General features: G+C 34.4%; 136 protein-coding genes, 1 tRNA gene, 1 pseudogene, 1 riboswitch and 1 other annotated feature. Of the genes and pseudogenes, 82 read left to right on the top strand and 56 right to left on the bottom strand.

Annotated elements, in window-relative coordinates:
• From J3U13_RS05490 to J3U13_RS05505, 4 genes are all read left to right on the top strand, one after another.
• The coding region (locus J3U13_RS05490) for a DUF2345 domain-containing protein (protein WP_267340674.1) at positions 1-671 on the top strand (671 nt) is incomplete at its 5' end.
• Between the two features lie 7 nt (positions 672-678).
• Positions 679-1,662 (top strand): hypothetical protein, encoded by a 984-nt coding sequence (locus J3U13_RS05495; protein WP_267340675.1) that lies wholly within the window; start codon positions 679-681, stop codon positions 1,660-1,662.
• A complete protein-coding gene (locus J3U13_RS05500) occupies positions 1,662-2,819 on the top strand; it encodes a hypothetical protein (RefSeq protein ID WP_267340676.1) in 1,158 nt (385 codons plus the stop codon). Before J3U13_RS05495 ends, J3U13_RS05500 begins: the two co-directional genes overlap by 1 nt.
• A 594-nt stretch (positions 2,820-3,413) precedes the next feature.
• A complete protein-coding gene (locus tag J3U13_RS05505) occupies positions 3,414-3,620 on the top strand; it encodes a hypothetical protein (RefSeq protein ID WP_267340677.1) in 207 nt (68 codons plus the stop codon).
• A 425-nt stretch (positions 3,621-4,045) separates the two neighbouring features.
• Here J3U13_RS05505 and J3U13_RS05510 read toward each other — a convergent pair whose 3' ends face one another.
• A complete protein-coding gene (locus J3U13_RS05510) occupies positions 4,046-4,174 on the bottom strand; it encodes a hypothetical protein (RefSeq protein WP_267340678.1) in 129 nt (42 codons plus the stop codon).
• 294 nt (positions 4,175-4,468) lie between these two features.
• A riboswitch (TPP riboswitch) is annotated at positions 4,469-4,574 on the top strand.
• A 40-nt stretch (positions 4,575-4,614) separates the two neighbouring features.
• Between J3U13_RS05510 and thiB the strand changes: the two genes are divergently transcribed.
• The 5 genes from thiB to dinB all read left to right on the top strand — a co-directional run bounded on the left by thiB (position 4,615) and on the right by dinB (position 10,909).
• Positions 4,615-5,622 (top strand): thiamine ABC transporter substrate binding subunit, encoded by a 1,008-nt coding sequence (thiB, locus tag J3U13_RS05515; protein WP_267340679.1) that lies wholly within the window; start codon positions 4,615-4,617, stop codon positions 5,620-5,622.
• Positions 5,622-7,226, top strand: a complete 1,605-nt coding sequence (gene thiP, locus J3U13_RS05520; protein ID WP_267340680.1) for a thiamine/thiamine pyrophosphate ABC transporter permease — start codon at positions 5,622-5,624, stop codon at positions 7,224-7,226. The genes thiB and thiP overlap by 1 nt, the downstream gene beginning before the upstream one ends.
• Positions 7,213-7,923, top strand: a complete 711-nt coding sequence (gene thiQ, locus J3U13_RS05525; RefSeq protein ID WP_267340682.1) for a thiamine ABC transporter ATP-binding protein ThiQ — start codon at positions 7,213-7,215, stop codon at positions 7,921-7,923. Before thiP ends, thiQ begins: the two co-directional genes overlap by 14 nt.
• Before the next feature lie 132 nt (positions 7,924-8,055).
• Complete coding sequence (cptA, locus tag J3U13_RS05530) at positions 8,056-9,768, top strand: phosphoethanolamine transferase CptA (protein ID WP_416380581.1); 1,713 nt, start codon at positions 8,056-8,058, stop codon at positions 9,766-9,768.
• A gap of 85 nt (positions 9,769-9,853) precedes the next feature.
• Complete coding sequence (gene dinB, locus J3U13_RS05535; protein WP_267340684.1) at positions 9,854-10,909, top strand: DNA polymerase IV; 1,056 nt, start codon at positions 9,854-9,856, stop codon at positions 10,907-10,909.
• Between the two features lie 75 nt (positions 10,910-10,984).
• Here dinB and J3U13_RS05540 read toward each other — a convergent pair whose 3' ends face one another.
• Positions 10,985-12,421, bottom strand: coding sequence for a 6-phospho-beta-glucosidase (locus J3U13_RS05540; protein ID WP_267340685.1), 1,437 nt, complete (start codon positions 12,419-12,421; stop codon positions 10,985-10,987).
• 14 nt (positions 12,422-12,435) lie between these two features.
• On the bottom strand, positions 12,436-14,328 hold the full coding sequence (locus J3U13_RS05545) for a glucose PTS transporter subunit IIA (RefSeq protein ID WP_267340686.1): 1,893 nt from the start codon (positions 14,326-14,328) through the stop codon (positions 12,436-12,438).
• 175 nt (positions 14,329-14,503) lie between these two features.
• On the opposite strand from J3U13_RS05545, the gene J3U13_RS05550 reads away from it, so the two are divergent.
• Complete coding sequence (locus tag J3U13_RS05550; RefSeq protein ID WP_267340687.1) at positions 14,504-15,208, top strand: GntR family transcriptional regulator; 705 nt, start codon at positions 14,504-14,506, stop codon at positions 15,206-15,208.
• Between the two features lie 175 nt (positions 15,209-15,383).
• On the opposite strand, the gene J3U13_RS05555 is transcribed toward J3U13_RS05550, so the two are convergent.
• From J3U13_RS05555 to rph, 3 genes are all read right to left on the bottom strand, one after another.
• Positions 15,384-16,496, bottom strand: coding sequence for an SIMPL domain-containing protein (locus J3U13_RS05555; protein ID WP_267340688.1), 1,113 nt, complete (start codon positions 16,494-16,496; stop codon positions 15,384-15,386).
• Between the two features lie 156 nt (positions 16,497-16,652).
• On the bottom strand, positions 16,653-17,297 hold the full coding sequence (pyrE, locus tag J3U13_RS05560) for an orotate phosphoribosyltransferase (protein WP_267340690.1): 645 nt from the start codon (positions 17,295-17,297) through the stop codon (positions 16,653-16,655).
• 13 nt (positions 17,298-17,310) lie between these two features.
• On the bottom strand, positions 17,311-18,027 hold the full coding sequence (rph, locus tag J3U13_RS05565; protein WP_267340691.1) for a ribonuclease PH: 717 nt from the start codon (positions 18,025-18,027) through the stop codon (positions 17,311-17,313).
• 156 nt (positions 18,028-18,183) lie between these two features.
• Between rph and J3U13_RS05570 the strand changes: the two genes are divergently transcribed.
• Positions 18,184-19,050, top strand: coding sequence for a YicC/YloC family endoribonuclease (locus J3U13_RS05570; RefSeq protein WP_267340692.1), 867 nt, complete (start codon positions 18,184-18,186; stop codon positions 19,048-19,050).
• 411 nt (positions 19,051-19,461) lie between these two features.
• Here the strand turns inward: J3U13_RS05570 and J3U13_RS05575 are convergent, their stop codons facing one another.
• Positions 19,462-20,841, bottom strand: a complete 1,380-nt coding sequence (locus J3U13_RS05575; RefSeq protein WP_267340693.1) for an MATE family efflux transporter — start codon at positions 20,839-20,841, stop codon at positions 19,462-19,464.
• Between the two features lie 361 nt (positions 20,842-21,202).
• Here J3U13_RS05575 and yejK point away from each other — a divergent pair, with 361 nt between their 5' ends.
• Together yejK and nfo are read left to right on the top strand one after the other, a co-directional pair.
• Positions 21,203-22,207: a nucleoid-associated protein YejK gene (gene yejK, locus J3U13_RS05580; RefSeq protein ID WP_267340694.1), complete on the top strand. Its 1,005-nt coding sequence runs from the start codon at positions 21,203-21,205 to the stop codon at positions 22,205-22,207.
• 33 nt (positions 22,208-22,240) lie between these two features.
• Positions 22,241-23,083 carry a deoxyribonuclease IV gene (gene nfo / locus J3U13_RS05585; protein ID WP_267340696.1) on the top strand — a complete coding sequence of 281 codons (843 nt, stop codon included), beginning with the start codon at positions 22,241-22,243 and terminating at the stop codon, positions 23,081-23,083.
• 214 nt (positions 23,084-23,297) lie between these two features.
• Here the strand turns inward: nfo and yccS are convergent, their stop codons facing one another.
• Positions 23,298-25,439: a YccS family putative transporter gene (yccS, locus tag J3U13_RS05590; protein WP_267340697.1), complete on the bottom strand. Its 2,142-nt coding sequence runs from the start codon at positions 25,437-25,439 to the stop codon at positions 23,298-23,300.
• A gap of 513 nt (positions 25,440-25,952) precedes the next feature.
• On the opposite strand from yccS, the gene J3U13_RS05595 reads away from it, so the two are divergent.
• Positions 25,953-26,291: a Grx4 family monothiol glutaredoxin gene (locus J3U13_RS05595; protein ID WP_267340852.1), complete on the top strand. Its 339-nt coding sequence runs from the start codon at positions 25,953-25,955 to the stop codon at positions 26,289-26,291.
• A 52-nt stretch (positions 26,292-26,343) separates the two neighbouring features.
• On the opposite strand, the gene rnt is transcribed toward J3U13_RS05595, so the two are convergent.
• A complete protein-coding gene (gene rnt, locus J3U13_RS05600) occupies positions 26,344-27,036 on the bottom strand; it encodes a ribonuclease T (RefSeq protein ID WP_267340698.1) in 693 nt (230 codons plus the stop codon).
• A gap of 119 nt (positions 27,037-27,155) precedes the next feature.
• The gene (locus J3U13_RS05605) at positions 27,156-27,926 is read right to left on the bottom strand and encodes a tetratricopeptide repeat protein (protein WP_267340700.1); all 771 of its coding nucleotides are present in this window, start codon (positions 27,924-27,926) and stop codon (positions 27,156-27,158) included.
• A gap of 229 nt (positions 27,927-28,155) precedes the next feature.
• On the opposite strand from J3U13_RS05605, the gene J3U13_RS05610 reads away from it, so the two are divergent.
• The 7 genes from J3U13_RS05610 (at position 28,156) to cysZ (ending at position 35,084) form a co-directional block, all read left to right on the top strand.
• Positions 28,156-28,914 carry a Nif3-like dinuclear metal center hexameric protein gene (locus J3U13_RS05610; RefSeq protein WP_267340701.1) on the top strand — a complete coding sequence of 253 codons (759 nt, stop codon included), beginning with the start codon at positions 28,156-28,158 and terminating at the stop codon, positions 28,912-28,914.
• A gap of 97 nt (positions 28,915-29,011) precedes the next feature.
• Positions 29,012-29,890 (top strand): 4-hydroxy-tetrahydrodipicolinate synthase, encoded by an 879-nt coding sequence (gene dapA / locus J3U13_RS05615; RefSeq protein ID WP_267340703.1) that lies wholly within the window; start codon positions 29,012-29,014, stop codon positions 29,888-29,890.
• A 39-nt stretch (positions 29,891-29,929) separates the two neighbouring features.
• Positions 29,930-30,622: an outer membrane protein assembly factor BamC gene (gene bamC / locus J3U13_RS05620; protein ID WP_267340704.1), complete on the top strand. Its 693-nt coding sequence runs from the start codon at positions 29,930-29,932 to the stop codon at positions 30,620-30,622.
• 305 nt (positions 30,623-30,927) lie between these two features.
• Complete coding sequence (gene purC, locus J3U13_RS05625; RefSeq protein ID WP_267340706.1) at positions 30,928-31,638, top strand: phosphoribosylaminoimidazolesuccinocarboxamide synthase; 711 nt, start codon at positions 30,928-30,930, stop codon at positions 31,636-31,638.
• The gene (locus J3U13_RS05630) at positions 31,638-32,093 is read left to right on the top strand and encodes a DUF441 domain-containing protein (protein WP_267340707.1); all 456 of its coding nucleotides are present in this window, start codon (positions 31,638-31,640) and stop codon (positions 32,091-32,093) included. Before purC ends, J3U13_RS05630 begins: the two co-directional genes overlap by 1 nt.
• A 3-nt stretch (positions 32,094-32,096) precedes the next feature.
• Complete coding sequence (locus tag J3U13_RS05635; RefSeq protein ID WP_267340708.1) at positions 32,097-34,115, top strand: GNAT family N-acetyltransferase; 2,019 nt, start codon at positions 32,097-32,099, stop codon at positions 34,113-34,115.
• Positions 34,116-34,253: 138 nt separating this feature from the next.
• Positions 34,254-35,084: a sulfate transporter CysZ gene (gene cysZ / locus J3U13_RS05640; RefSeq protein WP_267340709.1), complete on the top strand. Its 831-nt coding sequence runs from the start codon at positions 34,254-34,256 to the stop codon at positions 35,082-35,084.
• 3 nt (positions 35,085-35,087) lie between these two features.
• On the opposite strand, the gene J3U13_RS05645 is transcribed toward cysZ, so the two are convergent.
• The 3 genes from J3U13_RS05645 to J3U13_RS05655 are packed head-to-tail and all read right to left on the bottom strand — an operon-like array spanning position 35,088 to position 36,818.
• Complete coding sequence (locus tag J3U13_RS05645) at positions 35,088-35,273, bottom strand: hypothetical protein (protein WP_267340710.1); 186 nt, start codon at positions 35,271-35,273, stop codon at positions 35,088-35,090.
• Positions 35,274-35,308: 35 nt separating this feature from the next.
• A complete protein-coding gene (gene dapE / locus J3U13_RS05650; protein WP_416380641.1) occupies positions 35,309-36,448 on the bottom strand; it encodes a succinyl-diaminopimelate desuccinylase in 1,140 nt (379 codons plus the stop codon).
• 13 nt (positions 36,449-36,461) lie between these two features.
• Positions 36,462-36,818, bottom strand: a complete 357-nt coding sequence (locus J3U13_RS05655) for an ArsC family reductase (protein ID WP_267340714.1) — start codon at positions 36,816-36,818, stop codon at positions 36,462-36,464.
• Between the two features lie 363 nt (positions 36,819-37,181).
• On the opposite strand from J3U13_RS05655, the gene J3U13_RS05660 reads away from it, so the two are divergent.
• The 6 genes from J3U13_RS05660 to tkt all read left to right on the top strand — a co-directional run bounded on the left by J3U13_RS05660 (position 37,182) and on the right by tkt (position 44,118).
• A complete protein-coding gene (locus tag J3U13_RS05660; protein WP_267340715.1) occupies positions 37,182-37,424 on the top strand; it encodes a FeoA family protein in 243 nt (80 codons plus the stop codon).
• On the top strand, positions 37,421-39,748 hold the full coding sequence (gene feoB, locus J3U13_RS05665; RefSeq protein ID WP_267340716.1) for a Fe(2+) transporter permease subunit FeoB: 2,328 nt from the start codon (positions 37,421-37,423) through the stop codon (positions 39,746-39,748). Before J3U13_RS05660 ends, feoB begins: the two co-directional genes overlap by 4 nt.
• Before the next feature lie 90 nt (positions 39,749-39,838).
• Entirely contained in the window at positions 39,839-40,084 is a 246-nt protein-coding gene (locus tag J3U13_RS05670) for a FeoC-like transcriptional regulator (protein WP_267340718.1), read from the top strand.
• Positions 40,085-40,345: 261 nt separating this feature from the next.
• Entirely contained in the window at positions 40,346-40,804 is a 459-nt protein-coding gene (gene rpiB / locus J3U13_RS05675; RefSeq protein ID WP_267340719.1) for a ribose 5-phosphate isomerase B, read from the top strand.
• A 199-nt stretch (positions 40,805-41,003) separates the two neighbouring features.
• Positions 41,004-41,954: a transaldolase gene (gene tal / locus J3U13_RS05680; protein ID WP_267340720.1), complete on the top strand. Its 951-nt coding sequence runs from the start codon at positions 41,004-41,006 to the stop codon at positions 41,952-41,954.
• 157 nt (positions 41,955-42,111) lie between these two features.
• Positions 42,112-44,118: a transketolase gene (gene tkt, locus J3U13_RS05685; RefSeq protein ID WP_267340721.1), complete on the top strand. Its 2,007-nt coding sequence runs from the start codon at positions 42,112-42,114 to the stop codon at positions 44,116-44,118.
• A gap of 92 nt (positions 44,119-44,210) precedes the next feature.
• Here tkt and J3U13_RS05690 read toward each other — a convergent pair whose 3' ends face one another.
• The 5 genes from J3U13_RS05690 to J3U13_RS05710 all read right to left on the bottom strand — a co-directional run bounded on the left by J3U13_RS05690 (position 44,211) and on the right by J3U13_RS05710 (position 49,692).
• Positions 44,211-45,599 (bottom strand): MATE family efflux transporter, encoded by a 1,389-nt coding sequence (locus J3U13_RS05690; RefSeq protein WP_267340722.1) that lies wholly within the window; start codon positions 45,597-45,599, stop codon positions 44,211-44,213.
• A 7-nt stretch (positions 45,600-45,606) separates the two neighbouring features.
• The gene (rimO, locus tag J3U13_RS05695; RefSeq protein ID WP_267340724.1) at positions 45,607-46,929 is read right to left on the bottom strand and encodes a 30S ribosomal protein S12 methylthiotransferase RimO; all 1,323 of its coding nucleotides are present in this window, start codon (positions 46,927-46,929) and stop codon (positions 45,607-45,609) included.
• A gap of 194 nt (positions 46,930-47,123) precedes the next feature.
• Entirely contained in the window at positions 47,124-47,711 is a 588-nt protein-coding gene (locus tag J3U13_RS05700) for a hypothetical protein (RefSeq protein ID WP_267340726.1), read from the bottom strand.
• The gene (locus J3U13_RS05705; protein WP_267340728.1) at positions 47,712-48,293 is read right to left on the bottom strand and encodes a hypothetical protein; all 582 of its coding nucleotides are present in this window, start codon (positions 48,291-48,293) and stop codon (positions 47,712-47,714) included. It lies immediately after the preceding gene.
• A gap of 478 nt (positions 48,294-48,771) precedes the next feature.
• Entirely contained in the window at positions 48,772-49,692 is a 921-nt protein-coding gene (locus J3U13_RS05710) for a siderophore ABC transporter substrate-binding protein (RefSeq protein ID WP_267340729.1), read from the bottom strand.
• A 168-nt stretch (positions 49,693-49,860) separates the two neighbouring features.
• Here J3U13_RS05710 and J3U13_RS05715 point away from each other — a divergent pair, with 168 nt between their 5' ends.
• From J3U13_RS05715 to J3U13_RS05795, 17 genes and pseudogenes are all read left to right on the top strand, one after another.
• Positions 49,861-51,834 carry a TonB-dependent receptor domain-containing protein gene (locus tag J3U13_RS05715; protein ID WP_267340730.1) on the top strand — a complete coding sequence of 658 codons (1,974 nt, stop codon included), beginning with the start codon at positions 49,861-49,863 and terminating at the stop codon, positions 51,832-51,834.
• Positions 51,835-53,497: 1,663 nt separating this feature from the next.
• A complete protein-coding gene (locus J3U13_RS05720) occupies positions 53,498-54,196 on the top strand; it encodes a phage minor head protein (RefSeq protein WP_267340731.1) in 699 nt (232 codons plus the stop codon).
• On the top strand, positions 54,189-55,349 hold the full coding sequence (locus J3U13_RS05725; protein WP_267340732.1) for a hypothetical protein: 1,161 nt from the start codon (positions 54,189-54,191) through the stop codon (positions 55,347-55,349). Before J3U13_RS05720 ends, J3U13_RS05725 begins: the two co-directional genes overlap by 8 nt.
• Positions 55,350-55,360: 11 nt before the next feature.
• Positions 55,361-55,777, top strand: coding sequence for a hypothetical protein (locus J3U13_RS05730; protein ID WP_267340733.1), 417 nt, complete (start codon positions 55,361-55,363; stop codon positions 55,775-55,777).
• A gap of 13 nt (positions 55,778-55,790) precedes the next feature.
• A complete protein-coding gene (locus J3U13_RS05735; RefSeq protein WP_267340734.1) occupies positions 55,791-56,861 on the top strand; it encodes a major capsid protein in 1,071 nt (356 codons plus the stop codon).
• A gap of 9 nt (positions 56,862-56,870) precedes the next feature.
• Positions 56,871-57,197 carry a hypothetical protein gene (locus J3U13_RS05740; protein ID WP_267340736.1) on the top strand — a complete coding sequence of 109 codons (327 nt, stop codon included), beginning with the start codon at positions 56,871-56,873 and terminating at the stop codon, positions 57,195-57,197.
• A 4-nt stretch (positions 57,198-57,201) separates the two neighbouring features.
• Positions 57,202-57,579, top strand: a complete 378-nt coding sequence (locus J3U13_RS05745) for a DUF7370 family protein (protein WP_267340737.1) — start codon at positions 57,202-57,204, stop codon at positions 57,577-57,579.
• Positions 57,572-57,916: a hypothetical protein gene (locus tag J3U13_RS05750; protein WP_267340739.1), complete on the top strand. Its 345-nt coding sequence runs from the start codon at positions 57,572-57,574 to the stop codon at positions 57,914-57,916. The genes J3U13_RS05745 and J3U13_RS05750 overlap by 8 nt, the downstream gene beginning before the upstream one ends.
• A gap of 1 nt (position 57,917) precedes the next feature.
• Positions 57,918-58,286 (top strand): HK97 gp10 family phage protein, encoded by a 369-nt coding sequence (locus J3U13_RS05755; RefSeq protein WP_267340740.1) that lies wholly within the window; start codon positions 57,918-57,920, stop codon positions 58,284-58,286.
• 2 nt (positions 58,287-58,288) lie between these two features.
• Positions 58,289-58,654 carry a hypothetical protein gene (locus tag J3U13_RS05760; protein WP_267340741.1) on the top strand — a complete coding sequence of 122 codons (366 nt, stop codon included), beginning with the start codon at positions 58,289-58,291 and terminating at the stop codon, positions 58,652-58,654.
• A 131-nt stretch (positions 58,655-58,785) separates the two neighbouring features.
• Positions 58,786-59,334, top strand: a complete 549-nt coding sequence (locus J3U13_RS05765) for a hypothetical protein (protein WP_267340742.1) — start codon at positions 58,786-58,788, stop codon at positions 59,332-59,334.
• A 59-nt stretch (positions 59,335-59,393) separates the two neighbouring features.
• Positions 59,394-59,723, top strand: coding sequence for a phage tail protein (locus J3U13_RS05770; protein ID WP_267340744.1), 330 nt, complete (start codon positions 59,394-59,396; stop codon positions 59,721-59,723).
• Positions 59,720-60,424 (top strand): phage minor tail protein L, encoded by a 705-nt coding sequence (locus tag J3U13_RS05775; RefSeq protein ID WP_267340745.1) that lies wholly within the window; start codon positions 59,720-59,722, stop codon positions 60,422-60,424. The genes J3U13_RS05770 and J3U13_RS05775 overlap by 4 nt, the downstream gene beginning before the upstream one ends.
• Positions 60,425-60,469: 45 nt before the next feature.
• Positions 60,470-61,189, top strand: coding sequence for a C40 family peptidase (locus J3U13_RS05780; protein WP_267340746.1), 720 nt, complete (start codon positions 60,470-60,472; stop codon positions 61,187-61,189).
• 68 nt (positions 61,190-61,257) lie between these two features.
• Positions 61,258-61,752, top strand: a complete 495-nt coding sequence (locus J3U13_RS05785) for a tail assembly protein (RefSeq protein WP_267340748.1) — start codon at positions 61,258-61,260, stop codon at positions 61,750-61,752.
• Between the two features lie 991 nt (positions 61,753-62,743).
• A pseudogene (locus tag J3U13_RS05790) lies at positions 62,744-64,975 on the top strand (phage tail tip protein); the annotation flags it as partial.
• A gap of 45 nt (positions 64,976-65,020) precedes the next feature.
• A complete protein-coding gene (locus tag J3U13_RS05795) occupies positions 65,021-66,361 on the top strand; it encodes a prophage tail fiber N-terminal domain-containing protein (RefSeq protein ID WP_267340751.1) in 1,341 nt (446 codons plus the stop codon).
• 4 nt (positions 66,362-66,365) lie between these two features.
• Here the strand turns inward: J3U13_RS05795 and J3U13_RS05800 are convergent, their stop codons facing one another.
• On the bottom strand, positions 66,366-67,154 hold the full coding sequence (locus J3U13_RS05800; protein WP_267340752.1) for a CatB-related O-acetyltransferase: 789 nt from the start codon (positions 67,152-67,154) through the stop codon (positions 66,366-66,368).
• Between the two features lie 460 nt (positions 67,155-67,614).
• Positions 67,615-67,691 (bottom strand) — tRNA-Val (locus J3U13_RS05805).
• A 290-nt stretch (positions 67,692-67,981) separates the two neighbouring features.
• Between J3U13_RS05805 and recQ the strand changes: the two genes are divergently transcribed.
• From recQ to J3U13_RS05820, 3 genes are all read left to right on the top strand, one after another.
• Positions 67,982-69,820 carry a DNA helicase RecQ gene (gene recQ / locus J3U13_RS05810; RefSeq protein WP_267340753.1) on the top strand — a complete coding sequence of 613 codons (1,839 nt, stop codon included), beginning with the start codon at positions 67,982-67,984 and terminating at the stop codon, positions 69,818-69,820.
• 107 nt (positions 69,821-69,927) lie between these two features.
• Positions 69,928-71,160: a hypothetical protein gene (locus tag J3U13_RS05815; protein ID WP_416380642.1), complete on the top strand. Its 1,233-nt coding sequence runs from the start codon at positions 69,928-69,930 to the stop codon at positions 71,158-71,160.
• A 183-nt stretch (positions 71,161-71,343) separates the two neighbouring features.
• Positions 71,344-72,522, top strand: a complete 1,179-nt coding sequence (locus tag J3U13_RS05820) for a M20 family metallopeptidase (protein WP_267340756.1) — start codon at positions 71,344-71,346, stop codon at positions 72,520-72,522.
• Positions 72,523-72,836: 314 nt separating this feature from the next.
• On the opposite strand, the gene J3U13_RS05825 is transcribed toward J3U13_RS05820, so the two are convergent.
• Positions 72,837-73,775 (bottom strand): acyltransferase, encoded by a 939-nt coding sequence (locus J3U13_RS05825; protein ID WP_267340757.1) that lies wholly within the window; start codon positions 73,773-73,775, stop codon positions 72,837-72,839.
• Positions 73,776-74,181: 406 nt separating this feature from the next.
• Between J3U13_RS05825 and dnaX the strand changes: the two genes are divergently transcribed.
• On the top strand, positions 74,182-76,248 hold the full coding sequence (dnaX, locus tag J3U13_RS05830; RefSeq protein WP_267340758.1) for a DNA polymerase III subunit gamma/tau: 2,067 nt from the start codon (positions 74,182-74,184) through the stop codon (positions 76,246-76,248).
• 34 nt (positions 76,249-76,282) lie between these two features.
• Positions 76,283-76,621, top strand: a complete 339-nt coding sequence (locus J3U13_RS05835; RefSeq protein WP_086271892.1) for a YbaB/EbfC family nucleoid-associated protein — start codon at positions 76,283-76,285, stop codon at positions 76,619-76,621.
• Between the two features lie 109 nt (positions 76,622-76,730).
• Here the strand turns inward: J3U13_RS05835 and J3U13_RS05840 are convergent, their stop codons facing one another.
• Positions 76,731-77,537: a cold-shock protein gene (locus tag J3U13_RS05840; protein WP_267340761.1), complete on the bottom strand. Its 807-nt coding sequence runs from the start codon at positions 77,535-77,537 to the stop codon at positions 76,731-76,733.
• A gap of 358 nt (positions 77,538-77,895) precedes the next feature.
• Between J3U13_RS05840 and ruvA the strand changes: the two genes are divergently transcribed.
• Entirely contained in the window at positions 77,896-78,504 is a 609-nt protein-coding gene (gene ruvA / locus J3U13_RS05845; RefSeq protein WP_267340762.1) for a Holliday junction branch migration protein RuvA, read from the top strand.
• Positions 78,505-78,517: 13 nt separating this feature from the next.
• Positions 78,518-79,522 (top strand): Holliday junction branch migration DNA helicase RuvB, encoded by a 1,005-nt coding sequence (gene ruvB, locus J3U13_RS05850; RefSeq protein WP_267340764.1) that lies wholly within the window; start codon positions 78,518-78,520, stop codon positions 79,520-79,522.
• Between the two features lie 76 nt (positions 79,523-79,598).
• Here the strand turns inward: ruvB and cysK are convergent, their stop codons facing one another.
• The 3 genes from cysK to yfbV all read right to left on the bottom strand — a co-directional run bounded on the left by cysK (position 79,599) and on the right by yfbV (position 82,222).
• A complete protein-coding gene (gene cysK / locus J3U13_RS05855; protein ID WP_267340765.1) occupies positions 79,599-80,564 on the bottom strand; it encodes a cysteine synthase A in 966 nt (321 codons plus the stop codon).
• A 685-nt stretch (positions 80,565-81,249) separates the two neighbouring features.
• Positions 81,250-81,756, bottom strand: coding sequence for a primosomal replication protein PriC (gene priC / locus J3U13_RS05860; protein WP_267340766.1), 507 nt, complete (start codon positions 81,754-81,756; stop codon positions 81,250-81,252).
• A 13-nt stretch (positions 81,757-81,769) separates the two neighbouring features.
• Positions 81,770-82,222, bottom strand: coding sequence for a terminus macrodomain insulation protein YfbV (yfbV, locus tag J3U13_RS05865; protein WP_267340767.1), 453 nt, complete (start codon positions 82,220-82,222; stop codon positions 81,770-81,772).
• 196 nt (positions 82,223-82,418) lie between these two features.
• Between yfbV and J3U13_RS05870 the strand changes: the two genes are divergently transcribed.
• The 6 genes from J3U13_RS05870 (at position 82,419) to J3U13_RS05895 (ending at position 106,195) form a co-directional block, all read left to right on the top strand.
• A complete protein-coding gene (locus tag J3U13_RS05870; protein WP_267340768.1) occupies positions 82,419-83,624 on the top strand; it encodes an acetate kinase in 1,206 nt (401 codons plus the stop codon).
• Positions 83,625-83,692: 68 nt separating this feature from the next.
• Positions 83,693-85,843, top strand: coding sequence for a phosphate acetyltransferase (gene pta / locus J3U13_RS05875; protein ID WP_267340769.1), 2,151 nt, complete (start codon positions 83,693-83,695; stop codon positions 85,841-85,843).
• A gap of 777 nt (positions 85,844-86,620) precedes the next feature.
• Positions 86,621-88,204 carry a glutamine-hydrolyzing GMP synthase gene (gene guaA / locus J3U13_RS05880; RefSeq protein WP_267340771.1) on the top strand — a complete coding sequence of 528 codons (1,584 nt, stop codon included), beginning with the start codon at positions 86,621-86,623 and terminating at the stop codon, positions 88,202-88,204.
• A 1,171-nt stretch (positions 88,205-89,375) separates the two neighbouring features.
• Positions 89,376-89,900 carry a low molecular weight protein arginine phosphatase gene (locus J3U13_RS05885; RefSeq protein WP_267340773.1) on the top strand — a complete coding sequence of 175 codons (525 nt, stop codon included), beginning with the start codon at positions 89,376-89,378 and terminating at the stop codon, positions 89,898-89,900.
• A 678-nt stretch (positions 89,901-90,578) separates the two neighbouring features.
• Complete coding sequence (locus J3U13_RS05890; RefSeq protein ID WP_267340775.1) at positions 90,579-105,461, top strand: non-ribosomal peptide synthetase; 14,883 nt, start codon at positions 90,579-90,581, stop codon at positions 105,459-105,461.
• A 65-nt stretch (positions 105,462-105,526) separates the two neighbouring features.
• Positions 105,527-106,195 (top strand): 4'-phosphopantetheinyl transferase family protein, encoded by a 669-nt coding sequence (locus J3U13_RS05895; RefSeq protein ID WP_267340776.1) that lies wholly within the window; start codon positions 105,527-105,529, stop codon positions 106,193-106,195.
• An 883-nt stretch (positions 106,196-107,078) separates the two neighbouring features.
• On the opposite strand, the gene J3U13_RS05900 is transcribed toward J3U13_RS05895, so the two are convergent.
• On the bottom strand, positions 107,079-108,491 hold the full coding sequence (locus J3U13_RS05900; protein ID WP_267340777.1) for an EmmdR/YeeO family multidrug/toxin efflux MATE transporter: 1,413 nt from the start codon (positions 108,489-108,491) through the stop codon (positions 107,079-107,081).
• A 400-nt stretch (positions 108,492-108,891) separates the two neighbouring features.
• Here J3U13_RS05900 and J3U13_RS05905 point away from each other — a divergent pair, with 400 nt between their 5' ends.
• The 3 genes from J3U13_RS05905 to J3U13_RS05915 all read left to right on the top strand — a co-directional run bounded on the left by J3U13_RS05905 (position 108,892) and on the right by J3U13_RS05915 (position 115,087).
• Positions 108,892-109,611, top strand: a complete 720-nt coding sequence (locus J3U13_RS05905) for an epoxyqueuosine reductase QueH (protein ID WP_267340778.1) — start codon at positions 108,892-108,894, stop codon at positions 109,609-109,611.
• Positions 109,612-109,822: 211 nt separating this feature from the next.
• Positions 109,823-114,097 carry an acyl-CoA dehydratase activase-related protein gene (locus J3U13_RS05910; protein WP_267340780.1) on the top strand — a complete coding sequence of 1,425 codons (4,275 nt, stop codon included), beginning with the start codon at positions 109,823-109,825 and terminating at the stop codon, positions 114,095-114,097.
• 726 nt (positions 114,098-114,823) lie between these two features.
• Positions 114,824-115,087 (top strand): HPr family phosphocarrier protein, encoded by a 264-nt coding sequence (locus J3U13_RS05915; protein WP_267340782.1) that lies wholly within the window; start codon positions 114,824-114,826, stop codon positions 115,085-115,087.
• Positions 115,088-115,210: 123 nt separating this feature from the next.
• Here the strand turns inward: J3U13_RS05915 and J3U13_RS05920 are convergent, their stop codons facing one another.
• Complete coding sequence (locus tag J3U13_RS05920; RefSeq protein ID WP_267340784.1) at positions 115,211-116,593, bottom strand: APC family permease; 1,383 nt, start codon at positions 116,591-116,593, stop codon at positions 115,211-115,213.
• A 373-nt stretch (positions 116,594-116,966) separates the two neighbouring features.
• Between J3U13_RS05920 and J3U13_RS05925 the strand changes: the two genes are divergently transcribed.
• Positions 116,967-117,380 (top strand): PTS sugar transporter subunit IIA, encoded by a 414-nt coding sequence (locus J3U13_RS05925; protein ID WP_267340785.1) that lies wholly within the window; start codon positions 116,967-116,969, stop codon positions 117,378-117,380.
• 13 nt (positions 117,381-117,393) lie between these two features.
• A complete protein-coding gene (locus J3U13_RS05930; protein ID WP_267340786.1) occupies positions 117,394-118,782 on the top strand; it encodes a PTS fructose transporter subunit IIC in 1,389 nt (462 codons plus the stop codon).
• Positions 118,783-118,832: 50 nt separating this feature from the next.
• On the opposite strand, the gene J3U13_RS05935 is transcribed toward J3U13_RS05930, so the two are convergent.
• Positions 118,833-120,524, bottom strand: a complete 1,692-nt coding sequence (locus J3U13_RS05935) for an amidohydrolase (RefSeq protein ID WP_267340787.1) — start codon at positions 120,522-120,524, stop codon at positions 118,833-118,835.
• Positions 120,525-120,673: 149 nt separating this feature from the next.
• Between J3U13_RS05935 and matP the strand changes: the two genes are divergently transcribed.
• From matP to cysB, 3 genes are all read left to right on the top strand, one after another.
• Positions 120,674-121,138, top strand: a complete 465-nt coding sequence (gene matP / locus J3U13_RS05940; RefSeq protein ID WP_416380223.1) for a macrodomain Ter protein MatP — start codon at positions 120,674-120,676, stop codon at positions 121,136-121,138.
• A gap of 29 nt (positions 121,139-121,167) precedes the next feature.
• Positions 121,168-123,768 (top strand): type I DNA topoisomerase, encoded by a 2,601-nt coding sequence (gene topA, locus J3U13_RS05945; protein ID WP_267340790.1) that lies wholly within the window; start codon positions 121,168-121,170, stop codon positions 123,766-123,768.
• 164 nt (positions 123,769-123,932) lie between these two features.
• Positions 123,933-124,907: an HTH-type transcriptional regulator CysB gene (cysB, locus tag J3U13_RS05950; protein ID WP_267340791.1), complete on the top strand. Its 975-nt coding sequence runs from the start codon at positions 123,933-123,935 to the stop codon at positions 124,905-124,907.
• A 64-nt stretch (positions 124,908-124,971) separates the two neighbouring features.
• On the opposite strand, the gene hisIE is transcribed toward cysB, so the two are convergent.
• The 9 genes from hisIE to J3U13_RS05995 form a co-directional block, all read right to left on the bottom strand.
• A complete protein-coding gene (gene hisIE / locus J3U13_RS05955) occupies positions 124,972-125,610 on the bottom strand; it encodes a bifunctional phosphoribosyl-AMP cyclohydrolase/phosphoribosyl-ATP diphosphatase HisIE (protein WP_267340792.1) in 639 nt (212 codons plus the stop codon).
• Positions 125,604-126,380: an imidazole glycerol phosphate synthase subunit HisF gene (gene hisF / locus J3U13_RS05960; RefSeq protein ID WP_267340793.1), complete on the bottom strand. Its 777-nt coding sequence runs from the start codon at positions 126,378-126,380 to the stop codon at positions 125,604-125,606. The genes hisIE and hisF overlap by 7 nt, the downstream gene beginning before the upstream one ends.
• Positions 126,362-127,114, bottom strand: coding sequence for a 1-(5-phosphoribosyl)-5-[(5-phosphoribosylamino)methylideneamino]imidazole-4-carboxamide isomerase (gene hisA, locus J3U13_RS05965; protein WP_267340795.1), 753 nt, complete (start codon positions 127,112-127,114; stop codon positions 126,362-126,364). Before hisA ends, hisF begins: the two co-directional genes overlap by 19 nt.
• Positions 127,115-127,116: 2 nt before the next feature.
• Positions 127,117-127,704, bottom strand: coding sequence for an imidazole glycerol phosphate synthase subunit HisH (hisH, locus tag J3U13_RS05970; protein WP_267340797.1), 588 nt, complete (start codon positions 127,702-127,704; stop codon positions 127,117-127,119).
• Complete coding sequence (gene hisB, locus J3U13_RS05975; protein ID WP_267340799.1) at positions 127,705-128,772, bottom strand: bifunctional histidinol-phosphatase/imidazoleglycerol-phosphate dehydratase HisB; 1,068 nt, start codon at positions 128,770-128,772, stop codon at positions 127,705-127,707.
• A gap of 8 nt (positions 128,773-128,780) precedes the next feature.
• On the bottom strand, positions 128,781-129,839 hold the full coding sequence (hisC, locus tag J3U13_RS05980; RefSeq protein WP_267340801.1) for a histidinol-phosphate transaminase: 1,059 nt from the start codon (positions 129,837-129,839) through the stop codon (positions 128,781-128,783).
• 5 nt (positions 129,840-129,844) lie between these two features.
• Positions 129,845-131,143, bottom strand: a complete 1,299-nt coding sequence (hisD, locus tag J3U13_RS05985) for a histidinol dehydrogenase (RefSeq protein WP_267340803.1) — start codon at positions 131,141-131,143, stop codon at positions 129,845-129,847.
• A gap of 3 nt (positions 131,144-131,146) precedes the next feature.
• A complete protein-coding gene (gene hisG / locus J3U13_RS05990; protein WP_267340805.1) occupies positions 131,147-132,046 on the bottom strand; it encodes an ATP phosphoribosyltransferase in 900 nt (299 codons plus the stop codon).
• Between the two features lie 40 nt (positions 132,047-132,086).
• Positions 132,087-132,212: a sequence feature (His leader region), on the bottom strand.
• Between the two features lie 338 nt (positions 132,213-132,550).
• Positions 132,551-132,835, bottom strand: coding sequence for an Lrp/AsnC family transcriptional regulator (locus tag J3U13_RS05995; RefSeq protein ID WP_267340806.1), 285 nt, complete (start codon positions 132,833-132,835; stop codon positions 132,551-132,553).
• A 404-nt stretch (positions 132,836-133,239) separates the two neighbouring features.
• Here J3U13_RS05995 and J3U13_RS06000 point away from each other — a divergent pair, with 404 nt between their 5' ends.
• Positions 133,240-133,473: an isochorismatase family protein gene (locus J3U13_RS06000; protein WP_267340853.1), complete on the top strand. Its 234-nt coding sequence runs from the start codon at positions 133,240-133,242 to the stop codon at positions 133,471-133,473.
• Positions 133,474-133,646: 173 nt separating this feature from the next.
• A complete protein-coding gene (locus J3U13_RS06005) occupies positions 133,647-134,588 on the top strand; it encodes a zinc-dependent alcohol dehydrogenase family protein (protein WP_267340807.1) in 942 nt (313 codons plus the stop codon).
• A gap of 154 nt (positions 134,589-134,742) precedes the next feature.
• Here J3U13_RS06005 and J3U13_RS06010 read toward each other — a convergent pair whose 3' ends face one another.
• Positions 134,743-135,153 carry a DoxX family protein gene (locus J3U13_RS06010; protein ID WP_267340808.1) on the bottom strand — a complete coding sequence of 137 codons (411 nt, stop codon included), beginning with the start codon at positions 135,151-135,153 and terminating at the stop codon, positions 134,743-134,745.
• Between the two features lie 444 nt (positions 135,154-135,597).
• The gene (locus tag J3U13_RS06015) at positions 135,598-135,885 is read right to left on the bottom strand and encodes a hypothetical protein (protein WP_267340809.1); all 288 of its coding nucleotides are present in this window, start codon (positions 135,883-135,885) and stop codon (positions 135,598-135,600) included.
• A gap of 150 nt (positions 135,886-136,035) precedes the next feature.
• Between J3U13_RS06015 and J3U13_RS06020 the strand changes: the two genes are divergently transcribed.
• Positions 136,036-136,662 carry a TetR/AcrR family transcriptional regulator gene (locus J3U13_RS06020; protein WP_267340811.1) on the top strand — a complete coding sequence of 209 codons (627 nt, stop codon included), beginning with the start codon at positions 136,036-136,038 and terminating at the stop codon, positions 136,660-136,662.
• Positions 136,663-137,253: 591 nt separating this feature from the next.
• Here the strand turns inward: J3U13_RS06020 and J3U13_RS06025 are convergent.
• The 4 genes from J3U13_RS06025 to crcB form a co-directional block, all read right to left on the bottom strand.
• On the bottom strand, positions 137,254-137,712 hold the full coding sequence (locus tag J3U13_RS06025) for a MarR family winged helix-turn-helix transcriptional regulator (RefSeq protein ID WP_267340812.1): 459 nt from the start codon (positions 137,710-137,712) through the stop codon (positions 137,254-137,256).
• 3 nt (positions 137,713-137,715) lie between these two features.
• Positions 137,716-138,147 carry a hypothetical protein gene (locus J3U13_RS06030; RefSeq protein WP_267340813.1) on the bottom strand — a complete coding sequence of 144 codons (432 nt, stop codon included), beginning with the start codon at positions 138,145-138,147 and terminating at the stop codon, positions 137,716-137,718.
• Between the two features lie 192 nt (positions 138,148-138,339).
• On the bottom strand, positions 138,340-138,738 hold the full coding sequence (locus J3U13_RS06035; RefSeq protein ID WP_267340814.1) for a cell division inhibitor SulA: 399 nt from the start codon (positions 138,736-138,738) through the stop codon (positions 138,340-138,342).
• A 105-nt stretch (positions 138,739-138,843) separates the two neighbouring features.
• Positions 138,844-139,221 carry a fluoride efflux transporter CrcB gene (gene crcB, locus J3U13_RS06040; protein ID WP_267340815.1) on the bottom strand — a complete coding sequence of 126 codons (378 nt, stop codon included), beginning with the start codon at positions 139,219-139,221 and terminating at the stop codon, positions 138,844-138,846.
• Positions 139,222-139,489: 268 nt separating this feature from the next.
• Between crcB and J3U13_RS06045 the strand changes: the two genes are divergently transcribed.
• Both J3U13_RS06045 and J3U13_RS06050 read left to right on the top strand, forming a co-directional pair.
• Positions 139,490-140,098: a riboflavin synthase subunit alpha gene (locus tag J3U13_RS06045; RefSeq protein WP_267340816.1), complete on the top strand. Its 609-nt coding sequence runs from the start codon at positions 139,490-139,492 to the stop codon at positions 140,096-140,098.
• A 1,171-nt stretch (positions 140,099-141,269) separates the two neighbouring features.
• Positions 141,270-141,824 (top strand): YbhB/YbcL family Raf kinase inhibitor-like protein, encoded by a 555-nt coding sequence (locus J3U13_RS06050; RefSeq protein ID WP_267340817.1) that lies wholly within the window; start codon positions 141,270-141,272, stop codon positions 141,822-141,824.
• Positions 141,825-141,917: 93 nt separating this feature from the next.
• Here J3U13_RS06050 and mmuM read toward each other — a convergent pair whose 3' ends face one another.
• The 4 genes from mmuM to mfd form a co-directional block, all read right to left on the bottom strand.
• Entirely contained in the window at positions 141,918-142,859 is a 942-nt protein-coding gene (gene mmuM / locus J3U13_RS06055) for a homocysteine S-methyltransferase (protein ID WP_267340819.1), read from the bottom strand.
• The gene (gene mmuP, locus J3U13_RS06060; RefSeq protein WP_267340820.1) at positions 142,859-144,250 is read right to left on the bottom strand and encodes an S-methylmethionine permease; all 1,392 of its coding nucleotides are present in this window, start codon (positions 144,248-144,250) and stop codon (positions 142,859-142,861) included. Before mmuP ends, mmuM begins: the two co-directional genes overlap by 1 nt.
• Before the next feature lie 84 nt (positions 144,251-144,334).
• Complete coding sequence (locus J3U13_RS06065; RefSeq protein ID WP_267340821.1) at positions 144,335-145,879, bottom strand: DUF945 family protein; 1,545 nt, start codon at positions 145,877-145,879, stop codon at positions 144,335-144,337.
• 27 nt (positions 145,880-145,906) lie between these two features.
• Positions 145,907-149,368, bottom strand: coding sequence for a transcription-repair coupling factor (gene mfd, locus J3U13_RS06070; protein WP_267340822.1), 3,462 nt, complete (start codon positions 149,366-149,368; stop codon positions 145,907-145,909).
• 159 nt (positions 149,369-149,527) lie between these two features.
• On the opposite strand from mfd, the gene lolC reads away from it, so the two are divergent.
• From lolC to lolE, 3 genes are read left to right on the top strand one after another with little or no spacing between them, the layout of a single operon-like run.
• Positions 149,528-150,730 (top strand): lipoprotein-releasing ABC transporter permease subunit LolC, encoded by a 1,203-nt coding sequence (lolC, locus tag J3U13_RS06075; protein ID WP_416380222.1) that lies wholly within the window; start codon positions 149,528-149,530, stop codon positions 150,728-150,730.
• Positions 150,723-151,427: a lipoprotein-releasing ABC transporter ATP-binding protein LolD gene (lolD, locus tag J3U13_RS06080; protein WP_267340824.1), complete on the top strand. Its 705-nt coding sequence runs from the start codon at positions 150,723-150,725 to the stop codon at positions 151,425-151,427. Before lolC ends, lolD begins: the two co-directional genes overlap by 8 nt.
• A 6-nt stretch (positions 151,428-151,433) precedes the next feature.
• Positions 151,434-152,678, top strand: a complete 1,245-nt coding sequence (lolE, locus tag J3U13_RS06085; protein WP_416380586.1) for a lipoprotein-releasing ABC transporter permease subunit LolE — start codon at positions 151,434-151,436, stop codon at positions 152,676-152,678.
• A 51-nt stretch (positions 152,679-152,729) separates the two neighbouring features.
• On the opposite strand, the gene J3U13_RS06090 is transcribed toward lolE, so the two are convergent.
• The 3 genes from J3U13_RS06090 to J3U13_RS06100 all read right to left on the bottom strand — a co-directional run bounded on the left by J3U13_RS06090 (position 152,730) and on the right by J3U13_RS06100 (position 155,160).
• A complete protein-coding gene (locus tag J3U13_RS06090; protein ID WP_267340827.1) occupies positions 152,730-153,458 on the bottom strand; it encodes a rhomboid family intramembrane serine protease in 729 nt (242 codons plus the stop codon).
• 51 nt (positions 153,459-153,509) lie between these two features.
• Positions 153,510-154,019: a GNAT family N-acetyltransferase gene (locus J3U13_RS06095; RefSeq protein ID WP_267340828.1), complete on the bottom strand. Its 510-nt coding sequence runs from the start codon at positions 154,017-154,019 to the stop codon at positions 153,510-153,512.
• A 217-nt stretch (positions 154,020-154,236) separates the two neighbouring features.
• Positions 154,237-155,160 (bottom strand): LysR family transcriptional regulator, encoded by a 924-nt coding sequence (locus J3U13_RS06100; protein WP_267340830.1) that lies wholly within the window; start codon positions 155,158-155,160, stop codon positions 154,237-154,239.
• Between the two features lie 394 nt (positions 155,161-155,554).
• On the opposite strand from J3U13_RS06100, the gene J3U13_RS06105 reads away from it, so the two are divergent.
• From J3U13_RS06105 to J3U13_RS06115, 3 genes are all read left to right on the top strand, one after another.
• Positions 155,555-156,283 (top strand): hypothetical protein, encoded by a 729-nt coding sequence (locus J3U13_RS06105; RefSeq protein ID WP_267340831.1) that lies wholly within the window; start codon positions 155,555-155,557, stop codon positions 156,281-156,283.
• Between the two features lie 222 nt (positions 156,284-156,505).
• Complete coding sequence (locus tag J3U13_RS06110) at positions 156,506-156,715, top strand: hypothetical protein (protein WP_267340832.1); 210 nt, start codon at positions 156,506-156,508, stop codon at positions 156,713-156,715.
• 299 nt (positions 156,716-157,014) lie between these two features.
• Complete coding sequence (locus tag J3U13_RS06115) at positions 157,015-157,497, top strand: hypothetical protein (RefSeq protein ID WP_267340833.1); 483 nt, start codon at positions 157,015-157,017, stop codon at positions 157,495-157,497.
• Between the two features lie 791 nt (positions 157,498-158,288).
• Here J3U13_RS06115 and J3U13_RS06120 read toward each other — a convergent pair.
• Entirely contained in the window at positions 158,289-158,870 is a 582-nt protein-coding gene (locus tag J3U13_RS06120) for an IMPACT family protein (protein WP_267340834.1), read from the bottom strand.
• Between the two features lie 60 nt (positions 158,871-158,930).
• Between J3U13_RS06120 and nfi the strand changes: the two genes are divergently transcribed.
• The gene (nfi, locus tag J3U13_RS06125) at positions 158,931-159,596 is read left to right on the top strand and encodes a deoxyribonuclease V (RefSeq protein ID WP_416380221.1); all 666 of its coding nucleotides are present in this window, start codon (positions 158,931-158,933) and stop codon (positions 159,594-159,596) included.
• Positions 159,586-160,335 (top strand): tRNA1(Val) (adenine(37)-N6)-methyltransferase, encoded by a 750-nt coding sequence (locus J3U13_RS06130; protein WP_267340836.1) that lies wholly within the window; start codon positions 159,586-159,588, stop codon positions 160,333-160,335. The genes nfi and J3U13_RS06130 overlap by 11 nt, the downstream gene beginning before the upstream one ends.
• A 14-nt stretch (positions 160,336-160,349) precedes the next feature.
• Here J3U13_RS06130 and J3U13_RS06135 read toward each other — a convergent pair whose 3' ends face one another.
• The 3 genes from J3U13_RS06135 to apt all read right to left on the bottom strand — a co-directional run bounded on the left by J3U13_RS06135 (position 160,350) and on the right by apt (position 163,372).
• On the bottom strand, positions 160,350-161,759 hold the full coding sequence (locus J3U13_RS06135) for a basic amino acid/polyamine antiporter (RefSeq protein ID WP_267340837.1): 1,410 nt from the start codon (positions 161,757-161,759) through the stop codon (positions 160,350-160,352).
• A 44-nt stretch (positions 161,760-161,803) separates the two neighbouring features.
• Positions 161,804-162,574, bottom strand: a complete 771-nt coding sequence (gene ddaH, locus J3U13_RS06140) for a dimethylargininase (RefSeq protein WP_267340838.1) — start codon at positions 162,572-162,574, stop codon at positions 161,804-161,806.
• Positions 162,575-162,820: 246 nt separating this feature from the next.
• Entirely contained in the window at positions 162,821-163,372 is a 552-nt protein-coding gene (gene apt / locus J3U13_RS06145; RefSeq protein WP_267340840.1) for an adenine phosphoribosyltransferase, read from the bottom strand.
• Between the two features lie 780 nt (positions 163,373-164,152).
• Between apt and J3U13_RS06150 the strand changes: the two genes are divergently transcribed.
• Complete coding sequence (locus J3U13_RS06150; protein WP_267340842.1) at positions 164,153-164,920, top strand: transporter substrate-binding domain-containing protein; 768 nt, start codon at positions 164,153-164,155, stop codon at positions 164,918-164,920.
• A gap of 150 nt (positions 164,921-165,070) precedes the next feature.
• Positions 165,071-165,718 carry a DUF421 domain-containing protein gene (locus tag J3U13_RS06155; protein ID WP_267340844.1) on the top strand — a complete coding sequence of 216 codons (648 nt, stop codon included), beginning with the start codon at positions 165,071-165,073 and terminating at the stop codon, positions 165,716-165,718.
• A 74-nt stretch (positions 165,719-165,792) separates the two neighbouring features.
• On the opposite strand, the gene ispE is transcribed toward J3U13_RS06155, so the two are convergent.
• The gene (gene ispE, locus J3U13_RS06160; protein WP_267345793.1) at positions 165,793-166,635 is read right to left on the bottom strand and encodes a 4-(cytidine 5'-diphospho)-2-C-methyl-D-erythritol kinase; all 843 of its coding nucleotides are present in this window, start codon (positions 166,633-166,635) and stop codon (positions 165,793-165,795) included.
• 9 nt (positions 166,636-166,644) lie between these two features.
• Positions 166,645-167,262 (bottom strand): lipoprotein insertase outer membrane protein LolB, encoded by a 618-nt coding sequence (gene lolB / locus J3U13_RS06165; RefSeq protein WP_267340847.1) that lies wholly within the window; start codon positions 167,260-167,262, stop codon positions 166,645-166,647.
• A 173-nt stretch (positions 167,263-167,435) separates the two neighbouring features.
• Between lolB and hemA the strand changes: the two genes are divergently transcribed.
• Both hemA and J3U13_RS06175 read left to right on the top strand, forming a co-directional pair.
• Positions 167,436-168,710, top strand: coding sequence for a glutamyl-tRNA reductase (hemA, locus tag J3U13_RS06170; RefSeq protein ID WP_267340849.1), 1,275 nt, complete (start codon positions 167,436-167,438; stop codon positions 168,708-168,710).
• Between the two features lie 397 nt (positions 168,711-169,107).
• Positions 169,108-169,350 carry a zinc ribbon domain-containing protein gene (locus J3U13_RS06175; RefSeq protein WP_267340851.1) on the top strand — a complete coding sequence of 81 codons (243 nt, stop codon included), beginning with the start codon at positions 169,108-169,110 and terminating at the stop codon, positions 169,348-169,350.
• Positions 169,351-169,909: the final 559 nt, after the last annotated feature.

The following is a 169,909-nucleotide window of genomic DNA, read 5'->3' on the forward strand; positions in this document are numbered from 1 at the left end:
AAGCAGCGTTAACGACGCTCACTGAAAGTGGCATCTTAGCTTATGCACAGGCAGGCATTGCGTTAACCAGTCCGGAAAATATCCAACTGTCCTCGAGTAACAGTATTTCCTTAACCAGTGAACACCAAACCGACATCCATGCCCTGAAAAACATCACAGTCACATCCGGTGAAGCCATAGGCTTATTTGCCCACAAATCGGGGATGAAGGTCTTTGCCAACCAAGGGGATATTGACATACAAGCCCAAAATGCCAACTTGAATATGGCGGCTCAACAAGATATCAAAATCGACAGTGTGGACGGTGAACTCACCCTCACAGCAAGCGAAGAGCTGACGTTAATGTGTGGTGGCTCTTTTATCAAAATCAGCCGTGAGGGCATTGAGCTGGGCACAGCGGATAATGTGTATATAAAAAGCAATGCTCTGCAAAAAATGGGACCGGCAACGATAAATAGTGACTCGTTAACGTTGCCTGATATGATAGGTGATTATGCGGTGAAATTTATTTGCAATGATGAAACCGGAAAAATCTATGCCAACGAGCCTTATATTGCCACACTACCTGATGGAAAAAAAGTGCAGGGTAAAACGGATGAAAATGGACATACAAAAGCCTTTCATACTGTCAATGAAAACGAAACAATAACCATAGAAATGATAAGCAGGTAAGTTAATTATGCCCAATAACAATGGAAATCAAAAAAATCGCCCTGTATTTACGGCCCAAACAAAAAAAATTGAACGTGGAAACATAGTCTTTCATAACATCAAACTAAAAAATGTGCAAATTCCTTTATTTGTGTTATTTGCTTATGGTGGTACGGGAGCATCAGACTTTAAAAGAGCAGCAGAACATAAACGATCGAGAATATTGAAAAAATATCCAAATGCAGAAGTAAGAATTATTAAAGGTTTTGAACATCCACCACAATTTAAAGCAGAATGGACAAAGTTGTATAATGAACTTACCAACGCTAAAACGGCAGCAAAATACGCATTGTGGCAAGTTCATTATTTCGGTCATGGTAGCCATGAATCTTTAATTTTTAGAAATAATAAAAAAATTTGTTTTGACAAAGAAGATAACATAAAGCGTTTACCTTGGCACCCAAATGAGGGCATTTTTGTTTTACACTCTTGTCGGGGTAGTGCGTATGAAGATACGCTAGATATAACAAAAATAAAGAATCAAATTTGTTTAGCGAAAACCATATCAGAATTACAAGAAACTCGTTGTTTAGGACAAGTGACTTATGCAAATTTTGCGGGCAATGTTGACGAGTTTAGTAATCTTGCAGTTAGTATCATGGGTTATGGACAGATTACAGCATCCAATTCCACATTAGATAATGCTTCTTATAAATATCGACCAAAAAGAGAGATCAATAAAATGATCATGCCATTTACTTCTTGTGCCCTATGGGGATATGCTTTATCCACTGGAGAAACATACAAAAAAACATTGATAAATATGAATGTTTATAAGGAAGAAATGATTAAAAGAGGTGTACTAAATCCCATTTATCCCATATATGAAGAAATAAAAAAACTTGCACCCAAAAATCAAATTTTACCTTGCCGGGTTTTTAACAAAGGCAAATTAGAAGGTCGCATTGTCAAAGTGGATGTCTTTAATCAGAATGATTTGGAATATCTTTAATGAATTATCCTACAAGAACAATTCAATCTTTACTAAAAAAGTTAATCATATGTGTAATTGGTTTTTGTGTTGTGATTAGTCTGATTTATTTAAATACTGATCATTCAAAAAAACGAAACCACAAGCTTAATCAACTGGAAAATCTACCTATGGACTTTACCATTTACCCTTCAACCATTCCTGAAAATCATTTATTACGTATTGACGAAGCTAAAAAGCTGTATGAATCAGCCTTTGACGATCAAGTATTTCATGCGGTAGTTAGTCCGGACAACTTAGTCAAATTTTTAAAACATGCCTGGCAATGGGATAAAAATGCCATGCCGTATTATTATTCTCTCCTTACTTGGCAGAAACATTTTAATGAAGATTACAAAGAAGAAGGGATGATCTCATTTACAGAATTTATGGATAAGTATCGGGATCAGTTAGTGGATAGTGCAGGTAAACCGTTAGTAGAACCAGAGGTGTTTAAAAGTACTAAAATGAGAAGTTATTTGTGGGATAAGTTTGCCGATTTAAAATATCCCTATTTTGCGTATGAAAAGGGCTTGGGAATGGGTTTTTGTTGGTATGATGAACAAGGAATGGCGCGCTCTTGTCCAGATGAGCAATTAGAAAAAAGTATTGAGTATTTAAATTTTGCAATTGAAGGTGGCTATCACTGTTACGAAGATTTAACAGCCCGAATATTATTTCAACAAGGAGACCATTACAAGGATAAAGAATACGAGAAACTGAATAAATTAATCGAATACCGAAAAATATTAAAATTAGACGATTTAAAACAGGCCATAGATTATGCGCAGCTAATGGCGGAACATAGCTCAATTATAGGAATATTACGCGTGACTGAAGCGTATTTATATGGTTTAGGACGGGATCAAGATCCGATGAAAGCCTATGCCTGGTCGCTGTTAAGTGATTATGCAAAACAAAAAATCATCAAGATAGGCAATAATTTAGCATGGTATGCTTATCAACTACCGCCTGTTTGGGAATATAATAAGCAAATTCAACATCGATTAGAACAGCAACTTAGCCCAACCGAAAAACAAGCGGCACTAGACTACTTGGAAGAGCTGAAAACCAAAATAGTAACTTGGGATTATAATGAATGGAGAGATGAAATAGATGATTTTCATCCTCAACCTTAGACGAAATCCTGTATTAATTGCAAATAGGGTTTGCTTATGTGATATAAATGGATCATCAAAAGTCATAGAAGTGTTAGACGAATGGTGGATTGAACCGCAAATGATCCAAACCAATTTATGTATGCGAACCTCTCTATTTAGCAACAATGCATTCATTGCCGATAAAAAAATTTTTTAAGAGTCACGGATCAAAAAAAAATCAATGGTTAATCGATATATGAGTCTTTAGTCCTAGAAAATTAATCTTGGATAAGTAGGAAAATATGTGGAATAGAAAACAACAGCAGTCGTTCTAATATAATACTGTTCCAACCACAGACAATAAGCTACATACTATGTTAAATAAAAAAGAAAGAATTATTGTGCCAAATATTTTATTCCGGGAATGATGGGCAGTAATTTAAAAGTTAAACATAAAGATAGCAGAGATATAAATTCAGAAAAAGTTTGGCGTTTAGAAAATAGCATGTCAGCTGTTGGGTTGTTGAAGGTTAACAACATCAATGAAAAAAACTGCAACAGATCATATTGGTGCTAAAAATCGTCTTGATCTTTCTGAGTTAAAGGAGATACGAACTCTTATCTCGAGTGCGTATGGCTGATTTATCAAAAAAACAACAAGTGACGCAAAGCTTAGAAAATTCCTCAATCCGTTGCTTAGGCACTTATCTAATTAATTTACCAGTTCAATTTGAAGCAAGTCACGGAGGATGTTGTTATTATCAGAGTGATAATAACAACATTGCTACTCAACGACAATATTTGCTCTCTTTTAAACAAATGATAACCCTGCGTGAGTAAGAGTTGAGAGAAACTAAGCCTGATCATTTGATTGATGGAAGTTATTTGAAAGCAATTATATCCTTTATCCCTTAAAAGATCCTGATAGAGCACCAAGGTGTCATTTTTGAACGTATGGAGGATACGAGTACATCCGATATTTCAATCTTTTAGAAGGGTACCGATGGCAGAGGGTATGTATTTATGTTAGGAATTCATATGACAGATCCAACTTTTAAATCCCCCCTATAGGGTATCAGAATGTATTACAAAATTCCTTTTAATGAAACACAGGCACATACTGAAGAGCAATTGATGTTCATTTGGCGTCAAATCAACAGCTGTATTCGAAAGCGCGATAGCACTTTTGAATCTGATTAGGTGTGTTTTTTGAAGAGAGCTCCATAATTTATTGAAAGATATCGGATAAAACGATATTGTTTGGTTTAATAATGATATGCAATCTGATTGCCCATTTCAAATGGTAAGGCTTTCAAAAATGGATCTTTTGCATCTAATACCAAAAAGTTACTTCTGGTAATTAATGAATGCAAGGCATATTCATCAATTACCATAGGATCCTTTCCAGAAAAAATTTTCAAATGAATAGAAGAATAAATGATAAATATACAATAATAATATAAAAACAGAAAAACGAGACGGTATAGACTCCTAAATATTTTTTATAAATATCGCTATTTTTCATTTAGCATATCCATTTTTTATACTTAGATGAGGATCTTAGGTTGATAATTATTGATATAATTTAAATTTATTCGAAATCAATGGATTTTCTTACTTAAAAATGATTACAAAAAAACAAACGACTTTCTTTATTTACAATCATTCAACTAACTACTAAACTAACATCGTTCTCAACGGGGTGTCCTAAGGACTGAGAGTATTATTTGCTAATGCAACTCGTCGAACCTGAACTGGGTCATGCCAGCGGAGGGATTTGAGTTATTGTTTCTGCTCAAACCTTTTGTCTTTTATTCGCTTTTTTGGAGGCAAAATGTTTTGTAATAAATTTTTACAGTCATTTTTATTTTCTGTGTTTTTCGTGGCAACTTCAGCCAATGCTAATCTTTATGATAAACCTACTTTGACCATTTATAGTTACAACTCTTTCATTTCTAAGTGGGGACCTGGCGAAGTTATTAAACAGGGTTTTGAAGCTCAATGTGATTGCCAACTTAATATTGTTACACTGGGGGATGGTGTGTCAATTTTAAATCGCCTTCGCCTAGAGGGTAATAAAACGAGCGCCGATGTTATTTTAGGGTTAGACAACAATCTTTTAGGGCAAGCCAAACAGGCTGATATAGTTACTCCCCACCAAATAACTAAACCTAATAATCTTAATACTGATTGGTGGGATGAGGATTTTATTCCGTATGATTTCGGTTATTTTGCTTTTATTTATAATAAAGAAAAAATAAAAAGTCCTCCTCACTCATTGCATGAATTAGTTGAAAATAAAGCGAATTGGAAGATTATTTATCAAGATCCAAGAACCAGTACGCCTGGATTAGGTTTACTTTTTTGGGTGAAAAGCATTTACGGTAATGATGCGGTATTTGCCTGGCAAAAGATTGCTAAAAATACCGTAACGGTTACCAAAGGTTGGAGTGAGGCATACGGTATGTTTTTAAAAGGTGAAGCTGATTTTGTGCTTAGTTACAGTACTTCTCCTGTTGCACATATCATTAACGATCAAGATTTTCGTTATAATTCTGCTGTTTTTGATGAGGGGCATTATCGTCAAGTTGAAATAGCGGGCATGACTAAATACAGTCAGCAACCGCAATTAGCACGTCGCTTTTTACAATATTTATTAACGCCTGAGGTGCAACAGCAATTTGCTGAAAAAAATGTTATGTATCCTATTATAAGCACTTCTTTACCACCTGCATTTGACCAGATTAATAAAATCAATAAAGCTCTTGAATTTGATGCACAGAAAGTGGCTGATAATCAAAAAGCTTGGGTACGTGAATGGCAATCAGCCATTAGTCAGTAATGAAAAGTAAACGATTAATCTGTTTATATAGTGCAATGTTGAATTTTAGAACGTTACTGCCAGGTATTAGCGCTGCCAGCTTAATAATATTGGTTTTAGGTACAGCTCTATTTGCACTTTGCTATACAGCTATGAAATACGATAATCTAACAGTCTATTTTGATAACTATTTGTTGCATATTATTTGGATTACTTTCATACAAGCTATATTATCGACATCATTGTCGATATTTGCGGCCGTTGTTATGGCTAAATCGTTAACAATGATTAATTTTTGGGGAAAAAGCTTTTTAATACGGATTATGCCCGTTGCCTTTATTCTACCAACATTAGTTGTAGTAACAGGTCTATTATCCGTTTATGGTCAACATGGTTTATTCGCTTCTTGCTTTGCTTATTTAGGATTATCTTTTTCAACTTCAATTTATGGATTATCGGGCATTTTATTAGCACATGTTTTTTTGAATTTTCCTTATGCAAGTGGTCTATTTTATCAAACATTAAGTAGTGTTCCTGTTGAGCAAAAGCAACTGGCTGCACAGCTGAATTTTTCTCATTTTACTTATTTTAAATTAGTCGAATGGCCATTATTGCGCCGGCAGCTTTTACCTATGTCCGGACTGGTTTTTTTGCTTTGTTTTACCAGTTTTGCCATTGTATTGGCATTAGGAGGAGGACCTAAATATACTACGATTGAAGTGGCGATCTATCAATCGATTCGGGACTTTGATTTGATACAAGCCATCATATTGGCGTTGATTCAACTTATTTGCTGTATTAGTTTTGTTTGGCTTATGAGAAAAATAAATCATTATCGCGATTTGAGTGTGCAGTATATCCGTCCTCATTATTGTTTGCCAATTACTGTGACGATGGGCATCGTTAGTGCTGTTATTGTTGTTTTTGGCGGAATGTATATTTTGTTGCCAATGATTATGTTATTAATTGAAGGTATAAGTTATTTCCAATGGTCGCTGTTAAGTTCAGATTTTCAACAATCGGTTATGTATTCGTTAATAATTGCCTTTGGTTCAGCCATGATTGCTGTATTACTTGCCTTATTATTGCTTTGGACCAATAGCCGCCTACTGATTAATAAACAGCAACAATGGAGCAATCGTTTAATGTTAGTTGGGTCATTAATTTTAGCCATTCCAAGCATGGTGCTTGCATCTGGATTGTTTATTGTGTCATTTCAATGGGCAGATAATGCAGTGTTCGTTTGTGGATTAATGATGCTTTGTAATGGTTTAATGGCATTACCCTTTGTCTTAAAAAATCTTGAGACACCCATGTATGATGTCACATCACGTTATTGGCAATTAAGTCAGACATTAAACATTGTAGGCATTAATCATTTTTATTTAATCGAATATAAATCATTAAAAAAACTCATTACTTTGACTGTGGCTTTTTCGGCATTATTGTCGATGGGTGATTTTGGGATTATTGCATTATTTGGCGGACAGGCAGTCTCCACATTGCCTTTTTATTTATATCAACAAATAGCGCATTATCATTATCAAGAAAGCGCAGTGACGGCTGCATTTTTGTTAATCTTATCTTTTAGTTTATTATTTGTGATGGATTATGATCGAACTTAATCAAATTAATTATCAATATGATGATTTTAAGATGCATTTTAATGTGCAAATTGATGCCCAAGAAAAAGTGGTCATTGTTGGTCCCAGTGGTGCAGGTAAAAGTACCTTTTTAAGTTTGATTGCAGGATTTATTTTTCCAAGTTCAGGGAAAATCATCCTTAACCATCAAAACATGACTCATACTTTACCCGGTAAGCGCCCAGTTTCAATGATGTTTCAAAATAATAACTTATTTGATCATTTAACCGTCGAGCAAAATATTGCTTTAGGTATCAAACCGTCATTAAAGATAACAAATTTTGAGAAGCAAAATGTCGCTGATATGCTGGCTAAAGTTGGTTTAGCCGGTTTTAATGCGCGCTACCCCAATCAACTTTCAGGAGGACAGCGCCAACGGGTTGCTTTGGCACGCTGTTTAATTCAACATCGTCCTATTTTATTGTTGGATGAACCATTCTCGGCATTAGACCAAGCATTGCGGTTTGAAATGCTAGAGTTGGTTAATCATATTTGTGAAGAATTGGCATTAACGTTACTCATGGTATCCCATTATCTGGATGATTCTTTGAACAACTTTTCACGCTGTATAGTCGTTGATAGTGGGAAGATCATTTTTAATAATTCTCCTTGGCAACTTAACAAATTCGAAAATGCGGAAATTGCTAAATTATTAGGTTTGTCATTAAATAAAAAATAGACGGTTTTTTCAAAGATTTACTTAACGAGATGATCTATTAATTTTTTCTAAATATCAGCCTGGTATTACTTAAGGTTTTTTTAATCTAGTATGTGTATTTTATGCGCATCTATAACTATTGATGTCGAATAAATTTTCATGACAAATATACAAGAAAACCAAAAGTTTAATTGGTCAGCACTTATCGTTGTTGTTTTATTTTTTACCTATTTTTCCAGTAGTTTACAACTTTATATTTTTGCTTCTGGGCATGCTAATGTTATTGGCTTACGTGATTCAATCATCTATAGTTTAATTTGGTTGATTCCAGTATTACTATTTCCAAATCAGACTCGAAAAATTGCCACTGTCTATGGTTTGATTGTAGGATTTTTATCATTGATTTCAATAAGTTATTTTATAATTTATCGTCAGGAATTTTCTCAAAGTGTGTTTTTTGTCATGGCCGAATCAAATCTAACTGAGTCGAATGAATTTATTCAGCAGTATTTTAGTTTCAAACTTATCGCTATCGTGATTATATATTGTTTAATTGGAATCTATCTTTGGAGCATAGTAAGACCTGTTTATGTCAAAAATCCAACCAAATGGATTGTGTCATTATTAATTGTTATTTATGCCATTATGCCACTCGTTATTAGTGTCACAATAAAAAAAACATCTTTGCAAAAAGCGGCAACACATTTGTTAACTCGAATGGAAACCACTGTACCTTGGCAACTAATTAATAGTTATATTGCTTATCGATCTCAACTTTCGAATATGGAAGATATAATGCATCATTTGAGTACTTTACCTCCTGTTAAGGATTTACATGATGCTAATGGAAATACGCCAAGAACACTGGTTTTAGTCATCGGTGAATCAACCACACGCAATCGCATGAATATTTATGGATATCCCCGTAACACGACGCCACAAATTGAGCAATTTAAAAAAGATAATCCAGAATTTTTAGTGTTTAATGATGTTGTGTCTTCAAGGCCATATACCATAGAGGTTTTACAACAAGCCTTAACTTTTGCGGATGAACAACATCCTGACCTTTACCTAAGCCAACCCTCATTAATTGACTTAATGAAACAAGCAGGGTATAAAACCTATTGGATAACCAATCAACAAACTATCACTAAACGCAATACGATGTTGACGATGTTTTCTAAACAAACAGATGAACAGTTTTATATGAATAACGATCGAAATCAAAGTTCAAGACAATATGATGAGTCGGTCTTTGAACCATTTAAGAAAGTGCTTGCTGAACCTGAAGAAAAGAAATTTATTATTATTCATCTTCTTGGCACACATATGAAATATGAATTCCGCTATCCAAAAGATGGGGTATATGATCGATTTAAAGATAAAGCGAGTATTCCATTTAAGATTCATGATGAGAATGTGGATGTATACAATTCTTATGATAATGCTATAAGTTATAATGATTTTGTGACAACTACTTTATTTAATCTATTCAAAAATAGTCATGATAATGGCTTTATGTTGTATTTCTCTGATCATGGTGAAGATGTTTACCAAACTCCGCCACATGATATTTTAGGCCGTAACGAAAAGGCACCAACACGTACCATGTATACGATACCATTTATGTTATGGCAATCACCTAGTTGGATCGCTTCTCATCCTAACAACTATCATGCTTATGTGAATCGTAAATTTAGTACTCAGAATTTGATCCATACATGGTCTGATTTAGCTGGACTGAGCTATAATTTATATCTACCAGAAAAAAGTTTAGTAAATCCTAATTATTATGAGGGAAAACGCTGGATTGGTGATCCTTATGATAAAAATGGATTAATTGATTTTGATAAATTGACAAAGTAAGTCTATAGAGTGTTTACACCAGCATTTAAGGTATGCTATTGTATATTTATACAGTTATATTTTAAATGCAGTGAAACAGTAATCTATGCGAAAAATTATTCATGTTGATATGGATTGTTTTTATGCCGCAGTTGAAATGAGAGATAATCCCCGTTATCGTAATTTGCCGATAGCTGTAGGGGGGGATCCACGTAAACGCGGCGTTGTTGCTACTGCAAATTATTTAGCTCGTCAATATGGGATACATAGTGCAATGTCTATGTCACAAGCACTGAAATTATGTCCTAATCTTAAAGTTATCCCAAGTCGACATGCTGTTTATAAAGAAATCTCCAAGCAAATCCATCAAATATTTCAACGTTATACTAAATCGATTGAAACTTTGTCATTAGATGAAGCGTATTTAGATGTGACCGATTGTAAACTTTGTCATGGCTCAGCTACTTTAATTGCTCAAGATATCCGCCAGACGATATACAAAGAGCTAGAATTGACTGCTTCGGCTGGTGTTGCCCCACTAAAATTTTTAGCTAAAATCGCTTCAGATATGAACAAACCTAATGGACAATATGTAATTACGCCAGATAATGTTGCTAACTTTATTGCTCAATTACCCCTTAAAAAAATTCCTGGCGTGGGTAAAGTGACTGAAAAAAAATTAACGGAATTAGGGTTAGTCACCTGTAATGATGTGATTAATTATGATGTGAGTAAATTGCTTAATCAATTTGGTAAATTTGGGCGAGTGTTATATGAAAGATGTCAAGGTATCGATGAGCGGGAGGTCTGTAATGATAGGCAACGTAAATCCGTTGGGGTTGAGCGTACGTTAGTTAACGACATTCATACTTGGGATGAATGTTTATTACTGTTTGAACCGTTATTTGAAGAAATCAAAAATCGGCTAAGTAAAGTTCGTTCTGATTTGTCGATAGCTCGCCAAGGTGTCAAGTTTAAATTTGATGATTTTCAACTTACTACGCAAGAACATGTTTGGTCTAAACTTGATAAACAAGATTTAATCGAACAAGCCTATAAAGTTTGGCATGAACGTCGAAATGATCGTGGAGTACGTTTAATTGGTTTCCATGTTACTTTAATTGATCCGCAGCTTGATAAGCAATTGCTCTTTAATTTTTAATGATTTTGACAGATAAAAAAAGAGGATGTATGTAAGAACACAACATCCCCAAAAATTACAACTTGCTTATTAGTATTATTTTAAATTAGCGCCATTACTGCTAATGACTTGTTTATACCAATCAAATGAATCTTTTTTATAGCGTTTCATAGTACCGTTTCCTTCATTATCACGGTCTACATAAATCACACCATAACGTTTTTTCATTTCGCCAGTTGTAAATGATACGACATCAATAATACCCCATGCGGTATAACCCATGACATCAACTCCATCATAATCTATGGCTTTTAGCATTGCTTTAATGTGGGCGCCAAGATATTCGATGCGTGGTTTATCATGAATTTTATTGCTGTTTTCTAATTCGTCGATAGCACCAAAACCATTTTCAACAATAAATAGTGGTAATTGATAGCGATCGTATAAACGATTAAGAGTATAACGTAGACCTTCAGGATCAATTGGCCAACCCCAATCGCTGCTTTTAATGTAAGGATTTTCAACCGCGTTAGGTAAAGCGCCATTGACAATATTGTCACGATGATCATTTTTAGCATCAGCTTTAACCACAGTTGACATGTAATAACTAAAGCCGATGTAATCAACGGTACCTTGTTTTAAAATCGTTAAATCTTCATCGGTGATATCAAGTTTATAACCTTCTCGTTCAAACTCTTTTAAGGCATAAGATGGATAATAACCACGAACATGCACATCAGGGAAGAAGAAGCGTTGGTGCATCGCAATTTCAGATGCCATCATATCTTGTGGATTACAAGAATATGGATAAATTGGTACATGAGAAATCATACAGCCAATTTCAAAATTAGGATTAATTTTTTTACCGGCGATAACTGCTTTGGCGCTTGCTAACAATTCATAATGAGCAACTTGATAAAGTACTTCTTGCGGATTTTCATCGGGTTGAACCTTCACACCTGAATTAGTCCAGAAAAATATCGGATTACTGGTATCCATTTGGTTGTTAATTTCGTTAAACGTCATCCAATATTTCACTTTGTTTTTATAACGTTCAAAACAAGCTGTTGCAAAACGTTCAAAAAATTCAACTGTTTTACGATTTCTAAAGCCACCGTATTGACGAGCAATATGTAAAGGCATTTCAAAATGAGATAAAGTTATAACAGGTTCAATACCATTAGCAATTAACTCATCAAATACATTATCATAAAAACGTAAACCTTCTTCGTTTGGCTCTAATTCATCACCCTTTGGAAAGATACGAGTCCAAGCAATAGAAGTACGCAAGCATTTCAAACCTAATTCAGAAAACAGTTTAATATCTTCTTTATAATGATGATAAAAATCGATGGCAGTATGATTTGGATAAAATTTATCTGCTTCAATTTCTTGTGTGATTTGTCTTGGAACGTTATGTGCTCCCGCAGTCATGACATCAACCACGCTTGGTCCTTTGCCACCTTCATTCCAACCACCTTCGAATTGATGAGCGGCTAATGCTCCGCCCCATAAAAATGGATTTTTAGTCATTTTTTGGTTCCTTATTATTGCTTTATTTCAAAAAGGTTATCATCTAGATTTACTTCCGCTTTTTCAGTTAATGTGATTACTTGGTATTGATCAGTATTAACAATAATAATTGGAGTAATTAATGGGTAACCGGCTTGTTTAATTGCTTGAGGATCAAAGCTGATCAATCGATCACCTTTTTTCACTTTTTGATTCAATTTCACATGGTATTCAAACTCATTATTGGTTAAATTGACCGTGTCAATACCTACGTGAATTAATAATTCAACACCATTATCTAAAACCAAACCAATAGCATGTTTTGATGCTTCAAACACAGCCGTTACTTCACCATCATAAGGTGCATAAACATGATTATCGGTTGGTTCAATAGCAATACCTTCGCCCATAAGTTTTTGCGAAAAAACAGGGTCAGGTACTTCACTGAGTGGTAATGCTTTACCAATCATAGGGCTGCTCACATTTATTTCACCAATTATAATTTTAGGTGTTTCGTTCTCAATTTTGGATGTTTTATTTTCTCTTGTTGCATTACCTAGTTGAGTTTCATTTGTGCCAAAAATTTGAATAAGAATAACTGGTCCAAATAATGCGATTACCGAACCAATTAAAACACCAATGAAAGAACCTGAATGGTCTGAATTAATGGCATTGACAATAGTCAAAGGCCCTGGCAAGGCAGCATACGTATAGTAATAAGGTGTAAATAATCCTGCCGCAATGCCTCCAAGTGCACCACAAATACAGCCATAAACAAATGGTCTTTTAAAACGTAAGTTCACGCCATAGATAGCGGGTTCAGTAATACCAAATATCCCTGTCACAAAAGCTGATAATGATACGCCTTTCATTTCTTTGCTTCGAGTTTTTATATAGAAACCTAACGCAGCGCCAACTTGACCAATAACCGCGATGGTTTGATAAGCTTGGAAAGAATCTTGCCCATATTGATTGATATTCTCAATAATAACTGGTGTAATACCCCAATGTACGCCAAATATAACAAATACCTGCCAAACAGCACCAATCAAACCACCTGCTACTGATGGTGCAAGGTCAACAATCCAATTATATCCATTAGCAATGTAATGTGCAGCACCAGCAGTAATTGGTCCAATAGCAACTAAAGTAAGTGGTACCATAATTACTAAGCAGATCAATGGCATTAATAATGGTTTTATGATGCTATGTAAACGAGGCTCTAAAAAATGCTCCAAATATGATAGCAACCAAACTAGAAAAAGAGGTGGTAATACTGTTGATGCATAGGTAGTTTCAGATAATGCTAATCCAAATAGATTAATTTCTTGTCCTGTTTTTATCATCGCAGCAAGTTCTGCCCACGTTGGTGAAAGTAATGCTGCACAACAAGCCACTGCAATATAAATGTTGCATCGAAAATGTTGTGAGGCAGTAATAGCAATAAAAATAGGTAAAAAAGCAAACGGTGCCCAAGAAATAAAGTTAAAAACTTGGTAAGTACCTGTAGCTCCAAATTCAGGATAGGCTAACTTAATTAAAATCAAGATCCCTTGTAAAATCCCCGATGCTGCTAATACATAAACAAATGGCGCAAAAACGGCTGACATAGTTGCAATGACTCGATTTAGAATGCCACTTTGTGAATTTTTGGCAATTTTATTATCGGTATTAATAAGTTGTATAAAAGCATTATAAACTTTTTCAACATTCGTACCGATAACAATCTGTATTTGACCGCCTTTTTCAACGACAGTAATTACTCCTGGTAATTTTGCAATGGCTTGCTTGGCATGGTCGGGTGTTTTTTGCGTAACAATACGCAAACGGGTAGTACAACGAGCAACAGAGACGATATTATCTTCCCCGCCTAGCTCATTTAAAATATCAACTGCCAATTTATTATAATCTCTAATTTTAGATGACATTCATAAAACTCCTTTCATCAAGTAGGAGAAACTATCTTATCCCTAAATAAAAAATTGTTAATGACCAATTTTATTGTTTGTGATCTAGATCGCGTTTTAAAACGATTTTCATTTATTAACTTATTTGAAGGTATACAATAAGATGCATATATTACAATAACAATAAAGAACACGAATGCTAAAATACCGAGATGTGGCGAAGAAAATTCAGCAAGCAATTTATCAACAAAATTTGCCTAAAGATACCCAACTGCCTAATATCGAAGGTTTAATTAATCAATATCAAGTTAGTCGTACGACCATTATCAAAGCACTAAACTGCTTAGAAAGGCATGGCGTTATATATCAAATTCAAGGCAGCGGTATTTTTGTTAGGCAACCGCAGAAACGTGGTTATCTTAATTTTTTGGAAAGTCATGGTTTTAGTGTTGATTTAAATGATTCACCGAATTCCTCGCAAGTATTTAATGTAGATATTGTTCAACCAAGTTCTAAAGTGAAACAAAACCTCCAATGTGATGATGGTGAAGAAGTTTATTTTATAAAACGTTTACGTAAGTTTGATGACAAAGTTTATGCGCTTGAACAATCATACTATCGAAAAAAAATGATTGGTTATTTAAATAAAGAGATTGCCGAACACTCCATATTCAGTTACATAAAAGATATCTTCAAAATCAATATCGGTTTTTCTGACAAATATTTCAAAGCGATTAAATTAGACAAGCAGACCGCAGTTTATTTAGGATTAAACGCAGGGGATCCCGCCCTATGTGTTGAAGAAATTTTTTATACCAGTGCTGGTGAACCATTTGACTTTTCAACCATCATATATCATTACGACAATGCTAAGTTTTACGTACAAAGTAACTCTAAATGATACCTTGTTAAATTACAAAGTCGAATTGGGGGAGCAAATTAGTCATTAGGTAACTTTTAAAACTTGATGATTAATAAATTTGCTGATCTGAGTTCTCCTTAATTAATCATATGGTTAAGTATATTTGTTAACTAAGGAGGGACGTTCTCTATTACCAAATCATTTTTTTAATGAGTTATTGTTCAATCTTTTTTAGTATTTCAAATTTGCCAGTTAAAGTGAGTTGTATTTCAAAATCGGAGGGGGCGTAGATATTTATTTTATTGGCTGCGTCCTCATCAGGTACAGATGCCATGGCCATGCCCAATGTTCCATAAAGTCTTGCTTGTCTTTTTGGTGATTGCTGTTGGTAATCAGCTTTTTTCATTTCGAGATACTTTGGATCACCCACCAAATATTGTTTAGTGAGCAAGCGTTCAACTTTATTACTTAACTGATTTAATAACGTTTTTTCATGATCATTCATTGATTGCTCAATAAAATCAGGTGAAACACTATAAAAAATATCATCGTTAACTTTCATTTTTAGTTCTTGTACTTTAGCAATGATTTTATTAATGACATCAAGGTTGTTAATTTTGATTAATACTGTATTAGATACGTAATAATGCTTTTCATTTATTTTTTCAGGTGAAATTCGTTCTATGTCTGACGCAGTAATAGTGAAATTATCGAGTTGCCGTTTTTTTAATTCATTAGTTATGGTTGTATATTTCTGATATACCTTATTTTTTGCCATGCTTGCACTATTAGCAGATTCTAAAATAGTAAAAGTAAATTTTTTATCCATTTCGGAATCTTTAAATTTCCGAACGTCATTAATATTATATTTATCAAGTAATTTATTTAACTCTAAAAATTTCTCGTTATCTTCAATGTTTATAACAAGATTGAGTTTGGCACTATATTGTGCATTTTCCTCATTGACTTGTTTATAATCATTTTGTTCATAGTTTTTGTAATCAATGGTTTCTAAATTATTATCTTTGATATTAAGTGTAACTAAATATTCTTTTAGTTCTTTCATATATTTAGCATTGAGTTTTGATGCTTCGCTCGGCGTTGAGCCATTAGTATTTAAAGTCACCGAGAACTCAACAGTATTGGGTTTTAATTTTATTGATTCAGTGATGCTTGCTTCAATTTCTCCAACGGGAATTAAATTTTTACCATAGATCAATTGTTCAACTTGAGATTCATTATTATTGATATTCCTAAGATTTGCTGAATAGCAGTTAAAAGTTATACCAATATTGAGTAAGATAATAAGCATTAATGTTTTTTTCATTTTATATCCCATTATTTAATTAATTTCGAATTGGTGGTTTTAAGTGATTTAAGAAACTCGTTACGGGCGAAAAATTATAAATAGTTCAATTTAAGATAAGTAAGAAAAACACATCAAATTGTAAAATGATGTAAAAAAAGCGCCGTAAGACGCCTTTTATATTCCATAATGATTTCGATAGTCCTCAACCTGTTTAACTTGATTTTGACGTGAGGGATCTTGGTAAAGATAGTGAATCAAATCATCTAATGTGATGATTGAAATAACATCGCAATGATAAGTTTGCTTTATTTCTTGGATGGCAGATAACTCACCACGACCTTTTTCTTGACGGTCAAGGCAAATTAATACACCAGCAAGTTTAGATTGATTATCTTCTAAAATTCGCATTGATTCACGAATTGCAGTACCGGCAGTAATTACATCATCAACTAACATAACGCGTTGTTGATAAATAGTGCTACCAACCAGATTACCACCCTCACCGTGGTCTTTAGCTTCTTTGCGATTAAAACAATAAGGAACATCAACATTATGGTGTTCAGATAAGGCCACCACAGTTGATGAAACAATCGGAATCCCTTTATAGGCAGGACCGAAGATGACATCATAGTTTAAATTTGCATCCATCAACGCAGCAGCATAAAAGCGACCTAATAAAGCCAAATCTTTACCTGTATTAAATAATCCTGCGTTAAAAAAGTAAGGGCTTTTTCGTCCTGATTTTAAGGTGAATTCACCAAACTTTAGTGCTTGCCTATCTAAAGCAAATTCAATAAACTCACTTTTATATGATTTCATCGATCCTCTCCAATTAATCTTTTAAGGCTTGTCTTTGTGCATCAATAATTGTGGCAATGCCATTTTTTGCTAGTTCTAGCAATTCTAATAATTCATCATGACTAAATGGTTCACCTTCAGCAGTACCTTGTACTTCGATGATGCGTCCATCATCCGTCATAATGACATTCATATCTGTATCAGCATTAGAATCTTCAATGTATTCTAAATCACATACTGCTTGACCATCGACAATACCAACAGATACAGCTGCAACCAACGATTTAATAGGATTCTGTTTTAATTTACCCTCCGCAATCATTTTATTGATTGCATCGTTAAGGGCAACACATGCACCAGTAATTGATGCTGTTCGTGTTCCACCATCGGCTTGTATGACATCGCAGTCTAGGGTAATGGTGTATTCGCCAAGTAATTTAAGATCAATCATCGCTCTTAATGAACGAGCAATGAGTCGTTGAATTTCCATTGTACGACCTGTTTGTTTACCTTTTGCCGCTTCACGCTGAGTTCTTGAGTTGGTTGCCCGTGGCAACATACCATACTCTGCGGTAACCCAACCTTGATTTTGGCCTTTTAAAAAGCGTGGTACACTTTCCTCAACAGTTGCGTTACACAGTACTTTAGTTTCACCAAACTCAACTAATACAGAACCTTCTGCATGCTTAGTATAATGGCGGATTATTTTGATTGGGCGGACTTGTTCCGCAGCTCGACCAGACGGGCGCATGCAATTCTCCAGCTGTTATATTAAAAAAATTGTTTGAATTTATCATTTAGGAGGACATCAATTAGAAAGGATTGATGTTTAGCCTAAGCTAAGAGCGCATTATACAGAATTTATGATACAATGCCCAGCAAGTTTTTATAAATTTAGGAAGCAATTATGATTTCAAGTATGACCGCCTACGCCAGAAAAGAGATGAATCAATCATGGGGGACTGCCTCTTGGGAGTTGCGTTCGGTTAATCAACGCTACTTAGAAACCTATATTCGTATGCCTGAGCAGTTCCGATCACTTGAGCCAATTATTCGAGAACGACTTAGAAGTCGATTAACGCGTGGTAAAATAGAATGTAATTTACGTTTCGAACTTGATCCTGCTTCGCAACATCAAGAATTATCTTTAAATCAAGATTTAGCTAAACAGGTTCTCAATGCTGTTCATTGGATTCAAACTGAATATAAATCAGGTGATGTCAATCCTATTGATGTATTACGTTGGCCAGGAGTACTATCAGCTAAAGAACAAAATCTCGATACCATATCACAAGAAATTGTAGCATTATTGGATACAGCTATTGATGAATTAATTGCAGTACGTGAACGAGAAGGGGAAGTCTTACGCGATCTTATTATTCAACGTTTAGAAAGCATTACTGTAGAAGTTGAAAAAATTCGACAATGGATGCCCCAAATACTTGAATGGCAAAAAGAGCGCTTGCACAATAAATTGGCTGAAGCGAATCTTGAGCTCGATAAATCAAGATTAGAGCAAGAAATTGTATTGATGGCTCAACGTATTGACGTAGCTGAAGAACTTGACCGCCTAATGACACATGTTAAAGAAACATATGCTATCTTAAAGAAAAACGAAGCTATTGGGCGTCGACTTGATTTTATGATGCAAGAATTTAACCGCGAATCAAATACCATTGCATCAAAATCAATTAATGCTGATGTGACCGCTAGTGCTATTGAACTTAAAGTTTTAATTGAGCAAATTCGAGAACAAGTACAAAATATTGAATAAATCTTTAAGTATATTATCCGTTATTTTGGTGTCAATATTATGGGGCATCATAGGCACAGTAGCTGCTTTTGCCCCAGTTTTATTTCCTTTATTTATCAGCTATTTTCTATAGATATTGGTGTAAATCTGCTGTAAATCTTGATATTGCTTTCAAAAGCCACCGACTAAGGTCAGGCGTAAGTTGAGTTAAATTTCGATGCCTTATATGAAAATAGTCTTTTAAACTTAAAAAGGAATACATAAAAAATTTGATAAAAAAGATGTGAAGGTGGTCTAGAGCAGCAAATTTGTCTATTTGTTTATTATAGTTCTATTATTTGTGATCACTTAATTTAATAAAAATTAAGAAAACGGTTTTCAATTCAAAGGGGACGCTATCCCCTTTTTAAGATTAAAACGTCACTATTTGACTTATTTTGGATAATGTCGGCTTTTTATCGATCTAAAATACCAATAAAGTGCAGTATAAGCGATACCGGTTGATAAAAGATCAGCGGTTGGTGACGAGGCCCAAACACCATCTAAATCAAAAAATTGTGGTAAAATATATAGTGTTGGCAATAAAATCAAAATTTGCCTTGAAAGACTGAGTAAAATAGAAACTCTAGCCATACCAATACATTGGAAAAAGCTTGTAGTGACCATTTGAAAACCAACAAATACAAATGAAAATGTTGTGTAACGAAGTGCAATCGCGGATATAGCAATTAAATCAGTTTCAGAACTGAATGCTCTAACCAGCACATCAGGCATAAAGTAACCTAAAATAAACCCTGTACTAGTAATCACGGTAGCGATTTTTACCGCGTAAATAAAAGTTTCTTTTACACGTTTATAATTTTTTGAACCATAATTATAGCCAATGATTGGTTGCATGCCTTGATTAACGCCAATGACAATCATAATAATCAGCGTTATTAATCGATTTGCATTGGAATAACCCGCAATCGCATCATCACTTGAAACATGAGAAATCGGTGCATAGTAAGTTAATTGCCAGTTAATGAATATTACAACCACGGACGCGGCAACTTGCATTGCAAATGGCGACATACCAATAGATAAAATAGATTTAATATAGGTAAAATCAAGCTTAAAATTACGACGGTATAGTTTAATATTACTATTTTTACTAATAAAATGCTGCATCACAAATAAAAAGCTAATGAACATAGATAGTGTGGTTGCAAAAGCTGCTCCCCGCATGCCCCAATCTAAAACAATAATAAAAATTGGTGCAAGAATAATATTGGCAATTACACTAATAAACATAGTTACCATAGCTTTGAAAGGGTAACCACTTGCTCGCATCATATTGTTGTAATTGAAAGTCAATGTGATAAAAATACTACCTGGTAAAAACACTTCTAAAAATTCACGAGCATAAATATGGTTGCTTGGGCTTGAACCAATAAAATGTAAAACAGGATCGATAAAATAAAGCAATAACGCTAAAGTAATACCACTTAGTACCGCAGTTAACATAAACGAAGTGCCAGCAACTCTTTCGGCTTTATCGATTTCACCACGACCTAAAAATATCGAAATACGACTAGCCGAACCAATACCTACCAGCATACCAATGCCCGCAGCGAGATTCATAACTGGTAAAATAATGCCCGCGCCACTCAAAGCTTCACGTCCAATCCAATGGCCAATAAAAACCCCATCAATAATGTTATAAAGAGTATTAACGGTTGTTCCAATAATCGAAGGTAGAGCATATTGCCAAAATAATAAGCTAATTTTTTTATTTTTAAAATCATTATAAATATCTTGAGGATTTGCCATATTATTTATTCCAGCTATAACAGGTTGTAAAAAAAGTTTTAGGTTAACGATACGATTCAGTAAAAATATTATTGTTACTTATATTATTTATCATCATGCTAATGGCAATTACGCAGTTGTCTTATCAACAAAAGAGTTTGGTCGGTTATTTTAACCGTTAAAACTCCAGTTTTTGTTATTGATATTTATTGAATACCATTAGATATTGTAAAGAAGTTTCAGGTTAACTATACGTTTTAGTATAAAATCTAACTATTTATCAATTGTTATCTAATCAGACTAATAAATTGTGGATAGCACTTTTTTAGTGCTTTGATAAAATAGGGTAGTCTTACTTTTGCCACCCAAACAGGAATTCTAAATGAGTGTACAAATAGAAAAAGTTATTTTACATAAATTAATCAGAAAAAATGACACTGAAATTGAACTGCAACTTCGTGATTCAATGCTAAGCAATCAACAAGCTGTTGTCAATTTAATTGAGGATATTAACCGCATATACAATAATAAAAGCAAAGCTTACGGGCTGTTTAATAGTGAAAGCCTGTTTGAACAATCGCTTAAAGAGTTGCGTTTAGGTAATCAAGATTTTTTGCATTTTAGTCAAGAGTCAACCAAACAACTGCGTAATGAACTTGCTAAGTACCCATTTGCTGAAGGGGGTACAGTTGTCTTTTGTCACTATCGATATTTAGCCGTTGAATATTTAATTATTGCAGTATTAAATAGCTGCTCTAGTATGTTAGTTAATGAACAGCTTGATATAACTGAAACGCAATATCTGGATATTGATCATGCTGATATTATTGCACGAATCGATATCACTGAATGGGAAACCGCACCAAATTCAAAACGCTATTTAACCTTTTTAAAAGGCCGAGTTGGGCGTAAAGTATCTGACTTTTTTATGGACTATTTAGGTGCCAGTGAAGGATTAGATGCTAAAGCGCAAAATAAAACTTTAGTGAAAGCGGTTGATGATTATTGTCAAGAGATGCAGTTTGACAAGCAAGACAAAACCAGCGCCCGAGAAAATGTCTATAATTATTGCCAAGCTCAATTACAAGCAGGAGAAGAGATCGAACTCAGAAATCTAGCTAATGAATTGCCGTCAAATGGTGAAAATAATTTTACTGAATTTGTAAAAAATAGCGATTACGATTTAGAAGAGACCTTTCCTGTTGATCGCAGTGCACTGCGTCAACTCAAAAAATTCTCAGGTAGTGGTGGTGGATTAAGCTTGAGTTTTGATTCTGACCTATTAGGCGAACGAATTAAATGGGATCCACAGACTGATACAATTGTGATCAAAGGTGTTCCACCTAATTTACGCGACCAATTACAACGTAATAGCGGTTCAAACTGATTATCACATCCAATTATTAGGAACATAAACAAGATGAAATACATTGGTGCACACGTTAGCGCAGCAGGAGGAGTTGATAATGCTCCTATCAATGCTTATCAAATTGGCGCAACTGCCTTCGCTTTATTTACTAAAAATCAAAGGCAATGGCATGCTAGGCCACTTGAATCAGCCATTATAGATAGTTTTAAAAAACGCTGTGAACGGTATGGTTTTACCAGCAAACAAATTTTACCCCATGATAGTTATCTCATTAATTTAGGTAGTCCTGACAGTGAGCAACTCGATAAATCACGAACCGCTTTTTTAGACGAAATGCAACGTTGCGAACAATTAGGACTAACCTTGCTAAACTTTCATCCAGGTAGTCACCTACAAAAAATATCGGTTGATGAATGTCTAGCGCGTATTGCTGAATCTATAAATATCACTCTAGATAAAACGAAAAATGTTGTTGCAGTGATTGAGAATACGGCTGGACAAGGATCTAATTTAGGTTATAAATTTGAACATTTAGCTCAAATTATTGACAAAATTGAAGATAAAAATCGCGTGGGCGTTTGCATTGATACCTGCCATGCTTTTGCTGCTGGTTATGATTTACGGACTGAAAAAGCATGCAAAGAAACGTTTGATGAATTTGAAAAGATTGTAGGATTCAGATATTTACGAGCCATGCATTTGAATGATGCCAAAAGTGAGTTTGCAAGCCATGTTGATCGCCATGATAGTTTAGGTAAAGGTAACATTGGCGAAACAGCATTTAAGTTCATCATGCAAGATTCACGAATTGATGAAATTCCACTCATTCTTGAGACCATCAATCCAGATATTTGGGCGCAGGAAATTGCTTGGTTAAAAGAGCAAACAAAGTAGTAAGAAAAACAGTTAATTATCTCGCTTTGTTTATCGCTGTTATTAAGTTGTGGCGTTGAGGTTAACAAACGCCACAAAGCACTTAATCATGCTCCAAACAAAACGCCAAACCCTGAAAGCGGTGATATTGGTCGCGCTTGAGAAAACGGGCAAGGAAATATCTTAAATATCAATTTTTTTGTTAAGTTTTTATCAACACTATATTTTTTAGAATTTACATTGATTTATCCAATTCACTGACAAGCGTCACGATTTCGGGCAGAATATCTAATATTAAGGCTAGTTGTTGCACTACCAGTAGATCGTTATTGCTTTGATCGTCATTGATGGAGAGTGATTCAATATAATCAGTCACCGTTTCTTTAATTACTTGATATTTATTATCTAATTTTTTATCACTGAGAAGATTAATGATATAAACAGTCAAATCATCAAATAGATTAAGAGTATTTGAGGAGATACTTTTATCTCGATGTGCTCCTAATGTTGATAAATAGCTGATAAATGTATGATTCAAGGTGAGCAAACGGAAGCCTTTGTCAATGATCACTTGGTTCATGTGGGGTTCTTTAGTCATTAAACTAATTAATGATGATAAATCGGCACTGCTATCGTGTGCGGCACGGCGTGCCACGCGATATTGTGGATCATTGGTTTTACCTGATAAATATTGATGTCCAATGGAAGCTAAATAGTGACTGTCGTCATGACAAACACGATCAACTAATTTAGGTAAGTTTCTAAATTTCCAGTCTGGCCAAATGAAACTCACCGCAAACCATGCAATAAAACAACCAATTAATGTTGCTATAATTCTTGAAATAGCCACTGAAATGCTACTTTCACCAAGCAAACTGAAACTAAAAAATACTAATAACGTAATAAAAGCGGTGGCATAAGCATATTGGGAATTTTTGAATAAGAAAAATAACCAGCCAGTTATAATAATCAGTACCAACTGATCAGGTACGCTAGGAAAAAGAAAAGTTAAAGGAATACCGACAACAATCCCTAAAATAGTCCCAATAACACGCAATTTTAATCGATGTTTTGTGGTTGAATAGTTAGGTTGACATACAAATAAACTGGTTAAGATGATCCAATATCCATGTGATAAACCTGAACAGAGGATTGCCATATATCCTACAAAAAACACTAAACTCATTCGCACAGCATGTCGAAATAGTGGGGATTTAACTGTCAAATTATGTTTAATTTTAGCAAACAGGTCGTGAAAGCTAGTTAGCTCTTCATCGATCAACTGGTTATCTTCCTGTTCTCTTGAAAGGTGCTGTTCAGTATCAATATTCGTCAGCAGCAGATCGATAGAGAGTAAATTCTGATGTAAATTTTTTAAGGCTTTAATCAAAAGCATGTCAGCTTTATTGCTTAATTGATATTGTTCGATGGCTTCCTCAAGATACATAAAATAGTGAGCAAACAATGGGTCATGTTGATAGGCTTGGTTTAACTTAATTGATACTGCTAACTGCGTGCATGCCTTCGCTTGTAAATTTAAAATTCGCGCAAAACGAAATAGAATATCGCTATGTTTAAACTGCTCACTCAACGCCTGATATTGTCCATGTGCTGAACTTGCGCGCTCGTGAATATCTTGCGCTACAAAATAGTAGCTTAATAGTTTACGAATATAAGATTGTCCACGATAACTTTTTAAGCGATTAAAGAGCGATCGTTTTGTATTGTTAAAGGCACTAATTAACTGATTATTACTTTCAGTTAATTGCAAAGTTTGCTTTTTAAATCCGTCAGTTTCATCAGGATCGAACATTGAGGCTTTAGCATCTAAATACTGTGCTAATTTCATAAAGCAGAGAGAAAGTGACTGTTGCGTAGTGCGAATAGGTTGTATGATTGATTCAATGAGCGATACCACATTGTACCAAAGCGCACCAAGCAACAAAAAACATGGCAAAGTGAGTTTATCGTCAAATAAATTATGCCCAAGCATAGTATAAGCAGCAATTAATAACGAGCCAAATGCAATCACACCATAACGCTGTCCGAGTGATCCCAGCATAATAAAAATAAAGGTAGAAGATACTAGCCCAATCATAAACAGAGTAGGGTAATCAAATAATAACTCAACTGAAAACGAGCCCAGTGTAAAACAGAACAATGTTAATATTAAATTGATGCAACGACTAAATAGACGAGTATCAATCTCGGTTAGCCCAGCAGCGACCACACCTAGAGTAAGCGGAATAACCAGTGATGTATGGCCAAAATACCAAGGCACCAACGTTGAGCCAGTTAAACTTATAAGCATACGGATGCTAAATAGAAGGTTACTGCTGTAAAAGACTTTACGCAAGGTCAATATTAAAGGATGCACAAATGTTGGTTTTCGTTGAGTTAATAGGATGGGCTAGGATACTATATTGTTGCGAGTTATTAAAGAGGGCTGAATTTTTTGGTTAGAAATTATAATAAGTAACAATCAAAACAACTTATCATTTATTATTGTACCTTCTGTGTTTCAAATGTTTTCTCCAATGATTAAATAATTTATTTATTCAAAATTTAGATTAATTTTCTTAGGATTATTCCCAAATCATAATGGAAAATTAAATATTGAATTGATTAAAAAAATTCGAATGGTATAGACTTCTGAATTATTTTTATCAAAACTGTTTTTTTATTAATCATTCTTGAAATTTTTTAAACTTTGATTGCAAAAAATAGCCGTATAATCATTGGCGATAACTGATAATTATTTATATTTATTAGGAATTTTGTTATAAATCAAAAAAAATGCATCTTAACGGTATCAAGCGCGGATAATCTAAGTTAAAATATTAGGCAAGCAATTAATTACCAAGGAATAACTTGTATGACAACTGAAGAAATGACGACACTTGATAAAATTAAAAAACAGATTGCTCAAAATCCCATTCTTTTATATATGAAAGGTTCGCCAAAATTGCCAAGTTGTGGTTTTTCGGCTCAAGCAGTCCAGGTTTTATCTCAATGTGGTGTGCCTTTTGCTTATGTGGACATTTTACAAAATCCTGATATTCGTGCCGAATTGCCGAAATTTGCTAACTGGCCTACCTTTCCACAATTATGGGTTGAAGGTGAATTAGTAGGAGGATGCGATATTATGATTGAAATGTTCCAAACTGGCGAACTGCAAACTCTAATTAAAGAAACAGCGGAAAAACATCCATATAATGATAATCACTGAGCAGGTTTTATGTTCAAAGTTCATTTAAGAGCGCATAATTGCGCTCTTTTTATTACTCTGTTTGTTGATCTGACTCTATATTCGATTGTTGACCATCTGACTCATTCTCCATTTGTGTTGGTAAATCAGCAAGTGGCCATCCTCCTAACCGTTTATAACGATTGACAATTTCACAAAATAAAATCGCTGTTTTTTGGGTATCATAGAGCGCTGAATGGGCTAGTTTATGGTCAAATGGAATTTTTGCCACTTCACAAGCTTTAGCCAGAACCGTTTGTCCAAAAATTAAACCACAAAGGGATGCAGTATCAAAAGTTGCAAATGGATGAAATGGATTACGTTTAATACCAGCACGCTCTGCAGCAGTCATTAAAAAACTATGATCAAAGTGAGCATTGTGGGCAATAATTACGGCTCGGTTACAATCATTTGCTTTAATACCCGATCTTACCACTTTGAAAATGGCTTCAATTGCAATTTTTTCATCCACTGCTCCACGTAAAGGATTATTAGGATCAATCCCATTAAATGCCAGTGCTGTTGGCTCTAAAATTGCATCTGCAAATGGATTGACATTGAATTGTAAAGTTTGATCAGGCTCAAGCCAGCCATCTTGGTTCATTTTTAACGTAATGGCGGCAATTTCTAAAATTGCATTTAGCTTTGGATCGAAGCCTGATGTTTCGATATCAATCACAACAGGATAAAAACCCCGAAAACGTTCACATAATTTTGCGTTTGGCACAATAGTTATCTTATTTGTTTAAAAATGGAAATTATTATGCCAGTTTTTAATGTATTCGCCTAGTTTTACCTTTATTGTACCTCTTTACAAAGTCAAACAAATGGTTGGCATTATATAAATCAATTCACTTCTTTGCCTAATTGACTTAATTTTTGTTTTGATTGTTGAATCTCTTCAATCCATTTGGCATTTAAACGTTTGGAATGTTTGGATAGTTGATTAAAACGTTGCTCTATGATGTGTAACACTTGGATTGCATGATCAATTTGGTTCCAACCAATTAAGGTTTTTAAATAAAATGAAATTGCTTCTAAATTAGGGAAATAAGTAATTAACGCTTCAAATTCTTCTTTAGCGTGTTCCCTTTCATTAAGGGAAACTAAAATTTTAGTGTAGAGTAAATGGCCTTCATCAGATTGATGATCAGGATTTTTTTCACGTAAAAAATTTAACGTCTCTTTCGCTTTAGTATACTGATGATCTCTAAAAAGCGCATAAGCATATTGTAGTAAAATATCTGGAGAAGTTGCGTAAATGTCAGTTAATGCTTGTTGATAGTAGATCAAAGCTTCATCAGCTCGATTATTGAGAACCAAAGCTTTACCTAAAGCGATTCGTGTACTGGTTGTTTGTGATAATTCATATTGTTTTTGTGCTTCGCGCAGTTCACGCTCAGGATCCAGTGTTTTACGTAGTTTTGATTTAATTTTGAAACCAACAGGCGTTGCCCGCAACTTAGGTAACAAAATGACAGCAAAATAAATTAAACTGCCTAAAATAGGGACTATGAATAATATATAAATCCAATATCTATCTTGTTGAGTACGAATTGCATGAAGTGCAAAAAATAATGCAATGGCACTACTTAATCCAATTCCTAAAATCGGCACAATAATATCCTTTTAGTGAACATATATATAAAACAGCATAATTAAACACGATATTAAGTCTAAATAAACTTTTACAATTTATCAATATTAACAATAAACAAATGGTTAGTATTTTTGTAAATAACCCTAGATCCGATAGTCTACTGACACAGAATAAAATATGTAGGTGAGATAATTGGTAAAAGTGATTATAATTATCAACCACAACCCTTTAAATAAAATATACAAAATGCATCGAGCTGAACTTGAACAAATAATAAATATTGAATTGCAAATAAATCGATACCGAGACTATGCACCTAATGGATTGCAGGTACAAGGTCGAAGTGAAGTCAAAAAAATTGTTACAGGCGTTACAGCTTGTCAGTTATTGTTAGATAAAGCAGTGGAATTACAAGCTGATGCAGTGCTAGTGCATCATGGTTTTTTTTGGAAAAGTGAACCACAAACCATTACCGGTATAAAATATCGACGTATAAAAACGCTTTTATCGCATGATATTAATTTGTACAGTTATCATTTGCCATTAGATGGGCATCTTGAATTGGGTAATAATATTGCACTGGCGAATTTGCTAGATATTAAGGTTGATAAACACGATGATATTACCGATTTAATGTTTACAGGTTCATTAAACAATCCGCTTACAGCCTTACAGTTTAAGCAACAGCTTGAAAAAGCATTACATAATAGCAAGTCGCAAGTGTTGTTTTGTGGTGATAACGCGCCAAAAATCATTAATCGTATTGGCTGGTGCAGTGGAGGTGGACAAGATTTTATTGAACACGCTGTTCAACTTGGCTGCGATGCTTTTTTTACTGGTGAAGTTTCCGAACGTACTATTCATATCGCTCGAGAATATGGTATTAATTTTTATGCAGCAGGCCATCATGCCACCGAACGTTATGGAATAAAAAAGTTAGGAGAGTGGTTGGCAAGTTACTACGGGTTGCAAAGTATTTTTGTTGATATTGATAATCCGGCATAACAAAAGTTGAATTTAACTTAGAAATAACGCATACTTATTCGCAGTTTTTATAATCTTTAAAGCTGTTTTATAAACAGATAATATGAGAGGTCATTTTATGTTTACAGGAAGTCTGGTCGCCCTTATTACACCGATGGATATAAAAGGAAATGTAGACCACGTAAGCTTAAAAAAATTGGTCGAATATCATATTGCTAATGGCACATCAGGTATTGTTTCAGTTGGAACAACTGGTGAATCAGCAACGCTTGATCATAGTGAGCATATTGATGTCATTAAGCGAACCATTGATTATGCTGATGGCCGCATTAATATCATTGCAGGGACAGGTGCAAATGCAACTAAAGAAGCGATTGAATTAACTAATAAAGTTGAAAATATCGGTGTAATTGGTTGTTTAACTGTGGCTCCTTATTATAATAAACCCACTCAAGAAGGTATGTATCAACATTTTAAATCCATCGCTGAAAATACTGCATTACCTCAAATTTTATATAATGTACCTGGTCGTACTTGTAGTGACATAAAACCAGAGACTGTTGGACGTTTATCAAAAATTAAAAATATTGTTGCTTTAAAAGATGCTACAGGTGATCTCTCTCGTGTTTATAAAACGCGAAGATTAGTCGGAGATGAGTTCAAACTTTTAAGTGGTGATGATGCAACTTTCTTAGATTTTATGATTTTAGGAGGAGATGGTGTCATTTCGGTTACTGCTAATGTTGCAGCAAAACAGGTTGCTACGGTTTGTAAATTAGCGGCAAACAATCAAATTCAAGAAGCACGTGTGGTAAATGACAGTCTATTAGCATTACACAACAATTTGTTTATTGAGCCAAATCCAACACCCGCAAAATGGGCGTGTACTCGATTAGGTTTAATAGCCAATGGTACAATCCGTTTACCAATGATATCGCTGTCCGAATCATCTATTCCAGCGTTAGAGCGAGCATTGAAAGATGCTAATTTACTGTAATTTACTTTCTTACAACTACTAATTTAAAAGCAGATATCTATGTTTAATAAAACCATATTGCATAATTATGTCTTAATAAAAACCGTTATTTTGACGGCTATTGTCTCTCTACTCCTTGTAGGGTGTGGTAGCGATCAGAATTATAAGCGTGAAATTGATGGTAATGAAGATTATTTAAACTCACCTGCTTTAAAGCCTTTAATTATTCCAAAAGGTATGACAATTCCGGCAGAAATAGCTGATTTTTTTATTTATAAACTTGATTCCAAAGGTAACTTGGGTAAACAAGTTGATATTCGACCGCCTGTTGTACCAATTCCAACTGTTTCTGATGCTTTTGTTATTTATAATAATGGTGTTGTTACATTTAATTCACCGCTCAACGCTGATGTATGGAATAAAATTCCTAATACTTTAAACAATAAAAATATTCCAATTAGTAGTAGTGATAATTTTACAATTAAAACAGGTAAAGCTTTTATTATTCGAGCAGATGAAACTCAAACAGCAGAAGCATCCTTTATTTTCAAGCGTCAAATAGTAGGTGATACCGAAACTATTACAGTTAGCTTGGATTCGTTAACTCGTGGTACAGAAGATATTTCTTCACAACCGATTGAAGTTCAGCGTTATGTTGTCGGTTTATTTAATTCGTTAATGGATGATGTTGCTCCGCAGTCTTTTAGAGAATTACCAGTAAAAGATTCGAACGAAAATGAAGCTAAAAAATAAGCTGATAAAGATGCTCAATCTCTCAAAAGACACAAAGAAGATCTTAAATATCAGCTTAACCGCAAAAATGATAACGATTTTTATATTGTGGAGATGATGATTAATAATCTATTAATTAATAATAATTTTTAATTAATAGTGGGCATGAAATTTGTCGGTGCTTTGAGTTGAACTCAGCTATAAACTGATATCCAGTTGCTATCTATGCTTAAAAGATTCATAGTAAAAATAGCAGCAGTGAGTTTGAATTTAAGGAGCATTAGCTCCTTAATTATTTGTTGGCAAATTGAAATAAGGTTATAAGCATGAAAAAGTTGGATGAGCTTTATCGCGGTAAAGCAAAAACTGTTTACGCAACAGACAACCCTGAGCTATTAATATTGGAATTTCGTAATGATACTTCTGCTTTTGATGGTTTACGCATTGAGCAGCTCGATCGTAAAGGAATGGTCAATAATAAATTTAATTATTTTATTATGACTAAACTACGTGACGCAGGGGTGCCAACTCAAGTTGCTGCCTTGTTATCAGACAATGAAGTCTTAGTAAAAAAACTTGATATGATACCTGTTGAATGTGTCGTTCGTAATCGTGCGGCAGGTTCTTTAGTTAAACGCTTGGGTGTCGAAGAAGGTAAAGTACTTAATCCTCCAACGTTTGAATTATTTCTCAAAAACGATGCTCTGCATGATCCAATGGTCAACGAATCTCACTGTAGGGCTTTTGGCTGGGCAACAGATGAGCAATTAGCTACGATGAAAGATCTTAGTTTTAAAGTTAATTCGGTTTTGATAGAACTGTTTGATAAAGCAGGTTTAATTTTAGTTGATTACAAACTTGAATTTGGACTCTTCAAAAATGAAATTACGTTAGGTGACGAATTTTCACCTGACGGTTGCCGTCTATGGGAAAAAGAGACATTGAAAAAAATGGATAAAGATCGTTTCCGACAAGGTTTAGGTGGCGTTATTGAAGCATATGAAGAAGTGGCAGCACGAATAGGTGTTTCGTTATAATGTTTGCACAGTTTGATATTTCTTTTTTTCTTCTTTTAGGTCTCGCAGCACTGTGTTATTTAACACACAATAACACGGTGACTTTTGCCATACTATTACTGCTAATGTTTAAACTCACACCGTTAGCAGTTTATTTTCCATTTTTGAATAAATATGGTTTAACTATTGGTGTTGTCATTTTAACTGCTGCTATGATGGTACCGTTAGCCGATGGATCATTAAAAGTTGCTGATATTGTGAAATCATTCACGACTTGGCAATCAATCGTTGCTATCGCTGTGGGAATTCTAGTTTCATGGTTAGGTACTCGCGGCATATCGTTAATTGGTGCACACCCTACCATTGTTAATGGATTAATTATTGGCACTCTTATTGGTGTGGCGTTCTTTAAAGGCATTCCTGTAGGACCACTCATCGCTGCTGGCATATTGTCATTGTTGATTGGAAAAAATTAAGCAATGTCATGCCTCAAAAGCACAAGAACATTGTGGGTGTTACAGGGTGAAGCGACACAATTATTTCAGCAACTGAATCATACTGTAACCACAAATATTGGCGATTGGATAACCATTACTGATCAGCCAAATGCCCCTGACTTTTTGCCAAATATCCTGTTACCTCATAAAACCAAAAAGCTATTAGGACAACAGTATCTGCATGCTATATTTGATGCAACATTAGGATTTAATCTGGATGCGTTTGCCATGTTAACTGGTACACTGGTTAAAGGAAGTTTACTGATTTTATTATTACCGGATCAACTTGAAACTTGGCAAGATCAAGATAGTTTACGCTGGAATGAAGCAGAAATGCCCATTATTGTGCCAAATTTTGTAAATCACTTGTTAAATACACTTGCTGAATTTGATATAACTATTGAGAAAACTGGCTTATCAGTATATGAACATTCGCCATTACCAAAATTGTTAGATGATGACAATCAACCTGATGATTTAAGTCAGCAGCAAACGACGTTACAAAAAATTTTAAACAGTAAGCAAGATATTAATGTACTTATCGGTAAACGAGGTCGTGGTAAATCGGCTTTGGCAGGATTATTTAGTCAGCATAATAGCTGTATTGTGACAGCACCGAATAAAGCGGCACTGAATAGCTTTTTTGCTTTTGCTAACCCACACACCCCTTTTTTTGCACCAGATGAATTACTAGCTTGGCAACAAAACAATTTTGCGGATCATTTAATTATTGATGAAGCCGCCATGATACCGCTTCCAATGCTTGAACAATTACTGAAATTAGCCAAGACTAAAAATAGTCAAGTATTACTTATTACCACTACAGAAGGATATGAAGGTACAGGGCAAGGATTTTTATTAAAATTGTTGAAAAAAAAATCGTGCCAATTTCATTCTCTTGACACCCCCATTCGATGGCAAACGGGTGATAAGCTAGAGCTATTTTGCGATCGTTTATTGTTAAATGGGATATCAGAAGAAAAAGAAAACCCAAGAACGAGTAATTCATACATAAGATACAGTAAACTTGATCGGCATAATCTTAAAACGTTGATATCCATCTTTTATCTTTTAAAAAGCGCCCACTATCAAACCACACTAGTTGATTTACGACGCCTCTTTGATGCACAAAATTTATCGGTTTGGCAAGCAACAGTCAATCATATCTTATCCAAAACGCATCCAATAACAACTAAAGAGATCGCTGCGGCAATTACGCTAAAAGAAGGAAATTTGCCTGATTCACTTATTGAGCAAGTATGGCTAGGTATGCGCCGCCCTAAAGGCAATTTGGTAGCACAATCACTGGTCGCCCATGCAGGTGAAAAACTGGCAGCTCAATTATGTTCGGTACGGATCAATCGTATTGCGGTAACTGAGCTTTATCGACGACAACATATTGCTAAGAAACTTGTACAAGCCATTAGCGATGAAGCGAATCACCAACATATCGATTATTTATCGGTGAGCTTTGCATACAGTCAGCCTAATTATCAATTTTGGATGGCATGTGGTTTTAATTTAGTGCATGTTAGTAGCCATAAAGAAACCCGAAGTGGTAGCTATTCAGTTATGGCAATTAAACCCTTAACTCATTCAGGACAGCGATTGGTTGATCAATTACGCCAAAAACTTGCCCGCAATGCTTACTGGCTTAAAGATATCATTAAAGTACCTTTTGAAGATATGATTGCCTTTGACAAGGTTCAACAATTATCCACACAAGATTGTTGTGAATTATCCGGTTTTTGTGATTATTATCGTCCTTTTGAAGCGAGCTATCCTGCACTTTGTCGATTAAATCTTTATACACTAAAACATCAGCAATGTTTAACATTGCCGATATTATCTGCATTAATTAATAGCAAGAATAATCAAATTGAAATTATTAATCGTTATCACTTGACGGGAAAAAATGCATTAATGCAAGCCATTAAACAAGAAGTTAAAACTTGGTTGGTGAATAATCAACTTAATGCAAAACTAAAAAAATGCCAGTAAAGATAATTAAACGTTATTGAGGTTAGTAAAAGGTATATTTAAAATATTGCACAGTTTATCTAACATATCTATTACTGTATTACATATTTATACCTAGCTAAGGTATTGGCTGACAAGTTAATTAAAAAGGAACCCAATGTGACGTCTAATCAAATCGATCATAATGCCCTACATCAACATTCCCACACACAATCACATCTAAAAAATCATCAAGCTCGAAGTGGTTTAGAATATTTCATTAAAGGTTGGTCATTAGCTTTCAGTCCTGGGATTAAGCGATTTGTTTTTCTACCTCTACTTGCTAATACTGTATTAATGTCGGCACTTTTTTATTGGTTCTTTACTGTTCTTGATGGTATGGTTGATTGGGGACTATCTTATGTGCCAAGCTGGTTACATTGGTTAGGATACCTCATTGTGGTTATTCTAATTTTAACGCTTGTAATTTTGTTTTGTTATTTTTTCAGTACGGTTACTAACTTTATCGCTGCACCATTTAATGGAATATTAGCTGAACAAGTTGAAGCTCAATTAACTGGTATGCCTGCGCCAGAAACATCGTGGATCAGTTTGCTTAAAGATCTACCGCGAATTTTAAATCGTGAGCTACAAAAATTAGGTCATTATTTATTATGGGCTGTTCTGATTCTACTGACTTATTTTATCCCCGTCATTGGACAAACGGTTACACCAGTGGTGTGGTTTTTATTTACCGCTTGGCAAATTAATATTCAGTATGCGGACTATCCATTTGATAACCACAAAATAAAATTTCACCGTATGCGGAGACTATTAATGCAAAACAAGGCTGACAATCTGGTATTTGGTATTTTAGTTAGCTTTTTTACTATGGTTCCAGTCCTAAATCTAATTGTGATGCCAATTGCCGTATGCGGTGCAACAGCAATGTGGGTAGACCGTTATCGTCATCAAGCTGTATTCGAAAGTACCCAACAAGATTTTCGTTAATATTTATTTGTTCGAATGTTTTGATGACGGCCAATCATCGTCGTCGTCACTATAGGGTATAGGTTTAATTCCTTTCTTTTTTTCTAAATAATTTTTATAATTTAGCCGATTTAGTGCTTTAATGGTATTAATAAAAATTCCAATTAAGATGATTAAAATAATCCACCAATAATCTTTAAGCCATGCCATGTTATCCCCTTATTGATAATGTAAATTGGGCTCAATTATGTCAGTAATAAAATCTCTAAAATACGTCTATAGATTGTGCTTAAGTTGATGATGTCTTGGCAATTGGTATTTTCGTTGACCTTATGGATAGTTTTATTGAGTACGCCGAGCTCAATGACTTGGCAACCCATTTTAGCAATAAAACGACCGTCTGATGTGCCACCACTGGTAGAAAGGGTAGTAGTTATTCCTGTAATCTCTTTAATGGCATTTGCGGCAGCATTAGTTAGCTCACCTTGCGGGGTTAAAAAAGGATGACCTGAAAGACGCCAATTTAGGGTATATTTTAGATCATATTTTTTTAAAATTTGTTCAACACGTTCTTTAATTTGTTTGTCGGTTAGTTCGCTGCTATAGCGAAAGTTAAATTGGATGCTAAGATCGCCAGGTATGACATTTTCTGCACCCGTTCCCCCATTAATATTAGCAATTTGCATAGTGGTTTTTGGAAAATATTGATTACCTTCATCCCAACTTGTGTTTACCAGTTCATTTAATGCGGGAGCAAAGCGATGCACAGGGTTATCTGCAAGATGTGGATAAGCAACATGTCCTTGCACGCCGTGCACAACTAAATGAGCTGTTAGTGAACCACGGCGTCCATTTTTGATTTGATCGCCAAGTAGGGTGTCGCTTGAAGGCTCACCAACAATACAATAATCAATACGCTCATGACGATTCATTAAGAAATCCACTACTTTAGCTGTACCGTCGATTGCATCTGCTTCTTCATCAGACGTTAATAAAAAAGCCACACAGCCACCATGTTGGGGAGTGTTTTTAATAAATTCCTCTGCCGCACATACCATGGCCGCCACACCACTCTTCATGTCAGCTGCTCCACGACCATACAGCACACCTTGTTCATCGATGGTCGGTGTAAAAGGCGGATAAAGCCATTTATTCTCATCACCTGCGGGCACTACATCCGTATGACCTGCAAACATCAGGGTTTTACTATTACGATCACCATGAAAAGCCCACAAATTTTTGGTTTGCCCGATATTAATTCTTTCAATGGTAAATCCAAGTTTTTTTAAACGTTCGATAATTATCTTTTGACAGTTTTTATCATCAGGACTTATTGATTTTTCAGCAATAAGCTCTGAAGTTAGCGCAATAACAGGTTCAGTTATCATAGTCTCTATCTTATTTTGGTTGCGAAATGAATTGTAAATAACTATCGTCAGAAAATCCCAACAATGCACGTTTACCATTGATCAGCAAAGGACGCTTTAAAATTGATGGATTGTCTAACATAATTTTTTTTGCGGCTTGTTCATTATCGATTTGGGTACGAACCTGTTCATCTAATTTACGCCATGTAGTGCCACGTGTATTCAGTAAACTTTGCCAATCAACTAATTGCAAAAAAGTGTCGAGCAGTTCTGCCGACAAACCATCGGTTTTATAGTTATGAAACTGATATTGGACATGGTGATCATCAAGCCAACTAAACGCTTTTTTCATTGTGTTGCAGTTTTTAATACCATAGATGATATACATAATTGGAGGTTCCATTATTTGATATATACAAAAGATTATATCAGTTATAAGTTATTATCAGCAATTAAGATGATTAATGAAAATATCTATTCTGATTTTGTTTTATTATACTCGACAATATTAACCGGTGATGATCTTATGGGTCTTTTAAAAAAGTTAAAAATTCTTTTTTCTGAGGTTGGACTGCACATTTATTCAAAAACAATTGAAAATTTTTTACTTGCCCCCATTATTTGACCAATCTTTCCATTTTTTTCATGAAAATTTGTTTTTTTCTAAAGCAATGTGTATTAATATTGCGAATTGTTCGCATTTTAATTTGCATGATTAAATCAAATAATCTAACTTTACGTAGGAAGTATGATGTCAACTTTAACCCTTAACCACTTGCCAATAGGGCGCGAGGCGGTTATTTCTAGATTTTTACCTAAATCGTTACCTTATCGTCGTAAATTATTGGCTATGGGCATTACACCTGGTTGTAAAGTCGAAGTAGTACGTACTGCGCCACTGGGTGATCCCATTGAGATTAATATGCGTGGTTTTTTATTATGTTTACGTCGCCAAGAAGCTTCTTTTATAGAAGTGTTAGAGGTCAGAGCATGAAGATCGCGCTAATTGGTAATCCAAATTGTGGTAAAACAACATTATTTAATTTATTGACTGGAGCTAAACAACGAGTGGGTAATTGGCCAGGAGTTACTGTTGAGCGTAAAACAGGTCTTTTCTCCTATAATCATAAACAGTACGATATTGTCGATTTGCCAGGAACCTATTCAATTGAATCCGATCCTTTATGTGTATCGCAAGATGAATTGATTGCAAGGCAGTTTGTCTTGAGTGAGGATGATAGTGTGATTGTAAATATCATTGATGCAACAAATTTGCAACGTAGTTTATATCTGACTTGTCAATTAGTTGATCTGCAATTGCCTATGATTGTCGTGCTCAATATGATGGATGCCGTTAAAGCAATGGGAGAACAGATTAATGTAGAAAAGTTGAGCGAATTGTTTGGTTGTCCGGTGGTGGCTGTATCATCAAGTAAAAAAATAGGATTGCAGGCACTGTATCAGCAAATAGAAATGATGGCATCATCTTCCAAAATAGCTAATTCTTCAATAAATTTGTTAGGAGATGAGCAACAAGCTATTATTGATAGATATGTTAATGAATTACCAAAAGACAGTGTAGTGCGCCGATTTAATCCTTGGCAATTGCAAGATGCGTTATTGGATGATTCACATTACACTTTGACCCAACTTGAGAGTGAAAAGCTAAAAGCCTGTCGTCTGTTGCTTTCAGCATGGTGCGATAACGAAATTGATGTGGCGTTAGCTTCAGCTCGTTATGATATGATTGATACAATTTGTAAAACCGTCATTGACAAACCTCGTGAGTTAAATGTTCGCTTTTCAGATATGCTTGATAAAATATCCTTAGGACGTATTACAGGGATTCCATTGTTTTTGTTAACAATGTATGTCATGTTTATGTTGTCGATTAATTTTGGTTCGGTTTTTGTTGATTTTTTTGATGAATTATGTAGCACACTGTTTGTGGATGGTACAGCACATTTATTGCAAATCCTGAACGCACCCGGTTGGCTTATTGCCATTATATCTAATGGTATAGGGCGTGGTATCCAAACTGTTTCAACCTTTATTCCTGTCATTGGTGCTATGTTTTTCTGTATGTCTTTTTTGGAAGACTCTGGTTACTTGGCAAGGGCAGCAATGGTTGTCGATCGTGGTATGCGTTGTATTGGTTTACCTGGCAAAGCATTTGTGCCCATGTTAGTCGGTTTTGGTTGTAGTGTACCAGCCATTATGGGAACTCGTACATTAGAAAGCACGCGTGACCGCATCATGTCAATTTGTATGATTCCATTTATGTCTTGCGGAGCAAGATTGCCAGTGTATGCATTATTTGCAGTCATCTTTTCACCTAAACATGCTTCATTTATCGTTTTTAGTTTATATATGTTGGGTGTAGCGGTGGCAATTATCACAGGGTTTGTGCTTAAGTACACTTTGTTAAAGGGCTCGATTACGCCATTTATTATGGAAATGCCAGTGTATCGAATTCCTACTTTAAGCAGTTTGATCAGTTTAACTTGGCAACGTCTGAAAAATTTCATTTTTAAGGCTGGAAAGGCCATTGTGATAATGGTGACTATATTGAGTGTGCTTAATTCCTGGGGTCGTGATGGAACATTTGGACATGAAGATTCACAAGATTCTATGCTATCAATTGTTAGCCAGAAGATCACACCAGCATTTGCTCCAATGGGGATTAATCAACAAAATTGGCCTGCTACTGTAGGGATCTTTACCGGTATTTTTGCAAAAGAATCGGTTATTGCTACTTTAAATTCGCTTTATTCTATGGATGAAACGGATACAACACAAGAGGCTGAATCATTTAATCTGTCGCAAGGGATTTTAGATGCGATCAAAACTATTCCTAAAAATCTCGTTAATTTGTCTGATGCTGTTTTAGATCCTTTGGGTCTATCTACAGTAAATGATGATATTGATTCGTTGCAATCCGATTTGGCAGTGGATTCGACAGCAGTATCACAAATAAAAAATTCCTTTATGACGCCATCAGCCGCCATAGCTTATTTAATTTTTATTTTACTTTATACTCCTTGTGCTGCGGCTTTAGGAGCAGTATATCGTGAGGCTGGTTTAAGATGGATGATATTTGTTGGAGTTTGGACTTTTATAATTGGTTGGTTATCCGCAACAATTTACTATCAAACGACTTTGCTAGGTCATTCACAATCGGCAGTTTGGTGGCTTTTGGGGTGTGGGGCATTTATTCTAATTATTGTTATCACTATGCGTATATTAGGTCGATATTCCATTTTTAATCAATCAACAGTAAGCTCATCTAACCCTAAAAAATCATCTTGCTGTTATTAAATATTAGTCTATTAAAAAGGCATATTTCTTAATCATTCATCAATAAATTTAGGAGAAGATGCAGAGCATAACTCTGCATCTGTAATTATTATGCTAATTACTTCAATTCGAGATTATGTGCAATTAAAAGGTCGTATAGAGCTACAAGACATTGCACGACATTTTCGTATTCCTGGCAGCGCCACAGCTCAAATACTGGATTTTTGGATTAAAAAAGGAAGTATTAAAAAGATCAGCATGGCAGATAATCAAACCCTATGCACACCTAATCATTGCAAAACGTGTGCGGGTTGTAATATCAGTCAGCAAATAGTTTATATCTGGTTAAATCAATAATTCATATCGTTTTAAAATTATTCTGTTCAAATGTATTCATATTTAACTTTTGATTAAATTATCTAAAAGAATTTATTAGAGGTACGGTGTTTATGGAGTCCTATTTGTAATTGATCGCATAAATTATTGCTATATTTTCTTATAAAATATTTTATTTTCGCGACTTTCATCACATAATTGAATTAATTTTTGCTTCAAAATATCAAATGATATTAATATGAACTTATGTTCATTTTTTAAATTAAATTGAGGTAAAATAATATGAAACCAATAGCCATTGGCGCTGATGATGCCGCATTTGAATTTAGAAATAGCTTAGTTGATTATTTGACAGAACAAGGGATTGAAATTATTGATTATAGCAGTGACAAACAGATAAAAAACTCTTTGTATCCTGATGTTGCCAACGCAGTGGCTTGTTCAATAAAATCAGGTATACACGAACGAGGGATCTTGATCTGTGGTACCGGTATAGGTGTGGCAATAACAGCTAACAAGGTACCTGGTATACGTGCCGCACAATGCCATGATGTGTTTTCAGCTGAGCGTGCCAGAAAGAGTAATAACGCACAAATTATGACAATGGGGGCTAGAGTGATTGGTGTGGAGCTAGCTAAAAAACTTGTACAAACATGGTTAAATTCTGAATTCGAGGGTGGAAGGTCGATGGCTAAAGTTGATCGTATCAACCATTATGATCAGCTGTACAGTAAAAAATAATGATTTATCAGAATATTTTTGGTTAATTGGATTAAATTTGTGAACAAAGAGAACTTTTTAACATTTAATTTCACTTTTTTATTTGATTGTTTTTTTAATCTATTATGTGTACAAAATTGTAATATGGCACTGTCGTTTTATTTTTGAATAAATGCTATTATATTTTTATTAAACTAAATGCTGTAGAGGATATAGAAGTATGAGTCAATTAGATGAATTTAAAAAATTAACTGTAGTTGTTGCCGATACGGGAGATATCGATTCAATAAAACAATTTTCACCTGAAGATGCCACAACTAATCCATCCCTGATATTGAAAGCAGCTCAACTGCCTCAATATCGTTATCTGATTGATTCTGCTATAAAATCCTCTAAAAAATTGGGCATGAGTAAAGAACAACAATTAGTTAATGCCTGTGATCAAGTTGCTGTTAATATTGGTGCTGAAATTTTAAAATCCGTTCCTGGACGTATTTCGACTGAAGTAGATGCACGTTTATCATTTGATACACAAGGTTGTATTGATAAAGCACGTCGTATTATTGAACTTTACCAATCAAAAGGTATTGATAAATCACGTATCTTAATTAAAATCGCCTCTACGTGGGAAGGAATTAAAGCTGCAGAAGTATTAGAAAAAGAAGGTATTAACTGTAATTTGACATTACTTTTCTCGTTTGCCCAAGCAAGAGCATGCGCTGAAGTCAATGCCTTTTTAATTTCCCCATTTGTTGGGCGTATCTATGATTGGTATCAAGCAAAAAAACCCATCGATCCTTATGTTCCAGACGAAGATCCAGGTGTCGTTTCGGTTCGTAATATCTTTAACTATTATAAACAGCATGGTTATAAAACGATTGTGATGGGTGCTAGCTTCCGTAAAGTCGATCAAATATTAGCCCTTGCAGGTTGTGACCGTTTAACCATTTCACCTAATTTGCTTGCTGAAATGCAACAATCAACCGCCTCTGTTACACAAAAACTTAATCCAAATCAAACTATAGTCTCTCGACCGGCACCTATGACTGAGGCCGAATTTAGATGGCAACACAATAGCGATGCCATGGCAGTTGAAAAACTTGCTGAAGGTATCCGTGCTTTTGCTGTTGACCAAGGCAAATTAGAAAATATGATCAGTGCATTACTTTAATCATATTGAATACAAAAGGGGGAGTAAGCTCCCCCCATTTTTACACTATTTTATTCGTTTTTTAATAACGAATTTGGCAGGTAACAGCACTTATAGCTGATATAGTAACTTGCTTGATTAGGAATTTTTAATTAAAAATTTTTTTGGAGATTACAACATGAATGCAACGACTTTATCTCACCGCGAACTAGCGAATGCGATAAGAGCATTAAGTATGGATGGTGTGCAAAAAGCTAAATCTGGTCACCCAGGTGCACCTATGGGTATGGCCGATATGGCAGAAGTGCTTTGGCGTGGATTTTTGAAACATAATCCTACTAATCCTAATTGGGCCGATCGCGATCGTTTTGTTTTATCAAATGGTCATGCATCTATGTTGATATATAGCTTACTGCATTTAACAGGCTATAATGTAACAATCGAGGACCTTAGAAACTTTCGTCAATTGCATTCAAAAACAGCAGGTCACCCCGAATATGGCTATGTACCTGGTGTTGAAACAACGACAGGTCCATTAGGACAAGGTATTGCTAATGCTGTAGGTATGGCTATTGCTGAAAAAACATTAGCCGCACAATTTAATAAATCTGGTCATACCATTGTTGACCATCATACTTATGTATTTATGGGTGATGGTTGCATGATGGAAGGCATTTCACACGAAGTATGTTCATTAGCGGGGACCCTTAAACTAGGAAAACTCATTGCGTTTTATGATGAAAATGGCATTTCTATCGATGGTGAAATTGATGGTTGGTTTACTGATGATACCGCAAAACGTTTTGAAGCTTATGGTTGGCATGTAATTCGCGCAATTGATGGTCATGATGCTCATGCTTTGAAAGAAGCCATTGAACAAGCGCAAGCAGTAACGGATAAACCGTCTTTGTTAATGTGCAAAACTGTTATTGGTTTTGGATCGCCAAATAAAGCGGGTAGTCACGAAAGTCATGGCGCACCTTTAGGTGATGCTGAAATCGAAGCAACGCGTAAAGAACTTGGTTGGAACTATCCTGCCTTTGAAATTCCGAAAGATTATTACGATGCTTGGGATGCAAAAGCAAAAGGTAAACAAATTGAAGATGGGTGGAATACACGTTTTGACGCTTATGCTAAAGCTTTTCCTGACTTAGCTAAAGAATTTAAACGTCGTATGAATGGCGATCTACCTGTGAATTGGCAACAAGTTACAAAAGATTTTATTAATAAACTACAAGAAAATCCTGCAACTATTGCGACTCGTAAAGCATCACAAAATGCTATTGAAGCATTTGCTCCTTCCTTACCTGAATTTTTAGGGGGATCGGCTGATTTAGCACCAAGTAACTTAACTATGTGGTCAGGCTCAAAAGAAATTTTAGCCAATCCAAATGGTAATTATATCCATTATGGAGTGCGTGAATTTGGTATGTCAGCGATTATGAATGGTATTACGCTGCATGGCGGATTTATTCCTTATGGTGCTACTTTCCTAATGTTTATGGAATACGCACGTAATGCTGTCCGTATGGCAGCGTTAATGAAGATTCGTTCATTATTCGTTTACACTCACGATTCTATTGGTCTAGGTGAAGACGGACCAACGCATCAACCAGTTGAACAAATGGCAAGTTTACGTGTTACACCAAATGTCAGCACTTGGCGTCCATGTGACCAAGTTGAATCAGCTATTGCTTGGCAGTATGCGATAGAGCGCAAAGATGGTCCAACAGCACTAATTTTCTCAAGACAAAATCTTAAACAACAAGATCGTAGTACTGAGCAACTAGCTAATGTTTACCGTGGTGGTTATATTCTTAATGATTGTACTGGCACACCAGAATTAATTATCATTGCCACTGGTTCAGAAGTCGAACTTGCTGTGGAAGCTTATCTCCAATTAACTCAAATTGGAAAAAAAGTACGTGTTGTTTCAATGCCATCAACGGATGCTTTTGATAAGCAAGATAGTGCTTACAAAGAGTCTGTTTTACCATCATCAGTTACTGCTCGTCTAGCTATTGAAGCAGGTATTAGCGATTATTGGTATAAATATGTTGGTCTTAATGGTGAAGTTATAGGTATGACAACATTCGGTGAATCAGGTCCAGCCGATCAACTATTTAAAGAATTTGGATTCACTATTGAAAACGTGCTTGAAAAAGCCAATAGTTTATTAAAATAATCAATTTATAAATTCAATAACAAACGCCATTAGCTAAGATTGTTAATGGCGTTTTTATTATGTGAAAATTAATTTTATTTTTTCGATCCAATTTATCTGGATGCTTGTTCTAGAATAATATTTGTGGGTTGCTTTTGAATGTAAATCATTCTGGCAATAAGTAAGAAAGCAGCAACTGCTAGTCCCAATATAATCCCTATCCAAAAACCGGCAGCACCAATTGGCTGCACGATTAAATCGGTTAATCCTAAAATGTATCCAACAGGGAGTCCAACGCCCCAATAAGAGATAAGGGTGATGAAAAAAATACTTTTCGTATCTTTATAACCACGTAATACGTTACTTGCTACAACTTGTAGATAGTCAGAAGCTTGATAAATAGCAAGTAAAATTATAAGTTGCAAGCAAATAGTAATAACATCCACTTCTTCAGTGAATATGTGAATAATTGGTGTTCTAAAAACAACCAAAACTAATGCTACTACGACTGCAATTATTAGCGATATGGCTAAACTAATATATGCAGTTTGCTTAGCTAATGATGGTTTTATATTACCTAGCAAATAACCAACACGGATACTTGATGCCACACCTAAAGATAACGGTATTGCAAACGTTAAACTACTAATTGTAAAGATAATCTGGTGTGCAGCAACCGTAATTTGACCTAGTGGGGCAATAAGCAAAGCTACTACAGCAAATAAGCTCATTTCGAAAAAATAGGCTAGAGCAAGCGGCATACCCAGCATAACAATATTTTTAATTACTTTAAAATCAACCAGTTTCGTCAATTCTGTTTTGCGAATATCACGTTGACTTGAAGTAGTTAATGTATATAAGCGAATTAAGCCAAACATGAGCCAAAAAATTATAGCAGCTGTAATTCCACAACCAACCCCGCCAAACGCAGGTAATCCTAACTTGCCATATATTAGAACATAATTAATAGGAATATTAGCAAGTAATGCTATAAATATGATCACCATCGCTGGTTTAGTATTGGATAACCCTTCACACTGATTGCGGTACACTAAAAATAATAAAAATGCTGGTACTCCCCACATAATTGCTCGTAAAAATTTAACGGCTACGTCCATCATTTCGGGATCAATAGGATGATCAACTGAACTTCGTAGACCAATTATTTGGTCTGAATGATATAAAATCAACATTATTAACACAGATAAAAATAGGGCGATCACAACACCTTGGCGTGTGTGATTTGCAACTTGGTTTCGTTTAGCTGCACCATTTAAATTTGCAATGATTGGGGTTAAAACAGTTAACAGACCTTGCCCAAACAAGACTGTTGGTAACCATATTGATACTGCTATGGCTACACCTGACAAGGCTGTTTTACTATAATGTCCTGCCATAATGGTATCAACGAATGTGATGGCTGTTTGTGATACTTGTGCAATAAGTACTGGTACAGCTAATTTACCAAGATTTTTTATTTCATGTTTATAATGTTGTTTCATGATGTTATTACCGTTTAACCGTTCCCCACAAATCATATTCATCAGAGTGCTCAATGATGACTTGAACAATATCACCTACTTTGACATCTTTTTCCTCATTTAAATAAACAACACCATCAATTTCAGGTGCATCCGCCATACTTCGACCTATTGCGCCTTCTTCATCGACTTCATCAATAATCACTGCTAAGGTTTTACCTATTTTAGCCTGTAATTTTTGCGTAGATATTTTTTGCTGTAACTGCATAAATCGATCAAATCGTTGTTGCTTGATTTCGTCTGGAATTTGATTAGCTAATTCATTTGCTACTGCACCTTCAACGGGGCTGTAAGGAAAACAACCAACTCGATCTAATTGCGCTTTTTCTAAAAAGTCGAGCAACAATTCAAAATCTTGTTCAGTCTCACCAGGATAACCAACAATAAAGGTTGAACGAAGAGTAATTTCTGGACAAATTTCACGCCAGTGATGAATTCGTTCAAGTGTTCTTTCAATTGTTCCAGGTCGTTTCATTGATTTTAAAATCGTTGGACTGGCATGCTGTAAAGGGACATCTAAATAAGGTAAGATTTTTCCTTCTGCCATTAAAGGAATCAAATCATCTACACTTGGATATGGATACATATAATGTAATCTTACCCATATACCAAGGCTTGATAATTGTTCACAGAGTGTTTGAATATTGGTTTTTAAAGGCGTACCATTCCAAAAGCTGGTACGATTTTTGATATCAATTCCATAAGCCGAGGTATCTTGTGCGATAACTAAAAGTTCTTTTACTCCGCTATCAACTAATCGTTTTGCTTCATCAAGTACATTTCCGATAGGGCGACTGACCATCTCTCCTCGTAAAGAAGGGATAATGCAAAATGTACAGCTATGGTTACAACCTTCTGAAATTTTTAAATAAGCATAATGTTTAGGTGTTAATTTAACGCCTTGCTCAGGAACTAAGCTGGTGAATGGGTTATATTCGGGTTTTGGGGCATATTTATTGACATGGTCAAGCACTGTTTCGTAGCTATGGGGACCAGAAATTTCAAGTACTTTTGGGTGTACGCTTCGGATCTGATCTTCTTTAGCTCCAAGGCAACCGGTAACAATCACTTTACCGTTTTCATCCAGCGCCTCACCAATAGCTTCAAGCGATTCTTGAACTGCGCTGTCAATAAATCCGCAGGTGTTAACAATCACCAGATCAGCATTTTCATAAGTAGGAACCACTTGATAACCTTGGGTACGTAATTCTGTTAATATTCGCTCTGAGTCAACCAAATTTTTAGGACAACCGAGGCTCACAAATCCAATTGTTGGTGATGATATATTCATAGTATTTGTAATAATTTTAAAATTTATAGAGGTTTTAGAGAATTTAAAAGTCTGTCAATTTAGATTTTGACAATAGGTAATCATTTTAACATATTTAAACTGATGCTAATAAAAATTTTTAGATTGTTATGATTTATATGATAAAAGATGATTAAAGACATGAGTCTAACATGTCATTAATCATATAAAGTAAATTATAATTTATCTTCAATAGGGACTGAAGGATCGCTCTCCTTGATTTTCGTTTTGGATTGATACTCTACAGTGGGTAATGTTGATAAACCATATTTAACGGTATAATATTGTAATTGTAAAGCAGTATAAGCTTGTTCTTTTTGAACTACATTTAATAAATGAGTAATCTTAATAAGACCATCTTCATATTGATCAGCCTCATCTTGATGAAATTTAATCTCTTTTTTTAACTCATTCATATCATTGAAAATATCTTGGGCTAATTCTGCGTTGGGTTGAGTTATGATTGTCTCGACTTTAATCGGTGAATCTGATTCAATGGCTGATATTCTTTGTGTAATCAAAGCTTGATTTATTTTTAACGTTTCAACTTTAACTTCAATTAGTGTTTTAATTAAACCACCGGAATAGTTTTCAAGCTCTTTTTGTGAATTATCGATTTCGTCTGAAATTTTGGATAATTCTTCATTCAATTCAATAAGTTTTTGTTTTTCATTTTCACTTAACTCTTTTTTACAACTGAATAAAAATAAAGAAAAAATTGCAATTATAACAATACCTATTTTAGTTTTATTAAACATGTTCATTTAAAGTCCTTTTTCTATTTTCATTTGATTTTGCTTTGTTTCTATTTCTCTATATTTAGAGTGGAGATCCGATTCATAAATAATTTGTAATTCACCTTGTCCGCGACTAGATCCTTCGATTTCTAATCCAATTTGGAATTGGGCAAAATAGGAAGAATAACTACCACAACCTGTATATTTTAAACACTGATAAAACTCATCAATTTCTTTATATAATTTTAATCCTATTTTTTCAATAGATTCCGGTTTGCCATATTTTTTTGTTAAAACTTTTTTATATTTAAAATATTCTTCTTTACCCTTAGTGCCATAAGGATCGTCTTTTATTTTTTCTCTTAATACTACTTTCATAAGACCTAAATCTTTATGGACAAGTACCATATAAGAATCAAAATTTGGTAGAGTCATTGGTGGTTCAGTTAATTCATAAAATATTATATCATCTGAGACATATACTTTTTTTGCTTTATACTTTGAGACAACATCAGCGTCTGATTCACCCCATGTTAAACCTATCGGTGCATCAATCTTTGCATAAGCTATAAAAGAAAAGAATATTGAAATTAGAAACAGTTTTTTCATTAAATTTTATCCCATAAACATCCTATCTGTTTTAATTGTATACATTAAATTAAAATTATCAATAAGTTAATAAACTAAAATATAAAATTATTCTATTAAAATCCTATTTTAAGATTATAAAATAAACTATTGGATGATTAATGTGTTTATATGAGTAAAAAAAATTAGTTGGAAATAGAAAATTAATTTATGATAAAAATAGGTTACTATAATGGATTGATTATTAGGTTGGTCAAACGAACTAAAGTTATATCAAACCGTCATTTTTGTACCAAACATTTTATTATTAATGAATATTTTTTGATATTGTTTTTAATTAACAAAATAAAAAGCAGTTATGATAATATTGCGTATGATACCAAAATTTTAGAATGAATGTGAAGAACAATCACAGAATTAATCAAGATAGTCACATAATAAAAAAGCCCTTAATAACTGCATAAGGGCAATATGAAGTTAAACAACTAACTTAACAATTTTAATTTAGACCGTTAATTACTTCATCAATTTGGCGATTTAAACTTTCCGCACCGCCACCAGATAAATACCAAAGATCTGGTGTAAGATAAACCACTTCAGTTTTGCTTGTAGCTAATACTTTTGCATCAAAGAAATCATCTTTCATCGCTGTCTGACCAATTGCTTTGCTACGGTCAACGACATAAATAATATCGGGTTTAATAGTACTAACGTAATTATTATCAATAAAAATTGGTTTTGGTTTATCACCAGCATTCATTGATTGAATAAAAAATGGAACAGCGCGTTTTACTTTTAAAACATCATGAATTAATGCTGCACTTGAACTTGCATTAATCAAAATCATTTTACCATCGTTATGGATTGCAACAATTGCTTTTTTGGGATTTGATTGAGCAACAGATTGAGCGTTGGTTATTTTTATATTAAGAGCTTGAATTAGATTACTGGCGTTTTGTTTGGTGTCGGTAATCTCAGCTAATACATTAATGTGATTTTTGGTTGATTCAAGGTAGTTTTTTGCATCTACACTTAAATTAATTACAGGGGCAATTTTTGATAATTCTTTAGTTCGACTAGCTTGACGACCATCTATAATAATCAGTTGTGGTTTAGCTTGTTTAATTGCATCTATACTTGGTTCTTTCATATTACCTGTGTCAGCAATGTTTGCATTTTTATACTGCTCAAGATAAGAAGGTAAAACAGAGAGAGGGGCTCCTACAACAATTGAACCTTGACCTAAAGCATCTAAAGTGTCTAGCGCACCATAGTTCATTACGACAACTTTACTGGGCGACTTAGGTACTACAACAGTTTGATTATTATCTGTAGTTACCGTCATTGAAGATTGGCAACCCGTTAATCCTAAGACAAGTGCAGCTAATGTGCTCAATAATAATTTTTTCTTGGTATTCATGTTGGTTCCTTTGATTATGATGCAAATGATAACTATTATTATTTAAAGCGTATAATTTGTCTAGCAATAAATAATTTTTTGAAAAGATATTGATAACTATTCTCATATGGTATATTGTACATTTGGATTGAGGTTGAAAATATCAATATAAATAATAGGGTTATATAAATGAATACTAAATTCAAATTGGCAATACATGTCATTAACACCGGTCTTTTATTGTCATTGTCAGACATAGCTATGGCAGTAAGCAATAAAGACACTGATACCATGGTGGTGACAGCATCAGGATTTTCACAACAAATCAAAGAAGCACCAGCAACAATCTCAGTAATCACGCCAGAAGAAATTAGCAAAAAACCTTATCGTGATGTGACTGATGCACTTAAAGATATTCCTGGTGTTACAATTACTGGTGGCGGTGATTCGACCGATATTAGTATTCGAGGTATGGATGCCAAGTACACTTTATTATTAATTGATGGTAAGAAAGTTAGCACTCGTGAAACAAGACCCAATAGTGATAATTCAGGTTTTGAACAAGGTTGGTTACCTCCTTTAACCGCTATAGAGCGTATTGAAGTTGTAAGGGGACCAATGTCATCATTATATGGTTCGGATGCTATGGGTGGAGTAATTAACATTATTACAAAGAAAGTCTCAAAAGAATGGCATAATGGTTTACGAATTGAATCAATAATTCCTTACCGTGCAGATGAAAAAAATACCTATACTGGAAGTTTTTCCACCATGGGACCTATTATAGATGATATTTTGGGTATACAATTATATGGTCAATATAGCAAACGTCATGAAGATGAATTTTTAAATGGTCATTCAGAACAAAAACTACGAAGTATAAATGGGAAATTATCGCTTAATGCTTCTGACTCACAAAAATTTGATTTAGATTTTGGTCGTACCCTACAAAATAGTAATGCATCAGCAGGAAAAACAAGACCTATTAGTCGTGGTAATTTCGATCGAGATAATCGTCGAAACTCTTTTGCTTTAACTCATAATGGTCTATTTGGTGATGTATCTACGACATCTTTTATTGCTCATGAAGGGAATAATAACCCAGAAAGAAAAATGAAAATTCGTAATACTGATGTTGACTCACGTATGACAATCCCATTTTCAATCAATATGTTAACCATTGGCGGTACATATACTTATCAAGAGCTTCATGATAATGGCAATCAGTTAAAGAAAACTTTAACAAAAATCGATCGTTGGAATTATGCCTTGTTTGCTGAGGATGAGTTACGTATTTTAGACAATTGGAATTTAACATTGGGCCTTCGCTATAATAAAGATGAAAACTATGGTCATAACTGGAATCCAAGGGTTTATAGTGTCTGGAATATTGATGATAACTTTACTATAAAAGGTGGCTATTCAACAGGATTTGCACCACCTCAACTGCGTCAAGTTGTCTCAGACTGGGGACAAGTTACCGGAGGTTCAGGAACAGGTAATAAAGGGATGATAATGGGTAATCCAGATCTGAAACCTGAAAAAACGAATGAATTCGAAATGGGTATTGGTTATACCAATGAATACGGTATTGATGCCTCTGCAACAGCCTTCTATACCAAATATAAAGATAAAATCCAATCCTATTATATTTGCCGTGGTACAGCTGGTTCAAAAAATTGTCAAATTCCTGGATATAAAGAAAAATTCGATTTTGTACAAGGACGAGAAAATGTCGATAAGGCCGATCTTAAAGGTCTTGAATTTTCATTTAAAACACCATTGTTTACTAATTTCTTATTAAGTTCCAATTACTCTTGGATCAAAACTGAACAAAAAACCGGTAAAAATAAGGGTAAACCTTTGAACCGTACACCTAAACAAAAATTTAATACTCAGATTGATTGGAACATAACACAACATTGGGATTTATGGACTAAGGTTGCATATTATGGAGCAGAAAATACAACGGATCGAAGTGGCAAGAAAATTGAATATCCAGGTTATACTTTCTGGGATGTAGGTGCATCTTTTCAAATAAATAAGAATACTAAGGTTTATGGTGGTATTTATAACTTATTTGACAAAGATGTTTCTAACGATGACTTTGGTAAATCTCTAGAAGGTCGACGTTACTTCGTGGGTACCGAGATTAATTTCTAAGTGAATTGAATTCATAATTATTTACTATAATACAAAGATGACTATTCAAAAAGTCATCTTTATTACTTGTGCTAAATTCCATTCTATTTATTCTTTTAATAAAGAATAGAATTTATGTTCAATAATTTATAATATGGTATAGCAAAGTTTTAAAGGGTAATTTAAAACTAATTCTAACATATTAATTTAAATCAGTATTATAAATTTTATAATTTGTTTTTGAACGGTAAAAACTTAAGTTATTTATTAAAATCGTCATAGCTATAATGTTTAACTCAGCTATTTTTAATTACTTAAATAGCTAATAAGTGCTATAAATATCTTGATTCTAAAAATTAATTAGAAAAATGGTGGAAATTTTATAGTTAATATTTAAATATAAAACAAAATGTTATAACTTGAATGTTCCCTGTGTAAGCAGGGATAAACCGTGTTCGGGGAAATCTGTTATTCAAATTTTATTAGTGCTTTTTTATACACAGGGATAAACCGTTTTTGGCTGAGTATTCTGTTGACGATAACAAGTGTTCCCTGTACTAAAATGGATAAATCGATGAGGGGTCCTCTGCATATGCCATTCTTCCTCTTAATGTTTCCAGTTTACATGAATAAGTTAAAAAAAGTACTGATGTCAGTGAGATTAACTAAATCAAGCAGATAGAAACAATGGTTGAATAAATGTAGAAGGGTGTAATAAGACCTCTTTTATGAAAGCTCTAATTAAAAAATTGATTAGTAGATAACAGGGTATACAATAATATTATTTTCATTGATGTAAATATGAGTTCATAATTACAATAGTATTAAATGGTTAAGTGCTGAATTTATGGTAAAAACACAAAAGAGTTCGAAATCCATTTTTAAATAAAACTAGTAATTTTATTAATTAGCGCAGTTTTATTCGTTTACAAATAAATTTTTTGTGTTAACTCGTGATGAGAATAACTTGAAAATATTGATTAAAACTTCGTTAAAAATGGATTTTATTACTATAAATTAAATCCTAAGGTCAATTTTTTCCATTCTTGTAATCCTCCCAATACTTACAGGTCTATTCTCTATTTAATCAAAAAATTAAATAAGATAGCCAAAACTAGTCTACTCTCGATTTTATTTTACGTCAGTTTCAACCTAGCAAGGTAACAGTGGAATAATAGCTCACACAGATAGCTGTATCTATGATAAATATAGAGGTATAGCTCAAATCCATAACCGCTTAAGATATAAAGTATCACTTCCATTAAATTGGAATTCAGAGGAATCGATAGCAGGATCGTAGTTGTTAAATGTATAACAATTATCGGATATTTTTTAAAGTCAATTAGAAGTATAGATTTATAATAATATTCATATATGATAAAGGATGCTATTCATATGGATTAGGTGATTAAGTTTTGAAAAATAGGATTTAACAATAATTGATTTGAATAAAGGCAAATTATTATTTATTTCACCTCAGTTTTTCCCCTTTATTAAAATTGTGATGAAGATTAATTCTTTTGAAGCCTTTTCGCATAAGGCTTTAGGATGGTACGCCCGGGTGGACTCGAACCACTGACCCTCACCGAATCAAGGTTACATCTTCCGTTAAGGTGTGATTTATCAAGCCAATTCAAACTATATCTATGACATTTCGCCAAACGACTTAGAAGCGTTATTGGCAATGGTTCAGGACATATTAGACGAATACTTGCTTGAGGGTGGGCGCGATGAATTTTGGATGTTATCGACAATTGAGAACGAATACCAGCGGGGCACTCACTCCGCCTATACTAATTTAGCGCAGCAATCCGCTTATTATGCAGAGCAAACAGCCTTTGTAACTTTATTGTCAAGACCTGCATACCTAAATCAAATTAAACAAGCCTTTTTATTAACTTTCAGCGACTGGAAGGGATTAACCGAAGCTGCAAAAGCAGATTTATGCCATGTTTTAGCTAGCGCTATAGCAAGAGGTATCAATCCAAGAGAAACCGCTCAAATTATCAGTAAACGACTTGATGTTTCAATGTCTAAAGCTAAAGCTTTAGCTCAAACCGAACAATTAAGAGGGTATCGTCAATCCATTTGGAATGAAACTGAATGGACTACTGAAAGATTAGGTTTGAGGGTCGGCTTGTTGCATATGTCTGCAAAACTTATAACCAGCCGATTAACTCATGTTTATTGGGACGGAAGAATAAGAACGGTTGAAGAGGTGAGGAATTGGTATGAGGAGGGCGGCAACGCCTTTAATTGCCATTGCTCGCAAATACCGATATTGCTCAATGAAAAAGGTGAGCCTTTTAATAAATTTGTAATAGAGAAACTTAGTAAGGAGCGTGAAGAATGGCTCAAAGAGAGGGCAAAAACTGATGAATAAAGTTACGGTTAATGTGCTTTCGGTTATTAATAAATCATCAAAAATCACGAAAGAATCAATCAACAATAAAGAGCATTTTATCATTCGCGATGTCGTCCCAGTTGTTGATGATGTTGTGATGAATAATGGTTTATATCCGAAAGATGAAATAGACAAAAGTTATATGTCAATAAACGGCAACTTGATGCCAATTGGACACCCTAAAGTCAATGGTCAATTTGTGTCGGCAAGCAATGCTAAAGCTATTAACGAATATTACGGTGGTGCATGGGCTGAAAATGTCCACAAAGATAATGACAAAGTGTTACTTGATTGTTATGTGGATATTGAATTTGCAAAAAATCACGAGAAAGGCAAGCAACTTCTAAATAGGTTAGAAAGCATGATGAATGGTGAGGATGCTAATCCTATTCATGTATCTACTGGATTAATTCTAAACAAGGTATATCAGTCTGGAAAATCAAAGGGCAAAGCTTATGATTGGGTGGCTACTAATATGCATTTTGACCATGTGGCTATCCTTCTGAACGAACAAGGCGCGGCTACTCCAAGCGAGGGAGTGGGCATGTTCGTGAACTCAGATGGTGAATATCAGATTGAGAATGCCAATCTAGATGATTTAGAAGCAACACCCTCCAACTTATTATTAACAATTCAGAATACATTATCTGAAGCGCTAAAAAAATTCAAATTTAACAAAAAAGAGGAAATAGGCCCAATGAAAGAGAAGATCTTACAGGTGTTAAGCGCCAAAGGGATTAAAACCGACGGCTTAGATGATGAGCAGTTATTAACTGCACTTAACGAGCAAGTCGCTAAAGAGGCTATCGATAAAAAGAAAACTGATGAAGATGAAGAAAAAAAGAAAAAGAAGGATGAAGAACAAAATAGCGAACAGACGCCGAAATGGGCTAAGACGCTAATTGATAAAGTTAATATCCTAGAGCAGATAGTAAGTGTAAATGCAGCAGCTGAAGAAAAAACCATGCGTGAAGCCGTAAAAGCTGCGTTTGGTATACCAGAAACAGCCGTCAATGAGATTAAAGGCGATGCTCTGAGTGCGTTATATGCGAAATGTCAGAAATCGGTACCAGTTAATAGCGCCTACAGTGCATCTAACAGCAATCAATCAATCTGCGAAATGCCAGAATAAGGAGAATTTTAATGACTAAAAGAGTTATTCATGCGGGTGGTGTATTCACTAACCCAACGTTAAACCGCGAAGGTAAAGCTGCTGTTAGTTTTATGCCTGGTACGATATGTATCTTTGAGAACGGTAAAGTTAAACCAGCTTTAGATGATACAGAAGAAGGCATTAAGTATGTTGCTAACTATGATTATCTACGTGGTAAAGACGTAAAAAGCGCAATTAAATTAGGAGATTGGGTTGTTTGTATGCATCCAACTCAAGGCACGTTTTACAATGTTACCGCTAATGCTGGTGTTTATAAAAAAAATGACCCATTACAAATTATCGAAGGACAAGTAACGATGGGCGGCGATGCGTCATCTCAATTTTTTGCAGAAGAAACAATCACTATCACAACAGCTGGTGATTTACTGCGTGTTGTAGTGAAGTAAGGATAATTAATCAATGTTTTATTTTTCTAAAAAAGAAGCTGAAAAACGGGGTTTTGTAGATGCTCAAAATGCTCAATTTGCAGCATTAGCCGAAGCAAGGCGGGCGGGGATGCAATCGGTTGCCGACTTTATCAATCAAAGCCGAGGTAATAATAACGCTAATGATTACCTGAATGTAACTAATGCAATTGATGATATTAGACGCCTATATAAAGCTCAAGACGCTGTTGTGTTAAAGGAGTTTGAGCCAAACACTGAATTTACCGTGTTGAATGATTTAATGGGCTTCTCTCGTTCTGTTCGTATTGATGAATCTGTCTATGAATATGCTAAAACAGGAGGTGGCGGTAGTGCGCATACTTCTATGTCAGGTCAAGTCGGTGCGTTATTAAATGCAACTATCTATGCTTTCGATGGAACTATTGTTCCAATTCATGATACAGGTTTCAAATTCCCATGGCGTGACCCTATTTTTGGTAAAGGCTCAGCATTGCAATCCTTAGCGGATGCGCAAGAAAACTCAGTAAAAATTGTTCGTCGTAAATATGTTGATTATATCTTTGACGGTTTTAAAGATGAAGATGGTAATTTTATCGTGTTTGATAAAAAAACTTGGAAAGGTTTTAAATACGATGAACGAGTTCAACAAGTTACCTTAGCTTTTGATTTCGCCAATAGCAAAGACCCAGCCAAAATTCGTGCTGAAGCCATCAAACTTCGCGATGCTTTAAAGGTTTCTAATAAGCAATACGCTAAACAAACTTGGTACGTTTCTGCGGAGATCATGTCGAATTGGGAGCAATACTTTGACAGCAACCAAATTCGCACCGTTTTAGAAGAAATTAAAAAACTTTCAGGCATCGAAGATATCAAAGAAGATAGCAAGTTAACAGGTAATCAAATTCTTATTATTCCTTTAGGAGCTGGCATTATTGCTCCAATTGTTGGGCAAGCGTTTGGTACTGTTGCCGATCCTCGACTTTATTATAACTCTGACTATGTTTGGCGCACATGGAGTGCTGCTGGAATAATGGTTAAAACCGATATTAACGGCAATCATTCTGTTATTTTCGCATCAAGTTAAGGAGTAATAATGAAAGTTAAAGTACTAACAGCCAATATTATGGTTGACTATAAGAAAGTTGAAAAGGGGCGGGTTATTGACCTGTCAAAAGACATCGCAGAACGATTTATTAAAGCAGAACTAGTTGAATCTATTGTTGAGACCACAAAGGAAAAAGTTGAACCACTTATTGTGATTGTCGATGGAAAAGAGTTCAATTTAGCTAATAAAACAGGAAAAAACCTCGCCGAATTTGCAACGCAGTATAAATTAGAGGGTCAACGCAAAGAAGAGACAGTGCAAGAGTTTGCTGAGCGTCTTAAGGCTGAATACGAAGCCAGTCTAACAAAGGAGTAAATAAATGTCTCAACTTATAGATAAATCAGAAGCAAAATCCTTTATCTCTGAGTTGGGCTTTTCTATTCCTGATTCAGTATTAGAACTATTAATTGAACAAGTTGGCAAACATGATGCTTGCTTATCTCAATACGGTAATGTCACGGCAAAGCTATTGTCGTTATATGCTGTTGCTAGATTGGCTTCATTGTCTGGTGCAAGGAAAATATCATCGCAGGGTTCGCCAAGTGGCGCTAGTCGTTCATTTACATACGATAACAATGGCACGGACTATTTACTAACTCAGATTCGGGCATGGGATAAAAATAATTGCCTGTCGGATTTACCGTTAGATAGTGGACGCGTGGGCTTCTTTGCAGTTGTTGGAGGTTGTAATGAGTAGCGCAGCTAATTGGGCATATACAGCTATAGCTACGATTTGGCGCGCTTCTGGCGTAAATGAGTATGGCGCTAAGGTCTTTCATCCTCCAGAGCTAATTTATTGCGATTATGGTCTTGAGTCTGCAACTAGGTTAGGCGATATCGGAACAGGGTTTGTTATTAAAAACACATTCTGGACTGAATACGCTTTAGCCAATGAGGGTGATTTTATCTTGATTGGTAAATTCACGGAACTTGATCCAATCAGAGCTGGCGCAGATGAAATTAAGCACATTGCTCGATATGCAGACACATTCGAGCGACTAGCGGATGATTATACATTGATAACAGGAGTTTGATATGGGCATTAAGGTTAGTGGTGTTAGAGATTGTATAAATCGATTAAATACCATAGTTGGTGATGTTCAAGCTAGAAAATCAGTAAGAGCCATACAGTCTGCCTTATTGATCGGTGGTACCCGTGCTGCATTATATACGCCGATTGATACCTCAACACTACTCAATAGCCAATATCGTGAAATGTTCATAAATGGTAATCGCTTAACGGGTCGCGTTGGTTATTCGGCTAATTATGCAGCATATGTTCATGATCCGAATCGATCAATGAAATTTAAGCGATCAACTGCTAAAAAAGAATTCTTGTATAAAGGGTTTGAGGATGAAAAGGCAACTATCGACCAAGCTGTCCGCAGGGAGATGAAATTGTGAAAATGTACAAGCGAGTAGCTGAATATCTCAAAAATGCCGGATTATTAGGTGGCTTTGAGGTTCAGTATCTAAAATGGCGTGATACGAAAAATAAAAGCAGCAAGTTCATTGTATTTCGACCCAATGGCGGTTCAATACTTAAAACCGATTTAGGTAATGAGTATTACACGTTAATAGATTTAATCGGCGCAGTAAATGACATTGAAACAATAGATAATGACACATCGATAATAGCTGATTACATCAAAAACAATCCTTACACCAATAGCACAGGGCTTATTCAGATAGTAGGAGCAATCCCCTCACCGGTGGCAACTGAAGAGGACAGGCTTGTTTATCGATTAATGGTTTCATGCAGATTTGGTTAGTAATTTAGAAAACAATTTATATCCCGCCTTGAGCGGGATTTTTTATTTTATAGGAGTTAAAAAATGGCAGAATGTTCAGAACAAAACAGCCAATAAATAACATACTATTAACGAAAAATTAAGGAGATAGTATGAAAAAGTTAGTTATTTTTATTTTATTTATTTTGATATTAATATCAGCATTTTTAATTTATGTGGCTGCCACTATTAGTGATAATGATGTTTTTTTGTATGACCTGAAACAGCGTTGCTCATTTGCAACAAAACAAAGAATGGTATCGCCGTCTTCTTATAAAATTTTAGATTCGTCTTTATCCAGTAGAAATTATTGGAGCAACGACAGGATTGAACAATATTTTTCAGGAAGTGAAGCGATAAGAGCTTTGAAAGATGATTACAATGATCCTCAGAATTTTTATGATATAACAGCTATAGTTAAATTTTCCTCCAAAAATAAAATGGGGGTTGATTTAGTAGGATATTCTTCTTGTGAATATTTTATTGCTAATACCTACAAGCCAATCATTGTTGATGTAGGAGGTATAGATATAGATGGGCACGTTTTTAGTAAAGACAGTTTGGATTATATGTTTGCTGAGTCAACCTTAAAAAAATATACGCCTGAATATTCATTAATGGATAAAATAAAAATGCTAATGAATATGGAATTTAATTATTGACTATCAACGCAATTTAATCAAACCACCTTCGGGTGGTTTTTTTATACTTGGAGAAAATTATGGAGACATTCCATTGGAGACCTCAAAACGGCTCTACTGCGTCGGTAGCACCTAAAGTAAGAGATATTCGGTTCGGTGACAGCTATGCGCAACGTTTTCCGGATGGTATTAACAATGACTTGCGGTCATATAGTGTTTTGTTTGTTGGTTTAACTGAAGATATCGATTTAATCGAAGATTTTTTAACAAGGCATAATGCAGTTAAATCGTTTTTGTGGACAGAGCCTAATACTCACAAAACCATCAAGGTGGTTTGTAAAACTTGGACGCCAACCCCTAATGGTACGGTTAAAACAATTTCTGCAACGTTTGAAGAGGTGGTCGCATGATCCCAAAAAATATGCTATGCGATATTACAAAACTTGAAGCTGGCGCAATTATCGAATTATTCGATATCGACTTAAGTGAAATCGTTGGACATAAAGCAGTTTTGCGAGTTCATAACGGATTAAATGAACTAAGACGGGCTATTATATGGCAGGGCAACGAGTACGAGCCATACCCAATTAAAGCGCAAGGTTTTGAACGTAGCGGACAAGGAACAAGTAACCGCCCAACGCTTACAGCCAGTAATGCTTATGGCATTTTAAATGGTCTAATTGAGAGTTATGAAGGCATGATTGGTGCCGTGGTAACAAGACATGAGGTATTAGTTAAATATTTAGACGCTATCAATTTTGCAAATGGTAATAAACATGCGGACCCGCATTGTGAAATTGTCTCTAATTATATATTGGAGCAAGTCAAACAACAAACATCACGGGTAGTTGTATTTGAATTAGCGCTGCCTTGTGAATCTGACGGCGCCATGTTGCCTAAACGCATCATTATTGCCAATACATGCGGTTGGATTTATCGCAGTACTGAATGCGGATATACAGGGGGCGCAGTTGCTGATGAGTTTGATCAACCAACGGATGATATCACACGGGACAAATGCAGTAGATGTGTGGCTGGGTGCAAACTAAGGTTTGGCCAAAACGGTATTCTTCCCTTTGGGGGATTTCCAACAGCAGCCAAATTATCCTAATCCCCTCTTTCCAGTTTTACAAACCACTCCAAAATTAGATAAACAATGAAAACAGAAATACTTAATCACGCAAATTCTTGCGGTGAGGCAGAGTGCTGTGGTCTTGTTATTGGTAATAAAACCTACATGCCATGCAATAACATCTCAGCCACACCAACAGAAACATTCGAAATATCACCGGACGACTGGATAAGAGCTGAAGAAAAAGGCGAGATCACAGCGGTTGTACATTCTCACCTTAACGGAGTTCCGATTCTCAGTGAAGCGGACCAAATTTCCCAAATCCGTACGGCTGTTGATTGGTGGCTGGTATGTGATAACCAAATTCATAAGTTTAGGTACATAAAACCGTTATTAGGTCGCGAGTTTCAACATGGTAAAACCGATTGCCTATCAATAATTAGAGATGCCTACATGCTGACTGGCATTGATTTACCTAATTATGAACGTAAGGATGATTGGTGGCATACAGGTCAAAATCTCTATTTAGATTTACTACCTAAAAATAATTTTGAGCGCGTTGAGTTAGAAAGGCTTCAGGCGGGAGATGTTATTCTCGTTTGCCTTGGCTCAGAAATTCCCAATCATGCAGCTCTCTACATTGGCGATCAACAAATTTTACATCATTGTCCTAACCGAATGTCCAAACGGGATTTATATGACGGTTTTTGGTTCAGTTATACACACTCAGTATGGAGACACAAAAAATGGCAAAAATATGCCTTTACGGCGATCTTAAACAATATGGCAATAGATTCCATATGAATGTTGACACAGCAGCAGAGGGATTGAATGGACTTTACTCTTAAATTAATGGGTTAAGGAAACGAATTATGGAGGGTTGGTTTCATGTTCGTATCAATGGCGTTAATTTGACGCATGACACTTTACAGATTGGGTTACATAGTCGTTTACCTAAAAAAGCCGTTATTCATATAGTCCCACATGTAGTTGGAGCAAAAACCGGAGGTTTATTTGGATTTATTGCAGGTACAGCGTTAGTTGTTGCAGGTATAGCAGTAGGAATTTCAACGGGAGTGGGTTTCGCGATGGTTGCCGCCGGAGCAGGTTTAGGGATCGGCGGTTTTTCACAAATGTTAACACGACTTCCGAAAACAGAGAAAACTTCAAGTGACAGCAATAAAAATACGTATTTCTCAAACCTTGATAATACGATGGCTCAGGGAACAGCGGTGCCAGTGATATTTGGTAGAGTAAAAACTGGTTCAAAGACCATTTCGCGAGGACTGGAAACTAAGGATGAGGTAAAAGAAAACATTGGCGATAAGCCTATACTTCGCCCAATAAAGGAGCGTTCAAATGGGTAAAAGTTCGGGGAAAAGCAAATCCCCGTATGAAGCTCCGGACAATCTTCAATCAAATCAGGAGCTGCGCATTATTGATATGTTGGGCGAGGGACAGATTCGAGGCATAGTAGGTGGGCTAAAGGGTGTTTTTTTAAACGATACACCAGTTCAAACGCCTGAAGGTAATTTTAATTTTAAGGGTGTTGAAATTGATTGGGTAAACGGAACACAATCACAATCACCTTTGAAAGGTTTTTCTTATACCGAAAACGAAATTCCAGTTAATCTCCAGATCAAAACCACCGCCCCAATTACAAGGACAATCACAGATCCGAATATTGATCGGGTTAGGGTTACCGTTGGCGTGTCGGCGCTAAAATCCATCGATAATAAAGGGAATACGAACAGAACAGACGTATCAATGTCGGTGCAAATTGGTAAGGGTGATGCATGGAAAACGATTAAAAATGTTAACTTAATTAATAAAAAAACAAACTCTCAATATTTAACATCCGTCATTTTGGATGAATTACCCTCAACACCGTTTAATATTCGTGTTATACGAAATACACCTGATAGTAAATCTCAAACACTGGTAAATGATACGCTATGGAGTTCATACACTGAAATCTACGATGCTAAATTTTCATACCCTAATACTGCGTTAATCGGTTTAAAATTTAATTCTGAGCAGTTTAGTGGTACACCGAGGCGCAATTATCTCCTTGACGGTCTAATTATCAGGGTGCCAGATAATTACGATCCAGAAACACGAGAGTATAAAGGTTTTTGGTCGGGAGATTTTAAGCTTGCTTGGACAGATAACCCCGCATGGATACTTTATGAATTGTTGACAAATAAGCGTTACGGTATGGGTGATCGATTAAGTTCATTTGGAGTAGATAAATTTACTTTGTACTCTATTGCGCAATATTGTGATCAGTTAGTCGATGATGGCTTTGGTGGTAAAGAGCCGCGTTTCACCTGTAATTGTTATATTACAGAGCAACGACATGCTTTAAATGTTATTAATGAATTATGTTCAGCATTTCGCGGCATGCCTATATGGAACGGTACACAATACTCAGCGGTAATTGACAGACCAAATGATGTTGTTGCGATATATTCCAACGCGAATGTTGTTAACGGACAATTTACATATACTTCAGCAGCATTAAAGGAAAGGCATACGGCCGTACATGTGCGCTACATTGATCCTGATAACAATTGGGAAACAGCAATAGAATACGTTGCAGATGATGACCTAATTAAGCGATTCGGGTTAAATGTGGCGCAGGTTGACGCGTTTGGCTGCACATCCAGAGGTCAGGCTCATCGGGTTGGTAAATGGTTAATCCAGACTGAGAAATTAGAATCTCAAACCGTAACATTTTCTGTTGGTCGTGAGGGTATTCGACATTTGCCAGGTGACATTATTGGCATTGCTGACAATGACTATACTGGTACGACAATTGGCGGGAGAGTCAAGTCGGTAGATGGCGTCACTATTACATTAGATAGAGATATTGATATTAAAAAAATCAATGATGCATATTTCAGTGTTACGGATATCAACAGTGATTTACGCAAAATTAAAATACAAACTAAACCTAATCAAATCGTGTTAACAGAATTGGTTGATGTTGACCAGTATTCTGTTTGGAGTTTATACGACGGAAAAATAAAACCACGATTATTCAAAGCTATTACTATTACTGAAAATGATGATGGTACATATTCAATTACAGCTTTACAGCATGATCCTAATAAAGAAGCAATTGTTGACAAAGGCACGGTGTTTGAAAAAGAAAGCAATACAATATTCAACTGGGCAATCCCTCCTGTTGAACAATTACAGGTAGAAGTTACGCCAGAGTCTGATTTATATCAGGCTCGTTTATTGTGGTCAACACCTCGCACAATTCAGAATCTGAAATTTGAGGTAAAAATTTATCGTGATGAAAAATTGGTTAGTCGTGAGGTTGTTGCTGAAAATGAGTATTATATATCCGAGTTGCAGCAGGGTAAATTTAGTGCCATTGTTCGTGGTGTTGGTGAAAATGGGCGATTAGGTGATGAAAGTACGGTAGCATTTTCAATATTACCACCTGCAGCACCGTCGGGATTAGTCCTGACACCTAGTGCATTTAATATTGCAATTCGCCCCGTAATGACTGCCGTGTCCAGTTTAGGTACTCAATTTGAGTTTTACAAAGGCACAACAGAGGCGGAAGTCGAGGCTAAAACCCATTATATGGGACGCGCGATGTCACTTACTGACGTTGATTGTACTCCAGATACAAAATATTGGTACGGTGTCTGCGCAGTTAACGTTGTAGGTCGTTCTGAAATGTACATATCCAGCACCAAGACATTAATTGCTGAAAATGGCGCAGGGGGGTTATTCAGAATCCAAACCGACGACGGTAAATTTCCTGACAATGATACTGCTACATTAATGTTTTATCAACAATTTGGGTTTTATCCTGCCCGTGATACGACGTTGATGTTCTATTCACTAGATTCAAATGGAAAAGTTTATCATACAGAGGCTATGATATACGATGGCGCACACTGGATTATGCCGGCAATGTTTTTGGATGGACATTTAATTGCAACAGGAACTATTCGGGGCGACAGGATCATTGCGGGTACTGAAATGACAGCACTGTTAATTCGGGGCGGGAGCGTAGTAGCTGGCAGTGTTATTAGTGCCGGCACACCTCCGGCATTTGAGTTGCAACCTGATGGCACATTAACCGCAAGAAAAGCTAATATTTCAGGAAGTATCTACGCAAATTATGGGCAGTTAGATAACGTAGTTATCAACGAAAACTGCAAAATACAAGGAAAACTTACTGCGATGCAAATTGTAGGAGACCTTGTAAAAATGCACCTCTGTCATAAAGGTAGATCAATCACGATTAATCCAGAGCCATTCGATCGAGATATGGTTATTTTGCCACTAACATTAAATGCGATTGGGAGAAAAGGTTCGGGTGGTGACAAAGGGGAACAATTTTATTGGAGATATGGATGGCTGAGAATTATCATTAAAAATAATGCAAATTCGGAATTTATTGAAAGAAATCTTATGACATCAACAGAAAATCTTACAGTAAGCACAACCCTTTCAGTTACTGTACCGTCTAATGTGACGTTTTTCGTTACCACGGAATTGCCGAGTAAGAGTCGCGTTGATGGTATACCCGATTTTATAACAATCATGACAGTAAAAAAATAATAACCACCTTAATGGTGGTTTTTTATATCTAAAATTGGAGAGAAAATGACAATTATTTCAGGAGTTTTACAAAATGGGCTAGGCGAGCCGATTAATGGTTTGCTGTTGCTGCGAGCAATGCGCACTACCTCTAATGTTATAGAAAATACCTATATTCAGACCAATATAACAAACGGACAATATCACCTAAATTTACAACCATGTGAATATGATACATGGTTGGTAATAGAGGGATATAATAAAAATACTTTGGGCACAATTCAGATATTAGCCGATACTCCAGATGGTTCATTAAATGATTTACTGATCAATCCGACTAATGCAGAGATTATAACGCCAGAAATCTTACAACAGGTTAGCGAATTGCGAGATCAAACTAAAAAATACGCTGATACAATTGATCTATCCAAATTTATTAATAAATCGGGAGATGCAATGTACGGGCAACTTATTGCCGATACGTCAGGGATAAAATTCCCTATTGATAATAAAGCGTCCGTTGTAAATAGTGCTAATGATGATGGATTTTTGTTTCAGTATCATGATGTCGAAACAGGGCAAAAACATACATTGCTGCAATTCAAATGCAAACAAAACCAGTGGGATTTTGAAAATACTGACAATGTTACCATCAATAATAAGACCGTTCTAAAAATGGGGGATTTTGGTCTTGGGGCATTAATGGGTGCAGTTGCTACTAATTTTAACGACCATTTGGTAGGAGGATTTTATCAGGGGCGTAGTACATCATTTCCAGAATTATCGGGGAATAACACATTGACGCTGATTGTATATCCTAGTAACAGTTCTGCATATCGCGTAGAGCAAATAGCGGTAGTTAATGGTGAAAAACCAAATATTTATTACCGATGTAAAACAGCCAAAGGGGCACAGCCATTGTATGAAGTCATTACAACAGCTAACTCAACGGTTGATAGTAACGGAACCTTAAAAAAAGCATCGCCAATAGTGCAGTTGTTTGCCAATGATGATATTGATGCTGTTGATGGTTTTACTCAGTCAGGGTGTGGTTTAGTTAATAGTATGGCTCATGGTGTCAAAGCTATACGCATTGATGTGGGGCATTATGAGATTCATGGTAGTTTAGGATTTGCAAAGGATGGTTGGTACATCACACTACCTGAAGATGCAAACGGTAATAAAAAAATATTTGCCGAATATTCAGTTGACGATAATGTAATTACGGTCAAAACCTATACTAGAAAATTTAGCACTAAATTGTGTAAGATTGTGGCAGGGGAGCCTATTGATATTCCTGATGGGCGTTGGATTGATTTGCGTCTTGACATGCCAGAAAGAACTGAACAGGATGAATTAATCCCGTCTGTGTTAAATCCGATTGTCACTAATGATAATAACGGTTAAATAATTAACCGCTATTATTTAATTCAGATAGTTGAACTATGGCGGTATCGATATCATTAAATTTAACCTCCCTCAATGCTTCAACTGGGAGGTTCCACCATTCCAATTTACTAAGTTTTTCTATTATATCTTGGCTAAATCGGTATCTAATTATTTTAGCAGGATTGCCGGCAACAATAGCATAATCAGGAACATCTTTTGTTACCATGGCACATGATCCTATGATTGCTCCATTCCCTATTGTTATTCCACGCTTAATTACAGCTTTAGCGCCAATCCAAACATCATTTTTTATTATTGTATAGTTGTTGGATGCAATGAAATGTTCCCCAGTTACACCAATCGAATTAGCCCATTGAGGATCGCATTGGAAGGGATGTGTTGATAGCCAGTTTAGAGGGTGAGGATCTGGAGCAATTATCACATCACAAGCTATTGAACAAAATTTACCAATAGTTACATGACTATTAACAAGCGCATTACTATTGAGATATGTGTATTGACCAATAACTGATGATTCATGCACAATAGCACCAAAATTAACATAACTATCAAGATTCAATTGGTTATTTTCTGTAGCTGCTGTTACTTCTGTGATTTCCGAGTTTTCTTCGTTATTTTTATCACTAGGTTGCTCGTTACTTTCTTTATTTTTAGGTGTGCTATCTAAGATAACTTTATTATGGACTTCTTCATTAACGTGTATACCACCATCTAATTTTGCCGATATTTTATTTAAATTTCTTTTTAATTTAATTCCAGTTTTTTGATAAAACCAAGTCCTAAAGCCCATAATAGTTAAAAATTCCTTTTAAAAAATTGCATTATATTATGATCTAAATCTATAAATCAATCTTTAACTTACAATGTTCAACGGCAGATTGATACGATTTAAAAATACCAACTTTATTTAATCCATTGTTTCGATAAAAACACCACCATTCTTTATTGACATCAAGTGACGGAAAAATCAGGTACGAATCATTTTTGCAATTGTAAATTGAATCGTTATCTGGGTCGGTTAGTATGTAAATCGTTTTTGTGTAGTTTATTGTGATCTAGTTATGAAAGGTTAGTTAGTTTTATTCATCATAAACTAATATTTTTTTGGAGTGTGAATTGAAGTGAAAAGTTGGAAAGTGGATCGCAAAAATTTGCTAAAAATGGTACGAGTTTTACCCCAGTTTTACCCCTTTATTAAAATTGTGATGAAGATTAATTCTTTTGAAGCCTTTTCGCATAAGGCTTTAGGATGGTACGCCCGGGTGGACTCGAACCACTGACCCCCACCATGTCAAGGTGATGCTCTAACCAACTGAGCTACGGGCGTATATCGGAAACACGCAAATATTAACGGGCAATTCGATTTGTATCAAGTAAAAAATTTAAAAATAGCTGTTTTTTTAATCTGTCGAAGCATAAAGATTATAAAGTAGCCAATAATTGGTGTTTAATTGTTGAGTTAAAGAGGATGAAAGTGAGATTATTTTACATTATTATCATTCATGAAAAAATTATGCCTTCCGATATAGCAAATAAATATGAGTATGAGGTGGTTTGTTGAAATTATTTTAGCTATACTCCCCCGAATTGTTTAATGAGTTATTTGTTTTGGTTAATATGTCGATAAAAGATCAGATTGAAGATGTTCTACACAATGTGTTTGGATATAAATCATTTAGAAATCAGCAGAAAGAAATTATTGAATCAATTATCGATGGTCGAGATACATTAACAATTATACCAACTGGTGGGGGAAAATCGCTATGTTATCAAATTCCGGCAGTATTACTACCTAGTACTGCATTAATCATTTCCCCATTAATCTCATTAATGAAAGATCAGGTTGATCAACTGCTTGCTAACGGTATTCCAGCTGCTCTTCTCAATGCTACGCAGTCCTTGGCAGAACAGCAAGAGGTAATAGATAAATATTTAAAACACTCGATAAAGTTATTATACATATCGCCTGAGAGACTTGCTGTAGGTTCATTTATTTCAATGATTCAAAGTCATCCTCCATCACTTATTGCTATTGATGAAGCCCACTGTATATCACAATGGGGGCATGATTTCAGGCCTGATTATCGACAACTTGGACAATTGTCCACTCGGTTTCCTAACGTTCCAATTGTAGCGTTAACCGCAACAGCCGATAAGATGACACAAGCGGATATTATTCATCAATTACAGTTAGTCGATCCTTTGGTTGTTGTTCGTAGTTTTGATCGACCTAATATTCGATATACAGTTGTTGAAAAATTTAACTTAACAGAACAGGTAGTTTGTTTTATTGAAACTCAAAAAGGGAATAGCGGTATAATTTATTGTTCGAGCCGTTCTAAAGTCGAAGATATGACGACTCGACTTGCAACTCGGGGATTTTCTGTTATTGCTTACCATGCTGGTCTTTCTTATAGTGAGCGTCAAAATGCTCAGGAAGCTTTTTTGAAAGATAATGTGCAAATCATTGTTGCTACTGTAGCATTTGGAATGGGTATTAATAAACCTAATGTTAGATTTGTTGTTCATGCTGATTGTCCTAGAACTATCGAAGCCTATTATCAAGAAACGGGCAGAGCGGGGCGAGATGGAGTACCAGCAGAAGCTATTTTATTGTATAAAAAAAATGATTTGAATTGGTATTATCAACAAATCTCTGAAAAAACGGATGGAGTACATAAAGAAATTGAACAACATAAAATCGATGCTATGGAATCTTTTGCACAAAGTTTAACTTGTAGACGAATGGTTTTACTAAACTATTTTGGCGAAATAAGAAATGAGCCTTGCAATAATTGTGATATTTGTCTTTATCCTCCAGAACAGTATGATGGTTTAATTGATGCACAAAAAGTTTTATCTTGTATTTACCGAGTAGAACAACGTTATGGTGCACAATACATTGTTAATGTCTTACGAGGTTCTGCTCGATCTCAAATTAAAGAAAATGGTCATGATAAGCTGTCTGTTTATGGTATTGGTAAAAGTCAATCGAGTAATTATTGGTTAAGTGTGATTCGACAATTAATTCACTTAGGTTATTTGGTTCAAAATATTTTAACTTCTTCAACTTTACCAACTTTACAACTGACTCAAGAAGCAAGAAAGTTACTTAGGGGTGAAATTCCATTATCCTTAGCCAAACCTCGTCTTGAAATTGTTAAAAAAAGCCGCTTAAATCGTTATGCTCGATCAATAAATATGACGGCAATGTTATCTTTTGAAGAACGTATTTTATTTAATAATCTTAAAAGATTACGTAAAGATATTGCTGATACTGAAGATGTTCCACCTTATATTATTTTTAGTGATGCAACATTATTAGAAATGGTACAAACAACGCCAGAAAGTAAAAAAGAACTGATTAATATTACTGGAGTGGGAAAAATCAAATTGGAAAAATATGGAAATTTATTTTTAGAGGAAATTAAAGAATTTATAATAAAAAATATATAACTTGATGAATTCTTGACTATAATAACGATTAACGAAAAAATATAGTATTTCTAAAAAGTAAATCAAAAAATAGTAAAAATGGAGTTTTTATGTCACCTATGAATGACATGCCACAAATGTTGGCATTAGTACTGTTACTGGCTATTCTTTATCTTGGAGATATCGTTTCAATCCGCACCAAAGCATGGGTTCCTTCTGTATTTATTTGTGCAGTACTTTTTTTATTAGGGTACTGGACATTCTTTCCCGCCGATATTGTAGCACGAGCAGGTATACCAACAGTGGTTGCTGTTATGTTTATGTATTTACTCATTGTCAACATGGGTACTCTTTTATCGGTTAGGGAATTATTATTACAATGGAAAACCATCTTAATTACTCTTGCTGGAATTTTTGGCATTATCATTGTGTCTATTATAATTGGTTATCTATTTTTTGATTTTAATACAGTAGTTGTTGCTATTCCTCCTTTAGTGGGTGGTATTGTTTCAGCAATTATTATGGCAAATGGTGCAACCCAAGCTGGATTGCCAGATTTGGCCGTCTTTGCCATTATTATTTATGTGATGCAAGGATTTATCGGTTATCCCCTTACTTCCATTATGCTTAAGCGAGAAGGACGAAAAATTTTAAAACAATATCATGCAGGCACTTGGCAGATAAGTAATGATTCAAAATCATCCATTGATAAACAACAAGCGATATCGTCGGATGAAATTCCAATGCCAAGTTTATTTGCAAAAATTCCTGCTAACTACAATTCATCGTATTTTATTTTTTTACGTATTGCGGTCATCGGTTTATTGGCTTACTTAGTTTCTGAAGTTTTTAAACCAATTATGAGTGTCAGCCCTTTTGTATTATGTTTGTTATTTGGTGTGATTGCTGCAACTTTTGGTTTTTTAGAACGCCATCCATTAAAAAAAGCAGGTGGGTTTGGAATTACTGTGATGGGGTTGATGTTGTTTATTTTCGATACTTTAAGCCGAGCCACACCTGAAATGCTTGTACGTTTGCTAACTCCCTTAATTATCTTCATTTTATCTGCAGTTGTCGGGATGTTCATTTGTTCGGTTGTTGTGGGTAAGATATTAAAAGTGAGTAAAGAATTAGCTTTTTCAATTGCACTTACAGCATTGTATGGTTTTCCTGCTGATTACATCATTACTAATGAAGTTATTAATAATTTAACTAGAGATCCAAAAGAAAAAGAAGTGCTAACCAGTCATATGTTACCACCAATGTTGATTGGAGGATTTATATCCGTAACCATCGTTTCAGTCGTATTAGCAGGTATTATGGTGAATATGATAGTAGGACCTGCAACGATAATAAATTGAATATAATAGAAAAACAGTATTTGTAGTGTAATAAATCATTATAAAATCTAACAAATCTAAATAAATACGTTAATTAAAAATGACTTGTAGCATAAAAAAGATTAATAATATTTATTTGATGACAGCAAGAAAATATCTAATTTAATCAAAAATATAATTAATAGAAATATTGAAGGCAGTGAAATGACGAATAAAAACATAAAAAAATTAATACAACAAAATCTTGATGAGATGGTCGCTTTTCGTCGCGATCTTCATCGTCATCCAGAATTACCATGGGAAGAGTTTAGAACCACAGATAGAATAGCTCAAGAATTAGATAAAATAGGAATTGCCTATCGTCGTACTGAGCCTACAGGTATTATTGCTGAAATTGAAGGAGGCAAGCCAGGTAAAAGAATCTTACTCAGAGCAGATATTGATGCTTTACCTGTACAAGAGCTTAGTGAAAACATTGATTATAAATCAATGTTTGATGGTAAAATGCACGCTTGCGGTCACGATACTCATGCATCAATGTTACTGGCAGCTGCAAGAGTGCTTTATAAAATTCGTGAGCAATTAAAAGGTAATGTAAGGCTTGTTTTTCAACCTGCTGAAGAAATAGCTCAAGGTGCCAAAAGCATGGTTAAACAAGGTGTGCTTGATGGTATAGATAGTGCATTTGGTATGCATATTTGGTCACAGATGCCTATTGGTAAAATATCTTGTGTAGTCGGTTCGAGTTTTGCTTCTGCTGATTTGTTGACTGTGCGTTTTAAAGGAAGAGGGGGGCATGGCTCTATGCCACATGACACTGTTGATGCGGTAATGGTCGCTTCTGCATTTGTTATGAATGTTCAATCTATTGTTTCGCGCGAAATATCACCGCTTGATCCTGCTGTTGTTACAATCGGTCGTATGGATGTAGGTACCCGTTTTAATGTAATTGCTGAAAATGCGGTATTAGAAGGAACGGTACGTTGCTTTAATATTACTGTACGTGACAAAATTGAATCGGCAATTCGACGTTATGCTAATCAAATTGCCGCAATGTACCGAGCAACAGCAGAAGTAGAATATATCTATGGCACCCTACCTGTTATTAATGATAAAGAAAGCGCATTACTAGCACAAAAAGTAATTGTCCAATCATTTGGTGAACAGGCACTTTATTTTGAGGCACCAACTACAGGGGGGGAGGATTTTAGTTACTATACGGAAAATATACCAGGTGCTTTTGCTTTAGTTGGTTCGGGTAATCCTGATAAAGATACACAGTGGCCACATCATCATGGATGTTTTAACGTGGATGAAGATGGTATGGCATTAGGTGCTGAACTCTATGCTCAGTATGCTTGGTCTTATTTAAATCAAAATTAAATTTGTAAAAAAGTTTTAGGCTAGCTATACCTTTAAGTTAAAAATACTACTTTTAGTATAGCTTGCCTTGTGTTAGTCAGAATGATAAAGATTTATTTTTTTGAATTATAACTACATTAGTAATTTTAATATGGCACGAATATATAAACTCAATGAGTTATACTATTTGTGGTACTCATTTTAGAGTATCTTTGCTTCATTGCGAACATTATACTATTGAAAATTCGTTTCCATATTTTATCCAGATCTGAGATCACAAATCATTGTTACTAATTTACTTTCTTCAAAAAATGTTATGAATAATTTATTATGTATTAATTAAATAGAGATTCATCAATACTTGGAAAGAAAGGTTTTATTATGTTATATAAGTGATCGGCTTGTTTGGTATTGCCCGCATATTTGGCTGCGAGTCTTGCGTAACACCCACATGGCCAGTTCTTTCTTTTACTTTTTTCAAAGCAATCATATAATGTCTCATACACTTCAACGAGTGTGATGTCTGTGTTACTAATTTTTATAGTATCAATATTTGGTTGCGTAAAATGCTTAAGTAAAATAGCTCGGGCTAAATAATAAATAATATAATAATCCGATTCTGAGATCTTCTGTCTTTTACTCCAAAGTGATATACCAATGGAAATTACTTCATCATGTTTAAATTGCATAGCAAGTGAACAGAATTTACTGAGGGAAAAATCAGGATGAATCAGGGCTGGAAGCGTTTCGGTAATGTTGCGCGTCCATACTATTCCTGTTTTTATTATTTTGGCCGGAGAGCCAGCAATCATTGAAAAATCAATAAATGATCCATTAACAAGAGTTCCAGCTCCAACAACGCAGCCTTTATTGATTCTTGCACCTTTTAATATAATCGTATCGCGTGCTAACCAAACTTTATCTTCAATGACAACATCTTTAGAACGATTTATTCTTTTGCCAGTTTGCCTATCAAAAATACCATGCATGTCTGAATTGTAGATCCTACAATTAGCAAATAAACAGTCGTCACCGATAGAAATTGCACCATTTTCTGCTACATGTATGAAAATCATATCATTACAAATCAACCCATTACCTATAGTTAATTTGCAGTTTGATTCAATGATAATTCGACCTCTTAATTCACACAGATCGCCAATTTCTAACTCTCCACCGTTCCGAATTGTTATCGATGCTGAATTAAACTTAGTTCCATAACCTATTTTTATTTTTGGTTTGGACTCTGAATATTCAATATAGGATGAATACATCTCAATCCCGTTTGAAATTTCAAACGGAATGTCAGAATTATTTTTTAGTGTTGTTAAAATATTCAAAATTTTTTAATATCAAAGTGAAAATATTCCTAAAATATCATATCATATGAAAACTGTACATATCTCGGTTACGAGATCTTAACTGTTAGTTAATAGTGATTGGCTTATTTTTTATTAAATAAGGATTTTTTAGTGATCAGAATTTATCATTTACAATTTTATTCAGCCTGAGAGTGAAGTAATCAATTAATTTCTATTTTGTAAAAAGTTTCAGAATAAGCTTACATTTATGTAAAAACCAGTTGTCCAATATTAAGTCGGTTATTGGCTTGTTGCAGACTAATTTAGGACTTTATGCTATGATAAAAACCAATTTCATTCATAAAAAGTAATGGTGATTATGAGTTATCAAGTTCTAGCACGTAAATGGCGACCAAAATCATTTTCAGAAGTGGTAGGTCAGCAGCATGTTTTAAAAATTTTATCTAATGCGCTATCTCTAGAACGAGTTCATCATGCTTATCTATTTTCAGGTACTCGAGGCGTTGGAAAAACATCTATTGCTCGTTTATTAGCAAAAGGTTTAAACTGCGAAACGGGCATAACAGCCACACCTTGTAGTGTATGTGATAATTGCCGTGATATTGAGTTAGGACGCTTTGTTGATCTACTTGAAATCGATGCTGCTTCTAGGACTAAAGTAGAAGATACTAGAGAGATCTTGGATAATGTTCAATATCTCCCTACTAAAGGTCGATTTAAAATTTATCTCATTGATGAAGTGCATATGTTATCACGCAGTAGCTTTAATGCACTACTTAAAACATTAGAAGAACCACCAGAACATGTCAAATTTTTGTTAGCCACAACTGATCCCCAAAAATTACCAATAACTATATTGTCGCGCTGCTTGCATTTACATTTAAATGTACTTGATACTTCGCTAATTGCTGGGCAACTTTCTCATATTTTAAAATTGGAGCAGATTAAAAGCGATCCTAAAGCTATTTCGTTATTGGCTAAAGCCGCGAATGGCAGTATGCGTGATGCATTAAGCTTAACGGACCAAGCCATTGCACTTGGTAATGGTGAAGTTGATGCTGCATCAGTTAAGATGATGTTAGGTACTCTTGATAAATCTATCCCTTTTTCACTGATTGAAGCACTTTACCATAATGAAGGTAATACCTTAATGCAGCATATTGATATGGCAGCTACGCAAGGTGCAAATTGGGATTGTTTGTTAGCAGAAAGTATTGCACTTTTACATCAAATAGCTCTGTTGCAAGTTGTACCAACGGCATTAGGTGATTACATAGACCAAGAAGAGCGTATTCGTTTTTTAGCAAAGCATATGGCGCCAAACGATGTACAGTTATATTACCAAATCCTATTAATGGGTAGAAAGGATTTGGCATTTGCTCCTGATAAAAAAATTGGCACTGAAATGAGCTTTTTACGTGCTTTAGCTTTCATGCCTAAAAATATTAATAAAACTACAGAACCTAAATCCAATATTAAGCCACAGGTTGAGTTACGAGATGTACCTGAACCAAAGTCTCAGTTACAATCCACTCAATTTTTATCAAAAAAAAAGAGCAATGCAGAGTCTAAATCTCACTTAATTTCAGATCAAAATAACAATATATTGATTGACTCTCAGCCTATGCCTGTTGAACATTCAAGTGTTCAAGATGTATCGATTCCCGATGATGCATCATCTGTTACAAAAAATATATTAGAAATGCGAATGCAATTATTGAAAGGGGAACAAAAAACAAAAAAGTTTAAATCCAAAGTTGAGTCATTAGATCCAAAAACCGAGATAATCCATTCACCAATATCTTATGCTAAAAACATTTCTCAACTTACTGATAATACACAAGTAGAGTTAAAAACTATTGATAAAGATGAAAGTGACAACGAAACCCAAGAAGTCATTACTGCTGAAAATTATCAGTGGCAAGCTTGCGGTTATGTTGAGACTAAAGATGATTTAATTATTGACACTAAAACGTTCCGGGAATCGCTCAATGGAGATAAAACTCCTGCAATAACGAAAAAATTAATTGAGGAAACGGCACAAAAAGATGCATGGTGTGCTGAAATAGAACGGCTAGATTTATCGCCGTTAATCAGACAAATTGTTAGTAATTCATTTATTGAACAAATTGATGAAAATAATATTATTTTACATATGCGCTCAGCGTTAAAACATCTGGTTAACTCATCTTGTAATGTGACTAAAATAGAAAAAATTTTAGCTAATCATCGTCAACGAGCATTAAAAGTAAAGATTATTCTAGATGATAATAAGAATAATAAAACGCCTTTAGAAATGCGTGAAGATCTGTATCAACAAAAGCTTACACAAGCTAAAGTGACCATAAATGAAGATCCAAAAGTGTCGATGATCTGTCAATATTTTGAAGCGAAGATTGATGAGGCGAGTATTCGTCCTGTATAATTATGGGCTAAATTTTTTTTAATGAGGAATAAATATGTTTTCAGGCGGAAAAGGTGGTTTAGGTAATTTAATGAAGCAAGCTCAACAAATGCAAGCAAAAATGCAACAAGCACAGGAAGAAATTGCTAAATTAGAGGTGACGGGTGAATCAGGTGCAGGATTGGTTAAAGTTACTATAAATGGTGCACATAACTGTAAACGTGTTGAAATTGATCCTTCTTTAGTTACTGAAGATGACAAAGAAATGCTGGAGGATCTGATTGCCGCAGCATACAATGATGCAACCCGTCGTTTAGATGATGCTCAAAAAGAACGCATGGCTCAAGTGACTGGTGGTATGCAATTACCTCCCGGTTTTAAAATGCCATTTTAAACAATCTTTATTTGCTATAATAAATATTTTGAATTTGAATTGATTTAATTTCAGAATTCAAATAGGCAGAAAGAACAATACTAATTTCTTTCTGCTTAATTTGATAGAATTATTTACCAATAAAAATAAAATCATTAACTAATTTTTCATTATCATAAGTCATATCGCTTAACCTTTTTTTAAAAATTTCACACAAATCGTGTATCGAAATTTCCTTGACTTTGACATTATCATAATCATTTATTTCTTTGCTTTCACCTTTGGTTACAATCCAGACTTGTTTATTTTTACCTGTAAGTACCATTGTTTTTGGTGTAATACCACCATCAATTTTTTTTATGTTGAATGTCAGTTGTGATTTTTGGTTAAGCTTATTAATATAATTTTCTATTTGTTCTTCTTTATAAGATTCAAAATCGCTTTTCAATGTACAGTCATACATTACAGCTAAATTATCAATAATAAAAAAACCATCAGCTTTACCTGCTTGGCAGTCGCGATCGAATTGAAATATTTTATTTAAACCAATTAATTTTAATAAATCAAATACTGAATCTTCAAATGCAATAGGATCTGTTATGGATTTGATTTGTAGCACAGAATCAATTAAACGAGTTTTATAAGATTTAGCATCAATATTATTCTCCAATGAATTATCATCAGACAAATTCTGCTCATTATTTTTTGTTTCTTGATTATTTAAAAGTTTAATGTTCGTGGCGAATCTTATTCCTGAGTCTTTTTCATTAGCTGTAAAAGTAACTCGAGAGCCTATTTTCAATTCATCAATGTTTAAATTACTTAAATCTTTTTTTGTAAAATAATAATCATTTTTTTCATCTAATGCTCTTATAAATCCATAATAGCTGTCTTCATTATTTTTATCCGGATACAGGTTTTTGATTTGACTAATCACGTATAAGGCTCCTTAATAGCTTGAGGTGTTCTAAAAAAATAAATAACTCAACTGCTTAATTGATAGTCAATACTATAAATACATTTGGCGATATTTACCAGTATTATGTATATAAATATCTAATATAAATCATCTATTTCAATGTTAATTAAAGGATTTAAAAACCATTTGCCTGTCTATTTATACAGTTTTTCTTTATTAATTTTTTTCTATCAGGTAAACTAACTGATAAAGAATTCAAATTTTTGCTACCATTGCTTTGCAAATTAAACCTAATTTTCAAACAATAAAAATTATCAAATATTGTGTTTTTTAGCTATAACTTGTGTAACTAACATCGGATTATTAAGGATAAATTGTGATAGGTCGTCTACGTGGAACCATTATTGAAAAGCAACCTCCTAAAGTGTTAATTGAAGTTCGTGGAGTCGGTTACGAGGTTTTTATGCCAATGACCTGTTTTTATGAATTACCGGAAAATGGTCAAGAGGTTATTGTATTAACCCATTTTGCCGTACGTGAAGATGCTCAACTATTGTATGGTTTTAATCAAGAACAAGAGCGAGAACTATTTCGTGAGTTAATTAAAGTTAATGGTGTTGGTCCAAAATTGGCATTAGCGATTTTATCTGGTATGTCAGCTCAACAATTTATCAATGCGGTGGAGCAGGGAGAAATTAAGACTTTAGTGAAGTTGCCTGGGGTCGGGAACAAAACAGCTGAACGTTTGATTGTCGAAATGAAAGATCGTCTTAAACGTTTTTCTAAAGAACTGTCACCAATGAGCACTATGATTGAAACGAATAGTGTTAATAAATCATCCAATCAAATTGAAAGCGAAGCAGTGTCAGCACTTATTGCATTAGGTTATAAACCACAAGAAGCCAGTCGTATTATCAATAAAGTTATAGAGCCTAATATGGACTGTGAAACACTCATTCGCGAAGCTTTGAAAGCAGCATTATAAATAGGGATTCAGTATGATTGAAGCGGATCGTTTGATTGCCCCACAAGCGCAAAAGGAAGAAGAATCACTTGATCGTGCTATTCGTCCTAAATGTTTGGACGAATACATTGGTCAACCGCAAGTTTGTGAACAGATGAAAATTTTTATTCAAGCTGCTAAGCAGCGTAGTGATGCGCTTGATCATGTATTGATTTTTGGTCCTCCCGGCCTTGGTAAAACTACTTTAGCAAATATTGTTGCTAATGAAATGGACGTTAATTTGCGTACTACTTCTGGTCCTGTTTTAGAAAAAGCAGGTGATTTAGCGGCAATGCTAACCAATTTAGAACCTAACGATGTACTATTTATTGATGAAATCCATCGTCTTTCACCTGTAGTAGAAGAGATTTTATATCCAGCGATGGAAGATTATCAGTTGGATATTATGATTGGCGAGGGGCCAGCAGCACGTTCAATTAAGATCGATCTTCCACCTTTTACATTAATTGGGGCTACAACACGAGCTGGGTCACTCACATCGCCGCTACGTGATCGTTTTGGTATTGTACAGCGCCTGGAATTTTATCGGGTTGAAGATTTGGAATATATTGTCGGTCGAAGTGCCAAATTTTTAGGGATGGATTTATCTGACGAAGGGGCACATTTAATTGCTAAACGTTCACGTGGTACACCAAGAATTGCTAATCGCTTATTGCGCCGCGTGCGTGATTATGCTGATGTAAAATCAAAAGGTATTATCGATCAAAAAATTGCTGCTCAGGCACTTGATATGTTGGATGTAGATAATCAAGGTTTTGATTATATGGACCGAAAGTTATTGCTCACTATTATTGAAAAATTTCTGGGTGGGCCGGTAGGTCTTGATAATATTGCTGCAGCTATAGGTGAAGAGCGTGAAACGATTGAAGATGTACTCGAACCGTTTTTGATTCAACAAGGTTATATTCAAAGGACACCAAGAGGGAGAATTGCGACACCACATGCTTATCGGCATTTTGGTATCATTCAAAATGAATAATTATTTTTCCACTTAATAAGAAGGTTTAAAAAAGCACGATTTAAATTAGGTCGTGCTTTTTGTTAGAAGATTTGGTTTAACCGAGTTCTTTTTCAGTAAAAATACCACTAAATAAATCGGTACTCAGGTAGCGTTCACCTGAAGAGGGTAAGATTACTACAATGGTTTTATTCGCATATTCAGGTAATTTTGCTAAACGATCAGCCGCGTAAACAGCAGCACCAGATGATATACCTGCTAATATACCTTCTTTTTCCATTAATTCACGAGCTGTTTCAATGGCTTGTTCGGTAGTGACTTTTTCAACCAAATCAACCAGACTTAAATCTAAGTTTTCTGGAATAAATCCTGCACCGATACCCTGAATGTTGTGTGGTCCTGGTTTAATTGGTTCGCCCGCTAGCGCTTGGCTAATAACTGGAGAGGTAGTTGGTTCAACAGCAACAGCTATTATGTTTTTGCCTTGGTTTTTTTTGATATAACGAACCGTACCAGTAAAAGTACCACCAGTACCGACACCAGCAATAAAAATATCTACTTGACCATCTGTATCATTCCAAATTTCAGGTCCTGTGGTTTTTTCATGAATTTCTGAATTAGCAGGATTGCTAAATTGTTGTAACATAATATTTTTCTTAGGATTGCTTGCTACAATCTCTTCGGCTTTTTCAATCGCACCTTTCATACCTTTTACCGCTTCGGTCAATATTAAATTAGCGCCTAAAGCTTTAAGTAGTTTACGACGTTCTATACTCATGCTTTCTGGCATGGTTAGAGTCAATTTATAGCCTCGTGCAGCAGCAACAGTTGCAAGAGCGATACCTGTATTACCACTAGTTGGCTCGATTAATTCGACGTCCGATGTTAATAATCCGCGTTTTTCTGCATCCCAAATCATATTCGATGCAATACGACATTTAACGCTAAAACTGGGATTGCGCGATTCTACTTTGGCTAAAATATTTCCATTACCAAAATGCTTTAAACGAACTAGAGGCGTGTGACCGATAGTTTGGGAATTATCATCAAATATTTTACTCATTAAATAGTCCTTATACAAAATTTAAAGGGAATAGCGCCTTAATAATCGCTGACGATAATGACATTATAAAGATAACTTAAAAAGATGATAATAAATAATAATTGTAACAATATTCTTTTTTGATATAAGAATCGTATTATGTCATTAAAAATGAAATGCCTTTAAACATATTGATTAACAGACATCATCCAATTAAAGGAGTTTAATAGACATATAATAATATATCTCTATGATTGATATTGAAGAAAGCATAAATAAAGTATCCAGATATTCATCAAAACAAATATTCAATAGTGAGATATAAAAGAAGAATGTAAACAATAATTAGGCAGATTGAGCTACACATTAATATTAGACTGTGAGGAAAACTTTTCCAACTAATGGAGTAAATCCATACAGAAAACCGCACATTAACAATTTAACAAACTCTGAAATATCTGTCTGATTATATATAAAAACTGAACAGCTAGGTGAGAAAATTAATAATAATTAAAACCTTTATTATTAAATCAATATCAAATGGTAAATTGATAATTGGGATTTTGAAATTTATATTGCTATGTTTTTGTATTATGAAAGATAAGGTTATTTAGCATCAATGCGTTTAACATCCATGATTTAAAAATATTCATTCTTAAAATAAATAATATAAGATTTTAATTCTGTTGTAAGCAAATACTATAATTCAATCTAGGCTATCGTTTTCTATTTCTAATTCAATTTTTTTTATTGCTTGTTCACAGCGATAGATTCGATTATCCAATGTTGCAACTTTAATATGATTAATTGATTCTGATGATAGTTCAAATTCATATTTCATATCTTGTAATCGTCTTAGATAATCCAAATGTCTTGAGTGTTTTTCTGCAAGTGTTTCTTGAATAATACAATTTGTTCGCTGTTGACGTAGATATCCTGTAGCAAGTTCACGGGTAAGGGCACTGATTTGATCAATAAGTTTTTCCGACAAAAACTCAATTTGCGAGAATTTCTGGGAGAGTGCCGCATCACAAATAGCTTGATATGTGAGTTTAATTTTATCAAGATAGAATTGGTTATTGGATTCAATTTTGCTTGTATTAAACAAATGCTGATCAAAATAACGTTCTTGAAAAGGCTGTTGATCAGATAAATTTATCTCCTGTTGTAGTGCATTGATTTGACTTTTTAATTTTCCCAAAAATTTTTGCATGAATAAATCTTCTTTAATCGTTAGATGTATCATCATCTTGCCCAAAATAATTACCTAAGTGAATTTTTGATAAGTTGATAAGTTGCATGAATGCCTCAAAAGTTAATTTTTCATTTTTGTTTGTATTTACATCTAATGCTTGTTTCTCGATGAGTTGTAACTTGATTCGATTATAGCAATCAACTAAATTAAGAGGTAAAGGTGATTGTGAACGTCGACCTAACCAAAATATACCTTGTAAAGGTAAGCTCAAGACAAATAAAATTGTTAAAATTGTTACTGCAAGCTGCGCAGGCGTATAATATTGCCAAACAATTAGACCGACAATGATAGGTGGCAGATATTTTGTTAGGGTTTTTATGTGGTTAATGATTTTTAATTCAGGAAATGAATGCATCAATTGTTGATCTGTAGGACAAAGCTTCATATACCTTTGTCCAGCCTTAAATGTATTAACTAAATTCATCTTGTTGGGATTCCTCGACATTCACTTCTTATTGTCTTAAAATAATGCCATTCAAATTGGGGACTCTCTCTATTTTATCTCAAAAAGCAAGATATCAGAAGTCACCTTAACGTAATCACATCGATATTTAAAATCATGTGTTGAGTTACCAATTTTGATTGGTATATATCTTTTTATTCAATTTATAGGAATTACTATGTCATCAAGTAATAACGCTCTTGTTCTTAATTGCGGAAGTTCTTCATTAAAATTTGCCATTATTAACCCTGAAAATGGTGATGAATTTTTATCTGGGTTAGCTGAATGTTTTAATCTTCCTGATGCACGTATTAAGTGGAAACTTGATGGTGTTAAGAACGAAGCTTCTTTAGGTGCTGGAGCCGCTCATAGTGAAGCAATTAGATTTATTGTTAATAGCATCTTCCCTCAAAAACCAGAATTATTAGATAGTATTAAATCTATTGGACACCGTATTGTTCACGGTGGTGAAAAATATACTCAATCTGTCGTAATCGATGATTCAGTATTAAAAGGCATTGAAGAAGCAGCAGCATTTGCACCTTTACATAATCCTGCACATTTAATCGGTATTCGCGAAGCTTTTGCTGAATTTCCTCATTTAAAAAATAAAAATGTGGCTGTTTTTGATACTGCATTCCATACAACTATGCCAAAAGAAGCTTATTTGTATGCTATTCCTAACGAACTTTATACTAAACATGGTATTCGTCGTTATGGTGCACATGGTACGAGCCATTATTACGTTAGCCGTGAAGCTGCAAAATTATTAAATAAACCAGTAGAAGAAACAAATGTAATTACTTGTCATTTAGGTAATGGTGCATCAATTACTGCTGTTAAAAACGGTAAATGTGTTGATACTTCAATGGGCTTAACTCCACTTGAAGGTTTAGTAATGGGTACACGTAGTGGTGATATCGATCCTGCTATCATGTTCTTCTTACACGATAACTTAAATATGTCCGTTGCTGATATAAATAATCTTTTAAATAAAAAATCTGGTTTACTAGGATTAACTGGTGTAAGTAGTGATTGTCGTTATGTAACTGATAACTATGATAGTGATGAAAATGCAAAAAATGCTTTAGATGTCTTTGTTCACCGTTTAGTTAAATACATTGGTGGTTATGCAATGCTTTTAGACGGTCGTTTAGATGCAATCGTATTTACTGGTGGTATTGGTGAAAATTCTGAAGAAGTTCGTCGTATGGCATTACAAAAATTAAGTCTTCTTGGTTTTGAACTGGATCAAGAACGTAATCTTGCTGCACGTTTTGGTCATGGCGGTACAATTACTAAAGACGGCTCTGCCGTTGCAATGGTGATTCCAACCAATGAAGAACTTGTTATTGCTCAGGATGCTGCGCGTCTAACTGCTTAATAAACGTTTAGAACCGCCGAAATGGCGGTTTGTTTTTACATAATAAAGAATTTAAGAGGAAATCAATTATGTCTCGTACTATTATGCTAATCCCAACCGGAACCAATGTAGGGTTAACAGGTGTGAGTCTTGGTGTTATTCGAGCTATGGAGCGTCAAGGTATTAACTTAAACGTTTTTAAACCAGTTGCCCAGCCAAGAGCGGGCGGTGATGCCCCTGATAATACCACCACGTTGGTTAGTAATAACACAACAATTCCAGTTTTAAAACCACTTAAAATGAGCCATGTTGAAAACTTATTAGGTTTAAATCAACAAGATGTGCTAATGGAAGAAATCGTTGCCCTATATGCTGAAAATACCAAAGGTGCTGACGTTGTATTAGTTGAAGGTATTGTGCCAACTTCTGATTATCCTTTTGCCAATGAATTAAATAATAACATCGCTAAAACTCTTGGTGCTGAAATTATATTTGTTGTCAATATGGGTAAAGACACACCTGAACAATTAAAAGAACGTATTGAAATTGCACGCTCTAATTTTGGTGGTATTAAAAATGAAAAAATTGTTGGCGTAATTGTCAATAAAGTTAATGCGCCAGTTGAAGAGCAATCGCTCGCTCGCCCAGATGTTGCAGAAATTTATCATACTCCAAAATTTGACGATAAAAAAATCACGATTAAAGATTTAAACGAATTTAGTCCACTTCCTGTACTTGGTTGTATTCCTTGGAATATGGATCTAAGTGCTTGTCGTGCTATTGATATTGCCAAACATTTTGATGCCAAAATTATCAATGAAGGCGGTATTAAAAATCGTCGTATTAAACACATTTCTTTCTGTTCTAGAAGTGTACCTAATATTATTAGTCATCTACAACCTAATGCGTTATTAGTGACTTCTGCTGACCGCTCAGATGTACTTGTAACTATTGGTTTAGCTGCGATGAATGGCGTATCAATCGGTGGGGTGTTATTAACGGGTGGTTATGAAATAGATGAAAAAGTCTATAAATTATGTCAACCAGCATTTGATACTGGTTTACCAGTGTTTACCGTTCAAACTAATACATTCCAAACTTCAATCAACTTGCAACAATTTAATTTAGAAATTCCGGTTGATGATAAGGAACGTATGGAAAACACACAAAACTTTGTGGCTGATCATATTGATTCTAACTGGGTTAAATCATTAAATGAAGTAGTGAATTCAGCTCGTCGACTATCACCACCAGCATTCAGATATCAATTAACAGAACTTGCACGTAATGCAAAAAAAGTGGTGGTTTTACCAGAGGGTGATGAGCCAAGAACAATTAAAGCTGCTGCAATTTGTGCAGAGCGAAATATTGCAAAATGTGTACTTATTGGTAATCCTGATGAAGTTCGTAAAGTGGCAGCATCTCAAGGTGTTACATTAGATGCTGGAGTTGAAATCGTTGATCCAGATACAATTCGTGAAAAATATGTACCACGTTTAGTTGAATTGCGTAAAAATAAAGGTATGACCGAAGTTATTGCGCGTGAACAATTAGCCGACAATGTCGTACTTGGTACAATGATGCTTGAAGCGAACGAAGTAGATGGTCTTGTATCAGGTGCAGTTCATACGACAGCTAATACTATTCGCCCACCATTACAATTAATTAAGACTGCGCCAGGTAGTTCACTTGTATCATCTGTTTTCTTTATGTTAATGCCAGACCAAGTTTATATCTATGGTGACTGTGCAATAAATCCAGATCCTAATGCACAAGAACTTGCTGAAATTGCTATTCAATCAGCAGATACAGCAATTGCTTTTGGTATCGAACCACGTGTAGCGATGATTTCGTATTCAACAGGTAGTTCAGGTCAAGGAGCTGATGTTGAGAAAGTGAAGGAAGCAACTCGTATTGCTCAAGAAAAACGCCCAGATCTTATGATTGACGGTCCATTACAGTATGATGCGGCAGTAATGCCAGATGTGGCTAAATCTAAAGCTCCAAATTCACAAGTAGCGGGTAAAGCAACTGTATTTATCTTCCCTGATTTAAATACGGGGAATACTACATACAAAGCAGTACAGCGTTCTGCTGATCTTGTATCTATTGGTCCAATGTTACAAGGTATGCGCAAACCTGTTAATGACTTGTCTCGTGGTGCGTTAGTTGACGATATCGTGTATACTATTGCATTAACAGCTATTCAATCAGCACAAGAACAGAACGCTGGTAAATAGTTTATATTAATGTTTCAATTTGTGAGAGGTTAGTTAATAACCTCTCATTTCTAATTATTTATAACACCTTTTCATTTATAAGAAACAAAATAATTAAAAGAGTGTTTATTGTATATTATTTGTAGATTTTGTTCACTCCAACTTCTTTAATTATTTAAGAATAATTAATTTAGATTAATTTATTTTTAGTTATCAGCGTATTCTATTTCATTCATTCATTCATTCATTCATTCATTCATTCATTCATTTATTAATTAGTTTCATATTTTGGTTGCTCATTTAATTCATTTTAATGATTCAACAAGCACGGTTTATGTTAGTAATTTTAATTTCCTGCTTGAAAATGATGCTTACTTTTGTTGAATAAATTGATTTTAAATTAATATTATCAGAGTTAAAGATTATGTACACTTCTAATCAAAACTTAATCATAATTATTGATCCAATCTTTTATCTTGAACTTTTATGATATGAAGTAAAAGTATTAAACGCTGTCATAGGATTTGAAAATACAAAGCTTTAATATCGAAATTTTATTGAAAGTGCAGTTTTAGAAACATCAGCTCCTATTATCCTTTTATAAATTTTATACTACTGCTAAAAAATAATAATTCAACGCGATATTTAATTTATTGCTTTATTTCCTAGCCATGTTAAGTATCTTTTTACAAATATTTATTACGTAAAAAAATGCCGACATGCTATTTAAGGTTAATGATTAGATGGTACAATACCAACTAATTTTTATATTGGCTTATATTTTAGGAATTAAAATTGATGAATAAAGACATCCACCAACAGCGTATATTGATTTTAGATTTTGGTTCACAAGTAACGCAATTAATTGCTCGAAGAGTGCGTGAAATTGGTGTGTATTGTGAACTTTGGCCGTGGGATGTTTCGGAAGAAAAAATCAAACAATTTAATCCTAAAGGCATCATTCTATCTGGTGGTCCTGAAAGTACTACCGATCAAAATAGCCCTAGAGCTCCAGAATATGTGTTTAACGCAGGCGTTCCCGTGTTAGGTATCTGCTATGGTATGCAAACTATGGCAATTCAAGTAGGTAAGGGCGGACAAGTTACTGCATCTAATCAACGAGAATTTGGTTATGCTAAAGTTGATATTCTTGCAAAATCAAAATTAACAGAAGGTATTTTAGATAGCACCAATGATGCTGGTATTGAGCAACTGGATGTCTGGATGAGTCATGGTGATAAAGTTACTTCATTACCTGACACATTCACCCTAATTGGGCAAACAGAAACTTGTCCATTCGCTATTATGGCCAACGATGAAAAACAGTTTTATGGTGTACAGTTCCATCCTGAGGTAACGCATACGGTTAAAGGATTAGAGTTATTAACGCGTTTTGTTATTGATATTTGTCAGTGTGAAAGACTATGGACACCATCTTCTATTATTACTGATGCAATTACCCGTATAAAAGAAAAAGTTGGTAAAGATAAAGTATTACTAGGTTTATCTGGTGGTGTTGATTCTTCGGTTACTGCATTATTATTACATCAAGCAATTGGTGACCAGCTAACTTGCGTCTTTGTTGATCATGGGTTATTACGTTTAAATGAAGCAAAGCAAGTCATGGACATGTTTGGTGATAAATTTGGTTTAAATATTATTGCAATTAATGCCGAAGATCGATTTATGGCCGCATTAAAAGGAGAGGTTGATCCTGAAGCTAAACGTAAAATCATTGGTCGTGAATTTGTCGCTGTTTTTGATGAAGAGGCGGCAAAATTAAAAGATGTCAAATGGCTTGCTCAAGGCACCATCTATCCAGATGTCATTGAATCAGCTGCTGCTGATACAGGTAAAGCCCACGTGATTAAATCTCATCATAATGTTGGTGGTTTACCTGAAGATATGAAAATGGGGCTAGTTGAACCATTAAGAGAATTATTCAAAGATGAAGTACGTAAAGTTGGTTTAGAACTCGGTTTGCCTTACGATATGCTTTACCGTCATCCATTCCCTGGACCAGGTTTAGGGGTGCGTGTTCTTGGTGAAGTGAAAAAAGAGTATTGTGATTTACTACGACAAGCCGATGCTATTTTTATCGAAGAACTTTATAAAGCTGACCTATACCACAAAGTTAGTCAAGCATTTACCGTATTTTTACCAGTACGCTCGGTAGGAGTAATGGGAGATGGGCGAAAATATGATTGGGTTGTCTCATTACGTGCAGTTGAAACTATCGACTTCATGACCGCTCACTGGGCTCATCTTCCTTATGACTTTTTAGGTAGAGTATCAAACCGTATTATTAATGAAGTCAATGGAATATCACGAGTTGTATATGATATAAGTGGAAAACCGCCTGCAACCATTGAATGGGAGTAAAAAATACTTCTATTAGGTGTAATATTAAAAAATCCAGTTATCCATAACGATGTAACTGGATTTCTGTTTTTAAATATCTATTCTCTTGTCGTGAATCTTTATATTTTTTTGTAAAAAATGACAGTAAAATTATTAATATATAGTAAATGTAATGTTTCTACCATCTAAAATTTAATTAGTATTTAAAGGTGGGGCTTCATTAAAAGAAATCAAATTAAAGGCATTAAAATCACAGTATAAGGTCTTTAAGATTATCGATTGTGTTGTTTAGTATGTGAGTTTTGCTACAACTGGTTTAGTCAAATTTTGATTCAATTATAAGATTAATGTTCTTCTAGAGACATTGATAATTGGTAAGTGTCCAATTATTTCTTTAATTATACCTGATAAAAAATGCTTATAAACTCAGGCTGATTAAGTTGTATTTTGATAACGATTAGGAATTAATTTCCTCTAAAATAATTATTAATACATCGAAAACAGCTTTTCAATCAGTGTTAACAAATATCCAAACTGAAAGGCATTCCTAAACTGACAACATATCATATCGCTGTATGGCAGCGTATATAAACGCTCAGAAAATGATAAATCTTGAAATAATGAAATAACTCTTAATGATTTAAGATTGATAGGATTATATTTAGATAATAAGTTTGGTTGATTATTAGGGAAATTTATATATAGGTATGATAAAAACCGAAAGATATTAGAGTCGTATTTATACTGATGATGAGTTTTAATAATTTTGAATTTATAGGTATTAGAATATAAATTGTAGTCAAATTAAGAAAAAGATGTGGTATGTATGTCCTGATAACAATTTGATGTAAATAATATTGAAAATAAAGAACATGAAATAATTTACTTATTGAAAAAGACACATAGAAATTTTAACAATAGATTCATGCTAACAGTGTCATTAAACATCAATTGCTGAACATTGTTATACATATAGGTTATACAATACGGTTATTTAAAGAGATTTATAAAAAATAAAATTATTAGAAAGATGCATGTTTATTAACCTATTTAAAGATTGTGTGATAGTTAAATAACCAAATAGAAGGATAATTCTTTTTAATTTAGAACTTTAAAGTAAATTTAATTAAAATTTATATCCATCTTTGATATCATAAAAAATTAATATTTAATTAATTATAAAGGCAATTTTATGTTTAATTTGAAAAAGTATTTTTTAATTATATTGGCATTGTTTAGTGCTTCTTGTTTTTCGCTTGATCGGGTGGTTATGTTTGTTTGTACAGGAAACACTGGTCGTAGCCCAATGGCAGAAGCATTAGCTAAAGATTATGTAAAAAAACATCATTTAAATATCATAGTTGAATCACGTGGTGTAAATGTTGATCCTAATGAGATCACCCCTGAAGAAGGCAGTGTCAAAGTATTAAAAAATAGAAACATTGATATTTCCTCTCATAAAGCGACTCAACTAGTCAAAGAAGATATTGATTCATCAGATTATTTATTAACAATGACACAAAACCATAAAGATAAAATTTTAGATAAATTTCCAGAATCTGAAGGCAAAGTCTTTACATTATCTGAATTTGCTACAGGTAAAAATGAAGATCTATCTGATCCTTATAAAATGCCAATGGCTGCTTATATTAAAGTTGAAAATCAATTAGATAAATTTTTACCATTAGCACTTGATAAGATTGCGAAAGAGGAATAATCCCTAAATTCAAATTAGATTAGCAAGTTTATAAACGCCTAGAGATTTTTTTATTTAATTATTAAGTAATTAAATCTTCTAGGTGTTTTTTTAGCAAATTAATAAAATCAGTTTACATTATTTTTAAGATTAAAAACTGTATAATCTTGACGATAAAAATTTCGTATTGCTATAATTTTACTGAATGTTAAGAAAAATTAACAATTAAATACCAAACATTAATTTATAGGGTAATCCTTAAATTTGATTCCCCCTCTCTATGTAATTTGACCAAAAACTAACCAAAGTCACCGTAATTTAACTACTAAAAAAATTTTGTAAAAAAAATTAAAGTTTTGTTAACGTTTATAATTTTTTTTAACATATTGATTATAAATAAAAAAAAATATTTCTGCTTAAAAACCCTCATTTTTATGACCTGCCGGAAAACTTACTTTGTATACAATTTAACCGTTAAAATATTAAAAAAAACATAAAGTTAATGCAGTTTTTATTTAAACAGTTTACATGAACAGATAATCTATATAATATTGTCGTTTGTAAAGAACGAATCAATTAATGACGTTAATTACTAAGTTTTCATAAAGGATTTGAAAGCTTTTTTGTAGTACAAAAAGGAGCAGTACAAAAATGATTATAAATTTATAAAATTAATTCTATTTTTTATAGGCAAAAAAGATGAAAAAAATAAAACTTACGCCCTATCAATCAATTTTTTATTACGAATGGCTAGCAAACCCATCAAGGAGCGATTACAACATCGTTTCTGATAATATAATCTCTGGAGAACTTAATCTTAGAAAATTTTCCGAAAGTTTTAAAAAAATTATTAATGAGCATTTTGTTTTTAAGAGTTACGTTGTAAATCAGGACGATGGTATTTTTTGGCAAAAAAGAGAATCAATTACAGAAGAAAATTTAAAGACAGTAATCGTTTATCACGATAAACCTTTAAGTAATGAAGATATCAGTAAAATTGTTGCTGAGCCCTTTGATTTAGAGAAGGATATTCCTGCCAGACTTCATATAATTCAAGTTGGTCATCAACAATATCGAATTATTTTAGTCTTTCATCATATTTTAGTTGATGGTGTAAGTACTCAAGAGTTTTGGGACAAACTTGGTCAATACTATAACGATATACCTTATGAGCTACCGTCATATGAGGTTCAAGCTCAAATGCATCAAAAATTAAACGATTCTTATCATGAAATTTTAAACGCACAAAGACAGCAGATGGAAGATTTCTGGAAAGAAGAGTTACAAGATGTAAAAAATATCGACTTAACTTTCTTAAAGTTATCAACCGAAAAACCAAAGCAATCAAATTCGTTTAAGCCTTATATAAGTGAATTTACTTTTAGCTATGATGAAAATATTTATAATCAAATTAAAGCAATACGACGTAAACATAAAATAACACCATATTTATTCGGTCAATTGGTAATGGCTTTGTTGTTAAATAAAATGACATCTCAAAGTGCAATTCCTCTTGTTTACCCAATAGCGTTTAATGAAGGTAAAGAATTAATATATGGCGCTCACATTAATACATTACCTGTTGTTTACCATTTTGAAGAGGATTCAACTTTAGAATCTGTTATACAAAATATTTTGGTTCATTATAAAAAGGTGAAACAGACAGGCGCAAAATACTTACCTATTTACGATATTATGCAGTTTGCTGAAAATGCTAATGTTCTTGATGTGGCATTTGTGCAAACATTCCTTCGTGACCATAAAATGAATCTTAATGGAATGATTGATGGAGCCGTTAATCATGAATTTCAGATAGATTTATCAAATAAATTAGTATTTGAACAAGAAGAATATAATAACCAGATTAATTATCGCGTTAAATTTAGTGAACAACAATTAGATAAACAACTGGTAGAACAACTTGTGAAATTCTATCAAAGACTGTTTATAAAGTTACTTGACTATTTAAGCAATGATCAAGCCGATATTTCAATAAATGACATTGAGTTTCTTAATGAAGATGACTTAAAAGTTTTAATTCATGATATAAATCAGACTCAACAACCGTATCAAAGTGATAAAATCATTGCTCAATTATTTGAAGAACAATGTCAAAAAACACCAAACAATGCTGCTGTGCTTTTTGAAAACATTGAAATGTCTTACGCTGAATTAAATTCCAAAGCAAATCAATTTGCTCATTATCTTCAAGAGCATTTTTCGATCAAACCGAATGATTTAGTTGGACTTTACTTAGATCGTACAGAACAAATTATTGTTGCTATTTTAGCTGTGCTTAAATCAGGAGCAGCTTATGTTCCAATAGATCCAACAGCACCTTCAGAGCGCAACAAATATATTTTAGAAGATGCAAATATTCGTGCAGTGATAACACATTCTCATTACGTTGATAAATTGAATGTATTAATGCCAACGGTGGAAAGTGTTCCGGTTGATGATTCTTCTTTTATTACAACCTTACAAAATTATTCAACAGATAATACTATTATTGAAACTAAACCAAATGATTTAGCTTATGTCATTTATACCAGTGGAACAACGGGTAATCCGAAAGGAACTTTAATTGAGCAACATAACGTTAATCGCTTAATTATTGGAGCTAATTATGTTGAAGTTGACGAGACAGATCGCATAGTATGTATTGCAGGATATCATTTTGATGCATCAATTTATGAAATATTCAGTGCTTTACTGAATGGCGCTGGAGTAGTTATTACTGCTAAAGAAAATCTCTTAGATTTAGATAAATTTAATCAATTAATTGAGCAACATCACATTACCAATTTTCTTGCTATATCTACATTTTTCAATACGTTAGTTGATGCTCAATTACCTAATTTAGCAAAATTGCGTTATATTCTAGCTGGAGGAGAAGCCTTATCAGCTGTTCACGTCAATAAATTTCTTAAATTGTATCCAAATGTAAAACTCGTGAATGCCTATGGTCCAACAGAAACGACTACGCTTGCTACAACTTATTTAACGAACAAAAGTCAAACATCATTCACTAACAATGTACCTATCGGCGTACCATTACCAAATACATCGGTATATGTTTTAAATCCACAACGTCGCCCAGTTCCTATTGGCTGTATTGGAGAACTTTATATTGGTGGCGCAGGTGTTGGTCGTGGTTATCTGAACAATGTTGAAATGACAAATAAAGTGTTCATTAAGAATCCATTTCAAACCGAAGATGAACGAAAGCAAAATTACAATGACCGTATCTATAAAACAGGTGATTTAGTCCGTTTCTTACCAGATGGCAACATTGAATATATTGGTCGTAATGACTTTCAAGTAAAAATTCGTGGTTTCCGTATAGAGCTTGGTGAGATCGAAACTCATTTAATGATGCATCCACAGATTAAACAAGCGACAGTGTTAGCTTTAAATAATCAAAGCGGTTATAAATATTTAGCTGCATATTATGTCGCTGATAATGAACTTGACTCAGCAGAATTGGCAGCGTATTTATTGAATGTGATACCTGAATATATGGTACCTTCAACATTTATACATCTACTGGTTATGCCTGTAACTATCAATGGTAAAATTGATCAAAGAGCATTACCAAAACCAGTGTTACTAACCCAAAGTAGCTATGTTGCACCTAGTTCAACCATTGAGCATTCGATTGTAGAGTCTATCGCCAGTTTATTAGGATTTGAAGCGAGTGCTATCAGTGTTACTGATGATTTTTTCCGTTTGGGCGGCAATAGTATTTTGGCTATTAAATTGTCAAGTAAGTTAACTCGAGAATTTGACCGATCTATTCGAGTTGCTGATATTTTCACTTTCCGTACTGCGCAAAAAATAGCTCAATTTATTGATAAAAATCAAGAAAGAAGACAATCAATAAGTGTGATGCCAGTTGAGCATATTGAGCAACAATTATTATCCTTTGCTCAAGAACGTCTGTGGTTTATTGATTCTTATGAAGGTGGCAGTAATGCTTATAATGTTCCATTGGTATTCAAGCTTAAAAGCAACACAGATATTAATATACTTGAAAAAGCAATACATGCAATTATTGATCGACATGAAGTTTTACGTTCACTAATTAAAACCAATGCTCAGGGAATTGGATATCAACAAGTTATTGATTTACAACAGTTCTCTTGGAAGATCAATAAACAAAATTGTTCAAACAAAGCTGAGCTTGAAGCTGCAATTTATGATGATCTACATAAAACCTTTATTTTATCCGAAGAATTACCAATTTCTGTTTGTTGTTATCAATTTGCCGGTGATAATTATTTAAGTATTGTCATTCATCATATTGCATTTGATGGTTGGTCAACTGATATCTTTTTAGATGAATTAGTCAATCTTTATCATTACGTTACGGCCTTATCTCAAGGAGATAGTCAGTACGCAGAAACATTACGTTTACCAGCCGTTGAAGTGCAATATAAAGACTTTGCTTTATGGCAACGTAATCTATTACAAGGTGATTTTTTAAATAATCAATTGAATTTCTGGAAAGGGCAATTAGAAGATTTTGAACAACTTAATTTGCCTACCGATTATTCGCGTCCAAGGGAGATTGATTACAGTGGTCATGATGTTACTTTTGAACTGAACGAGCAATTAAGTCAACAAATCCGTTCACTTGCCAATGAGCTTAATGTGAGTGTTTATTCGGTATTATTGAGTGGCTTTTATTTATTATTAGGCACCTTTAGTAATCAAAAAGATGTGGTTGTTGGTTCACCGATTGCTGGTAGAAATTATTCAGGCATTGAAAATACCATCGGCTTTTTTGTTAATACTTTAGCATTACGCAAATGTATTGAGCCTAAAGATAGTTTAAAATCATTTATATTACAGACAAGTGAGCTAGTAACCCAAGCTCAACAATATCAAGATTTGCCATTTGAACGATTAGTTGATGCATTAGCGATTGAAAAAGATTCTTCTCGTCATCCAATATTCCAAGTAATGTTTGGCGTACAGTCATTCGGGGCAGCGATACGAAATGGTAAAACAGAAGAATTATTATCTTTATACCAAAGTGAAATTGTTAATTATCAATCAGCTAAGTTTGATATGACAGTAATGCTTGATGACTCTAAATCAGTTATCACAGGCTTATTTAATTATGCTTGCAAACTGTATCGTAAAGAAACAATTGAGCATTACATCACCATTTATCAAACTATTTTAGAGCAGTTTTCTCAAATGTGTGAGTCAGAAAAACCATTGACAGAAATGCGTTTAGTGGATGCGGCTACTTTCAATCAATTGGTTTTTGAAAAAAATAAACCGTTTCAACCTTATGCAAGAAATAAATCTGTTGCGGAATTATTTGAGGAAAAAGTTAATCAAGTACCTAATAATATTGCAGTAATTTTCCAAGATACTGAATTATCTTATCAACAAATAAATGAGCAAGCTAATCAGTTGGCACGTTATCTGCAAGAACACTTTGATATAAAACCTAATGATTTGATTGGTCTTTATCTTGATCGTTCTCAATATATCCTGATCTGCTTCTTAGCCATTTTGAAAGCAGGTGGGGCTTATGTTCCATTGGATCCAAATGCTCCAGATCCACGTAATCAGTTCATTATGCAAGATGCAAAAGTCAAAGCCGTTCTTACGACTAAAAATCATTGTGATAAATTAACTGGTTTAGCGCCTAATTTATCAATATTGGCTGTTGATCAAGCTGATTTTCATGATAATTTACAAAATTATGCAAAAGATAATCTTTTGATTAAAGCGAATCCACATGATTTAGCTTATGTTATCTATACAAGTGGAACAACAGGGAATCCAAAAGGAACGCTTATAGAGCATCAGAATCTTAACAACTTTATTGTTAATGCTAATTATGTCAAAATTAATCCTAACGATCGTTTATTAAGTATCTCAGGTTATCAATTTGACGGTTCTGTTTACGATTTCTATACTCCGATACTTAATGGTATACCACTGGTTATTGCTGAAAAAGAGACATTTTTAGATTTAGATCAGTTTAATGCGTTAATTGCTGATAAAAAAATTACAAATTTCTGTTGTACAACAACTTTTTTCAATGCATTAGTCGATAATGAGGTTGCTAATTTAAATTTATTAAATTACATTTTTGTGGGTGGTGAAGCTTTATCAGCGCATCATATTAATAAGTGTCATCAACTTTATCCACATGTGAATGTTGTTAATGCTTATGGTCCAACTGAAACCACTGTCTTTGCCGTTACAAATTTGACTAATTTAACGCAAGAACCATTCACTTACAGTGTTCCAATCGGTAAAGCATTGACAAATACTTCACTCTATATTCTAGATGAACAACGTCGTCCTGTACCTATGGGGGCAATTGGTGAACTTTATGTTGGTGGTGAAGGTGTTGGTCGAGGTTATTTAAATAAACCTGAACTGACAGATAAAGTGTTTATTCAAAATCCATTCCAGACTGTCGTTGAAAAAGCTCAAAATTATAATGGGAGAATCTATAAAACTGGCGATTTAGTGCGTTATTTAGCGGATGGCAATATTGATTATATTGGTCGTAATGACTTCCAAGTTAAAATTCGTGGATTTAGAATTGAACTTGCAGAAATTGAAACGTGTTTAGTCAGCCACGCTGAGATTCATCAAGCTGCCGTACTAGCTTTAAAAAATAGTGCTGGTGCTAAATATATTGCAGCTTATTATGTTTCTAAACAACCATTGAGCCAAGAACAACTCGTTATTTATTTACAACAATCACTTCCTGAATATATGATCCCAGCTGCCTTTATTCATCTTGATGCTATGCCAATGAATATGAATGGTAAATTGGATCGTAAAGCGTTACCGACACCACAGCTCATTGATGAGAAAAACTATGTCGGTCCAACAAATGAAACCGAAGCTATTTTCTGTCAAACCTTTGCAAACATTCTTGGTTTACAAGCGAATGAAATCAGTATTCATGATGACTTTTTCAAACTCGGTGGGGATAGTATTAGTAGTATTCAACTTACCAACCGAATTAAACAAGCTCTTAATTATTATCTTTCAATTAAAGATATCTTCAATTTAAGAACAGTACAAGCTTTAAGTCATCATGTGATAAACAATCGACATGATTCAAAAATCAGTGTTGAAACTGAGCAAGGGATCTTATCAGGAAGTCTTGAGCTTTCTCCTATTCAACAGTGGTTCTTTAAAGAAGTTGAAGTCGGAAGATTCCCAGATCATCATCATTGGAACCAAGCATTTTTACTTAAAGTTCCAATGCTTAACATTGAGTTACTCAAACTAAGTGTACAAAAATTGCTTGAATATCATGATATGTTACGGGTTAATTATCGTCATACAGTTGCAACTTATCAATCACTACCTGATATGTTGCCATTTTCTACCCAGAATGTAACAGGTTGGTCACAAGATGACATTCACCAATTATTAACTGATTGGCAAAGTAATTTTACTTTTGATCAAGGAATATTATGTCATATTGGTTATTTAACTGGTTTTGATGATAATTCTGCACGTATTCACATCGCTGCTCATCATTTAAATATTGATGCCGTGAGTTGGCGTATCATTAAAGATGATCTAGAAGCTATTTACCAATATATAAGCCAACAATCATCTGTTGATGCCAATATCAATGTGACAAATATTTTAGGTGATAAAGGGAGTAGTTATCGTCAATGGGTAAATAAACAACAACAATACCCAACACTAATTGCGAGTGAGCAAGAACCGACGTATTGGCAAAGCATATTAGCTGATATTAATCAGTATCATAATCACCTTGATCAACACCGTGTTGATACGCTATATCAAGCTAAAATGCAGCTGTCTAAGACACAAACCTCTCGTTTACTTAGTCAAATTAATAAGGTATATGGTACAGAAATTAACGATATTTTATTAACAGCACTAGCACAAGCGTTAAAACTGGTATTCAGTGGTAATGATCACTATATATTATTAGAAGGTCATGGGCGAGAAGCGCTCTTTGATGAAATTGATATAAATAATACTGTTGGCTGGTTTACCAGTATGTATCCAGTTAAGCTAATTGTGAATAACGATAATGTTGCTAATAATGTTGCCATGATTAAAGATTCATTAAGAGAAATACCTAATCATGGTGTGGGTTATGGTTGTTTGGTTGGTTATATCAAACAAGCTTTACCAGCGATAAGTTTTAACTATTTAGGTCAATTTGATAGTACTGAAAAAGTAAATAAATGGCGATTTAGTGATGAAGATAGTGGTATATCAATGTCTTCTAATAATCGCATGACAGACTTTTTATCCGTTAATGGTGGTATTTTAGATGATCAATTACAATTTGCTATTACAGGATATGTCAATAACGAACACGGTGAAGCTCTAGTTACTGCCTTTACCCAACAACTTAATGAATTAATTGATCAATTAGCATTAATTGAACGAAGTTATTTAACGCAATCTGATATTAATGGTGTCATCTCTTCGACATTGCTTAATTCATTACAAAGTGACAGAGAAATAGAGGCAATTTATCCTGCAAATAGTTTACAGCAAGGCTTTATATATCATGCTGTTTCTCAAGGTGATTCAGATAATGCCTATCGAATTCAAATGATATGGGATTATTACAATTCACTTGATATTAATTTGCTTGAACAAGCATGGCACCTTACACAGCAAAAATTCCCTTCATTGCGTTTACGTTTCTCATGGGTGGAAGAGCTGGTACAGATTATTGATAAACAATCCGATTTTGCTTGGGAATTTATTGATCTTAGTGATCAAACTCAAGAGCAACAACAACTCAGTATGAGTGAATTGATCAAACAAGATGAACAAGTCGGTTATGATTTAACTAAAGGTCAACTGTTTAGGGTTTCCTTAATTAAATGTTCCAATGAATATTATCGATGTTTATTTAATAATCATCATGCTATTTTAGATGGTTGGAGTTTACCAGTCTTACTTAATGATGTGCATCAAAATTATTTAACTTTATTACACCAAAAAGAGGTAATTATCCATGAAGATAGTAGCTATTTAGCTGCCCAATCTTATTTACAAAGTAAAACCGATGAGACAGCATCATTCTGGAAACAATACCTTAATGTTGAGCTTGAACCTGAGAATTTAGAAAGCTTACTTAAAGCGGATCTAAATCACGTTAACCTAGGTGAACATAAATATATTGAAAATCCACAAGAGATTTCAATTGAACTTAATTCACAACAGTGTGAACAATTAAAAACACTGTGTAAAAACAGTGAGTTTACATTAAATGCTTTGGTTCAATATTGTTGGCATCAACAGTTAAGCATTTTTGGTAATACCAAAACAACCGTTGTGGGTATGACAGTATCTGGTCGTAACTTACCTATTGATGGTATAGAAAATTCTATCGGGCTTTATATTAATACATTACCTGTAATTTTAGAGCATACTGATGGTAGCGTTATTGAGACCATCAAAATGTTACAAACACACATTAATAATGTGAATAATAACAGTAATATTAATCTGATTGAATTACAAAAATCAGGTACACGTCTATTTAATTCACTATTTGTATTTGAAAATTACCCATTATCAGAAAGAGAAGAAAATGAATTAAAAATTGTGTTCCAAGGCGGCCATGAAAAACTGGATTATCCTCTCGGAATTGTGGTTTATGAGGCAGCAGGTAAAATATCGATTAAAATCAAATATGCTGGGGAACTATTTGATGAATCAGCTATAAAACGTGTATTGAAAGGAATAGAATTAACCTTAATACAATTAGCTAAAAATCCAGCTATTGAGGTAAATGCGCTCAATTTATTAACTGAGCAAGAGTATGACCAATTAATCGTTAATCAACAAAGAAATATCGTTCCATTTGAACGTCATAAACTCGTGAGCCAATTGTTTGAAGAACAAGTTCAGAAAACACCTGACTCTATTGCAGTTGTTTATGAAGATACGAAATTAACATATCAGAGTCTGAATGAACAAGCCAATGAACTGGCAAATTATTTACGATCACAGTTATCAGTACAACCTGATGATTTAATTGCGTTATACTTAGATAAATCGCACTATATGATAGTAAGTATTCTAGCTGTATTAAAATCTGGTGCTGCTTATGTGCCTATCAGTCCGAACACGCCAGAAGAACGAGTGGAATTAATTCTTAATGATACTAAAGCAAAAGGTGTGATAACCCACGCTCATTATGCTAAAGAATTGACCCAACTAGAAACTGAACTGCAACCGGAAGTTATATCAGTTGATGATCCATCTTTGAGTAACAAGCTTTCGCAGTTTGATAAACACAATGTGATCACTTCGACGCGAGCCCACCATTTGGCGTATGTGATTTATACAAGTGGTACAACTGGACTACCGAAAGGGGTAATGATTGAACATCATGGAATTGCTAATTTAGCAACGGTTCAGCAAGGTATTTTAGATCTACAGCCATGTCATCATAAGCAAGATCAGAAAAACGTTCTTTGGTATTCAAATTATATTTTTGATGCTCATGCTTTCGAAGTATATAACGCCTTACTTAATGGCCATCAGTTGCATATTCTGTCGGAAGATAAACGTTTAGACTTTATAGCCTTATCTAAATATACTCAAGATCAACATATTGATTTTGCCTTTATTCCACCAGCTTTACTTGATCAAGATGAACTACTTTCAGTACCTGTTTTGACCGTTGGTGGTGAAGCTATTAATGCTAAATTGGTACAACGTTATTGTCAGCAGGGTATTAAGTTAATTAATGTTTATGGACCAAGTGAAACGACTGTCTGGGCGATGGCTCATCGTTATAATAAAGATGATCTAAATACAGACTTGGGACAAGCCATTAATAACGTTACTTTATATGTTCTTGATGAATATTTACGTCCTGTACCTCAGGGTGTTATTGGTGAATTATACATCGGTGGTGCTGGTGTTGGTCGTGGGTACCTAAATAACCCAACGTTGACCAATCAGTCATTTATCGCAAATCCATTCCAAACCAGTGAGGAAAAAGCGCGAAATTATAATACTCGAATTTATAAAACTGGGGACCTAGTTCGTTATTTACCAAATGGTCATATTGAATATATTGGTCGTAATGATTTTCAGGTTAAAGTCCGTGGTTTCAGAATTGAATTAGGTGAGATTGAAACACGATTAATTAGTCATCCTCAAATTAAGCAAGGACTTGTTGTGGCACTGACTAATAATCAAGGTAATAAATATCTTGCTGCTTATTATGTCTCTGATACAGCCATAGATCAGGCCGAGTTAACCAGCTACTTAGAACAAACATTACCTGAGTATATGATTCCATCAGCCTTTATTCATCTAACGGTAATGCCAGTTAACGTTAATGGTAAAATTGATCGTAAAGCATTGCCAATGCCTAACTTTGTTATGCAAGAAAGTTATGTTGCTCCTAGCACAGTGACAGAACAACAGTTAGTAGCCGACATTGCTGAACTATTGGGAATGGATATCGATTCTGTAAGTGTGATTGATGACTTCTTCAGATTAGGTGGCAACAGTATTTTAGCTATTAAACTGTCAAGTAAAATAGCCAAAACTTTTGAGCGTGATGTGCGTGTGGGGGATATTTTTACTTATCGTACCATTCAAGAAATAGCGAAATATATTGATGGTAATCACCAAAAACGTCAATCAATTACCGTACATCAGGTAGCTAATGTGCATGAACAAAGATTATCTTTTGCACAGGAGCGTTTGTGGTTTATTGATTGTTATCAAGGAGGTAGCAACGCATACAATATACCATTAGTGTTCAAACTTCTGCCAAAAACCAATATTTTGTTTGTAGAGCAAGCGTTACAAGAAATTGTTCAGCGCCATGAAGTGTTGCGTTCATTAATTAAAAACACAACAGACGGTGTTGCCTACCAACAAGTGATGAGTTTGCAAGAGCAACCATTGACAATCGAAAATCATGATTGTGATAGCCAATCTGAATTAGATAAAGCTATTCATAATCATGTATACAAAGTATTTATGTTATCTCATGAATTACCAATTTCGATTTGTCGATACCAATTTGATCAAGAGACTTATATGAGCATTGTGATCCACCATATTGCATTTGATGGTTGGTCAATTGATCTGTTCATTAATGAGTTCAGACAGTTGTATCAATACTATGAGGCTTTATCTTTAGGTGATCGTAATCAAGAGGTTGTTCTCAATTTACCACCAGTAGAAGTACAATATAAAGACTTTGCTTTATGGCAAAGAGAGTATTTGCAAGGTGATATATTGACTGAGCAGTTACAGTTCTGGCAAGAACAACTGGCCAATTTTGAGCCGCTTAATTTACCGACTGATTATGCTCGTCCACAACAAATTGATTATACGGGTCAAAATGTTCTGTTTGAACTTGATTATGATATCAGTGAACAAATACGTTCATTAGCAAAAGAGCTCAATGTTAGTGTTTATTCTGTGTTACTTAGTGGTTTCTATTTACTACTTAGTTCATTTAGTAATCAAAAAGATATTGTTATTGGTTCGCCAATTGCAGGAAGACATTATCAAGGTACAGAAAATACCATCGGTTTCTTTGTCAATACATTAGCATTAAGAAAATGTATTGAACCGAGCGACAGCCTAAAAATGTTTATTTTGCAGACCAGTGAATTAATTACGCAAGCTCAACAATATCAAGATTTACCATTTGAGCGCTTAGTTGATGCGTTATCTATTGAAAAAGATATTTCGCGGCATCCTATTTTCCAAGTGATGTTCGGGGTACAATCATTTGGTGAAGAAGGAAAAGAAGATACTCTATTGCAACGTTATTATAATGACAATGCAGGGTATCAAGCTGCTAAGTTTGATATGACAGTGATGCTTGATGATTCTAAACCAGCAATATCAGGCTTGTTCAATTATGCTACTAAACTCTATAAGCAGCAGACCATTGAGCACTATATCACGATTTATCAATCAATCTTGAAGCAGTTTACACAGATGTATCAACAGCAACACGCTTTAACAGAGCTGCATCTGATAGATAACTCGACGTATCAAAAAGTAATCTTTGATTGGAATAAGACGCGTTGCGATTATCCAACAGATGTGACAATGCATCAATTGTTTGAAAGACAAGTATTAAGAACACCAAATAATCTAGCTTTAGTCTATGAACATGACCGCTTGACTTATCAAGAGCTTAATGAGCAAGCGAATCAGCTAGCACATTATTTGCGTGAAAACTTTAATATTCAGCCTGATGATTTGGTGGCAATATGTCTTGAGCGTTGTAAATACATGTTAGTAAGTATCTTGGCTATCTTAAAGGCAGGTGGTGCTTATGTACCAATGGATCCTAATATGCCGGAAGATCGTCTCAGTTATATGATAAAAGATACGAAAGCTAAAGTTGTATTAACAACTAACTTAAGTTATGAAAAGATCAATTCTTTAGTTTCTGAGGATCAAGTTGCATTGAACTTACAGTCTTTACAAACAATTGATTGCTTAAGTAAATATCCAACAACTAATCCAACGCCATTAGCACAGCCTAAAAACTTAGCTTATGTCATTTATACAAGTGGTACAACCGGTATGCCAAAAGGTGTAATGTTAGAACACCAAGGTGCGGTTAACCGTATTATTTGGATGAATAACGAATATCCGATTACTGAAAAGGATCATATTTTACAAAAAACGAATTATACCTTTGATGTCTCGGTGTGGGAGCTATTTTGGGCGAATTGGTATGGCGCCTGCATTGTTTTCGCTCACTCAGAACTTTATAAAGATAATGTTTATCTTGCGGAGTTGATTGAAGCTGAACAAATCACGGTATTACATTTTGTACCATCAATGTTAGTTGCATTTGTGGAAACTTTAGAAGCGCAACCTAATTTGGTTCCAAAAGTTCAGGGATTAAAATATCTGTTCTGTAGTGGTGAGGCACTTAATCTTTATGAAGTAAAAAAATGTCATGTGTTGATGCCAAATTGTAAGGTACATAACCTTTATGGACCAACAGAAGCAACCATTGATGTGCTTTATTATGATTGTAATAATCCAAACATTTCCCAAGTATTAATCGGTAAACCTATCGCTAATACTTCGGCTTATGTTCTCAATGAATTATTACAGCCAGTACCAATTGGCGGAATAGGTGAGTTATATGTTGGTGGTGATAATGTTGCTAGAGGTTATCTAAATAATATTCCATTATCAAATGAGCGCTTTATTGCTAATCCGTTCCAAACGGAAGCAGAAAAAGCACAAGATTATAATGCTAGAATTTATAAAACCGGCGATCTTGTTCGTGCTTTATCTGATGGTAATATTGAATATTTAGGTCGTAATGACTTCCAGGTTAAAATTCGTGGATTCAGAATTGAACTTGGTGAGATTGAAGCTCGATTGACCCAGTATGATGGAATTAAACATAGCGTCGTTATTGCTTATGAGCAGGCTTCAGGCAGTAAATATTTGGTTGCTTACTATCTAGCTAATAAGGAGATTGATAGCCAATTATTACAAGCTCATTTAAATGAAACTTTACCGGGATATATGGTTCCGTCAGCATTCATATATTTAACTGAATTACCAATTACTTCAAATGGTAAGTTAAATCGTCGAGCGCTACCAAAACCAGAGCTTACCGATAAGGTTGAGTATGTCGCGCCAGAAAATGATCTCGAAAGAACATTATGTGAAGTCTTTGCCAATATTCTTAAAATTCCTGCCGAAGAAATTAGTATGCAAGATAGTTTCTTCCGATTAGGTGGTAATAGTATCTTGGCTATGATGCTTAATAACCGAATTAATGATGCCTTTAAAATCAAAATGCGTTTAGTTGATATTTTAAGCGTCAATACGATTCGGGAATTAGCAAGAAAAATCTCAACAGCTCAAGAACAGTTTAATCCTATTGTGGAATTAAGGGTTGATCATGAAAAAACACAAATTTTTATGATTCATCCTGGATTGGGCGGTTGTGATGTTTATCAATCATTAGCGAATAAGTTATCCTCAAAATACAGCTGTTTTGGTGTAGATTCTTACAATTTATATCATGATAAACCTATTGAGGATCTCAATGTTTTAGCGCAATATTATCTGGATCATATCAGTAAAGTTGCAACAAAAGATCAGCCAATCAAATTGCTTGGTTGGTCATTAGGTGGCAACATTGCGTTAGAAATCGCAGTACTTCTTGAGCAACAAGGAATCGAAAATATTGAAGTTTATCTATTAGATTCTTGGTTATTAAAAGAGCAGGATTTAGTTCAGAATCATCATCCAGTAAACATTGCTCATGCTATGGATCGATTAAATCTACCTGCACATGTGCGCGATCAGATTGAGACTTTTGCAAAAATTGATAACAAGCTAGTTATCCAGCAGTTATCAGCTAAATTAAAACATACTCAAGTTGTGTTGTTTAAAGCTACACAAATTGATCAAGGTAAAGACATAGCTGAAAAATATGCATTGAATAACATTGATACTTATTTGCAAGATAACTCTCAATTAAAATTGGTTGAGATAAATTGTGATCACTACACGATTTTATCTCATGAGCAAGACATTTTAGCTCAGATGTTATAACCTTAATATTAACCATCCCCTTAAAGGAACCTTATTTTAAGGGGATGTTTTTTTAGGTAAAGATAATGAATTTCATTTATTTAGCTAATATCAACAAGCTACCTTGGTTTGTATTACAAGATCAAAAAAAAAAAATTCTTAGCTACTCTGCTCAGTTAGAGATCGATAAATTTAAATTTGATCAAGATAAATGCCGAAGTTTAGTTGGCAAAATGCTATTGCTTTATGCATTACAGCGTCATGAACAATTTCAACAATCCCGTTTACCTGTCATTGATTATGGTCTTTATCGAAAACCCTATATTCGTACAATAAAAGGACATTTCAATATTTCACATGCCCATGATTGGGTTGCGTGTGTATACAGTTGTAATGGTGAAGTTGGCATTGATATTGAGCATATTACACCCATTAATATTCTTGATTATCATGATGTTATGACTGAAAATGAGTACCAAAGAGCACTCAATGATCCACAATTTGATTTTTTTCAATTATGGACATTAAAAGAAGCGATTATGAAAGCGCAAGGACAGGGATTCTATTTACCACCATCTTCATTTGAGTTACCTTCACCCTTTCATAATGATGATATTATTGAAATTAATCATACGCATTGGTTTCTTTATAGTCAAAGTTTTACTAATGAATATAAATTGTCATTGGCTTCTTTGTATCCAACAGATGGGCAAGTGCAAGTAATTCCACTGCAACCTGATCAATTTTGGCAGTAATTGATTGTTGGAGTTTGACTAATATTTAAAAATTTTATTTGACGATTATTTATTTTATATCAGTAAAGTGCTCAGCTGATTAATTTCTATAATTATTATAGTTAAAAAACCATATTAAATTACTAATTTATGATTAATTAATTTTTTATTGAGGAATAAAGATAATAATCTCCTTTCTGTTAATTGATTTTTGAAGATTTAATATTATTAATAGTCTCGTGTTGAATTTTAGTAAATAAAAGGGGTTGTTTGAAAATATTGTCATCAAGTAGTTCAATAATGCTTGAACAGACCTCTTTAATCTTAATTTATTGATGGTCAATTAACTGTATTGGTATTGAGGAGTAATTTAAAACTGTATACAACAACATTCATAATGTTGTAATTCTAGCCACTCTTTGATGAAAGCCATTGACTGGCGTATTACATTGAAAAATATTTCAATTAAATCAAATTGTTATTTTAATCATAGCGTATTACTCTTTGCTATCCTATTCAATATTTCAAGTGTGGGTAATTCTGCTGCTCCATCATCAACAGTTTAGTCTTCAACAATTAAATCTAAATCATTTTTTTCATTTGAAACACTAGTAATAAGTGCTTAATTCTGAGGTGCTTTGTTCAAATGCAAGAACAAACTGCACATTACTTGTATCATTCCAAAATGGATAAGGAGCTTTCTATAGTTATGAGTAATAACGAACGCTTATTACTCATAACTGTTTAGTTTAGTAAATTTATATTGTCGGCAAATGATGGATCAGACATTTTTAGAAGCATGTAAATTATTTTATTAAATAATGTTGTACGTTAAATCCGATCGCATTGCAATTAATGTAGAATATAAAAAATGATGTGCTATTGCTTCAACTTAATTATAAAACTAAATCCTTTTTTTATGACGCCATAGCCAATTGCCACTGATTAATCGTTGATAGAAGAAAATACTTCTGATGATCCAATCTAAAAACATACCACACCAAACACCAATCACACCAAATCCGAAGTATACACCAAAAATGTAACCCACTATAATTCGGCACATCCACATGCTACCAATGGCCACCCACATGGTATAACTGGCATCTTTAGCACCTTTAAACCCATAAGGCAGAACAAAGGAAGATGCCCAAAATGGAGTAAATAAGGCGTTTAACCAAAGTAAATGTTTTGATATTTCAATAACATCTTGATCATCGGTATACAATGAACTTAATAGGCCAGCAAATGGTACCGATAAAAAGGCTAAAAAGCACAGTAATAAATTAGTCAGATGGAAGATGAATTTCAGTTGCCTAGTTGGTTGATATATTTGTCCCATACCGAGCCGTTTACCGACAATGATAGTCGATGTAGAACCCAGTGTTCCTCCAGGCAAGTTCAGTAATCCGGCAATCGAAAAAGCAATGAAATTGGCTGCAATAGTTGATGTACCCATGCCTGCTACAAAAGTTTGAGTCATTAACTTACCAATATTAAACATTACTGATTCAACACTAGCAGGGATACCAATACTGAGAATATCGAAAAGAATTTTGGTATTAAAAGAATGAAAATAGCTTCTTAATGGTATAAATAGTGCTCGACTAGGTTTAATTGTTAATACTATTAGAATAAACATCATACCACAATAACGCGATGCCGTTAAACCAATACCGGCACCAATAAATCCTAATCCTTCCCAATTGAACATGCCATATATCAATAGATAACTTATCGATAGATTTAATATATTCATGATGATGTTCAAATACATCGGTAGTCTAGTGTTACCTGCACCTCTTAATGCACCGCAACCAACTAAAATAAAAGCTAGGGCAGGGTAGCCTAAAACAGTTAATTTGATAAAGGTTAATGTAAGTTCTTTGACGTTTGCTTCAGCTTTCCCAGCTATGATTTCAACAATCCAATAACCTGAAAATTCTACAAAAACAAAAAGTAATATAGAGATTATGATTAATAACGTGATGGATTGTCTAGCTGCTGAAACGGCTTTTTTTCGATTGTGACGTGCCAAACTGAAGGCAACAACAACGGAAGTTCCCAGTGCAACCGCCATAAAAAATGACATAACAATCATATTAAAGCTTTCAGCCAAGCCAACGGCAGCCATTTCCGCTTTACCTAGCCAACTAACGAGAAAAGTACTAAAAATTCCCATCAATATGATGGATAGATTTTCAATAAAAATTGGCATGGCTAAAGGTAAAATTTCACGCCAAAGCAAAACATTGTTTGAATGTCTTTTTTGGTATAACTGTGTTTTCCTTAAGCGATCAACTAATTGAACATTCAATTTAAAGCCTAAATTTGTCCATAAAAATTTTGTTTATATTATAACTCTTTTATTTGATAAAAATGAACTTATGTTTCAAAAATAAACTTTACTAATAATGAGGTTAAATAAAAATACATTATTTAACCTCATTGCCTAATAAAATGTATTGTCATAATAGACAGTAAACTGGTGTGAGCAAAATAAATGTATTTCACTCTTAAAAAATTGTTAGTATGAGCGCGTAGTGGTTAATTTTCAGTATTAATTAACAGATATCCTATCCCTATTTGTCAAAAAATTTGAGGAAATATATATGTTTCAGTATAAAATTCAGATACTTTTCTTGAATGATGAATTATATAACTATATTATAGCGAACTTTAAAGACTTGGATCACCAAAATAATAAATGAGTCCTTATGTTAATCAATGCTAAAAACATTCTCAAACAATTAAACCCACATAATAAAATTAATTATGACTCGGTATTAAAAGAAGTCATTGCCAATTGGCAATCTGAGGAGATTCGTCCTAAATTATTAATACATAGTTGCTGTGCTCCTTGCAGCACCTATGTTTTGGAGTATCTGGCACAGTATGCCGATATCACCATTTATTTTGCTAATTCAAACATTCATCCTCGAGTTGAGTATGAATATCGCAGTGTTGTGCAGCAAAAATTCATTACGGATTTTAATGAGAAAACAGGTAATAATGTTCAGTTCTTAGAAGCGCCTTATCAACCAGCAGAATTTATCAAACAAGTTGAACATCTGCGTGATGCTCCAGAAGGTGGGGAACGTTGTCATATCTGTTATAAAATGCGTCTAGATTTAGCAGCCATCAAAGCACAAGAATTAGGATTTGACTATTTTGCCAGTGCATTGACGTTAAGCCCTAAAAAGAACAGTCAAAAAATTAATCAACTCGGTTTTGAAATTCAAGAAATTTTTTCAGTTAATTATCTGCCTTCCGATTTTAAAAAAAATAATGGTTATAAGCGCTCGATAGAACTTTGCAAAGAATATGATGTATACAGGCAATGCTATTGCGGTTGTATTTTTGCAGCTAAAGCCCAAGGCATCGATTTAAAAAATGTGATAACCATTGCTAAACAAGGATTAGAAAAACAAGCTTGATTTTTCATTTATTGATATAAATATACTAAAACGTAGTCTTAACCTGAAACTTTTTGACAAAACTGACATTTTTATAAAATAAAAATCTTAAACAAGCATAGTAAATAGTTAAAACATTTCGCTATAATATTGTTGATAAAATAAAATTAGCAGAAAAAAACGATTGTATGTTTTTAACGTTAATTGTGATTTTACAAAATGTGAGTTTATTATGACAAAAATCTATAAACTAGGATTGGATGTTGGCTCAACTACGGCAAAATGTGTTGTGCTTGATGAACATGATAATTTTGTTCATACCAATTATGTTCGTCATAATACCCATATTGTAGCAACCGTGCTTGCATTACTTAATGAAATTAAAACAAAGTTGGGTAAGGATATTCTTTTATCAGTAAAAGTAACCGGTTCTGCTGGGATGGGTATTTCAGAGAAAGCCGATATTGCTTTTATACAAGAAGTTGTCGCCGCTTCTGAAGTAGTGCAACGCAAATATCCTCAAGTGCGAACTTTGATAGATATAGGCGGCGAAGATAGTAAAATGATTTTTTTCTTCCCTGATCGTCCTCCTGACATTCGGATGAATGGCAGTTGTGCAGGAGGAACAGGGGCATTTATTGATCAGATGGCTACTTTGCTTAATATTCCGATTCAACAATTTGATCAATTTGCCCAAGACCATAACCAAACTTTTCCTATTGCCTCACGCTGTGGTGTATTTGCCAAAACTGATGTTCAAAATCTAATTAGTCGTAATGTCTCCAAAGAAAACATTGCCTATTCTGTCTTACATGCTGTTTGTATTCAACTGATTAATACTTTAGCGCGAGGCTATGAAATCATGTCGAAAGTCATGTTAATCGGTGGGCCTTTTTCTTTTATTCCAACATTAGGTAAAGCGGCTTTGCAGATATTAAAATTAGCTGATGAAGACATGATTAAAACTGACCATCCAACATTATTATCCGCTTGGGGAGCTGCGATACACCTTATTGAGCGAACAGAGCTTTCTCTTGATGATTTTATTAATCGATTAAATGCTTCAAATAAAATCCTATCCAATCAATCTTTTCGATTAAAACCACTATTTAATGAATCATTATCTTTCACTGATTGGAAAAAACAGCGTAAATACATTCCAATTCCACGTTTAGATTTAGCTGATTATCAGAAACAATACACTTTTTTAGGCATTGATAGCGGATCAACAACAACCAAAATTACACTCATTAGTGAAGATAATGAACTCCTTTTTACTCATTATGCATCGAATGAGGGTCACTCTATTAGTGCCTTAATTAAAGGGTTGACACTATTAAAAGATGAAATTGCCGCATCAGGTAAACAAATTATCATTGCTCGTACTGGAGTGACCGGATATGGTGAAGAGCTATTAAAAGCTGCTTTTGCATTTGATGATGGGCTCGTTGAAACCATGGCGCACTTTGTCGCTGCTAAACATATTGATCCTGAAGTGAGTTTTGTAATGGATATTGGCGGGCAGGATATGAAGGCCATTTTTATTGCTAATGGAGTGGTTAACCATATTGAGCTTAATGAAGCATGTTCATCTGGTTGTGGATCCTTTATTGAAACTTTTGCTAAATCACTTAATTCCAATATTATCGATTTTGCTGATGCGGCTTGTAATTCCGCTAATCCTTGTGATTTAGGAACACGTTGTACCGTTTTTATGAACTCAAAAGTAAAACAAGCTTTGCGTGAAAATGCGACTATGGGAGATATCTCCGCTGGATTAGCCTTTTCGGTAATTAAAAATGCCATTTATAAGGTGCTTAAACTTCATGACATGCGTAAAATGGGCAATCATATTGTAGTACAAGGTGGAACTTTTAAAAACCCAGCGGTATTTAGAGCGTTAGAACAATTAACAGGAGCACAAATTACCAGCTCTAACATCCCTGAATTAATGGGCGCTTATGGTAGTGCTCTGGTTGCAAAAAATCATTATCAACAAAATCCTACATTATCGCAGTTTATCGGATTAAACCAGCTTCACAAAGCTGAAGATATTAAAGCCAAACCTTCTCGTTGTAAAGGCTGTGAAAATAAGTGCGACATTATGATTTATCGCTATGCGAATGGACGACGTTATTATTCAGGAAATAAATGTGAAAAATTCTTAAGTAATAATCAAGATAAAGACAACAATTCTTTTAATATGCTTGATTACAAAAACAATCTGTTATTTGAACGCGCTAGCATCTCTAACCCTAAGGCTAAACTCCATATTGGCATTCCACGTGCATTAGGTCAGTATGAAAATTTTCCTTTTTGGCACACATTGTTAACGCAAAGTGGCATTGATGTCATACTTTCACCTTATTCAACACAGGCTATTTATGAAAAAGGTGCAGGTACGGTCATGTCGGATAGTATATGCTTTCCCGCCAAGTTAGTACATGGGCATATTATGGAGCTCATTGAGCTAAAAGTAGATCGTATCTTTATGCCAATGGTTGTGTTTGAGTCAGCGCAATTTAATAACGCGGTTAACAATTACAATTGTCCAATTGTAAGCAGTTATGCTGAAGTTGTGCACAGTTCAATTAATCCGGAAAGCAAATATCATTTGCCGATTGATTATCCGGTAATTAACTTCACTGATATTCAATTGCTGAAAAAAGGCTGTATTAATTATTTAACATCGTTAGGTATCACTAGAGCTGTGGCGGAAAATGCCTTTTGTGATGCCTTAATCGCTCAATCAGAGTATAAACAATCGTTGTACAATAAAGCGGCTGAAATTGTGAACAATGCTAGGCAAACTGGTCGTTATGTCTTTGTTTTGGGTGGACGCCCCTATCATAGTGACAGTTTAATTAATCATAAAACCCCTGAAATTTTGAACGCTCTAGGTTGTGATGTAATTACTGAAGATTCCGTATTAGGCGCCATTAGTCAATTATCCCCAGAATTGCAAATCTGTTCACAATGGAGTTATCCAAATCGCTTATATGCTGCGGCTACTTTTGTTGCTGAACAACCTTATAATGTGCAATTTGTTCAAATTAACTCATTCGGTTGTGGTCCTGATGCAATCGTTACCGACGAATGTAAAGCGATATTGGAATCAAAAGGTAAAACGAGTACGGTGATTCGTGTTGATGAAATTACGGCAACAGGATCTGTTCGATTACGATTGCGTTCTATTATTGAATCGATGAGAATGAATCAACAGCAGCCTTTAAAAAGAGTAGCACGTAAAAAAATAGCTCTTTTTAGTAAACAAGATAAACAACGTCGCACTATTTTAGCGCCATTTATTTCTGATTTTTACTCACCTTTATTACCTCCTATTTTTGCTTTATCGGGTTATAAACTCGAAACCTTACCTAAACCGGATAAAAGTTCAGTGGAATGGGGATTAAAATATTGTAATAACGAAATTTGTTATCCAGCGACCATTATTGTTGGTGATATTGTTAAGGCGCTACGTTCTGGGAAATACAATCGTGATGAGATCGCAGTGGGTATTACGCAAACCGGTGGACAGTGCCGAGCCAGTAGTTATTTGTCGTTAATTAAAAAAGCGATGATCAGTAATGGCTTTGAAGATATCCCCATTATTTCACTTAGTACAGGTAATATGAATCAAGCTCAACAACCGGGATTTAAAATCAATTGGCTCAAAACATTACCGATTAGCTTTTTTTCCATGCTGTTTGCTGATTCATTATCAAAAATGTACTATTCCATAGCACCAAGGGCTAAAGTAAAACAACAAGTTAATCAACTCAAAGAACTCTATACACGAAAATTACAACAACTGATTCACCAAAAAAAAGGACAACGTTCCATATTTGCATTATTAGCCGATGCGATTCAACATTTTAATCAGATTGAAGTGATAAATAAAACATGTCCACAAATCGGTATTGTTGGAGAAATTTACGTAAAGTATAACAACTTTGGTAATCAACATAGTGTTGAGTGGTTAATTGAACAAGGTATAGAACCCGTAATCCCTCCTATGATTGAATTTTTTGCACAATGCTTTGTTAATTATGATAATAACGTGGATAATTATCTTGTATCAAAAAGTTATCATTCTTATTTAATGCACTTTTTTGAAAATATAGCGCAGCGTTACGTTGATAAAACAAATAAGATTTTATCGTCCTTCAAATATTATCAACCTTTCCATAATATTCGTGATATTTCAAAAAAAGCTAAACAGGTTCTTAATTTATCGAACCAATTTGGAGAGGGTTGGTTAATAGCAGCAGGCATTATGACATTTGCTGAATATGGAATTAATAATGTTATCAGTTTGCAACCATTTGGCTGTATTGCCAATCATGTGGTATCGAAAGGTATTGAAAAACGGATGCGCGATTTTAATCCTAAACTTAATTTGTTGTATTTAGACTTTGATGATGGTGCAGGTGAAGTGAATGTACTTAATCGTTTGCATTTTATGGTCAGTTCACTGAAGTATACACAGCTACAACGGATTGTATAAAAAAATTAAATACTCAATTCTATATTCATTGAATCTACTTAGTTGCATATTAATATTTTAGGCCTTTTTATGATATCAATTCACCAATTAAAATCTAAATTTGAATCATTTTTTCTCCCGATGATAATAGGCTCTACAATGGCAATATAACGGGTAAGCAAGTGACATTATCAGCGTGTTTGAGATAAGTTTTGTATGTATTTATAGTGTTGGTTTGTTTTCATATTATTGATGTTTTTTGTGTCATTGCTATTTGGATATTGATTATAATTGATTCAATGCTATTGATGGCAGGTTAGCACACAAGTATCAATAATAAATTTATTTTAGGTGCTTAATTAAATGAAATTAATAATGTTTCATAGTATGAAAGATTTACTATCTTAACTCCTGTCTACGATGTCTCGTTTCAGTTTCAGTGAGTTTAGCTGTAATTACTGAATTGACCGATAACTTTCAGGCAAGAACTACAGAACAGTAATGGGGATAAAAGATTGAAATAACCTTGGTGGGTACGGTGTTAAAAATATTCATTGAGAATCTGTTCATTGAGATTATTTTTTCAAACAGTACATTATAATTGGGTATGATTTTAAATCAGGTTATGAAAACAAGAAGTATAGTATAAATTGCAAAAAAATTTGCATATAAAAAAGAGCAAAAGAATTCAATTTATGATATAAATACAGAAATGTTTTAACTTAAGTTATAAAGAAGGACACGAATATGTTAAAAGAGCAAATGGTAGTAAAAAATTCAACTGGATTGCACGCACGCCCAGTAACAACACTTGTAAAACTAGCCGGTCGTTATAAATCAAATATCGAACTAGTTTATAATGACAAAGCGATTAAAATGAAAAGTATGATGGGTTTATTAGGTGCAGGTGTCAAAGGTGGCTCAACTGTTGAAATCATTTGTGATGGTGAAGACGAACAAGCTGCAATGGATGAAATCCGTGAATTATTTGCTACTGGTTTTGGTGAGTAATTAACTGAAAATTAATTAAATTAACATCAAAGCATTGATTATTCCGTCGACTTAAGTCGACGGAATTGTTTTAAAAGGGCATTAACTAAATACTTTCAAGTAGACCTATTTCAAAAGATTAATTTAATCTTTAATGATTGAATTTAATTCATGATGATCAATCGATGGTAATACCTTAGTAAAACCTTTGGTCAAATAAACTAAATAACAAAATCCAACCGCTAACCAAACTAAGCCAACAATCATCGCAGTCTCATCAAGGCTGGTCCATAGCCATAACGAAAGTAAAACACCAATTGCTGGTAACATACCATATTTAAATAAAAATTTTATTGTCTTTGTTTTAATATCACAAAGATAACTTTTAATTACACACAAGTTAACAAATGTGAAAGCAACTAAAGCACCAAAGCTGATCATTGAAACAACTAAACTAAGATCTAATACCAATGATAACAATGAAAAACAAGCCACAAACAATATTGATAAATAAGGTGTTCTAAAACGAGGATGAATCTTAAAGAAAATCTGTTTTGGTAACACTCCTTCACGACCCATCGCATAAAATATTCTTGATACACTGGTTTGTGCTGTCATTGCTGATGCAAAAACACCCGTTAGATAGGCAGATTGGAAAAAATTATACATAAAATCATTTCCGTATTTTCCAAGTATATTATTTAAATTACTTATAGAATCTACTTTGCGCATTACATCTAAGCTAGCTGTATCTTTATTAGAAGCAAAATCTGTCCAATCAGGATAGGCTAAATGAGCACAATACGATACAACTAAGAAGATACTTCCTGCAATAAGCACTGTCCATATAATCGCTCTAGGTAATGACTTTTGTGCATCATTTGATTCTTCTGCCAATGTTGCGATAGCATCAAAACCCAAAAAGGCAAGACATAGTATTGCTGCACCAGACATTAACCCGCTAAAATCACCTGCATTCACTGACAAAGGCTTCATCATTGCTTCTGGTGTTAAACTTACATTGGTTAAAGTTAAGAAAATAAATAATCCAATAAAAAACATTTGAACAATAATTAATGTAAAATTTACTGAATTAATTAACTTAATCCCTAAATAATTTAAGAAGCTGACACTACAAAGTGACCCAAGCACAAATACATAAGCAGGAATGCTTGGGAAGGCTTCATTAAGATATATCCCCAATACCAAATAATTTAATATTGGTAAAAATAGGTAATCAAGAATTTGTGCCCATCCCACTAAAAAACCAATTTTTCCACCAAATGTATGTTGTACATACGAATAGGCAGAACCAGCAATAGGCAGTTTATTTGCCATACGACAATAACTTAATGCTGTAAAAAAGATCATTGCTAAAGTGATAACATAGGCTATGGGTAAGTGTCCATTACTGTCAACAGTAACTTCCCCATAAGTGGTAAAGATCCCTAAAGGAACCATATAAGCTAAACCAAATGCAATTAATGCAGGTGTGGTTAAAACTCGTTTCATTTTTATTGCGGACATGACTAATTTTGCTCCTCTGTCCCAAAAAACAATAAAAAACTACTAAGTATAGTTTTGCCTTTTTTTACCCGCTAAAAGCGGCAGGGAATTCTCCCACATTATTATAATTATGCAAGCTAATTTTTAGCTTATTAACATATGACTGTGTGGTTTTTGAGCTTACTATTTTCTAGGGAATTATTTTTAATCAAATCAATAAAAATCTCACATTGCTTAAATCAATTCAAGAGATATACATTTTGTGATCTATGTCTAATTATTTCTTTGATTAGGGAGATGTCAGTATAACTAAAACACGTTATATTTATCGGAAATTATTTTAGAGTGGCTATAAGTTAATCCGTAAATATCCATCAATAAAAAGGGTGTATTTATGACCTTAATTCCTGTTATACCTGTTGAATTCACAAATGATGTAGTAAAACAAAAATCATCAATTATTCAATTCATGGCTCAAATCAGTCAAAATCATTTATCAGATGTTGGAAAATTTGTTAATGATGTTATGGCACATGAACAAGAAATGGAAACCGATGTTTTACCCGATATTGCATTACCCCACGCTAAAAGTGATGGCGTCCGTACCTCATTTATTGCAGTGGGTAAATATCGTGAAGGTCTTATTTGGAATAATGATAATAATGTGAAAGTAATTATATTAATTGGTGCTCAAGAACAAGCTATCAAAGAACATTTAACCATTATTGCTAAATTAGTCACTAATCTTGCAGAAGATGATTTTCTTGCTGAATTGTTAAATAGTGACATTCAAACCATTGCTCAATAGATTAGAGGTATTTATGAATAATAAGAAAATTGTGGCAATTTGTGCCTGTACAGCAGGGATGGCGCATACCTATATAGCAAAACAAAAAATTGAAAATGAGGCTAAAAAACGCGGTTGGGAATGCAAAGTCGAAACACAAGGTGCTGCTGGTATCGAAAATGCATTAACACAAAGCGATCTTATCAGTGCCGATGTCATTATATTGGCAACGGATATATCGATTGAAAATGCAGAGCGAATTGAATCTTATAAAAATGTTATCGAAGTCAGTACGGGTGAAGCCGTTAAAAATACGGCTAATATTTTCAATCATGCTAAGCAAATGTCGACAAAAGTAATAAAAGATAATGTTGGTACAGAAATCTTTAAAGCTTTAAATACGGGTATTAGCAAATTTTTACCTGTTATAATTGCATCAGGGATACTCTTTTCAATTGTGTTAATCACTGGTGATGTTACTCAAAATACCATTTCACCCAGTAATCAATTTTTTGCGGACCTTCAACAAGTCGCTTTCTACGGATTTGCAATGATGGTACCGGTTTTAGCAGCTTATATGGCTTATTCAATCGGTGGCAATGCTGCTCTTGCTCCTGCATTCATTATGGGGTATGTCGTTAATAATCCAATTGGGGTCAATCACGTTAGTACTGGATTTATTGGCGCAATGATTTTCGGGATTTTAATAGGTTACTTTGTTAGGTGGTTTAAAACCATTAAAGTACATCCTGTTATCGCTTCGGTTATGCCCGTAATGATCATTCCAACAGTAACATTATTAGTGATGGCACCAATCTATATTTATGGTTTATCTTATCCATTGGATTGGTTTGTAAAAGCTATGGTGGCAACTTTAAAAGGTATGTCTCAAGTCAATGCAGCATTTTTAGGTATCGGTATTGGGATATTGGCAGCTTTAGATATGGGTGGACCATGTAGTAAAGCTGCAACAGCGTTTACTTTAGCTGCAATGGCTGAAGGCATTTATGGTCCTAATGGTGTTTTCCGTATGTGTTGTGCGATCCCGCCATTAGGATTAGCTCTTTCTTCCTTGATTGTTTCCCGATCAAAATACAGTAAAGAAGAAAAAGAGTTTGGTATTACAGCATTTTTTCTATCATTAGCCGGTATTACTGAAGGAGCCATTCCATTTGCGGCTAAAGATCCGAAACGCATAATTATTGCCATTATTGTTGGTACCGCTGTTGCAGGTATGCTAGGTATGATATGTGGAATAGACTCATTGGTTGCTTTTGGAGGACTTGTTGCTTTAGGTGGAGTAACTAAAGGCGCAATGTGGTATGTTATCGATATGTTTATTGGCGCATTTATTATAGCTGCAATTTTACACTTCACTAAAAAAGTTTCCGTTGAAACGGAGCAGGTAATTGAAAAACAATGATAAAATGGGGTGCACCATCCAGTGAGACGGTGTACCCATTTCTTATTCATCTATAAAGATTCATCTTGTTGATAGACAATTTTACCACCGACTATTGTTGTCAAAACATTCACATTTTGCATATCTGTCGCTGCAATGGTAAACGGATTACGATCTAAGATGATAAGATCAGCAAATTTACCTTTTTCAATGGAACCAATATATTCATCTTGTTTTAATAGGTAAGCCGCACCAATAGTAGCACAACGTAATACCTCTTTGGCGGTTAAATTACGGTCGCTATTTAACCGTGGGTGATCCGCGTCGATTTGTCTGGTCATGGCAATTTGAAAATCATACCATTCATTTAATGGATCAATCGGCCAATCACTACCAAAAGCGCAATGGACACCAGCATCAATATACTGTCCATGAGCTTCTAAACCATGATAGCGCTCTTCACCAAAAAGAGTTTGATATTGTTCAACCATGGACGAGCTGCATCCTGCCCATTGAAATGAAAATACCACACCAGCATTTAACTGTTTGTATCTAGCAAATTGATGTGAAGCACTTAGCTCATTGTGTGCCGTGCTCGGACGAATATCAGCATCTGGTAACGCTTTACGCATTTTCTCAATTGCATTGAGAACCACTTCAATAGCACCTTCACCAACGGTATGCATATGTGGATGAAAACCAGCTTTTGATGATTCTAAAATTAAGGCGTCTAACATTTCAATGGAATAATAGAGATCACCATAACGATCTTTTTCATCGGCTAAGTTATAAGGTTTTAGTAACCTTGCCGTCATTAAAGGTTGTTGCATCACCCCATCAACAAATAACTTAACATGTGACACTTTAATACCGGGTTTGGGTTGCCAATTTTTATCATCATAACGCGCAGCAAACTGTTTCACTTTATTGATAACATTAGGAATATCTTCAATTGACGAGACATCATCAGGAGGAAGTTCGTGGGCGCCAAATAAGCGGATGGTCAATTGGTCTTGTTTTTGTAATTGTAAAAATGCATCAGCTTGTATTTCAGTGATTCGGGCATCCATAACCGAAGTAACGCCTTGTTTGTTGAGTTCGGTTTGTGATAATTTAGCGACATTGAGTGCTTGTTCATTTGTTAATTTAGAGATACTATCAAAAGCACGCATGGCAGGGGCATCTTCTAAGATACCATTTAACTCACCATCAGCGTTACGACCAATTTTGCCATCCGTAGGCTCTGGCGTATTTCTATCTAAGCCAAATTTATCTAATGCAATGCTATTGGCAACCAATGTATGGCAGTCATTTGAAAAAAGGATGACTGGACGTAAAGTGTTAAGACGATCAAGATCGAATCGAGTAATATCCGTACCTACTGGTAAAACCTCTTGTCTTAGCCAACCGCGTACTTGCAGCCAATGGTTATTGTGATTTGTGGAATCTTTATCTAAATATGCTTGAATAATTGCTAAAGTATCATCTATGGTTAAACTTTGATAATGTAAATTACATGAGGATAATTGCATTCCTCCCCAAAAAGTATGTAAATGTGAATCGATGATTCCAGGCATCATGGTTTTGCCTTTTAAATCATAAATGGTTGTTTGGTTATCAACATAATTCTGGTTATTTATTTCTTGTGTACTACCAGTTGCAATAATATAGCCATTTTTAATGGCGATAGCTTCACAAACAGTATCTTCTTGGTTTGCGGTATAAATATAGCCATTAACATAAATAACATCAGCTTTAGCCATTATAGGTGATTCCTCAAAATAAAGATCAAAATGAAAGCTGAACGATAGCAGATTTATAAAAAATTTGTCAAATGCAATAATTTTCTTTATTGTGTGAGAAGATTATGCTAAAACTAACCCATTTAGTTACAGCGTCACAAGGTGAGCCGATGAAATATCAACAATTAGAAAACCTTGAATGCGGTTGGAAATGGCACTATCTTGTAAAAAGGCATTTAGAGGGTGAGTTAATTACTCGTCATATCGAAAAAAGTGCTGCACAACATGCCGTAAATGAATTATTACTATTAGAACATAATCCAAAAGAAGTAATTAATTGGATTAATGAGCATTTAAATCCCGATTTAGATAATCGCATGAAGCAAACTATTCGGGCTAGACGAAAACGTCATTTTAATGCTGAACAACAAAATACACGAAAGAAATCCATTGATTTGGAATTTTTAGTGTGGCAACGGCTCGCTAATTTAGCAAAACGCCGAGGTTGTACTTTGTCGCAAACCATTACGCAACTTATTGAAGACGCCGAGCAGAAAGAGCAATATGCAACAAAAGTATCGACAATTAAGGATGATTTACAGTCGCTTCTTGATGCGAAGCTTGACGATAATTAACTCAAACTACAGGATAAATAGGTTTAATTATGGGAAAATCCCTTGTTATTGTGGAATCACCAGCCAAAGCAAAAACAATTAATAAATATCTTGGCAAAGATTTCGTGGTTAAATCAAGTGTAGGACATATTCGTGACCTTCCAGTAAGTGGTAGTAGTCAACGTGCTGAAAAAACCACAAAAGATAAAGCTGAGAAAAAAGTTAAACGTTCAGAAAAACAGGTTTTGGTCGACCGAATGAGTGTCGATCCTTATAATGGCTGGAAAGCACATTACGAAATTTTACCCGGTAAAGAACGGGTGGTTGCTGAACTAAAAAAACTCGCTAAAGATGCTGATATGATCTATCTCGCAACCGACTTGGATAGAGAAGGAGAAGCGATTGCATGGCATCTAAAAGAGGTTATAGGTGGTGAACACAGTAAATATCGTCGTGTGGTATTCAACGAAATTACTAAGACTGCAATAAAAAATGCTTTCAACGAACCCTCTATGTTAGATATGGATCGCGTCAATGCTCAGCAAGCTCGTCGCTTTATGGATCGAGTTGTAGGCTTTATGCTATCACCATTACTTTGGAAAAAAGTGGCAAGAGGGCTATCCGCGGGGCGTGTACAGTCTGTTGCTGTTCGATTAGTAGTTGAACGTGAACGTGAAATTCATGCTTTTATTCCAGAAGAATACTGGGATCTGTTTGCTGATCTTAATACAGCCAATAATGAGCTGTTAACTATGCAAGTTGTGCATTATAAAAATGAAGCATTTGAACCCAAAGATAAAGTTGCTATTGATATTGCTTTAAGTGAATTAAATAAAAATCAATATCAAGTTACCAATATTGAAGAAAAGCCAACTAAAAGTAATCCAACTGCTCCATTTATTACTTCAACCTTGCAACAAGCTGCAAGCACACGTTTGGGCTTTGGAGTTAAAAAAACCATGATGTTAGCTCAGCGTTTGTATGAAGCGGGTTACATTACCTATATGCGTACGGACTCAACTAATTTAAGTCAAGATGCGTTAACTATGGTACGAGATTATATTGGTCAAAATTTTGGTGAAAAATATCTACCTAAGTCAGCGAATGTTTACAGCAGTAAAAAGAATTCACAAGAGGCACATGAGGCCATACGCCCCTCTGATGTGAACGTTGTTGCCGATGATATTAGTGATGTTGAAGCCGATGCTTGCAAATTGTATCAATTAATTTGGCGACAATTTGTTGCCTGCCAAATGACATCGGCAGAATACAACTCAACGACGCTTACCGTAAAATCAGGTGATTTTACATTAAAGGCTAAAGGACGCACGTTACGTTTTGATGGTTGGACTAAAGTGCAACCTCAACTGTCTAAAAACAGTGAAGACAAAATATTACCTAAAGTTGCCGTTAACGACGAATTATCATTAATCAGCTTAAATCCGAATCAACACTTTACCAAACCACCTGCGCGCTATAATGAGGCATCATTGGTTAAAGAACTTGAGAAACGAGAAATTGGTCGTCCATCAACTTATGCAACTATCATTTCCACCATTCAAGATCGCGGCTATGTGCGTTTGGATAATCGCCGTTTTTATGCGGAAAAAATTGGTGAAATTGTAACGGATAGATTAAATGAAAATTTTAATGATTTAATGAGTTACGATTTTACGGCACGTATGGAGCATGCTTTAGATGAAATTGCCCACAAAAAACAAGAATGGCGAGAAGTTCTTGATCAATTCTTTAGCGATTTTAGTGATCATCTTGAAGTGGCAGAACAAGCACCGGATAAAGGTGGAATGCAACTCAATCCACTTGTATTAACACCTGAAATTAAATGCCCTAATTGTGGTCGTGAAATGGGGATCAAAACAGCTGGTACAGGAGTGTTTTTAGCTTGTTCGGGTTACGCATTACCACCTAAAGAGCGTTGCAAACAAACCATTAATCTTATTCCAGAACATGAAACATTAAATATTTTGGAAGAGGCCGAAACAGCAGAAACTGATGCTTTAAGGGCGCGTAAACGTTGTCCAAAATGTCATACAGCAATGGACAGTTATTTACTCGATAATGAACGAAAATTACATATTTGCGGTAACAACCCAATTTGTGATGGTTCTATTGTTGAAAAAGGAAACTTTAAAGTGAAAAGTTACGAGGGTCCAATCATTGAATGCGAAAAATGTGGATCAGAAATGCACTTAAAATCAGGGCGTTTTGGTTTATATATGGGATGTACCAATCAAGACTGTAAAAATACACGTAAAATTTTAAAAAATGGTGATGTTGCACCACCAAAAGAAGATCCAGTTGATTTACCAGAACTACCGTGCAGCAAATCTGATGCTCATTTTGTTTTACGTGATGGTGCAGCAGGTATCTTCTTGGCAGCACATAATTTTCCAAAATCAAGAGAAACACGTGCACCATTGATTGAAGAGCTACAACGGTTTAAAGATCGTTTGCCAGAAAAATTTATTTATTTAACTCAAGCACCGAATAAAGATCCAGATGGAAATCCATCCATTGTACGTTTTAGTCGTAAAAGCAAACAACAGTATGTCACTTCCGAAGTGAATGGAAAATCGACAGGCTGGGTAATGCAATACCTAGACGGAAAATGGGTAAATAGTAAAAAGTAGGTAAGAACACCTGAAACGTCGTCAAAAAGTTTCAGGTTATGTATACGTTTTAGTATAAAATTTGTTTTTGTTTGTGCTAGGGTATAAAAGGAATTACCTTACGATTCCTCGCGTTAGACTAAAGTCGAAAGCGAGGAAAGTATATAGTTAAAGGAGCCTTTGTCATGAAATTGCAACAATTACGCTACATTGTTGAAGTAGTCAATAACGACCTCAATGTTTCGCTAACCTCCGAAAAACTTTATACTTCGCAACCTGGTATCAGTAAACAAATAAAATTGTTAGAAGATGAACTTGGCATTCAAATATTTACAAGAGTGGGGAAACATCTTTCCGAAGTCACTCCTGTTGGCGAAAAAGTGATTTCTCTGGCGCGTGACATCCTCAACAAATCAAAAGATATAAAAATTATAGCTAAAGAGTTTAGTCAGCCTAATCAGGGTTCATTAACGATTACGACAACTTATACTCAAGCACACTATAGTTTGCCAATAGTCATCCAGCAATTTATGAAGCAATACCCGAATATTATTTTACATATGGAGCAGGGCTCATCTCCCCAATGTATTTTACAGGCACAAACAGGGCAAGCTGATTTTGCCATTGTCACTGACCTTTCTCAACTTAATGATGAAATGATTGCATTGCCATGTTATCACTGGAACCAAGCAGTAATCGTTAAAAAAGATCATCCATTGGCTAAAAGTAGCTTAATTTCTATTGTAGAATTATCTCAATATCCGCTGGTTAGTTATGATTTTACTAATGATGGTTCTGACCTCAATCAAGCTTTTATTCGCGCAGGACAATTGCCAAATATTGTGTTTAGCACGACCGATGCTGAGTTAATTAAAACTTATGTGAAATTAGGCGTTGGCGTTGGAATTGTTGCTAAAATGGCAGTGAGTGATGCTATCGCTGATGAAGATTTTGTCGTGCTTAATGCTGGACATCTTTTCCCTTATAGTACCACTTATATCACTTTTGCACGCTCTTTATTTTTACGCAGTTATATGTATGATTTTATCAGTCAATTTTCACCACACTTAAATCGTCAAATAATCGATAAACTGATGTTATGTGAAAATAATAGCGAGGTATTAGCCATGTTCAATGGAGTAAAATTACCAGTTCGCTAACTTAAACATTCTTTTTAAGAATTCTATAAAAAAAGTGCGAGACTATCGCACTTATATTTCTGAATTATTTGTGTCTTGCTTTCAAAGTACCAATTACATCTTGCAGTGATAGATTTTGATCATGCAGTAAAACGATAAGATGATAGACCAAATCAGCCGATTCATTTTTCAGCTCTTCAATATCACGAACCGTCGCTGCTAAGGCTGTTTCAACACCTTCTTCTCCAACTTTTTGAGCAATACGTTTAGTGCCATCATGATAAAGTTTAGCGGTATAAGACGATTGTGGATCGGCATTTTTACGACCAGCAATTAATTGCTCTAACTCAAATAAAAACCCCCACTGAGTTTTCGCCGAAGCAAAACAGCTGTTATGGCCTGTGTGACACGTTGGTCCAATGGGGTCAACTAAAATCAATAAGGTATCATTATCACAATCAGGAGTGATACTTACGGCATTTAAAAAATTGCCAGAACTTTCGCCTTTAGTCCAAAGACGCTGTTTAGTGCGTGAATAAAAAGTAACTTTGCCACTGCTTAAAGTTCGGGCTAGCGCTTCTTGATTCATATAACCAAGCATGAGTACATCACCTGAAACGTAATGTTGTATAATGACTGGCATCAAATTATCGACTTTTTGCCAATCAAGTTGTGTTGGATCAAATTGCGGATTAAATGTTGTATTGGAATTTTCTGTTAGCATAATCGAATATTTACTCCATGTTGCACTAAGTATTGTTTAAGTTCACCAATGTTAATTATTTGTTTATGAAATACTGATGCGGCCAAGGCTCCGTCGACATCCGGTTCATTAAAGGCTTGTAAAAAATGCTCCTTCGTACCAGCACCACCAGAAGCAATCAATGGTACATGGCAAACTTCACGCACGGCTTTTAATTGAGCTAAATCGTAACCATTACGTACCCCGTCTTGATTCATCATATTCAAAACAATTTCACCAGCACCACGTTTTTGTACTTCTCTCACCCAATCAAGTGTATTCCATTTAGTTGCCACTGTACGTTTTTCATCTCCTGTAAACTGATAAACATGATAGTCATTGGATTGATGGTCATACCAAGTATCAATCCCTACCACAACACACTGGACACCATAACGATCTGCCAACTCAGTAATCAAATTAGGATTAGCCAACGCTGGGGAGTTAATTGAGATTTTATCAGCACCAAAAGTTAAAATCTGTCCTGCATCTTTTACTGTTTTAATACCGCCAGCCACACAAAAGGGGATATCAATCACTTCGGCAACTTTTGCAACCCAACTTTTATCAACAACACGACCATCGGAAGATGCAGTAATATCATAAAAAACGAGTTCATCAGCCCCTTCCTGAGCATAACGCTTAGCTAATGGTACGATATCGCCCATAATTTCGTGATTACGAAACTGCACACCTTTCACTACATGTCCATCGCGTACATCCAAACAAGGAATTATTCTTTTTGCCAACATGATATTGCCTCCTCAACGGTAAATTTTCCTTCAAGCAGTGCTCGTCCTACGATGACACCTGCTACGCCACTATCCATAAGCGCTTTAACATCATTGAGTTGACCAATTCCACCCGATGCCTGAAAGGCTATTTGAGGATATTTTTGGCTAATATCTCGATACAGACTTACATTTGAACCGCTCAGGGTACCGTCTTTAGAAATGTCGGTGCACAGTACGTGTTTTAAGCCATGTGGTAAGTAATCATCGATGACTTGTTCAAGTGTTTGGTTGGAATCTTCTTGCCAACCATGAATCGCAACATATTTATTACCATCAGCAGCGATGCGTACATCCAGCGCTAGAACTAACGCTTCGGCCCCATATTTGTTAAACCACTTCTTAACAAATTCAGGTTGTTTAATGGCTGTTGATCCTATCACAACTCGTGCTACACCAGCTGCAAGAAGCGCCTGTACATCATCTTCAGTGCGGATGCCGCCACCAATTTGCACAGGTACTTGAACGCCTTTAATTAACGTTTGAATTAATGTCATTTGTCGAGCTTTAGGGTCTTTTGCACCAGCCAAATCTACAAGATGCAGAAGTTGTGCTCCTTGTCGTTGGTAATTTAGTAAACGGGTTAATGGGTCACTTCCATAATCACGTTTTAGTCCATAATCACCTTGATGTAATCGAACCACACTACCGTCAATTAAATCAAGTGCTGGAATAATAGTAGGATAAACAGCCATTGTTACATCTCCAAAAAGTTTTTTAGTAATTGTGCACCGGCTGATCCAGAACGTTCGGGATGAAACTGTACACCGTAAAAGTTGTCTTTTTGTACGGCAGCGGTAAAGCTTTCTCCGTAATTGGTTTCTGCAATAGTTGCTGAGCATAGTGGCATCGCGTATCCATGAACAAAGTAAAAATAAGCATCATCTGCAATATCTCTAAATAGATGATGACCAGCTTTTGGGTAAACTTGATTCCAACCCATATGAGGCAAAGGTAAACCAACATTCGAAATTTCATCTACTTTTTCGTCAATTATTCCTAATGTTTGTACGTGCCCCTCGCTGCTGTATTTGGCTAGCAGTTGCATACCAAGACAAATACCTAAGACGGGTTGAGTACAAGCTTTAATAAGATCAACTAAATTGCGTTCTTTTAACTTCTTCATTGCTGCTGAAGCGGATCCTACACCGGGTAAAAACAGCTTATCACAGTCAAGTACTACTTCGGGTTCAAGACTAATTATGGGGTTATACCCCAATCGTTCTATGGCATATTTAACCGAAGAGAGGTTAGCGCAACCCGTATCGAGAATGACAACTTTCATCTACAGTACTCCTTTTGAGCTCGGTAATCTATTACCATCTATCTTGATAGCTTGCTTTAACGTTCGTGCAAAGGCTTTAAATAAACTTTCAACTTTATGGTGATCATTATTGCCTTGCGTTTCAATATGTAAGGTAATTGCCATAGCGTAACTGATAGAATAAAAGAAATGTTCGACCATTTGGGTGCTCATATCGCCCACTTTGGGATAAGTAAATTGCGCATTAAATTTCAGAAAAGGACGCCCTGAAATATCCATTGCGCATTCAGCTAAACATTCATCCATAGGAATGACTGAAGCATAGCGAGTAATCCCTCGTTTATCACCTAAAGCGATTTTTAACGCTTCACCTAATGCTAATCCAGTATCTTCAATGGTATGATGGTCATCAATCTGCAAATCTCCATTCACTTTGATGTTAAGTTTGATCCCTCCATGGGTGGCGATTTGATCCAACATATGATCAAAAAAACCAATACCAGTAGTGATTTGACTATCACCTTGGCGATCAAGCCAAACTTCAACTAAAATCTTTGTCTCTTTAGTGTTACGTTCGACTTTTGCATAGCGGTCATCAGTGGTTAAACGTTGAGCTATTTCGAGCCAATTTAATGTGTTAGAATTGTAATGTAATCCTTTAATCTGCATATTTTCAGCAAGTTGAATATCAGTGATCCTGTCACCAATAACATAACTATTATTTTTATCTATGTTACCATTGCTAAGATAAGGTAGAACTAATTGGATTTTCGGCTTACGACATTGACAATTATCTTCTGAAAAGTGAGGACAAATCAGTACTTCTTCAAAATTAACCCCTTGTGATTGAAAAATTTGCATCATTAAATTGTGAGGTCCATCAAAATCAGATTGTGGATAATTACTGGTACCGAGGCCATCTTGATTTGTTATCATCACCAGTTTAAAACCAGCGGATTGCAACTTAAGCAGAGCAGGGATGACATTAGGTTCTAACGCCAACTTCTCAAAGCTATCGACCTGAAAATCGATTGGCGGTTCTGTGATTAATGTTCCATCACGGTCAATAAATAAATATTTTTGTAACATCATTGCTCCTATATTATCGCTTTGAGTGCCAAAATTACCGCATCACATTCGGCTGCTGTGCCAACACTAATGCGAATGATACTATCTTGCCCGATAGATTTGCTTTGATCGCGCAAAATAATGCCCTGATTCCATAATGACTGAAACACATCTTTACCTGTTTGAAATTTAACACATAAATAGTTAGAGGAACTAGGATAAACTTTTTCGACGATTGGTAAAGCCGACAAATCCTGTGCAAACTTCTGCTTTTGAGCATTGATAAGTTGTACTTGTTGTCGCATTTTTTCAATACCAATTTTACTAAGTGCTTGCGTCGCGATATCCGCTACGGGTGTTGCCAATGGATAAGGAGCAATGACTTTTTGTAATGCAGCTATCACAGGTTTGTTAGCAATAGTAAAACCACATCGTAAACCAGCCAATGCGAAAGCTTTTGATAAAGTTCTTAAAATAACTAAATGCGGATATTTTGCTAACCAACTAACCACGGAAGAATCTGGCGAAAACTCAATATAAGCCTCATCTATCACCACAAGAGCACGATTTTTAGCAATATCTAATAGTGTTTTAATATCATCAGGATTAATTAAATTACCCGTTGGATTATTTGGCGAGCAAATATAAATTAATTTTACATTATCAATATGTTGATTAATTCCCAGTAAATCCAGCTGCCAATCTGATGTTGTTGGTACGGTTTTGATATTAATACCTAATGTTTCTGCGCTAACCTGATACATACCATAAGTAGGAGGACAATATAAAATGCTATCTTGCTGTGGCTCACAAAATGCCCGCATTAACAGTTCAATTGCTTCATCAGCTCCACGACTTACAATGAGTTGTTCCGGTTTAACACCTACATAATGAGCATAACTATTAATCACCTGTTTAGGTTGTGGTTCAGGATAACGGTTTAATGTCTGTTGAGTTAAATGAAATTGCGGAGCAATAGGGTATTCATTGGCATTTAACCATATATCACCTTTTCCACCTATCCGTCGAGCAGATTGGTAAGGTGTTAATTTCTGAACATTCTTTCTGACTAATCGATTAATATCCATATTATTCACCTATTTTTAGTATTTAATGCAGCTAAACGAAGCGTTACAGCTTGTTTATGAGCAGTAAGCTGCTCCGCTTGCGCCATTAATTCAACCGAATGACCAATGGCTTGTAAGCCTTCAGGCGATAATTTTTGTATGGTCATACGTTTTTGAAAATCGGCCAATCCAAGACTTGAGTAAGTCGCTGTATAACCATAAGTTGGTAAAACATGATTAGTTCCTGAAGCATAATCACCCGCTGATTCAGGTGACCAATTACCTAAAAATATTGAGCCCGCACTAGTAATTTGTTCTACCAGATCATCGGCATTTTGCGTTTGAATAATTAAATGCTCAGGACCATAACAATTACTGATAGCAATACATTGAGCTAAATCTTTGGTCACAATAAGACGACTTTCTTGTAACGCCTTTTCGGCAATGTCTTTTCGAGATAATTGGGTTAATTGTTTATCAACTTCAATTGAAACCGCTTTAGCAATATTTTCATCTGGAGTGACTAGTACCACTTGTGAATCAGGACCATGCTCCGCTTGTGATAATAAATCGGCAGCAATAAAAGCAGGATTAGCTGAATTGTCGGCGATAACCAACACTTCTGAAGGACCAGCAGGCATATCAATTGCTGCTCCATCAAGACGTTGGCTAACTTGGCGTTTAGCTTCAGTAACAAAAGCATTACCTGGACCAAAAATTTTATCAACTTTAGGTACTGATTCACTTCCAAAAGCCAATGCAGCGATGGCTTGAGCACCACCTAATTGGTATATTTCGGTCACACCGCAAAGTTCAGCCGCATATAAGATTTCATCTGCGATCGGTGGTGGAGAGCATAAAATTACGTTACGGCAACCCGCAATTTTAGCCGGAATAGCTAGCATTAACACTGTAGATAATAACGGCGCAGAACCACCTGGAATATAAAGACCTACTGAATCAATCGGACGGGTAACGAGCTGACATTTTATTCCCGGTATTGTTTCAACAGTAATTGCTGATTTAACTTGAGCTTGGTGAAATTTTTCAATATTACTGACGGCTAATTGCATTGCCTGTTTTAATTCAGGTTTAACTCGTGTCGTTGCTGTTTTGATCGCATCTTGTGTCAATTTTATTTGTTGGATTTGTATTTTATCAAACTTATTACTGAGTGCGATTAAAGCTTGATCACCATTTTGTTGCACCTGATTTAAAATATCTGTTACCGCTTGGCTAATTGAATCTGAAGCGGTGATAGCCGGGCGAGTTAATAATGCTGTCCGCTCTGTATCTGAACATTGTTGCCAATATGAAAGTTTCATTTTTTACTCCATCATTTTTTCGATTGGTAAGACAAGAATTGAGCTAGCCCCCAATGCTTTGAGTTTTTCCATGGTTTCCCAAAATAGTGATTCAGAGCTCACCATATGTAATGCCACACGATTTTGCTCACCTGTAAGTGGTAATATCGTAGGATTTTCAGCACCAGGTAATAAAGCCACAACTTGATCTAAAACTTTGGTTGGCGCATGTAACATAATGTATTTGGATTCACGAGCTTGGATAACCCCTTGAATTCGAGTCATTAACTTATCAATCAACGCTTGCTTGTCAGGTGGCATTTCGCCTTGGCGTTGAATTAAGCAAGCTTTAGATTTGTAAATCACTTCAATCTCTTTGAGTCCATTTGCTTCAAGTGTTGCACCGCTTGAAACTAAGTCACAAATAACATCAGCCAGACCTGCTCGTGGTGCTACTTCTACTGAACCATTGAGCAAGCAGGTTTTAAAAGTTACGTGGTATTGAGAAAGATAACGGCGGAGTAAGTGAGGATAGGTGGTAGCGATACGTAAATCATTTAAACATTCAGGAGCGGTATAATCAAAATCACGAGGAGCAGCAATCGATAACCGACAACCGCCAAAATCCAAACGGCGTAATGTTTTATATTGAGGATTGAACCCTTCGGCTTGTCGGTCTAACACCTCTTCTTCTAAAACATTTTCGCCAACAATCCCTAGATCGACAACCCCATCAATTACTAATCCAGGAATATCGTCATCACGAACGCGTAAAATATCAATTGGCATATTTTCAGCGAACGCAATCAAACGTTGTTCTTGAAGGTTAATTTTAATACCACATTGTGCGAGCAGTTTTTTTGATTCATCACTTAAACGACCCGATTTCTGCATTGCTATACGTAAACGCGAATTATCCAACATATTATTCTCCAATTTATTCTAAAAAATTTTTAAACTACAAACAAAAAAACCCTCGAAAGTTTGATCTTCCGAGGGTTTTCTGCTTGCTTTCGCGATATCACCGGAAGACCAATTGTCTTCCAGCACCAATCGCCCGAAGACTAATCAGGTATGATGGTGATGATGTTTAATAACAAAAACGCAAAAACAATTCATAAAATAAAACCAATAAGTTAATTAATTATTAAAATTACTATACAAAATATAACAGAAATGAATAACTATCAACTCATTTTTTTATAATTTAAAGATAAATTTGTAAATGCCGAGTTTCTCTATATTTCACCGATTACGGTTATTAATTGATAATAAATCAATGAAATAAAACAAACTTGATTATAAAATTTGTTTTAATTGACGACAAACTTTATAACGACCAAAATCCGTAATTTTAGTTAAGAAAGAGGTCAACGCATTATTGTCGAACTGACTGATAATCCTATAGCACCCATTGCCAGTAATCTTTTAAAATTTGATGAGTTCATTAAAATACTTTACTAAATTTTCAAAAGAAGCAAATTGATTAGTGTCCATATAAATAGTAATAAATTGTAAGTGTCGTTTTTGCTCTTTAATGGTGAATTTTTCAATAATATGCTTGTTGAGCCTATCTTGAACTCGTTGACCTACAGCTTGGCTAGATAAAAACACTTTTTCGCCAATTTCCCGCCATGATTGACGGCTATTATTTCTTAATACCTTTAAAATTTTTTGATCTTTCTTATCCATTGTTTCAATTTGAAAGTTCATCGATATTTATCATTTCAATTTGCTATGCTTTTTGAACGTTAAATATTAAAAAATAATATTACGAAACTTGATATAAGGAGAGAAAAATGACTCAAGCATTATTACTCATTGCTGTGCAAAATGATTATCTTACCTGACGGTAACTATCCATTAAATAATACCGAAGAAGTTCTACAACATACTCTAAAACTTTAAAATTTTTTCGAAAAAACAATTACTTATTGTTTATATACAACATATTAACCGGGATCTTAATGCTGTTTTTTTTGTAAATCATAGTTATGGTAGTCAATTGCATGTCAAATTACTTGCTATTAATAAACCTAATGAATTGAACATTCAAAAAGCGCATCCAAATAGCTTTTATCATACACAGTTGCAACAGAAGTTAGAGCAATTAGGGAATAACACAATTAGTAATTTGTAGGATGATGAGTCATATGTGCGTTGATTCTACTGCCCGCTGTGCATTCGAGCTTAATTATCAACCGATTTTAGTTCATGATGCTTGCACTATTTGTGATCTTGACTTCAATGGCAATATTATCCATTCACAAGATGTACATAATAGTTTTATGTCCGCATTAATGCAATCCACTACGATAATAAGCTGTGAATCATTTATACGAGTATCGTGATATCAAGACAACGAAAGGAATTCACTTATTGATAATTAGAATTTGATTGATATGCATTTGGATGGCACAAAAAAGACCATCTAAATGTCGAAAGTGAATCGAATAATTTACTATTAAATGAGTTATAATGAGGACATTTTATTCTGATTAAAGATAACTTTTAGGAATCATATTTGAACTCTGCGTTATGTTATAAGCAATATGGTATCCCTGAACATGTATTGAAGCTTGAATGTTTAAATAAGCCCTTAGTAAAAAAAGATTGCATTAGAGTCGAAATGTTATATGCGCCAATTAACGCTTCAGATCTTATTCCAATTACAGGGGCGTATCAACATCGTATTATATTGCCACAGATTGCTGGCTATGAAGGTGTCGGAGTGGTTATTGAAGCACCTTCAACACATCAATACCTGATTGGAAAGCGTGTATTACCATTAAGAGGGGAAGGAACTTGGCAAAATTTTGTTGATTCACCCGCACACTATGCTATCCCCATCCCCGATTATATAGAAAATGATTTAGCCGCCCGAGCTTATATTAATCCCGTTGCCGCCTGGTTGATGCTTAAACGTTTTCCTCCTCAAAAAAAACATATTTTAGTCACGGCAGGTGGGGCCGATTGTGCAAAGTTACTTTGCAAATGGGCAAGAAATTCACAAGCGTTATCGATAACTGCCATTTGTCGCTCAGATAATCATATTCAATTTTATAATAAATATGGCATTAAAACTTTAAACCAAAATGATACTAATGCTATAAGATATTTTGCTGCACAGGCAGATCTTGTTTATGATGCAGTTGGTGGCGTTCTTGCTAAAACAATTTTAAATAATATGCAGGAATTAAGTGAATTTATTTCTTATGGATTACTTTCAGGTGTTAACTTAATAAATAATAGAAGGTTACCTAAGGTACATTGGTTTCATGTTCGTCACTGTATAAGCAATATGAGTCAAGTTCAGTGGCAAAATATGTTTGATGACATTTGGCCAAAGTTGGACAAAAATGATTTAAATCAACCTTACTTGTTTGACTTTAACAATTGGAAAAGCGCCATTAAAGCTTATCGGCAAGTCGGCATCAATAGTAAACCATTATTAGCTATAAAATGAAGAATTTGAAGGTTTGATTCATTAGCGGTAATTAATGAAGTTATAATCCTTTATGGATGATAAATCTGATTAAGCAAATCGCTCTATTACCTAAAAGTTTAGGAAAGGTAATCGTAGACGGATCTAACCTTTCCTAAAACTCAGCCTATAATGATTAAACGGTTTGTGTATATTTTTTCCCTGATAAAACACTAAATCGACCAGTACCTAATAATGCAAGACTGAAAGCAGCTAAAGACATAAATGCAGGATACTCCCAACCTCCTCCCGGATTGGTAAATGACCAACCATTAGTCCAATGTACAATGGTGATTATTGCAAGTTGAAAGAAGGCAATTAACGCAATTGCACGAGTTAAAATACCTAATAATAACAATGCACCGCCGCCAATTTCAAAAACAATAACAAGATAAGAAAAAAATCCTGGAAATCCAAGGGTATGAAAATATTCAGCCGTACCTTCTGGGGTGAGAACAAGTAATTTGGTAAAACCGTGAGCTAAAAACATCATACCTAAAGCAATTCGTAATACAAATGCTGCTACATCAGTTTGATATTCTTTCATTTTGTGTTTCCTATAGTCAGTTAACAAAATAATAATTAAAATCAGAAGTAAGAGGCATTCATTTCTAAAGCGATTACTTATTTACAACATAGGATACTGCACTTGAGATTGTCTCACAGATAACAATGATTAGTAAAGTTACTTACGAAAATTGACAATCTTATAGCGATTATATTGACATTGATTGGTAGTTCAATGATGGATTTGTAGATAAAAATAACGGTGTAACAATAATGTTACACCGTTATGTCTTACTTATTGTTGGTGTCAAATTAATTTAAATAGGTCTTTTGTTTATTTTAACGCAATTTTGTTGGTTCCCCTTGCATTGAATTTACACTCTAAAATCCATTGAAATCCGGACAATTGTGTAAAATATATTTATCATCCTCTGTTGTTATAATTTAAGCTGCTCCATTGCTTTATCAAAATATCCACCTAAATTTAAAATTGCGTCTTCACCGTTTGAACCAACATAAATAACTTCGCCTTAACAAACTTAGATGTTTTTCTATTAGAACAATAAATAGCTTCTTTTGTATTTATATGGTAATTTGCTGTTAGCTCGGCAGTAAAATCGACCAAATGATTCCGTTGGTGAGGTTGAGTTGAATTATCAACAACTTTAACAGTCAGTTTTTTGAGATTAAGTAGCTTTTTTAAAGAGCTTACTCTCTCTTCTAACTTAGTGTTTTGTGTTGTGACTAAGTAAATCGTATTTGGTAATGCCATTAAAACTCCTTAAAGGATAAAATAGAACTCCATACTTTTACTAAATAACTCATATAATGGAATAGTATATAACAGAAATGAGACTAATGTCTCATAGAATTTAATATATCAATTTTTATCATAATAAGCAATAATTTATAAAAAAATAATATGGATAAACAAAATATCGTAATACCACAAAAATATACAGGTGTTAAAAAACGTACATTTGAGCATTTAATACATACGGCATTAACTATTTTAGATGAAGGTAACGAATTAACCATTAGTGAGTTAGCAGATAAATCAAAAATTTCAAGGGCAACTGCCTATCGCTATTTTCCTACACAAAGTGATTTAATTTCGGCTGTTGTTGATTATTCACTCGAACCAATTTTACGTTGGCAATCCGACGAACAGGATTTGGGAAAAAAAATAAATGATTTTTTATCATTTGCTTTTACCCACATGATAAAACACGAAGGGGCTATAAGGGCAGCAATGCGATTGTCTTTACAACAATGGGCAACTGAACGTTCAACAACATCATCGAAGTCTGAAAAATTTGTCCGTGGAAATCATAAAGAAGTGCTCTCTAATTTACTGCAACCATTACAATCCCAATTAAATGATGAACTGAATAATAAATTAATTTATACCTTGTCGATAATTTTTGGTTCTCAAATTACAGTATTAAAAGATGTATGGAATTTAGAAGATTCCTATATTGTATCACTGTCGCAATGGATCATTAAAGCTGTTATTAATCAAGCTAAACAAGATGCATCCAAGCTTTGAGTTTTAATTATTGCTATATTAATCATAATTTTATATTGTTTGATGCAAGCGAAAGATCATTTTTTTAGAATCGACTATAAGAATGAAATGCATTGATTTAATTTAAATCGTTGCTTTTTTCCAAACTTTATCATCTATTTCAATAGTTATGATGTTTCTTGAATAAACATGCAATTAATATTTTAGTTAATACCGTAATGAACATAATGTAAATCGATTATTTGTGCCAGAAATTGTCTGTTTTTGAAATATTTTTATTAACATTAAATATTTTAAGAAAAAAGCTTTAAGTTATCCAAAGTTAATCAAAAAAATATCGGTAACATTTTCATTAGGATTTAGACTATCATCAAGAATTTTTCTTCTATAAATGGTAAATTTCATACTCACAATAAGACTTTATCCGATCAGTATTTGTAATCTAAACGCATCACTATTTGTAATATTTAATCGCAACATAAGAAAAAATTATCAAACTTATAATATTGATCAGGATGTGCTTTAATTGTTAATGTTTCCGTTCTTTATTTATGTTGTCAGAAAGTCACTTACTTATTGCTAATGTCTATTGATAATGAAAGATACAATATCTCACTTATTTTTTAAAAGCGTTAATAGCATTTCATTGAAAATAAGACGGTCTTTACCCAGAACCGAAAAAAACTGATGATCAATTTCTTCAACTAAAGGAACAGTTTTATTGATTTTTTCAAAACCACTTTCGGTTAGAATGATGGATTTTGCTCGACTATCTTTAGCTGAAGTCATCCTTATGATGAATGATTTCTTTTCTAAATTTTCTAAAATTTGTGAAATTGTCATGACATCAATATTCGTTTTTTTCGCTAAAAGGATTTGTGTTATTTCATTTTCATATTCAGATAAATAGGCTAGGGTAGCAAGTACAATAAATTGAGGATGAGTAATCGACTCTTTCTTTAGGCAATTTTTTATTTTAGTCTGCCAACAAGAATAAGCCCTCATAAAAAGAAAACCAACTGAATCAGAGTCCTTTTGGAATCGTGTTAAGAGCTTATTAACTTTTGTCATAATTTACCTTTCAACAAGATTTTTTAATGAAAATGTTTTATCAATGATATCATCTGATATTTGCTTTAGAAAGTCATAAGCTAGTTTGTCATCTAATTCATCGACAGGTTTTAATGAAATTTCAGATTTGAGATTATATTGATTAGGTTCAACTTCAATTATTTGATGAGAAAAAGATAAAAGCCCAATATCTGGCATATTAAATTCTTCGGTAAATTCCTTATTCTCTAAAACCTTTGATAAAGTGAACTCCATCTCTGGCATATTTTCCAATTTAAATATGCCTTTAGCTCCTGAAATTAATCCATCATTTACATAAAAATCTTCTAAATCGGTCTCCCATAATTTTCTCAAATTGAGATCAACATAATATTGCCAAATCACTGATGGCTTAGCGGTTGTTGGTAATGAAAATGTGATTGATAGTTTATTCATGATTTGATTCTCCATTTAATAAGTAATCTTATTGTATGTATACTTATAATTTAAAGCAATAAAAATTTAACTTATTTATTTATTTATCTTTAATAGTTGGATACGGTCATATAAAAAGACACTGTTAGGTTAGAAAGCATCTTTTTATACACTGAGGATTAAAATTAATTAGGCTGTTCAGTTTTAAAAAAATTAATGATATTGAACTGTTTGTTGTGTCTGTTCATCGTGAACTAATAATAAACACGTATCACTGTTTGAGACGGCTTGTTCAATACGTAGTTTATCTTGCTCATTAAGATCATTAATACAAGCAACAATATAGCTACAGGTTTTGCTTTTTAATGCTTTTTCAATAGTAGATATTAAATTTTCATTTTTAAGATTACTCAATTGCACCACTTTTTGTTTATCAAGTCCTGCAATATTTACCCATGAACGCTTTAACATTGGTCGATCAGATAGCCATAATTGCCATTTTTTAGCTTTATTAAGTGATTTCAACAAAGGGCGCTGTTGTTGTAAAATCTGCTGAAAAGGGGATTCAAAATTAATCGCCATAAGTTGTGATGAAGAGTGTTCAATAAGCATAGTAATCCCATTACTGTATTAATATACAGTGTATATTAATACAGTAATTTGTGATTGTAAACTCTCTGTGTGATCATTTTTTATATAATTTTTTATGTAACAGAATTAAGAACGCAATAACTGATAAGAAAAAATCCCTAAAAAAGTCATTAAAACTGAACCAATAACATGAATGGCAATAGTGGTTAATCCCCATGCAATACGGCCCTCTTGTAAGAAATTCACGATTTCCGCCGAAAAAGTTGAAAAGGTCGATAATCCACCGCAAAAACCAGTGATCACCAATAAACGCCATTCATTAGGAAGGTTTGAATGATTAAAAAAAGCAATTGCAAAGCCAATAATATACCCCGCAACCAGATTTGCCAATAATGTTCCCAAAGGAATGGCAAAAGCGAGAATATTTAATTTAAGTGACAGAAACCACCGCAATAAACCACCGGCGACTGAACCGACCGAAATAGCTAAAATAAGTTTTAACATACTGAATCCTTAAAATTGGGCGTATTGTTTATTAACAATAATGTTTATTCTTATTAGTAAAGAACGATAACTATAACCGAGATAATAAGAAAATGCATAATATTCATTGCTGCATCATTTTTAGATTAAAAAAATAATCGTTATATCATTGTGTTTTAGAATTATCAATAAGATAGAATCATGCCCAAGTAAATGTGCTTAAGGATAGATAATTACCTGGTAATTAAGTAGAATAGTTGAAAATTTTCGTTTAATTCAAGGATACAATATGTATACAGGTATTGTGCAGGGTCAAGGTAAAATTATTGATATCATCGATCAAGATAACTTAAGAACTTATAAGGTAAAATTGCCTGAAAAATTAACGCAACATATCGAAATCGGCGCATCAATTGCTAACGATGGCTGTTGTTTAACTGTGACCGATTTTAAAGATGATTGGGTCACCTTTGACATAATGAAAGAAACATTAGCACTTACTACATTAGGCGATAAAAAGCTTGATGATTTGGTTAATATAGAACGTAGTGCCAAATATGGCGATGAAATTGGTGGTCATATAATGTCTGGGCACATATCTTGCACCGCCACAATTGTTGATATCCAAAAAACGACAACGAATTGCCAAATGACTTTAGCTTTACCCTCTAAATTCACCAAGTATGTTTTCTACAAAGGTTTTATTGGTGTTGACGGTGCTAGCCTAACCGTTGGTAATATCATGGATAATCATTTTCAAATTAATTTAATTCCTGAAACACTCGCGATTACGACTTTAAATACAAAAAAAGTAGGAGATAGAGTTAATATTGAAATTGATTCACAGACTCAAGCAATTGTTGATACAGTTGAAAGAGTTCTAGCGGAAAGCAATTAACATTTCCTTTTTAGATTAAATCATTTAAAAAATGATTATGTTAATTCTAAACATTCCTGTTTTGTCGACTTTCGAACATTTTAATGTATTGAATTCATCGTTACTATAGGGATGCTTGATTTAAGGCTTTGTTATAAAAGCCTTAATATCCCCACAACCATTCAAAAAATCTTAAACTTTGTTCTTGAGCAATCCTTCGACGGCTAATTAAGGATATCAATAAAAGTTTGCTATTGTCATTAATGGATTATTTTTGTGAAAAAGTTTGAGGTTGTGCATACGTTTAAGTAAAAAACACATTTAAAACATCACCTATCGAATATCAATGATTCCCTCTATTCATCTTTTGTTGGTGCTAAGAGGTCAACTTTTGATAAGCTTTTTTCAAAAAATAATATTATGGAAGTTATCTATCTGAAATTGATTTAAAACTTGTTAAAAAAGTAAGATGAATTTTACAAAGTAAGAACTTGTTGGCTGATTTATCAGGTTGAGTTTTTTAGCTTTTTTAAAGCTCTAAAGATCTTTATTCGTATTTTAGGAGCAGCATATTTATGTCCGTATTCTTAACTATAAAAATTTGGATAGGCTATAAGATTTATTTACTTGCACTATAGCAAAGAAATAACAGCGTATTATCAATATTATAGGTGGATATAAAACTGAATTTACCACTTGTTTGACTTAATGACATCGATAACTGATCTGCTGTTACTCAATTAACGAAAGGTTAATGCTGCATTTTCAAATTAACCTCAATGAAACATACTGAAGCAGATACGTAAACAGATAATTGAGATTGAATATTTCAGTAAAGAAAGGATCTCAATAGAATTTGAGAAGTTAAAATCAGAGGTGTACGAAAAAATTCATTCAATTCATTCAATTCAGTCTGAAAAGATGAGTATACTAAAAGTAAGTTTCATTGAAGAGTGATAATAACGAAATGGTATAGACTCCTAAATATTTTTTACAAATAAATAGTATTATCAATAAAAAGCTCAAACCACAAACCTCTAAATAGAAATTAATATAATCAATTCATTCACGGTTTAAAATAAAAAAAGTAAATCTAAAAAATGATATTTATCTTTTTATAGACAACGTTTATAGTATTCATAAAGTATAATTATATGACTTCAATTAAATGAAATATTATATAAGGATTAATATGAAGATTATTAATAAATTAAAAACTGTAATGTGCTGTGCTTTATTGTTGAGTTCTGCGAGTTCTTTAGCCTCTGAAATGCAGTTAGCTGTTCCTGATCTTGTCAAAAAAGGTTTTACTAATAAATTTATTTATAACCAATTCGGTTGCCAAGGAGAAAATCAATCTCCAAATATTTCGTGGCATAATGTACCTAAAGATGCAAAAAGCCTAGTGATAACTATGTATGATCCTGATGCACCAACAGGCTCTGGCTGGTGGCATTGGACGGTAGTCAATATTCCAGTTGATGTGACTGCGCTTAAGCGTTCTGCTGGCAATAATCCTGATCTATTGCCCAAAGGCAGTCAAGTGGTTCGCAATGACTTTGGTGTAGCTGGTTACGGCGGACCATGCCCTCCAGAAAAATCTGACCACCGTTATCAATTTACACTCTACGCACTTGATATTGATCATTTAGATGTTGATGACCAAACGACACCAGCATTAATTGGTTTTATGGTTAATTCACATCTGATTTCTAAAGCAACTGTCACTTATCATTACTCACGATAAAATGGATTAGCTATTGGATAACAACTACCGAATTAATGAATCAGTTCGGCAGTTGTTATATTGTTGTACTTGAATTTTTGCGTGTGTGATGAACTATTTTTTCATTAATAACTGATGAATTTCCACAATATCCTCAGGAGTTGTTTGGCAACAACCACCGATTAATTTAGCGCCTAATTTGGTCCAGGCATCTAATTGATTGGCAAAGGTACAATTGTGATCATGGTTTTTATGCCATAGCTTGGTCGTTGGATCATACTGCTCGCCTGAATTAGGGTAAACGATTAACGGTTTACAGGTTAGTTGACTCAATACCTCTAAAGCAGGGGTAACTTTCTCCAGAGCAATGCAATTAATCCCAACACTGACAATTTGCTCAATACGATTTAAATAGTCAATAACTTGTATTAAGGGAGTACCGTCGCTGAGGTGTTGTTGATCTTTTAATGTTAATGAAAACCAGCAGCTAACCAATGGAAATTGTTGTAATAATTTTACTAACGCTTTGATTTCCAAAAATGATGGTAATGTTTCACAAGCTAAAATATCTACACCTGCGTCAATCAGTGCTGCAATGCGATCTTTGTGAAATCCAATAAATTCATCCTCATTGAGGTGATAATCGCCAGTATATTCGGAGCCATCTGCAAGATAAGCACCATAAGGACCCACTGAACCTGCAATTAAGAGAAATTTATTTAGTTTGATCTCATTGAGGTATTGTGTTCTGGCTTGTTTGGCTAATTTTACACTGGTTTTGATTAGCTCGATTGACTCCTCGATCCCAATTCCTTTTTTGGCAAATCCCATTGGTGTTGCTTGATAGCTCGCAGTTATGGCGCAATCAGCTCCAGCTTTGAAATAATCATAATGTACTTGTTGAATTAATTCTGGCTGTTCAATTAATATTTTGGCTGACCATAAACTGTCGTTAAGATCGCTACCTCGACGTTGCAGTTCGCTAGCTAATGCACCATCAATAATGATATAACCTTTTTGTTTTAAAAGGGTTGTTATAGAACTATTGTTTTTCATTATTTATGACTCTTGTTTTGATACGTTTGGGTAAAATGATGAGCAATAAAGCAAAAAATCACGAATGGAATACCACAATATAATGCTATACGTTGTTCAGGATCGAACGCTAATCCAATACAAGCAATTAGACACAGAATAAAGCCTAAAATTGGCACTACTGGATAAAATGGTGCTTTAAATTTAAGATTTTTTTGCTCTGATGCGGATAATTGCTTTCGATAGAAATAGTGCGAAGCACAAATACTTAACCATACGGCTACCACAGCAAATCCTGAAATTGCCGTTAAAGCAACAAATACAGTATCAGGTGCAATGATACTAGAAAACAGGGCTAACAATCCCCCTAACATACTGACAGCAATTGCAGTAGTTGGGATACCTTTATCAGTTAATTGAGCAAAGCATTTTGGTAATGTGCCTTGATTTGACAGTGACCAGAGCATGCGACCTGAAGCATAAAGTCCAGAATTTGCTGCTGATAAAATCGCAGTTAGAATGACAAAATTAAAGATATCGGCAGCATAAGCAATACCGATATTTTCAAAGACCATCACAAAGGGACTGGTTACAACACCTGCTTGATCCATGGGTAAAAGTGCGGCTAAAACAAAAATAGTGCCAACAAAAAATATGATCAAGCGTAGAATAGTGGTTTTTATGGCTAATGGAATCGATTTTTCAGGATTATGAGTTTCGCCAGCGGCGATCCCGATAAGTTCAGTTCCTGAGAATGCGAAGTTGACCGATACCATTGTCATAACTATTGGGATTATGCCATTAGGGAACCAACCGTGATCAGTAATATTGTGCAAAAATGGGGCTGGAATATCATTTTTCATTGGAATAAAGCCGAAGATCGCGGCAGTACCAGCAATAATAAATACGACAATGGTGATGACTTTAATTATTGAGAACCAAAATTCACTTTCAGCAAAAAACTGTGCTGTAACGATATTGAGTGCAAAAATCACTAAACAAAAAATTAAACACCAAATCCATACTGCAATATCAGGGAACCAGTATTGCATACACATGCCGGCAGCCGTTAGGCTTGAACCCAATGCAACTGTCCATGTCAGCCAATATAACCATGCAACAGTATAGCCTGTAGCTGGGCTGATAAAGCGCGAGGCATAGGTATGAAAGGCGCCTGTTTCGGGCATAGCAACAGCTAACTCACCGAGGCATAGCATGACCAAATACACCACTAGCGCACCAATTAAATAAGATATTATTGCACCAATTGCTCCCGCAGTAGCAATAATGTATCCAGTATTAAAAAACAACCCCGTACCAATTACGCCACCTAAAGATAGCATAATTAAATGTCGGGTTTTCATAGTGCGTTTGAATTGATTTTCATTTGAGGATAGAGAATGAGTATTCATAATTATATTATTTTGAGCTTTTAAGGTTAATATTCCGCCAGTATGGCTGACGGAAAAGACTATTTGAATTGTTATTTTTATTTATCAAAAATCATGAAAGAATTCTTTTTTCGACATGATTTCACCATTGACTTGAACTTCATCACTGTCTTTGGTTAAGCTCACGTCTGAAAAAAGACCTTCGGTTTGTCCATTATCGAAAACAAAAAATGGTACGTTACCCAAAAACATTTCAGCACTTAACTTAATATTTGATTTTACTTTATTAACTTGCTGTTCGGTAACCTCACTATTTTGAGGATGTTCGAATTGCGCATAAAATTGCGCCATAACATCAAATGGTGCTTCAACCTTTAATTTTAATGTATTTATTTTCTCATCAATATCATTTGAAAAATCACTTTCTTCATCAAATGTGTAATTAAAATTGTTGATATCAAGAACGAAATTTGCATTAATATCACCGGCAGAGTTATGCCAATTGAATTTATTTAGAGTGACATTGGTATTATTTGGCATATCCTCAGCTGTGTCTTGCAAATCTTCAAAAGAGTCCACATAAAATTGATTCAATAAATAGCGCTTGTCAAGACCTTTAAAGCTTAAGTCGAGTGAGCCATTACCTAAGTTTTGCTTGCCGTAGAGGATTGAAGCAACACTGGTAAATAATGATCCATCTATTGCGTAGTTTTGGGGATTCAATTCAACGTGTTGGTTTAGGACAAATTTATTCAATTCAATGCGATTAACTGCATCAGATGCGTCTTGACCAGTAGATATAATGAGTCGATGAATTTCACTTTGGTCACTAACCTGATAATCTTTATAGTTAATTTTTCCTTTAGAGGTGAGATCATCAAAATCGATGTTGGTATTAGAACCAAATTCAATATTTTTCATATTTAAACTGCTCATTTTCATCTCATAGTTAACAGAAGCAGTATTTTGTTCAGGTTTAAATGACACATTTAAATCGTTAAAAGAAATAATGTTATTTTGATCTATTACCCAATTAAGTTTATCAAATGATGCTTTTATCGATAGATCAGAGTCATTATTTTTATCAATTACAAGATTTCCCTTACCCAGTTCAATTGCATCTTGATCCTCAATAAGATCAAAGTCTGAATCGGTTAACTTAATACCTTCAGTTTCTAATTTGACAGTAAGATAATTGCTATAACTCAGACCAGCGTGACCAGAAATAAAAGATTGATTACCCGCTAACTTCCAAAGGGTCGGATTCGTTTTATCGGTTATCGCAAATTCTAACCAGGCTATTTGTGGGATGAAATAGCCATTAGCAAGTGCGGCTAAAGGGAATGGACCATGATGAATCGTGGCCTCATCATCGTATAACACTATTACTGAGGCATCATCATTATCAATTTGTTTTTTTTGTGTCAAGGTGACTTTTAGATGTGTTTTGGTCGAAAATATTCCTTTTTTATCATTACTGTGAGAAATATTTAGATTGTAAATTTGTTGGCTGGTGTTAACCTGCTGGGTAAACTCAGCTAAGTTAGTATCGAGGTTTTCTTCGATTAAATTTCCGGTATAAATTGAAGTGCCAATATATCCAAATGCTAATATTGCAATAACTCCTGTCGCTACTATACTTTTTTTCATCATCATTCTCTTTTTATATTTTATCCGCTATAACTCTTGGTGGTTAGAAAAATCAGCCAACAAATTTTTAATATACTCAATACGATCACTTCTTTGTAAATGTGAGCTCAGTAATTTTAATCGATTTGTGCCCTCAAGGCGATAATTTTTTGGTGATTTTTGAATCATTTCAATTAAATAATCGACAGAAATTTTATTGTTTTTGCCAAATTCGATAAAACCGCCTTTTTCACCAAATTCAATTTTAGTAATTCCTAAATGGTTTGCCTGATAACGAATTTTAGTTGTTTCTAATAAAAAGAGTACAGCATCGGGTAGTTTACCAAATCGATCCCGCATTTCGATTTTTATATCGGTTAATTCCTCAATTGCTTCAATACTAGCAATACGTTTATACAATGACAGACGAGTATTCACATCAGGAATAAAATCGTCAGGAATCAAAGTTGGCAAACGTAATTCAACTTCGGTTTGCTGATTATTAAGGAGCGATTCAAGCGTGGGTTCTTTACCTTCTTTGAGTGATTTAACCGCATCATCGAGCAATTCAATATAAAGATTAAAACCAATTGTTTCAATTTGACCGCTTTGATCGCTACCCAATAATTCACCTGCGCCTCGTATTTCAAGATCATGTGTTGCTAAAGCAAACCCTGCACCTAAATCTTCCAGTGATGCAATTGCCTCTAAACGCTTTTTAGCATCTTTACTGAGCAGTTTAGGATGCGGTGTTAATAAATAGGCATAAGCTTGATGATAAGAACGACCAACCCGACCTCGCAACTGATGTAATTGAGCTAACCCAAATTTATCGGCTCGTTCAATAATGATCGTATTTGCATTCGGGATATCGATCCCAGTTTCGACAATTGTAGTACAAACGAGTATATTAAATCGTTGATGATGAAAATCATTCATGACGCGTTCCAAATCACGTTCATGCATCTGACCATGACCAATAGCAATGCGTGCTTCAGGAACCAATTCAGCGAGTTTTTCACTCACTATTTCAATGTCTGAGACATCATTATGTAAGTAGTAAATCTGACCACCACGTAAGATTTCACGTAATATTGCTTCACGAATAACCAGATCATCGTACTCACGTACAAACGTTTTAACTGCAAGACGCCGAGCAGGTGGTGTAGCAATAATAGAAAGATCACGCATGCCGCTCATTGCCATATTTAGGGTGCGTGGTATTGGTGTGGCGGTTAGGGTTAAAATATCAATATTGGCACGCATTGCTTTAATTCGTTCTTTTTGACGAACACCAAAGCGATGTTCTTCATCAACAATTAATAAGCCAAGATCTTTCCATTTTATGTCTTCTTGTAATAATTTATGAGTACCTATTACGATATCCACTTTACCTTCACCCAAAGCTTGAATAATAGCTTGTTGCTGTTTAGCTGTTTTAAATCGTGACAAGCTTTCAATTCGTATTGGCCAATTCGCAAAGCGATCACAAAAGTTTTCATAATGTTGCTCGGCAAGTAAAGTAGTAGGAACTAAAACCGCAGTTTGTTTATGATTTATCACAGCCAAAAAAGCGGCTCGAATAGCGACTTCAGTTTTACCAAAGCCAACATCACCACAAACCAATCTGTCCATTGCATAAGGTGAACACATATCGCCAATTACCGCACCAATAGCGTTTTGTTGATCCTCCGTTTCTTGATACGGAAAAGCTTCGCAAAATAATTCGTACTGTTCTCGATCTTGCTTAAATTCAAAACCTGGTTTACTTTCTCGCTCAGCATAAATATCAAGTAATTCGGCTGCAACATCTCGAACCTTTTCAGCAGCTTTTTGTCTGGCTTTACTCCATGCATCAGTACCAAGTTTATTCAGAGGAGCATTTTCTTCATCCCCGCCTGAGTAACGACTGATTAAATTCAAGGATGACACTGGCACATAAAGCTTTGTATCATTTGCGTAAAGTAAAATCAAATACTCTGCATTAATGCCACCGGTTTCAAGAGTGGTCAGACCAGCATATCGTCCTACTCCATGCTCTAAATGCACCACAGGTTTGCCAGGAGTTAATTCAGCTAAACTACGAATCAGCGTATCAGTATTGATAGCTTGCTTATTTTCTTTTTTGCGGCGAACAATCCGGCGACCCAGTAATTCATTTTCAGTAATAAAAGCAAAATTATCGGATTGATTAATAAAACCTTGCTCACTTGCACCTAAAATTATACAAAAGCGATCATTAACATGATGGATTTCATCCAGTTGGTTAATCGTTATTGGATGAATGCGAATGCGACCTAAAATTTCTTGTAATGCTTCTTTGCGACCTTCTGATTCGACCGAAAAGACGATTTTACCTGTATAACGTTCAATAAATTGATGGAATTGCAAGTAAGGATCTTTTTGTTGAATTGCAATCGCAAGATCAGGCAAATTCGAATAAGGCATATTGACATTTTTATTCGATTCGCTGATGAGTTCATGCGATACAACCAATCTCGGATATTTTTTAAAATCGGCAAAGATTTCGTCGGTTTTTGACCAAATGATTACAGGTTCCAATAATGGTCGCATTGGATCAACCTTACGATTATCGTAGCGTTGGTTGATATCTTGCCAAAATTTATTGGCATGAGACTCAATATTTACGGTGTTAAGAATGAGTGTGTTAGTCGAAAAATAGGTAAACAGCGGAGTTAATGGCTCATTAAAAAATAAGGCCTGCCAATATTCTATACCAGTGGGTAAAATATTTTTGCTGACTTGTTGATAGATACTTTCTGGCTCTAATCTGACCGGAAATTTTTCACGCCATTGGCTTCTAAAAAGCTCAATAGCGGTTTTATCAAATGGAAATTCATGCGCAGGCAATAACTGTATTTCAACTATTTCATCAATTGTACGTTGAGATTCAACATCAAAAGTGCGAATGCTATCTATTTCGTCATCAAAAAAATCAATACGATAAGGTCTATCACTGCCCATTGGATAAATATCAAACAAAGCACCTCGAGTGGTATATTCGCCATGTTCCATTACTTGACTGACAGAACGATAACCTGCATTTTCAAGTTGTAAACGTAACTTTTCGCGGCTAATTTGCAGACCTTTTTTCATCATAAACACATGCCCACCCAAATAGCTTTGTGGGCAGACTTTTTGCATTAAGGTGTTTATGGGTAAAATCAAAGCTCCTTTAGTCAAATTTCTTAAATGATAAAGGCAAGATAGACGTTCAGAAACAATATCTTGATGCGGTGAAAAACTATCATATGGCAGTGTCTCCCAATCAGGAAAAAAGATAGCAGGATAGGGTGAAAATTGTTTTAGTTCTTCATGGATACGCGTTGTTTGTTGCATATCATCTGTAATAATCACCACTAAGCCATCGTGCGCATCCATTGCTTGAGCGCAAAATTGGGATAGGGACGATCCAATTAACTGCCCAATTTGTTTTACTTCACCTGATTTTTTAGGAATTACTGTTGAAATATTAAGAGTTTTAGACATGTTGATTTTACATGGTTTTGCTAAATAATTAGTGGTAGATTATAACGTAAGAATGAGGTTGTTTTCTATAACTGTTTAATCCTGTATGATAAGCATCTTGCAATTAACTAGCTAAACTTTGTCAAGAAGTTTCAGGTAATATATACATTTATGTCAAAAATATTTCGTCCATTAGTGTTTTTTATCGGTTTGCGCTATGTCTATGGGCAAAAGACTGATGGTTTTAGTCGCTTTGTATCATGGTTATCCATGCTTGGTATTATGCTTGGCTCCATTGGTTTGATTGTTGTGTTGTCGGTCATGAATGGGCTAGAAGATCAAATGCAGAGCAGTATATTAAAATTTCTTCCTCAGGCTCAGGTAACCACATCGCAAGGTCATATCGATCCTAGAGAAATTTCTGGTGATCAATTTATGAAAATCAATGGCGTTAATCATGTGGCACCTTTAGTCACCGGTGATGTAGTTTTGCAAAGTGAAAAAGGTATCATGGTCAGTACGTTAATGGGTATCAATCCGGAAGATGGTGATCCTATTAACGAATACGTTTACACGGGTTCAGTATCCGATCTTATACCTGGGCAATATAACGTCATTATCGGGGTAACTTTAGCTAATCAATTGGGTGTTACTGTTGGCGATAAAATACGCTTAATGGTGACCGATGCTAGCCAAATTACGCCAGTTGGTCGGATTCCTTCACAAAGACTATTTAATATCGTTGGTATGTTTTCAATTAATCATGATATCAATCAAGCCTTGATTTATGTTAATCAAACCGATGCCCGTCACTTACTTCGTTACCATGAAGGAATAATAACGAGCTGGCGCTTGTTTTTAAATAAACCATTAGATATTACATCTGTGACCAGCATGCCATTACCGAAAGGATTAGTCTTCAATGATTGGCGAGCAAAACGCGGAGAATTATTCCAAGCTATCAAAATGGAAAAAAATGTCATGGGATTATTAATCAGTCTAATTGTCATTGTGGCTGCTTTTAATATCATTACCTCGTTAAGTTTATTAGTGATGGAAAAACAAGGTGAAGTGGCGATATTAAAAACTCAAGGACTGTCTCGTTTTAAAATCATGTTAATTTTTATCATTCAAGGAGCAAGTTCAGGGGTAATTGGTACATTATTAGGAAGCAGTGTAGGACTGTTACTGGCTTATTACTTGAATGAAATTATGCAATTATTTGGATTATCGTTTGCTGGTATTCAATTACCGTCGCTGGTTGAGCCAACACAAATTATCTTTATTATTATTGGATTACTCATGTTATCGATAATTTCAACTATTTATCCTGCCCATCGTGCAGCCAATATTCAACCAGCCGAGGCGTTACGTTATGAATAATTCACAAATCTTGCTTTCAGCAAAAAATCTTTGCAAAACCTACAATGAAGGCAAAATGGTAACCGAAGTTTTAAAGAACGTTTCGTTTGATATCTATTCAAGATCATTATTAGCAATTATTGGCAGCTCAGGATCGGGTAAAAGTACTTTGTTACATCTTCTTGGTGGATTAGATAAACCAACATCTGGCGAAATCATTTTTAAATCGCAGCAATTAAACCAGCTATCTGAAAAAGAAAAAGCACACCTTCGTAATCAAGAAATAGGTTTTATTTATCAATTTCACCACTTATTGCCCGATTTTTCTGCTTTAGAAAATGTTGCAATGCCTTTATTAATTAGTGGTGCAAATCCTAATGATGCCAAAAAGCGAGCAATGGTTATGCTAGAATCGGTTAATTTAGCTAAACGTGCAAATCATAGACCGTCTGAACTGTCTGGCGGTGAACGTCAGCGTGTGGCGATTGGACGAGCACTTATCAACAATCCAGCATTGGTTATGGCAGATGAACCGACAGGTAATTTGGATAAAACTACCGCTAATGCCATTTTTGATTTATTAATAAGTTTGAATCGTGATCATGGCACTGCTTTTTTAGTGGTCACGCATGATCTAGAGCTAGCGAATAAACTCGATAACCAATTAATTATGTACGATGGGCGATTGACTAATCGTTCACTAACTGAAAAAATTTAATGGATAATGACAATGAATTTATCATTAATCACCGCCATTAAGTTCCGCAAAGGACGCCGTAAAAGTGGAATGGTATCGTTAATATCAATTATTTCAACATTCAGTATTGCTATTGGTATTGCCGCTTTAATCATTGGTTTGAGTGCAATGAATGGTTTTGAGCGTGAACTGCATAATCGAGTGCTGTCAGTAGTACCACATGGGCAGTTTTATCCCGAAGATGGCTATCTAGATAATTGGCGAGAAGTTCAAAATGAATTAAAACATAATCGTCACATTGTTTCAGCTATGCCTTTTGTTAATTTTACTGGATTGATTGAGAATGCGAGTAAACTTGGCGCCGTAGAAATAGAAGGGGTCGATCCTGATCAAGAAAAATCAGTCAGTACGCTGCCTAAATACGTTTTGAATAATCAATGGCAAAAATTTAAAGCTGATAGTCAACAAATTATTATAGGAGCGGGTTTAGCTAAAAATTTAGCCGTTAAAGAAAGAGATTGGGTTACATTATTAATTCCAGTATCAAGTGGTCCTAATCAACTTAAACCACCAAAGCGTGTACGTTTACAAGTTATCGGTATTTTGGAATTAAGTGGAAGTCTGAGCAATAATATTGCGTTACTTCCTTTAGCGGATGCCCAAAAATTACTGAATATGGGGGACAGTGTTACAGGTGTTATGGTGAATGTTGATAATGTATATCAGTCCAAATATATTATGAGTCAGGCAGCATTAGCTCTTGATGAAAATTTATCTTTTAATAGTTGGGAACAAACTTACGGTTTTATGTATCGCGATATTCAAATGATCAGAGAAATTATGTATCTAGCTATGATTGTTGTTATTGGTGTTGCTTGTTTCAATATTGTTTCGACATTAGTGATTGCCGTTAAAGATAAGCAACGCGATATCGCCATATTAAAAACCCTAGGTGCAACCAATCGATTAATCAAACATACGTTTATTTGGTATGGGATAATTTCAGGACTAATTGGGAGTTTAATTGGTGTAATGTTAGGATTGATTTTATCATGGCAACTATCAAGTATCATGGCTATTGTGGAATCTTTAATAGGGCATAAAATCCTTAACAGTAATATCTATTTTGTTGACTTTTTACCGTCTGAAATTCATCTTTTTGATGTTGTAATTGTGTTTATTACTGCAATGTTGCTAAGTTTGGTTGCGAGCTATTATCCTGCTCAAAGGGCCTGTAAAATCGATCCCGCTCGAGTATTGAGTAGCTATTAATAACAACAAAGCATAAACGCTAAAGGTGCGCCGTTTGGTGCGCCTTTTTTATCAATACCCATCGATCAAAGAATAATATTGATAATGTTGATAACCCCAATATAAAAGTAGAGTTGCAACAGCAAAAATTAGGGCTGTTAGCGTCGTACAAATTTTGCTTGGATATCGGAATTTTCTTAAACAAAATGTGATTAACCCGCCCAAAACAAAACCGGTTACTCCACCTCCAATGTGTGCCATATTGTCAACAGAAGGTAGTAATCCCAATCCGGCGGTGAGCAATAAACTCACTACAATTGATTTGATAGGCATTTCATGTAAATCCGTTCGATTAATTAACGAGTAAGCGAGCAGAGCGGTGATAATACCTAAAATTGCCCCCGAAGCGCCGCAGCTTATAACGTTATAATGAATTGTGGCGATATCACTTGCTAAACTGCCAAATAAACCCGAGAGCAAATAGATACCTAAAAAAGCGAATGGGGGAATCAATCTTTCTAAAATCATGCCAACACTCCACAACGCTAACATATTCATAGCAAGATGAGCTAATCCTATATGCATGAAAATGTTGGTAAAAAGGCGCCAGTATTGGCCAGAAAAAGTTATTTGAGCAACATCAGCTCCCCAGTCAATTAAAAACTGATTTTGATTTAAATCTGACAGACCTCTCATATCAAGAAGTCGAGAAAAAATAAACCAAGCAACATTAATACAAACTAAAATGCTGGTAATTTTAGCTTGACGATATAAGAATTGAACATGTTTTACAAAATTCATGTGTTGAGTTTTCCTTTTGAAAAACGAAATGTTTAAAAATAGACAGAGGATTTAAACCAACTGCTTTCCATAAATAACCAAATCACGCTTAACGTCATCCAATTCCGCAATTTTAGGTAATAATCCCCATTGTTGATAATTCATTTTTTTGAATAAATTTATGCTAGGAAGATTATGACCAAAAATATAGCTAAGTATGGTTTCAATACCTGCCTGTTTGGCAAATAATTCAATGTGTTTAATGGTGGATTGACCAATGGTTTTCCCTCTAAAATCATGATGCAAATACAAACTGATTTCAACCGTTTTAACATAAGCCGCGCGACCATAAAAAGAGGATAAACTTACCCAACCACAAGATTGATTCTGATATTTGATTAACCAAAGTGGGCGATTTTGAGGATTATGCTGTTCAAACCAAACCATACGACTTTCAATCGATACTGGCTGCAAATCCGCCGTAATTTGACGGCTCGCTATGGTTTCGTTATATACATTTATAATAAAAGGCAAATCATCTAAAGTGGCATCAGTAAAGGTAATCATAAAATAAAATAACAAGGATTAATTATGCCTCATTGTAATGGCTTTAATGATAGCAAGCAATATTTAAAAAAACGATATAACTGTATAAAAATCATTAACTCACCTAAAGAGTGCCTACACAATATTATGACACTATTTTCAAACAGATTTTTTAATTAGATCATTTATTACAAATGAAATGTTTAAATTTTTTAAGAAAAGGAAGAAAAATAATCAGAACAATTAGCCTATTTTAGGGTTTAACTTGAGTAAAAAAATCAATAATGGCTTGGTTGGACGCCGTGATTTTCAGATTTTTTCGCCAAACAAGGTAAATATTAATTTTTAATTTCTTATCTTGGTGGGGATTTAATTTTTTGTAAGATACGCCATCAACTTTGGCTTGTGCCATTGATTGTGGTAAAAGCATCATTCCTTTACCTAAAGCAACTTCTAGTAACATAGAAAGATTATCTGCAAGCTCTGCTCGCCTAATTATAGGCTTGTCTAAACGATTGAAAACGTTTTCACATTGTTCGTAAAAAAAGGGATTTAAATGTTGTTTAAACCAAAATAGTGGTAAATCGGTCAAATCATTAAGATCGATATTTTCTTGTTTGTTACAGCGATGATTTGCAGGCAAAACTAAAGTCATAGATTCTTGATAAATCAGTAATGAATTTTCAGTGAATGTTCGATTTGGATAATCAGAAACAATAGCGAAATCAATATTGCCTTGCTGCAATTCACGTAATAATTCTTTGGAAATATAGTTGTGTTGATAGATTTCAGCGTGTTCACTAAATTTTGATAAAAAAAGTTTAAAATAAGGAATATAATCAAAATTTAAAGTTTTTGTGGTTCCTATCATAACTTTTTTAATACTAATGCTTTTAGTTGAATTAACGATTGAACAAAGATCATTTAACAATTGGCTTACTTGAGATTTCAGTATTTCGCCTTCTTGAGTTAAGGTAATATTATGTGAGTTTCTTAAAAACAACGTACTTTGTAATGTTTCTTCCAATATTTTAATTTGTGTTGTAAGTGGAGGTTGACTCATACCTAATTTTTTTGCGGCACGGGTAAAACTCATTTCCTCACAAACGGCAATAAAGTATTGTAATTGTTTAATGGATGGTAATCTTTTGCTATAGATATCCATGATTTTCATCATTCCTAATTTGATACTTCCCTAATTTTTTAATCTGCTTTGCAGTTAATTCTTATTAAAGATCATCTTGATATTATGAAGGATTTTTTTATCTTTTGCATTTGTTTATCGTATTTTTTGCTATACGAATTTCGTATAGCAAAAAATGTATTTCCCAATTTTTGGTCTCTCAATTAGGATTTCATCAGAATTTCAATTTTACTCGATTGCAATTTTTTATTTTTGTTTCGTTATCCCATGAAGCATCAACAATGTTTTAAATTCTAGTAGTATGCAACTCATTAGAAATGAGAACAATAAAAAATCAGCTAATTCAATATTAAGGGCCCCAATTATGAAAAATGACTTATTACGTATAATGATATTGATATTTTGCTGCTTTTATGGAGAATTAAGTATGGCAAATTTAAGAATGCTAGCTTCGGGCTTTAATGCACCGACAGGAATCGCTTTTGATCGCTCCGGTATGATGTATGTGACAAATTGGTCTGGTGATTCAATCGTAAAAGTGAACAGCAATGGCAAACAAGAGATCTTCTATTCTGGTATTGCGTCACCTGCAGGAATAGTCATTGATAAGCAAGATAATGTATACGTTTCATCTTATCGTGATGACTATATTTTAAAAATTAAGCCTAATGGTCAAACACAAAAAATATCAGAGGGCTATCATACGCCTACGGGAATCGCTTTTTCTAATGATGGTCAACTATTAGTCACGAATCGTTCAACAGGAGAAATTGTAGCACTTGATTTAGAAACCAAACAAAAGACGATTCTAGCCCAGGGATTGACTACACCCGTTGGGGTTACTCAACTGGCAGATAATAGTTTAATTGTCTCTCAATATAGCGGTAATTTGACCATGATTCAACCTAATGGTAATAGAACGGAATTAGGCGATCAATTCGATCGTCCTGGGGTGGGTATTGTTACAATTTCGTCCAATATTGTCGCAGTCATCGATCATGGCGCGGGAATGGTACGACAAATTGACATAAAAACAAAAAAGGTAACAACTTTAGCCTCGTCTCTATCAGGAGCGGTTGGATTAGCCTATTATAAAAACCGTTACTATATCGGAGTTTGGGGTAATGGTTCAATCTATAGGCTGGATAATAATTAAGTTCAGATAAGTGAACACAATCACGTTAACCGATGAGGGAAAATGGAGTTTCATATTAACAGGCAAGTTGCAACTGGCTGGATTATCAAATCAACATTGAGGCTAGGATAATTATCAGAATTTCCATCGAATCATAAATAAAATAATTAAGTTAGTTTCCAATTCATCATTGAGTCTAATGATAGCGATCACTGAATATATTAAACAACATTCAGCATCGACATGAAAAAGACAATAAAAAAAATTGATCCTAATGAAGGGCTTTTTCATTGGAGCGTACATTTAGATTCGATTGACAACAGACGCGATTGCAAAATTTTACCTTTAATTAATCGTCAAGATTTACCGAAATGTGTATTGATGATGATGGATGGCTCAATCGTGGCTTTTTTAGCAATTGTTTTCTCTATTTTGATTTTATTATTCAATTAAATCATTCAGTACATAAAACATGAGTCTTCTTATTGCATTTCACATTCTTGTAGAAGAAAAGGAGGATGGATTGCGAAGTATGAATGAACTTTAATCGTTAATGATCATCTGATCTAAAGTAAAATCACAAAATGATAAGATATTAAAAAATAAAAACCGATGCCGCGATCTATGGATTTTACATTAGTTAACAAATCTTTATAAGATAAGTTTGCTAATTTTTTATAAAATATTATACTTCGCAACATAAGATTGAATTTATTGAACAAAGCAATCCTATGTAGAGAGGACGTAACAATATGTTAAAATGCAATTGGTTTGTAGGGGGTCATAATTTAGATTCATCTTTAAAGTTAAAAATAAAGGATGATTTTTTGACTTCAATTTCTTCAAGTCCCCAAAAGTATTTTCAGTCAACCTTTAATTTTGCATGGAACTTATCTAAAATAATTTTAGATAAACCTTCTCATTGCAAGATTTTGTTGATCAGTGCAAGTATTTTAGTTGGGCTAAGTATTAATGATGTAACCGCATTAAATGTCAGGACAGCAAATGTAATTCAAGCTAATCCGCCATATTTAATTGATAATGGTTTGATTAACACTGAGGAAGCAGAAACACTATTAGGTTTAACTTTATCAGATGGAACTGTAAATGAAGGGATTGATGATGAATCAGATACAGATGATCAACTTGAAGATCCATCTGAATCAGATGATGACCAAATAATAGAGACTATGCCTTTATCGGGCAGCAGCCACTTAATTAAATCAATAAACTAAACAATTAAAGTATTAATACGCTGATGCTGGGTATAGTGCGGTAAATAATACTCAAAAAAAGGAAATAATAGGAATAATGGCACGAGTAAAGCATATAAGGAAATTATGCAGAAGATTAAAGTGCATTTTAAACATCATTTAAATCAATGATAAGTCCAACTTTCAGTCAATTCAAAATCTAAGATGACCGACAAAATACTAGTATGTATTTAAGTGTTAGTTAAACTTACCATATGGCATTTAATCATGGACCAATTAATGCAAACATAAAATTTTAGGTTTAAAAAATACCTATCCTTCTTGGATGAAATAATTTATTTCACCAAGTCTTTTTTTACGAAAATTCAACCTAAGGATAGGAGAAATTCCGAATCATTGAAAAAAATGGCTTGAACAGTCGGATACGAATGAAATCAATGGTAAATCTTGCAAGAGTGATCATTTCATATCTGGCTAACAGAGTTATATCATTTTTTTTAATTCAACCGGATTTCTTATATCCATCATTAAAATTCTTTATTTCAAGATTAAAATATCCCAATAGCCTATTATCGAACGAAAACAGTTAAATAACGGCTTATATAAATTTGTGAAACCATAAACTTGATTAACGAAAAATCAAAAAAATTGCATTACTCTATCATAATGGTTGTTTAGTCAAAGGGATGGCAGTACAATTTTAAGCATAAACTTTTAAGCATAAATCAAATAATGCAGTGGAGTGATATCTCATCTTTTACTAAAACGTCCAGTTAACCTTAAACTTGTTCACAAAACAATCGAACTAAAATTTACAACGCAATAATGACTCTACCACGTGTTATATCACTTATAATTTTTTGTAATATCAATAAATTATCTTTGGTAATGGCTATGCTTACCTTTACCCCTTCGGCATCGAAATCTTGATTTTCAATAATAGCATCCAGTTCTTTAAGACGATTTTCGATAATTGGCCATTCGTGATAATAGCAATGAAATTGCAATGTAACGCGTGCAATAAGCTCAATCAAAGTTGCTTGTTGAAGGCAGTGACTGGCAGAACCGCCATATGCACGAATTAACCCTCCAGTACCCAATTTTATGCCACCAAAGTAACGTGTAACCACCACTACAATTTGATCGCAATTTTGTCCTTCAATGGCCGATAGAATAGGACGTCCCGCTGTACTGCTTGGCTCACCATCATCATTAAAACGATATTGTTGACCAATCTTCCAAGCCCAACAATTATGAGTGGCATTAGGATCACTGATTATGTCAATGAATTTAGTTGCATCTTCCACTGAGGTTACGGGTGCCGCATTGACAATAAAACGACTTTTTTTGATCTCTTCGGTGAGTTCTGTAGGAATTGCTAATGTATATGGCATTCGTATTCTGTTAAAATTATTTCATTACAAGTAATGATACTGATCATAATTAAAATGTCTATTAATTTGCAACAATTAAAACAAACCCAGTTATTGTTGGCTAATCAAGTCAGATTGTCTGATGAATTTAGCGAACCAGTAAATTTTATTGGTGGTACCGATGTAGGGTTCGAAGAGGGAGGTAATATTACTCGGGCTGCTATTGTTGTGCTAAGTTACCCTGACTTTTCTGTCGTTGAATATCATGTTGCTCGTTTAAAAACCGAATTTCCCTATATTCCGGGCTATTTATCTTTTCGGGAATTTCCTGCGTTATTGGCAGCGTGGCAAAAAATTGAAATAAAACCGGATTTATTATTGGTGGATGGTCAAGGCGTTGCTCATCCCCGACGCTTAGGGATTGCCAGTCATCTTGGTTTATTGTTGGATAGACCGACTATTGGAGTGGCTAAAAAACGATTATGTGGGCATTTTGAAACATTACCAAAACAAGCAGGCAATGTTACCCCTTTATTAGATAAACAACAGCAAATTGGTTGGGCACTACAAAGTAAAAACAATTGTAATCCCTTGTTCATTTCGGCAGGGCATCGTGTTACTCAAGCGAGCGCATTAAAGTGGGTTAATTTGTGTTTACGAGGTTATCGTTTACCTGAGCCAACTCGTTGGGCGGATGCGATTGCGTCAAATAAATCTCTATTCAAGAAGTTATTAAATGATAAATAGTCATCAAGAGCCTTTAAAAAAAGGTGGTTTTACGTTTAAACGTTTTTTTGTTGCACACGATAAAAGCCCTATGCAAGTAACAACAGATAGTTGTTTACTGGGCGCTTGGGCTCCAATAGACCATCATCCACAAAAAATCCTTGATATTGGAACAGGATGTGGAGTGATAGCGTTAATGTTGGCTCAGCGTTTAGCTCATTATCCTTGTCAAATTGATGCCATTGATATTGATGCTGATGCGGTTAGACAGTGTCAGGAAAACAGTGTGCATGCTGACTTGCTTTCAGTCAAGGCACAACAAGCTGATATTAATGCATTTCGTCCAAATATTTCGCCTTGGTATGACCTGATTGTAACAAATCCGCCTTATTTTGAGCCAGCCGTTGATTGTCGTAATAGCCAAAGACAACAGGCCCGTTATACAGAAAGTTTAAATTTCGAACAGCTTATTCATTCAGTTAAACGTTTATTAAAACCTACGGGGTTATTTTGTTTGGTCCTACCCTTTGATATCGCTCATCAGTTTACTTGTCTATGTGAAACACATCAGCTTTTTTTACAACAAGAATTGCAAGTGAAATATAATGAAAACAAAAATTTTTCATTGTCATTATTGGCGTTTTCTTTGACTAAAAATGGTCATGTGTTCAGTAAACAACTTTGTATGCGTGATGATGACGGGCGCTATTCATCAGCATTTAGACAATTACTGGTTGATTTTTATCTGTTGCGAAAATAATCCTTGATTTTAAGTTAAAAGGGTAGCACATAAAAATAGAATATGGCGATCGTTGCTAAAATTATTATTGTGATGGCATAGATTTTATCATGTAGGAAGCCGAAAGCTGGAAGTGCCCGTTGTTTTCTCGCATACAAATAAAATATCAGTCCAACGCCATATAAAATCATGGATAATAATAGGTAAGATATTCCACCAGCATAGATCAGCCATATACCATACATTGAACCTACAGAACCTAAAAAGATTAAGTAAGCCTTACCTCGATATACCGACAATTTGAGTACGAAAAGAGCTGATAGTAAGTAAGGGATGAGCACCATGGAAGTAGAGAGTTGAATCAGTGTGTTATAACCCGATTGATAAAAATAAGCAACGATGATGAGTATACTGATTAAACTTGAAGTTAAATATAATGCATTAGCGGGCGTACCTTTTTTATTAAGTTTACCAAAACAACTGGGTACGGTGTGATTGTTACCTTGTCCACTTAAAAACAGCATTTCAGCAGCAAGCAGTAGCCATGATAATAATCCACCACTTACCGATACGATAAGTCCGATATTGATTAACGTTGCTCCCCAGCTACCTATAACTTGTTCAATGACTAAAGCCATGGAAGGGTTTTTCATTTGTGCTAATTCCTGCTGAGGAACAATCCCTAAAGATAATACCGATACGCAAACCAGTAATAAACTTGTGATAGCAAAGCCAAAAAAGGTGGCTCGACTAATGCATAACAGATTCTTAGCTCGTGACGCGTAAACTGTCGCACTTTCAATCCCTAAATAGACCCAAACCGTATAAAGCATAGTGTGTTTTATTTGATCAACAATTGAGCCTAATTGCGGTGTTCCCCAAAAATCTGTTTTAAATGTATTCACTTTGAACGCTAAAATGATGCAGACAATAAATAATCCTATCGGTATAATTTTAGCTAACGTAACGAAACAATTTAATAAAAATGCATGATAAATTCCTTTCAATACAAACGAATTAATCGTCCACAAGAATATAAGGGCACCGATAACAGCAGGAAATGTGGTGCCATTGCCAAAATAGTTAAAACAATCAAACGAGCCGAGTGCACTAAATAAAATGACCAAATAACTCGCGCATGACATCCATGCCGAGATCCAATATCCCCATGCGGCATTAAAGCCAATGTAATCACCAAATCCTTCGCGTACATATCCATATAATCCATCATTAATTTTATAAAAACGGACGGACAGATATTGAAAGATTCGGGTTAGCATTAGCATTCCAAATAAAGTAATAAGCCATGCAATTAATATGGCACCTGCACCGGCTCCTTCCGCCATATTTTGTGGTAGGCTAAAAATACCACTCCCTACAATACTTCCCACTACCAGTAAAGTGAGAGGAAGTAGACCAAGCTTTTTTCTTACTGGCGTATTCATATGAATTTCTTATTTAGTTAATGAGAGGATTGAGGATTTTATTCTTAAAATCGCAATGACATACAACTTACACCGCCATCGATTTTACGGTATTCAGATGTATCAACTTCAATCACTTGATAACCCAGTGCTTCAATTTTAGCTTTAGTCATTGGATATCCATAGGGCATAATGACTCGTTCATTTACCCAAATACAGTTAGCGGCATAGCTTTCTTTATCAGGAATTTCAATAATATTAAGATGTTGAAACTCAGGTTTAGTAATAAATTCACCCGTGGCTAATAAATTATCATGTTCTAAATAAGCAAGACCGGTTTTTAAATGCAGCACCTTTTCTAAGGTAACCACAGAACCTGATAATCCATGTTTTTCTAAGATAGCAATCATTTGATCTGCACCAGATTGATTAGTTCGCGCGGATAAACCAATATAATAATGATCGCCAACCATCATTATATCGCCAGCTTCAACTGTACCAGGTGCAGAAATGCTTTCTACTTTATTAGGATAAAATCTTTCAATAGTAGCCTGAATAATTTCGGTTTCGCCCCGACGGCTTACAGCACCCGGTCGAGTAATAATGGCGCAATTGGGTGTACATAAAACCGTATCTTCCACAAAGACAGAATCAGGAAAACGTTCATTTGCTGGTAAAATCGTAATATCAACATCACATTGTTGCAAAGCTCGAATATAATCATTATGTTGATCTAATGCTTTTTGATAATTGGGTTTACCCAAGTTAGCCGATGTTAAACCATCAATAAGTGATTTGGCTGGTGTTCGAGCGATAATATGATTGAATTTTTTCATCAGTTTTAAATCCTTATTTCTTTAAATAATTATGCTTTATTTTTGAATAATAATTCACAATAATAACTTTATCAAGAGTTAATTTGATTTTTTATGCAGTTGTTGTATTTTTTTATTCAAATTGTAAAATGAAGTGAAGACAGAAATTTGAGATCAGAAAAATAGAGGCTGAATCGATTTTATAAAAAAGGGTAATAAACATTACCCTTAAAATTTGATTTATAGCAATGATTTGGCGATTATTGGTTATTCACCACCAAAATCGACCAATGTGTAACAATTAATTCCCATCTTGGTTAACTTAGTTTTACCTTGTAAATCTGGCAAATTAATAACAAACGCTGCATCTTCAGCTATTCCTCCCGCTTTTTGAATTAATTTAGCGGTAGCAGCAACGGTTCCACCTGTCGCAAGCAAATCATCAATGATTAAAACGCGTTCATTCGGTTTTATTGCATCACAATGTATTTCTAATGTATCAGTACCATATTCAAGTTGATATTCTTCTTTAAAAACGTGACGAGGTAACTTATTGGGTTTTCTTACCGGTACAAAACCTACACCTAAAGCTAATGCTAAAGGAGCAGCAAAGATAAAACCACGAGCTTCAGTACCAACAACTTTGTCAATTTTTTTATCTTGATAATGATCAATTAAAAGATCGACAGATGTTTTAAAGGCGATAGGGTCTTCAAGTAAACTGGTGATATCCCGAAACAGTATCCCTTGTTTTGGATAATCTGGGATCGTAATAATGCTATTTTTAATAAGTTCAAGTTTTTGTTGCAATTGAGTCATATTAAATATTCTCTAACTATTTTCTTTAAGAGCGACTAATTTTTTATTATATACCTTTGCTCTTTACAGTGGCAATAAACAAACAGTTAACACACCGTAAAATAGCGAGATAGGCTAGTTAAAAAGCGATTTCTGTGATGCGTTTATGCATCGTTTAATCGCTTTTTTACCCATTTTTACAATTCAGTATTATCTTTGAGCAGTTTGTCATAAAATTTCTAAATGAAATAAAACAGTAACTTTTTCTATGGTATCTATGAAAAGGAAAAAATTGAGCAAATAATTGGTTTTGAAATTGCTTCAGACGATGTTTTGAATAAACCTTTTGCAATTCTTGAATTAAGAGCTAAAAACCATTGCAAAACATGATTTGTAAGTGAAAATCCAAATTTAATTTATGGCGATGATTATACATTTCGTCATTTTATGATGATGAGCCAATAATCCTTGCTAATAAATTTCTATTTGTTTTGGATCGATCACCACATTAAATATGTCTTTCAGACTCATTCATGTTCATTAAGTTGTAAATGCATGAAAACGTTATTTTTGTGGTAACTGAATGGCTAACCATGATATTTATGCTCAAAGGATTGATGAATATTTAAAAGTTCCCACCAAAATTGATTGCCAAACGAATAAATATTCCATCTCATACTCACCTTCAAAAGAAGGTATGATTTTATGATGGATGAACAATTTAGATAAATGATTTATCTGATTTTTTACTATCAGTTATGAATAATAATTGACTAATTTTAACAGGAAAAGGAATAAAAAATGAAAAAAGTGTCCACCATTATGGCATTATTATTGTGTTCAGGGCTAGCACAAGCAAGAACTTACGATGAAATCATCAATTCAGGTTTTTTGAAAATTGGGGTACCCGCTGATTATGCGCCATTAGCTTTTTATAATTCTCAAGAAAAATTGGTCGGTTTCGATGTTGATATGGCTAAAGAGTTAGCAAAACGATTAAACGTAACGCCGGTATTTTATCTCACAAGTTGGCCAACTTTATCGCAAGATTTAGCCAATGATAATTACGATGTCGCTATGGGTGGGGTGACTTATACCCGAGAACGTGCAGAAAAATTCTTACTATCAGATGAAATTGTAAAAAATGGTAAAGTGGCATTAGCAGCCTGTGAAGTCGCATCAAAATTATCAAATTTAGACAAAATTGATCAACCTGGCGTTAAGGTGGTTGTTAATCCTGGTGGTACAAATGAAAGTTTTGTAAATAATAACATTCATACAGCACAAGTGATCCGCGTAGAAAATAATTTTGATAATATTCAAGCATTACGCGATAAAAAAGCGGATCTCATGGTGACCGATCTTATTGAAGGTCAGTATTATCAATACAAGGAGCCCAACGTTTTATGCTTAGCAACTAACGCGCCATTTAAGGGGACAGAAAGCTATAAAGCTTATATGGTTCAATTGGGCAATCAAAAACTACTGGATGTCATTAATAGTTGGCTTCCTCATTCTAATAAACAGCAATTAGCGGTAAAATGGGGAGTAAAAACTCAGTTAAATTAATTCGCAAATAACTTAATACTTATGGCGGTTGAATCCGCCTCAATTAGCCTAAATAATTTCTATTTCAGTCCTATTTTAGTTGGTAACCCTTAGATCTTTGTCCTTGCGCTAAACCATGTCGATCAAACCTTTTATGGGAGTAATACTCAAATGAATTATTATGATTTTTCAGTTATTGCATTAAAATTATTGGTTGTTTTTATTTGCATCATCTTATTTTTAAAAATTACGGGTAAGACATCATTATCGCAAATGTCGAGTATTGATTTTATTGGTAATATGATTTTAGGTGGAATTGCTGGAGGTATCATCTATAATCCTAAACTTACTGTCTTTGATTTTTTGGTGGTTTTACTCATGTGGACGGCCATCATGTATACTTCCAACTATTTGAAGAAAAAAAGTCAAAATGCCAAAGCATTCATCGTTGGTAATCCGATTATATTAATGGAAAAGGGCAAAATTAAATTAGATGCCTTTACTGCCGTTAATTTGGATTTTTCCAGTTTTGCAGTACTACTTAGAATGAAAAACATCTTTACCATTCATGCGGTGGATAAAGCTATCTTAGAACCTAACGGACAATTGACCGTTGTTAAAAAAGGGGATAAAGATATTTCTGTCCTTGTCTTAGAAAATCAAAGTCCAAATGAAGATGGGTTAAAATCCATTGGCAAAGACGAGGATTGGCTAAAATCTAAATTGGCTGAACAAGGTTATGTAAATTATGATGGATTATATTGCGTCGAATACTATGATGAGAGACTTTTCGTGATACCAAGTGAACTTGTTAAATGAATGAATTTTTATGCGAAATCTACACTTAATGCACCTTAACCATTGCTTTGGTTAAGGTTTATAGGTTTTTTCTCTTAGCCATATAAAGGCGATTTGTTCAATGCTTTGACAACAAAGCTTGGTACCTGAAAGTTATTATTAAGTTTTTGTTGAATTTGTTTCGCTTCTCGTTCGGTTTGACATTGGGTAAAAATACAGGCACCGGTACCCGTTAATCGGGTTGGAGCAAATTGAGAAAGATAGCGAATGACCTTATCAACTATTGGATATCGCTTTCGGACAACCATTTCACAATCATTTCTAAACTGATCAAATGACAAAGCCAATAAATCATCAAGATTTCTACTGGGAGTATTACGAGTAAGCTCCGGATCATTGAAGACTTTAACGGTGGATATTTCAATATTAGGGTAGGTAACTAAATACCAGTATTGTGGAATATCAACCGTTAAAAACTGATCACCAATACCTTGGGCAAAAGCCGCTTGACCATAAATAAAGATGGGTACATCAGCACCAATTTGCCGTCCTATTTCAATTAATGTAGCGGTTTTTAAATTGAGTTGCCATAATTGATTAAGAGCGACTAATACCGTTGCCGCATTTGATGAAGCCCCGCCTAGTCCGCCCCCCATAGGGATTTTTTTATCAATAGTGATATCGACGCCTAAATCCTGACGATTGGCATAAGATTTTAAATGATTGGCAGCAATAATCATTAAGTTTTTGTCTACAGGGACATTAACAAACTCGGTAAGTAAATTGATTTGATTATCCTGACGCATATTAAAAGTTACAACGTCACAATAATCGATGAACTGAAATATGGTTTGCAAATCGTGATAATTGTCAGGACGGCGCCCGGTAATGTAAAGAAATAAATTCAATTTTGCTGGTGAACACCACTGTTTCATCATGACTTCCTTTTATTGCAAAACCCAGTTATTGATCTTCAGACGAATGTGTTCATCATTATGATGCAACTCAATAATTGCAGGTAAATCTATTTTTTGGTTTTGATAGGTATAAGTGGAATACTTGGAGATGTTCAAGTTCCATTGATTATTGTTTTGCATAAAATTCGTTGATGCTAATCTACCTAAGGAGTCTAGTTTATCATTCAAACTATTAGAATAACCTTTTAACCAATTATGCAGAGAATTAAAAGGAACATTAACATTCGATACTTTCTTCATCAAGGTTTCAATATTAATATCTTTATAATGATTACCATTTTTATCAATAAGTTCCGCAAAATCAGGCTCAGATTTTAGCGTTAAAATAGTTGTTCCAACAGGCGTTGTTAACTTAACTTCGAAATGATTAACGGATTGTTGGGAAATGAAAAATCGACCATAGTTACGAGATGTTTCGCTTGTTTGGGCAATACTGCCATGAACACGAAAAGTATTTATCTGTTCAAGAGTCTGTTGATGAGTTTTCCATTGTTGTTCAATTGATGCTGTATCTTTAGGTTTATTGATCTGGCAAGCGGTGATAATAAAAGGTAAAACCAGAATAAAAGCATATTTGATTTTAGACATGAATCATCTCTTGTAGTTGAACGATAGAATTGCTTTATTATAACTGATAATTACCATAATAAGAAAAAGTAACTGTAAATTAACGTTTAATATTTTTTTATGTATAATATTACGCAAAGAATGCTTCATAATACAGTTATTCATCAAAATAAAACTCAAGAAGACACAATGCAATGTCAATCACAATATTAGGTATTAATCATAAGACTGCACCATTAGCATTAAGAGAAAAAATTGCTTTTCCTAACGAAATAGTCAATAAAGCACTGTATAGCCTTTATCAACATCCTCTAATTGAGGGGTGTGTAATATTATCAACCTGCAATCGCACCGAAATTTATTTAAACTATGAACATCAAACAAATTATTTAAGGTTAAAAGAATTCGTTGAAAATTGGTTAGGTCAATTCCACCATGTTAATCTTGAACAGTATAAAAACGTGCTTTATTGGTATGAAGGTCAACGAGCTATTGAACATTTAATGGCCGTTGCCAGTGGTTTGGATTCAATGATTATCGGTGAACCACAAATTTTGGGTCAAGTTAAAGTTGCCTATGGCATTGCACAAAAAAATCACTGTTTGTCGATGACTTTAGAAAAGCTTTTTCAAAATATTTTTCATGTAGCAAAACTTGTGCGCAGTCAAACCAATATTGGCTCTAATACTGCCTCGGTTGCTTATGCTGCTTGCCTTATTGCGCGTAAGTTATTTACAGACACCTCAAAATTAAATGTCATGTTAGTTGGAGCAGGGGAGACAATAGAACTGATTTCTCGCTATTTAAAACCTCATGGGTTTAATCACGTTCTTGTTGCGAATCGTACACGTGACAAAGCAGTAAAATTAGCATCTATTATTGATGCTGAAATCATATCACTACCTGATATAGCTAATCGTCTTAAAGAAGCCGATATCGTTATCAGTTCCACCGCTAGCCCATTACCTATTATTGGAAAAGGGATGGTTGAACGCACATTGCAGGCAAGAAATTATCAGCAAATGTTATTTATTGATTTAGCTGTCCCTCGTGATGTCGAACAGGAAATTAACCAACTCGATAACGTACATTTATATACGATTGATGATCTTCAAAAAACGGTTGAAAATAATTTAGAACAACGCGCCATTGCTGCTCAAAAAGCTCAACATATTATTCAAGAACAATCTGAGCAATTCACCGATTGGCTTAAAGCTCGTTACGCAGTTGACTACGTTAAACAGTATCGCTCTCATGCACAAATTATTAAACATGAGTTAGAAACCAAAGCGCTAAAGGCTATCAAGCAAGGAGCAAATGTAGATGAAGTCTTGGCGGAATTTTCTCATCGATTAACCAATAAACTAATCCATGCGCCAACTCAAACTTTACTTAATGCAGCAACTCATGGTTGTGATGATTGTTTTAGAGTATTGAGTAAAGGTTTAGGTTTGAAAAGACATAACTAAGGTTTATCCTTAACAGAAAATAGAATTGATTGGATCAACTTGAATTTTTTAGATATCAACGTTTGGTAAAAAGTTTGTAAAACTGATAATTACGTTAGAGTATAAAATGATTTCGTTGTAAAACAGTCAGCTTAGTTGTTAAATTTTTCAGATACTAAGAAATAATTCGCTTGTATAACAAAGGGCACAAATACATCGTTATCGATTATTGTAACATTAACACCCAAAGCGCCCAAAAACACACCTTACAAGGTGAACTTAATTTTTTAGATTTTATTCTTGTTACCTATTTTCAATGGTAACTTGTAATCTATAACAACTCGGAGTAGCATTTTTCGTATTAGTAATAATTGCAAATAATGCATCATCATTATTAATTAAATTGAGATCATCAGCGATGAAAATGTGTATAGCATGTGGTATGCCAATGACTACACTTGGTGATTATCCCTTGCATGATATGTCAAAAAGTTATTGTAAACATTGTGCTCATAAAGATGGCACAATGAAAACTTTTGAAGAAAAATGGCAAGAAGTTGCTCTGGGTTATGCCAATAATCATCATATCGATTATTCAATGGCTAAACACACTGCATATGTAATATTAAAAAAATTACCTGCTTGGAAACGTCAGTGGTAAAAAAACAGTTATTTTAAATTAGCAGGTTTTAGTTAAAAAATATAACAATATCGACAAATAAGCAGAATAATCCGCTTATTGAGTTGCCATATTCAACATAAAATACAATCAAAGATCCATCAAATTTTAATCAGTAAATTTAAAATGTTGTAACCTTTGACTAATAAAGATCAGCATTTCATCAAATCCTGAAGTCCAATAGGACCAATCATGACCGCCATTGCGGGCAATGAATGTATAGTGAATCTTATTTTTTTAAGATTCATACTTAATAGGGTATTACCTAAAAGAAAATCATCTTTTGAACCGCAATCAAAATAAAAATATCCTGCCGATTCCAACTTATTCGATGTTTTATTTAAAATGTCATATTTATCCTAAAATTTATTATTCACTCTGTTTTTACCTATTAGATTTAAACCATAGGCTTTACCATAAAATTTTTCACTAAACCAGTAAACATAAAATTCAGTGAAAACGGTTCATACAATTGACTGCATTTGAAGTCTCTGTCCAGTAAAAGTTTGTTGAATGATAGACAACTATTTTCAATTCATCA

Source organism: Gilliamella sp. B2887, assembly GCF_026537015.1.
Classification (GTDB): Bacteria; Pseudomonadota; Gammaproteobacteria; order Enterobacterales; family Orbaceae; genus Gilliamella.

Bases quoted from the DNA above. Each gene is read 5' to 3' on its own strand.
- rimO (WP_267340724.1), bottom strand. From the start codon at position 46,929: ATGAATATATCATCACCAACAATTGGATTTGTGAGCCTCGGTTGTCCT.
- J3U13_RS05785 (WP_267340748.1), top strand. From the start codon at position 61,258: ATGGAGGGTTGGTTTCATGTTCGTATCAATGGCGTTAATTTGACGCAT.
- J3U13_RS06030 (WP_267340813.1), bottom strand. From the start codon at position 138,147: ATGAATAAACTATCAATCACATTTTCATTACCAACAACCGCTAAGCCA.
- J3U13_RS06045 (WP_267340816.1), top strand. From the start codon at position 139,490: ATGTATACAGGTATTGTGCAGGGTCAAGGTAAAATTATTGATATCATC.
- feoB (WP_267340716.1), top strand. From the start codon at position 37,421: ATGAAGATCGCGCTAATTGGTAATCCAAATTGTGGTAAAACAACATTA.
- hemA (WP_267340849.1), top strand. From the start codon at position 167,436: ATGTCAATCACAATATTAGGTATTAATCATAAGACTGCACCATTAGCA.
- J3U13_RS06110 (WP_267340832.1), top strand. From the start codon at position 156,506: ATGAAAAAGACAATAAAAAAAATTGATCCTAATGAAGGGCTTTTTCAT.
- pyrE (WP_267340690.1), bottom strand. From the start codon at position 17,297: ATGAAATCATATAAAAGTGAGTTTATTGAATTTGCTTTAGATAGGCAA.
- thiQ (WP_267340682.1), top strand. From the start codon at position 7,213: ATGATCGAACTTAATCAAATTAATTATCAATATGATGATTTTAAGATG.
- hisB (WP_267340799.1), bottom strand. From the start codon at position 128,772: ATGTTACAAAAATATTTATTTATTGACCGTGATGGAACATTAATCACA.
- hisD (WP_267340803.1), bottom strand. From the start codon at position 131,143: ATGAAACTTTCATATTGGCAACAATGTTCAGATACAGAGCGGACAGCA.
- matP (WP_416380223.1), top strand. From the start codon at position 120,674: ATGAAATATCAACAATTAGAAAACCTTGAATGCGGTTGGAAATGGCAC.
- hisA (WP_267340795.1), bottom strand. From the start codon at position 127,114: ATGGCTGTTTATCCTACTATTATTCCAGCACTTGATTTAATTGACGGT.
- priC (WP_267340766.1), bottom strand. From the start codon at position 81,756: ATGCAAAAATTTTTGGGAAAATTAAAAAGTCAAATCAATGCACTACAA.
- J3U13_RS05705 (WP_267340728.1), bottom strand. From the start codon at position 48,293: ATGAAAAAACTGTTTCTAATTTCAATATTCTTTTCTTTTATAGCTTAT.
- J3U13_RS05670 (WP_267340718.1), top strand. From the start codon at position 39,839: ATGCTAATTACTTCAATTCGAGATTATGTGCAATTAAAAGGTCGTATA.
- J3U13_RS05700 (WP_267340726.1), bottom strand. From the start codon at position 47,711: ATGAACATGTTTAATAAAACTAAAATAGGTATTGTTATAATTGCAATT.
- dinB (WP_267340684.1), top strand. From the start codon at position 9,854: ATGCGAAAAATTATTCATGTTGATATGGATTGTTTTTATGCCGCAGTT.
- J3U13_RS05775 (WP_267340745.1), top strand. From the start codon at position 59,720: ATGATCCCAAAAAATATGCTATGCGATATTACAAAACTTGAAGCTGGC.
- thiP (WP_267340680.1), top strand. From the start codon at position 5,622: ATGAAAAGTAAACGATTAATCTGTTTATATAGTGCAATGTTGAATTTT.
- J3U13_RS05720 (WP_267340731.1), top strand. From the start codon at position 53,498: ATGGTTCAGGACATATTAGACGAATACTTGCTTGAGGGTGGGCGCGAT.
- J3U13_RS05495 (WP_267340675.1), top strand. From the start codon at position 679: ATGCCCAATAACAATGGAAATCAAAAAAATCGCCCTGTATTTACGGCC.
- cysB (WP_267340791.1), top strand. From the start codon at position 123,933: ATGAAATTGCAACAATTACGCTACATTGTTGAAGTAGTCAATAACGAC.
- J3U13_RS05750 (WP_267340739.1), top strand. From the start codon at position 57,572: ATGAGTAGCGCAGCTAATTGGGCATATACAGCTATAGCTACGATTTGG.
- J3U13_RS06155 (WP_267340844.1), top strand. From the start codon at position 165,071: ATGAATTATTATGATTTTTCAGTTATTGCATTAAAATTATTGGTTGTT.
- J3U13_RS06100 (WP_267340830.1), bottom strand. From the start codon at position 155,160: ATGATGAAAATCATGGATATCTATAGCAAAAGATTACCATCCATTAAA.
- J3U13_RS05745 (WP_267340737.1), top strand. From the start codon at position 57,202: ATGTCTCAACTTATAGATAAATCAGAAGCAAAATCCTTTATCTCTGAG.
- J3U13_RS05570 (WP_267340692.1), top strand. From the start codon at position 18,184: ATGATTTCAAGTATGACCGCCTACGCCAGAAAAGAGATGAATCAATCA.
- tkt (WP_267340721.1), top strand. From the start codon at position 42,112: ATGAATGCAACGACTTTATCTCACCGCGAACTAGCGAATGCGATAAGA.
- purC (WP_267340706.1), top strand. From the start codon at position 30,928: ATGAAAAAGTTGGATGAGCTTTATCGCGGTAAAGCAAAAACTGTTTAC.
- J3U13_RS05550 (WP_267340687.1), top strand. From the start codon at position 14,504: ATGCTAAAATACCGAGATGTGGCGAAGAAAATTCAGCAAGCAATTTAT.
- J3U13_RS05870 (WP_267340768.1), top strand. From the start codon at position 82,419: ATGTCATCAAGTAATAACGCTCTTGTTCTTAATTGCGGAAGTTCTTCA.
- J3U13_RS06010 (WP_267340808.1), bottom strand. From the start codon at position 135,153: ATGAAAGAATATCAAACTGATGTAGCAGCATTTGTATTACGAATTGCT.
- J3U13_RS06050 (WP_267340817.1), top strand. From the start codon at position 141,270: ATGAAGATTATTAATAAATTAAAAACTGTAATGTGCTGTGCTTTATTG.
- J3U13_RS05835 (WP_086271892.1), top strand. From the start codon at position 76,283: ATGTTTTCAGGCGGAAAAGGTGGTTTAGGTAATTTAATGAAGCAAGCT.
- J3U13_RS06135 (WP_267340837.1), bottom strand. From the start codon at position 161,759: ATGAATACGCCAGTAAGAAAAAAGCTTGGTCTACTTCCTCTCACTTTA.
- J3U13_RS05540 (WP_267340685.1), bottom strand. From the start codon at position 12,421: ATGACTAAAAATCCATTTTTATGGGGCGGAGCATTAGCCGCTCATCAA.
- J3U13_RS05930 (WP_267340786.1), top strand. From the start codon at position 117,394: ATGAATAATAAGAAAATTGTGGCAATTTGTGCCTGTACAGCAGGGATG.
- J3U13_RS05730 (WP_267340733.1), top strand. From the start codon at position 55,361: ATGACTAAAAGAGTTATTCATGCGGGTGGTGTATTCACTAACCCAACG.
- topA (WP_267340790.1), top strand. From the start codon at position 121,168: ATGGGAAAATCCCTTGTTATTGTGGAATCACCAGCCAAAGCAAAAACA.
- J3U13_RS05920 (WP_267340784.1), bottom strand. From the start codon at position 116,593: ATGTCCGCAATAAAAATGAAACGAGTTTTAACCACACCTGCATTAATT.
- J3U13_RS05595 (WP_267340852.1), top strand. From the start codon at position 25,953: ATGACGACACTTGATAAAATTAAAAAACAGATTGCTCAAAATCCCATT.
- mmuM (WP_267340819.1), bottom strand. From the start codon at position 142,859: ATGAAAAACAATAGTTCTATAACAACCCTTTTAAAACAAAAAGGTTAT.
- J3U13_RS05715 (WP_267340730.1), top strand. From the start codon at position 49,861: ATGAATACTAAATTCAAATTGGCAATACATGTCATTAACACCGGTCTT.
- J3U13_RS05500 (WP_267340676.1), top strand. From the start codon at position 1,662: ATGAATTATCCTACAAGAACAATTCAATCTTTACTAAAAAAGTTAATC.
- J3U13_RS05915 (WP_267340782.1), top strand. From the start codon at position 114,824: ATGTTAAAAGAGCAAATGGTAGTAAAAAATTCAACTGGATTGCACGCA.
- J3U13_RS05655 (WP_267340714.1), bottom strand. From the start codon at position 36,818: ATGTATATCATCTATGGTATTAAAAACTGCAACACAATGAAAAAAGCG.
- J3U13_RS05760 (WP_267340741.1), top strand. From the start codon at position 58,289: ATGTACAAGCGAGTAGCTGAATATCTCAAAAATGCCGGATTATTAGGT.
- mfd (WP_267340822.1), bottom strand. From the start codon at position 149,368: ATGTCTAAAACTCTTAATATTTCAACAGTAATTCCTAAAAAATCAGGT.
- J3U13_RS06035 (WP_267340814.1), bottom strand. From the start codon at position 138,738: ATGCTTATTGAACACTCTTCATCACAACTTATGGCGATTAATTTTGAA.
- hisIE (WP_267340792.1), bottom strand. From the start codon at position 125,610: ATGCTAACAGAAAATTCCAATACAACATTTAATCCGCAATTTGATCCA.
- bamC (WP_267340704.1), top strand. From the start codon at position 29,930: ATGTTTAATAAAACCATATTGCATAATTATGTCTTAATAAAAACCGTT.
- J3U13_RS05725 (WP_267340732.1), top strand. From the start codon at position 54,189: ATGAATAAAGTTACGGTTAATGTGCTTTCGGTTATTAATAAATCATCA.
- rpiB (WP_267340719.1), top strand. From the start codon at position 40,346: ATGAAACCAATAGCCATTGGCGCTGATGATGCCGCATTTGAATTTAGA.
- recQ (WP_267340753.1), top strand. From the start codon at position 67,982: ATGTCGATAAAAGATCAGATTGAAGATGTTCTACACAATGTGTTTGGA.
- J3U13_RS05935 (WP_267340787.1), bottom strand. From the start codon at position 120,524: ATGGCTAAAGCTGATGTTATTTATGTTAATGGCTATATTTATACCGCA.
- J3U13_RS05635 (WP_267340708.1), top strand. From the start codon at position 32,097: ATGTCATGCCTCAAAAGCACAAGAACATTGTGGGTGTTACAGGGTGAA.
- thiB (WP_267340679.1), top strand. From the start codon at position 4,615: ATGTTTTGTAATAAATTTTTACAGTCATTTTTATTTTCTGTGTTTTTC.
- J3U13_RS05505 (WP_267340677.1), top strand. From the start codon at position 3,414: ATGGCTGATTTATCAAAAAAACAACAAGTGACGCAAAGCTTAGAAAAT.
- ddaH (WP_267340838.1), bottom strand. From the start codon at position 162,574: ATGAAAAAATTCAATCATATTATCGCTCGAACACCAGCCAAATCACTT.
- J3U13_RS05825 (WP_267340757.1), bottom strand. From the start codon at position 73,775: ATGTATTCATCCTATATTGAATATTCAGAGTCCAAACCAAAAATAAAA.
- lolB (WP_267340847.1), bottom strand. From the start codon at position 167,262: ATGTCTAAAATCAAATATGCTTTTATTCTGGTTTTACCTTTTATTATC.
- J3U13_RS05995 (WP_267340806.1), bottom strand. From the start codon at position 132,835: ATGAACTTTCAAATTGAAACAATGGATAAGAAAGATCAAAAAATTTTA.
- J3U13_RS05630 (WP_267340707.1), top strand. From the start codon at position 31,638: ATGTTTGCACAGTTTGATATTTCTTTTTTTCTTCTTTTAGGTCTCGCA.
- J3U13_RS05820 (WP_267340756.1), top strand. From the start codon at position 71,344: ATGACGAATAAAAACATAAAAAAATTAATACAACAAAATCTTGATGAG.
- J3U13_RS06175 (WP_267340851.1), top strand. From the start codon at position 169,108: ATGAAAATGTGTATAGCATGTGGTATGCCAATGACTACACTTGGTGAT.
- J3U13_RS06150 (WP_267340842.1), top strand. From the start codon at position 164,153: ATGAAAAAAGTGTCCACCATTATGGCATTATTATTGTGTTCAGGGCTA.
- J3U13_RS05765 (WP_267340742.1), top strand. From the start codon at position 58,786: ATGAAAAAGTTAGTTATTTTTATTTTATTTATTTTGATATTAATATCA.
- J3U13_RS05755 (WP_267340740.1), top strand. From the start codon at position 57,918: ATGGGCATTAAGGTTAGTGGTGTTAGAGATTGTATAAATCGATTAAAT.
- J3U13_RS05910 (WP_267340780.1), top strand. From the start codon at position 109,823: ATGACAAAAATCTATAAACTAGGATTGGATGTTGGCTCAACTACGGCA.
- J3U13_RS06065 (WP_267340821.1), bottom strand. From the start codon at position 145,879: ATGAAAAAAAGTATAGTAGCGACAGGAGTTATTGCAATATTAGCATTT.
- cysK (WP_267340765.1), bottom strand. From the start codon at position 80,564: ATGAGTAAAATATTTGATGATAATTCCCAAACTATCGGTCACACGCCT.
- lolD (WP_267340824.1), top strand. From the start codon at position 150,723: ATGAATAATTCACAAATCTTGCTTTCAGCAAAAAATCTTTGCAAAACC.
- J3U13_RS05545 (WP_267340686.1), bottom strand. From the start codon at position 14,328: ATGTCATCTAAAATTAGAGATTATAATAAATTGGCAGTTGATATTTTA.
- ispE (WP_267345793.1), bottom strand. From the start codon at position 166,635: ATGATGAAACAGTGGTGTTCACCAGCAAAATTGAATTTATTTCTTTAC.
- J3U13_RS06020 (WP_267340811.1), top strand. From the start codon at position 136,036: ATGGATAAACAAAATATCGTAATACCACAAAAATATACAGGTGTTAAA.
- dapA (WP_267340703.1), top strand. From the start codon at position 29,012: ATGTTTACAGGAAGTCTGGTCGCCCTTATTACACCGATGGATATAAAA.
- J3U13_RS05815 (WP_416380642.1), top strand. From the start codon at position 69,928: ATGCCACAAATGTTGGCATTAGTACTGTTACTGGCTATTCTTTATCTT.
- J3U13_RS05905 (WP_267340778.1), top strand. From the start codon at position 108,892: ATGTTAATCAATGCTAAAAACATTCTCAAACAATTAAACCCACATAAT.
- J3U13_RS06115 (WP_267340833.1), top strand. From the start codon at position 157,015: ATGTTAAAATGCAATTGGTTTGTAGGGGGTCATAATTTAGATTCATCT.
- nfo (WP_267340696.1), top strand. From the start codon at position 22,241: ATGAAATACATTGGTGCACACGTTAGCGCAGCAGGAGGAGTTGATAAT.
- ruvB (WP_267340764.1), top strand. From the start codon at position 78,518: ATGATTGAAGCGGATCGTTTGATTGCCCCACAAGCGCAAAAGGAAGAA.
- J3U13_RS05610 (WP_267340701.1), top strand. From the start codon at position 28,156: ATGCATCGAGCTGAACTTGAACAAATAATAAATATTGAATTGCAAATA.
- rph (WP_267340691.1), bottom strand. From the start codon at position 18,027: ATGCGCCCGTCTGGTCGAGCTGCGGAACAAGTCCGCCCAATCAAAATA.
- J3U13_RS05780 (WP_267340746.1), top strand. From the start codon at position 60,470: ATGAAAACAGAAATACTTAATCACGCAAATTCTTGCGGTGAGGCAGAG.
- J3U13_RS05895 (WP_267340776.1), top strand. From the start codon at position 105,527: ATGAATTTCATTTATTTAGCTAATATCAACAAGCTACCTTGGTTTGTA.
- hisC (WP_267340801.1), bottom strand. From the start codon at position 129,839: ATGGATATTAATCGATTAGTCAGAAAGAATGTTCAGAAATTAACACCT.
- guaA (WP_267340771.1), top strand. From the start codon at position 86,621: ATGAATAAAGACATCCACCAACAGCGTATATTGATTTTAGATTTTGGT.
- J3U13_RS05690 (WP_267340722.1), bottom strand. From the start codon at position 45,599: ATGAAACAACATTATAAACATGAAATAAAAAATCTTGGTAAATTAGCT.
- J3U13_RS05800 (WP_267340752.1), bottom strand. From the start codon at position 67,154: ATGGGCTTTAGGACTTGGTTTTATCAAAAAACTGGAATTAAATTAAAA.
- J3U13_RS05925 (WP_267340785.1), top strand. From the start codon at position 116,967: ATGACCTTAATTCCTGTTATACCTGTTGAATTCACAAATGATGTAGTA.
- hisG (WP_267340805.1), bottom strand. From the start codon at position 132,046: ATGTTGGATAATTCGCGTTTACGTATAGCAATGCAGAAATCGGGTCGT.
- mmuP (WP_267340820.1), bottom strand. From the start codon at position 144,250: ATGAATACTCATTCTCTATCCTCAAATGAAAATCAATTCAAACGCACT.
- yejK (WP_267340694.1), top strand. From the start codon at position 21,203: ATGAGTGTACAAATAGAAAAAGTTATTTTACATAAATTAATCAGAAAA.
- tal (WP_267340720.1), top strand. From the start codon at position 41,004: ATGAGTCAATTAGATGAATTTAAAAAATTAACTGTAGTTGTTGCCGAT.
- pta (WP_267340769.1), top strand. From the start codon at position 83,693: ATGTCTCGTACTATTATGCTAATCCCAACCGGAACCAATGTAGGGTTA.
- J3U13_RS05645 (WP_267340710.1), bottom strand. From the start codon at position 35,273: ATGGCATGGCTTAAAGATTATTGGTGGATTATTTTAATCATCTTAATT.
- J3U13_RS05885 (WP_267340773.1), top strand. From the start codon at position 89,376: ATGTTTAATTTGAAAAAGTATTTTTTAATTATATTGGCATTGTTTAGT.
- J3U13_RS05795 (WP_267340751.1), top strand. From the start codon at position 65,021: ATGACAATTATTTCAGGAGTTTTACAAAATGGGCTAGGCGAGCCGATT.
- J3U13_RS05510 (WP_267340678.1), bottom strand. From the start codon at position 4,174: ATGGTAATTGATGAATATGCCTTGCATTCATTAATTACCAGAAGTAAC.
- J3U13_RS05660 (WP_267340715.1), top strand. From the start codon at position 37,182: ATGTCAACTTTAACCCTTAACCACTTGCCAATAGGGCGCGAGGCGGTT.
- J3U13_RS06015 (WP_267340809.1), bottom strand. From the start codon at position 135,885: ATGGCATTACCAAATACGATTTACTTAGTCACAACACAAAACACTAAG.
- J3U13_RS05735 (WP_267340734.1), top strand. From the start codon at position 55,791: ATGTTTTATTTTTCTAAAAAAGAAGCTGAAAAACGGGGTTTTGTAGAT.
- J3U13_RS06090 (WP_267340827.1), bottom strand. From the start codon at position 153,458: ATGAATTTTGTAAAACATGTTCAATTCTTATATCGTCAAGCTAAAATT.
- dnaX (WP_267340758.1), top strand. From the start codon at position 74,182: ATGAGTTATCAAGTTCTAGCACGTAAATGGCGACCAAAATCATTTTCA.
- J3U13_RS06025 (WP_267340812.1), bottom strand. From the start codon at position 137,712: ATGACAAAAGTTAATAAGCTCTTAACACGATTCCAAAAGGACTCTGAT.
- lolE (WP_416380586.1), top strand. From the start codon at position 151,434: ATGACAATGAATTTATCATTAATCACCGCCATTAAGTTCCGCAAAGGA.
- J3U13_RS05710 (WP_267340729.1), bottom strand. From the start codon at position 49,692: ATGAATACCAAGAAAAAATTATTATTGAGCACATTAGCTGCACTTGTC.
- J3U13_RS06120 (WP_267340834.1), bottom strand. From the start codon at position 158,870: ATGCCATATACATTAGCAATTCCTACAGAACTCACCGAAGAGATCAAA.
- J3U13_RS05575 (WP_267340693.1), bottom strand. From the start codon at position 20,841: ATGGCAAATCCTCAAGATATTTATAATGATTTTAAAAATAAAAAAATT.
- yfbV (WP_267340767.1), bottom strand. From the start codon at position 82,222: ATGAATTTAGTTAATACATTTAAGGCTGGACAAAGGTATATGAAGCTT.
- apt (WP_267340840.1), bottom strand. From the start codon at position 163,372: ATGACTCAATTGCAACAAAAACTTGAACTTATTAAAAATAGCATTATT.
- J3U13_RS05740 (WP_267340736.1), top strand. From the start codon at position 56,871: ATGAAAGTTAAAGTACTAACAGCCAATATTATGGTTGACTATAAGAAA.
- hisH (WP_267340797.1), bottom strand. From the start codon at position 127,704: ATGAAAGTTGTCATTCTCGATACGGGTTGCGCTAACCTCTCTTCGGTT.
- J3U13_RS05770 (WP_267340744.1), top strand. From the start codon at position 59,394: ATGGAGACATTCCATTGGAGACCTCAAAACGGCTCTACTGCGTCGGTA.
- J3U13_RS06130 (WP_267340836.1), top strand. From the start codon at position 159,586: ATGATAAATAGTCATCAAGAGCCTTTAAAAAAAGGTGGTTTTACGTTT.
- J3U13_RS06105 (WP_267340831.1), top strand. From the start codon at position 155,555: ATGGCAAATTTAAGAATGCTAGCTTCGGGCTTTAATGCACCGACAGGA.
- hisF (WP_267340793.1), bottom strand. From the start codon at position 126,380: ATGTTGGCAAAAAGAATAATTCCTTGTTTGGATGTACGCGATGGACAT.
- crcB (WP_267340815.1), bottom strand. From the start codon at position 139,221: ATGTTAAAACTTATTTTAGCTATTTCGGTCGGTTCAGTCGCCGGTGGT.
- J3U13_RS05890 (WP_267340775.1), top strand. From the start codon at position 90,579: ATGAAAAAAATAAAACTTACGCCCTATCAATCAATTTTTTATTACGAA.
- J3U13_RS05555 (WP_267340688.1), bottom strand. From the start codon at position 16,496: ATGAAAAAAACATTAATGCTTATTATCTTACTCAATATTGGTATAACT.